Origin of the sequence: Agromyces neolithicus, from assembly GCF_039529735.1 — a bacterium.
Classification (GTDB): domain Bacteria; phylum Actinomycetota; class Actinomycetes; order Actinomycetales; family Microbacteriaceae; genus Agromyces; species Agromyces neolithicus.
This window is the reverse complement of record NZ_BAAANJ010000001.1, coordinates 450,761-668,945: the sequence shown is the minus strand read 5'-3', so window position 1 is coordinate 668,945 and position 218,185 is coordinate 450,761. Positions and strand designations below refer to the sequence as shown.

Annotated in this window: 203 protein-coding genes, 3 tRNA genes and 4 pseudogenes (1 of these 210 only partly in view); 106 read left to right on the top strand and 104 right to left on the bottom strand. The window is 69.1% G+C overall.

Annotation, left to right across the window (positions count from 1 at the left end):
* On the bottom strand, nt 1-209 hold a 209-nt coding region (locus ABD164_RS03180; protein WP_344293304.1), incomplete at its 3' end, for a hypothetical protein.
* A 169-nt stretch (nt 210-378) separates the two neighbouring features.
* Here ABD164_RS03180 and ABD164_RS03175 point away from each other — a divergent pair.
* The 3 genes from ABD164_RS03175 (at nt 379) to ABD164_RS03165 (ending at nt 3,208) form a co-directional block, all read left to right on the top strand.
* Complete coding sequence (locus ABD164_RS03175; RefSeq protein WP_344293303.1) at nt 379-2,166, top strand: sensor histidine kinase; 1,788 nt, start codon at nt 379-381, stop codon at nt 2,164-2,166.
* The gene (locus ABD164_RS03170; protein ID WP_344293301.1) at nt 2,163-2,822 is read left to right on the top strand and encodes a response regulator; all 660 of its coding nucleotides are present in this window, start codon (nt 2,163-2,165) and stop codon (nt 2,820-2,822) included. Before ABD164_RS03175 ends, ABD164_RS03170 begins: the two co-directional genes overlap by 4 nt.
* Nucleotides 2,823-3,052: 230 nt before the next feature.
* Nucleotides 3,053-3,208, top strand: a complete 156-nt coding sequence (locus ABD164_RS03165) for a YbaK/EbsC family protein (RefSeq protein WP_344293300.1) — start codon at nt 3,053-3,055, stop codon at nt 3,206-3,208.
* On the opposite strand, the gene ABD164_RS03160 is transcribed toward ABD164_RS03165, so the two are convergent.
* Complete coding sequence (locus ABD164_RS03160; RefSeq protein WP_344293298.1) at nt 3,192-3,752, bottom strand: thymidine kinase; 561 nt, start codon at nt 3,750-3,752, stop codon at nt 3,192-3,194. The two genes, ABD164_RS03165 and ABD164_RS03160, sit on opposite strands and share 17 nt — an antisense overlap.
* Before the next feature lie 148 nt (nt 3,753-3,900).
* On the opposite strand from ABD164_RS03160, the gene ABD164_RS03155 reads away from it, so the two are divergent.
* A complete protein-coding gene (locus ABD164_RS03155; protein WP_344293296.1) occupies nt 3,901-4,521 on the top strand; it encodes a DnaJ family domain-containing protein in 621 nt (206 codons plus the stop codon).
* Here ABD164_RS03155 and ABD164_RS03150 read toward each other — a convergent pair.
* The 3 genes from ABD164_RS03150 to ABD164_RS03140 are packed head-to-tail and all read right to left on the bottom strand — an operon-like array spanning nt 4,516 to nt 7,886.
* On the bottom strand, nt 4,516-5,010 hold the full coding sequence (locus tag ABD164_RS03150) for a GNAT family N-acetyltransferase (protein WP_344293294.1): 495 nt from the start codon (nt 5,008-5,010) through the stop codon (nt 4,516-4,518). The two genes, ABD164_RS03155 and ABD164_RS03150, sit on opposite strands and share 6 nt — an antisense overlap.
* A gap of 24 nt (nt 5,011-5,034) precedes the next feature.
* Nucleotides 5,035-6,669 carry a protoporphyrinogen/coproporphyrinogen oxidase gene (locus tag ABD164_RS03145; protein WP_344293291.1) on the bottom strand — a complete coding sequence of 545 codons (1,635 nt, stop codon included), beginning with the start codon at nt 6,667-6,669 and terminating at the stop codon, nt 5,035-5,037.
* The gene (locus ABD164_RS03140) at nt 6,666-7,886 is read right to left on the bottom strand and encodes a uroporphyrinogen decarboxylase (protein ID WP_425545892.1); all 1,221 of its coding nucleotides are present in this window, start codon (nt 7,884-7,886) and stop codon (nt 6,666-6,668) included. Before ABD164_RS03140 ends, ABD164_RS03145 begins: the two co-directional genes overlap by 4 nt.
* Nucleotides 7,887-7,968: 82 nt before the next feature.
* Between ABD164_RS03140 and ABD164_RS03135 the strand changes: the two genes are divergently transcribed.
* The 6 genes from ABD164_RS03135 (at nt 7,969) to ABD164_RS03110 (ending at nt 13,472) form a co-directional block, all read left to right on the top strand.
* Complete coding sequence (locus ABD164_RS03135; protein WP_344293286.1) at nt 7,969-8,202, top strand: FitA-like ribbon-helix-helix domain-containing protein; 234 nt, start codon at nt 7,969-7,971, stop codon at nt 8,200-8,202.
* Nucleotides 8,186-8,605, top strand: coding sequence for a type II toxin-antitoxin system VapC family toxin (locus tag ABD164_RS03130; protein WP_344293284.1), 420 nt, complete (start codon nt 8,186-8,188; stop codon nt 8,603-8,605). Before ABD164_RS03135 ends, ABD164_RS03130 begins: the two co-directional genes overlap by 17 nt.
* Before the next feature lie 245 nt (nt 8,606-8,850).
* On the top strand, nt 8,851-9,573 hold the full coding sequence (locus ABD164_RS03125; RefSeq protein ID WP_344293282.1) for a hypothetical protein: 723 nt from the start codon (nt 8,851-8,853) through the stop codon (nt 9,571-9,573).
* Nucleotides 9,574-9,627: 54 nt separating this feature from the next.
* Complete coding sequence (locus tag ABD164_RS03120) at nt 9,628-11,013, top strand: glutamyl-tRNA reductase (protein WP_344293280.1); 1,386 nt, start codon at nt 9,628-9,630, stop codon at nt 11,011-11,013.
* Between the two features lie 86 nt (nt 11,014-11,099).
* On the top strand, nt 11,100-11,867 hold the full coding sequence (locus tag ABD164_RS03115) for a GNAT family N-acetyltransferase (RefSeq protein ID WP_344293278.1): 768 nt from the start codon (nt 11,100-11,102) through the stop codon (nt 11,865-11,867).
* 93 nt (nt 11,868-11,960) lie between these two features.
* Entirely contained in the window at nt 11,961-13,472 is a 1,512-nt protein-coding gene (locus tag ABD164_RS03110) for an HNH endonuclease (protein WP_344293276.1), read from the top strand.
* A 154-nt stretch (nt 13,473-13,626) separates the two neighbouring features.
* Here the strand turns inward: ABD164_RS03110 and ABD164_RS03105 are convergent, their stop codons facing one another.
* On the bottom strand, nt 13,627-14,673 hold the full coding sequence (locus ABD164_RS03105; RefSeq protein WP_344293273.1) for a sensor histidine kinase: 1,047 nt from the start codon (nt 14,671-14,673) through the stop codon (nt 13,627-13,629).
* Nucleotides 14,670-15,410, bottom strand: a complete 741-nt coding sequence (locus ABD164_RS03100) for a response regulator transcription factor (RefSeq protein WP_344293271.1) — start codon at nt 15,408-15,410, stop codon at nt 14,670-14,672. The genes ABD164_RS03105 and ABD164_RS03100 overlap by 4 nt, the downstream gene beginning before the upstream one ends.
* Nucleotides 15,411-15,554: 144 nt before the next feature.
* On the opposite strand from ABD164_RS03100, the gene ABD164_RS03095 reads away from it, so the two are divergent.
* The gene (locus ABD164_RS03095; protein ID WP_344293269.1) at nt 15,555-16,007 is read left to right on the top strand and encodes a hypothetical protein; all 453 of its coding nucleotides are present in this window, start codon (nt 15,555-15,557) and stop codon (nt 16,005-16,007) included.
* A gap of 88 nt (nt 16,008-16,095) precedes the next feature.
* Here the strand turns inward: ABD164_RS03095 and ABD164_RS03090 are convergent, their stop codons facing one another.
* From ABD164_RS03090 to ABD164_RS03075, 4 genes are all read right to left on the bottom strand, one after another.
* A complete protein-coding gene (locus ABD164_RS03090) occupies nt 16,096-16,836 on the bottom strand; it encodes a cytochrome c biogenesis CcdA family protein (RefSeq protein WP_344293267.1) in 741 nt (246 codons plus the stop codon).
* Complete coding sequence (locus ABD164_RS03085; protein WP_344293265.1) at nt 16,836-17,354, bottom strand: thioredoxin family protein; 519 nt, start codon at nt 17,352-17,354, stop codon at nt 16,836-16,838. Before ABD164_RS03085 ends, ABD164_RS03090 begins: the two co-directional genes overlap by 1 nt.
* A gap of 164 nt (nt 17,355-17,518) precedes the next feature.
* Nucleotides 17,519-18,904 (bottom strand): glycine--tRNA ligase, encoded by a 1,386-nt coding sequence (locus ABD164_RS03080; RefSeq protein WP_344293263.1) that lies wholly within the window; start codon nt 18,902-18,904, stop codon nt 17,519-17,521.
* A gap of 91 nt (nt 18,905-18,995) precedes the next feature.
* Nucleotides 18,996-20,300: an alpha-hydroxy-acid oxidizing protein gene (locus ABD164_RS03075; RefSeq protein ID WP_344293261.1), complete on the bottom strand. Its 1,305-nt coding sequence runs from the start codon at nt 20,298-20,300 to the stop codon at nt 18,996-18,998.
* Nucleotides 20,301-20,377: 77 nt separating this feature from the next.
* Here ABD164_RS03075 and ABD164_RS03070 point away from each other — a divergent pair, with 77 nt between their 5' ends.
* Together ABD164_RS03070 and ABD164_RS03065 are read left to right on the top strand one after the other, a co-directional pair.
* Nucleotides 20,378-20,785: an NUDIX domain-containing protein gene (locus ABD164_RS03070; protein WP_344293259.1), complete on the top strand. Its 408-nt coding sequence runs from the start codon at nt 20,378-20,380 to the stop codon at nt 20,783-20,785.
* An 87-nt stretch (nt 20,786-20,872) separates the two neighbouring features.
* Nucleotides 20,873-21,604 (top strand): esterase/lipase family protein, encoded by a 732-nt coding sequence (locus ABD164_RS03065; protein ID WP_344293257.1) that lies wholly within the window; start codon nt 20,873-20,875, stop codon nt 21,602-21,604.
* A gap of 245 nt (nt 21,605-21,849) precedes the next feature.
* Here the strand turns inward: ABD164_RS03065 and ABD164_RS03060 are convergent, their stop codons facing one another.
* From ABD164_RS03060 to ABD164_RS03045, 4 genes are all read right to left on the bottom strand, one after another.
* Nucleotides 21,850-22,758 carry a serine hydrolase gene (locus tag ABD164_RS03060; RefSeq protein WP_344293255.1) on the bottom strand — a complete coding sequence of 303 codons (909 nt, stop codon included), beginning with the start codon at nt 22,756-22,758 and terminating at the stop codon, nt 21,850-21,852.
* Nucleotides 22,759-22,974: 216 nt separating this feature from the next.
* A complete protein-coding gene (locus tag ABD164_RS03055; protein ID WP_344293253.1) occupies nt 22,975-25,041 on the bottom strand; it encodes a M13 family metallopeptidase in 2,067 nt (688 codons plus the stop codon).
* A 34-nt stretch (nt 25,042-25,075) separates the two neighbouring features.
* Nucleotides 25,076-25,774 carry a potassium channel family protein gene (locus ABD164_RS03050; RefSeq protein WP_344293251.1) on the bottom strand — a complete coding sequence of 233 codons (699 nt, stop codon included), beginning with the start codon at nt 25,772-25,774 and terminating at the stop codon, nt 25,076-25,078.
* Nucleotides 25,767-27,107 (bottom strand): TrkH family potassium uptake protein, encoded by a 1,341-nt coding sequence (locus ABD164_RS03045; protein WP_344293249.1) that lies wholly within the window; start codon nt 27,105-27,107, stop codon nt 25,767-25,769. The genes ABD164_RS03050 and ABD164_RS03045 overlap by 8 nt, the downstream gene beginning before the upstream one ends.
* Before the next feature lie 194 nt (nt 27,108-27,301).
* Here ABD164_RS03045 and ABD164_RS03040 point away from each other — a divergent pair, with 194 nt between their 5' ends.
* A complete protein-coding gene (locus ABD164_RS03040; protein WP_344293246.1) occupies nt 27,302-28,633 on the top strand; it encodes an MATE family efflux transporter in 1,332 nt (443 codons plus the stop codon).
* Between the two features lie 12 nt (nt 28,634-28,645).
* A complete protein-coding gene (locus ABD164_RS03035; RefSeq protein WP_344293244.1) occupies nt 28,646-29,395 on the top strand; it encodes an SDR family oxidoreductase in 750 nt (249 codons plus the stop codon).
* Nucleotides 29,396-29,437: 42 nt separating this feature from the next.
* Here the strand turns inward: ABD164_RS03035 and ABD164_RS03030 are convergent, their stop codons facing one another.
* Nucleotides 29,438-29,911, bottom strand: a complete 474-nt coding sequence (locus ABD164_RS03030; RefSeq protein WP_344293242.1) for a MarR family winged helix-turn-helix transcriptional regulator — start codon at nt 29,909-29,911, stop codon at nt 29,438-29,440.
* Nucleotides 29,912-29,939: 28 nt separating this feature from the next.
* Here ABD164_RS03030 and ABD164_RS03025 point away from each other — a divergent pair, with 28 nt between their 5' ends.
* Nucleotides 29,940-30,455 (top strand): redoxin family protein, encoded by a 516-nt coding sequence (locus tag ABD164_RS03025; protein WP_344293240.1) that lies wholly within the window; start codon nt 29,940-29,942, stop codon nt 30,453-30,455.
* Nucleotides 30,456-30,482: 27 nt separating this feature from the next.
* Here the strand turns inward: ABD164_RS03025 and ABD164_RS03020 are convergent, their stop codons facing one another.
* The 3 genes from ABD164_RS03020 to tdh form a co-directional block, all read right to left on the bottom strand.
* The gene (locus ABD164_RS03020; RefSeq protein WP_344293238.1) at nt 30,483-31,568 is read right to left on the bottom strand and encodes a LacI family DNA-binding transcriptional regulator; all 1,086 of its coding nucleotides are present in this window, start codon (nt 31,566-31,568) and stop codon (nt 30,483-30,485) included.
* 231 nt (nt 31,569-31,799) lie between these two features.
* A complete protein-coding gene (locus ABD164_RS03015; RefSeq protein WP_344293236.1) occupies nt 31,800-32,990 on the bottom strand; it encodes a glycine C-acetyltransferase in 1,191 nt (396 codons plus the stop codon).
* A 2-nt stretch (nt 32,991-32,992) separates the two neighbouring features.
* Entirely contained in the window at nt 32,993-34,036 is a 1,044-nt protein-coding gene (tdh, locus tag ABD164_RS03010; RefSeq protein ID WP_344293391.1) for an L-threonine 3-dehydrogenase, read from the bottom strand.
* A 423-nt stretch (nt 34,037-34,459) separates the two neighbouring features.
* On the opposite strand from tdh, the gene ABD164_RS03005 reads away from it, so the two are divergent.
* From ABD164_RS03005 to ABD164_RS02985, 5 genes are all read left to right on the top strand, one after another.
* Entirely contained in the window at nt 34,460-35,710 is a 1,251-nt protein-coding gene (locus ABD164_RS03005) for an MFS transporter (RefSeq protein WP_344293234.1), read from the top strand.
* An 89-nt stretch (nt 35,711-35,799) separates the two neighbouring features.
* Nucleotides 35,800-36,495: an endonuclease NucS gene (nucS, locus tag ABD164_RS03000; protein ID WP_344293232.1), complete on the top strand. Its 696-nt coding sequence runs from the start codon at nt 35,800-35,802 to the stop codon at nt 36,493-36,495.
* Nucleotides 36,496-36,596: 101 nt separating this feature from the next.
* Nucleotides 36,597-37,271, top strand: coding sequence for an HAD hydrolase-like protein (locus tag ABD164_RS02995; RefSeq protein ID WP_344293229.1), 675 nt, complete (start codon nt 36,597-36,599; stop codon nt 37,269-37,271).
* Between the two features lie 376 nt (nt 37,272-37,647).
* Nucleotides 37,648-40,488, top strand: a complete 2,841-nt coding sequence (locus ABD164_RS02990; RefSeq protein WP_344293227.1) for an immune inhibitor A domain-containing protein — start codon at nt 37,648-37,650, stop codon at nt 40,486-40,488.
* Between the two features lie 145 nt (nt 40,489-40,633).
* Entirely contained in the window at nt 40,634-41,662 is a 1,029-nt protein-coding gene (locus ABD164_RS02985) for a DUF2804 domain-containing protein (protein ID WP_344293225.1), read from the top strand.
* Nucleotides 41,663-41,665: 3 nt separating this feature from the next.
* Here the strand turns inward: ABD164_RS02985 and ABD164_RS02980 are convergent, their stop codons facing one another.
* The 5 genes from ABD164_RS02980 to ABD164_RS02960 form a co-directional block, all read right to left on the bottom strand.
* On the bottom strand, nt 41,666-42,352 hold the full coding sequence (locus ABD164_RS02980; protein WP_344293223.1) for a TetR/AcrR family transcriptional regulator: 687 nt from the start codon (nt 42,350-42,352) through the stop codon (nt 41,666-41,668).
* A gap of 98 nt (nt 42,353-42,450) precedes the next feature.
* Nucleotides 42,451-42,804 (bottom strand): putative quinol monooxygenase, encoded by a 354-nt coding sequence (locus ABD164_RS02975; RefSeq protein ID WP_344293222.1) that lies wholly within the window; start codon nt 42,802-42,804, stop codon nt 42,451-42,453.
* Nucleotides 42,801-43,607, bottom strand: a complete 807-nt coding sequence (locus ABD164_RS02970; protein WP_344293221.1) for an ATP-binding cassette domain-containing protein — start codon at nt 43,605-43,607, stop codon at nt 42,801-42,803. The genes ABD164_RS02975 and ABD164_RS02970 overlap by 4 nt, the downstream gene beginning before the upstream one ends.
* On the bottom strand, nt 43,604-44,680 hold the full coding sequence (locus tag ABD164_RS02965; protein ID WP_425545891.1) for an ABC transporter permease: 1,077 nt from the start codon (nt 44,678-44,680) through the stop codon (nt 43,604-43,606). The genes ABD164_RS02970 and ABD164_RS02965 overlap by 4 nt, the downstream gene beginning before the upstream one ends.
* Nucleotides 44,681-44,811: 131 nt before the next feature.
* Nucleotides 44,812-45,912 (bottom strand): substrate-binding domain-containing protein, encoded by a 1,101-nt coding sequence (locus ABD164_RS02960; RefSeq protein WP_425545890.1) that lies wholly within the window; start codon nt 45,910-45,912, stop codon nt 44,812-44,814.
* A 173-nt stretch (nt 45,913-46,085) separates the two neighbouring features.
* On the opposite strand from ABD164_RS02960, the gene ABD164_RS02955 reads away from it, so the two are divergent.
* From ABD164_RS02955 to ABD164_RS02935, 5 genes are all read left to right on the top strand, one after another.
* On the top strand, nt 46,086-47,099 hold the full coding sequence (locus tag ABD164_RS02955) for a LacI family DNA-binding transcriptional regulator (RefSeq protein WP_344293220.1): 1,014 nt from the start codon (nt 46,086-46,088) through the stop codon (nt 47,097-47,099).
* Nucleotides 47,096-48,022: a carbohydrate kinase family protein gene (locus ABD164_RS02950; protein ID WP_344293219.1), complete on the top strand. Its 927-nt coding sequence runs from the start codon at nt 47,096-47,098 to the stop codon at nt 48,020-48,022. The genes ABD164_RS02955 and ABD164_RS02950 overlap by 4 nt, the downstream gene beginning before the upstream one ends.
* A 144-nt stretch (nt 48,023-48,166) precedes the next feature.
* The gene (locus ABD164_RS02945; protein WP_344293217.1) at nt 48,167-51,133 is read left to right on the top strand and encodes a GH32 C-terminal domain-containing protein; all 2,967 of its coding nucleotides are present in this window, start codon (nt 48,167-48,169) and stop codon (nt 51,131-51,133) included.
* 197 nt (nt 51,134-51,330) lie between these two features.
* Nucleotides 51,331-53,037, top strand: coding sequence for an MFS transporter (locus tag ABD164_RS02940; protein ID WP_344293215.1), 1,707 nt, complete (start codon nt 51,331-51,333; stop codon nt 53,035-53,037).
* 47 nt (nt 53,038-53,084) lie between these two features.
* Nucleotides 53,085-53,801, top strand: coding sequence for a DUF2652 domain-containing protein (locus ABD164_RS02935; protein ID WP_344293213.1), 717 nt, complete (start codon nt 53,085-53,087; stop codon nt 53,799-53,801).
* 69 nt (nt 53,802-53,870) lie between these two features.
* Here ABD164_RS02935 and ABD164_RS02930 read toward each other — a convergent pair whose 3' ends face one another.
* From ABD164_RS02930 to ABD164_RS02915, 4 genes are all read right to left on the bottom strand, one after another.
* A complete protein-coding gene (locus ABD164_RS02930) occupies nt 53,871-54,986 on the bottom strand; it encodes a LacI family DNA-binding transcriptional regulator (RefSeq protein ID WP_344293211.1) in 1,116 nt (371 codons plus the stop codon).
* Nucleotides 54,987-55,256: 270 nt separating this feature from the next.
* Nucleotides 55,257-58,280 carry a helix-turn-helix transcriptional regulator gene (locus tag ABD164_RS02925; RefSeq protein ID WP_344293209.1) on the bottom strand — a complete coding sequence of 1,008 codons (3,024 nt, stop codon included), beginning with the start codon at nt 58,278-58,280 and terminating at the stop codon, nt 55,257-55,259.
* Between the two features lie 127 nt (nt 58,281-58,407).
* Nucleotides 58,408-58,593 carry a hypothetical protein gene (locus tag ABD164_RS02920; protein WP_344293207.1) on the bottom strand — a complete coding sequence of 62 codons (186 nt, stop codon included), beginning with the start codon at nt 58,591-58,593 and terminating at the stop codon, nt 58,408-58,410.
* A 272-nt stretch (nt 58,594-58,865) separates the two neighbouring features.
* Entirely contained in the window at nt 58,866-59,546 is a 681-nt protein-coding gene (locus tag ABD164_RS02915; RefSeq protein WP_344293205.1) for a pyridoxamine 5'-phosphate oxidase family protein, read from the bottom strand.
* A gap of 95 nt (nt 59,547-59,641) precedes the next feature.
* Here ABD164_RS02915 and pdxR point away from each other — a divergent pair, with 95 nt between their 5' ends.
* From pdxR to ABD164_RS02885, 6 genes are all read left to right on the top strand, one after another.
* Nucleotides 59,642-61,216 (top strand): MocR-like pyridoxine biosynthesis transcription factor PdxR, encoded by a 1,575-nt coding sequence (gene pdxR, locus ABD164_RS02910; protein WP_344293203.1) that lies wholly within the window; start codon nt 59,642-59,644, stop codon nt 61,214-61,216.
* 58 nt (nt 61,217-61,274) lie between these two features.
* Complete coding sequence (locus ABD164_RS02905; protein ID WP_344293201.1) at nt 61,275-61,670, top strand: hypothetical protein; 396 nt, start codon at nt 61,275-61,277, stop codon at nt 61,668-61,670.
* 76 nt (nt 61,671-61,746) lie between these two features.
* Nucleotides 61,747-62,781 carry an iron ABC transporter substrate-binding protein gene (locus ABD164_RS02900; protein WP_344293199.1) on the top strand — a complete coding sequence of 345 codons (1,035 nt, stop codon included), beginning with the start codon at nt 61,747-61,749 and terminating at the stop codon, nt 62,779-62,781.
* Between the two features lie 107 nt (nt 62,782-62,888).
* Nucleotides 62,889-64,346, top strand: coding sequence for an ABC transporter permease (locus ABD164_RS02895; protein ID WP_425545896.1), 1,458 nt, complete (start codon nt 62,889-62,891; stop codon nt 64,344-64,346).
* A complete protein-coding gene (locus ABD164_RS02890; RefSeq protein WP_344293195.1) occupies nt 64,343-65,470 on the top strand; it encodes an ABC transporter ATP-binding protein in 1,128 nt (375 codons plus the stop codon). The genes ABD164_RS02895 and ABD164_RS02890 overlap by 4 nt, the downstream gene beginning before the upstream one ends.
* 82 nt (nt 65,471-65,552) lie before the next feature.
* Nucleotides 65,553-66,509: a virulence RhuM family protein/type II toxin-antitoxin system death-on-curing family toxin gene (locus tag ABD164_RS02885; protein ID WP_344293194.1), complete on the top strand. Its 957-nt coding sequence runs from the start codon at nt 65,553-65,555 to the stop codon at nt 66,507-66,509.
* Nucleotides 66,510-66,617: 108 nt separating this feature from the next.
* Here ABD164_RS02885 and ABD164_RS02880 read toward each other — a convergent pair whose 3' ends face one another.
* Complete coding sequence (locus ABD164_RS02880; protein ID WP_344293192.1) at nt 66,618-67,010, bottom strand: RidA family protein; 393 nt, start codon at nt 67,008-67,010, stop codon at nt 66,618-66,620.
* A 73-nt stretch (nt 67,011-67,083) separates the two neighbouring features.
* Nucleotides 67,084-68,001 carry an EamA family transporter gene (locus tag ABD164_RS02875; RefSeq protein WP_344293191.1) on the bottom strand — a complete coding sequence of 306 codons (918 nt, stop codon included), beginning with the start codon at nt 67,999-68,001 and terminating at the stop codon, nt 67,084-67,086.
* Between the two features lie 39 nt (nt 68,002-68,040).
* On the opposite strand from ABD164_RS02875, the gene ABD164_RS02870 reads away from it, so the two are divergent.
* Entirely contained in the window at nt 68,041-68,949 is a 909-nt protein-coding gene (locus ABD164_RS02870; protein ID WP_344293189.1) for a LysR family transcriptional regulator, read from the top strand.
* Here the strand turns inward: ABD164_RS02870 and ABD164_RS02865 are convergent.
* Complete coding sequence (locus ABD164_RS02865) at nt 68,897-71,674, bottom strand: AMP-binding protein (RefSeq protein ID WP_344293187.1); 2,778 nt, start codon at nt 71,672-71,674, stop codon at nt 68,897-68,899. The two genes, ABD164_RS02870 and ABD164_RS02865, sit on opposite strands and share 53 nt — an antisense overlap.
* A 263-nt stretch (nt 71,675-71,937) precedes the next feature.
* Here ABD164_RS02865 and ABD164_RS02860 point away from each other — a divergent pair, with 263 nt between their 5' ends.
* The 4 genes from ABD164_RS02860 (at nt 71,938) to ABD164_RS02845 (ending at nt 77,246) form a co-directional block, all read left to right on the top strand.
* Entirely contained in the window at nt 71,938-72,507 is a 570-nt protein-coding gene (locus ABD164_RS02860; RefSeq protein WP_344293185.1) for a sugar O-acetyltransferase, read from the top strand.
* Between the two features lie 78 nt (nt 72,508-72,585).
* Nucleotides 72,586-74,736, top strand: coding sequence for a S9 family peptidase (locus tag ABD164_RS02855; RefSeq protein WP_344293183.1), 2,151 nt, complete (start codon nt 72,586-72,588; stop codon nt 74,734-74,736).
* A gap of 166 nt (nt 74,737-74,902) precedes the next feature.
* On the top strand, nt 74,903-76,222 hold the full coding sequence (locus ABD164_RS02850) for an FAD-binding oxidoreductase (RefSeq protein WP_344293181.1): 1,320 nt from the start codon (nt 74,903-74,905) through the stop codon (nt 76,220-76,222).
* 25 nt (nt 76,223-76,247) lie between these two features.
* A complete protein-coding gene (locus tag ABD164_RS02845) occupies nt 76,248-77,246 on the top strand; it encodes an arsenate reductase/protein-tyrosine-phosphatase family protein (protein ID WP_344293180.1) in 999 nt (332 codons plus the stop codon).
* 27 nt (nt 77,247-77,273) lie between these two features.
* Here the strand turns inward: ABD164_RS02845 and ABD164_RS02840 are convergent, their stop codons facing one another.
* The 6 genes from ABD164_RS02840 to ABD164_RS02815 all read right to left on the bottom strand — a co-directional run bounded on the left by ABD164_RS02840 (nt 77,274) and on the right by ABD164_RS02815 (nt 82,602).
* On the bottom strand, nt 77,274-77,939 hold the full coding sequence (locus tag ABD164_RS02840; protein ID WP_344293177.1) for an asparagine synthase: 666 nt from the start codon (nt 77,937-77,939) through the stop codon (nt 77,274-77,276).
* A gap of 136 nt (nt 77,940-78,075) precedes the next feature.
* The gene (locus tag ABD164_RS02835) at nt 78,076-78,684 is read right to left on the bottom strand and encodes a dihydrofolate reductase family protein (RefSeq protein ID WP_344293175.1); all 609 of its coding nucleotides are present in this window, start codon (nt 78,682-78,684) and stop codon (nt 78,076-78,078) included.
* A gap of 116 nt (nt 78,685-78,800) precedes the next feature.
* Entirely contained in the window at nt 78,801-79,073 is a 273-nt protein-coding gene (locus tag ABD164_RS02830) for a YHS domain-containing protein (RefSeq protein ID WP_344293173.1), read from the bottom strand.
* Between the two features lie 49 nt (nt 79,074-79,122).
* Entirely contained in the window at nt 79,123-81,393 is a 2,271-nt protein-coding gene (locus ABD164_RS02825) for a heavy metal translocating P-type ATPase (protein ID WP_344293171.1), read from the bottom strand.
* A 43-nt stretch (nt 81,394-81,436) separates the two neighbouring features.
* Nucleotides 81,437-82,393, bottom strand: a complete 957-nt coding sequence (locus tag ABD164_RS02820) for a heavy-metal-associated domain-containing protein (RefSeq protein ID WP_344293169.1) — start codon at nt 82,391-82,393, stop codon at nt 81,437-81,439.
* Nucleotides 82,390-82,602 carry a heavy-metal-associated domain-containing protein gene (locus tag ABD164_RS02815; protein WP_344293166.1) on the bottom strand — a complete coding sequence of 71 codons (213 nt, stop codon included), beginning with the start codon at nt 82,600-82,602 and terminating at the stop codon, nt 82,390-82,392. The genes ABD164_RS02820 and ABD164_RS02815 overlap by 4 nt, the downstream gene beginning before the upstream one ends.
* 216 nt (nt 82,603-82,818) lie before the next feature.
* Between ABD164_RS02815 and ABD164_RS02810 the strand changes: the two genes are divergently transcribed.
* A complete protein-coding gene (locus ABD164_RS02810; RefSeq protein ID WP_344293164.1) occupies nt 82,819-83,424 on the top strand; it encodes a GIY-YIG nuclease family protein in 606 nt (201 codons plus the stop codon).
* 37 nt (nt 83,425-83,461) lie between these two features.
* On the opposite strand, the gene ABD164_RS02805 is transcribed toward ABD164_RS02810, so the two are convergent.
* The 4 genes and pseudogenes from ABD164_RS02805 to mmsB all read right to left on the bottom strand — a co-directional run bounded on the left by ABD164_RS02805 (nt 83,462) and on the right by mmsB (nt 88,237).
* Complete coding sequence (locus ABD164_RS02805; protein ID WP_344293162.1) at nt 83,462-84,391, bottom strand: NAD(P)-dependent oxidoreductase; 930 nt, start codon at nt 84,389-84,391, stop codon at nt 83,462-83,464.
* 224 nt (nt 84,392-84,615) lie between these two features.
* Complete coding sequence (locus tag ABD164_RS02800; RefSeq protein WP_344293160.1) at nt 84,616-85,731, bottom strand: alcohol dehydrogenase catalytic domain-containing protein; 1,116 nt, start codon at nt 85,729-85,731, stop codon at nt 84,616-84,618.
* 10 nt (nt 85,732-85,741) lie between these two features.
* Nucleotides 85,742-87,189: pseudogene (locus tag ABD164_RS02795) on the bottom strand (CoA-acylating methylmalonate-semialdehyde dehydrogenase).
* Between the two features lie 109 nt (nt 87,190-87,298).
* Complete coding sequence (gene mmsB, locus ABD164_RS02790) at nt 87,299-88,237, bottom strand: 3-hydroxyisobutyrate dehydrogenase (protein ID WP_344293157.1); 939 nt, start codon at nt 88,235-88,237, stop codon at nt 87,299-87,301.
* Between the two features lie 151 nt (nt 88,238-88,388).
* Here mmsB and ABD164_RS02785 point away from each other — a divergent pair, with 151 nt between their 5' ends.
* Both ABD164_RS02785 and ABD164_RS02780 read left to right on the top strand, forming a co-directional pair.
* Nucleotides 88,389-89,279, top strand: a complete 891-nt coding sequence (locus tag ABD164_RS02785) for a LysR family transcriptional regulator (RefSeq protein WP_344293155.1) — start codon at nt 88,389-88,391, stop codon at nt 89,277-89,279.
* A gap of 69 nt (nt 89,280-89,348) precedes the next feature.
* A complete protein-coding gene (locus ABD164_RS02780; protein WP_344293152.1) occupies nt 89,349-89,564 on the top strand; it encodes a hypothetical protein in 216 nt (71 codons plus the stop codon).
* A 184-nt stretch (nt 89,565-89,748) separates the two neighbouring features.
* Here the strand turns inward: ABD164_RS02780 and ABD164_RS02775 are convergent.
* From ABD164_RS02775 to dinB, 3 genes and pseudogenes are all read right to left on the bottom strand, one after another.
* Nucleotides 89,749-90,216: pseudogene (locus tag ABD164_RS02775) on the bottom strand (RNA polymerase sigma factor); the annotation flags it as partial.
* 59 nt (nt 90,217-90,275) lie between these two features.
* Nucleotides 90,276-90,974: a hypothetical protein gene (locus ABD164_RS02770; protein WP_344293150.1), complete on the bottom strand. Its 699-nt coding sequence runs from the start codon at nt 90,972-90,974 to the stop codon at nt 90,276-90,278.
* A 95-nt stretch (nt 90,975-91,069) separates the two neighbouring features.
* Nucleotides 91,070-92,266, bottom strand: coding sequence for a DNA polymerase IV (gene dinB, locus ABD164_RS02765; RefSeq protein ID WP_344293147.1), 1,197 nt, complete (start codon nt 92,264-92,266; stop codon nt 91,070-91,072).
* A gap of 67 nt (nt 92,267-92,333) precedes the next feature.
* Between dinB and ABD164_RS02760 the strand changes: the two genes are divergently transcribed.
* Both ABD164_RS02760 and ABD164_RS02755 read left to right on the top strand, forming a co-directional pair.
* Nucleotides 92,334-92,603, top strand: coding sequence for a hypothetical protein (locus ABD164_RS02760; RefSeq protein ID WP_344293144.1), 270 nt, complete (start codon nt 92,334-92,336; stop codon nt 92,601-92,603).
* A gap of 42 nt (nt 92,604-92,645) precedes the next feature.
* Nucleotides 92,646-92,834, top strand: coding sequence for a type II toxin-antitoxin system RelE/ParE family toxin (locus ABD164_RS02755; RefSeq protein WP_344293142.1), 189 nt, complete (start codon nt 92,646-92,648; stop codon nt 92,832-92,834).
* 100 nt (nt 92,835-92,934) lie between these two features.
* Here the strand turns inward: ABD164_RS02755 and ABD164_RS02750 are convergent, their stop codons facing one another.
* A complete protein-coding gene (locus tag ABD164_RS02750) occupies nt 92,935-93,492 on the bottom strand; it encodes a putative immunity protein (protein WP_344293140.1) in 558 nt (185 codons plus the stop codon).
* Nucleotides 93,493-93,565: 73 nt separating this feature from the next.
* On the opposite strand from ABD164_RS02750, the gene arfB reads away from it, so the two are divergent.
* The 3 genes from arfB to ABD164_RS02735 all read left to right on the top strand — a co-directional run bounded on the left by arfB (nt 93,566) and on the right by ABD164_RS02735 (nt 96,459).
* The gene (gene arfB, locus ABD164_RS02745) at nt 93,566-94,003 is read left to right on the top strand and encodes an alternative ribosome rescue aminoacyl-tRNA hydrolase ArfB (RefSeq protein WP_344293138.1); all 438 of its coding nucleotides are present in this window, start codon (nt 93,566-93,568) and stop codon (nt 94,001-94,003) included.
* A 216-nt stretch (nt 94,004-94,219) separates the two neighbouring features.
* Nucleotides 94,220-95,470 carry an IS256 family transposase gene (locus ABD164_RS02740; RefSeq protein ID WP_344293137.1) on the top strand — a complete coding sequence of 417 codons (1,251 nt, stop codon included), beginning with the start codon at nt 94,220-94,222 and terminating at the stop codon, nt 95,468-95,470.
* Between the two features lie 122 nt (nt 95,471-95,592).
* Nucleotides 95,593-96,459, top strand: coding sequence for an AraC family transcriptional regulator (locus tag ABD164_RS02735; RefSeq protein ID WP_344293134.1), 867 nt, complete (start codon nt 95,593-95,595; stop codon nt 96,457-96,459).
* Between the two features lie 120 nt (nt 96,460-96,579).
* Here ABD164_RS02735 and ABD164_RS02730 read toward each other — a convergent pair whose 3' ends face one another.
* Both ABD164_RS02730 and ABD164_RS02725 read right to left on the bottom strand, forming a co-directional pair.
* A complete protein-coding gene (locus ABD164_RS02730; protein WP_344293133.1) occupies nt 96,580-97,962 on the bottom strand; it encodes an MFS transporter in 1,383 nt (460 codons plus the stop codon).
* Nucleotides 97,963-98,236: 274 nt separating this feature from the next.
* The gene (locus ABD164_RS02725; RefSeq protein ID WP_344293130.1) at nt 98,237-99,799 is read right to left on the bottom strand and encodes an FAD-dependent monooxygenase; all 1,563 of its coding nucleotides are present in this window, start codon (nt 99,797-99,799) and stop codon (nt 98,237-98,239) included.
* A 120-nt stretch (nt 99,800-99,919) separates the two neighbouring features.
* Here ABD164_RS02725 and ABD164_RS02720 point away from each other — a divergent pair, with 120 nt between their 5' ends.
* Nucleotides 99,920-101,146, top strand: a complete 1,227-nt coding sequence (locus ABD164_RS02720) for an AI-2E family transporter (protein ID WP_344293128.1) — start codon at nt 99,920-99,922, stop codon at nt 101,144-101,146.
* 18 nt (nt 101,147-101,164) lie between these two features.
* On the opposite strand, the gene ABD164_RS02715 is transcribed toward ABD164_RS02720, so the two are convergent.
* Together ABD164_RS02715 and ABD164_RS02710 are read right to left on the bottom strand one after the other, a co-directional pair.
* Nucleotides 101,165-101,779 carry a GNAT family N-acetyltransferase gene (locus ABD164_RS02715; RefSeq protein WP_344293126.1) on the bottom strand — a complete coding sequence of 205 codons (615 nt, stop codon included), beginning with the start codon at nt 101,777-101,779 and terminating at the stop codon, nt 101,165-101,167.
* A gap of 45 nt (nt 101,780-101,824) precedes the next feature.
* Nucleotides 101,825-102,232, bottom strand: a complete 408-nt coding sequence (locus ABD164_RS02710; RefSeq protein WP_344293124.1) for an SHOCT domain-containing protein — start codon at nt 102,230-102,232, stop codon at nt 101,825-101,827.
* A 74-nt stretch (nt 102,233-102,306) separates the two neighbouring features.
* Between ABD164_RS02710 and ABD164_RS02705 the strand changes: the two genes are divergently transcribed.
* Nucleotides 102,307-102,813, top strand: coding sequence for an RNA polymerase sigma factor (locus tag ABD164_RS02705; protein ID WP_344293122.1), 507 nt, complete (start codon nt 102,307-102,309; stop codon nt 102,811-102,813).
* Nucleotides 102,814-102,852: 39 nt separating this feature from the next.
* Here the strand turns inward: ABD164_RS02705 and ABD164_RS02700 are convergent, their stop codons facing one another.
* Together ABD164_RS02700 and ABD164_RS02695 are read right to left on the bottom strand one after the other, a co-directional pair.
* A complete protein-coding gene (locus ABD164_RS02700; RefSeq protein ID WP_344293121.1) occupies nt 102,853-103,179 on the bottom strand; it encodes an antibiotic biosynthesis monooxygenase family protein in 327 nt (108 codons plus the stop codon).
* Between the two features lie 40 nt (nt 103,180-103,219).
* Nucleotides 103,220-104,053 carry a DNA/RNA non-specific endonuclease gene (locus tag ABD164_RS02695; RefSeq protein WP_344293119.1) on the bottom strand — a complete coding sequence of 278 codons (834 nt, stop codon included), beginning with the start codon at nt 104,051-104,053 and terminating at the stop codon, nt 103,220-103,222.
* A gap of 56 nt (nt 104,054-104,109) precedes the next feature.
* Between ABD164_RS02695 and ABD164_RS02690 the strand changes: the two genes are divergently transcribed.
* From ABD164_RS02690 to ABD164_RS02665, 6 genes are all read left to right on the top strand, one after another.
* Nucleotides 104,110-104,907, top strand: a complete 798-nt coding sequence (locus tag ABD164_RS02690; RefSeq protein WP_344293117.1) for a hypothetical protein — start codon at nt 104,110-104,112, stop codon at nt 104,905-104,907.
* 73 nt (nt 104,908-104,980) lie between these two features.
* The gene (locus ABD164_RS02685) at nt 104,981-106,747 is read left to right on the top strand and encodes a cation:proton antiporter (protein ID WP_344293115.1); all 1,767 of its coding nucleotides are present in this window, start codon (nt 104,981-104,983) and stop codon (nt 106,745-106,747) included.
* A gap of 191 nt (nt 106,748-106,938) precedes the next feature.
* A complete protein-coding gene (locus ABD164_RS02680) occupies nt 106,939-108,369 on the top strand; it encodes a pyridoxal phosphate-dependent decarboxylase family protein (RefSeq protein WP_344293113.1) in 1,431 nt (476 codons plus the stop codon).
* A 140-nt stretch (nt 108,370-108,509) separates the two neighbouring features.
* Entirely contained in the window at nt 108,510-108,878 is a 369-nt protein-coding gene (locus ABD164_RS02675; RefSeq protein WP_344293111.1) for an ArsR/SmtB family transcription factor, read from the top strand.
* Entirely contained in the window at nt 108,875-109,339 is a 465-nt protein-coding gene (locus ABD164_RS02670) for an SRPBCC family protein (protein WP_344293109.1), read from the top strand. The genes ABD164_RS02675 and ABD164_RS02670 overlap by 4 nt, the downstream gene beginning before the upstream one ends.
* Nucleotides 109,340-109,377: 38 nt before the next feature.
* The gene (locus ABD164_RS02665) at nt 109,378-110,250 is read left to right on the top strand and encodes a carbohydrate kinase family protein (protein WP_344293107.1); all 873 of its coding nucleotides are present in this window, start codon (nt 109,378-109,380) and stop codon (nt 110,248-110,250) included.
* A gap of 6 nt (nt 110,251-110,256) precedes the next feature.
* On the opposite strand, the gene ABD164_RS02660 is transcribed toward ABD164_RS02665, so the two are convergent.
* Entirely contained in the window at nt 110,257-110,787 is a 531-nt protein-coding gene (locus ABD164_RS02660) for a hypothetical protein (RefSeq protein WP_344293105.1), read from the bottom strand.
* Between the two features lie 188 nt (nt 110,788-110,975).
* On the opposite strand from ABD164_RS02660, the gene ABD164_RS02655 reads away from it, so the two are divergent.
* Both ABD164_RS02655 and ABD164_RS02650 read left to right on the top strand, forming a co-directional pair.
* The gene (locus ABD164_RS02655; RefSeq protein ID WP_344293103.1) at nt 110,976-111,845 is read left to right on the top strand and encodes a flavin reductase family protein; all 870 of its coding nucleotides are present in this window, start codon (nt 110,976-110,978) and stop codon (nt 111,843-111,845) included.
* Nucleotides 111,846-111,980: 135 nt separating this feature from the next.
* On the top strand, nt 111,981-113,117 hold the full coding sequence (locus tag ABD164_RS02650; RefSeq protein ID WP_344293102.1) for a DUF2235 domain-containing protein: 1,137 nt from the start codon (nt 111,981-111,983) through the stop codon (nt 113,115-113,117).
* Here the strand turns inward: ABD164_RS02650 and ABD164_RS02645 are convergent.
* The 8 genes from ABD164_RS02645 to ABD164_RS02610 all read right to left on the bottom strand — a co-directional run bounded on the left by ABD164_RS02645 (nt 113,104) and on the right by ABD164_RS02610 (nt 121,737).
* A complete protein-coding gene (locus ABD164_RS02645) occupies nt 113,104-114,411 on the bottom strand; it encodes an MBL fold metallo-hydrolase (protein ID WP_344293101.1) in 1,308 nt (435 codons plus the stop codon). The genes ABD164_RS02650 and ABD164_RS02645 overlap by 14 nt on opposite strands.
* Nucleotide 114,412: 1 nt before the next feature.
* On the bottom strand, nt 114,413-116,365 hold the full coding sequence (locus ABD164_RS02640; protein WP_344293098.1) for a gluzincin family metallopeptidase: 1,953 nt from the start codon (nt 116,363-116,365) through the stop codon (nt 114,413-114,415).
* Between the two features lie 188 nt (nt 116,366-116,553).
* A complete protein-coding gene (locus tag ABD164_RS02635) occupies nt 116,554-117,471 on the bottom strand; it encodes a DNA-3-methyladenine glycosylase family protein (RefSeq protein WP_344293096.1) in 918 nt (305 codons plus the stop codon).
* A gap of 173 nt (nt 117,472-117,644) precedes the next feature.
* On the bottom strand, nt 117,645-118,058 hold the full coding sequence (locus ABD164_RS02630) for a pyridoxamine 5'-phosphate oxidase family protein (RefSeq protein WP_344293094.1): 414 nt from the start codon (nt 118,056-118,058) through the stop codon (nt 117,645-117,647).
* Nucleotides 118,059-118,140: 82 nt separating this feature from the next.
* Nucleotides 118,141-119,544, bottom strand: a complete 1,404-nt coding sequence (gene xylB / locus ABD164_RS02625; RefSeq protein ID WP_344293092.1) for a xylulokinase — start codon at nt 119,542-119,544, stop codon at nt 118,141-118,143.
* A 163-nt stretch (nt 119,545-119,707) separates the two neighbouring features.
* Nucleotides 119,708-120,901 carry a xylose isomerase gene (gene xylA, locus ABD164_RS02620; RefSeq protein WP_344293090.1) on the bottom strand — a complete coding sequence of 398 codons (1,194 nt, stop codon included), beginning with the start codon at nt 120,899-120,901 and terminating at the stop codon, nt 119,708-119,710.
* Nucleotides 120,902-121,068: 167 nt separating this feature from the next.
* The gene (locus ABD164_RS02615; protein ID WP_344293088.1) at nt 121,069-121,488 is read right to left on the bottom strand and encodes a hypothetical protein; all 420 of its coding nucleotides are present in this window, start codon (nt 121,486-121,488) and stop codon (nt 121,069-121,071) included.
* Between the two features lie 12 nt (nt 121,489-121,500).
* Nucleotides 121,501-121,737 (bottom strand): hypothetical protein, encoded by a 237-nt coding sequence (locus tag ABD164_RS02610; protein WP_344293086.1) that lies wholly within the window; start codon nt 121,735-121,737, stop codon nt 121,501-121,503.
* Nucleotides 121,738-122,070: 333 nt separating this feature from the next.
* On the opposite strand from ABD164_RS02610, the gene ABD164_RS02605 reads away from it, so the two are divergent.
* Together ABD164_RS02605 and ABD164_RS02600 are read left to right on the top strand one after the other, a co-directional pair.
* The gene (locus ABD164_RS02605) at nt 122,071-123,585 is read left to right on the top strand and encodes an HNH endonuclease (RefSeq protein ID WP_344293084.1); all 1,515 of its coding nucleotides are present in this window, start codon (nt 122,071-122,073) and stop codon (nt 123,583-123,585) included.
* A 425-nt stretch (nt 123,586-124,010) separates the two neighbouring features.
* Entirely contained in the window at nt 124,011-125,033 is a 1,023-nt protein-coding gene (locus tag ABD164_RS02600) for a LacI family DNA-binding transcriptional regulator (protein WP_344293082.1), read from the top strand.
* A 26-nt stretch (nt 125,034-125,059) separates the two neighbouring features.
* Here ABD164_RS02600 and ABD164_RS02595 read toward each other — a convergent pair whose 3' ends face one another.
* The 6 genes and pseudogenes from ABD164_RS02595 to ABD164_RS02570 form a co-directional block, all read right to left on the bottom strand.
* Complete coding sequence (locus tag ABD164_RS02595; protein ID WP_344293080.1) at nt 125,060-125,233, bottom strand: hypothetical protein; 174 nt, start codon at nt 125,231-125,233, stop codon at nt 125,060-125,062.
* A gap of 207 nt (nt 125,234-125,440) precedes the next feature.
* Entirely contained in the window at nt 125,441-127,849 is a 2,409-nt protein-coding gene (locus ABD164_RS02590; protein ID WP_344293078.1) for a beta-xylosidase/alpha-l-arabinosidase, read from the bottom strand.
* A complete protein-coding gene (locus tag ABD164_RS02585; RefSeq protein WP_344293076.1) occupies nt 127,846-128,763 on the bottom strand; it encodes a carbohydrate ABC transporter permease in 918 nt (305 codons plus the stop codon). The genes ABD164_RS02590 and ABD164_RS02585 overlap by 4 nt, the downstream gene beginning before the upstream one ends.
* Nucleotides 128,760-129,749: a carbohydrate ABC transporter permease gene (locus ABD164_RS02580; RefSeq protein ID WP_344293074.1), complete on the bottom strand. Its 990-nt coding sequence runs from the start codon at nt 129,747-129,749 to the stop codon at nt 128,760-128,762. The genes ABD164_RS02585 and ABD164_RS02580 overlap by 4 nt, the downstream gene beginning before the upstream one ends.
* A gap of 3 nt (nt 129,750-129,752) precedes the next feature.
* On the bottom strand, nt 129,753-130,658 hold the full coding sequence (locus ABD164_RS02575) for an extracellular solute-binding protein (RefSeq protein WP_344293072.1): 906 nt from the start codon (nt 130,656-130,658) through the stop codon (nt 129,753-129,755).
* Nucleotides 130,573-131,079, bottom strand: a pseudogene (locus ABD164_RS02570) (ABC transporter substrate-binding protein); the annotation flags it as partial. The pseudogene ABD164_RS02570 and the gene ABD164_RS02575, both read right to left, overlap by 86 nt.
* 144 nt (nt 131,080-131,223) lie before the next feature.
* Between ABD164_RS02570 and ABD164_RS02565 the strand changes: the two are divergent.
* The gene (locus ABD164_RS02565) at nt 131,224-132,390 is read left to right on the top strand and encodes an ROK family transcriptional regulator (RefSeq protein ID WP_344293070.1); all 1,167 of its coding nucleotides are present in this window, start codon (nt 131,224-131,226) and stop codon (nt 132,388-132,390) included.
* 14 nt (nt 132,391-132,404) lie between these two features.
* On the opposite strand, the gene ABD164_RS02560 is transcribed toward ABD164_RS02565, so the two are convergent.
* Nucleotides 132,405-132,983, bottom strand: a complete 579-nt coding sequence (locus ABD164_RS02560) for a TetR family transcriptional regulator (RefSeq protein ID WP_344293068.1) — start codon at nt 132,981-132,983, stop codon at nt 132,405-132,407.
* Between the two features lie 60 nt (nt 132,984-133,043).
* Here ABD164_RS02560 and ABD164_RS02555 point away from each other — a divergent pair, with 60 nt between their 5' ends.
* On the top strand, nt 133,044-134,117 hold the full coding sequence (locus ABD164_RS02555) for an SDR family NAD(P)-dependent oxidoreductase (protein WP_344293066.1): 1,074 nt from the start codon (nt 133,044-133,046) through the stop codon (nt 134,115-134,117).
* Nucleotides 134,118-134,292: 175 nt separating this feature from the next.
* On the opposite strand, the gene ABD164_RS02550 is transcribed toward ABD164_RS02555, so the two are convergent.
* Nucleotides 134,293-134,673: an ArsR/SmtB family transcription factor gene (locus ABD164_RS02550; protein ID WP_344293064.1), complete on the bottom strand. Its 381-nt coding sequence runs from the start codon at nt 134,671-134,673 to the stop codon at nt 134,293-134,295.
* Nucleotides 134,674-134,763: 90 nt separating this feature from the next.
* Here ABD164_RS02550 and ABD164_RS02545 point away from each other — a divergent pair, with 90 nt between their 5' ends.
* Nucleotides 134,764-136,074, top strand: a complete 1,311-nt coding sequence (locus tag ABD164_RS02545; RefSeq protein WP_344293062.1) for an NAD(P)-binding domain-containing protein — start codon at nt 134,764-134,766, stop codon at nt 136,072-136,074.
* Nucleotides 136,075-136,092: 18 nt separating this feature from the next.
* Here the strand turns inward: ABD164_RS02545 and ABD164_RS02540 are convergent, their stop codons facing one another.
* Nucleotides 136,093-137,811, bottom strand: a complete 1,719-nt coding sequence (locus ABD164_RS02540) for a lipase family alpha/beta hydrolase (protein WP_344293060.1) — start codon at nt 137,809-137,811, stop codon at nt 136,093-136,095.
* Between the two features lie 83 nt (nt 137,812-137,894).
* Here ABD164_RS02540 and ABD164_RS02535 point away from each other — a divergent pair, with 83 nt between their 5' ends.
* Nucleotides 137,895-138,284, top strand: a complete 390-nt coding sequence (locus ABD164_RS02535; protein ID WP_344293058.1) for a DUF2255 family protein — start codon at nt 137,895-137,897, stop codon at nt 138,282-138,284.
* Between the two features lie 63 nt (nt 138,285-138,347).
* Here ABD164_RS02535 and panD read toward each other — a convergent pair whose 3' ends face one another.
* Together panD and ABD164_RS02525 are read right to left on the bottom strand one after the other, a co-directional pair.
* The gene (gene panD, locus ABD164_RS02530; protein ID WP_344293056.1) at nt 138,348-138,761 is read right to left on the bottom strand and encodes an aspartate 1-decarboxylase; all 414 of its coding nucleotides are present in this window, start codon (nt 138,759-138,761) and stop codon (nt 138,348-138,350) included.
* 102 nt (nt 138,762-138,863) lie between these two features.
* A tRNA-Leu gene (locus ABD164_RS02525) sits at nt 138,864-138,950 on the bottom strand.
* A 192-nt stretch (nt 138,951-139,142) separates the two neighbouring features.
* On the opposite strand from ABD164_RS02525, the gene ABD164_RS02520 reads away from it, so the two are divergent.
* From ABD164_RS02520 to pknB, 9 genes are all read left to right on the top strand, one after another.
* Complete coding sequence (locus ABD164_RS02520; protein WP_425545886.1) at nt 139,143-140,018, top strand: HAD family hydrolase; 876 nt, start codon at nt 139,143-139,145, stop codon at nt 140,016-140,018.
* A complete protein-coding gene (locus tag ABD164_RS02515; RefSeq protein ID WP_344293054.1) occupies nt 140,015-142,525 on the top strand; it encodes a glycoside hydrolase family 65 protein in 2,511 nt (836 codons plus the stop codon). Before ABD164_RS02520 ends, ABD164_RS02515 begins: the two co-directional genes overlap by 4 nt.
* A gap of 63 nt (nt 142,526-142,588) precedes the next feature.
* Entirely contained in the window at nt 142,589-143,335 is a 747-nt protein-coding gene (locus ABD164_RS02510) for an FHA domain-containing protein (RefSeq protein WP_344293052.1), read from the top strand.
* Complete coding sequence (locus ABD164_RS02505; RefSeq protein WP_344293050.1) at nt 143,332-143,889, top strand: FHA domain-containing protein FhaB/FipA; 558 nt, start codon at nt 143,332-143,334, stop codon at nt 143,887-143,889. The genes ABD164_RS02510 and ABD164_RS02505 overlap by 4 nt, the downstream gene beginning before the upstream one ends.
* Before the next feature lie 3 nt (nt 143,890-143,892).
* The gene (locus ABD164_RS02500) at nt 143,893-145,125 is read left to right on the top strand and encodes a PP2C family protein-serine/threonine phosphatase (RefSeq protein ID WP_344293048.1); all 1,233 of its coding nucleotides are present in this window, start codon (nt 143,893-143,895) and stop codon (nt 145,123-145,125) included.
* A 58-nt stretch (nt 145,126-145,183) separates the two neighbouring features.
* On the top strand, nt 145,184-146,518 hold the full coding sequence (locus ABD164_RS02495) for an FtsW/RodA/SpoVE family cell cycle protein (protein WP_344293046.1): 1,335 nt from the start codon (nt 145,184-145,186) through the stop codon (nt 146,516-146,518).
* Nucleotides 146,515-147,969, top strand: a complete 1,455-nt coding sequence (locus ABD164_RS02490; RefSeq protein ID WP_344293044.1) for a peptidoglycan D,D-transpeptidase FtsI family protein — start codon at nt 146,515-146,517, stop codon at nt 147,967-147,969. Before ABD164_RS02495 ends, ABD164_RS02490 begins: the two co-directional genes overlap by 4 nt.
* The gene (locus ABD164_RS02485) at nt 147,966-149,654 is read left to right on the top strand and encodes a protein kinase domain-containing protein (RefSeq protein ID WP_344293042.1); all 1,689 of its coding nucleotides are present in this window, start codon (nt 147,966-147,968) and stop codon (nt 149,652-149,654) included. Before ABD164_RS02490 ends, ABD164_RS02485 begins: the two co-directional genes overlap by 4 nt.
* Before the next feature lie 75 nt (nt 149,655-149,729).
* Complete coding sequence (gene pknB, locus ABD164_RS02480; RefSeq protein WP_344293040.1) at nt 149,730-151,424, top strand: Stk1 family PASTA domain-containing Ser/Thr kinase; 1,695 nt, start codon at nt 149,730-149,732, stop codon at nt 151,422-151,424.
* Nucleotides 151,425-151,433: 9 nt separating this feature from the next.
* Here the strand turns inward: pknB and ABD164_RS02475 are convergent, their stop codons facing one another.
* From ABD164_RS02475 to ABD164_RS02465, 3 genes are read right to left on the bottom strand one after another with little or no spacing between them, the layout of a single operon-like run.
* Nucleotides 151,434-152,075: an anthranilate synthase component II gene (locus ABD164_RS02475; RefSeq protein WP_344293038.1), complete on the bottom strand. Its 642-nt coding sequence runs from the start codon at nt 152,073-152,075 to the stop codon at nt 151,434-151,436.
* Complete coding sequence (locus tag ABD164_RS02470) at nt 152,072-152,239, bottom strand: hypothetical protein (protein WP_344293393.1); 168 nt, start codon at nt 152,237-152,239, stop codon at nt 152,072-152,074. Before ABD164_RS02470 ends, ABD164_RS02475 begins: the two co-directional genes overlap by 4 nt.
* On the bottom strand, nt 152,236-152,976 hold the full coding sequence (locus tag ABD164_RS02465; protein ID WP_344293036.1) for a class E sortase: 741 nt from the start codon (nt 152,974-152,976) through the stop codon (nt 152,236-152,238). Before ABD164_RS02465 ends, ABD164_RS02470 begins: the two co-directional genes overlap by 4 nt.
* Nucleotides 152,977-153,161: 185 nt before the next feature.
* On the opposite strand from ABD164_RS02465, the gene ABD164_RS02460 reads away from it, so the two are divergent.
* Complete coding sequence (locus ABD164_RS02460) at nt 153,162-153,410, top strand: cell division protein CrgA (RefSeq protein WP_425545895.1); 249 nt, start codon at nt 153,162-153,164, stop codon at nt 153,408-153,410.
* 235 nt (nt 153,411-153,645) lie between these two features.
* Here ABD164_RS02460 and ABD164_RS02455 read toward each other — a convergent pair whose 3' ends face one another.
* On the bottom strand, nt 153,646-154,503 hold the full coding sequence (locus ABD164_RS02455) for a rhomboid family intramembrane serine protease (protein WP_344293032.1): 858 nt from the start codon (nt 154,501-154,503) through the stop codon (nt 153,646-153,648).
* 7 nt (nt 154,504-154,510) lie between these two features.
* On the bottom strand, nt 154,511-155,050 hold the full coding sequence (locus ABD164_RS02450; protein ID WP_344293030.1) for a peptidylprolyl isomerase: 540 nt from the start codon (nt 155,048-155,050) through the stop codon (nt 154,511-154,513).
* 128 nt (nt 155,051-155,178) lie between these two features.
* Here ABD164_RS02450 and ABD164_RS02445 point away from each other — a divergent pair, with 128 nt between their 5' ends.
* Complete coding sequence (locus ABD164_RS02445) at nt 155,179-155,697, top strand: hypothetical protein (RefSeq protein ID WP_344293028.1); 519 nt, start codon at nt 155,179-155,181, stop codon at nt 155,695-155,697.
* Between the two features lie 593 nt (nt 155,698-156,290).
* Nucleotides 156,291-156,542 carry a hypothetical protein gene (locus tag ABD164_RS02440; RefSeq protein WP_344293026.1) on the top strand — a complete coding sequence of 84 codons (252 nt, stop codon included), beginning with the start codon at nt 156,291-156,293 and terminating at the stop codon, nt 156,540-156,542.
* Nucleotides 156,543-156,740: 198 nt separating this feature from the next.
* Here ABD164_RS02440 and ABD164_RS02435 read toward each other — a convergent pair whose 3' ends face one another.
* The 11 genes from ABD164_RS02435 to dnaA form a co-directional block, all read right to left on the bottom strand.
* Nucleotides 156,741-157,184: an NUDIX hydrolase gene (locus ABD164_RS02435; RefSeq protein ID WP_344293025.1), complete on the bottom strand. Its 444-nt coding sequence runs from the start codon at nt 157,182-157,184 to the stop codon at nt 156,741-156,743.
* Nucleotides 157,185-157,223: 39 nt separating this feature from the next.
* Entirely contained in the window at nt 157,224-157,610 is a 387-nt protein-coding gene (locus ABD164_RS02430) for a phospholipase D-like domain-containing protein (protein ID WP_344293023.1), read from the bottom strand.
* A gap of 117 nt (nt 157,611-157,727) precedes the next feature.
* Nucleotides 157,728-157,800: transfer RNA gene (locus ABD164_RS02425), tRNA-Ala, on the bottom strand.
* Between the two features lie 43 nt (nt 157,801-157,843).
* A tRNA-Ile gene (locus ABD164_RS02420) sits at nt 157,844-157,917 on the bottom strand.
* 134 nt (nt 157,918-158,051) lie between these two features.
* Nucleotides 158,052-158,456, bottom strand: coding sequence for a DUF3566 domain-containing protein (locus tag ABD164_RS02415; protein WP_344293021.1), 405 nt, complete (start codon nt 158,454-158,456; stop codon nt 158,052-158,054).
* Complete coding sequence (gyrA, locus tag ABD164_RS02410) at nt 158,449-161,046, bottom strand: DNA gyrase subunit A (RefSeq protein ID WP_344293019.1); 2,598 nt, start codon at nt 161,044-161,046, stop codon at nt 158,449-158,451. The genes ABD164_RS02415 and gyrA overlap by 8 nt, the downstream gene beginning before the upstream one ends.
* 100 nt (nt 161,047-161,146) lie before the next feature.
* Nucleotides 161,147-163,162 (bottom strand): DNA topoisomerase (ATP-hydrolyzing) subunit B, encoded by a 2,016-nt coding sequence (gene gyrB / locus ABD164_RS02405; protein ID WP_344293017.1) that lies wholly within the window; start codon nt 163,160-163,162, stop codon nt 161,147-161,149.
* A gap of 123 nt (nt 163,163-163,285) precedes the next feature.
* The gene (locus ABD164_RS02400) at nt 163,286-163,801 is read right to left on the bottom strand and encodes a DciA family protein (protein ID WP_344293015.1); all 516 of its coding nucleotides are present in this window, start codon (nt 163,799-163,801) and stop codon (nt 163,286-163,288) included.
* A complete protein-coding gene (gene recF, locus ABD164_RS02395) occupies nt 163,794-165,014 on the bottom strand; it encodes a DNA replication/repair protein RecF (protein WP_344293013.1) in 1,221 nt (406 codons plus the stop codon). Before recF ends, ABD164_RS02400 begins: the two co-directional genes overlap by 8 nt.
* A 118-nt stretch (nt 165,015-165,132) precedes the next feature.
* Nucleotides 165,133-166,284, bottom strand: coding sequence for a DNA polymerase III subunit beta (dnaN, locus tag ABD164_RS02390; RefSeq protein ID WP_344293012.1), 1,152 nt, complete (start codon nt 166,282-166,284; stop codon nt 165,133-165,135).
* Between the two features lie 527 nt (nt 166,285-166,811).
* Nucleotides 166,812-168,233 carry a chromosomal replication initiator protein DnaA gene (gene dnaA, locus ABD164_RS02385; protein ID WP_344293010.1) on the bottom strand — a complete coding sequence of 474 codons (1,422 nt, stop codon included), beginning with the start codon at nt 168,231-168,233 and terminating at the stop codon, nt 166,812-166,814.
* A gap of 441 nt (nt 168,234-168,674) precedes the next feature.
* Here dnaA and rpmH point away from each other — a divergent pair, with 441 nt between their 5' ends.
* From rpmH to rsmG, 6 genes are read left to right on the top strand one after another with little or no spacing between them, the layout of a single operon-like run.
* Nucleotides 168,675-168,812 (top strand): 50S ribosomal protein L34, encoded by a 138-nt coding sequence (rpmH, locus tag ABD164_RS02380; protein WP_022889115.1) that lies wholly within the window; start codon nt 168,675-168,677, stop codon nt 168,810-168,812.
* Nucleotides 168,813-168,819: 7 nt separating this feature from the next.
* Nucleotides 168,820-169,224 (top strand): ribonuclease P protein component, encoded by a 405-nt coding sequence (gene rnpA / locus ABD164_RS02375; protein ID WP_344293008.1) that lies wholly within the window; start codon nt 168,820-168,822, stop codon nt 169,222-169,224.
* Nucleotides 169,225-169,226: 2 nt separating this feature from the next.
* Entirely contained in the window at nt 169,227-169,688 is a 462-nt protein-coding gene (gene yidD / locus ABD164_RS18005; protein ID WP_425545885.1) for a membrane protein insertion efficiency factor YidD, read from the top strand.
* Between the two features lie 9 nt (nt 169,689-169,697).
* On the top strand, nt 169,698-170,657 hold the full coding sequence (yidC, locus tag ABD164_RS02365; protein WP_344293006.1) for a membrane protein insertase YidC: 960 nt from the start codon (nt 169,698-169,700) through the stop codon (nt 170,655-170,657).
* Nucleotides 170,658-170,660: 3 nt separating this feature from the next.
* The gene (locus ABD164_RS02360; RefSeq protein WP_344293004.1) at nt 170,661-171,158 is read left to right on the top strand and encodes a Jag family protein; all 498 of its coding nucleotides are present in this window, start codon (nt 170,661-170,663) and stop codon (nt 171,156-171,158) included.
* Nucleotides 171,159-171,174: 16 nt separating this feature from the next.
* Nucleotides 171,175-171,810, top strand: a complete 636-nt coding sequence (gene rsmG / locus ABD164_RS02355) for a 16S rRNA (guanine(527)-N(7))-methyltransferase RsmG (protein WP_344293002.1) — start codon at nt 171,175-171,177, stop codon at nt 171,808-171,810.
* 936 nt (nt 171,811-172,746) lie between these two features.
* Here the strand turns inward: rsmG and ABD164_RS02350 are convergent.
* Complete coding sequence (locus ABD164_RS02350) at nt 172,747-173,199, bottom strand: ester cyclase (RefSeq protein ID WP_344293000.1); 453 nt, start codon at nt 173,197-173,199, stop codon at nt 172,747-172,749.
* 1,371 nt (nt 173,200-174,570) lie between these two features.
* Between ABD164_RS02350 and ABD164_RS02345 the strand changes: the two genes are divergently transcribed.
* Nucleotides 174,571-175,407, top strand: coding sequence for a ParA family protein (locus tag ABD164_RS02345; RefSeq protein WP_344293383.1), 837 nt, complete (start codon nt 174,571-174,573; stop codon nt 175,405-175,407).
* Nucleotides 175,407-176,390: a ParB/RepB/Spo0J family partition protein gene (locus ABD164_RS02340; protein ID WP_344292998.1), complete on the top strand. Its 984-nt coding sequence runs from the start codon at nt 175,407-175,409 to the stop codon at nt 176,388-176,390. The genes ABD164_RS02345 and ABD164_RS02340 overlap by 1 nt, the downstream gene beginning before the upstream one ends.
* A gap of 136 nt (nt 176,391-176,526) precedes the next feature.
* On the opposite strand, the gene ABD164_RS02335 is transcribed toward ABD164_RS02340, so the two are convergent.
* From ABD164_RS02335 to ABD164_RS02310, 6 genes are all read right to left on the bottom strand, one after another.
* Nucleotides 176,527-177,486: a D-alanine--D-alanine ligase family protein gene (locus tag ABD164_RS02335; RefSeq protein WP_344292996.1), complete on the bottom strand. Its 960-nt coding sequence runs from the start codon at nt 177,484-177,486 to the stop codon at nt 176,527-176,529.
* A gap of 17 nt (nt 177,487-177,503) precedes the next feature.
* Nucleotides 177,504-178,823, bottom strand: coding sequence for an aminotransferase-like domain-containing protein (locus ABD164_RS02330; RefSeq protein ID WP_344292994.1), 1,320 nt, complete (start codon nt 178,821-178,823; stop codon nt 177,504-177,506).
* A 181-nt stretch (nt 178,824-179,004) separates the two neighbouring features.
* Nucleotides 179,005-179,328 carry a thioredoxin gene (gene trxA / locus ABD164_RS02325; RefSeq protein ID WP_344292992.1) on the bottom strand — a complete coding sequence of 108 codons (324 nt, stop codon included), beginning with the start codon at nt 179,326-179,328 and terminating at the stop codon, nt 179,005-179,007.
* Between the two features lie 90 nt (nt 179,329-179,418).
* On the bottom strand, nt 179,419-180,426 hold the full coding sequence (gene trxB / locus ABD164_RS02320; RefSeq protein WP_344292990.1) for a thioredoxin-disulfide reductase: 1,008 nt from the start codon (nt 180,424-180,426) through the stop codon (nt 179,419-179,421).
* 150 nt (nt 180,427-180,576) lie between these two features.
* Nucleotides 180,577-182,199, bottom strand: a complete 1,623-nt coding sequence (gene murJ / locus ABD164_RS02315; RefSeq protein WP_344292988.1) for a murein biosynthesis integral membrane protein MurJ — start codon at nt 182,197-182,199, stop codon at nt 180,577-180,579.
* On the bottom strand, nt 182,192-184,738 hold the full coding sequence (locus ABD164_RS02310) for a DUF6049 family protein (protein WP_344292986.1): 2,547 nt from the start codon (nt 184,736-184,738) through the stop codon (nt 182,192-182,194). The genes murJ and ABD164_RS02310 overlap by 8 nt, the downstream gene beginning before the upstream one ends.
* A 102-nt stretch (nt 184,739-184,840) precedes the next feature.
* On the opposite strand from ABD164_RS02310, the gene ABD164_RS02305 reads away from it, so the two are divergent.
* The 7 genes from ABD164_RS02305 to dnaB all read left to right on the top strand — a co-directional run bounded on the left by ABD164_RS02305 (nt 184,841) and on the right by dnaB (nt 191,741).
* A complete protein-coding gene (locus tag ABD164_RS02305; RefSeq protein ID WP_344292984.1) occupies nt 184,841-186,271 on the top strand; it encodes a CCA tRNA nucleotidyltransferase in 1,431 nt (476 codons plus the stop codon).
* Between the two features lie 219 nt (nt 186,272-186,490).
* The gene (locus ABD164_RS02300) at nt 186,491-187,477 is read left to right on the top strand and encodes a hypothetical protein (protein WP_344292982.1); all 987 of its coding nucleotides are present in this window, start codon (nt 186,491-186,493) and stop codon (nt 187,475-187,477) included.
* A gap of 422 nt (nt 187,478-187,899) precedes the next feature.
* Entirely contained in the window at nt 187,900-188,337 is a 438-nt protein-coding gene (rpsF, locus tag ABD164_RS02295) for a 30S ribosomal protein S6 (RefSeq protein ID WP_344292980.1), read from the top strand.
* A gap of 5 nt (nt 188,338-188,342) precedes the next feature.
* A complete protein-coding gene (locus ABD164_RS02290) occupies nt 188,343-188,867 on the top strand; it encodes a single-stranded DNA-binding protein (RefSeq protein WP_344292978.1) in 525 nt (174 codons plus the stop codon).
* Between the two features lie 73 nt (nt 188,868-188,940).
* Nucleotides 188,941-189,201 carry a 30S ribosomal protein S18 gene (gene rpsR, locus ABD164_RS02285; protein ID WP_056727560.1) on the top strand — a complete coding sequence of 87 codons (261 nt, stop codon included), beginning with the start codon at nt 188,941-188,943 and terminating at the stop codon, nt 189,199-189,201.
* Nucleotides 189,202-189,212: 11 nt separating this feature from the next.
* Entirely contained in the window at nt 189,213-189,665 is a 453-nt protein-coding gene (gene rplI / locus ABD164_RS02280) for a 50S ribosomal protein L9 (RefSeq protein ID WP_344292976.1), read from the top strand.
* A 702-nt stretch (nt 189,666-190,367) separates the two neighbouring features.
* Nucleotides 190,368-191,741, top strand: a complete 1,374-nt coding sequence (gene dnaB, locus ABD164_RS02275) for a replicative DNA helicase (RefSeq protein ID WP_344292974.1) — start codon at nt 190,368-190,370, stop codon at nt 191,739-191,741.
* 78 nt (nt 191,742-191,819) lie between these two features.
* On the opposite strand, the pseudogene ABD164_RS18000 reads toward dnaB, so the two are convergent.
* Nucleotides 191,820-191,969, bottom strand: a pseudogene (locus ABD164_RS18000) (helix-turn-helix domain-containing protein); the annotation flags it as partial.
* Between the two features lie 210 nt (nt 191,970-192,179).
* A complete protein-coding gene (locus ABD164_RS02270) occupies nt 192,180-192,638 on the bottom strand; it encodes a PPOX class F420-dependent oxidoreductase (protein WP_344292972.1) in 459 nt (152 codons plus the stop codon).
* A 621-nt stretch (nt 192,639-193,259) separates the two neighbouring features.
* Here ABD164_RS02270 and ABD164_RS02265 point away from each other — a divergent pair.
* On the top strand, nt 193,260-193,703 hold the full coding sequence (locus ABD164_RS02265; protein ID WP_344292970.1) for a YdeI/OmpD-associated family protein: 444 nt from the start codon (nt 193,260-193,262) through the stop codon (nt 193,701-193,703).
* Nucleotides 193,704-193,718: 15 nt separating this feature from the next.
* On the opposite strand, the gene ABD164_RS02260 is transcribed toward ABD164_RS02265, so the two are convergent.
* Nucleotides 193,719-194,282, bottom strand: coding sequence for a DUF6326 family protein (locus tag ABD164_RS02260; RefSeq protein WP_344292968.1), 564 nt, complete (start codon nt 194,280-194,282; stop codon nt 193,719-193,721).
* Nucleotides 194,283-194,512: 230 nt separating this feature from the next.
* Here ABD164_RS02260 and ABD164_RS02255 point away from each other — a divergent pair, with 230 nt between their 5' ends.
* Nucleotides 194,513-195,187, top strand: a complete 675-nt coding sequence (locus tag ABD164_RS02255; protein ID WP_344292965.1) for a TetR/AcrR family transcriptional regulator — start codon at nt 194,513-194,515, stop codon at nt 195,185-195,187.
* Between the two features lie 133 nt (nt 195,188-195,320).
* Here the strand turns inward: ABD164_RS02255 and ABD164_RS02250 are convergent, their stop codons facing one another.
* From ABD164_RS02250 to ABD164_RS02240, 3 genes are all read right to left on the bottom strand, one after another.
* Nucleotides 195,321-196,772, bottom strand: coding sequence for a helix-turn-helix transcriptional regulator (locus tag ABD164_RS02250; protein WP_344292963.1), 1,452 nt, complete (start codon nt 196,770-196,772; stop codon nt 195,321-195,323).
* Nucleotides 196,773-197,003: 231 nt separating this feature from the next.
* Nucleotides 197,004-197,396, bottom strand: a complete 393-nt coding sequence (locus ABD164_RS02245; protein ID WP_344292961.1) for a nuclear transport factor 2 family protein — start codon at nt 197,394-197,396, stop codon at nt 197,004-197,006.
* Between the two features lie 150 nt (nt 197,397-197,546).
* Nucleotides 197,547-199,193 carry a SulP family inorganic anion transporter gene (locus tag ABD164_RS02240; RefSeq protein ID WP_344292959.1) on the bottom strand — a complete coding sequence of 549 codons (1,647 nt, stop codon included), beginning with the start codon at nt 199,191-199,193 and terminating at the stop codon, nt 197,547-197,549.
* Nucleotides 199,194-199,331: 138 nt separating this feature from the next.
* Here ABD164_RS02240 and ABD164_RS02235 point away from each other — a divergent pair, with 138 nt between their 5' ends.
* The 5 genes from ABD164_RS02235 to ABD164_RS02215 all read left to right on the top strand — a co-directional run bounded on the left by ABD164_RS02235 (nt 199,332) and on the right by ABD164_RS02215 (nt 205,449).
* On the top strand, nt 199,332-200,372 hold the full coding sequence (locus ABD164_RS02235; protein WP_344292958.1) for a S66 family peptidase: 1,041 nt from the start codon (nt 199,332-199,334) through the stop codon (nt 200,370-200,372).
* A gap of 239 nt (nt 200,373-200,611) precedes the next feature.
* Complete coding sequence (locus ABD164_RS02230) at nt 200,612-202,303, top strand: Re/Si-specific NAD(P)(+) transhydrogenase subunit alpha (protein ID WP_344292956.1); 1,692 nt, start codon at nt 200,612-200,614, stop codon at nt 202,301-202,303.
* 70 nt (nt 202,304-202,373) lie between these two features.
* Nucleotides 202,374-203,717 carry a Re/Si-specific NAD(P)(+) transhydrogenase subunit beta gene (gene pntB, locus ABD164_RS02225; RefSeq protein ID WP_344293381.1) on the top strand — a complete coding sequence of 448 codons (1,344 nt, stop codon included), beginning with the start codon at nt 202,374-202,376 and terminating at the stop codon, nt 203,715-203,717.
* An 842-nt stretch (nt 203,718-204,559) separates the two neighbouring features.
* Nucleotides 204,560-205,153: an HdeD family acid-resistance protein gene (locus ABD164_RS02220; RefSeq protein ID WP_344292954.1), complete on the top strand. Its 594-nt coding sequence runs from the start codon at nt 204,560-204,562 to the stop codon at nt 205,151-205,153.
* On the top strand, nt 205,150-205,449 hold the full coding sequence (locus ABD164_RS02215) for a hypothetical protein (RefSeq protein WP_344292952.1): 300 nt from the start codon (nt 205,150-205,152) through the stop codon (nt 205,447-205,449). The genes ABD164_RS02220 and ABD164_RS02215 overlap by 4 nt, the downstream gene beginning before the upstream one ends.
* Nucleotides 205,450-205,587: 138 nt before the next feature.
* On the opposite strand, the gene purB is transcribed toward ABD164_RS02215, so the two are convergent.
* Nucleotides 205,588-206,970, bottom strand: coding sequence for an adenylosuccinate lyase (gene purB / locus ABD164_RS02210; RefSeq protein WP_344292950.1), 1,383 nt, complete (start codon nt 206,968-206,970; stop codon nt 205,588-205,590).
* Entirely contained in the window at nt 206,967-207,494 is a 528-nt protein-coding gene (locus ABD164_RS02205; protein WP_344292948.1) for a low molecular weight protein-tyrosine-phosphatase, read from the bottom strand. Before ABD164_RS02205 ends, purB begins: the two co-directional genes overlap by 4 nt.
* Nucleotides 207,495-207,590: 96 nt before the next feature.
* On the opposite strand from ABD164_RS02205, the gene ABD164_RS02200 reads away from it, so the two are divergent.
* From ABD164_RS02200 to ABD164_RS02185, 4 genes are all read left to right on the top strand, one after another.
* On the top strand, nt 207,591-207,857 hold the full coding sequence (locus ABD164_RS02200; protein ID WP_344292946.1) for a hypothetical protein: 267 nt from the start codon (nt 207,591-207,593) through the stop codon (nt 207,855-207,857).
* Nucleotides 207,809-208,252: a phosphotransferase gene (locus ABD164_RS02195; protein ID WP_344292944.1), complete on the top strand. Its 444-nt coding sequence runs from the start codon at nt 207,809-207,811 to the stop codon at nt 208,250-208,252. The genes ABD164_RS02200 and ABD164_RS02195 overlap by 49 nt, the downstream gene beginning before the upstream one ends.
* 119 nt (nt 208,253-208,371) lie before the next feature.
* On the top strand, nt 208,372-208,707 hold the full coding sequence (locus ABD164_RS02190; protein WP_344292942.1) for a hypothetical protein: 336 nt from the start codon (nt 208,372-208,374) through the stop codon (nt 208,705-208,707).
* Nucleotides 208,692-210,161: an alpha/beta fold hydrolase gene (locus ABD164_RS02185; RefSeq protein WP_344292940.1), complete on the top strand. Its 1,470-nt coding sequence runs from the start codon at nt 208,692-208,694 to the stop codon at nt 210,159-210,161. The genes ABD164_RS02190 and ABD164_RS02185 overlap by 16 nt, the downstream gene beginning before the upstream one ends.
* Here the strand turns inward: ABD164_RS02185 and ABD164_RS02180 are convergent.
* Complete coding sequence (locus ABD164_RS02180; RefSeq protein WP_344292938.1) at nt 210,136-210,519, bottom strand: phage holin family protein; 384 nt, start codon at nt 210,517-210,519, stop codon at nt 210,136-210,138. The genes ABD164_RS02185 and ABD164_RS02180 overlap by 26 nt on opposite strands.
* Before the next feature lie 50 nt (nt 210,520-210,569).
* On the opposite strand from ABD164_RS02180, the gene ABD164_RS02175 reads away from it, so the two are divergent.
* From ABD164_RS02175 to ABD164_RS02160, 4 genes are all read left to right on the top strand, one after another.
* Complete coding sequence (locus ABD164_RS02175; protein ID WP_344293379.1) at nt 210,570-211,676, top strand: histidinol-phosphate transaminase; 1,107 nt, start codon at nt 210,570-210,572, stop codon at nt 211,674-211,676.
* A gap of 16 nt (nt 211,677-211,692) precedes the next feature.
* A complete protein-coding gene (locus ABD164_RS02170) occupies nt 211,693-212,826 on the top strand; it encodes a thiamine pyrophosphate-dependent dehydrogenase E1 component subunit alpha (RefSeq protein WP_344292936.1) in 1,134 nt (377 codons plus the stop codon).
* 98 nt (nt 212,827-212,924) lie between these two features.
* Complete coding sequence (locus ABD164_RS02165) at nt 212,925-213,908, top strand: alpha-ketoacid dehydrogenase subunit beta (protein ID WP_344293377.1); 984 nt, start codon at nt 212,925-212,927, stop codon at nt 213,906-213,908.
* Between the two features lie 56 nt (nt 213,909-213,964).
* Nucleotides 213,965-215,401, top strand: coding sequence for a dihydrolipoamide acetyltransferase family protein (locus ABD164_RS02160; protein ID WP_344292934.1), 1,437 nt, complete (start codon nt 213,965-213,967; stop codon nt 215,399-215,401).
* A 158-nt stretch (nt 215,402-215,559) separates the two neighbouring features.
* Here ABD164_RS02160 and ABD164_RS02155 read toward each other — a convergent pair whose 3' ends face one another.
* Nucleotides 215,560-216,045: a GNAT family N-acetyltransferase gene (locus ABD164_RS02155; RefSeq protein ID WP_344292932.1), complete on the bottom strand. Its 486-nt coding sequence runs from the start codon at nt 216,043-216,045 to the stop codon at nt 215,560-215,562.
* 161 nt (nt 216,046-216,206) lie between these two features.
* Here ABD164_RS02155 and ABD164_RS02150 point away from each other — a divergent pair, with 161 nt between their 5' ends.
* The 3 genes in view from ABD164_RS02150 to ABD164_RS02140 are tightly spaced (at most 46 nt apart) and all read left to right on the top strand, a layout consistent with a single transcriptional unit that may run on beyond the window.
* Nucleotides 216,207-217,280: a metal ABC transporter substrate-binding protein gene (locus tag ABD164_RS02150; RefSeq protein ID WP_344292930.1), complete on the top strand. Its 1,074-nt coding sequence runs from the start codon at nt 216,207-216,209 to the stop codon at nt 217,278-217,280.
* 4 nt (nt 217,281-217,284) lie between these two features.
* Complete coding sequence (locus ABD164_RS02145; protein WP_344292928.1) at nt 217,285-218,064, top strand: metal ABC transporter ATP-binding protein; 780 nt, start codon at nt 217,285-217,287, stop codon at nt 218,062-218,064.
* 46 nt (nt 218,065-218,110) lie between these two features.
* Nucleotides 218,111-218,185 carry the 5' end (the start) of a metal ABC transporter permease gene (locus ABD164_RS02140; protein ID WP_344292926.1) on the top strand. 885 nt of this gene lie beyond the right edge of the window, so the window shows 75 of its 960 coding nt (coding positions 1-75); the start codon lies at nt 218,111-218,113; the stop codon falls past the right edge of the window.

The following is a 218,185-nucleotide window of genomic DNA, read 5'->3' as shown; positions in this document are numbered from 1 at the left end:
GCGGTGTCGGCGAGGCGGTGCAACTCGGGCGTCCGCGTCCAGCCGTGGTCGGTCTCGTCGCCGCGCGCGATCCACGGCGTGAGGATCGACAGCCAAACGCCGAACCCGACCACGAACAGGAGGGCGACGGCCACGGCGAGGATGCGGAAGGTGATGTAGCGCCTGACTCGCGAGGCGGGCGCCTTCGCGTCGACGGTGACGTCGGTCATGGGAGTGGTTTCCTTTCGGTCGGTCGGATGATGCGTGGTCGGCCTCCATCGTCGCGAGCCCGGCTTGCCCGGCGACAGGGCGGGAAAGCTCGCCGACCCGGGCGGATCGCCCGGACATCCGGGACCTGCGCCCTTGGCGTTCGCGGCGACGGACGTCCACACTGAAGGCATGTGGGCGGCGCGGGCGACGGTGGTGGTCGTCGTGCTGCTCACGGCCGTCGCCGGCGTGGTCGGGGCTGCGGCCGAGGGATTCGCTGCGGCAGTTCCCGATGTCGCGGCATCCGACCCGCGCCCGCCACTCGCCCTCGCGCTGGCCGGATCGCTCGTCGGTGCAGGTTGGGCGGCCGTCGGCGCAGTGCTCGCGTGGCTCAGGCCCGCCAACCTCATCGGATGGATGCTGCTCGTGGTCGGCACCCTGACACAGCTCAGCTTGACGGAGGAGGCCGCCGCCGCGGCCGGCTGGCTCGGTGCGGACGCGGCCGCCGGCGACTGGTCGGCGAGGCCCATCGGTCTCGTGCTCACGCTCGTGGTGGGATGGGCGATCATGACGATGCTCGGCGTGCTTCCGGCCGTCTACCCCGATGGCCGTCTCCCGAGTCGCAGGTGGCTGTGGCCCTCGATCATGGTCGGCATCGGGGCCGCGCTCGTGCAGGTGCAGTGGTTCTTCGCCGAGACCGATGCGGGCCCGTCGACGGATGGCGCGGGCACGGCGCTCGATGCGGTGCCGATGCTCGTCTTCCTCGCCGGCGCCGTGGCCGTGTGGCTGTTGTGCATCGTGCGGCTGTTCCGCTCGCCGCCGCCGCGGCGCCAGCAGCTCGCCTGGCTGCTCGCCAGCGTGGTGCTGCTGATCGTCGTGAATACGCTCGGTGACAGCCTCACCGTGCAGGTCGCCCAGATCACGACCCTCTACCTCCTGCCCGTCGCGATCGCCGTGGCGCTGCTGCGTTACCGGCTGCTCGGCATCGATGCCGCGCCCCGGGCGGATCCGATGCGCACCGTCGCCGAGATCGGCACGAAGGTCGCGTCGAGTGAGGAGGGCGAGCTCCTCGGCGCGGTCCTCGCGTCGGTGCAGCGTTCGGTGGGCGCGCCGGGCGCACGCGTGCTCGACGAGACCGGCGCGGTCGCGGCATCCGTCGGCGATCTCGCGTCACCGGGCTTCACGGCCGACCTCGCCGTCGGGGGCGTGCCGGTGGGCACGCTCGAGGTGACCGCGCGCTGGCCGGGCGACCGCTACGGGGCCAGGGACGAGCGGATGCTGCGCGCGCTCGCCGCGCAGATCGCCGCGGTCGTCCGCGCCCAGCGGCTCACGGAGCAGGTCGAGGCGCAGCGCGACGTGATCGTCGACGCGCGCCTGCACGAGCGGGAGCGCCTGCGCCGTGAGCTGCACGACGGGCTCGGTCCGGCGCTCACGGGCATCGGGCTCGGCCTCGAGGGGCTCGCCGACGCGGTGACCGCGCAGGATCAGGCTCGGGCGCTCGAGATCGCACGCGTGCTGCGTGACGAGGTCGGCGGCACCGTCGCTGAGGTGCGGCGCATCCTCGACGACCTGCAGCCCGCCGCACTCGACGACAACGGCTTCTCGCAGGCGATCCGGCACAGGGTCGCGGCGGTGGCCGCGACGCTCCCGGTCGAGGTGCGCATCGGCGACCTGCCCGTGCTGCCGCTCGAGGTCGAGCAGGCGGCGTACCGCATCGTGAGCGAAGCGGTCGCGAATGCGGCGCGCCACGCGCGGGCGGCGCGACTCCTCGTCGAGATCGAAACGGCCGACGGGCGCCTGACGTTGCGCGTGCGCGACGACGGCACCGGCTTCGACGAAACCGCCGCCCATGCCGGTATCGGGCTCGCCTCCATGCGCGAGCGCGCCCGCGAGCTCGGCGGCGAGCTGTTCGTCGAGTCCGCGCTCGGCGTCGGCACCACGGTGACCTTCGAGGTGCCGATCGGGGTGACCGTCGCATGAGCGCGCCGGTGCGGGTCGTGATCGCCGACGACCACCCGATGTTCCGCTTCGGACTGCGTGCCGCCCTCGCCGCCTCGAACGAACTCGAGGTCGTCGGCGAGGCGGCCGACGGCGCCGAGCTCTGCCGACTCGTCGAGACGCTGCATCCACAGGTCGCACTCACCGACCTCGAGATGCCGGGCGTCGACGGGCTGACGGCGATGCGCGCGCTCACCGAACGCTTTCCCGAGGTCGGGGTGCTCGTGCTCACGATGCACGCCGACGACGAGGCTCTGCTCGACGCGATGCGCGCCGGTGCGAGCGGCTACCTGCTCAAGGGAGCCGAGCGCGACGAGATCGCCCGCGCGGTGCTCACCGTCGCCGCAGGCGGCACGGTCTTCGGCGGCGACGTCGGGCGCCGCATCTCCGCGTACGCGACGCGTCCGCGGGTCGCCGCCGGCAAGGTGTTCGCCGAGCTCACCGACCGCGAGCACGAGGTGCTCGAGCACGTGGCGACGGGCCTCGGCAACCATGAGATCGCGGCCCGGCTCTTCCTCTCGGAGAAGACCGTGCGCAACAACGTGGCCACGATCCTCGTGAAGCTGCAGGTGCGCGACCGCGCCGCTGCGGTCGCCCGGGCGCGGGACCGCGGGCTGGGTTACGGGTCAGCGCTCTGAGACGTGCGCGGGACGCCAGTGCCGATCCTTACGGCGCCTACGCCGCCAATGCCTGCAGGCACATGCTGCGATCTGCGTGCGGGCGAAGCGCAGGCCTCGCACCAAACGGAGCACAATTCACTCTCGAACTCGTGCAGCCGGATGCCGGGCTCGAACACCGCCGGATCGTCGCGCTCGCCCACCACCGACGGTGCCGTGGCCATTGCCACATCCAAAGCATTCCATAGTCATTGGATCAGGCGGACCCAACGCGCGACGAGTCGGTCGCAGAGCACGATCGGCTGATCGTGGGCAGCGGCATCCGTGGTTCGAAGCTGCTCGTGACCGGTGCGTTCCTCGCGGCGCTGCCGAACGCGGAAGTGTTGCCGATCACCCAAGCGAACTGACCTCGCTCCCCCCACCTTGTTCGCCGAAGTGCAGCCGGCAACGGGCCTGGTACGACTCGATCCCGCCCACGTGCTCGGGGGCCGCGACGCTCGCGTCGGCGACCTCATCGGCCACGACGCGCTGATGGAAGGCGGCGTCCTGACCGCAGACCGCGCACACGGCCGTGAGCTTCGTGACATCCTCGGCGAGCGCCATGAGCGACGGAAGGGGCTCGAACGGACGGCCGTCGAAGGTCACGCAGAGTCCGGCGACGACCACCGACATGCCGGTGAGCACCAGCCGGCTCACCGCCGGAACGAGCTCGGTCCCGAAGAACTGGGCCTCGTCGATCGCCAGCAGGTCCAGCTCGCGATCGCCGACCAGCCCAACCAGCGAGCGGACGTCGGGCACCGAGCGGGAGGCGATGCTGAGCCCCGAGTGCGAGGCCACCCGACCCGCGGCGTGCCGATCGTCGAGCGCGTGGTTCACGACCTCGACCGCGAGTCCGGCAAGCTGCGCGCGGCGCACCCGTCGAAGCAGCTCTTCTGACTTCCCGGCGAACATCGGGCCGCAGACTACCTGGAGCCTTCCGTTCGGGTTCTTGAGCATGGATCAGAGCCTAATGACGCCGTCGTCGATCGGCACGGAACCGATGCCTCGTCGGTGACGCCGGGCGGGCGATCGACGTAGGCTCGAAGCGGAGGTACACCACGTGGGCGACCCTCGTGACGGGGCTGCGCAGTACCGCCTCGAGCGGCTGCGCCGAGAAGCGCGCGCTGGGGGCGAAGATCCCGACGCTGTCGGGCGTGACGAAACGGATGCCTCTGCAGCAGCCTCGGTCGCGTCATCCGGTCGCACGCCGACGGCGGCAGACCGCGCCGCCTACGTCGAGACCGTGATCGAGCAGGCGATTCGTCGCGGCGACTTCGACGACCTTCCCGGTGCCGGCAAGCCACTGCAGCTCGGCGCGACGCACGACCCCGACTGGTGGATCCGCCGCAAGATCCAGACCGAGCAGCTGACTGGGCTCGGGCCGCCGGCGCTCGCGCTGCGCGTCGAGCACGCCGAGATGCAGGCGCGGCTCGACGCCCTGACGCGCGAAGCCGATGTGCGTGAGCACCTCGAGGAATTCAACAGCCGAGTCGTCGAAGCCAGACGGCAACTGCTGGGCGGGCCTCCGGTGGTGACGCCGACGCGGGATGTCGACGCCGAGGTCGCTGCGTGGCGCGAGCGTCGAGCGGCACGGCAGCGCGCCGACGCCGAAGCGCGGGCGGCCGAGATCCCGACTACAGGCCGAGCGCGCCGCGGAACCCGCCGTCGACCTCGTTCATGAGCCCGACTCGGGCGACGCGAACTCGCCGATGTACAACAGCATGCGGTAGTCGGTGCCGGGCTCGATGTTGACGAAGCCGTGCCGTTCGTAGAACCGGCGCGCGTCGGTGTCGACCTCGTCGACGTTGATGTGCATCTCGGCGCCACCGCGAGCGCGCACCTCGTCGATCGCCCCGGTCAGCAGCTCGGTGCCGATCCCTTCGCTGCGGCGGGCCGGTCGCACGTACAGCTCATCGAGCACCGCGAGCGGGCCGTCGGTGTAGACGGTGGGGCGAAGCGTCACGACGGCGTATCCGACCGGCTGCGCCCGATCGCCGGCCAGAAGCACGAATGCCGCCGGGTCGGCGAGCAGTCGTCGGAACCTCGGCAGCAGCACGTCGAACGGCGGCGATGGATCGTCGAACTCGTCGCCGAAGTCGATCTGCAGTTGCGTCACGGTCTCGGCGTCACGCGTGGTGGCGATCACGATGGGTATCGGCGTTTGCGTCATGCCACCATCGTGCACGCTCGGGGCCTACACGACACCGTCGGCCGTCACTCGCCTGTGCCGGATGCGGTGCGCGGCCTCGTGCGCGTGCGGCACCACTGACGCGAGCCCGGTGCCCGCGACCCACGACCCGGTGACCTCGAGGCCCGGTTCGGCAGCGACGACGTCTTCAAGGGCGCGCACGCGGTCGCGCTGCCCGAGCGCGGCATGCGAGAGTGCGTCGCGCCAGGCGGTACGGCCTGCGGCACGGAGCATCCGTTCGTCGAGGTCGACGCCAAGGATCGCTGACGCGTCGGCGAGCGCGAGCGCGGCCACCTGATCGTCGGTTCGGCCTTCGAGCGGATTGGCTGCCCCGGCTCGGCCGAACGAGAGGCGCACGACCTGGCGACCGGCGGCGTCGTCGTCGAGCCAGGCCCACTTCGCGGTCGAGTGGGTGAGTGCCTTCGCAGTGATCCCGGGCGTGCCGGCCGCGACCAGCACGCCGGTTCCGCGCGGCGCCGCGGCGAGCGCGGGCGCGTCGAGCACGAGGGTGACGAGTTCGACGGATGTCGCTGCCGGCCACTCGGCGGCCGAGTCCCAGCCGTCGACGGCCTCGCCGATGAGGCCGAGCGACGTGACCGCCGGTGCCGCGAGCACGACGTCTGGGGCAGTGAGTTCGAACGGGGCCGGCTCCTGCTGCTCGTCGACGGTCATCGCACTGACGCGCCACGCCTCGACCACGCCGCCGTTCGCCTCACCGGCGCGAGCCTCGACCTGTTCCCGAACCAGCCCGGTGACGTCGGCGCCGGTGATCACCGTGACGCCGAACCGCGCGAGCTCGGCGACGAGCGCGTCGACCAACCGATGCATTCCGCCGCGGATACCGCGGACGGCTGCGCCCGCCTTGCGCTCCTCGATGAGGTCGGCGACGCCGCCCGAGAGCGAGCCCATGCGCGTCATCGCCTGGTTGAGGCCGGGCGCGACGACGTCGAGGTCGAGGTCGTCGGGGTCGGCCGAGTACACACCTGCCGAGATCGGGGTGACCAGCCGGTCGAGCACCGCCGCGCCCATGCGCGAGCGAACGAGCTTGCCGAGGCTGTGCGCGCGGCCGATCGTCAGGATGGGCATGAGCCGGTCGAGGTAGGCACGCCACGCGCCGCCCCACCCGATGATGCGACGCACGTCGTCGCCGAGCGGGTTCGCCGGGATGCCGAGCATGCCGGTCTTCGGCAGCGGGGCGGCATCGACTTTCGCCGGTCGAGTAGCGCCCGACGGAGTCGGACGCGTATCGAGACCTCGCTCACGCCCCCAGACGAGCCAGGCGCCTGCCGGGTTCGGATCGACGATGTCGTCGGCGAGCCCGAGTCGCTCGAGCAACTCGGCGACCGAGCCGCCGCGCGTCGCGAACGATTCCGCGCCGCTGTCGAGGGTCAGCCCGTCGAGCTCGATGCGGCCGACGCACCCGCCGAGCTCGTCACGGCGTTCGAGCAACGTGACGCGCAGGCCGACCCTCGCGCACTCGAGCGCGGCGACGAGGCCGGCGACGCCGCCGCCCACCACGACCACGTCGGCGGTCGATTCCGCCGGTCGAGTAGGGAGCGAAGCGAGCGTATCGAGACCACTCTCGGGGTCTCGATACGGCGCTGGCGCGCCTACTCGACCGGCGTCTGGTTGGTCGGTCACGGCGCGCCCGCCTCGTGCACGAGCTCGACAACGCGCGTCAGCACGGTGGGGTCGGTCTCGGGCGGCACGCCATGTCCGAGGTTGAACACGTGCGCCGGCGCAACGGCCCCGCGACGCAGCACCTCGCGCACCGCCGCCTCGAGCACCGGCCACGGGGCCGCGAGCAGCGCAGGGTCGAGGTTTCCCTGCAGCGGAACGCCCGCGCCGACGCGGGCTGACGCGACGTCGAGGGGCACCCGGTAGTCGACACCCACCGTGTCGACGCCGATGCCGCCCATGGCGGCGAGCAGCTCGCCCGTGCCCACCCCGAAGTGCACGACCGGCACGGCCCGCGTCGTTCCCGTCGGTCGAGTAGCGAGCGCAGCGAGCGTATCGAGACCATTCGCCGGGTCTCGATACGGCGCTGGCGCGCCTACTCGACCACCGACCACTTCGTACTCGAGGTCGTGCACGAAACTCAGCGCGCGCGCCGACGCGGGCGCAACGTGCGCCTCGTAGTCGGCGAGCGAGAGCGCGCCGGCCCACGAGTCGAAGAGCTGGGCGGCCGACGCTCCAGCGAGCACCTGGGTGCGCAGGAAGCGCCCGGTGAGCTCGGCCGTCCATTCCATGAGCGCGCGCCACGCGCCCGGGTCGGCGTGCATCAGCGCGCGCGCGGCGAGGTGGTCTTTCGAGGGGCCGCCCTCGGTGAGGTAGGCGGCGAGGGTGAATGGGGCACCCGCGAAGCCGATGAGCGGCGTCGCCCGCCCCTCGCCGGTCGCGGTCGTGTTCAGTTCGGCGATCGTGCGCTGCACGGCTTCGGTGATCGGGGCGGATGTCTCGTCGAGGTGTGCCGGGTCGATCGCGGTCAGTTCGGCGACGGCAGCGGCGTCTGCGTAGCCCTTCGAGAAGACGGGGCCACGACCTGGCTGGATCTCGACGTCGACGCCGACGAGCTTCAGCGGCACCACGATGTCGCTGAAGAAGATGCCCGCGTCGACCTTGTGACGCCGCACCGGCTGCAGGGTGATCTCGCTCGCCATCGCCGGGTCGAGGCACGCGTCGAGCATGCGCGTGCCGACCCGCAGGTCGCGGTACTCGGGCAGCGACCGGCCCGCCTGCCGCATGAACCACACCGGCGTCGTGTCGGAACGCTCACCGCGATAGGCGCGCACGAGACGCGAGTCCGAAGTGAGGCCGGAGGAGAGCGGATGTTGCGGGGAGAGGATCACGGGTGACATTCTCTCGTATCGGGCTGGATGGGCCCCGTCGCCGCTCGCGGAAATGCCTGCAGATTGCATGCATTGGCGGTAGAATGGCGTCATGCCAGTCACGATCACCGTCCGAGCGGTGCCTGACGCCGTTCGAGACACCCTTGCCGCGCGTGCAGCGCTGGCCGGCCAGTCGCTGCAGGAGTACCTGAGCGCCCAGCTCGTCGCCCTCGCCGAGAAGCCCAGCCCGATCGAAGCCCTGGCACGGGCACGGCTGCGCGCCCGCAGCTACCCGCCGCTCACCGAGGCCGAACTCTTCGATGCCCTCGATGCCGACCGTCGCTGACACCGTCGGCGCGGTGGTCGTGATCGACGCCTCTGCGATCGTCACCCTGCTCATCGACCCGGGCGAGCACGGCGAGTCGGTCGCCGAGCGGTTGGCGCACTCGACGCTGATCGCTCCGACGCTGCTGCCCTTCGAAGTCGCGAACGTCCTGCGCCGCCGACGCAATTCCGGCCTCCTCTCGCCCGCCGAGGCGCAGCTCGCGCACGATGAGCTGCTGCGCCTGCCGATCGAGCTCTGGCCATGGGAGCCGCCCGCGCAGCGAAGCTGGCAGCTCGGGCCGAACCTGTCGAGCTACGACGCCGCCTATGTCGCCCTCGCCGAGCTCGTCGGTGCTCCGCTGGTCACACGGGACTCCCGACTCGCCTCGGCCCCCGGGCCGCGATGCCCGGTCGAACTCGTGTGACCGGGCTCGAGCGATGAAGCATCGGATCGGAAGGATCTTCACCGACCTCCGCTCGCATCGCGCGGCACTCTTCCACCCGCACCGCGCCGCGCGCTAAGGTCGGAGTCGTTGTGCGCCCCCGAGCACGACGACGCGCTGTACAACATCCCGAGACGGCGCGCCTCCGCATCCCACGGAGAACTCATGAGCCGAACATCGTCGTTTGCCCCTGTACCCATGGTCTTGCAACCTGAGCGAGCCACCCGATGAACGCCGCATCCCCGCACCGCGTCAAGCTCATCCTGCTCGTCGCCACGCTCGCCGCGCTCGTGATCGCGGGCCTCATGCTCGAGAGCGCCCGGCTCGAGCGGTTCATGGCGCTCATGCCCACCGGGCCGAGCGCCGACATGGCGACCGGAGTCGTCGCCGCGGTCGCGCTCGGCGTCGCCATCTGGGCGATCGTGCGCATGGCCTCGGGCGCGCGCGGCCGCTCTCGTCGGCGTGCCCTCGAGTCCAGCGTTCGAGGAGACGTGAGCAGCGGCATCCGAACCCGCATGCTCGTCGCGCGCCTCAACGAGCTGCGCGTCAGCGAACCTCACGAGATCAAGCTCGCCGCGCGTTACTCGATCGTCACCGACGAGCTCGGCGTCGCGTTCTGGAACGGCGGCCGTCGTCCCCGCCGAGCGATGCACTTTCCGTGGCGCGAGGTGCGCAACATCCGCGCCGACTCGATGATCGTCGGCGGCTCGGTCGTGTCCGTGCTCGTGCTGCGGGTGCGGCGCGGCGGCACGAGCGTCGAATTGCCGATCATCCTCGGTGCGCCGCGGGCCGGTTCGTACGCGCTGTCGGATGCCCCGTTCTTCGCCGTCGTTCGCAGCTGGAAGTCGATGCACCGCGACGCCCTGAAGGCCGAGGGAATCGAGCCGCCACCGATCACCGGGGCGATTCCGATCATCCGATCGGGGCAGGTGTACTCGCCCGCCGGGTGACGCTCAGTGTCAACCCGGGGATTCCTCGCCTTCGACCGAGGGTAGAATCGCTGGGTGCTCATCTGCCTCACCGCGAGCCACAAGAACGCCGGGTTCGACACACTCGAGCGTCTTTCGGCGCACGCCGAGCTCGCCGCCCCACGCATCGTCGACCGTCACGACGCGCTCCAGGGTGCGGTCGTCGTCGCCACCTGCAACCGGTTCGAGGCCTATCTCGACCTGAACATGCCCGAGGGCACCTCACCGGTCGGTGCCGTGCACGAGGCGATCCGCGCGGTCGGAGACGTCGCCGGTCTCGAGGCCGACGAGCTGCGTGCCACATTCGGGTTCGTGCACGGCAATGCCGTCGCGGGGCACCTCTTCTCAGTGGCATCGGGGCTCGAATCGGTCGTCGTCGGCGAAGGCGAGATCGCCGGCCAGGTGCGCCGGGCGCTCGAGCAGGCGCGCGCCGAGGGCACCACGACTCCCGACCTCGAGCGACTGTTCCAGCGCGCCTCGCAGACGTCGCGCAAGGTGAAGAACGAGACCGGAATCGGCAGCGCCGGCCGCTCGCTCGTGCGCCTCGCGCTCGACCTCGCCTCGAGCCGCGTCACCGACTGGTCGGCTGCGCGCGTGTTGCTCGTCGGAACCGGCAACTTCGCGGGCGCGTCCCTCGCCGCGCTGCGCGATCGCGGCGTCACCCAGGTGCGCGTGTACTCCCCCTCGGGCCGGGCTGCCGGCTTCGCGGCGAGCCACGACATCGAGGCGGTCTCAGACGCAGACTTCGCCTTCGCCGCCGCTGCCGCCGACGTCATCGTCACGTGCACCACCGCCGACCACCAGGTCGTCGACCGCGTGCTGCTCGAGGGCGGGCGGGCGATGCTCATCGATGCCCACCGCACCTCGGCGCCGGTGCTGTCCTCGTTCAGGGCGTGGTGCCCCACGCCCTCGGCCGCGGCCGATGCGCAGCAACTCGTCATCGACCTCGGCATGCCGCGCAACGTCGCCCCCGACGTCGTCGAAGTGCCCGGCGTCGAACTGCTCGACCTCGAGACCATCCGCATCCACGCACCGCTCGAAGAGCTCGGCGCCACCGATGCCGCCCGCGAGCTCGTCGGCAAGGCAGCGCGCAGCTTTCGCGAGGCCCGCGAGGCCGACGACGTCACGCCGACCGTCGTCGCGCTGCGGCAGCACGTGAGCGACATCCTCGATGCCGAGATCGCACGCGCCCGCTCGCGCGGCGACGACGACGGACGCGCAGAGGCGGCGCTGCGCCACATGGCCGGCGTGCTGCTGCACGAGCCCATGGTGCGGTCGCGCGAACACGCGCGGGCGGGCGATCAGAGTGCCTGGATCGACGGCGTGGCTGCGGTCTTCGGCGTGGTCGCCGAGACGGCGGCAGATGACGCGGGGTCGTTGCCTGAGGCCGAGTCGGGTCATCCGGCAGGGCAGCGGCGCTGAGTCGGTCAGGCCGGCTCGATCGCGCCGGCTCGTCGTCGGCGGCTCGTCGCACCGGCTCGTCGTCGGCGGGCGATACGCTTCCCGACATGCATGACTCCGCCGGCTCGTCGTCGGCGGGCGATACGCTTCCCGACATGCATGACTCCGCCGGATCCGTGACTGATTCCGATCGCGCTGCGCTCGCGGCGGCCGACGGCCCGCCCGCGCTGCGCTTTCCCTATGACGCGACCGTGCTCACCGATGAGCCGCTGCGCACCGAACGTCTCGTGATGCGCCCGCTCGAAGCCTCAGACGCCGCCGACGTGTTCGAGTACCAGCGGCTGCCCGAGGTGATTCGGTTCCTGCCATGGCCCGCGCGCGATCGCGAGCAGGCATACGAGCACACCGCGAAACGCGCGGCCGGCAGGGTGCTCGGGGCTGATGAGGATTTCATGGTGTTCGCGCTGGTGCTGCCCGGCGAGCCTTCGGCCGGGGACGCCGGCTCGGCCGTCAGCGCTGGGGATGCCGGCTCGGCCGTTGGCGCCGGGCGGGTCATCGGCGACATGATGGTGCGCGTGTCGAACACGCAGCACGCGCAGCTCGAAGTCGGATGGGTGCTGCACCCCGACTACCAAGGGCGCGGGTACGCGCGCGAGGCAGCCCGAGCGCTGGTCGACTTCACGTTCGCGACCCTGAACCCGCATCGGGTGACGGCCTTCCTCGACGCGCGCAACGCGGCATCGGCCACCCTCTGTGAACGACTCGGCATGCGCCGCGAAGCGACCATTCTCGAAGAGGAATACAACGACGGCGAGTGGACCGATACCGCGATCTACGGCATCCTGCGCCGCGAGTGGGCGGCTGGGCGGGGGTAGACGCCCTCCTCCACAACGCGGTTTGTCCACAGGGTTGTTCACATGTTGTCGAATCTTCGTTCGAGTGTCGGTGGCTGCTGGGAGGATGTGGTCATGTCCGAGACGTTGCCTGACTTCGCTGGTATCACCGGTGGGTTGCGGGCGTTCGGGCTGACGCCGGCGGTGTTTCACGCGGCCGATGATCGGGCGTTGGTGGTCGCGCTCGAGACGATCTCGGTGTTGCGGCACGAGGTCGAGCGGCATCAGGCGCTCGCCGCGGCCGAACTCGCGCGCCGCTCCAGGGCCGGGTTCGGGCAGCAGGGGTTGGCGCGGCGTGACGGGCACACCTCGGCCGGGGCGATGCTGCAGTCGATCACGAGGTCGTCGAAGCGTGACGCGGCCGCGCTGGTCGCGGTGGGTGAGATGGTCGCCGACGTCGAGGCCGCCGCCGAACTCGACCGCCTGCGCCACGACGACCCCGACATCGCGGCCGTGCTGCCCGAGGTGGCGCCGCCGTGGTTCGCAGCCCTCGGGGACGCCGTCGTCACCGGGCTGCTGACGGTCGCGGTGGCCGACGCGATCCGCTCGGGCCTGGGCGAACCCGGCGGCGACGCCGACGAGGGGTGCCTTCGAACCGAACTCGAGACCCTGATCCCCCTCTGCCGCACCGTGCATGCTGATGCGGCGCGGCGGGCCGCCCGGCAGGCCCGCGACCGCATCGACACCGCAGGGGTGACCGCTCGTGCCGAGGCGCAGCAGGTCGCGCAGTTCTGGCGGGCCTGGGTCAAACCCGACGGCATGGTGCGCGGCGAGTTCGAACTCGAACCCGAAGCCGGCATGTACGTGAAGGCGGTGTTCGACCAGCTCACCCACCCCCGCCTGATCGAACCCAAGGTGCGGCGCGGGTTCGGCGACCCGGTACACGGCGACCAGGCCTACGCCGACGCGAAAGCGACCCGCGAACGCAACGCCGCCGACGGGCTCGTCCAGTTGCTCCACGCCGGCGCGAGCGTCGACCCGGGCCGGGTGCTGAACCTGCAGAAACCCTCGGTGCGTATCGTGGTCAACGAACACACCCTGACCACCGGGCACGGGTCGGGCATGATCGAGGGCCACCCCGACCGCATCCCCCTCACCAACGTGCACACCGGGCTCTGTGCCGGGTACCTGCCGATCCGATTCGGGGAACAGGGCGAGTGTCTTGACCTGGGCCGTGACGAACGCCTCTTCACCGCGAAACAGAAGACCATCCTCGCCGTCCGCGACGGCGGCTGCCTCGACCCCGACTGCACGAGGCCCCCGTCCTGGTGCGAAGCCCACCACATCGACCACTGGGCCCGCGACGACGGCAGAACCGACCTCGCCGACGGCATCCTCCTCTGCCGAAGAGACCACTTGCGGCACCACAACCAAGGCTGGGAAGTCCGCCGCGACGGCACCACCTACTGGCTCATCCCACCACCCGGCATCGACCCCGAACAGACACCCCGGTTGATGCGACCCAAGACCCCCACCGACATCATCAACCCCATCGACCCGACGCGACTGCCCGTCATAGGCGCCCACGCGAACGCACACGCGAACCCGCACGCACCGAACCGACAACCGCTCCACGCCACCGGGTAGAACTCTGCCCACCACCCGGACGGGGTAGATACCCGGCGAGCCGAGCGATCGCACGCCCCGGGGTCGAAGTGTTCCTTGCGCCGGGCTCGGTTCGTCTCAATCACCGGGGGTGAACTCCACGCGCCGCCGTCAGCGCACGCCGTCACACCCATGCTCAGATCGCTCGTCCCCCGGACGGATCCGACCCGCCGCCCGCCTCGGGGATGCGCAAGATGAATCGGCAACCGCCGTCGAGGTTCTCGACCGACACACCTCCGCCGTGCAGCTCCGCGACTCGCCGCACGATCGAGAGACCGGTCCCGGTTCCGCCTCCGGGGCCGGGAGTGCGTGCCGACGAACCACGCCACCCCGGCTCGAACACCCGCGCGAGGTCGGCTGCGGCAATCCCGCCGCACCCGTCGGCAACGGCGACGGCGACCGAGTCGCCGGCACCGGGCGAGACGTCGACCCGAACGGTGCCGCCGGCGGGTGTGTTCCGGATCGCATTCACCACGAGGTTCTCGACCGCACGTGCCAGCAGGCCGGCGTCAGCCGACACGATGCCCGCGCCTGCGACCGCACCGGTGAGCGAGACCGACGCGGCCTCGGCGATCGGACGTGTCGACGCGAGCACGTCCGAGACCACGTCGCCCACGTCGGTCGGTGCCCGTTCGAGCCGAACTCCCGGCGAGTGCAGTCGAGAATAGGCGAGCAGGTCGTCGACCATCGCGCTCATGCGGGCGTTCTCGGTGAGGATGCCGCGGAGGGCATCGGCCGGCTCGGCGACCGCGTCTTCCGCGGCCTCCGCAAGGGCGCGCACCGCCGAGAGCGGGGTGCGCAGGTCGTGCGAGATCCACGCGACGACTTCACGGCGACGCGCCTCGGCGGCCGCGTCACGCTCTCGGGCGGCGAGAGCCGCGGCCCGCTCGACCCCGAGGCGGTGAGTGCGCACGGCGAGCACGAGCCCGACCGCGAGCGCCGCGGGCACGGCGGCAGCGAGCAGCCACAGCACGGCCGACACGGCCGAGTCGGGCAACACCATGGTCTGCACGCTCGTCGCCACCCCGGCGGCGAGCGCGGCGATCACCGCGAGCGGGCCGAGCACGGCGGCGAGCGCCGGCCGCCGCCGTGCGACCGCGAGCACCACGACGGCCCCCGCGAGCCCGACGGCCGCCGCGACGATCGCGGCGACGGCGAGAGCCGGCAGCATGTCGAGTTTCATGCGTCGCCGTCCCAGCGGTAGCCGACCCCGAACACGGTGGCGATCAGGCGCGGCCTGGCCGGGTCGGCCTCGATCTTCTCGCGAAGCCGGCGCACGTGCACGGTGACGGTCGACAGGTCGCCGACCTCCCAACCCCACACCTCGCGCAAGAGCGTCTCGCGGTCGTGCACGACGCGGGGGTGTGCGAGGAACCAATGCAGCAGATCGAATTCGCGCACCGTGAGCTGCAGCTCATGGCCGTCGCGCCAGGCGCGATGCGCGACCGGGTCGAGCGAGAGCCCAGCATCTTCGAGCACCGTCGACGCACGGGGACCGGCCGTGCGCCGCAGTACGGCCTGCACCCGCAGCACGAGTTCGCGCGGACTGAACGGCTTCACGATGTAGTCGTCGGCGCCCGCCTCGAGCCCCAGCACCCGATCGTCCTCCTCGCCGCGGGCGGTGAGCATGAGCACGGGCAGATGCGGCCGGTGGGCGCGCAGCCTGCGGCAGACCTCGATGCCGTCGAGACCCGGCAGCATGAGATCGAGCACGACGGCATCGGGGGCGGATGCCTCGGCCGCGGCGAGTGCTGAAACGCCGTCGGCGGCGCGGGCGACGTCGAGTCCGGCGCGTTCGAGGTACGCCGCCACCACGTCCGCGACGGTGGCGTCGTCGTCGACCACGAGCACACGTGTCACGAGCCCAGCGTAGAGCCCGCGCGCACCGGCCTGGTCGAGGCGACTGGATCCGCGAGGCATCCGTCACGAGCCTGTAAGAACACGGTAAGGGCGCCGTCATGGTGTTCGCGACCGCGGCGCGCTGAACTTGCAGGGCAGCCCAACCTGGCTGCCCGGCCACCAGCCGGTCGCTCAGCCGGTCTCGTCCGGTGGAAGGAGATCCTGATGAAACGACTGCTCTCACGCACCGTGCTCGCCGTTGCCGCCGTCGCGGCGCTCGTGCTGGTTCCTACTGCGGCGAACGCGGCGGGGGCGGGCGGCGTCACCGGCCCGGCGTTCTTCGTCGATGGTTCGCAGTACCGCACGGTCGCGACGCCGAACGACCTCTCGGGCACCGGCGGCCCCGCGCATTCGTTCGACGTCATCTACGACTTCGGCGGCGCGCAGCTCAACGTCGCAACCGCCGCCCCCGGCGACCGCGACTACAACGGCGGGCGCTGGACGGTGCACGCACTCTCGTTCCCCGGCGGATATGAGGCCGCGGTCGACGCGGGCGACGCCGATGGTGATGGCGTGCTCGATTACGACGCCGAGCTCATGACGGCGATCGGCGCCGGTGCCGCGATCGACACCGGGGTGGTCGCGTCGTTCACGTGCCCGGTGATTCCGCTGCGGTAGCCACAACGACGGATGCCGCGTGGCGCGTGCCGCGCGGCATCCAGTCGGTTCGGGCGCAGCGCGGCATCCAAGCGGTTCGGGCGACGGCTCAGCCCACGCCGATGAGCTCCTCGAGCCGTGCGATCGGCTCGTACCAGCCGAGGTCGAGGATGAGCGTCTGCAGCTGTTTGTCGAACCCCACGATGACGGCGACGCCGACGAGGATGAACGCGACGCCGACGACGCGCCGGAACCATCCGCGGGGGTCTGCGAGCCACCCGAGCCGGCGCACGAGCGAACGACCGAGCAGGGCCACGAGCAGCAACATCGCGGCGAGGCCGATCGCGTATGCGACCACGTAGCCGAGTCCCTCGACGAATGAGACCGGCAGCACCGCCGCGACGATCAGGGCGTAGGTGGGGCTGCAGCTGCTGAACACCGGGCCGAGGGCCGCGCCGGTGAGGATGTCGCCGCCGAAGCTCTGCCGAGACACCGAGCGGTCGAGCATCGCGGCGCTGCGCGACTGCAGCCCGAGCGCCATCGAGATTCGATCCCACAGCGACGGGAACAACAGGTCGATGCCGAGCAGGATGACGATCGCGCCCGAGATCACCTGCCACACCTGCGGCGGTACGCCGAGCAGCGCGGTGGTCGCCTTCAGCAGCAACGTGAACACCACCACGCTCACGGCGAGGGACGCCGCGATGACATAGGGGCGCCATCTGGCACGCCGCTCGTCTCCGCCGCGCACGATCGAGCCGCCGACGATCACGGGCAGCAGGGGCAGCACGCACGGGGCGGCGACAGTGAGCACACCCGCGGCGAGGGCGAGTACGAGTGAGACGGTCATCAGCCCGGCATCGCGGCGACGAGCGACGCGACCGACGGCTCGTCGTAGAGCACGGCGCTCGAGATCTTCTCACCGGCGTCGTCGACGAACACGATCGTCGTCTGCAGGGTCACGCCGTAGCGCTGGCGCAGGTCGGTGCGGCTGTCGTAGTCGACCTTGAAGACCGTGAGCCCGTCGGGGACGCCTTCCGCGTTCAGGTCGTCTTCGAGGGCGCGGCATTGCGGGCACCAGCTCGCGTGGAAGAACAGCGCCTTCGTACCCGCCGTCGTCTCGACGGCACCGTCGGTGTAGTCGACGTAGGCGCCCGGCGCCGCCGGCGCGGCTGCAGCCGGGGACTCGGATGCCGCGTCGCCGCCCTCGGGCGTCGACGGCGGGGTCGACTCGACGGGGGCGGTCGGCTCGCTCGACGCGGATGCCCCCGGGGCATCGGTCATCGGCCCGGCGCAGCCCGACAGCGCCAGGGCTGTCACGAGCCCGGCCACGAGTACTGCGACGACACCGCCCGTTCGTGCGTACATGATCCACTCCCGCTCGCGGACGACTCGACGGTCGCCTGCTTTCAACGCTAGCGAGCCACGGCTCGGCCCGCGCCGGTGACAGATTACGGATTCATGACGTCACGCCGTGCGGCGCACCCGACACCGCACGGCGGCCGCACGGGCACCGTACGGCACCAGCGCGACTATGCGCCGACGAGGCGTGCGGCCAGGTACCCCTCGAGCTCGGTGAGCGGCACCCGCTGCTGCTGCATGGTGTCGCGATCGCGCACCGTCACGGCGTCGTCGTCGAGCGAGTCGAAGTCGACGGTGATGCAGAACGGGGTGCCGATCTCGTCTTGACGGCGGTAGCGCCGGCCGATCGCGCCGGCGTCGTCGAAGTCGACGTTCCAGTGCTTGCGCAACGACGCGGCGACCTCGCGCGCGAGCGGCGAGAGCCGTTCGTTGCGCGACAGCGGCAGCACCGCGGCCTTCACGGGCGCGAGGCGCGGATCGAGGCGCAACACGGTGCGGGTGTCGACGCCGCCCTTGGCGTTCGGCACCTCTTCGACGTCGTAGGCGTCGACGAGGAACGCCATCAGCGAGCGGGTGAGTCCGGCCGCCGGCTCGATGACGTAGGGAATCCACCGCTCGTTCTTCGACTGGTCGAAGTACGACAGCTCTTTGCCCGAGTGCTCGGAGTGCGTGGTGAGGTCGAAGTCGGTGCGGTTCGCGACGCCCTCGAGCTCGCCCCACTCGCCGCCCGTGAACCCGAAGCGGTACTCGATGTCGACGGTGCGCTTCGAGTAGTGCGAGAGCTTGTCTTCGGGGTGCTCGAACTTGCGCAGGTTCTCGGGGTCGATGCCGAGGTCGACGTACCAGTCCCACCGGTAGTCGAGCCAGTACTCGAACCAGTGGTCGTCGCTGCCGGGCTCGACGAAGAACTCGAGTTCCATCTGCTCGAACTCGCGCGTGCGGAAGATGAAGTTGCCCGGCGTGATCTCGTTGCGGAACGACTTGCCGATCTGCCCGATGCCGAACGGCGGCTTCATGCGAGCAGCCTGCAGCACGTTCGCGAAGTTCGTGAAGATGCCCTGGGCCGTCTCGGGCCGCAGGTAGTGCAGGCCGCCCTCATCTTCGACAGGGCCCAGGAAGGTGCGAAGCATCATGTTGAAGTCGCGTGGCGGCGTCCACTGGCCGCGGGTGCCGCAGTTGGGGCAGGCGATGTCGGCCATGCCGTTCTCGGGCGCGCGACCCTTCTTGTCTTCGAACGCCTCGAGCAGGTGGTCTTCGCGGAACCGCTTGTGGCAGTGCAGGCACTCGACGAGCGGGTCGGTGAAGACGCCGACGTGACCCGAGGCCACCCACACCTGCTTGGGCAGGATCACGCTCGAGTCGAGCCCGACGACGTCGTCACGGCTGGTGACCATGTAGCGCCACCATTGCTTCTTGATGTTCTCTTTGAGCTCGACACCGAGGGGGCCGTAGTCCCACGCTGAGCGGGATCCGCCGTAGATCTCGCCCGCCTGGAAGACGAAGCCCCGGTGCTGGGCGAGCGCGATGACGGATTCGAGACGGCTGGGTGCGGCCACGGTGGCTCCAATGGTCCTAGAGATCGGGGGATTCCCGGAAACGACACGGTGTCACCATCCTACGGGCGGTGGCAAGCGCGGATGTCCCGGCTCAGGCCGCGCGCAGCGAGTCCGGCCCGATCTCGGCGACCGACCGGTGCCCCGCGAGGCCCATCGTGAGGTCGAGTTCGGCGATGTGGTTGCGCACCACCTCGCGCACCCCGTCGGATCCGGCGATCGCGAGCCCGAACGCGTAGGGCCGCCCGATGCCGACGGCGGTCGCGCCGAGCGCGAGTGCCGTGAACGCATCGGCTCCGCCCCGCACCCCGCTGTCGAGAATCACGGGTACCCGGCCACCGACCCGCTCGACGACGCCCGGCAGGGCGTCGAGCGTCGCGACCGATGCGTCGATCTGGCGACCGCCGTGGTTCGAAACCACGAGGCCGTCGACGCCGTGGTCGAGGGCCCGTGCCGCGTCATCGGCATGCATGATGCCCTTCAACAGCACCGGCAGCGACGTGTACTCGCGCAGTTTCGCGAGCGAGTCCCAGGTGAGCGATGGGTCGCTGAACACGTCGAGGAACGTCTCGACGGCGGCCCGTGGCAACGGCGACCGCAGCGCCTCGCGAACCCCGCCGTCGACGAGGCGCGTGTGCGCGCCCGATCGGGCGATCGCGAACGCCGAGGCGAGCAGTGTGGGGGTCACCTTGGGGCGCGGGCCCGAACCACCGCCGCGCGCGACCCGCTCGCGAACGAGCTCGGCGAACACCGGGTCGCTCGTGTACTGCGCGATGCCCTGTCCGCGCGTGAACGGCAGGTAGGCGGCATCGAGGTCGCGGGTGCGCCAGCCGAGCAGGTGCGTGTCGAGGGTGACGACGATCGCCTCGCATCCGGCCCGCTCGGCGCGAGCCACGAACGAAGCGTTGAGGTCGTCGGAGGAGCTCCAGTAGAGCTGGAACCACCGCGAGCGCGAGCCCATCGCCGCGGCGACCTCCTCCATCGGGCGCGACGCCTGGTTCGACAGCACGTACGGCACGTCGAGTGCTGCCGCCGCACGGCCGACCGCGACGTCGGCGTCGGGGTGCGCCATCTCGGCGACCCCGATGGGCGAGAGCACGAACGGCGTCGCCCGGCGCCGGCCGAGCAGCTCGATCGACAGGTCGCGCGACGAGACGTCGCGCAGCACCCGTGGCCAGATCTGCCAGCGGCCGAACGCCGCGCGGTTGGCCGCCATGGTCGCCTCGGCTCCGGCCCCGCCCGCGAGGTACGCGAACGCCTCGGCCGACACAGCCTTGCGTGCGGCGCGTTCGAGTGCAACGACATCGACCGGCACGGCCGGGCGCGTGCCCGAGAGGCCGGCCCGGTAGACCTCGGACTGGGTGGCGCGCCCGTAGCCGCGGTTGTCGTCGTCGGCCATGGGCTCGCTCCTTCGCGATCGGCGGTGCTCGGCACGTGCGAGCCAGCGTAGCGGCGACGCCGCCTATGGTGGAACGGATGTCCCAGATGCCCGACCTGCTCGTGGCGGCGATCGCGCTCGTGCGCGACCGGCGCGTGCTCATGGTCACGGCACGCGACCGCGCGGTGTACTACATGCCGGGCGGAAAGATCGACGACGGTGAGACCGCCGCCGAGGCCGCCGCACGCGAGGCGCTCGAAGAGGTCGCCCTCGTGCTCGACCCCGCCGAGCTCGACGAGCTCTTCGAGGTCGTCGTGCAGGCGCACGGCGAGCCCGACGGCCGGCTCGTTCGCATGCGGGTGTTCCGCGCCCAGACCGACGCCGTGCCGTTCGCCTCGGCCGAGGTCGACGCGCTGCACTGGGTGACCACCGCCGACGCGCACCGTTGCCCACCGGCGGGCGCCGAGGTGGTGGCCCGGCTCGCGGCATCCGGAATCATCGACTGATCGCGCGCACGGCGATGCCATCCCGGTGACTCCGTCACTGATGCGGAATCAGCATCAGTGTCGGAGTCTCCGCCCTAGACTTCGGGAATGGCGACCGATTCGGTTGGCGATCTGCGGATGACCCGCGTCGATGCCGCCCGCTGGTGGGCGCTCGACTATCTCTATGCCGCGAGGCGCCAGCTCGCCGCGCTCGGGCAGATCACGCACCCGAAGCCGCCGGCCGCCTGGAGCCGGGGCGACGCCGACCGGCCCATCGTGCTGCTGCTCGCGGGGGTCTACGAGCACTGGTCGTTCCTGCGGCCCATCGGCGACGCGCTGTGCGCCCGTGGCCACCGTGTGCGCGTCGTGCACGGACTCGGCGCCAACCTGCTCGGCATCGGCGAGACGGCCGACCGTGCCGTGCGGGCCCTCGAGCGAGTGCAGCGGCCAGCGGCCGGATGGGTCGTCGTCGCCCATTCGAAGGGCGGGCTGGTCGGCAAGCGGATGCTCCTCACCGAGGCCGCGGCGCAGATCGGGTTGCGCGGGGTCGTCGCGGTCGCAACGCCGTTCGGCGGGTCGCGCCTCGCCCGGTTCCTGCTCGACCCGGTGCTGCGGGAGTTCGACCCCGGCAGCCCGACGATCGTCGAGCTCGCCGACGGGACATCCGTCAACTCGCGCATCGTGTCGGTGTTCGGCACGTTCGATCCGCACGTGCCCGAGGGCAGCGCGCTCGAGGGAGCGATGAACGTGCAGGTGCCGGTGGCCGGGCACTTCCGCATTCTGGCCGCACCCGAGACGATCGACGCCGTGGTCGACGGGGTGGCGGGTCTCAGCGCCTGAAGCCTCGCTCGCGACCGCCGCTCAGATCGAGTGGGCAGAGATTGCTCTTCAGTGGGGGGATGAAGGGCGATACCTGCCCACTCGATCCCTGCGGGCGCGCCACAACCGGGCAGAGACAGTCGAGTGGGCAGAGATTGCTCTCCCGTGGGGGGACGAAGGGCGATATCTGCCCACTCGATCCCTGCGGGCGCGCGGCGTGGCGTGGGCGCGCACGCGGATGCCGCGACTGGCGCCGTGGTCTCGGCTCAGTGCACGAACTCGAGCAGGTCGCTGCCCACCTGGCGCATGCCGTCGAGTACCGCGAGACGCGACGAGAGCATCGTGTCGGCGTAGTACATCGACACGGCGTACGACACGCTCGCCCGCGGCCCACGCAGCACGCCGACCTCGCTGCGCACGCCCTGGTCGGTGCCGGTCTTGTTCATGAGCAGCACGCTGTGATCGGGTGCGCGGTGCGCGAGCGGGTCGAGCCCGAATGCCGAGGCCACCATCGACAGGTCGGCGTTGAGCGAGAGCCAACCGACGACGCGCTGCGACACCTCGGGCGACACGATCTCGCCGCGGGCCAGCGATGCGAAGAGCCACGTGAGCTCTTTCGCCGACCCGATCGAGAGCTGCGGGGCGTCGTCTGGGCCGCGGTGGTCGCGCACGAGGTCGAGCAGCGCGGTGCGGGTGAGCCCGAGTGTCTCGGTGCGGGCGCGCACCGACTCGAGGCCGATGTGGCGGATGAGCACGTTCGTGGCGAGGTTGTCGCTCGTGGCGCCGACGAGTGCGGCGAGATCGGCGATGGGCAGCGACGACGACTGCAGGTGCTGCCAGATGCCCGAGTCGCCGACGGCGTCGCGCGGATCGCGCTCGAGCACGGTGAACGCCTCGGCGCCCGTGCCGACCAGCCGCGACGCCACCTCGACGAGCAGCAGCACCTTACCGATCGATGCCGTGGGCATGACCACGTGGTCGTCGACCGAGAACAGCACCTTGCCCGTGGCGAGGTCGGTCGCCCGGGCAGACACCTGCACACCCGCGAGCGCGAGCTCACCGAGGGCGTTGAAGCCGCGCGTGAAGTCCTCGTTCGCCTCTTCGGTGCGGTGACGGCCGTGACGGAAGCTGGTGTGTCGTGCGCGGCGCTCGGAACCCTGCGACGACGTCACCACGGTGTTTGCACGCTCTTCCTCTGGGGGCTCGGCGCTCCCCCACCGCTGCCCGCGGCGCGCTCGAGAAGGATGGACTGGACTCTTGCATTGCGGTCGAAACCCGGATCGTCACCGCTCGACACGATGGTCGGAGGGCGGGATCGGGAATCACTCCCAAGCCAGTGTATGTCGCGTCGGCGCCACCGCTGACGCACGACCGGCGCGGCGGGACGACCCCTACCAGATGGTCACGCGCTCGGCCGGGGTGAGCCAGAGCTCATCGCCCTCGTTCACGTCGAACGCCGAGTAGAACTCGTCGATGTTGCGCACGATCTGGTTGCATCGGAACTCGTTGGGCGAGTGCGGATCGATCGCGAGCAGGCGGATTACCTCTTCGTCGCGACCCTTCATCTGCCAGGCCTGCGCCCACGACAGGAAGAAGCGCTGCGCCGCGGTGAGCCCGTCGATGACGGGCGCCTCGTCGACCGACCCGCCGAGTGAGAGCACGTACGCCTTCCACGCGATCGCGAGACCGCCCAGGTCGCCGATGTTCTCACCGATCGTGAGGGCACCGTTCACGTGATGAGCGGATGTCGCGGACGGGACATCGGACCCGCTCGTATCGCCCGTCTCGACGGAGGCGTCGGCTGCGTCGTCGGCTGCGTCGTCGTCGACCGCCGCGCCATCGGCGAGTTGCGCCGGAACCAGCGCATCGAACTGGGCGATGAGCGCCTTCGTGCGCTGCTCGAACGCGGCGCGGTCGTCTTCGGTCCACCAGTCGGTGAGGCGGCCGTCGCCGTCGTACTTCGACCCCTGGTCGTCGAAGCCGTGCCCGATCTCGTGGCCGATGACCGCGCCGATCGCGCCGTAGTTCGCTGCCGCGTCGCGCTCGGGCGTGAAGAACGGGTACTGCAGGATCGCCGCGGGGAACACGATCTCGTTGAACCCGGGGTTGTAGTAGGCGTTGATGGTCTGCGGGGTCATGAACCACTCGTCGCGGTCGATCGGCCTGCCGATCTTGCCCAGCTCGCGATTGAACTCGAACTCGGCGGTCGCCCGCACATTGCCGACGAGGTCGGAGGCGTCGATCTCGAGGCTCGAGTAGTCGCGCCACTTCACCGGGAAGCCGATCTTGGGCGTGAACTTCGCGAGCTTGTCGAGCGCGCGGGCGCGGGTCTTCTCGCCCATCCAATCGAGGGCGTCGATCGACTGGCGGTAGGCCTCGACGAGGTTGGCGACCAGCTCGTCCATCTCTTCTTTCGCCGCGGGCGGGAAGTGCCGCTCGACGTAGATGTGGCCGACCGCCTCGCCCATGGCGCCCTCGACGAGCGAGACGCCGCGCTTCCAGCGCTCGCGCATCTGCGGGGTGCCGGTGAGGGTGCGACCGTAGAAGTCGAAGTTCGCCTCGACGAAGTCGTTCGAGAGGTAGGCGGCGCTCGAGCGGATGACCTGCCAGGCCAGCCAGTCCTTCCACGCGGCGAGCCGGTCTTCGGTGAGCAGCGCGCCGAGACCGGTCACGAACGAGGGCTGGCGCACGACGAGCTCGTCGAAGGCGCCGGCCGGCACGCCCATGGCGTCACGCCACAGGTTCAGGTCGACGGATGACGCGGCGACGACGTCGTTCCACCCGGTGAGGTTGTAGGTCTTCTCGCTGTCGCGCGACGCCACGTTGTCCCAGTGGGCGGCGGCGATCGCGGTCTCGAGGTCGAAGACCCGCACGGCCCGGTCGGCCGGGTCGGCGAGCCGCGCCAGGCCGAACATGCGCTCGAGGTGGGAGTTGTAGGCGGTGCGGATGCCGGCGAACCGCTCTTCGCGGAAATAGCTCTCGTCGGGCAGGCCGATGCCGCCCTGCTCGACGAAGACGAGATAGCGCTCGGGATCACCGGGGTCGTTGTCGACGAAGAGTTGGGCGAACCCGGTGACGCCCTGACGCTCGAGGCGGCCGAGGATCTCGAGCAGGGACTCGACCGAGTCGACCAGCGACACCTCCATGAGCTGCGCGGCGATCGGCGTGGCGCCGAGCAGCTCGGCGTGCTGCTCGTTCATGAAGCTCGCGTACAGGTCGCCGACCTTGCGCGCCTCGGTGCCGGGCTCGGCCTGCTGCGCCTCTTCGATGATCTCGCGCACTGCCTGCTCGGCCTCTTCGTGCAGCACGAGGAACGAACCGTACCTGGCCTTGTCGGCGGGGATCTCGGTGCGCTCGATCCACCTGCCGTTGACGTGGCGGAACAGGTCGTCCTGCGGCCGCACGGCTTGGTCGAGCTCGTCGTGCTGGATTCCTGAGGGCAATGCGACGTCGGTCATTCGAACAGCCTAAGCGCGGCAGGCGACACGCAGCTCAGCGAAGCTGGGCGAACCCCTCGGCCTTCCGCGTCGGACCGACGATCAGGATCGTGTCGTCGGGGCTGAGCACCGTGTCGGCGTCTGCATTGGTCCACTCGGCCCCGGGGTGCTTGTAGGCGGCCACCGTCACGCCGAACTCCTTGCGCAGTCCGGTGGTGCCGAGCGGTATGCCGCAGAGTCGGGCGGGCGGCGACGCCTTCACGATCACGTAACCACGCTCGATCTCGACATAGTCCTGCGCGGCGCCACGCACGAGGTGCGCGACCTTGCGACCCATGTCCTTCTCGGGGTAGATGACGTGATTCACACCGAGCTGCTCGAGGATGAGGCCGTGGCGATCATCGCCGACCTTCGCCCAGATCACCGGGATCTTGAGACTCAGCAGCACCGAGCACGTGAGAATCGACGCCGAGATGTCGTCGCCGATCGCGACGACGACGCGGTCGAACTCGTCGATGGCGAGTTGACGAAGGGCTTCCTCCTTCGTGGAGTCCGCGCGCACGACCTGCGTGAGCTGGCCGTTCAGCGCCTGCACGAGGTCTTCGTCGACATCGATGCCGAGCACTTCGGTGCCGCCGGCCATGAGCTCGAGCGCCAGCGAACTGCCGAACCGGCCGAGGCCGATGACGGCGACCGAGTCGGCCTCGGCGATGCGCCGCGACGTGTCGGTGCCGAAGATCGCGAATCTAGCCAATTGCGGGCCTCTCCTTCGGGTATTCGTAGAGGATGCGGCGATCGCGGAGTGCGATCGCCGAACCGAGGGTCAACGGGCCGAGCCGGCCGAGGAACATGAGCAGCACGAGGATGACCTTCGCTGCGTCGGGCAGGCCGGGAGTGATTCCCGTCGAAAGTCCGACCGTTCCGAACGCCGATACCGCCTCGAAGAGCAGCCGGTCGAGGTCGAGCCCGGTGATGATCATCAGCAGCACCGTCGCGATCACGACCGCCGCGACGGCGATGAGCACGACGGTGATCGCCTGACGGTGCACCGCCCGCGAGAGGCGCTTGCCGAAGATGTTCACGGCGCCCTCGCCGCGCAGCTCGGTCATCATGATGAAGAACAGCACCGCGAACGTCGTCACCTTGATGCCACCTGCGGTTCCGGCCGGCCCGCCGCCGATGAACATCAGCACGTCCATGCCGAGCCAGGTCTCGTCGTGCATCAGGCCGATGTCGACCGCGTTGAAGCCCGCCGTGCGGGTCTGCACCGAGTGGAAGAACCCCGCGAGCACCCGGGCGGCGGGGTCGAGCGCGCCGAGCGTGTCGGGGTTGTTCCATTCGAGCGCGGTGATGTAGACGGTGCCGGCGACGAGCAGGGTCACCGTGCCGGTCAGCACGAGCTTGGTGTTCATCGTCCAGTGCAGGGGCCGCGTGAACTCCTTGCGCAGCTGCATGATCACGGGGAACCCGAGCCCGCCGAGGATGATCGCACCCGCCATCGGCAGGCAGATCCACGGGTCGCTCACGAACCCGATGAGGTTGTCGGTGTACAGCGCGAAACCCGCGTTGTTGAACGACGACACCGAGTGGAACGCGGCATGCCACGCCGCCTCGCCCACCCCGTAGCCGTATCCCAGCAGGAACCGCGGGAACAGCAGCACGAACGTCGCCGCCTCGATCGTGAGCGAGATCAGCACGATGCCGCGCACGAGCCCGCGCACGTCGTCGTACCCCACCGCCTTCGCCTCGCTCACGGTGTTCAACCGCGACCGCACCGACATGCGGCGCGCGAGCAGCAGGCCGATCAGCGCGGCGAAGATCATGATGCCGAGCCCGCCGAGCTGGATCAGCAGCATGATGACGACCTGCCCGAACGGACTCCAGAACGTCGGGGTGTCGAGCACGGTGAGGCCCGTCACGCAGACCGCAGAGGTCGCGGTGAAGAGCGCATCGACGAATGACGGCGACTCGCCCGCCGCAGTCGAGATCGGCAGCATCAGCAGCACAGTGCCCACGAGTATGGCGCCGCCGAAACCGACCACGACGGCCTGCTCGGGGTGCAGTCGAGCGGCACTGCCACGGGACATCCGTCGCCCTGGCCGCAACCGCGCACCGGTACTCACGACGCAACACTATGCCGCATGGCGGTCGACCGCGCGAACGGATGCCGCGACCCGCGCTCGCCGACGCCCGCCCCGCGACGGGTCTGCACGTCGTCGAATCGCACGAAGCCCCGCGATTCACCGTCGGTGGGCGCGAATAGGCTCGAGGCGACATGAGCATGACCGATGCAACCCGTTCCGTCGACCGCGACATCCTGCGGCTCGCGGTGCCCGCCCTCGGCGCGCTCATCGCCGAGCCGCTGTTCCTGCTCGCCGACACGGCGATGATCGGCCACCTCGGCGCGACGCCGCTCGCGGGGCTCGGGCTGGCGAGCGCGATCCTGCAGACCATCATCGGGCTCATGGTGTTCCTCGCCTATGCGACGACGCCCGCCGTCGCCCGTAGGGTCGGAACCGGCGATCGCCGCGGCGCAGTCGCTGCGGGCATCGACGGGCTCTGGCTCGCGCTCGGCCTCGGCGCGGTGCTCGCCGTCGCGGGCTGGTTCGCCGCTCCCCTGCTGGTGGGGGTGTTCGGCGCCGCGAGCGACGTCGCCGCTGAGGCATCCGTGTATCTCTCGATCTCGATGGCCGGGCTGCCCGCCATGCTCGTCGTCTTCGCAGCGACGGGGCTGCTGCGCGGCCTGCAAGACACGCGCACGCCGCTGTGGGTCGCCGGCATCGGGTTCGCCGCCAACATCGCGCTGAACTACGTGTTCATCTACGTGCTCGGGTGGGGAATCGCCGGGTCGGCGTGGGGCACGGTCGTGGCGCAGTGGGGCATGGTGCTCGTGTATCTCGTGGTGGTCGCGCGCCATGCCGCGCGCGAAGGGGCGAGCCCCTGGCCGCATCATGCAGGGGTGCTGCGCGGGGCGCGGTCCGGCGGATGGCTGTTCCTGCGCACCGCGAGCCTTCGAGCGGCGCTGCTGCTCGCCACCTGGGCGGCGACGTCGCTCGGATCCGACGAACTGGCCGCGTTCCAGGTCGCGATCACGCTCTACTTCACGATCGGGTTCGCGCTCGACGCTCTGGCGATCGCCGCGCAGGCGCTCGTCGGGCTCGGACTCGGTGCGGGCGACGTCGCCCGGGTGCGGGCCGTGCTGCGACGCTGCCTGCAATGGGGCGTCGGCGGCGGCGTGGTGGTCGGGGCACTCGTCATCGCGACGGCGTGGGTGCTGCCCGCGCTCTTCACGAGCTCTGCCGGGGTGCAGGCGCTGCTGCCGCCGACGCTCGTCGTGCTCGGGCTCTCGGCGCCGCTCGGCGGGCTCGTGTTCGTGCTCGACGGCGTGCTCATCGGCGCCGGCGATGCGCGCTACCTCGCCTGGACGGGCCTCGTCAACCTCGCCGTGTTCGTGCCGCTCGCGCTGTGGGTCGTCGCCGTCGCACCGCCGGGCGCGGCCGGGCCGGCATGGCTCATGGCGGCGTTCGCGATCGGGTACCTCGCAGCGCGGGCCGTCACGCTCTGGCTGCGGGCGCGCGGTTCGGCTTGGATGGTGACGGGCGCGCCCGCCTGAAAGGAGACGACCATGACCGCACTCCTCGTCACCGGCGGCTCCGGCAAGCTCGGCCTCCCGACGGTCGCGCGGCTTCGAACCGACGGACATGACGTGCGGGTGCTGAGCCGCCGCGAGGGCGAAGGCCACGCTGTCGGCGACCTGCGCACCGGCGTCGGCATCCGCCAGGCGGTCGACGGCATCGACACCGTGCTGCACCTCGCCACACGCAACGGCCGAGGCGACGTCGCGCTGACACGCACCCTGCTCGAGGCGTGCCGGTCCGCCGGCGTCCGTCATGTGATCTACATGTCGATCGTGGGCGTCGACCGCATCTCGCTCGGCTACTACCGCGAGAAGCTCGCGATCGAGCAGCTGCTCGCGTCGTCGGGCGTGCCGCACACGATCCTGCGGGCGACGCAGTTCCACGACCTCGTCGCAAGGCTGTTCAGCATGCAGCGTCATCTGCCGGTCGTCTTCGCGCCGAGCTTCTCGTTCCAGCCGATCGCGACCGAGGACGTCGCAACGCGCTTGGCCGAGCTCGCCGTCGCGGAGGCCGCGGGTCGCGTTCCCGACATCGGCGGTCCCGAGCAACTGCCGGCGGTCGACCTCGCGCGGCAATGGGAGCGCGCGGCATCGGTGCAGCGCAGGATCGTGCCCGTTTCGCTCCCCGGTCGGGTCTTCGCCGGCTACTCGGCCGGATACAACCTCGTGCCGGGTCCCGCCTCCGCAAGCCAGACCTTCGCCGACTTCCTGGCCGAGCGCCACGGAACGCGCGCCTGACTCGTGCACCGCGCCTCGGGCTCGCCCGCGGCGCATCCGAGCTCAACGGGTCGAAGGTCCAGTCGCCGCGCTGCCGATGATGGCCTTGAGCGCCTGGCGAACCTGTTCGAGCTCGGCGCCTCCGACCGTCGCTTCGGCATCGGTGTCGAGCTCTGCCGAGGCGACGACGGCTGCCCGACAGAATTCCGCGCCAAGTCGATCGAGTTCGACGATGATCGCGCGGCGGTCGGAGGGGTCGGGAGCGCTCCGAACGTATCCCGACGCCTCGAGGTCACGCACGAGGACGCTCATCGCCTGACGGCTGATGCCCGCCCGGGCCGCGAGGTCGCTGATGCGAGTGCCATCGGGATCGAGGCTCGAGAAGACGGCGACGTGCGCCATCCGCACCGACGAATGTCCCATCTCGGCGAGCCGGTGAAGCAGCCTGCCCATCGTCATGCCCGAGGCGCGGGCGAGCAGTTGCGCCACGCCATCGCCACTCGCCGCGGCGAACTCCCGCAGCGCATCCCCGTACATAGGCAACTCCATTGACAGATTAGGCAATGTGGTTGACAATAAAGGCAAGGCGATTGCCTTATCCCTGCCACCCCATCATCTCAGAACGGACCAGGACATGACAGACATTGCGATCCCTGCGAAAGGCACGCGGTTGCCCGACCTCGACCTCGTCGACGCGCGCGGCGAATCGCATCCGCTGTCGAATGTCATCGCGGGGCGCTCGGCTGTCGTGTTCTTCATGCGGAGCCACACGTGCCCCGTCTGCCACTCGCACATCCGGGAGCTCGAGCGGCTCGCCGAGCGCGGCGCACTCGCCGATGCGGTGGCGATCGTCGTCACACCGGGCGGAGCGTCGGAAGCCGCCGCGGTGGCCCGCCGCACATCACTGCCCGTCCTCGCCTCCGGAGCGCAGCATTCATCGATCGGACTCGGCAGGTTCCTCTTCCTCCAGCACAGCGGCACCTTCGTCCTCGACCCGACGGGTCACGTGATCTCGGCGAGGACGAGCGCGCTGCCCACGTCGAGCTTCTCCTCGCGAGAGGTCCGAGCCGCGCTCGCCTGAGCGTCGGCGGTCGTGGGGCCTGCCGAGTCAGCGAGTCGCGCGCGATGCACGAGCCGGATGGGGCACGGCGGTCGTGTCGCCGACGTGCAGGGTGCTCGTGAAGCACACCGACTCCCCCGGCTCTCCGGCGAGCAGCTGCACGACCGCCTCGCCCGCGGCGCGGCCCTTCGACACCGAGGGCTGAGCGAGGGTCGTGAGGTCGTGCTGCAATCCGTCGACGCGGATGCCGTCGAATCCGAGCACGCTGAGCTCGGCGGGCACGGCGATGCCCAGTTCTTCTGCGGCGTTGATGACCCCGGCGGCCAGCAGGTCGCTCTGGGCGATGACCGCGCTCGGGCGGGTCGCCGGGTCGGCCAGCAGGGCGAGCCCGGCCTCGCGGCCCTCTTCGATCGAGCTCGCGGCCGCGGCGCGTCCCGTGGCGTCCGGGAACACCTCGCGCGCGCCGGCGAGCCGCTCGCTCGCGGTGTCGGCGGTGCTCGCGGCGATCAGCTCGACAGTCAGCGGGCCACGGGTGCGGTCTGCGTCGAACGGGAGTGTCACGAGCGCGACATCCGCATGCCCCAGTTCGCGCAGGTATTCGGCGCCCCGCCTCGTCGCTGCGCGGTTGTCGATCGAGATCTGGGGAACGCCCTCGCCTGCCGCGCCCTCGATGGCGACCGCTGGGATGCCGCGCCGGCGCAGCACCTCGACGGCGACGCCGAGCCGCGGGCTGCAACCCACGAGCACGACCGCGTCGACCGGCGCGCTCTCGATGCCGACGGCGTTGCCGCCCGCCTCGCCCGTGTCGGTGAGCAGCAGCAGGCCCGCGCCGAGCGGGGCGATGCCCTCGGTGATGCCGTCGAGCATCTGGATCTTCACCGGATCGAGGAACGCAGCCCGCACCCGCTCCTCGAGCACGACGCCGACGATGCCCGAGCGTCCGCGGCGCAGTGACCGGGCGCGAGGATCGGGTCCTGCGTAGCCGAGGTCGGCGGCGGCGGCGAGCACGCGCTCCTTCGTGGCATCCGAAACGGGACCCGAACCGCTGAACGCGAGCGAGGCGGTCGATGCCGACACGCCGGCGCGGGCCGCGACGTCGGCGAGCGTGGGGCGTGCGGGCGCATCGGACTGCATGCGCCCGATTCTAGGCCGAATCGATTCGAGCAGGCCCGGAATGCTTTCACCGATGCGCGCCGAGCGTCGGCGAACTCGCTCCCGGCCGCCGCAGGTCAGGAGAATGGGCCCCATCCCCCGGCCTGGGCGGGGGTGGGGCCGATTCTCCTGAGTTGTGCGAGGGGCGTGCGAGGGCGCGGGCGAGCGGCAAGGACGAGCGGATGTCCCAACTGGGGTCGCGCCGCGAAGCGCCTACTCGGCCGCCGCGGCCACCTCGTCGCGGGCCGCAGCGAACGCCTCGACGCAGCGACGGATCTCGTCGCCTGAATGGGCCGCCGAGAGTTGCACGCGGATGCGCGCTTTGCCCTTCGGCACCACCGGGTACGAGAACGCCGTCACGTACACCCCGCGCGCCTGCAGCGCATCGGCGATGCGCGCCGTGAGCGCGGCGTCCCCGAACATGACCGGCACGATCGCGTGCTCACCGGGCAGCAGGTCGAACCCCTCGGCCTCCATGAGCGAACGGAACAGTGCCGCGTTCGCCTGCAGCTTCTCGCGCAGCGACCCCGACGACTCGAGCAGCTCGAGCGCCTGCAACGTGCCCGCGACGATGGCCGGCGCGAGCGTGTTCGAGAAGAGGTACGGCCGAGCGCGCTGACGCAGCAGCGCCACGATCTCAGCGCGTGCGGCCACGTAACCGCCGGATGCTCCGCCGAGGGCCTTGCCGAACGTGCCGGTCGTGATGTCGACCCGGCCCTCGACGCCGCAGTACTCGGGCGTGCCGCGTCCGTTCGAACCCACGAAGCCCACGGCGTGCGAGTCGTCGACGAAGACAAGGGCGTGGTGCTTGTCGGCGAGGTCGCAGATGTCGGCGAGCGGGGCGATGTAGCCGTCCATCGAGAAGACCCCGTCGGTGACGATCACGCGGCGGCGCGCACCCGCCGCCGCGACGAGTTGCGCCTCGAGGTCTGCCATGTCTCGGTTCTTGTATCGATAGCGGGCGGCCTTCGACAGGCGGATTCCGTCGATGATCGACGCGTGGTTGAGCTCGTCGCTGATGATCGCGTCTTCGGCGCCGAAGAGCACCTCGAACACCCCGCCGTTCGCGTCGAAGCACGACGAGAACAGGATCGTGTCGTCGTAGCCGAGGAACGCCGACACCCGGCGCTCGAGTTCGAGGTGCAGCTCTTGCGTGCCGCAGATGAACCGCACGCTCGCGAGACCGTAGCCCCACTCGTCGAGGCCGCGGTGCGCAGCTTCGACGATGCGCGGGTCGTTCGCGAGCCCGAGGTAGTTGTTGGCGCAGAAGTTCAGCACTTCGCGCCCGGCGACCTCGATCTGCGATGATTGCGGGCCGTGGATGCCGCGCTCGCGCTTGGTGAGGCCCGCGGCCTCGATCTCGTCGAGTTCGGCGCGAAGCTGCGCCTTCACATCTGCGTACATGCTCAGAGCTCCGTCCAGTCGAGGATGACCTTGCCGACGCCGCCAGAGGCGGCCGCGTCGAACGCCGCGCGCCACTCACGCGCGGGGTAGCGGTCGCTGATGATCGAGGCCACCCGCGACCGCAGCTGCGAACTCGTCTGCAGCATCGCGCTCATCGAGTTCCACGTCTCGAACATCTCGCGACCGTAGATGCCCTTGAGGGTGAGCATGTGGGTGACCACCTTGCCCCACTCGACGGCGTACGGCTCGGCGGGAAGGCCGAGCAGGGCCATCCGACCGCCGTGATTCATGTTCTCGATCATCTCGGGCAACGCGCGAGGCGACCCGCTCATCTCGAAGCCGACGTCGAAGCCCTCGCGCATGCCGAGCCGCGGCTGCACGTCGGCGATGCGTTCGCTCGAGACGTCGACGACGGCGTCGGCGCCCATGGCGAGCGCGAGCTCGAGCCGCGCCGGCGACACGTCGGAGGCGACGATGAAGCGCGCGCCGACGTGGCGCGCGACGGCGATCGACATCAGGCCGATCGGGCCGCAACCCGTGACGAGCACGTCTTCGCCGACGACCGAGAACGCGAGGGCGGTGTGCACGGCGTTGCCGAACGGGTCGAAGATCGCGCCGACCTCGGGATCGACGGGCGAGTGGTGCACCCACACGTTCTCGCCGGGCAGCACGACGTACTCGGCGAACGCGCCGTCGCGGTGCAGGCCGAGGCCCTGGGTGCGGATGCACATCTGGCGACGCCCCGCGCGGCAGTTGCGGCACATGCCGCAGACGACATGCCCCTCGCCCGACACGTGGTCGCCGACGGCGACGTCATGCACGAGTTCGCCGACCTCGACGACCTCACCGTAGAACTCATGGCCGGGAACGAGCGGCGCGGCGATCGTCGACGCCGCCCAGTCGTCCCACTTCTCGATGTGCAGGTCGGTGCCGCAGATGCCCGTGCGCAGCACCCGGATCTTCACCTCGGCGGGGCCCGGCTCGGGCTCTGGCCGGTCGACGTACTCGAGTCCTGCGCCGGGGGCGGGTTTGTAGAGGGCCTTCATCTCGTCGAGAACTCCATTGTCTTCGGCGCACGAATCGCTGGGTGCGGCGGCGCGTGCGGGTGGTCCGGTGGGTGTGCCGGATGACTCAGCCATCGTATCGGCGCGAAGTGAGGTCGGCGGTGGCGGGCGCCGCGGGCGGGCCCACCGCCACTGCGGAGATCACCACGATTTCGGAGAGGGAGCGAGGATTCGCTCCGAAGTTGTGGCGATCGCCGAAGATGCGGCGCGGCTTTCCTGCGTCCCGCAAGCGCCACGCGCGGATGCGGGACGATTGGTGCGATCTCGGGCGCCCGGCAGTGGCTTGCGGGCGAATCCCCACGTCGATAAAGTGTTCGAACGAGAATCGAATCGATTCGATACCTCGGCATCCGCCGCCTGGCGGTCGCACCCCACGCGAAGAATCCGACCCCAGAAGCAGCCAGCATGACCGAAACCCCGCAGCCGACCGCCGCCGCGCGCCCGACCCGCGAACTCGTCGGGTGGCGCAACGCGATCTTCACGATCTTCTTCCTGTCGGGATTGAGCCTCGCGAGCTGGGTCGCGCGGCTTCCGGCGATCCGCGACGAGATCGGCGTCAGCACGCAGGGCGTGGGCCTCGTGATCCTCGCGATGTCGATCAGCTCGGTCCTCGGGCTCATCGGCGCACCCTGGATCATGGCCCGCTTCGGTGCCCGGCTCGGCATGTCGGGGGTGCTCCTGCTCGTCTCGGCGGGACTCGTGCTGATCGGCATCGGAGGTTCCATCGCGCCGTCGGTGACGCTCGTCGTCGTCGGCCTCGCGTTGTTCGGATTCGGCAACGGCTCGGTCGACGTCATGATGAACGTCGAGGGGGCCGAAGCCGAACGCGAGCTCGGCAAAACCGTGATGCCGCTCATGCACGCGTTCTTCAGCTTCGGCACCGTCGCCGGCGCGGTGCTCGCGGTCGCGGCATCCGCAATCGCACTGCCGGTGTGGACGCACCTCGCGATCATCGCCGCACTCATCGCGGTGACGGCGATCATCGCCGTGCGGTTCGTGCCGGTGCGTGAAGAACTGGGCGACGACCCGCACACCGACACGGCGCGCGAGCCGTGGGGTGTTCGACTGCGGCGCAGCCTGCGCGTCTGGGCCGACCCGCGACTGCTGCTCATCGGCGTCGTCATGCTCGGCATGTCGTTCGCCGAGGGCAGCGCCAACGACTGGCTGGCCATCGCCGCCGTCGACGGGCACGGCCTCGACCAGACCGCCGGCGCGGCCATGTTCACGGTGTTCACGATCGCCATCACGAGCGCCCGCGTCGCCGGCGGACCGTTCATCGACCGGTTCGGCCGCGTCGCGATGCTGCGGAGCATGTCGATCATCGGCGTCGTCGGCCTCGCGCTGTTCATCTTCGCGAGCGAGCCGTGGCTCATCGTCGCAGGCACGGTGCTCTGGGGCATCGGCTGCTCGCTCGCGTTCCCGGTCGGCATGTCGGCTGCGGCCGACGTTCCAGACCGAGCGGATGCCGCGGCTCGCGTCAGCGCAGTCGCCATGATCGGGTACTGCGCGTTCCTGGTGGGCCCGCCCCTCATCGGGTTCCTCGGCGAGGTGTTCGGGATCCTCAACGGTCTCGTCCTGCTGCTCGGACTGATGGCACTGGCGGGGCTCGCGGCGCCCGCGGCTCGTGAGCGAACGGGCCCGCGAGCGCGCCACTGAACTGGCCCACCCATCCGCACCGCTTCGGTTCCGGGGGTGGTACGCCGCGCGGCGAGGCGGGAGGAGGCCGGCGCAAGTAGACTCGCCGGGTGCGTCTCGTCATCGCCCGCTGCTCCGTCGACTACGCCGGGCGGCTCTCCGCCCACCTGCCGCTCGCCACCCGGCTGCTCATGGTCAAGGGCGACGGCAGCCTGCTCGTGCACTCCGACGGCGGCAGCTACAAGCCCCTCAACTGGATGAGCCCGCCGTGCACCCTCACGACCGCCGAGCCCGACGATGACCAGGCCGCGGCCGGCGTCACCCAGATCTGGAACGTCGTGCACCAGAAGACCGCCGACGAGCTCATCGTGTCGATCCACGAGGTGCTGCACGACTCGTCTCACGAGCTCGGCATCGACCCGGGGCTCGTCAAGGACGGCGTCGAGGCGCACCTGCAGAAGCTGCTCGCCGAGCAGATCGAACTGCTCGGCGAGGGCCACCGGCTCGTGCGTCGCGAGTACATGACGGCGATCGGTCCGGTTGACATCCTCGCGATCGACCCCTCGGGTTCGAGCGTCGCCGTCGAGCTCAAGCGGCGCGGTGACATCGACGGCGTCGAGCAGCTCACGCGCTACCTCGAGCTCATGAACCGCGACCCGCGCATTGCGCCCGTGACCGGGGTGTTCGCCGCACAGGAGATCAAGCCCCAGGCCCGCACCCTGGCTGAAGACCGGGGTATCCGCTGCCTCGTGCTCGACTACGACGCCATGCGCGGTGTCGACGACGGGCATGCGCGGCTCTTCTGACGGCGTGGGCCCAAGTGGTGTCCGGTCGTGTGCGGAAGCCGCCCAGAAGTCGCCCAGCCGCAACACAGCCGATGTGCGGTGGCGGCCCATATGATGTCACGGTGACTTCCCCGACCCTCACCCCCACCCGTACGTGGTCGGCCGTGCTCTTCGACCTCGACGGCACGATCGTCGATTCCGCGACCGACATCATGGCGTCCCTCGAGCACGCCTTCACCGAGCTGGGGCTCCCCGTCCCCGCCGACGACGTCCTGCGCTCCTACGTGGGCCCGCCGCTGCTCGACAGCCTGCGCATGACCGCCGGCTTCACCGACGCCGAGGCCTGGCGGGCGCTCGGCGTCTACCGCGACCACTACGGCGAGCGCCTGCTCGCATCACCCGTCTTCCCCGGCGTCGCCGGAGTGCTCGCGCGGCTGCACGCCGCTGGGGTTCCGATCGCGCTCGCGACCTCGAAGCCCGAGTCGATGGCTCGTGCGGTACTCGAACACAACGACCTGACCCAGTACTTCACCGTCATCGCCGGCGCAAGCGAAGACGAAGAGCGCAGCACGAAGGCCGACGTCGTCGCGCACGCCCTACGAGGCCTGCAGGTCGCCGGCGTCGACACCGAGAACTCGGTGATGGTCGGCGACCGTGGCTACGACACACTCGGTGCGCTCGCCAACGGCGTGCCGACGATCCTCGTCGAGTGGGGTTACGGTTCGCCCGCCGAGGCCGGCGACGCCCTCGCCGTGGTGCACTCGGCCGACCAACTGCGCAACCTGCTGCTCGGTTAGCGCGAGCGGATGTCCCGGGGTCCGTGCCGGGTCATCCACGCCTGCTCGGCGCTGTGAGTGCGAGCGGATGCCGCGGCTGCGGGCCGGGTCATCCGTCTCGCCTGCTCGTGACGTGACCCCGACCGCGCTTGCGCCGGTGTCGCATCGCCGCCAACGCGGATTTCCGCCACGATCTTCGCAGATTCGAGCGTTTTCAGGCGTGATCACGCAGGTTGTGCTTGATCACGGCCTTTACTGAGGCATCCTCACGCAAGAATTCTCCATTTGGGCTTCCCTCGACCCCCCTGTTCGGGGCAGGATGCCGTTTACGTCCGTCTACCGGCGGGCGCCGTGCGTGTCCCGCGGTCACCTCCGCTGGGCATTCGAAGGGAGAAGCATGTCTGGATTCACGCCCCGCGCGCGCAAGCGCGCGGTCGCGGCAATTCCAGTGTTCGCACTCGCCGCCACCGGTCTGGTGGCGTTCGGAGCGAGCACTGCGGTCGCCGCTGAGTCGCCGGTGTCGCCGCCGGTGATCAGCGATTCCGAGTACTACATGAACTACGTCGCTCCGCGCGCCGAAGAGGCATTCGGCACCGACGAAGAGGTCGGGGTCGACGTGAACGGCAAGGCCGTCGCGGGCTCGGAAGCGGCAGTCGACGCGAATGCGGCCATCGCCAAAGCCGACGCGCTCGACCGCAAGTTCGGGCAGGGCAACCCGATCGCGGCCCAGGGGCTCGCGAAGCTCGAGTCGAAGTCCATCGAGACCGGCCAGAGCCCCAAGGAGATCAAACAGAAGCAGCTCAAGCAGTCGAAGACGACGCAAGAGGCGAAGCTGCTGACGATCCTCGTCGAGTTCAACGAGAACGCGAACGACGACTTCTCGGGCGTACAGGTGCCGACCGAGTTCGGTGCGACCGACTGCAAGCCCGGCGAGGTGCAGAGCGGGCCGCTGCACAACAACATTCCGAACCCCGCCGACTACGAACTCGAAGACAACAACTCGATGTGGCTCGAGGACTTCTCGTCGGAGCACTTCAACAAGATGCTCTTCACTGACGAGGGCATCACCGAGCGCGTGCGCACCGACCTCACCGGCCCTGATGGCAAGCCCGGATTCGACATCTCGGGCTACACCATGAAGGCCATGTACGAAGAGATGTCGCATGGCGCCTACACGGTGACCGGCGAGGCGACCCCGTGGATCACGGTGCCCCACTCCGAGGCCTGGTACGGCGCGAGCCTCTGCTTCCAGAACGAGGCGGGCGTCTACGAGGCCGGCGCCATCCAGGACATGCAGGGCCACCCCGACAACCCGCTCGGCCCGGGCCAGCTGCCCATCGACGCGGTCGCGGCGCTCGCCGAGGCTCAGCCCGACTTCCCGTGGGCCGACTACGACATCGAGGACCAGGGCGACCGCGACGGCGACGGCAACGTGCTCGAGCCCGACGGCGTGATCGACCACGTCGTGCTCGTGCACGCCGGCGAAGACAAGTCGGGCGGCGGCGGCGCCGAGGGCACTTACGCCCTCTGGGCCCACTCGTCGGCGGTCGCCGGCGGCGCCGACATCCCCGGCACCGACCTGCAGCTCTCGAACTACATCGTGCAGCCTGAGGACTCGGGCGTCGGCGTGTTCGCGCACGAGTACGGCCACGACCTCGGCCTGCCCGACCTGTACGACACCTCGGGTGTCGGCGACTCCGATGTCGACTTCTGGGACCTCATGTCGTCGGGCTCTCACTCCGGACCGATCTTCCAGTCGATGCCCACGCACATGGGCCTCTGGGACAAGTGGGTGCTCGGCTGGGCGGACCCCGTCGTCGTGAACCCCGGCGACGACACGGCGGCCGTGAAGGTCGGCCAGAACTCGCGGCCGAAGAAGGGCACCGAAGACGGCGTCAAGATCAACCTGCCCGACAAGGTGATCACCCTCGCGCAGCCGCACAGCGGCGAGAACATGTGGTACACCGGGGCCGACCAGGACTGGGCCGACCTGCGGCTCGGCCGCACGGTCGACGTGCCGAACGCCCAGGACGCCAAGTTCTGGATGTGGAACAACTACGTGATCGAGGCCGACTGGGACTACGGCTTCGTCGAGGTCTCGGCCGACGGCGGCGCGACCTGGACCGAGCAGAAGGTCTACGGCGAGGACGGTGCCGAGGTCTCGACGGTCGACGGCTACGCCGACCCGAACGGCCGCATGGCCGACTACGGCAACAAGAAATACGGTCTCACGGGTGACTCGCACGGCTGGGCGCACCACTACATCGACCTGTCGTCGTACGCCGGTGACACAGTGCAGGTGCGCCTGCGCCTCGCCACGGACGCCGCGTACCAGGACCGCGGCTGGTTCAGCGACGACTTCGCGGTGACCGGCGGCGGCCAGACCACGTGGAGCGACGACGTCGAGACCGGTGACAACGGCTGGACGACCGAGGTCGCGTCGTTCACGACGACGACCGGCCCGGGCTGGCGCACCGACACCGGCACCTCGGTCAAGGCGCAGTACTACCTGGTCGAGTGGCGCAACTTCGACGGCTTCGACGAGGGCCTCAAGTACGCCTACAACTCGGTGTACAGCGCCGGTGCGTGGAAGGTCGAGAAGCTCGCGTACAACGCGCCGGGCGCCCTCGTCTGGTACCGCGACACGACGTACGGCAGCTCGAACCAGATCACGACGAACGAGGCGGCACTGCCGAGCTACGGCGCGAAGGGTGGCCTGTTGATCGTCGACAGCCACTTCAACCCGCTGCAGCGCACCGGTGCGGCGGCCGAGGTCGACCCGTCGACGCTGAACATCATGCCGTCGCGTGCGCAGTCCTCGAACGCGGCGTTCGGCCTCACGAAGACGTACCCCTTCACGGAGTGCATCACCGACGCCGCGCTGACCGAGTACTGCACCGACATCGCGGCCCAGGAGCCGGTGAGCACCTTCACCGACGACCAGGGCTGGGTGCCCGGATTCGCGCTGCGCGAGTCCGACGGTGCGCTGTTCTACCGTGACCGCGACGCCTCGACGGCCATCCCGTCGATCGGCAACGCGCTGTACACGACGCCGCTGTACGACCTCGAGGGCAACCGCCTCCCGGCGTACGACGGCCTCGACATCGGCCTCGGTCCGTTCGGCTCGGGCGACCCCGCCGACTCGGGCGTGGGCTACGGCACGGTCGTCAAGGTCAAGAAGGCAATGGACGGCAACCGCGCCGCGCTCATCGAGATCACTCCGCCCACCGCGGGCTGATCACCGAGCAACGCGACCGACGAGACGTCGGCCCCTCCTGGGGTCGGCGCCTCGTCGCGTTCCGCCTCGTCGCGTTCCGCCTCGTCGCGTTCCGCATCGCTGCTCCCCTACACTGGCGGCGGGGCGACATGAAGAGAGGTAGGGCGTGAACGACGCCGCAGCCCGACTGACGCACGAACGCGAGATCACCGTGCCGGTCGCCCTGACCCGCCCCGACGGAACGCTGAACCCCGACGCCGTCGGCTGGACGCGCACACCCCTGCACGACACCTCGGGCATCGGGCACGGGCGCACGGGCCGGCTCCGCAACAAGCGGTGGGAGTACTGGGCGATCACCACGCCCGAAGTCATCGCCGCCGTAACGGTGGCGATGCTCGACTACGCGACGCTCAGCCAGGTGTGGGTGCTCGATCGCCGAACGCTCGCCGAAGTCGACCTGGGTGCCATCACCCCCCTCTCACGCGGCGTCTCGCTTCCCGGTTCGCTCGGCGATGGCCCCGCGACCGCGTCGGTGCCCGGAATCGAGACCGTGATCGCCGAGGAGATCGGCGGCACGCGCATCCGTGCGACGACGGCCCGGGCGCAGGTCGACGTGCTCGCCGAACGCCCGGACGGCCACGAGGCGATGGGCGTCGTCGTCCCGTGGAACGACCGTCGCTTCCAGTACACGGTGAAAGACGTCGCCCGACCGGCCGTCGGCACCATCACGATCGACGGGGTCGTGCACCAGCTGCCCGCCGGCGAGAGCTGGGCGACGCTCGACCACGGCAGGGGCCGCTGGCCGTACCGCATGAACTGGCACTGGGGCGCGGGGTCGGGTCGCGAACACGGGCGCACGATCGGGTTGCAGCTCGGCGGCCTGTGGACCGACGGCACGGGCAGCACCGAGAACGCCCTGACGCTCGACGGCCGGGTGCACAAGCTCGGCGGCGAACTCGAATGGCGTTTCGACGACGCCGACTGGCTTCGAACCTGGTCGATCACCGGCGACCGGGTCGACCTGCGGTTCGAGCCGTTCCACGACCGCTTCTCGAAGACCGCGCTCGGGGTCATCCACTCCGAGACCCACCAGTGCTTCGGCACCTACCGGGGCGTGGTGACCGCCGACTCGGGCGAGGTGATCACCGTCGAGGCGCTCACCGGATGGGCCGAGTACGTGCGCCAGCGCTGGTAGCACTCAGCCGCGGGCGAGCAGGCCGTCGAGCAATCTCTCGACGCCCCACACGAACTGCGCGGTCGAGTTACGCTGCGCCGTGACGGTGGCCGCCTGCTCAGTGAGGGGAAACCGCGCGAGATCGGTCCAGAGGGCCGCGCCCGGGACATCCGTCTTGATCAGCGGTTCGGATGCCGCAGCGTCGGCTTCGACGTCGACCTCGGCCGATTGCAGCGCGATCGATCCGAACGCGTACGCCCGTACTGCGTAGACGGCCGGCGCGGCGTCGTCGAGCGCGAGCCCGGCGGTCGCGAACGACTCGAGCAGGGCTTCGTCGAGCCGCATGGCGTTCGGCCCGTCGAGGGGGCCGCTCATGATGAGTTCGAGGGCGCCCGCGTGCCCCGCCAGCAGTTCGCGCAGCGAGAGTGCGATGCGCAGCACACGGGCGCGCACCGCGTCGACCGTGGTCGCGCCGGTGACTGCGACGTGCTCATCGGCGCCCACGTCGAGTCGCGCGAGCAGGTGCTCGATCATGCCGCGCAGCAGCGCGCGCTTGCTCGGGTAATAGGTGTAGAGCGCGGTCGGCGTGATGCCGAGCGAGCCGGCGACGCCCCGCACCGAGACCGCCGCGAAGCCCTTGGCCTCGAGCAGGTCGAAGGCGGCATCGAGGATCTCAGCGTGGGTGAGGCTGCGTCGGGGGCCGGGTCTCATGCTCGGGCGTGCTCGTGATTCATGTCCTACGAGCCTATGGCCGCGCGCGCTCCCGGGCGACCAGCGTCGTCGATGCGCGAGCCGATGCGCGGATCGGGTCAGCCGAGGAGCGACATGAACGTGAGGACCGATCCGTCCTCGATAATGAGCGGAGCGAGGGCGGCGTTGAACTCGGCGCCGTGCTCGGCGGCGAGGTGTTCGGCGAATGCGGCTTCGTCGCGGTAGGCCTCGAGCACAACGAACCCGGTGCCGGCCGGCACAGGCTCGGCGGTCGCGCCCGACCCGGAGGGCGCCGGCCCGACGCGGTACGCCTCGAAGGCGAGGCATCCGGGCTCTTCGCGCACGTTGGCAGCGAGCGCGAGGAGGAGGCGTGCGACCTCCTCCTCGCGTCCGGGCAGGGCGGTGAAGCGGGCGACGAGCTCGACCCTGCCCTCGGCGCTCGACCATCTCACGCGCGAGCCGCACCCGTCATGATCGCGACGGCGTCGGTCATCGAGTGCGACTCGGGCGTGATCGTCGCCGCACGCTTGCCGAGTCGCTGGATGTGGATGCGATCGGCGACGTCGAAGACGTGCGGCATGTTGTGCGAGATGAGGATCACCGGGATGCCGCGGTCGCGCAGGTTCTTGATGAGCTCGAGCACCTGGTTCGACTCGCGCACTCCCAGGGCCGCAGTGGGCTCGTCGAGCACGACGACCTTCGACCCGAACGCCGCGGCGCGTGCCACGGCGACGGCCTGGCGCTGGCCGCCCGAGAGGTTCTCGACGGGCACCGTGACGTCCTGCAGCGTCGTGATGCCGAGCTCCCTCAGCTCGGCGCGAGCCTTCTCGCGCATGCCCTTCTGGTCGACCACACGGAAGACCGAGCCGAGAATGCCCTTCTTGCGCTTCTCGCGGCCGAGGAACAGGTTCGCTGCGACGTCGAGCGCGGGCGAGACCGCGAGGTTCTGGTAGACCGTCTCGATGCCGGCGGCGCGAGCGTCCTGCGGGCGCTTGAAGTCCACCGGCTTGCCGTCGAGGAAGATCTCGCCCTCGTCGGGGATCTCGGCGCCGGTGAGGCACTTGATGAGCGTCGACTTTCCGGCGCCGTTGTCGCCGATGACGGCGAGCACCTCGCCGGGGTAGAGCTCGAGGCTCACCCCGTCGAGGCCGACGACTCGGCCGAACGTCTTCACGAGCCGTCGGGCGCGCAGGATCGGCGTCGGCGTCTCGTCAGGCGAGGCGCCCGGAGCGTCGGATGCGATGGTGTCGGTCATTTGCGTACCTTTCGGATCCACTGGTCGACGGAGACGGCGACGATGATGAGCACGCCGACCGCGAACGTCTGCCAGAGCACGTCGAGCCCGGCGAGTGAGAGCCCGTTGCGGAATACGCCGACGATGAGCGCGCCGAGCAGGGTGCCCCACACGGTGCCGCGACCGCCGAAGAGGCTTGTGCCGCCGATGACGACGGCGGTGATCGAGTCGAGGTTGAGTTCGGCCCCCGCGTTGGGCGAGGCAGCGTTGGTGCGTCCGATCTGGATCCATGCGCCGAGCGCGAGGATCGCCCCGGCCGCGAGGTAGACGCTCATCAGCACGCGGTTGACGCTGATGCCGGCGAGGCGGGCGGCCTCGGGGTCGTCGCCGACCGCGTACACGTGGCGGCCCCACGCGGTCTTCGACAGGATGAGCGCGACCACGACGTAGAGCAGCAGCATCATGAGCACGCCGACCGTGAAGTTGACGCCACCGATGTTGAACGTCGCGCCCATCGCGGTGAGCAGCTCGGGCATCTCGCCGCCGCGTACCGTCGCGCCGCCCGAGTAGAGCAGGGTGAGCGCGACGAAGATGCTGAGCGTGCCGAGGGTGACGATGAAGGGCGGCAGCTTCAGGCGCGTGACGAGGAACCCGTTGAACGCGCCGGCGGCGAGGCCGACGACGAGGCCCAGGAAGAGGCCGATCATCGCCGGGACGCCCAACTGCACCGTCGTCTGCGCCATCACCATCGAGCTGAGCACCATCACCGCGCCGACCGACAGGTCGATGCCCGCGGTGAGGATGATGAGGGTCTGCGCAACGGCCAGCGTGCCGACCACGGCGACCTGCTGCGTGATGAGCGAGAGGTTCGCTGGATCGAGGAACCGGTCATTGAGGAGCCCGAACACGATCACTGCGACGACGAGCACGATGGCCGGGCTGATCGCCGGGTATCGGTGCAGGACGTTGCGGATGCGGCTGAGCGGGGTGGTGCGGTCGAGGAACTCCTCGGCCAGGTCGAGCGCCGCGGTGGGCGGCTCGCCTGCGCGTTGCCCCGACGCGCCGGGCGCCGGGTCGGTCGTGTGCTGACTCACGTTGTGGTTCTCCGTCTTCAGATGGGACTGTGTCGGGGTGATGCGGTGCGGGCCGGGAGAGTTCGGAGGCTCGGGGCGCAGCCCGTTGCATTCGTCACCGACCCGCACCGATCACGTGTGGTGCCGAGAGCTCAGCCCCAGCAGATCTCGCCGCCCTCGGCGGTGTCGATCGATTCGACGCCGTCCTGCGGGTCGTCGGTCACCAGCGCCACGCCGGTGTTGAAGAAGTCGAGGCCCGCACTGTTCTCGGGGACCTCGCCCGTCTCGACCAGGTCGAAGATCGCCTGCACGCCGAGTTCGGCCATCTTCACCGGGTACTGCTGGCTCGTCGCGCCGATGATGCCCTCCTTCACCGCGTCGATTCCGGCACAACCGCCGTCGACCGAGACCACGATGAGGTCGTCGGTGGCTCCGGCCGCCTTGAACGCCTCATACGCTCCGTAGGCCGCCGGCTCGTTGATCGTGTAGACGACGTTGATGTCGGGATTCTTCGAGATCAGCGTCTCGGCCGCGGTGCGACCGCCGTCTTCGGCACCCTGGGATGCCTCGTTGCCGACGATCTCGTAGTCGCCACCGCTGTACGTGCCGGTGGCCTCCTCGTCGCCATTGGCCGCGGCGTCGGCGGTGTCGATGCCCATGCCGTCGAGGAAGCCCTGGTCGCGGTTGACGTCGACGGACACGACCTTGTCGTCGAACAGGTCGACGAGCGCGATCGTGGCCTTCTCACCGTCGAGCTTCGCGGCGGCCCACTTGCCGATCTCCTGGCCCGCCTGGAAGTTGTCGGTCGCGAAGGTGATGTCGACCGACTCGGGGTCGCCCGGCGGCGTGTCGAGCGCGATCACGTAGAGGCCGGCGTCGCGGGCCTTCACGAGCGCGTCTTCGACGGCGGGGCCGTTCGGCGTGATGAGGATGCCCGCGTCGCCCTTCGAGATGGCGTTCTCGATCGCCTGGATCTGGGTGTCCTCGTCGCCGTCCTCCTTGCCGGCGGCCATGGTGAGGTCGACGCCCAGGTCGGCGGCCGCCGCTTCAGCGCCATCTTGCATCGCGACGAAGAACGGATTGGTGGTGGTCTTGACGATGAGCGAGACGCCGATGGGGTCGTCACCGCCCGCGTCGGAGCCCGATCCGGATCCGCTCGAGGCGCATCCGGTGAAGGCGAGTGCAGCGGCCGCGGTGAGCGAGCCGACCATGATCATGCGGCGACGGAACGCCGCGGGAGCTGTGCGATTCATCGATGAATCTCCTCTGGTGTGGGTGACCGTTGTCACCCTGACAACGATGTCATAGACAGGTTTAGACCATGATGATGTGTATAGTCAAGTCCATCTTGCACATTGGAGAACACACCGTGACACCGTTGTCAGATTCGAGTTCCGCAGCAGAAGGCGCACGCTCCCGCCCGACGATGCGGCATGTCGCCGCCCTCGCCGGGGTCGGTGTGAAGACCGTCTCGCGCGTCATCAACGGCGAGCCGAACGTCTCGGCCGCGACGATCGCGAAGGTCAATGCCGCAGCCCGTACCCTCGACTACCAACCCGACGTGCACGCCGGAAACCTTCGTCGCGCCGACGGGCGCACGCGCACCCTGGGGTTGCTCGTCGGCAGCGTCGACAACCCGTTCGCCGGCGCCGTGCACCGCGCCGTCGAAGACGCCGCGCTCGCCCGCGGCGTGGCCGTCTTCGCGTCGAGCCTCGACGACGACCCCACGCGCGAACAGGAGGCGGTGTCGGCATTCCTCCGTCGGCGCGTCGACGGGCTGATCCTCACGACGGTCACCGAGAGCCAGGACTACCTCGCACCCGAGCTCCGCCGGGGCACCCCCGTCGTCTTCGTCGACCGTGAGCCCGCCGGCATCACCTCCGACTCGGTCGTCAGCGACAATGCCGAGGGTGCCGCCCTCGCAACCCGGCACCTGCTCGAGCACGGGCACCGCCGCGTCGCCTACCTCGGCGACCGACCCGTCATCCAGACCGCCCGCGAGCGTCGCCGCGGCTTTCTCGAGGAACTCGGCCGCGCCGGCGTCGCGACGCGTGACCTGCCCGTCATCGAAGGACTGCACGACGCCGAGTCGGCGCGCACTGCGACCCTGGCGCTCTTCGATGCCCCGAATCCGCCGACCGCCGTCTTCTCGAGCCAGAACCTCGTATCGCTCGGCGTCATTCACGCATTACGCGAGCTCGGGCGCCACCGCGAGATCGCGCTCGTCGGGTTCGACGATCTGCCGCTCGCCGACCTGCTCGACCCCGGCATCACCGTCGTCGCACAAGATCCGCAACAGATCGGGCGCATCGCCGCAGAGCGCGTGTTCGCCCGACTCGACGGCGACACCTCCCCTGCCGCCCGCACGATCGTGCCCACGCGACTGATCGAACGCGGTTCCGGCGAAATCGCGCCGCCGACGGGAAGGCTGATCGCATGACCGTGGCGAGCCCTTCGCCGAGACGGGTCACCGTCGTCGGCGATGCCCTGATCGACGAACTCCGCGATCCGCACGGGTCGCGCGAGTTCGTCGGCGGCGCCGCCCTCAACGTGGCCGTCGGCCTCGCACTGCTGGGCGAAGACGTGACGCTCATCGCCATGCTCGGTGCCGACGAGCCGGCCGAGCGCATCCGCGCCTACCTGCACGACTACGGCGTGCACCTGGTCGAGAGCCCGTCCGAACACGGCACCTCGCGGGCGGTGTCCGACCGGTCCGACGGCGGCGAGCCGCGCTACGAATTCAACGAGGCCGCGAGGCGGCGGCGCATCCGGTTCGACGACGCGACCCGCACGGCACTCGACGATGCGGACCTCGTCGTGGTGAGCTGCTATCCGTTCGACGACGGCGAGCAGTACGCCGCGCTGGTCGGCGCGATCGAACGGGCCGGTGAACGCCTCGTCGTCGACGGCAATCCGCGATCGGGCATGCTCGCCGACCGGGTCGCGTTCCTCGCCAATTTCGAGGACTTCGCCGCACGGTCGCTGCTCGTGAAGGTGGGCGACGAAGACGCAGCCCTGTTGCTCGGCGATACCCTCGATGCCTTCGTCGAGCGACTGCGGGCGGGCGGCGCACGCGGTGCGATTCTCGCGACCGCCGGGAGCGACGGTGCCACGGTGCACGCCGGTGACGCGAGCGTGCACGAGAACATCGTTGCGCTGCCTGGGCCCGTCGTCGACACCATGGGTGCCGGCGACGCCACGCTCTCTGCGGTGGTGCATCACATCGCGGTTCACGGCGTGCCGCAGTCGACCGACGCCTGGGCGCAGACCCTGCGCGAGGCGATGACGATCGCGGCCGCTACGGTGCGCCACGAGGGCGCGCTGCTGCGGGTCCCGACGCAGACGAACCCGTATCCGAGCTGACCCGCCGCCCCCGGTGGGGCTTCGCAGACGTGATGTTCGCGAAGCCTTGCATTGTCCGCCGGACACTGCGTAACATCGCCGCCGTTGACTGACAACGATGTCCCGGCGTGACTGTGACTCGCGCAATGAAGGGCGAAAAAAGATATGACCACGAAATCACCGTGGCGCAAAGGTACGTCACGATGGCGCACAGGATTGACCGCCGCCGTCATAGCCGGGTTCGCGGCGGGCCTGGCCGGCACCATTCCCGCGGTGGCCGACGAGAGCCCCGACCCGGCCGCTGAGCAGTACCGGCCGTACCTGCATTTCTCGCCGGAACGGAACTGGATGAACGACCCCAACGGCATGGTGTACGACGACGGCACATGGCACCTGTTCTTCCAGCACAACCCGTCGGGCACCCGCTGGGGCAACATGAGCTGGGGGCACGCCACGAGCACCGACCTCGTGCACTGGGAGCAGCAGCCGCTCACCATCCCGCAGACGTTCGATGAGAACGGCACCGCCATCGAGGACATCTTCTCGGGCTCGGTCGTGATCGACGAGCAGAACACGAGCGGCTTCGGCACGGCCGAGAACCCGCCCATGGTGGCGGTCTACACGAGCGCGTACACGCCTGCGCACCCGACCCTTGCAGGCCGGCAGGCGCAGTCGTTGGCCTACAGCCTCGACCACGGGCAGACCTGGACGAAGTACGAGGGCAACCCCGTGTACGACCGCGCCTCCGCGAACTTCCGCGACCCGAAGGTCTTCCGCTACACGAACCCCGAGACCGGCGAGTCGTACTGGGTCATGGCGGCCGTCGAGGCGCTGCAGTACAAGGTCGTGCTCTCGCGCAGCGACGACCTGAAGACCTGGACCCACCTCAGCGACTTCGGCCCGGCGAACGCGGCCGGCGGCATCTGGGAGTGCCCCGACCTGTTCCCGCTCGCCGTCGACGGCGACCCGGCGAACACGAAGTGGGTCATGGTCGTGAACCTGAACCCCGGCTCCGTCGCCGGTGGCTCGGGCGGCCAGTACTTCGTGGGCGAGTTCGACGGCACCACCTTCACGTCCGAGAGCACGGTGGCGGATGGCGCGGTGCCGGCCGGCGACCTCTTCGCCGGGTTCGATGACGGAACGTGGGGCGACTGGGCTGTCGGCAACGAGCCCGGCAACTGGGCGAATGGGCCGTGGGGCACTGCCCCCGCACCAGGTACGCTGCCCGGTCAGAACACCGTGTCGGGCTTCATCGGCGTCGGCCTCGTGAACGGATTCAACGACTTCGACTGGCCGGTGGGCGCGCTCGAGTCGCCGACGTTCACCATCGACAAGCCTTTCGTGAACCTGCTCGTGGGCGGCGGCAACCACCCGCACGTCGACGGCACCCAGCTCGGCAACGAGCCGCCCGCCGGGCGGCTGCTGTTCGACGGCTTCGAGTTCCCCGACGGCACGACCCTCGCCGACACTGGCTGGGCGGCGACGGGTGACTTCGCGATCGACCCGAGCCGCAGCCCGTCGACGCAGGGCGGCGACTATTACATCGGCCAGAAGCGCATCAATACGTTCGAGTCCGGGCCGTACGGCGACACCAACCTGGGTGACCTCACCTCGCCGGCGTTCACGATCCAGCCCGGTGAGAACCACCTGTCGTTCCTCCTCGGCGGCGGCAAGCGCTTCGACGGCACGCTCGAGGCACGGCTGCTCGTCGACAGCGAGGTCGTGCGCACGGCGTACGGCCCCGAGGGTGGCGCGCTGAACTGGCAGTCGTGGGACGTCGCCGAGTTCGCGGGCAGCGACGCGCAGTTGCAGATTCACGACGAGGCGACCGGTGGCTGGGGTCACCTCACGGTCGACCACCTCGTGCTCGGCGCCGAGCCGGCGCTGCCGCGCTCGGAGGAGACGAGCGTGAGCCTCGTCGTCGACGGTGAGGTCGTGCGCACCGCGACCGGGCGCAACAGCGAGAACCTCGACTGGGTGAGCTGGAACGTCGCGGAGTTCGCCGGGCACGAGGCATCCGTTCGCATCGTCGACAACAACCGGTTCGGCTGGGGCCACGTGCTCGTCGACCAGGTGATGTTCTCTGATGTCGCGGCCGAGCCGCGCATCGAGGCGTACGACTGGCTCGACTGGGGGCGCGACTACTACGCCACCGTGTCGTTCGGCAACGCGCCCGACGGGCGCCGGGTAACGCTCGGCTGGATGAACAACTGGGACTACGCGAACGACATCCCGACCGGCTCGTGGCGCAGCGCGAACACGCTGCCCCGTGACGTGCGACTCCTGTCGACGCCCGAGGGGCCGCGTCTGGCGCAGCAGGTCGTGCCCGAGTTCGCAGAGCTCGAGCAGACCGATCTGGCGTACACGGATGCCTCGCGACCGATCGCCGACGGCGCCGAGACGCTGCCCGTGTCGGGCGATGTGGTGCGCATCGACGCGGTGCTGCGGCCCGGTGACGCCGAGGCGGTCGGCCTGAGCGTGCTCGGCGACGACGAGGCGTCGACGCGCATCGGGTACGACGCGGCATCGGGCCGGCTCTTCGTGGACCGACGCGATTCTGGGAACACGGGCTTCCACCCGGCGTTCGCCTCGCTCGACGACGCACCGGTTGCGCTCAGCGACGACGGCACGATCGCGCTGAGCCTCTACGTCGACCGCTCGTCGGTCGAGGTGTTCACGGCCGACGGGCGCACGACGATCACCGATCAGGTGTTCCCGAATGCGGGTGCCGACGCGATCGGCCTCTGGGCCGACGGTGACGGCGCGACGCTCGAGTCTCTCACGGTGACGCCGCTGCACGGCGCGATGTACAAGGAGGCGGGTGTCGACGATGCGACGGGCGCGCCGGCGGCGGCCGAGGTCTCGGCGCTCACCGGCCCGCGCAGCGGGCCCGACGCCGACGGCGACTACGTCGTGAAGGTCAAGGTCGCCAAGGGCCAGCCCACGACCGTGGTGCGGCTCGTCGAGGACGGCTCGGTGATCGGACGCGTGTACCGTTCGGCCGAGAGCGAGCGGGTCGTCGAGTTCTCGATCACGGATGCCGCGCCCGGCGAGCACCGGTACTCGGTCGAGCTCGAGAACTCGGCGGGGACGACCGACGGGGGAAGCCTCATCGTGCGCGTCGCCGGCTGAGCCGGCAGGCGGGGTGCGGTGCTGCTGACCATCGCGCCCCGCTCCGCCGGGCGAACGGATGTCCCGGGGCCGGCCGACCCCGGGACATCCGCCGTTCCCGCGGTAACCGCACCTTGTCTTCGCAGCTGACCTCGAGGTCGCCGGGTACCGCACTGTGGGGGTGGTAGGCGGCGGACCCTGACCCTAGAGTCTTCCCCATGAGCGTCGACGGCAGCCGCAGCAGGCTCGGCATGGCCGGCGCCGCCTTCACGAGCAATTGGCGCAACCGCAACCTGCGCCGCGCGCAGCTGAGCTTTCTCGGCGCGTGGACCGCCGAGTGGGCCTTCACCGTGGCGCTCGGCATCGTCGCCTACCGTGACGGCGGCGCTGCGGCCGTAGGGCTCGTGGGCCTGCTGCGCATGGTGCCGTCGGCGATCCTCGCCCCGCTGCTGTCGCCGATCGCCGACCGCGGGCGCCGCGAGCGCGTGCTCATCCTCGTGTCGGTCGTGCGCGGCGCCGCGACCGCCGCGGCTGCGATGGTCGTCGCATTCTCAGGACCATCGGCAGTCATCTACGCGCTCGCCGTGCTGTCGACGGTCGCAGCCACCCTCTACCGCCCGGCGCACTCCGCCCTGCTGCCGTCGCTGTGCCGCACCGGATACGAGCTCGCGAGCGCCAACATGGTGCGGGGTCTGCTCGACTCGGCGGCCACGCTCGTCGGCCCACTGGTGGCGGCGATCCTGCTGCAGTTCACCGGGGTCGACGTCGTGTTCTGGGTCGCGGCGGGCGCGTCGTTGCTGGCGGCGGCCCTGCTCGTGGGGTTGCGTTACGACGCCCCGCCGCGGCCGCCCGCGCCGAGCCGCCCCAATCTGGCACGCGAGGCGGTCGAGGGCGTGCGCACGGTCGCGCAGAACCGCGACCTGACGCTCATCCTCGGCCTCGCTGCGGCGCAGGCCCTCACCCGCGGTGCGCTCACCGTGTTCTCGGTGGTGGTCGCGATCGAGCTGCTGGGCACCGGAGAGCCCGGCGTCGGCGCGCTGATGACCGCGGTCGGTGTGGGCGCGGTGCTCGGGTCGCTCGCGGCGTCGCTGCTCGTCGGATCGGGACGACTGGGCGCCTGGTTCGCAGTCGGGGTCGGCCTCTGGGGGTTGCCGCTCACCCTCGTCGCCATCGTCCCGCACCAGTCGGCGGCGCTGGGCGTGCTGGCGTTCATCGGCGTGGGCAACGCCCTGATCGATCTCGCCGGCTTCACGCTGATCGCCAGGATGGCTCCCGACGAGGTGCTCGCCCGTGTCTTCGGCGTGCTCGAGAGCCTCGTGGCGGTGTTCATCGGCATCGGTGCCGTCGTCGCCGCGTCGTTGGTCGAGTGGCTGGGCATCCAGCCCGCGCTCATCGCGATCGGGTTGCTCTGCCCGGTACTGGCGGTCGTCTCCTGGCGGCGATTGCGATCGCTCGACCGGTCGGTCGACGTGCTCGACACCGAGATCGGACTGCTGCAGAAGGTGTCGATGTTCGGCACCCTTCCGCTGCCCGCGGTCGAGCAGCTCGCCCGGGGGCTCGAGCCGGTGGTCGTGCCGGCCGAGCAGGTGGTCTTCACGCAGGGCGATATCGGCGACCGGTACTACCTGATCGAGTCGGGCGAGGTCGACGTGGTCGGCGACGGACACGTCGTGGCGACGCTGCGACCGGGTGAGGGCTTCGGTGAGATCGCGCTGCTGCGCCGCACGCGCCGAACCGCGACCGTGGTGGCCAAGAGCGCCCTGCGGTTGCGGGCGCTGAGCTCCGACCGATTCCTGCCCGTCATCCTCGGCTACACGCCGAGCGCCCAGCAGGCTGCGACCGATGTCGACGACCTGCTGCAGCGCTACGAGCCGAGGGAGCCGTTCGAGGAACCGTCCGACGAACCTCCGGCGGCGTCGCAATGAGCGCATCCCCCCGTTGTGGAGCACCGGCTGAGGTGGGAACCTAGGGCATGGAATCCGGGCGAGCCGTGTTGCTGATCGCCGACATCGGTGGCTACACCGACTACATGAGCACGCACCGGTTCAGCCTCTCGCACGCCGAGGTCAACACCGCGCGCATGCTCGACAAGATGATCGACGCCGCACCCGGCTACGAGCTCATCGAGATCGAGGGCGATGCGGCCTTCCTCTCGCGCAAGGCCGATTCGCGCGGCGACGAGGCCACGGTCACCGAGATCCTGCAGGCCGCCGTCGCCATGCATCGGGCATTCCATCTCGAGCGCCAGAACGTGGCGACGAACCTCTGCCCCTGCGCGGGCTGCAAAGAGGCAGAGAATCTCAAGTTGAAGTTCGTTGCGCACATCGGCGATGTCGCCACCCAGACCATCCAGAAGCGGCACAAACTCGTCGGCATCGACGTCATCCACGTGCACCGCATGCTGAAGAACCCGGTCGACATCCCCGAGTACGTGCTGCTCTCCGAACAGCTCTATTCTGCCGGCGAGGCGTCGATCCCCGGTGAAGCGCACGAGATCTCGCAAGAGCTCGAGGGCATCGGAACCGTGCGTGCGTACTTTCTCGACATCGGCGAACTCGACGGCGGCCTTCCGCCACTGCCCGGGCCGTCGTGGCACCGGCGCCTCGGCAGGACCTTCGCGGCGGCGGGCCTCGGCCTGCCGTACCAACTCGGCCTGCGTCGGTCCCGCCGCGAGGTTCCCGCTCGCTGAACTCGGGCATCCGGCTGATCGGCCGTCTGGCCGCGTCCGGCCGTCCGGCCGCCCGGGCCGTCCGGCTGCTCAGCGCCGGTTCAACCAACCCATGAGCCGCCTCGGCGGTGCCACCGAACGGCGTTCGACGAGTTCCCCCGCGAGCAGCACCGGCCCCGAGACATCCGCTGCCCTGCCTGCGATGCACTCGAGCAGCGCAGCCATCGCTCGCCGGCCCATCTCGCGGTGCGGCAACGCCACGCTCGTGAGGCCGGGATCGAGCGCCGCCGCAACGACCTCGAGGTCGTCGACCCCCACGACCGAGCAATCGCGCGGCACCTCGAGCCCGACCGCCTCGGCCGCTTGGTACACACCCATGGCCACTTGGTCGTTGTGGCAGAAGATGGCCGTCGGGCGGTCGCCCGAGGGGTGGTCGAGCAGCCGCCGACCCATGCGCCGGCCGCCCGCCGCATCAGGACTGGTGCGCTCGACCACCGCGTCCCGGTCGTAGAGCCCGGCCCACTCGATCGCCGAGCGGAATCCGGCATGGCGCCCCCGCGTGACGGGCGTGTCACCCTCGGCGGTGATGAATGCGAGCCGTCGATGACCGGCCGCGAGCAGGTGGGCGACGGCGGCCTCGGCGATCGCGTGCTCGTCGGGAGCGACCGAAGGCACCGGCCACCCGGGCGCGGGCACCGCGTCGACGAGGACCACCGGGACGTCACCGATGCCGTCGGGGCGCTCGACCTCTTCGTGAGCGCCGCGCGCGATCAGGATCCCGTCGACCCCGCGCTCGGCGAACGAGCGCAGATGGTGCATCTCGAACTCGGGATCTCCGCCGGCATCGACGATCTGCAGCAGCGTGCCACGCTCGCGCGCCACCTCCTGCGCCCCACCGATGATGCGCCCGGCGAACGGCGACCCCGCGAGGTTGTCGAAGACCAGTCCCACGACTGCCGTGCGGCGCTTCGCGCGCGCGGTTCGATTCTGCACGTACCCGAGTTGCTCGGCCGCCCGCACGACACGATCGCGCGTCTCGGTACGAACGGCACGGGTTCCGTTCAGGGCGTGCGACACCGTGGAGGGCGACACCCCGGCCGCGGCGGCGACCTCGGCAAGACTTGCCGGCTGGGCGGGGGTCGTGCGCCCGGCGGGGGTCGTGCGCCGGCGTCGATCCGCCTGCTCATCACCGTGGCCCGCGTCCATGGCGCTCAGGCTATCGGCGCCGATACCGTGAGGGCGAGCGGATGTCGCAACGCAGCACCGTTCGGAGTGCCAGACCCCATTCCGCGAGTCACCCGAAATCGTCGCCTCGGAACGCGATGAGCGACGATTCGGGGTGACTCGGCGACTCGCGGGCGCGGGCGCGGGCGCGGGCGCGGACTCGGACTTGCGCAACCAAGTACGGAATCGGCGCAGGAGTGCGCAACCGGTGCCGCCGAAACGGCACTCTCGCGCCGATTCCGACCTGCGTGCTCAGCGCAGCGCACCCGCACGGTAGGCGGCCTCGGTGCGGGTCGCCGCGCCGAGCTTGCGCAGGATCGCCGAGACGTGCACGCTCGCGGTCTTGGCGCTGATGAAGAGTCGCTCGCCGATCTGGCGGTTGCTGAGCCCCTCGGCGAGCAGCTCGAGCACCTGCCGCTCACGTGCGGTGAGCTCGGCTGCCGCGAGCACGTCGGCGTCGGATGCCACAGAACCGGCGATGCCACCGGCGGCGACCGCGAGGCCCGCACCGCCGCCCACCCCGTCGAGGGCGATGCCGGCCGTCGACGCCAGCCGTGCGACGCGATCGTGCACGGCCGTGACACCGCCTGTCTCGGCGAGCTCGAGTGCCGCCTGCAATGACGTGCGCGCGGCCGCGCGATCGGCGGCCGCCAGCTCGGCCTCGCCCTGACGGAGCAGGGCGTAGGGCGCGAGGAACCCGGGGGCGGCGGGCGCGGCGACCGCCTCGACGGCGCTGCGCCACGCAGCGATGTCTGTGCCCGGCACACCGGCGCCGGCACCTTCGACGGCCGCGGCCAGTTCGGCCTCGAAGAGCGGTGCCCAGACCGCGTGCGTCGGCCAGTACGCGAGCTGCTCGAGGAGCGAGCGGAACCGCGGCACGGCCTCGTCGATCTCGGCGGCGTCGGACTCGGTCACCGATCCACGCCGGGCACGCACCGCCGCGACCACGCGCGCTGCCGCCCAGAGGTACGGCAGGGCATAACCCGCGAGGGGCCTCTGCTTGTCGTGGAAGATGCCGCGCGCCTCTCGCCAGGCGCCCGGGAGGTCGTCGTTGGCCAGCGCGAGTTCGGTGGCCACCCGGCCCGCGCCGAGCCGCGTCTGCATCTCGACCTCCATGATGGCCGCAATCGTGGGCCGCACGCTGCGGTACAGCTCGTTGGCTCGCTCGGTGTCGCCGCGCCACAGCATTCCCCAGATGCGGGCGCGCTGCATGTAGACCGCGAACGGGGCGGTCGGATCGAGCGCGAGGGCACGCTCAATGAGCTTCTCTGCGCGCTCCCACTCGCCGAGGGCGAAGAGCGGATCGACGGCGTTGGAGGCGAGGATCACCCCCGAGCTGCGCTCCACGCCCTGTGCGCGAGCCGCCGCGAGGCCCTCTTCGGCGAGCGCGACCGCCTCGGGATAGCGACCGATGAGGTAGAGCTGGTCGGACGCGTTCACCCAATACCGCAGGAGCGCGGCGCCGTCACCATCGGCCAGCCCACGCGCTCGTTCCAGCATCGCGAGACCACCCTCGACGTCACCGCGGTCGGCGCGGCTGATGCCGGCGATGTTCGTCGCGATCGATGAGTAGCGTGCCGATTTGATCGCCTCGGCGACCTCGAGCGCCCGATCAGCGTACTCGATCGCGTCGTCGAGACGACCGTCGATCATGAGGCGGCCGGCGAGGGCGGTGAGCGTCGTGGCCCGTAGTTCGCTCGGACCGTCGTCGCCCCGTGCGTCGAGCGCGGCGAGCGCCTGTTCGAGCACTTCAACCGACCCCGGCTTGCCGACGTTGGCCAGATAGAGTCCCTTGTCGCGGAGCAGCCGCGGGTACTGCGGGTCGTCGCGCGGGCACTCCGCGAGGGCGGCCTTCACGAGCGCGAGGCTGCGCTCACCCTCGCCCGCGTTGCGGAGGTGCGAAGCGGTGCGCCCCATGAGTTCGAGCTTGCCCATTCCTGCTGCGGACACGGGGTCGGGCACGACGTCCCAGAGCGACAGCGCGCGCTCGCCGAGTTGGGCGGCGGTGGCGTACGCCGCGGCAGCACGCGCCTCGCGCATCGCCTGCATCGTGGCGGGGAATGCCCGAGCGGCGTCGTGCGCCCCGAGCCAGTGATACGAGATTTCGGCGGCGAGCCGACGCGTGCCCGCGGCGGCCGCCTGCTCATAGGCCGCCGCGTACCGTGCGTGGAATCGCGCCCGTTCGCCGGGCAGCAGGTCGGAGAGGACCGCCTCGCGCACGAGCGCGTGCCGGAATGCGTAGTCGTCGCCCTCGATGGTGAGCACGCCGTAGAGCACGCACTGGCGCGCGGCGGCGTCGAGTTCGTCGGCCGCGCCCGTATAGACCTCGGAGAGAAGTGCGTGCGAGACGCGCACGCCGCCGGTGGAGATGAGCCGCAGCAGTTCTTGCGCCGGCTCGGGCAACCGCTCGTAGCGGGCGAGCAGCAGCTCACGCAGGGTGTCGGGCACGAAGCCCTCGTCGCGGCATCCGTCGATGCCGACAAGTTCTTCGACGAAGAACGGCACGCCGTCGCTGCGCCGGAACACCGTCTCGAGTGCGCTGTTGCTCGGCGCCTCGTCGACGATCAGCGACTTCGCGAGCTTGCGCACCTGGGCCTTGGTGAGGCGACCGAGTTCGCGGCGTTCGACCCAGCGGTCGCGCTCGGCCTCGGAGAGGAAGTCACGCACCGGATGCCCCCGCGTCACGTCTTCAGTGCGATACGTGAGCACTGTGAGCACTCGGCTCGAGCCGAGTGCGCGCGTGAGGAACCGGAGCAACGCGAGGGTCGCGGCATCGACCCAGTGAAGGTCTTCGATGACGAACACGATCGGCCGCGCGCGCGAGAAGGTCTCGAGCAGTACGGCGATGGCCTCGTGCAACTGGCCGGTGGCGACGCCCGAGGAGGACTGCGGGCCGACGGGGGGCGTCGCAGACAGGGCCGTGACAGGGTCGGACGCCGCGAGCTCGGGCAGGAGCGCGACGAGCGCCACGCGGCCGGGGCCGACGGCCTCGAGCACGCGTTCGGCGCCCTCTTCGGAGATGAGCGTGCGCACCGCGGTCTTGACCGGCGCATAGGGTGCCGCGACGCTGCCGAGGTCGACGCACTGCCCCGCGAGGAGCCGGACGTCGTCTGGGAGGCCGGCCTGGAATTCACGGATGAGCCGGGTCTTGCCGATGCCCGCCTCACCGCCGACGATGACGGTGAACGGCGCGCCGGCGCGCACCTCGTCGAGGCGCTGGTTGAGCCAAGCGAGGTCTGCGTCTCGACCGATCATCGCCGGTGCTGACGTGGTCACGTTCTCATGGTGCCACGCCCCACTGACAACGGCACGGGCAGGGACATCCGTGATCGCCGTCGGCTGAATCGTCACGGCAGACCGCCCTCGACGATCGCCGGGGTCTGCGGATGTCCCGGGAGTGCGCTCACCGCAGCGCGAGACGCGGCGCGTGGCGTGCGGCGCGGTGGCGGCGGCCCGCGGGCTCGGGCGACGCCCCCGCGTCGCCCGAGCCGCGCTCTTCGGCAGCGCGTCGGAACGCCATCTGCCGCTCGGCGACCTGCACGTTCGCGTGATGCGAGTGCAGGGCGACGAAGTCTGCTGAGTACTGCACGGTGTCCTCCTGTGTTCCCCGACCTCTGCGATCGGATGCCTTCAGCGTGCTCGCTAAGGCGCCTGAGGCTCATCGGGTGATCGCCCTATTTCCGAAGCCCGCGCGGCGTAAGCGCCTCAGATGCGCCGGGACGGGGTGGCCGGTTCAGGCGAGCCGGGTGGGCGTGCGGTGGTAACCATCACGGCGGAACTGCACGACACCGGCGACGAGCGACGCGGCCGCGATCAGTCCGAGCACGATCATTGTTGCGAACATGGGGCACCTCCTTTCCATCACGAAAGCCTGTGGTCTCGGGTCGCGCCCGTCGTCAGGGCGATCACCGAACCGGGCACCGGGGTTTGCGCAGGGGTCAGCACTGAGGGCACCGGCTCGCCCCAGGCCCGCGCGAGCGGCACGACGCCGGCCCACACCGAGTGGTCCTCGCCATCGTCGACGGCCTCGCTCGCGCCTGCGGCGCGCACCTTCATCACGACATCGTCGAGGGGCAGCCGAAGCACGCGAGTCGACGCGCGCTCTTTGCGGCTCGTCGGCCGCACCTCGGCCGAGCGGCCGGGCATCAGCCGTTCGGCGAGCGCGAGCAGCGCGGCCTCGGCCTCGTCGTCGGCGACCGGCTCGAGCACGCCGTACGCCACCGCGCTGCGATAGTTCATCGAGCTGTCGAAGAGCGACCGGGCGTACACGAGCCCGTCGAGCGCGGTCACGGCGAAGGCGACGGTGGCGTGCTCTGCGGCGGCGCGCAGCGCGAATCCGCCACCCGTCGACCCGTGCACGAGCACGTGCTCGCCATCGCGCGCGAAGCCCATCGGCACGACGACCGGCATGCCGTCGACGACCGCCGCGAGGTGCCCGACGAGTTCGGTGTCGAGCAGCTCGAAGAGGGCCGACCGGTCGGTGGTCTGGCGCTCGGCGAGGCGGCGGATGCGGCGGGGGGCGGGGGATTCGATGATGGTCACACTGCGAGTCTCGCCGTACACTGGTCGTGCGAACAGTCCAGTTCGCGCGTGACTGACCAGTCCAGTTCACGATCGGATGTCCCGGCGGGAGGCACATGGACGGCCCACTGCTCGTGCTCGACCGCACCGCCGGCACCCCCATCGGCGTGCAGCTCGTCGAGGGCGTGCGTCGCGGCATCCTCGGCGGCGTGCTGCGGCCCGGCGACCCTGTGCCGTCGACGCGAGCGCTGGCGGCAGAGCTCGGCGTCTCGCGCAGCGCGGTCGTGTCGGCCTACGAACAGCTCGCCGGCGAGGGTTACCTCGAGATGCGTCAGGGAGCGGCCACGCGCGTCGCCCAGCTCGCCCGCGACGGCGCCGCGCACATCGTCCGCGACGCCGCGCACCCCGCGACATCCGCCGATCGGCCATCCGCGCCCGACCCATCCGCGCCCGACCTCTCGCGAGTCACCCCGAATGGTCGCTCCGCCGCGGCGCCCGCGACATTTCGGGGTGACTCGGCGGGAGGAGCGGGTGCTGCGGCGGGCGAGGATGCGCCGGCGATGCCCGAGGCACCGGCCCCGCGCATCGACCTGCGACCCGGGCGCCCGTCGACGGCGCGGCTCGACGCCCGCGCGTGGCGAGCGGCGTGGCGACGCGCAGCAGCACTCGAGGTGTCCAACGACTCGCCGCCGCGGTTCGGGGTGCCCCGCCTGCGCGCCGAGATCTCCGACCACCTGCGGCACGCGCGCGGCGTGGTGTGCGCGGCCGACGACATCGTGGTCACGGCGGGCACGAGCGAGGCATTGTCGCTCATCGCGGCGACGCTTCGACTGCGCGGGGGCGGGCCGCCGACGATCGCGGTCGAACATCCCGGCTACCCGTCGGGGCGGCGCGTCATCGAGCACCGCGGGGTGCAGACCACCGCGGTGCCGGTCGACGTCGACGGCATCTCGCTCGAACACCTGCGCCGGATGCCGCGACCCGCCGACGCCGTCATGGTCACGCCGAGCCACCAGTACCCGCTCGGCGGGCGGCTGCCGGTCGCGGCCCGTCTCGGGCTGCTCGACTGGGCCCGCGACGCCGACGCCCTCGTGATCGAGGACGACTACGACAGCGAGTTCCGTCACCTCGGGCCGCCGCTGCCCGCGCTCGCCTCGCTCGACGACGAGGGCCGGGTCGTGCTCGTGGGCAGCTTCTCGAAGGTGCTCACCCCGGCGCTGCGCCTCGGGTACCTCGTGCTGCCGGCCAACCCCGGTCTGCGCGAGGCGATCGCAGAGCTGCGCGACGCCGAGCAATGCCCCGTGCCCGGCGTCGCCCAAGAAGCCGCGGCCGCCCTGCTCGCGAGCGGTGCCGTGCGGCGACACATCGCCGTCACGAGCCGCGACTACGCGCACCGGCGCCGGCTCGTGCAGGCCGCGCTCGGCGAACTGCCCGGCGCGCGGCTCTCAGGACTCGACGGCGGGCTGCATGCGGTGATCGAGTTCGACGCGGCCGGGACATCCGATGCCGTGGTCACCCGCCTCGCTGACGCGAGCATCGCGGTCGCACCCCTCGCCGACTACTCCGCCGTGCCGGGCGACGAGCGCGAGGGAATCGTGTTCGGCTACGCGAGCCCGGGCGACACCCTGCTCGCCGAAGCACTCGCCTGCATTCGCGAATCGATCCTCGACGCGCATACGGCGAAACGGTAATATTCAGCGATCGGCGTCGCCCCTACGCGTGCCGCTGCGATGAGAGCCGACCGAGCCGATGAACGAGATCGTCACCGTCCCGCCATGGAACGCATGGCCCCTCGTCATCCCCGTCGTCATCGCGATCGCCGGCGTCGTGATCTCGAGTCTCGGCACCCGCCGCCACGCGAAGGGCGTCCGCGAACTCGGCACGTCGCTCTTCCTGCTCGCCGTGCTGGCCGCCGTGGGCATGTTCGCGATCATGCCCGGCGCGTGGGACCAGGGCGAACGCCGCAAGGCGCTCGAGGAGATCGGCTACACCTCGCCGACCTTCTCGGCCGAGGTGGTGCAGAAACCGGGCGAGCCCGGCGTGACCGCGTTCCAGGCCGAGCGCGACGGGCAGCGCGTGCGCGGCGTCATCAAGAGCCTCGGCGGCGACCAGTGGGAGGTCTCGGAGGTCGAGGTCACCGAGTGAGGTCGACCTCGCCGTAGTGGCACAGGCCGCCGGCAGGTTAGGATAGCCTTTCCTGCCCATGACCTGAAGGACCTCGATGAGATCCCGCCGAATCGTCTTGTCCATCGCGCCGTTGGCCGTCGCCGCGCTCGCACTGACGGGATGCGCGGGTTCGACGACGCCCGGCGATGAGGCTCCGTCTGAAGACGCCCTGGTCATCTACAACGCCCAACACGAGCAGCTCACCGAAGAGTGGGTCGCGGCGTTCACCGAAGAGACGGGCATCGAGGTCGTGCTGCGCAACGGCAACGACAGCGAGCTCGGCAACCAGCTCGTCGAAGAGGGCGAGGCGTCGCGGGCCGACGTGTTCCTCACCGAGAACTCGCCCGCCATGTCGCTCGTCGAGAACGCCGGCCTGCTCGCGCCCATCGACCAGGCGACGATCGACCTCGTGCCCGAGCAGTACCGCCCGTCGAGCGGGTTGTGGACCGGCATCGCCGCTCGTTCGACCGTGTTCGTGTACAACCCCGAGTTGCTCGACGAGTCCGAGCTGCCGGCGTCGCTCATGGACCTGCAGGATGAGCAGTGGCAGGGTCGCTGGGGCGCCGCGCCCGGCGGCGCCGACTTCCAGGCCATCGTCTCTGCCGTGCTCGAACTCGAAGGTGCCGAGGCGACCTCGGCGTGGCTCGACGGCATGAAGCAGAACGCCGAGATCTACCAGAACAACATCGCCACGATGAAGGCCGTCAACGCGGGCGAGGTGCCCGGCGGGGTCATCTACCACTACTACTGGTTCCGCGATCAAGACGGCACGCAGGAGAACAGTGGCGACACCGAGCTGCACTACTTCGGCAACCAAGATCCCGGGGCGTTCGTGAGCGTGTCAGGCGGCGGCGTGCTGAAGTCGAGCGCCCATCAAGACGAGGCGCAGCAGTTCCTCGCGTTCCTCGCGGGCGAGGCCGGGCAGCAGATCCTCGGCGAGGGCTACAGCTTCGAGTACCCCGTCGCCAGCGGTGTGCCCGCGAAGTCGCCGCTGCCTGCGCTCGACACCCTCGACGCACCCGTCATCGACCCGTCGACCCTCAACGGACCCGAGGTCATCGACCTCATGACGGAGGCGGGGCTGCTCTGACCGGCACGGCGATCGCAGCCCCGACCCGCGACGCGGGCCGGTCGGGCGCCGGTACCCCGCGACCGCCCGCATCTCTCATCGCGATCGTCGTGGTGCTCGCCGTCGGCATGCTCATCCCGGTCGGTTACGTCGTGGCCACCGTGCTCGAGCTCGGCTGGGATGCCCTGGCGCCGCTCATCTTCCGGCCCCGGGTCGGTGAGCTGCTCGTCAACACGGTGCTGCTGCTCGTGCTCGGTGTGCCCACGACGATCGTGCTCGGCGTGGGCGGCGCCTGGCTCGTCGAGCGCACCGACCTGCCGGGCCGGCGCTACTTCTCGGTGCTGCTCGTCGCGCCGCTCGCGATCCCCGCGTTCGTCAGCAGCTACGGCTGGGCCAGCGCGATCCCGTCGATCCAGGGCCTGTGGGGCGGCCTGCTCGTGGCGACCCTCGCGTACTACCCGCTCGTCTACCTGCCCGCGCTCGCGACGATGCGCGGCCTCGACCCCGCACTCGAGGAGTCTGCCCGGTCGCTCGGGCTCGGCTCGTGGGCCGTGTTCGGCAGGGTCATCCTGCCGCAGCTTCGGCTCGCCATCCTCGGCGGCGGCCTCATCGTCGCGCTGCACCTGCTCGCCGAGTACGGCGCATTCGCCTTCATCAGGTTCGACACGTTCACGACCGCGATCGTCGTCGCCTACCAGTCGACGTTCGCGGGCTCGTCGGCCGCGGCGCTCGGAGTGGTGCTCGCCACCCTCTGCCTGGTGCTGCTCGTCATCGAGGCGGGTGCACGCGGGCGCCATCGGTACGCGCGCGTCGGCAGCGGCAGCCCGCAGCCGCCCGAGCTCACGAAGCTGGGGCGCGCGAAGCCGATCGCGCTGGCGGCCCTCGTCGTGCTCGGCGTGGCGGCCACGATCGTGCCCCTCGTCAGCGTCGTGCGCTGGCTCGGGGCATCCGACGCCGGTGTCTTCGCCGAGATGCCGGCCGCCCTGCTGCAGACCCTGCTGCTCGCCGGCGGCGGCGCGATCGGCGCGGTGGTCGTCGCGTTCCCGGTGGCGTGGCTGTCGGGCCGGTACCCGGGGCGGCTCAGCAAGTGGCTCGAGGGTCCCTATTACGTCGCGAGCAGCCTGCCGGCGATCATCGTCGCGCTGGCGCTCGTCACCGTCACGCTGCGGCTGGTGCCGGGGCTGTACCAGACGCCGGCGACCGTGATCGCCGCGTACGTAATCGTCTTCCTGCCGCGGGCGCTCGTGTCGCTGCGGGCCGGCATCGCCCAGGTGCCCGAGTCGCTCGAAGAGGCAGCCCGTTCCCTCGGCTCGTCTCCGATCGTGGCGCGCTCGCGGGTGACTGTTCCGCTGCTGGTTCCCGCGATCGCAGCCGGCGGCGCACTCGTCGCCCTCGGTGCGGCGAACGAACTCACCGCGACGCTGCTGCTCGCCCCGACCGGCACCCGCACGCTCGCGACACAGTTCTGGTCGGCCGCGTCGTCGATCGACTACCCGGGGGCGGCCCCGTACGCGCTGCTGCTCATCCTGCTGTCGATCCCCGCGGTCGCGCTCATGTTCACCCAGACCCGAGGACGTGCCCGATGAATCTCACCGTGATCGGCGTCTCGAAGTGCTTCGGCTCCACCCCGGTGCTCGACGCCATCTCGCTCGACGTCGCACAGGGGTCGCGCACCGCGATCGTCGGGGCCTCGGGCAGCGGCAAGAGCACCCTGCTGCGGCTCATCGCCGGATTCGCCGAGCCCGACGAAGGCCGCATCACCCTCGGCGACCGCACGCTCGCGGCGCTTGGCACCTCGGTGGCCGCCCACCGGCGCGGCATCGGCTACGTCGCGCAAGACGGAGCGCTGTTCCCGCATCTCACCGTGGCCGGCAACATCGCGTTCGGCCTCCCGCGCGGGGGCGGCGCCGGCCGCACCGCTCGCGTGCGCGAGGTCATGGAGCTCACCGCGCTCGACCCGGTACTCGCCGACCGCTACCCGCATCAGATCTCGGGCGGCCAGCAGCAGCGCGTCGCGCTCGCCCGCGCGCTCGCCCCACGCCCCGGCATCATCCTGCTCGACGAGCCCTTCAGCGCACTCGACACCGGCCTGCGCGAGCACACGCGGCGCGCCGTGATCGACGCGCTCGAGCTGTCGGGCACGACCGCGGTGCTCGTCACCCACGACCAAGACGAGGCGCTCTCGTTCGGCGACGGCATCGGCGTCATGGTCGACGGCCGCCTCGCACAGGCCGGCTCGCCGTCGGCCGTGTTCGACGACCCCGAGACGGCCGAGATCGCAGCGTTCCTGGGGGCAGCTGTACTGCTGCCCGCCAAGCCCCGAGACGGCGTGGCCGAGTGCGCGCTGGGTACGATCCGCGTGCGGCATGACCGCAGCAACGGTTCGCGGGTCGCGCTGGCGATGGTGCGTCCGGCGCAGATCGACCTGGTGACGGATGCCCCGGGGGCCAACGCCATCGTGCACGAGGTGCGTCCCATGGGATCGCTCGCCGAGGTGTCTTTGCTCGCCGGCGCGTCCGGCGCCGAGCACCCCGCAGTGATCACGCTTCGCGTGCCGCCGCACCAGATCGGCGACCTGAGGCCGGGGTCGCGGGTGGCGATTCGCGTCGACGGCGGCGCCGTGCTCTACCCGTCTCACGACGCTGCCTACGTCGCCGACGAGGTCGCCGGCGACGTCACCGGCGACGCGACGCAGCCCGCCGTCGCCTGAACCCCATTCTGCGGGACCGCTCTTGTGGGCGGCAGCCAATACTGTGTCTACACTGATTGACCGCGGCGGAGGAGACGGATCTATGGACGATGCCGTGCAACCACGTGTCCAGTTCTACCGGTCTCGCGACGGCTCATTCGCCCTCGAGGTGCGCACCGACGGTGAGACTGTCTGGCTGACACGTCAGCAGCTCGCCTCATTGTTCGGTCGGGACGTGAAGACGATCGGAAAGCACATCGCGAACTCCCGACGTGAAGAGCTTGCTGGTGTCCCAACTGTCGCAAAACTTGCGACAGTTCAGCAGGAGGGCGACCGCATCGTCGAACGGGCAGTGGAGCATTTCAACCTCGACATGGTGATATCGGTGGGGTACCGCGTCAAGTCCACCGAGGGCGTTCACTTCCGCCGCTGGGCGAACGACGTGCTGAAGCGATATGTGGTCGAGGGTGCCGCCCTGAACGAGCGCCGGCTCGAGCAACTCGGCTCCATCGTGCAGATTCTGGGCCGTTCCACGGATGAACTGGTTGCCGGCGTCGCCGACGTGCTCACGGGCTACCTGCCCAGTCTCAAACTGCTGCGTCGATACGACGAGGGTGCGCTCGACACACCGCAAGGCAGCGCTCCGGGTTGGCGTCTGACCCATGAGGAAGCTCGTGAGGTGATCGACTCCGTCCGTGCCGAGTTTCCGCGAGACGTACTCTTCGGCCGGGAACGCGGCGACGGCCTGCGCGGGGTGATCGAGACGATCTACCAAGGCTTCGCCGGCCAAGAGCTCTACCCGAGCGTGCAGCAGAAGGCCGCCAACCTGCTCTACCTCGTCATCAAAGATCACCCGCTGAGCGACGGTAACAAGCGCACCGCCGCAGCGCTGTTCGTCACCTTCCTCAGCCGGAACGACGCACTCACGCCGGGTGGTCGCCTTCTGATCACGAACAACGCCCTCGCCGCGATCACGCTGATGGTGGCGATGAGCGACCCGAAGGAGAAAGATCTGATGATCGCTCTCATCACGAACATGCTTGCCGTGGACGGGTTGTGAGATTCGGCGCGTTTCCCAGGCTCAGTCGAGCGACATCACCGACCGCCGTACGGCAGACAGCCGCCGTCACCTGAACTGCAATGAGGTCGGAGCCAGTGGTCTCGTCGATCAGCTGCGGGACGACGCGACGAGCTCGATCTCGACCCTCGCGCCCAGCGGCAGCCCGGCCACGGCGACCGTGGTGCGGGCGGGATACGGTGCCCGGAACACCGTCGCGTACGCCTCGTTCATCGCAGCGAAATCATCCATGCTCGTCAGATAGACATTGGCCTTGATGACAGCGGCGAATGACAGCCCGGCAGCGCCCAACACCTGATCGAGGTTCGCGAACACCTGCTGCGTCTGCACGAAGACATCGCCCTCGATGAGACCACCGGTGGTGGGATCGATCGGTGTCTGGCCGGAGAGGAACACCAGCTCACTTCCCGGTGCCGATGCGGCAGGTGAATACGGACCGACGGGGGCAGGTGCATCCGGTGCAGTGATCGTCTCGCGGGTCATGCCCTGATTGTCGCACCGGGTCGAGCGTCTCGCGTCACTCTGCGAGCGCCGACGTGCACGCGCTACGCCTCACTCAGCCAGACGCGGCTGACCGCGATCGCGGAGTGAGTTGCCCGCATGCGAGTGCCGCGAGTGCGAGAGCGAAGCCTGCGAGCTGGATCTCGTTCAGTGTTTCGCCTGCGAAGGCAACACCGAGCACCGCAGCGACCAGTGGCGACAGCAGGCCGAGCAGGGCGGTCGCCGTGACCGGGAGACTGCCGACGCCGCGGAACCACAGCGTGTAGGCGATGAGTCCGCCGACGAGCCCGAGCCAGAGATAACCCCCAACGCCGACAGCGTCGACGTTCACCGGAGGGCCCTCGATGAGCAGAGTCGGAAGCAGAAGCACGAGGCCGCCGGCGGTGAGTTGCCATCCGGCGAATCCGACCGCGCTGACTCCGGGCGGGCGACCCCAACGCTTGGTGAGCACCACGCCGGTGCCCATTGCGGCGGCGCCGCCGATGCCCGCGGCGATGCCGACCGAGTCGAAGGCCGCGCCCGGGCCGAGGACGACCATTCCGACACCGATCACGCCGACGACACCCCAGGCCAGCCGCCACAACGACAGCCGTTCGGAGAGCACGATCACTGCGAGGAATGCGACCAGGATCGGCTGGATTGCCCCCAGCGTCGCGGCAACGCCGCCGGGAAGCCGCTCGGCGGCGATGAAGAGCAGGGGAAAGAACAGCCCGATGTTCAACACGCCCAGCACCATGGCCTTCCACCACCATGCCCCGTGCGGCAGCGTGCGCGCGAGCAGCAGCCCGAGAAGACCCGCTGGCAGCGAGCGCATCAGCGCGGCGAACAGCGGATGATCGGGCGGCAGCATCGCGGTGGTGACGATGTAGGTGGTTCCCCACACCGCCGGAGCGAACGCCGTCGACATCGTGACCGTGGCGCGGGACCCCGGTATTGCCTTCGCAGGCGAAACGGCCATCTCAGTTGTGCTCATAACTCCACTCTGACGCGGGCGCATTGATGAGTCCAACACATGCTTTTCATTCCAACGATCGTGGTGCACGATAGATGGATGGAGTTGCAGCAATTGCGCTATGTATTGGCCGTCGCCGAGGAGCGCAACTTCACCCGCGCCGCCGAGAAGTGCTTCGTTATGCAATCCGCGCTGAGCCACCAGATCAAGTCTCTCGAGAAGGAGCTCGGCGTGGAGTTGTTCGCCCGCACCAGCCGCCGGGTGGAGCTCACCGACGCGGGTGCCGCGTTCTTGCCCGCAGCACGCGCCGCGCTCGACGCCGCCGATCGCGCAGTCGCCGACGCTGCCGCTGCGACCGGCGAGATTCGGGGCACACTGACCATCGGGGTCATCCCGACGGTCACCGCCATCGACATTCCAGCGGCGCTCGGTGAGTTCCATCGCGCGCACCCCACCGTGCAGATCCGGCTTCGCGGAGGCGGGAGCGACGAGTTCATCAAAGCGATCCGCGAGGGCAGCATCGACGTGGCCGTCTTGGGTCTGCCCGATGCGACGCTGCCGCGGGGGGTGGCGACCCAGGTGCTTGCCCGCGAACGCCTCGTCGCGGTGCTCGGCCCTGGGCACCGCCTGGCCGAACGACGTCGGTTGAGACTCAGCGATCTGGCCGACGAGACCTTCGTGGACTTCCCTGCAGGCACTCCGGGCCGCGCGCCCTCAGACCTCGCGTTCGCGTCGGCCGGTGTGCCCAGGAGGGTGGCATTCGAGGCGATGGGCACAGACCTCATGCTCGACCTGGTCAGGCACGATCTCGCCATCACGCTGCTCGCCCCGGCAGTCGTTCCAGCCAATTCAGGCCTGGTCACGATCCCGGTCACCGACGGCCCGACCCGCATCGAGTACCTCACCTGGAGCGACTTCAACCCGAGCCCGGCAGCACTCGCGTTCCTGCGGGTCGCCGCCGTCGCCTGAGCCACCCGCCCCCGCGCGCGACCACGAAGGTGTAGCCCTTCCACACGAGAACACCGACGGCCACCGACAGCACGGTGCCCACGAGCGGCAGTTCGTCCTCGAACGGCGGGTAGACCTGCCAGTGCGTCAGGTAGATGAACATCGACGCGCCCGCGAGTGCACCGATGACCGGCACGAGCAGGCGTGCGACGGGGATGCGCGGAACCCAGATGAGCAGCAGCACGCCGACGACGACGACCGCCTCGCGCGCGGGGTCGCCGAAGAATCCGGGCACTGTGACGAGCGTGAGTACCGTCGCGACGATGCGCTGGCGATCGGTCGCGGCCCTCGCGACGACCCAGCCGAGCGCGATGCACCACACGGCGGTCTCGATCGCGTACCGCTCGGTGCCCTCGGCGCGGATTCCGCCGAGCAGCAGCACACGCGCGGCCGCGGCGAGCGCGAGCACCCCGAGCGCGAAGGCCCACGGATGTCGCCGCTCGAGCCGATCGACCTGCGGCACCGCGAACACCGCGGCGAGCGCGAGCATCGCCCACACGATCGCCTCGAGGAACCAGAACTGCCACTGGTCGTCCCAGCGCGCCCCGCCGACGAAGTTGTTCGCGAACAGTGCGGTCGATGCCGCATATCCGCCGGTGATGAGGCCTACGGCGCCGATCCAGAGCGCGGCGGGCACGACCACCTGGGCGGTGCTCTTGAGTAGGCCGGTCACGCGATTGCGCCCGGGCACGTCGGCGAGCTGGAACCGTGCGAGGTTGTAGCCGGCGACGGCGAGCAGCAGGTGCGCACCGCCCGTCACGACGAACAGGTCGGAGTGGGTGCCGACGACGAGCACGATGGCGATCGCGCGCAGCACCGCGGGGGTCTCGAGCCGGGGCATCCGTCGACGTCGGCGACCCGAGTCAGCACTGTCGGCCACCGAACCTGACGCGACCCGACCACGGCCCGTCGGTGCCGACACCTTCGGGATGGGCGCCGCCGCGGCAGTCGCCGCCGCCCGCTCCGCGGCGAGCCCAGCAAGGTCGGTCACCGACATCGTCGGCCACTGCCGCGGCAGCGCGCCGAGCAGTTGCTCGAGCCGCAGCGACACCTCGACATAGCTGAGCGAGTCGCCGCCGAGCCCTGCGAACGAGTCGTCATGCGAGGCATCCGGTCGCCCGAGCAATTCAGCGAAGAGCGACCGGGCCGTCTCGGGCGTCGTGTCGGCGCCGCCCGAGTCGGCAGGGTCGGATGCCGCGTGCGCGAGCAGTTCGGCGTGACGCACGAGTGCGGCGTTGTCGGGCTTGCCGTTCGAGGTGCGGGGGAACTCGGCGATGGCGTGCACGCGGATCGAGTGCAGCGGGAGACCGAACAGCGAACCCGCGCGCGCATGCACGCGGTGCACGTACCGGTCGGCGAGCACGAACAGCAGCAGCTGTTCATCGGCGCTCACGGCACGCACGGCGAGTCCTTCGTCGGCGAACAGCCGTTCGACACGGTCGAGATCGATGCGCAGCCCGAAGATCTTCGCGAAGCGGTTGTTGCGTCCGACGATCTCGTACATGCCGTCATCGCGCCGTCGCGCGAGGTCGCCGGTTCGCAACTCGGTGATCGTGCGGCCCATCGCGAAGTCGGCGGGCTCCTCGGCGTAGCCCATCATGACGTTCGGCCCCTCATAGACCAACTCGCCGACCGCCTCGCCGGCGGGAGCGTCACCTCGGTGTGGCGAGTCACCCCGAATCGCCGCTGCCGTCGGGCGGGGGCGACCATTTCGGGTGACTCGGCGGTCAAGTGCGGCGGGCGCGGCAGGCGCGGGGGCGTCGATCCTGAATCGCCCGCCCGGGATCGGGATGCCGATCGAGCCCGCCGCGCTCTCGGCGAGCGCCGGCGGCAGGTACGCCATGCGGGCGGTCGCCTCGGTCTGCCCGTACATGACGACGAAGTCGAATCCGCGATCGCGTCCGAGCCGGGCGAACCGCCGCGTGCGCTCGGGGTCGAGCCGACCGCCGGCCTGCGTGATGTAGCGCAGTGTCGGCAGGTCGCGCTCGGCGAAGCCCGCCGCCTCGAGCATCTCGAAGGTGTACGGCACACCGGCGAACGACGTCGCCCCGGCTTCGGCGAACTCGTTCCAGAACCTGTCGTCGACCACCGACCGCTCGGTGAGGCGCAGCGAAGCGCCCGCCGCGAGGTGGCTGTTCACGACCGAGAGCCCGTAACAGTAGTGCAATGGCAGGGTCGTGATCGCCCGGTCGGCGGTGCCGAGGTTCAGGTAGTCGCCGATGGCGACGGCGTTGCTCAGCAGGTTCTCGTGCGAGAGGCGCACGAGCTTGGGCGAGCCGGTCGAGCCCGACGTACTGGCGAGCATCGCGAGCTCGGGATGCAGCGTGTGCCGCGAGCCGACGCGTCGCTCGTCGAGCTGCCACGCGCCTGTGGCGGGCGACGCGATGACGTCGGGATCGAAGCGCGCGACGAGCGCGTCGCGGTGCGCCGACCGCTGCGGGTCGCCGTCGACGAAGAGCATCGGATGTCCCGCCTCGAGTGCCGCGAGGTACGTGACGATCGGCTCGAGCGCATTGGCGCCCTCGATCATCACGAGCCGCCGCGTCACGCCGAGCTCGAGACGTCGCGCGTCGATGCGGTCGCGCAACCCGCCGAAGGTGAGCTCGCCGTCATCGGTCAGGAGCGCGACATCCTGCATGCGGCCGCGCGCGAGCGCCAGCCCGGCGAGCTCGGATCGAATGGCCACGGGAGTGCTCCTACGTGATGCGGAGAAGGGGACGAGTTAGCTTAGCCTAACCAAAGCCCGTTTCCCGAACTGCACGTAACCGTCGGTCGAGTAGGCGCGCCAGCGCCGTATCGAGACCTCGCACTGGGTCTCGATACGCCCGCTTCGCGGGCTACTCGACCGACGGAGTGATCGGCTCCACGAGTCGTCACATCCACCGGCACCCATGGCGACATCGGCGGATAGCGTGGACTCGCGCTCACTCCGATGATTGAGAGGACACCATGGAACTCGACGATCTGCTTCAGGCGTTGAACGCCGGCGACACCATCACCGGCGACTCGCCGTTGCACGAGGTCATGCACCGGACCAGCCAGGAGGCCCTGCGCATCACGAGCGAACTCAACAGCGGGTATCACGAACCGGCGCGGGTGCGGGAGTTGCTCGCCCAGCTGATCGGCAGGCCCGTTGACGAATCTGTGACGATGTTCCCGCCCTTCTCCGCCGACTTCGGCAAGAACATCACCCTCGGCAAGCGCATCTTCATCAATTCCGGATGCAGGTTCCAAGACCAGGGCGGCGTGATCATCGGCGATGACTGCTTGATCGGGCACAACACGGTGCTGGCCACGCTCAACCACGACCTCGCCCCGAGCCGCCGCGCCGACATGCACCCGGCCCCCATCGTCATCGGCCGAAATGTCTGGATCGGCGCGAACGTGACCGTGCTCGCGGGCGTGACGATCGGCGACAATTCGGTCGTGGCAGCCGCGTCGGTGGTGACGAAGGACGTGCCCGAGAATTCCATCGTCGTGGGTTCGCCTGCGCGGGTGGTGCGCTCAGTGCCCGACTGAAGCGCTGAGTGCGTGGTCTACTCGATACGCCGCCGGCGCGGCTACTCGACCGGCGACACCGGCGAGTAGCGTGGACACGTGCTCACTCCGCCGAAGACCGCCAAGCTACCGATCGAACGCGTGCACCACGGCGACGTCTACGTAGACGACTACGAGTGGCTGAGGGCGAAGGACGATCCCGAGGTCGTCGCGCACCTGCATGAAGAGAACGCCTACACGAACGCGAAGACCGAGCACCTCGCGATCCTGCAGGAGCAGCTCTTCGAAGAGATCAAGGCGCGCACGAAAGAGTCCGACCTCAGCGTGCCGAGCCGCGAGGGCGACTGGTGGTACTACACCCGAACGGTCGAGGGGCAGCAGTACGGCATCCACTGCCGGATTCCCGTCGCCTCCCCCGACGACTGGGAACCCCCGGTGACGGATGACTCGGGCGCACCGCTGCCCGGCGAGCAGGTGCTGCTCGACGACAACGTCGAGGCCCGGGGGCACGAGTTCTACTCGCTCGGCAGCCTCGACGTCACCGCCGACGGCTCGACCATGCTCTACGGCGTCGACGTCGAGGGCGACGAGCGTTACACGATCCGCCTGCGGGCCGTCGACGGCACCGACCGCGTCTACCCCGACGTCATCGAGGGCACCGCGGCGGGCGCGGTGTTCGACCCGAGCGGCCGCTACCTCTTCTATGCGACCGTCGACGAGTCCTGGCGTCCCGACACGATCTGGCGGCACGAGGTCGGCACCGAGGCATCCGACGACGTCTCGGTCTTCCACGAACCCGACGAACGATTCTGGCTCGGCGTCGGCCTCACCCGCAGCCGCAAGTTCCTCATGATCGAGGCGGGGTCGAACGTCACGAGCGAGTCGTGGCTGCTCGACACCGCCGACCCGACGGGCGAGTTCGCCGTGGTGTGGCCTCGCAAAGACGGGGTCGAATACGACGTCGAGCACGTCGTCGCCGGCGGCAGGGATCGCCTGCTCATCGTGCACAACGACGACGCCGTGAATTTCGAGCTGGTCAGCGTTGCGGCATCCGACCCGCAGGGGGCACGACGGATGCTGCTGCCGCACAATCCCGCAGTGCGAATCGAGGGCGTCGATGCGTTCCGCGACTTCGTCGCCGTCGAGTACCGGCGCGAGGGCCTGCCGCGCGTGGCGATCGCAACGGTGCCGCCCGCCGGCATCCCCGCCGACGCGACACCCGACGACACCCTGCACGAGCTCTCGTTCGACGAGGCGCTGTTCTCGGTCGGCGTCGGCGGCAACCCCGCGTGGGAACAGCCGACGTTGCGCATCGGGTACACGAGTTTCGTGACGCCGTCGACCGTGTTCGACGTGGTGGTGGCGACCGGCGAGCGAAAGCTGCGCAAGCGCCAGCCCGTGCTCGGCGACTACGACGCGACCCGCTACGCGCAGCGCCGCGAATGGGCGACCGCGTCCGACGGCACGCGGGTGCCGATCTCGCTCGTGTACCGCCACGACCTCGTCACCCTCGGCGATCCCGCGCCAACCCTCTTGTACGGTTACGGATCGTACGAGCACTCGATCGACCCCGGCTTCGGCATTCCGCGGCTGTCGCTGCTCGACCGCGGCATGATCTTCGCCGTGGCGCACGTGCGTGGCGGCGGAGAGATGGGCCGGCTCTGGTACGAGCACGGCAAGAAGCTCGAGAAACGCAACACCTTCACCGACTTCATCGCCGCGGCGCGGCACCTGATCGATGAGGACATCACGGCCCCCGACCGGCTCGTCGCGCAGGGCGGCAGCGCCGGCGGGCTGCTGATGGGCGCGGTCGCGAACATGGCGCCGCAGTACTTCTCGGGCATCCTCGCTGAAGTGCCGTTCGTCGACCCGCTCACGTCGATCCTCGACCCGTCACTGCCGCTCACCGTGATCGAGTGGGATGAGTGGGGCAACCCGCTCGACGACGAAGAGGTCTACTCGTACATGCGCGGCTACTCGCCGCTCGAGAACGTGCACGACGGTGCGCACGGCGGCAGGCACTACCCGCGCATCCTCGCCGTGACCTCGCTGAACGACACCCGGGTTCTCTACGTCGAACCCGCCAAGTGGGTGGCGAAGTTGCGAGAGGTCGGGGCCGATCCGTTGCTCAAGATCGAGATGGCAGCCGGGCACGGCGGGGTGTCGGGGCGGTACTCGGCGTGGCGCGAGCGGGCGTTCGCGTACGCCTGGGTCATCGACGCGGCGGGGGCGCACCCGAGCGGGGAGTGAGGTGGGCAGCTCAGGAGAATGGGGCCCATCCCGTCTGACGGGCGACCATGGGGCCTATTCTCCTGACCTGGCCAGGGATGACCGCTTTGCGGCGCATGCATACGGATGGGTTCCGCGCTGAGCGAGCACGGTTCCGCATGTCGGTGGCCGCTGCCAGACTGTCGAAATGTCGTTGCTCACCGAGTTGAGAGAATCCGTTCCGAGCCGGGCCTACGGTCCCGGCGACACTGAATACGACGCCGGCCGCACCGTCTTCGCCGGCGTCGGGCAGCCCGACGCGGTCGTACGGCCGCACACCGCCGAAGAAGTCGCCGAAGCGGTCGCGAAGGCCGCTGCCGCGGGGCAGGCGATCGCCGTCCGCAGTGGCGGCCACGGGCTGGTTCCCGTCGAAGACGGGCTGGTCGTCGACCTCGCCGAGTTCACGTCGATCGACGTCGGTGACGACGGCCGCGTCGCGGTCGGCGGCGGCGTGCGCTGGGGCGACATCGCCACCGCGCTCGCCCCCCACGGTCTCGGCATCAGCTCGGGCGACACCCGAGAGGTCGGTGTGGGCGGGCTCACGCTCGGCGGCGGCATCGGATGGCTCGTGCGTGCGCACGGTCTCGCGGTCGATGCGCTGCGCGAGGTCGAACTCGTCACCGCCGCGGGCGAGGTGCTCACCGTCAACGCCGAATCGCACCCCGACCTGTTCTGGGCTGTGCGTGGCGGCGGTGGCAACTTCGGCGTCGTCACCCGCTTCGTCTTCCAGGCAGCCCCGGTCGATGGGCTCGCCGGCGGTCACGTCGCGTTCGACACGACCGATGTCGCGGGTGTGATCCGCACCTGGCGCGACGTCATGCGCGCGGGGCCCGACGAGCTCAATTCGACGCTGATGCTCATGCCCCCGTTCGCCCCCGAGGTGCCGTCGGGCCCGCAGCTCGCCGTCGCCCTGCGCGGCACCGAAGACGAGTTGCGACGCCTGCTCGCGCCGCTGCTGTCGCTGCCCTCGGTGTCGTCGGTGTCGCTCAGCGGGGTCACCTACGGCGACCTGCTCGAAGACGCTCCGCCCGGCAAGCCGCCGTTCCAGTTCGTCGGGGGCAACGGCTTCGTGCCCGAACTCACCGACGAGGCGATCGACGTCGTCGCCGCGCAGTTCGCTCGCGAGGTTCCGACCATGGTGCTGCTGCGCGCACTCGGCGGGGCGTTCTCGCGAGTCGCGCCCGAAGCCACCGCCATCGCGTATCGCGAGGCCGAGGCGCTGCTCCTCGTCAACGCGATCGTCGCTCCCGATGCCGATCCTGAGCAGGTCGCGGTGCTGAAGGCGGGCAGCGACGCCGCCCTGGCGTTCACGCGCGGGGCATACGGCGGCTTCTCTCCAGAGCGCAGCGACGACGTCACGCGGTCGATGTACCCGCCTGCGACCTTCGAGCGACTGCGTCGGGTGAAGGCCCAAGTCGATCCCGGCAACGCCTTCCGGCAGAACCACAACATCCCGCCTGCCGGGTGACGGTCGCGGCACTAGACTCACCGCGATGGATCGATCGACCGAGGCCCGACGCATCCGCCTGCTCACCGATCCGATTCGGTTGCGCATGCTCGGTGTCATTCGCGACAGCACCGAGGGGCGCAGCCACGTCGCGCAACTCGTCGACCTGCTCGGCGCGACGCAGCCCACCGTGAGCGGGCACATCAACGCGCTCGTCTCCGACGGCGTCGTCGAGTGCTCGACCGAGGGCGGGCGCGTCTGGTGCTCGATCGCGTCGTCCGCCACCGATCGCGTCGATGAACTGCTGCAGGCCGATGTGCCGGCGCACGCGCCTGACGAGATGCTCGCGCGCGTGGCATCCGAACTCGCCGACCGGTTCGAGGGCGTGTTCGCGCCTGAGGCCGTGGGCCGTTACGTACGCGAGAGCCATGACCTGCTCGCCGCACGCGGCGATGTCGCACGCGGCGACGGCGTGCGCGACCTCGCCGCCCAGACCGCGCAGTGGGCCGCCGACCGGATGGTCGCGGTCGCGACGGCCCGATCCGAACGAGCGGCAGATGCCCCCCTCGAGGTGCTGTTCGTGTGCGTGCAGAACTCGGGGCGATCGCAGCTCGGCGCGGCGATCCTCAAGCACCTCGCGGGCGACCGCGTGCACGTACGAAGCGCGGGCTCGAGGCCGGCGGCCGCCGTGCATTCGACCACCGTCGATGCGCTCGACGAGATCGGTGCGCCGGTCGGCACGGAGTTCCCGAAGCCACTGACCGACGAGGTCGTCCGCGCGGCCGACCTCGTCATCACCATGGGTTGCGGCGAGGCGTGCCCGGTGTACCCGGGTCGGCGTTACCTCGACTGGGAGCTCGACGACCCCGCCGGCCAGTCCCTCACGCGTGTCCGCGTCATTCGCGATGATGTCGAGCGGCGCGTGCGCGCGCTCCTCGACGAACTCGGCAACGCGCGCGAATCGAGCCGCTCGGTCGGCGAGCCGAGCCGCTCGGTCGGCGAACCGAGCCACTCGGTCGGCGAGCCGAGCCGCCGGTTCGGATAGCTCAGCCGAGCTGCCGCGTCGCCGAGTTCAGCCGACGTAGTCACCGAACGGGTCGGCCGCCCTGGCCCGTCGAGCGCGCTCGGCCTCGGCCGCCTGCACATCGCGGTCGAGGTCGAGCAGCAGGTCGTGCACGCGGGCTTCGCGCTCTGCCTCGTAGGTCTCGTCGACCTCGATCTGCGGCCACTCGCCCCACTCGCGTGCGAGCCGGGCGTCGATCGCCCCCGCCACTTCTTGCCACGCCTCTTCGCGTGCGCGTTCGGCGAGGGCGGCGAGGTACTCGGCATCGCTGCGGCGCGTCCAGAGTTCGGTCGAGACCGCGGCGTACACCTTCTCGCGGCGCCTCAGGTTCGGCCCGTCGGCGCGACGGTAGTCGTGCTCGTGAGAGCTGCGGCCCTCGCGGCGCGCCGCCGCCTCGCGCTCGTCGGCGGTGCGTTCGGCGACCTCTTCGGCCTCTTGCACGAGTTCGTAGAGCACCTCACGGGCCGCGGCCGATGCCCGCTCGGGCTCGAACGGCTCGTCACCGCGCAACGCATGCATGACGAATCGGTTGCGCAGGGTCATCCGCGCCGCCGCCTCGGCAACCATCAGGCCCTCGGCGAGCATCTCGTCGAAGGTGGGCTGAGGGGCTTCGGGCAGTTCGTTACGGTCGAACGCACGAAAACGCCGCTTCGGCCGCTTGCGCCAGAAGGCCATCGCGTTCGCCCTTCGACCGTGAATTCACCGCCCGCTCGGCGGCCGAATCGAGTTTATCGCGGGCGATCGACGGTCTCACCTCGAGTGCGATGCCGGCGATCGGATGCCGCTCGCCGAGGTCTGCCGCACGGCGCGGTCAGCGCACCACGTCGTAGGTGATGTGTGTGGCGAGCTCGTTGGCGAGCACGTCGATCGGCTTGAAGGCGACACCGCCGAGCCCGTCGAACGGTCGCTCGCCGGCACCGAGCACGATCGGCGAGACGCTGAGGATGATGCGGTCGATGTGGCCGGCGCCGAGGTACTGGCGCACGGTGCTCGCACCACCCGCGATCGATACACGACCCTCACCCGCGGCGGCTCTGGCACGCGCCAGAGCGTCGTCGATGCCGGTCGTGACGAAGTGGAATGTCGTGCCGCCGGCCATCTCGAGCGGTTCGCGCGCATGGTGGGTGAGCACGTACACGGGTGCGTGGTAGGGCGGCTCATCGCCCCACCAGCCCTTCCACTGGTCGTCGGGCCAGTCGCCGCGGATGGGCCCGAACATGTTGCGCCCCATGATGTAGGCACTCGGCGCAAGGATCTGGTCGACGATGGCCTGGTTTGCATCGGGCTGCTGGAACATCCAGTCGTGCAGCCGCTCGCCGCCCTCCCCGAGCGGATCATCGAGCGTCTGGTTCGGCCCGGCGACGAAGCCGTCGAGCGAGATCGACATGTTGGCCGTGACGAGGCCGTCGTTGAACGTCATGTGGGGCACACTACGCCTGGCCTCCGACGGTTGCCCGCGGTCAGGAGTGAGAGTGGCCCGCGGCAGGCGGGGTTCGCGACGCGAGAGAACGGGCCGCGAACCCCGCGTCCGTGTCGCTACGCCATGTTGGCGGCGTACCCGGCGGGATCCGAGTCGAAAGCGGGTCCGCATCCGGCGCAGCAGAAGTAATACCGCTCGCCTTCGAAGTCGCGATACAGACCGGTCGCTTCCGCTGCGTTCTTGCTGACGGGACTGCCGACCATGACCGGGCACGTGGTCATGTCATCGCTCATGCCGCCGAGCAGATTCTCTTGGCCGTTGCCCGCCGCGGCGGGGTTCGGCGCGCTGGTGCTGCAACAGCTGGAGCTCGCCTGGAGGTCGTTCGTCATCGTGGGTGATTCCTTTCGTGCCTTCTGTGGGTGGTGTGGGGTCGTCGCATCACTGTTCGGCGACGCTCTTGAACCCGCGCAGGCGCAGGCTGTTGCCCACGACGAAGACGCTCGAGAGCGCCATCGCAGCCCCTGCGAGCATGGGATTGAGCATGCCGAGCGCCGCGACGGGGATCGCTGCGACGTTGTAGGCGAACGCCCAGAACAGGTTGGTCTTGATCGTGCCGAGCGTCCTGCGCGACAGGCGGATCGCGTCGACCGCGCCGCGCAGATCACCGCGCACGAGCGTGATGTCCGACGCTTCGATCGCGACGTCGGCGCCGGTGCCCATGGCAAGACCGAGGTCGGCCTGGGCGAGGGCGGGAGCATCGTTGACGCCATCGCCGATCATCGCGACGATCTTGCCCTCTCGCTGCAGTCGGGCGACGACGTCGACCTTGTCCTTCGGGAGGACTTCGGCGAAGACCTCCTCGATGCCCACCTCGGTGGCGATCTGCCGGGCGACGGCCTCGTTGTCACCGGTGAGCAGCACTGGGGTCAGGCCGATCGCCTTGAACTGTGCGATCGCCTCGGCGCTGGTCGGCTTGACCGTGTCGGCGACGACGAGGATGCCTCGGGCCTGCCCGTCCCAGCCGACCGCGACCACGGTCTTGCCTTCGCCCTCGGCGCGCGCCTTGGTGGACGCCAACTCACGACTCAGCTGCAGCGACCACTCGGCGAGCAGTGACTCGCGGCCCACCAGCACGGCATGACCATCGACGATGCCCTGCACGCCCTTGCCTTCGATGTTCGCGAAGTCCTCAGGAGTCGCGAGAGTGCCGACCTCCTGCGTCGCCCCCTTGGCGATCGCCTGCGCGATCGGGTGCTCGGAGGCGTCCTCCAGTGCGCCGGCGAGCCGCAGCAGCTCGCCCCGATCGGTGCCGGGCTCGACGACCACATCGACCAGTGTCATCTTGCCGGTGGTGACCGTGCCCGTCTTGTCGAGTACGACGGTGTCGATCTTGCGGGTGGATTCGAGCACTTCCGGACCCTTGATGAGGATGCCCATCTGCGCACCGCGGCCGGTGCCGACCAGCAGGGCGGTCGGCGTCGCGAGCCCGAGGGCGCAGGGGCACGCGATCACGAGCACGGCGACTGCCGCAGTGAACGCAGCGGTCACGGGCAAGCCCGCGCCGAGCCAGCCTCCGAGCGCGGCGAACGCGATCACGATCACGATCGGCACGAACACGCCCGAGATCCGGTCGGCCAGACGCTGCACCTCCGCCTTGCCTGTCTGGGCATCCTCGACGAGCTTGGCCATCTGCGCGAGCTGCGTGTCCGACCCGATCCGGGTCGCCCGGACCAGGAGACGACCGCCGACGTTCGTCGTAGCGCCGGTGACCATGTCGCCTTCGGCGACCTCGACCGGCACCGATTCGCCGGTGAGCATGGAGGCGTCCACCGCGGACGTGCCGGAGACCACGACCCCGTCAGTGGCGACCTTCTCGCCCGGGCGCACGATGAACTCGTCACCGACCTGGAGCTCCTCGACGGGGATCTTCGCCTCGACGCCGCCGCGCAGGACCGAGACCTCTTTCGCACCGAGTTCGAGCAGTGCCCGCAGGGCCGCGCCGGCCTGCCGCTTGGACCGCTTCTCGAAGTAGCGGCCGGCGAGGATGAACATGGTCACCCCGGCGCCCACCTCGAGGTAGATGTTCGCCGCGCCATCGGAGGGCGCGAGCGCGAACTCGAACGGGTGGGTCATGCCCGTGGCGCCGGCCGTGCCGAAGAACAGCGCGTACAGCGACCACAGGAACGCCGCGGACGTGCCCATGGAGATGAGCGTGTCCATCGTCGCGGTGCCGTGCTTGAGGTTCATCCATGCGGCCTTGTGGAACGGCCACGCCGCCCACACGATCACGGGTGCTGCGAGAGCGAGCGACGCCCACTGCCAGTAGGTGAACTGCAACGCCGGGATCATCGCCATCGCGATCACCGGCACGGTCAGCACGATCGAGCCGATCAACCGTTGGCGCAACGAGGTCAGCTCGGGGTCGGCGTCATCGGCATCGCCGGTGGCCGCGCCGGCCTTCTTCCCGTCCACGGGTGCGGGCACGGCGGCGGTGTATCCGGTCTTCTCGACCTCGGCGATCAGGAGTGTCGGGTCGTACCCGTCGGGGACGGTGACCTTCGCCTTCTCGGTCGCGTAATTCACGGTCGCGGTGACACCGTCGAGCTTGTTCAGCTTCTTCTCGATCCGCATCGCGCAGGAGGCGCAGGTCATCCCGCCGATCTCCAACTCGACGCCTGTGCCCACGTTCGGGGGCGCTGATGTGCTCATGTGTCGTTCCTTCTGCTAGCTGCTGACGGGCGGGACCTGACGGTCAGTGCCCCTCCGAATGCGATCCGCTCTCGGCCTCCGTGACGCGGTCACTGTGAGCGGCGTCGAGCACGAACTCGGCGGTGTGGACCTCGCCGTCGACCTGGAAGTCCAGGTACAGCAAGTAGCGGCCCGCTGTGGGGGCCTCTGCCGCGAAGACAATCTCGGGCCCGGCCGTCTCGCCAGCCTCGGGGTCGTCACCCTCGGCGTGGACGTGCAGGAAGGCGAGGTCGCCCTCACGCAGTGCAACGAGGTGTCCGAACGCGCCCAGATACGGTTCCAAGGTGGTGACCGGTTCACCATCACGGGTGACGGCGATCGTGAGTTCGCTCGACGATCCCGCCACCATCTCACCGTCCACGGTGACGGTGAATCCGTCGACCTGATCGACCTGAGTCGGCTGCGGTGCGACAGGAGCAAACTGTCCTGCCACGTGAACAGTGCGCGTGAGCGTCAGCGGCGCTGCATCGGCACCTGCCGTCGTGAAGTCGGCGAACACTCGGTAGCTCCCCGCCTCGGCCCATACCCACCGCGTCGACCACGTACCGGTCGACTCGTCGAGCACCGGATGAACGTGACGGAACCGGCTGCCGTCCGACCGGGCAACGATCAGATGCAGGTCCCTGTCGTGTGCGGTCGTGTACTCCGTCACCGGTGCCCCTGAGGCATCCTGAATCTGGAAGCTCAGCTTGCCCGACTCACCGACCGTTGCAGGCGCCGCAACCGGCGACAGCACATACCCGTCGACGCCGAGGGCGAGGCCCTTCAACGCGTCTGCGGCAGCAGGTGCCGATGCAGTGCTCGCGGAATCGTGACCCTCTTCATGACCCTTCATCTCACTCCCCTTCTCCCATGCGGCGACCGCGCCGACAGGAACCATGGTTGCGGCGATGCCGAATGCGCCGCCGAACGCCACCACCAACGCGAGCCCGTACAGGCCAAGACGTGCGCCGGTCTTCATAGCGCCCGCACCGCCGAGTACCCTGCCTCCTCGACAGCGGCCAGAACCTGGGCATCGTCGACCGAGTCGGAGCCCGTCACTGCGAGCTTTCCCGTCTGAGCGCTCACCTGAATGTGCTCCACGCCGGCGATCTGGCCGACCTCTTCACGGATCGACATCTCGCAGTGCCCGCAGGTCATGCCCGTCACCTGGTACTCGTTCGTGGCCATCGCGCATCCTCATTCCGTTGTCTTGTACCCCTACCGGGTACTTGTCCGAACAATATACCCCTATGGGGTATTCCGCAAAGCGAGATCGTGAGTGGCAACAGGGCGCCGCGGCGGGCGGTCAGGGTAGGCCGCGAGCGGGGCGATGAGCAACCCGGCTGCTACCGCGCTGAGCGGATGCCCCGGACCGATGTCTGCGGCGTGCCGTACGGTACTGCCATGAGTGCCGAGTCATCGGGCGAGCCTGACGCGACCGCCTCGCGGGTGCCACGGGCGTGCAGCATCATCGTCGACGGTGGCGCTTGCACGTCACCGGTCGTCGCCCGAGCACCGCTCGACCTCTGCACCGCGCACATGCTCGAATCACACGACTGGGTCGACCGCGAGTTCGGCCTGACCGACCTGCTCCCGGGCCCCTGCCTGGCGTGCGGGTCGAGACTCGGGGTGCGGTACCCGTCGGGTTGGCTCTGCGCGGTGTGCGAGTGGCGGGTCGGCGAGATCCCCGACGGGTCCATCGCCGACGGCCGAGTCGATGTCGTCTATTACCTTCGCTACGGCGACCGCATCAAGATCGGCACCTCTGCGAACCCGCGGCACCGCTTCGCGAGCCTTCCCCATGACGAGGTGCTCGCGTTCGAGCGCGGTGGTCGACTGCGCGAACAGCGGCGGCACGCGCAGTTCGCCGAGCACCGCATCACGGGCACCGAGTGGTTCGAGTCGAATGAGGCCCTCGTCGCCCATGTGACCGAACTCAGCGAAGGCGTCGACGACCCCTGGGCGCTGTTCGATCGGTGGGTGAGTCGCCAGATCGCCCAGCACGGGTGATCAATGCAGCATCACGGGTCGCGGGTCGGCGGCAGGTCTACCCGACCGGCGGTGCCTCGGGGTCGAACCATGGCAGTGAGCCGTCGGCCGAGGCGTACTTCACGATGAGGCTGCAGTCCTTGCCGCCGAAGCCCTCGTCGATGAGCCGCTCGAACTGGTCGAGCGCGAGATGCGCGCCGGGCAGGTGCAGTCCGGCGCCGTCGCCGGCGGCGAGCGCGAACGAGAGATCCTTCTCGGCGAGCACGGTCGAGAACGTCGCGTCGAAGTTGCGGTTCGCCGGGCTCGTCGTCACGACACCCGGCACCGGATACCAGGTACGCAGGGGCCACGACTCCCCCGACGAGACCGACGCGACTTCGAAGAACGTCGCCGCGTCGAGACCGAGCTGCTCGGCGAGCTGCGACCCCTCGGCGAGGCCCACGAGCGACACGAACAGCATGAGGTTGTTCGCGAGCTTCGCGGCGATGCCCATGGTCGGCCCGCCGAGCTCGAACACGTGCCCGGCCATCGGTTCGACGAGCGGCACGGCCCGCCGCACGGCGTCGGCCTCGCCGCCGAGCATGAAGGTCAGGCTGCCGGCCGCGGCGCCGGCGATGCCGCCCGAGATGGGCGCGTCGACGAACGCGAACCCACGAGCTGCGGATGTCTCGTGGCAGAACCTCGACGTCGCGACATCCACCGTCGACGTATCGAGCAGCAGCGCCGCGGCCGGGGTCGTCGCCCAGATGCCGGCGTCGCCGCCGTAGACCTCGCGAACGTGCTCGTTGCGCGGCAGTGAGGTGAACACCGCGTCGGCGCCGTCGACGGCCTCGGCGATCGTGTCGACGACCTGCACGCCCTGCTCGGCCGCGGCCGCCCTCGCCTCAGGCACGGGATCGACGCCCCGCACCTCATGCCCCGCCGCGACCAGGTGCCCGGCCATCGGGGCGCCCATGTGCCCCAATCCGATCCATGCGATGGCAGCCATGACCCCTCCCGACCTCGTCGACGGTGCGGCGGCCGTTCTCAGCCGTCGCCTCCACGATACGTCGGGTTCGACGGACATTCTGGGTTTGGGAGGGCCCGAGATCCGGAAGTCGCAGTACGCCCGTTCGACTCCTGAAAACAAGGACGCCGTCCGAGGCGGAACTGCGTCCTTGTTTTCAGGAGTCGTACGGGCTGAACCCCGCGCACAACCCCGCGCGACCGCGGTCAGAAGCGGATGACCTGGCGGATCGCCTGCCCCTCGGCGAGGGTGTCCATCGCCTCGTTGATGTCGTCGAGCGTGACGTACGACGAGATGAGCGCCTCGACCGGCAGGCGACCCTGCCGCCACAGCTCGGCGTAGCGCGGGATGTCGCGCGAGGGCACCGCCGATCCGAGGTAGCTGCCCACGATCGTGCGCGCCTCTGCCGTGATGCTGAGTGGTGAGATCGACGACACCGCCGAGGGCGACGGCAACCCCACGGTCACGGTGCGCCCGCCGGGCGCGGTGAGCGCGAACGCGGTCTCGAACGCCCGCGGATGCCCTGCCGCCTCGACCACGAGCGCGGCACGCACCCCGGCGTCGGCGGCCGACGAGGGCGTGTACACCGCGTCGGCACCGAGCTCTCGGGCTCGCCCGAGCTTCGAGCCCACCGCGTCGACGCCGATGACCCGCCCGTGCCCGAGCGAGACCGCCGTGATGAGCGCAGCCATGCCGACGCCACCGAGTCCGACGACGATGACGTCGTCGCCCGGCTTCGCGGCACCCGCGTTGACGACCGCGCCGCCGCCCGTGAGCACGGCGCACCCGAGCACCGCCGCGACCTCGGGCGGCACGTCGTGCCCGACGACGACCGCCGAGCGGTGATCGACGACCGCGTGCGATGCGAACCCCGAGACCCCCAAGTGGTGGTGCACGCGATCACCGTCGCGCGTCAGCCTGGTGCTTCCGTCGAAGAGCGTTCCGGCACTGTTCGACGCGGTACCCGGCACGCACGGCATGACGCCGCCGGTGCGGCATCCGTCGCATTCACCGCACCGCGGCAGGAACGCCATCACGACGCGGTCGCCGACCGCGAACCCCGCAGCGGATGCCCCCGCCCCGACCTCTTCGACGATGCCGGCGGCCTCGTGGCCGAGCAGCATCGGCACCGGGCGCGGACGGTTGCCGTCGACCACCGAGAGGTCGGAGTGGCAGATGCCGGCCGCCTCGATGCGCACGAGCAACTCGTCGGGGCCGGGGTCGTCGAGCTCGAGGTCGACGACCCCGATCGGCCGCGACTGCGCGAACGGACGGGCCCGCCCGACCTCTTCGAGCACCGCCCCGGTGATGCGCCTGGTCACGCTCGACGCCTCAGTGGGTCGGGAAGCCGAGGTCGATCTGCGACTCGCTCGGCTCGGGCCAGCGGGTCGTCACGACCTTGCGCCGCGTGTAGAAGTTGAAGCTCTCGGGCCCGTACATGTGGGTGTCGCCGAAGAGCGAGTCCTTCCAGCCGCCGAACGAGAACGCGCCGACGGGCACCGGGATCGGAACGTTCACGCCGACCATGCCCACCTCGATGTCGTACTCGAAGCTGCGCGCCGTCTTGCCGTCGCGCGTGAACACGGCCACCCCGTTCGCGTAGCGGCTCGCGTTGATCAGTTCGACGGCCTCGTCGTAGGTGTCGACGCGCACGACCGACAGCACCGGGCCGAAGATCTCCTCGTCGTAGACGCGCATTCCGGGCCGTACCCGGTCGACGAGCGACGCGCCGATGAAGAAACCGTCGCCTTCGAACTCGTGCGACCGCCCGTCGACGACGACCGTGGCGCCCTCACCCGCGGCCCCGTCGACGAACCCGGCGACGCGCTCGCGCGCTTCGCGGGTGATCAGCGGGCCCATCTCCGACGCAGGATCGGTGCCGTCGCCGATGACGAGTCGCGACATCCGCTCGCTGATCTTCTCGATGAGCGGATCGGCGACCTCGCCCACCGTGACGAGCACCGACACGGCCATGCAGCGCTCGCCCGCCGAACCGTACGCCGCCGAGATGGCCGCGTCGGCCGCGGCGTCGAGGTCGGCGTCGGGCATGACGACCATGTGGTTCTTCGCTCCGCCGAGGGCCTGCACGCGCTTTCCCTGCTCGGCCGAACGTGTGTAAATGTACTTCGCGATGGGCGTCGAGCCGACGAACGAGACGGCCTTGATGTCGGGGTGGTCGAGAATCGCGTCGACCGCGACCTTGTCGCCGTGCACGACGTTGAGCACGCCGTCGGGAAGCCCCGCCTCGCGGAACGCGTCGGCGAGCCACACCGCCGCCGAGGGGTCGCGCTCGGACGGCTTCAGGATGACGGCGTTGCCCGCCGCGATCGCGGTCGTGACCATCCAGAGCGGCACACGTCGATGCCACGCGCGACCTGCTCGGAGTAGTCGCCCTTCAAGTGGTGCATGAGGCCCGCGCAGAACTCGACGTTCTCGAGCCCGCGGGCGACCTCGCCCTTGGCGTCGTCGACGGTCTTGCCGTGCTCGGAGGTGATCAGGCGCGCGAGTTCGACGTCGCGCCGCTCGATGATCTCGCGCAGCTTGAACATGACGTGCGAGCGGCGTCCGAGTCCCGTGTTGCGCCAGGCGATCTGAGCAGCGGATGCCGCGACCACGGCCTCGTCGATACGTGCGGCGTCGGCGAGCACGACCTCGGCGGTCTGCTCGCCTGTCGCCGGGTTGTACACGGGGCCGCGGCGCGCGTCGTCGTCGACGCGGGTGCCCGCGATCACGTGCGGGATGGTGGTCTTCACGGCCGTGGGAGTGAGGGTGTCGGTCATGGGGTGGTTCCTTTCAGGAGTTTCGGTCGTCGAGTGGCGCCCGACGAAGGAGGAGGCGTATCGAGACGTGATGCGGTGATCTCGATACGGCGCTGGCGCGCCTACTCGATCAGCGGGAGGCGAGCGCAGGCTCGGGCTCGGGCGTGTAGCCGGCCACCGCGCCGTCGGGGTGTACGAGCTTGGCGATGAGGCTGCAGTCCTTGCCGCCGAGCCCCTCGGCGATGAGCTGCTCGAACTGCTCGCGCGCGAGCTGCGCGGCGGGCAGGCTGAGCCCTGCGGCGTCGCCGGCACCGAGTGCGAGCGCGACGTCCTTGAGCGCGAGGGTCGTCGCGAAGGTGGCGTCGAAGTTGCGGTTCGCCGCCGACGACTCGACGATGCCCGGCACCGGGTACCATGTGCGCATCGCCCACGAGTCGGCCGACGAGACGCGCGCGATGTCCCAGAACGTCTGCGGGTCGATGCCGAGGCTCGACGCGAGCTGCGAGCCCTCGGAGGCGGCGACGAGCGAGATGAAGAGCATCATGTTGTTCGCGAGCTTCGCGGCGATGCCCTGGGTGGCGGCCCCCACCGCGAAGACGTTGCCGGCCATCGGATCGACGAGCGACTTCGCCTCTGCGACATCCGCTGCCGCACCGCCGAGCATGAACGTGAGCGTTCCCGCTGCAGCACCCGAGATGCCGCCCGACACGGGCGCGTCGACGAATCGCACGCCGCGTGCAGCTGACTCGTCGTGGCAGTACCTCGAGGTCTCGATGTCGACCGTCGAACTGTCGAGCAGCAGCGCGGTCGCGGGGGCGTTCGCCCAGACGCCGGCGTCACCCTTGTAGACCGAACGCACGTGCTCGCCCTTCGGCAGCATCGTGAAGACGGCGTCAGCACCGCTCACGGCGTCGGCAACGGATGTCGCGATGCGCACCCCGTTCGCGGCCGCGGCCTCGTTCGCCCCGGCGTCGAGATCGAAACCCACGACCTCGTGGCCCGCCGCGACCAGGTTCGCGGTCATCGGACCGCCCATGTTGCCCAAACCGATCCATGCGATCGTCGCCATCGTGTCCTCCTTGACATCGTGATGTTCGAGACGCGGCGCCCTCCCCCGACGACGCCGCGACCCCCTCACCATAGGTTGCGTTCAACGCACAGCCAACGCCGAAAACCCTCGAATCTTGCACGACGCGTGTGCATTCATGCACGATGGGTGGGTGATCACCCCACGCGACCCGAACCCCGAGTGGCTCATGACGTTTCTCGCGGTCGCCCGGCTCGGCCGGTACACGGCGGCGGCGCAGGTGCTCGGGGTGAACCACTCCACGGTCTCGCGGCGCATCGCGGCGCTCGAGGCCGCGATGGGCGGGCACGTGCTCACCCGCGCCGCCGGCGGCTGGGAGACGACGCCCCTCGGCGCCCGCGCCATGGCCACCGCCGAACGCATCGAGGCCGACCTGCGCTCACTCGTCGAGGTCGACCAGCCGGGCCTGTCGGGCCTCGTGCGCATCGCCGCGCCCGACGCGTTCACGGCGCTCTACGCGACCCCGGCACTCGCTCCGCTGCAGAACGCGAATGCCGGCCTCTCGTTCGAACTGCTCAGCGCGACCCAGCGCGTGCGCCAGACCCGCTCGGGCGTCGACATCGAAGTGGCGGTGGGGCGACCCGACGTGCGCAAGGCCCTCGCGACCCCGGTGTTCGAGTACGCCCTCGCCCTCTACGCGAGCGAGGCCTACCTCGCCGAGCACGGCGAGCCGCGCACGATCGCCGAGATGTCGGGGCACCGCCTGAACTACTACATCGAGTCGGCGCTGCAGATCGACGAGCTCGACATCGCCGTCGACGAGCTGCCCCTCACGCTGCCGAGCATGCGGTCGACGAGCGTCTTCGCGCACCTCGCCGCGACGGTGGCGGGCGCCGGCATCGGGCTGATGCCCGACTACGTCGCCGGTCTCGCCCCGCGGCTGCGCCGAATCCTCGCCGATGAGTACCACCACCCGATCGCGTACTGGGCGGTCACCCGCGAAGAAAGCCTGCGCAACCCCGCGGTCGCCGCGGCGTTCCGCGCGCTCGTCGAGTACGACGCCGTGCGCAAGGCCGCGACGTAGCCGGCCTATCCGACGCCGGCATTCAGGAGATCGCGGGCATGCTTTGGGCGCCCTCGGTAGGGTGCGCGCATGGCAAAGAACGTCACGCTGTACATCGGCAACACGGCTCCGAACTACGCGAAGTTTCGTTTCACGGACTCTCGCGAGTGGGAGGGTGTGCGATCGCAGATCATCACTGCGATGAACGAGGGCAGGGGAACGATCGAGATCAACCGCAAGGGAAACAAGGTCGTCTACGTGTACAGCCCATTCCTACCGGTGAGTTGGGTCGAGACCGGCGCGTAGGGACAAGCCGGTGCCGCGCAGAACGACCCCTCTCGCGCGATTGTGGGATGACGTTCGAGGGCGCGCTCCTCTCCAGAAGATTATTAGGCGGTGGGTTCGTCGTGCGGGTCGTGGAGGTGGTCGGTGATGTCGATCGGCTGCGTCGGCGGGAGGGAGAGGGCGGCCGGGTCGATCGGTAGGGCGGTCATGGAGTGTTCCCTTCGTACTGGTATTCACGGAGGAGTTCGCGGAGCTTTTCGCGGGCGCGTTGATATCGGCCGCGGGCGGTCGACTCGCTGATCCCGAGGATCGTGGCTGCTTCGGGCACGGCGAATCCATCCCAGAGGACGAGGCGCACGAGTTCGGTTTGGTCGTCGGCGAGTGCGTCGAGCGCCGCACGGATGTCGAGGGTTTCCGGGTCGACATGCTCGGTCGGCAACGACTCGAGATGCGCGCGCAGCTTGTCCGTGAGGGTGGAATGGCGGGCGGTGCGACGGGCTGCGTTGGCGAGGACGCGCCTCGCGACCCCGAACAGCCACATCCGCGCCTGCTCCGGCTCTGCCGGCATCCGATCGCCTCGCCGCCACGCGACCACGAACGTCTCGCTGAGCAGATCGGCGGCATCAGCCTGGACCGGCACTCGCCGGCCGAAGTAGGTCAGCAGGTCGGCCGCATTGGCCTTGTACGCGGCCTAGAGCTGTGCTTCTCGGGTGGATCGGTTCTGGCGGCGCATCATTGCGCTGGGCCTTCAGTCGCACCCTCGCACGGCCCAGCCCCGAACTGCAACGAGACACTCTCGATCGGATGGCCCGCCCGTCGGAACTCGGCGTTGACGCGGTCGGCTATCACCCGTGTCGCCGCAATCGAATACGTCGCGGGTGGCGGGGTTGCGCCGGATGCGATGCTGTCCGGGTCGGTGAACGCGACGCGTTGTTCAACTTCGAGTTGGTACGCGGCTTCGATCTCGGCGGTGGTGATGGATGCGATGAGCGGGTCCCAGTCGTGCTCGGTGAGGAACTTCCGCGCCTCCTCCGTACGCCGGTCGACCTCCTCGTCGGACACGTCGTCGTAGTCGTAGTGAGGCTCCACGCCGATGAATACTTCGCAGAGACCGAGGCTCGTCCCGTCTTCAAGCTGGAAGCTGCGTTGGGCGACGATATCCGGCGTCCAGCCGAAGAAATCGATCACGGCCGGCGCGGCCGTCGCAGCGGTAACGCCCAAGCCGATGCTGCCGAGGCTGAGCGCGGAGCCGGCGAGAATCCGGCGGACCCGGGACCCGAGCCGCCGCTGACGCAACTCCGACGCGACCGACGTTGCAAGGGCATCCGCCTGCGCCGCCACTGCTGGGTCAGCGCCAAGTGCCGGTGGTGCAGCCTGCCGCACCGCCTCATCGAACGAGTCCATCGATTGCCCTTCGTCGAGTGCCTTCATAGAGGACATGTCCGGCAGAGCGCCCTCCTTAACACAGCTCCTGACTTTTGGCTGACTTGGAGCTGCGTCTCCCGTCGCTGCATCGCTCATCGTGTTCACTCATGTTCGGGCAGCATCGGCGGCGCCCAGCCCGGATCGCGATCGAGTTGCGCGGCTCGCGCGACGGACGCCGCGCCGAAGCGATCGCGTACCGCGTCGAGCACGGTGTCGAGGCGCACCCCGTCGTCCCAGTCGATCGGCAGCTCCGGCTGGAGGCTGTCGGCGCGTGCCAACTGCGACAGCGAGACGCCGATCAGGGTGATGCCGCGTTCTGCGATCTCTGGCTGGGCGCCGGCAAGCAGCCCTCGCGCGACGGCGAGCAGCACCGCGGTGCGGTCTGACGCGGAGCGGAGGGTGCGCGATCGGGTGGCCTTCGCGAAGTCGCCGTAGCGAAGACGCAGCACGATCGTGCGGCACACCCGGTCGCCATCGCGCAGCCGGCGGGCGAGCCGATCGACGATCTGGGTGAGGATGAGGTCCAGTTCGTCGGCCGCGCTCGGGCGGCTACCGAGCGCGCGCTGAGAGCCGATGGAGCCGCGTCGGCGCGTGCTGTCAACCGGGCGCGGGTCTCGTAGCCGGGCCAGCGCGTGCAGATGCGCGCCGATCGCCTTGCCGAGCAGCTTCTCCGCGGTCGCGGCTTCGAGCTCGGCCAATTGCCCGACTGTGCGAATGCCGAGCCGATGCAGCTTCTCGGCGGTCACAGCGCCGACTCCCCACAACCGTTCTACCGGCAGCGGGAGCAGGAACGCCTGCTCCCGCTCGGGCTCGACCACCAGCAGCCCGTCGGGCTTGCTGACGGCGCTCGCGACCTTCGCGAGGAACTTGGTCCGCGCGATCCCGACCGAGATGGCCAACCCGACCTCCGCACGAACCCGCTCCCGCAGTCGCACCGCGATCTGCTCGGGCGTGCCCGCGATACGTCGGAGACCTCCGACTTCGAGAAACGCCTCGTCGATGGAAAGCCCCTCCACGAGCGGGGTCGTATCGCGGAAGATCGCGAACACGGCTCGACTGGCCGCCGAATATGCGTCCATCCGTGGCGGGACGACCACGGCGTCGGGGCAGAGGTCGCGCGCCTGCCGGCCGCCCATCGCGGTGCGCACCCCACGGGCCTTCGCCTCGTAGCTCGCCGCCAGAACGACACCGCCGCCGACGATGACCGGCCGGCCGCGCAGCTCGGGCGCGTCACGCTGCTCGACTGAGGCGTAGAACGCGTCGAGATCCGCGTGCAACACGGTCGCCTCTCCCCGCATTCCGCCCTCCCGCCGATCGCCCGTCCTGCGGATCGTCGCACGCACCGGGGACACGAGATACTGAAGCATGTCCTCTTCCGTCGAACGCCGCTCCAATCCGGCTGCGTGGGCCGCGTTCTGGTTCGCGCTGGCCGGCCTCGTGCTCATGCCCATTCCGTTGTTCATCGGGCTGGTCCTCGGCGGCGGCCTCTCGATCGTCGCCGCAATCCTCGCCGTGATCGCCCTCTTCAAGGGGCTCGCGCGCGACGGCAAGGGCATCGCGCCCGTCGTGTTCGCCGCGATCTTCATCGCGCTCACCTGGGGCGGCATCTCGGTTGGGGGCGGCATCGTCTGGTAGGCCGACCGGCAGGTGGTTTCCTGCTATCCGACCCGCCGGCGCATGCGCCGGCACGAGTGCGATGATTCGGGATGTGCTGTACTCCCGCTGCCGAAAAGGCATCCCAAACGGCGCAATCCGGCGAGGCCACCGAATGTGGGCAACTACCGGATCATCTACACCGTCCACGACGACGTCCTATTGGTAGTCGTCGTCACCCTCGGGCACCGCCGCGACGCCTACGATCGCTGACCAGTGCATCGTCCCGCTGAGCGACCGGCTATGGGCGCTACGCACTGACCAAATGCGGATCCACGCGGCTCGCAGTCGGGCCGTTCCGCAAGGCGATCGACTACGGGACTTCCCGTTGCGGTGATTCATCACCGATGGCGGCTTGGATCTCCCGAATGATCGACCCGAGGATACCCGACGCGAGAAGTCCCGGGCCTAGAGGGCCAGCGGTGTCCGCTCCGACCGGAGGCAGCTGCCGAAGCGCGGACTTGGTTTCGTCGGTCATGTGCTCGAGTTGCCAGGAGATCTCGTCGCGGACGGCCTCGGGCTGATCCTGCGCGGCCAGCCCAGCCGCTTTCGCCGCGTAGGCGGCGGCGCCGAGGGCGTGCGCGCCCATGTGAGCGACACCCGCGGCTTGTGCAGCGGCCCGGGCGGCAGCCACGGCCGCAGGCGAGCTCACCGCGTGCGCGGCCCGACCAGCAACGAACCGGCGGCGTATCTCACCGGCTGCCTCGAGCTCACCACCGGCGAACGCCCGAGCGCGGGCGATGGCATCACGTGGTCGACCATCTGCCGGAGCCTCTGATTCGAACACGGACAAGACCCGCTCAGCACAGTCCGCTGCCCATGTTGCGACCTGGCGGCGATCGGGTTCACTCAGCGACTGCGGCGAAGGCATGCCAGCAGCCTTCCACACTGTCGGCAGACCGATCTGTCTTCAGACGTCTCGAGCGCAAGAGGATGATGGGTCCATGCATGCTGCCCACCGTCCCGGTCTTCGGGTCGACTCCGGACTGACGATCCCCGAGTCCGAGCTGTCGTGGAGGTTCTCGCGGTCATCCGGTCCGGGCGGGCAAGGTGTGAACACCGCCGACTCCCGTGCGGAACTCGCGTGGGATGTGGCAGGCTCGGCCGTCCTCTCGCCGCTCCAGCGGGATCGACTCCTCGAGCGTCTGAGCAATCGCCTTGTCGACGGGGTGCTGACGATCACCGCATCCGAGCACCGCGAGCAGTTGCGCAACCGGAACGCGGCGCGCGCTCGACTCGCCGCCGTCGTGGCCGACGCGCTGCGGCCGCCGCCACCGGCACGACGGCCGACCAGTCCGAGTCGCGGCGCCAAGCAACGGCGCCTGGAAGCGAAGAAGCGGCGCACCGACGTCAAGCGACTGCGTCGCCCACCTCACGACTGACCACCGAGGTGGCACGCCGGGACGGGAGGACGCCGTCGACCTGCGCGGGCCTCCCCCGCTTGGGATCCGGGTCCTCGACGGCGGATGCGATCCGATCAGTAGTGCCCCATAGAGTGGTGTAGCCCCGGGTGGCTGGCCTCGTCTTGGACGTGGGCGCGGTCACCGTGGTGGCCCTTCGAGGAATCTCCTACAACCCACTCGAAAGGACATCTCACGATGACCGCTCCTCATATTGTCGACCCTTCCGGCCTCCTGGTCGAAGCCCTCACCGACGCGTCACCGGATCTGATGCGCAGCCTGCTGCAGACCATGGTCAACGCGCTCCTCTCCGCGGACGCGGACGCTGTCGTCGGCGCCGAATGGGGCCAGGCGTCCCCGGACCGCCTCGCGCAGCGCAACGGCTACCGGCACCGCCCCCTGGACACCAGGGTCGGCACGATCGACGTCGCGATCCCGAAGGTCCGAAGCGGCACCTACTTCCCGGAGTGGTTGCTCGAGCGCCGCAAACGCGCCGAGACCGCGCTGATCACGGTCGTCGCGGACTGCTACCTCGCCGGCGTCAGCACGCGGCGGATGGACAAGCTCGTCAAGACCCTCGGGATCAACAGCCTGTCGAAGTCTCAGGTGTCCCGGATGGCCGCGGACCTCGACGAGCACGTCGACCAGTTCCGCCACCGCCCCCTCGGCGACGCCGGCCCGTTCACGTTCGTCGCCGCGGACGCGCTGACGATGAAGGTCCGTGAGGGCGGCCGGGTGATCAACGCGGTCGTCCTCGTCGCGACCGGGGTCAACGCTGACGGCCGCCGCGAGGTCCTCGGCCTGCGCGTCGCCACATCGGAAACCGGGCCGGCGTGGAACACGTTCTTCGCTGACCTCGTCGCCCGCGGCCTTCACGGCGTCCGCCTGGTCACCAGCGACGCGCACGCCGGCCTGGTCGACGCGATCGCGGCGAACCTGCCCGGAGCTGCCTGGCAACGATGCAGAACCCACTACGCCGCGAACCTGATGAGCGTGACCCCGAAGACGATGTGGCCGGCCGTGAAAGCGATGCTGCACTCCGTGTACGACCAGCCCGACGCGAAGGCCGTGCACGCCCAGTTCGACCGGCTCCTGGACTACGTCGACGGGAAGCTGCCCGACGCGCACGACCACCTCGACACCGCCCGCGCCGACATCCTCGCGTTCACGCAGTTCCCCGAAGGGCTCTGGCAGCAGATCTGGTCCAACAACCCGAACGAGCGACTCAACCGCGAGATCCGCCGCCGCACCGACAGCGTCGGCATCTTCCCCAACCGCGACGCGATCATCCGCCTCGTCGGCGCCGTCCTCGCCGAGCAGACCGACGAATGGGCCGAAGGCCGCCGCTACCTCGGACTCGACATCCTCGCCAAGAGCCGCCTCACCCTCGTCCCCGACGCCGAACCCGAGGAGGTGACCACCGAACCCGCCCTCGCCCTCAGCGCCTAAACCATCAGATCGAAGGACCACCGACCGCTACACCACTACCCGGGGCTTGACCATCCGATCGGACCGCGATAGTAGGGTGCCCCTCGAAGCGACCCGGAAGGGTGGATGACGAAGGGAGAGCCGTGATCGCCGAATTGAACAGACTGGTCGAGCTGGTCGAGGATCGCCTGATCGATGACCTCGACGTTTCCGCGTTGTCCACCCGCCTCGGCACGACGGAGTACCACCTCCGGCGGATGTTCTCCTCGTTGGCCGGCATGCCGCTCTCGGAGTACATCCGTCGGCGCCGCATGACGCTCGCCGCAGCAGACGTCGTGGGTGACCGCGACCTGCTGAGCATCGCGGTGCGCTACGGCTATGGGTCGACCGAGGCATTCGGCCGAGCGTTCCGATCCGTGCACGGCGTCGGCCCCGGCGACGTGCGCCGAGACGGCGGCCCCCTTCGCACACAACCGCAGCTCAGGTTCCGCCTGACCGTAGAAGGGAGCATCACCATGGACACCCGCATCGCAGATCGACCGGCCTTCCGGCTCGTCGGCCACGCTGCCCGCGTGCCCCTCATCCACCAGGGCATCAACCCTCACATTCAGGCGCACATCGCGTCACTGCCGGCAACAGAACACGCGCGGCTCAAGGAGCTGAGCGATTCGGAGCCGGCGGGTCTGCTTCAAGTGAGCGCCGACGTCGACCCCGACTACACCGAGGGCAGCGAGCTGACCTACCTGCACGGTGTCGCCGTCACCGACACGACCCCGACACCCGACGACCTCGACGCGATCGACATTCCTGCCGGCACGTGGGCGGTGTTCCGAACCGAGGGCGAATACCCGGCAACCTTGCAGGCGGCCTGGGCGGCGACCGCCACGGACTGGTTCCCGTCGAACCCCTGGCGACTCCGCCCTGGGCCCTCGATCGTCGCCGTTCTCGACCGCGCCGAAGACTTCAGCACGGCCACCTGCGAATTGTGGCTCCCGGTGGAACGCGCCTGAACACGCGGCCCCCTCGACCGCTCCGAAAACAGGAAGACACGCCGCCCCGGCACCGAAAACAGGCACCAGCGACCGGTTCCCGGCGCGGGTGCCTGTTTTCGTGACGAGGTGTGGCGCGAACTACGCGTTGACCTCCGCGAGCGATGCGGTCTTGGCGCGGTCGGCGTCGTCGATCGCACGCAGCGAGGTGCCGACGGTCTCGCGCAGCGCCGCGACGGCGACGAGCGTGACGCCCGCGGCGAGCGCGAGGTAGATCGCCACCGGCACCCAGCTGCCGTACGTCGACAACAGCATGGTCGCGATGATCGGCGCGAGCGAACCCGCCACGATCGACGTGACCTGGTAGCCGAGCGAGACGCCCGAGTAGCGCATGCGCGTCGGGAACATCTCGGCCATGATCGCCGGCTGGCCGGCGTACATGAGCGCGTGGATGATGAGGCCGAGAATGAGCATGCCGACGATGAGCCAGTCGTTCTTCGTGTCGAACAGCGGGAAGGCCACGAAGCCCCACACGGCGGCGAGCACGGCGCCGGCCGCGTAGACGGGCTTACGGCCGAGCTTGTCGCTGAATCGGCCGACGACCGGGATGACGCAGAAGTGCAGCACGTGTGCGAAGAGCACGAGCGTCAGGATCGTCGAGGTGTCCATGCCGAGGTGCGCCGACATGTACGTGATCGAGAATGTCACGACGAGGTAGTACATGATGTTCTCGCCGAACCGCAGGCCCATGGCGGTGAAGACGCCGCGGGGGTAGCGCTTGAGCACCTCGATGACGCCGTAGTTGGTCTTCTTCGCGGCCTCGACCTCGGCCTGCGCCTCGATGAAGATCGGGGCGTCGGTCACCTTGGTGCGAATGTAGTAGCCGACCGCGACGATCACGACCGAAAGCCAGAAGCCCACACGCCAGCCCCACGCGAGGAACGCCTCGTCCGAGAGGGTCCACGAGAGGGTGAGCAGTACGACCGTCGCGAGCAGGTTGCCGGCGGGCACCGCTGCCTGGGGCCAGCTGGCCCAGAAGCCGCGCTGCTTGTCGGGCGAGTGCTCGGCGACGAGCAGAACGGCCCCGCCCCATTCGCCGCCCACCGCGAAGCCCTGGAAGAACCGCAGGATGATGAGCATGATCGGCGCGGCGTAGCCGACCTGGTCGAACGTGGGCAGGCAGCCCATGAGGAACGTCGAGACGCCGACCAGGATGATCGCGAGTTGCAGCAGCTTCTTGCGGCCGTACTTGTCACCGAAGTGGCCGAAGACGATGCCGCCGAGCGGGCGTGCGATGAAGCCGACGGCGTAGGTCAGGAACGCCTTGATGATGTTGTCGAGCGGGTTCTCGCTCGGAGGGAAGAAGATGACGTTGAAGACGAGCGTCGCGGCGGTGGCGTAGAGGAAGAACTCGTACCACTCGACGATGGTGCCGGCCATCGAGGCGGCGACGACCTTGCGCAGGCCGGTGGGAGCGGATGAGCCCTTGGATCCGCTCGATGGGACCGAAGTGTCGGCTGTCATGGGGAACTACCTCCTTGTAGTCAGCGCGCGGTTGGGGGATCGCGCTCTGGCGATTCTGCCACGCACGCAAACGCTTGCAAGGGCCCTTCTCGCACACGCGATGTGCAGGAATGCACACGCGTGCACGGCGAGACGAAACAGGCGAGCGGATGTCCCGTGCCTCCGTCGTCCCGTCAGGCCATGGCCTCGGCGGTGTGCTCGAGATCCGACTTGGGGCGCTCGCGCTGCGTGGCGATGGCGGTGCTGCCGCGAGCCGGGCGCGTCACGCGCTCGGTCAGCCGGCGAGCTGCTCGCGGAACGCGGGCGGGCCGCCGGGCACGGCGCGAGCGGATGCCGCGGCGGCGACGAATCCGTCGCGCCGCACGAGGTACACGAGCGCCGGATCGAGCCGCCCGTGCGGGTCGGGCCCGAACACGTGGCCCTCGAGGCCGACCGACGCGGCGATCGCGTGCACCTCGGGCGGGAAGACCCCGTAGCCGTGCACCTGCCACGTCATCGAGCGCAGCACGCCGTAGTTGTCACCCGTCCACGGCAGGCGGCGGCCCACGATGCGGTCGCGGCGCGACTCGTGCGGCGACATCCGATAGTGGATGCGTGTCTGCGAGAGGTACCCGAAGATGCGGCCGCCGACCAGCGGTGGCAGCAGTCGCACGGCGATCGGTGCGAAGAACGGCAGCGCGCGACCCCGCACGAACCGGGCGAACCACGCCTCTGACGTGACCCGCCCGAACGCGCGATCGGTGGTCGCCACGAGCGTCTTGCCGACCGGTCGGCGCTCGCCCTCGAATCGGTCGAGGCGGCGCTCGGGCATTCCGCCGACGATCACGTCGGCGAGCGCGCAGGCGAGGTTGTGCGCCTCCTGCAGCCCGGTGTTCATGCCCTGCGCGCCGACCGGCGAGTGGATGTGCGCGGCGTCGCCGACGATGAAGCACGGACCTTCGCGGAACCGGGCAGCCAGCCGATGGTGCACGCGGTACGTCGTGAACCACGCCGTCTGCGCGTACTCGACCCCGAACTCGCGCGCGATGAGCGCCCGTACGTTCGCCTCGGGCAGGTTCCCTTCGGCGTCGAGGTCGGCGTCGCGCACGACGCCGAGCAGGCGCATCCGTCTGCCGCCCATCGGGCCTGCACCCATCGGAAACGTGAGCAGGAAGTGCTCGGCGGTGAACCGCAGGTTGACCGCGTCATCAGCAAGGCCCGTCACGTCGCCGGCATCGGCGATGTAGTAGGTGTAGGCGTTCGTGACGCCCTCGAACGGGATGCCGAGCGACTCGCGCACGCGCGAGTGCGACCCGTCGGCGCCCACGCAGTAGCGGGCGTGCACGGTCACCTCGCCGTCGGGCCCGGCGAGCGTCGCGACGACGGCGCTGTCGTGAGCGTGTCGAAGGGATGACCCGCCACGGCGTTCACCGGCGACCTCGAGCCGCTCGAGCGTGTGCCCCCACATCACCTCGCGCCCGAGCTCGGCGAGCGCATCGACGAGCAGCCGCTCATTGCGGCTCTGCTCGAACACGGTGATCTCGGTGTACGGCGAAACCCCTGCGCCGAGGCCGGTGAACTCGACGCGGCCGAACGCGCGGCGCCCGGCCCCCGGCACGACCGCGATCGCCGGCGCACGCTCGGCGAGCACCCGGTCGACGAGGCCCAGCTGGTCGTAGAGCTCCATCGAGCGCGCCTGCACGGCGAGCGCACGCGACTCGCGCGTCGGCCCCTGCTTTCCATCGGCGATGAGCACGTCGACCCCGAGCTTCGCGAGGCACACGGCGGCCATGAGCCCGCTCGGGCCGGCGCCGACGACGAGCACGTCGGTGTGCAACTCCTCGCGGACGCCCGCCATGCCTCAACTGTGCCACCGCAGACGTGCGACGTCACGCGAACTGGATGATGACCGCGGCGGCATCGGCTCGCTAGTGTGAGCACGAGCGCGAGTCTGTGCGGCTCGCGGAGCGGAGTCCTCATGTGGTGGGCCAGAAGGCGGTCGAAGAGCGACGCAGAGAAGGCGGAGTCCGCCGAAGAAGCGGCTGCGGCCGAAGCCACGGCTGCGGCCGCCACTCACGTGAGCCCGCACCGCAACGCATACATCCTGATGGGACTCGCCGGCGGCGCCGTCACCGCATTCGGCATCGCTGCGATCGGGGGCATCTTCGCCCCGGTGTTCTTCGCACTCGTCCTCACGATCTGCGTGCACCCGCTGCGCATCGCGCTCGAGAAGCGCGGCGTGCCGCGCGGCCTCGCCACCGGGTCGGTGATCACGGCAGTGACGTTGCTGCTGATCGCGTTCGGCTACGCCGTGCTCGTGGCGTTCACCCAGTTCGCCGAGCTGCTGCCGCAGTTCAAGGACCAGATCATCGCGTGGGGCCAGGCTGCGGCGAACTGGCTGTCGTCGATCGGCATCAACGCCGACGAGCTCCACGACATCGCCTCGACCTTCGACCCTTCGTCGCTCATCGGCTTTCTGGGCGGCCTCATCGGTGGACTCACCGGTTGGATCTCGCTCCTCGTCATCATCTTCACGATGCTGCTGCTCATGGCCATGGACGCCGGGTTCGTGCCCACCCTGCTGCAACAGCTCTACCCGGTCCGGCCGCTGGTCGCGGTATCGCTCGTGAGCTACGGATCGAACGTGCGCCGGTACATGGTCGTCACGACGGTGCTCGGCCTTGCGCAGGGCGTCATCAACTGGATCGCGCTGCTCATCATCGGGGTCCCCGGCGCCTTCATCTGGGGCCTGCTGGCGTTCGTCTGCTCGTTCATCCCGAACATCGGCTACTTCATCGCGATCGTGCCGCCGATCATCTTCGGTGCCCTCGTGGGCGGATGGCCCACGGTGATCGCCGTCATCGTGGTCTACGGCGTCATCAACGGCGTCATCCAATCCGTGATCCAGCCGCGCGTCGTGGGCAAGGCGGTATCGCTGAGCCAGACCATCACGTTCTTCTCGGTGCTGTTCTGGGCGGTCGTCGTCGGCCCCGTCGGCGCGATCCTCGCGATTCCGCTGACCTTGCTCGTGCGCCTGCTGCTCGTCGACACCAACCCGTCGATGTCGTGGGTCCGCCCGATGCTCGGCGAACTCGACGAGACGAAGGCGGTCATGGCCGACTTCGATGCGCAAGCGAAGGCCGAGCGTAAGGCGAGGCGTGCCGTGACGCGCGCCGCGAGCAAGAACGAGGCCCCTGCGGCATGAGGCGCCAGAGCGAGGGCGTCAGTCGGCCTCGTCGTTCTGCACGAGCTTCATCGACACGAGCTCGGTGAACCCGGCGCGCCGCGCGAAGCGCACCTCGCGACGCTTGTACACCGTGAACCCGAGCTTGGCGTATACCGCCAGGGCCGGCGCGTTCGTGTCCTTGATGTCCTCGAGCACATACTCGCGGTAGCCGGGCAGCGCGAGCAGGTGGCGCAGCAACGCCGTCGCCACGCCGCGCCCCTGGTGGGCCGGCTCGGTGGCGACGAATCCGATCTCGGCGAGCCCGGGCCGGGCACCGTCGAAGGGGCGCATGAACCACCTCTTGATCACCACGTAGCCGAGCAGCCCGCGCACCAGCCCGAGGTGACGCCGGATCTCGCGCCAATGCGGCGCGAACAGGGTCTGGTCGCCCTCGGTGAGCGAGGCGAGGCCGGCGGGCTCCCCGTCCACGAGCGCGACGTAGAACCGTTCGAGCAGCAGCATGTGCTCGAACGCGTCGGCCAACTTGCCGGTGTCGCGCGAGAACGCGACGAAGTCTTCCGCGAAGCTGCGCACGTAGACCTCGGTGATGCGGCGCCGGTATGCCTCGCCGAGCGCGTCTCCGCGCGCGACCACGACCACCGTCTCGACCAACGTCGTGCACTCCCCTCGGCGCCTCACGCCGGCGCCGGTCGAATCTCAGAACTTGTCGCCGAGCGCCTTCGCCTTGAGTGCGTCGAACTCGCCCTGCGAGATCGTGCCCTGGTCGAGCAACGCCTTGGCCTTCGTGATCTCGTCGGCCGGGTTCGCGAACGACACTGACCGGATGTACTCGGCCGAGTCCTCGCGCACCTCCTGCTGCCGTCGCACGTTGCGCTCGGCCATGCCCTTGCCGCGGGCGATGAGGTAGACGAGCGCCGTGAGGAACGGCATGAAGACCAGGAAGATGATCCACACCGCCTTCCACCAGCCGTTGAGCTCGTGGTCGCGGAACAGGTCGGCGACGATCGCGAACAGCACGAACAGATACGCCGTGAACGCGAAGATCATGAGGAACCACCAGATGATGTCCCCGAAACTGTTCCAGAAGCCCACGGTCTTCCCCATTCCTACGGGATTGCACCCGTTCTGCTCGCCACAGTAGCGCTCGGGCGTCGCCAGGCACCAGAGCCGGTTCAGAGTTGACAGACGATGCGGGAATACTCTCTGGCCGAGATCGTCAGGTGCAACATTTCGGCCGCTGGTGGACACTTCAGGATATGGAGCGCGAGGTGACGGAGGCCGAGTTGTGGTCGCGTGCGCTTCGCGGCGGCGGCGCGGCGCTCGGTGCGGTGTTCGACCAACACAACGATCGGGTCTTCCGGCATGCCTATGCGGTGCTGCGGGACGTGCATGATGCTGAGGATGCGACGGCGACGGCGTTCCTCGAGCTCTCGCGCCGAAGAACCGCCGTGCGGGTGGTGACTGCGGCCAACTGCGCTCGGAACGTGGCGCGGTCGAGGCGCCGCTACCAAACATTGCTGGACTCGCTGCCCCGCGGCGAACACGGCGAATCAGCTGAGACAGAAGCGGTGGCAGGGCTGCCCGTGCTCGACACCATCGACGGGGAACTCGGAACCCAGCTGAGAGCTCTCGCCCGTGCCGACTACGTGCTGGCCACCAACGGTCGAGACCCACCGCACGGCTGAGCCTCCCCTCTTCGTCTCGGCGGAGCAAGTAAGCCCGACTCAGCGAGCACCGCTCGGGCCGTACGAGCGGCTGACGGTGGCCACCCTCACCTGGTAGTCCTCGTACCAGACCGCGCGACCGCGTTCCTGGGCGATCACGTGCTCGGTCACCTGCTTCCACGCTGCTGCAGAAGCGTCGTCTACCCAATATGAGACCGTGATGCCCAGGCCTTCGCGCGCTGATTCGACCCCGAGGAATCCCGGCTGCTGCGAGGCCAGGTCGACCATGCGCTGCGACATCACGCGATAGCCGTTGTCACCACCGGTGCGAAATGAGGTGAAGATGACGGCCGTATAGGGCGGCTCGGGCGTCTGCGCAATCGACATCACCACATGCTAAGTGGATCATGGCTGCGACATGTGGTCGTCAGAGCAAGATCTGAGCGGATGTCTCGAGCTCGCGCCACCCCGCGGCGGCGATGGTGGCCGGCAGTCGGTCGGCGGCGACGAGTTCGGGCATGATGAGCCCCGTGATGACGGCGATGTCGCCGATGGGCACCTGGAAGGTTCGGAACGGGCCGACGGCGGGCGCCTCGCCCGGTGCGGGCTCGTGCAGTTCGCCCGTGTCGACGAGCGGTGCCTGGTCGAGCACGAAGCCCACCGCGGCCAGCACTCCGCTGTCGAACGTGCCGGCGTTCCACGCTGCGATCTTCCAGAACCTCAGCGGAACCTGGATGCCGCGGTAGGGCGGGTCGGCTTCGCCGAGCACCGGCGCAGTGAACACGCTCAGGCGTTGCCGGTGGGCTGCGGCGTGCTCGAGCACGTGGTCTTCGAGGCCGAGCCAGAGCTCTTTCGACTGGTTGAAGCCCGACGCCTGTGGCGCGGCATTCGTGTAGTGGAAGGTGTCGGAATTCGCCCTGGCTGCCACCGCCGGCGCGCCCCATACCGGGTCGCGGCGACGCACGAGGTGCCCGCGATCGAGGTCGTTGCGGGCGTAGACCTCGGGGCCCGCCTGCCAGTCGGCGGGAATGCGCTCGTCGAGCCGCCACTCGTCGCCGCCGCGATCGAGGTCGAGCAGCGCGGCCCCGTCGATGTTGACGCCGGTCGCGCGCGCGAAGCGGCGGGCGGTGTCGAGCAGCACCGCGAAGTGCATGTAGTCGAGCTCGACCGTGGCCTCGCGAACGATGCCGGTCGAGACATCCGTCGTTTCGAATCGCGGCATCGCCGCTCGCACACCCAGGAATTGCGCATCGAAGCCCATGCGCCTACTCGACCACGCCCCGCCCACATCGCGAGTGGGGGCGCCGACTTCGGACGGTGACGCCGACTTCGAACAGTATGACGTCGACTTCGGCCAAGTTCGGCATCCGTCGCCGATCCTCCTTGCAACGTTCGACCTCCGCACGGGAAGCTCGGTTCATGCAGTTCGCTGGAGTCCTTCCGCCCGACGCCCCTGATCCCATGGATGAAATCCGGGCCCGGGTGCGCACGATGGCGTTTCCGGTGATGGGCCTGACGCCGCAACGCACGGTCGAAGATCACGGCTCCTTCGGGGTCAGCGATGGTCACGATTCCGACGGGCTCTCGAACCAGTCCGTCTCGATCAGCTACACGCTCTGGAGGAATCCAGACGATCGTGACGACCCGGCTAATCTGGCTGAACTCGACGAGCGGACGCGTGCTGCCCTCGATGAGGAGCCTCCGTGGCCGCGTCCTGGTTGGCTCGTGCAAGGGGTCCAGCGCATGCGGTACCCGCAACTCTGGGAGGTCGTGCGGACGACTTGGAACCGAGACCGGTCCGAGTACACCTCACTTTCCCGCCAACTCGTGGATCACGCGAACTACATCCTCATGAACAGGTTCGGTGAGGAGCTGAGGCTCCCGCCGGGCCCGCTGACCGATCGAGCCTGGGAGGTGACCGAATCGGCTGTCGACCCGACAGCCGAACTCGAGATCGACGGACGCAGCGTCAGCGCGTCCGAAATCGACACCGACCCGTTGGTGTACGCCATCGGTGCGCATCTCAGCCCCGACGTGGTCGTTACCGTCGTGGTCTCCCGAGAGGATCTTCCGTACCTGCGCATCGCGCTGACGACCCGCGCCCGCGAGTCATAGTCTCTGATCCGGTGGTCGCCGAGCGCCCGGCGATCGACTTCCCGCCGCCACGACGACGAGTAGCCTCGGGCGAGTGGAACTGCTCGTCATCGCCGTGCTGGCGCTGCTGGCCATCGCCGGCGCGGCCGCCATCGGCCCGAGACTCGGCGTGGCGTCGCCCCTGCTGCTCGTGCTCGTGGGCATCGGCGTGAGCCTGCTGCCCGAGGTGCCGCCCTTCGAAGTCGATCCCGAGTGGATCATCGCGGGCGTCCTGCCGCCGCTGTTGTACTCGGCTGCGGTGTCGATGCCGACCATGGAGTTCCGCCGCGACTTCACTGCCATCAGCGGGCTCTCGGTCGTGCTCGTGGTGATCACCTCGGTACTGCTCGGGCTGCTCTTCACCTGGCTCATCCCCGACCTCGGGCTCGCGATGGGCATCGCGCTCGGCGCGATCCTCAGTCCGACAGACGCTGTCGCGACGTCGATCGTCAAGCGGCTCGGTGTGTCGCCACGGGTCTCGGCGATGCTCGACGGCGAGAGCCTGCTCAACGACGCGAGCGCGCTCGTGCTGCTGCGGGCGGCGATCGCGGGCGCCGCGGCATCCGTCTCGCTCTGGGGCGTCGTCGGCACGTTCGTCTATTCGGTGGCGGTCGCCGGCGTGATCGGTGCGATCGTCGGATGGCTCAACCTGCGCCTTCGCGCACGCGTGTCGAACCCCACCGTGAACACCGTGATCTCGTTCACCATGCCGTTCATCGCGTCGATCCCTGCCGAGCAGCTCGGCGCCTCGGGCCTCGTCGCCGCTGTCGGCGCCGGCCTCATCACGGGCCGCGGCGCGGCGCGCTTCCTGTCACCGCAGCACCGGCTGTCGGACGCGCAGACGTGGCGCACGATCGAGCTCGTGCTCGAGGGCGCGGTGTTCCTCGTCATGGGACTCGAGCTCAGCGGCATCGTCGACGAGGTCGAGCGCGCACACGAGGGGGTGTGGGCGGCCGTGCGCATCGCGGCGATCGCGTTCGTCGCGGCGCTGCTCATTCGCGCGGCGTACGTCGCGCCGCTGCTCGCCGCGCTCGGTCGGCGCGCGCGGCGGGGAGCTGCGTTCAAGCAGGCGCTCGTCGACCGAGCCGGCACGTCGCTGCCGCTGCCGCCATCGCGCATGCCCGCGCCGTCGCCCGCGCAGGCCGAGCGCTTCCGCACGATGCTGCGCCGCCGGGTCGCCGACATCGACTATTACCTCGACGATTCGCTCGGCTGGCGCGAGGGCGCGATCGTGGTCTGGGCCGGCATGCGCGGGGTCGTGACGCTCGCCGCCGCGCAGACCCTGCCGGCCGACACGCCCAGCCGCTCGATGCTCGTGCTCATCGCGTTCGTCGTCGCCGTCGGCTCTCTGCTCGTGCAGGGCGGCACCCTGCCGTGGCTCGTGCGATGGCTGCTCCCCGTGCGAGACCCCGGCGCCACCGTCGCCGAACGAAACGAGCTGAAGAAGGTCATGCGCGCGGCCGCGTTCGACGAGCTCGACGATGACGACTCCCTCGACCCGCTCCTGCGCACCACCGCCGAGCGCATGCGGGCGGCATGGCTGACCTCGGCCGACGAGGGTGCCGGCGAAGAGGACGCCGCCGAAGACTCCGGCACGAAGCGAGCTGCGGATGCCCCGTGGCCGGGACACGGGACATCCGATCGCTTGATCGATGCCGAGCAGGTGCGGCTGCTGCGACTGCGCATGATCCACGCCGAACGCGACGCGCTGCTCGACGCGCGCGACGAGGGGCTGTTCAGCGCGGCCGCGCTGGGCGCCGCCCTCGAAGAGCTCGACGCCGAGCAGATCAGCATCGACCTCAAGGGTCCGGCGGTGGAATAGGGATCCTCCTTCTTCTCCCCTCGAGTGCGGCCTCGTCAACGCAGCATATGTGCGTGGTAGCACGGTCGAACACGATGATCTTGCGTACAACGGCGAACTGATGGTGCCTTTTTGTGGATCCACCTCCTGATGTGCGATTCTTCTCCGGGCCCGCGGTCAGCCCGGGGCCGCGCAGTTGAGAGGATCCACCCATGAACGCACGGCACGAGCCCGCGACCCGCATGCACACCACCTCGCATGAGACCGAGCAGATCGTCGATCTCGTGCTCGACTACTCGCGCCGCCGCATGCTGAGCGACGACACCCCCCTCGACAAACCGAGCTCCGAGGCCGAGCTCACCCGCCTCGCCGGGCGCACCATCACCGAGCGCGGCATCGGCGCCGTCAAGGCCCTGTCGGTCTTCGAGCACGTGCTCGCACCGGCCTGCATCACGACCGACCACCCGCAGTACCTCTCGTTCATTCCGACAGCGCCCACGAAAGCGGCGACGGCGTTCGACCTCGTGGTCTCGGCGAGCGCCCTCTACGGAGGCTCGTGGCTCGAGGGCGCCGGCGCCGTGTACGCCGAGAACGAGGTGCTCGCGTGGCTCGCCAGCGAGTTCGGCCTGCCGGCGGCGGCCGGCGGCGTGTTCGTGCAGGGCGGCACGCTCGGCAACCTGTCGGCGCTCGTCGCGGCGCGTGATCACGCGCGGCACCTGCTCGCCGAGGCCGCGGCTTCGGCGAGCGGCGATGCGGGCGGCGCGGATGCCCCGACCTCGGCCCCGCCCGGCGGACGCTGGAAGATCGTCTGCAGCGCAGAAGCGCACTCGTCGATCGCCTCGGCCGCGCGCGTCATGGACGTCGACGTGGTTCCTGTGAAGCCCGCCGCCGACGGCATGCTGCGGGGCGACGACGTGCGGGCGGCATTGGCCGAGCACGGGACATCCGTCTTCGCCGTCGTGGCAACCGCGGGCTCGACCAATTTCGGCATCGTCGACGACCTCGCCTCGATCGCCGAACTGAAGGCCGACTACGACTTCTGGCTGCACGTCGACGGCGCTTACGGACTCGCCGCGATGCTGTCGCCGCTCACCCGCGACCGCTTCGCGGGCGTCGAGCACGCCGACTCGGTGATCGTCGACCCGCACAAGTGGCTGTTCGCGCCGTTCGACGCGTGCGCGCTCATCTACCGCGACCCCGAGGCCGGGCGCCGCGCGCACACCCAGCACGCCGAGTACCTCGACACGCTCACCGAGCAGAGCGAATGGAGCCCGTCGGACTACGCCGCGCACCTCACCCGGCGCGCCCGCGGCCTGCCGTTCTGGTTCTCGCTCGCGACCTACGGCGGCGCGGCCTACCGCGAGGCGATCAGCCACTCCATCACCGTCGCCGCCGACATCGCCCGCGAGATCTCATCGCGCGAGGGCTTCTCGCTCGTGCGCGACCCGCAGCTCTCGGTGGTCGTGTTCGAGCGCGAGGGCTGGACGAAGTCCGACTACGACGCCTGGTCGGCTCGCCTGCTCGACGGGCAGAAGGCGTTCGTCACGCCGAGCTCGCACGCGGGCCGGCCCAACACGCGCTTCGCGATCGTCAACCCCAACACGACGTTCGAGCAGTTGGTGGCGATCCTCGACACGATGTAGCGGCGCCCGGTTGCAACTCAGGAGAATGGTTCACATGCCCGCCTGAGACGGGCTCTCGGTGCAATTCTCCTCAGCTGCGTCGGCGCCCCTCGCGAGATCAGACATTGAACTGTCTGGTTCAGTGCTGTACACTGAACCACATGGTTCAGCAACAGGCACTCGATCGGGCGTTCGCGGCCCTCGCCGACGAGACGCGCCGGGGCATCCTCACCCGCCTCGGCGACGGCCCGGCCACGATCACCGAGCTCGCGACGCCGACGGGCATGACGCTCACCGGCATCCGCAAGCACGTCGACGTGCTCGAGACCGCGGGGCTCGTCACCACCGAGAAGGTCGGCCGGGTGCGGCAGGTGCAGCTCGGCACCGAGCGATTGGACGATGCCATGGCCTGGATCAGCTTCTACCAGCGCCTCTGGGAGCGCCGACTCGACGGCCTCGAGGTGTACTTCACGCTGCACCCCGAAACCACGCACGGCACGAAACACGACACGGAGGGAACGGAATCATGAGCGACACCGAAACGGGCGAGACCATCGGCCTGCGCCTGACGCGACAGCTGCCGGCGAGTCCCGAGGCGGTCTTCGACGCCTACACCGACGCCGAGAAGCAGAAGATCTGGTTCTCGATCCTCGACGAAGAGCCGGGCATCGTCGAGATCGAGGTCGACCTGCGCGTCGGCGGCAAGCAGACCGCCGTGTGGGGCCCGAACCGCGACACGCTGTTCCGTGAGGAGCAGACGTTCGTCGAGATCGATCGCCCGCACCGGCTCGTCACCGAGTCGACGGGCAGCGACCCGAGCGGCGACGAGATGTCGACGCATGTCGAGATCACGTTCGAGCCGCACGACGGCGGCACCCTCGTGACCGTCGTGCAGACCGGCTTCCCGACGCCAAATGTCCGCGACTTCTTCGAGACGATGGTGTGGGTCGGCGCGCTCGACCGCATCGAGGCCTACCTCACCCGAGTCTGATCGCGGGTCTGATCGCCACGCCCGCCAGAATGGTCGACGTGACCGACCACGTCTTCATCGCGGGGCCCGCCTCGTGGAACCAGATCGTCTACCTCGACCACCTGCCCGAGCCGGTGCCGCACATGCAGTTCGCGCTCGACGAGTACGAGACCATCGGCGGCACGTCCGCTGGCAAGGCCCTCGGACTCGCGGGCCTCGGCCAACCGGTCGTGCTGCACGCGCTCTTCGGCGGCGACGTCGACGGCGAGCGGGTGCGTGCCCTGCTCGAATGGGCGGGCGTCACGGTCATCGCGGGCGCGGGCGGCGCGACCGAGCGGCACCTCAACCTCATGACCCCGGCGGGTGAACGAGTGTCGCTTTATCTCACGACTCCGACCCAATCGCTCGTCGCACCCGAGCCGGTCGCGACGGCGATGGCCGCGGCATCCGCGATCGTGCTCGACCTCGCACCCGTCGCGCAGCGGTTGATCCCGCTCGCAACCGCGGCGGGCCGGCCGGTCTGGACCGACATCCACGACTACGACGGCAGCGCCGAGTTCCACCGGCCGTTCATCGAGGCCGCCGACGTGATCTTCATGAACGCCGACCGCATCGGCCCCGACCCGCTGCCGTTCATGCGAGCACGGGTCGAGGCAGGCGCGTCACTCGTGGTGTGCACCCTCGGCGAGCGCGGCGCGATCGCCGTCGCCCGAGATGCGAGCGATCGGATGTCGCAGCACGAGGTCGAGGCGGTGCCGGTCGCCGTGCGCGACACGAACGGCGCGGGCGATGCGTTCATGACCGGCGTGCTCGACGCCACGCTCGCGGGCGCCGGGGTGCCCGACGCGTTGCGGGCAGGCGCCGAGCACGCGGCATCCGTGCTGGGAACCCGGCACCTGCACCCGAGCCTCGACGAGGCGCTCGGGCGCTGAGGCGACCTACTTCTCGGTCGGTGCCTCGGGAGCGGGCACCGTCTCGGCCGCGGGTGCGGCGTCGGCGACCGGCGCGGCGTCGGCGACCGGCGCGGCGTCGGCGACCGGCGCAGCTTCGGCGACGGGAGTTGCGGCAGCCGGCGCAGCCGCAGCGGCGGGGGCAGCGGCAGCGACCGGCGCGCGACCGGCGGCGAGCTCATCGAGGTCATCGAGGTCGACTTCGCCATCGAGGGCGGTGAACTCGTCGAACGCGATCACCGAATCTGCGTGCCGACGGTCGGCCGCGCCGATGATCGCCTGCGTGGCGAGTGCGATGACGAGGCCGAGCACGCCGACCGCGATGAGCAGGCCACCGACGGTCGTGCCGGCCTGCGCAGCGAGAATCGGCGCCGGGTCGGCCGTCTGCTCGACGTAGTACGAGACCTGCGCGGCGTTCGAGGTGATGAGCAGCACGACGCCGACGACCGTGATGACCGCCGAGGCGAGCCAGGTACCGAGCAGCGGCAGGTTGAGCGGGCGGGGCGGGGTGGAGTTCATGACGTCCTTCGATTCGGGAGTGCGGCGGGATTCGGCCGCCACCAGTGACGGTACGCGAGAAAGGTATGGGTTGGCTATGCCTCAGGTGAACGCCCCGCGTGAAGGCGAGCGGAGTGTCACACGGTCGCACCCGGCACCGGGCGGGCGTACGGTGCAAGAAGGGTTCGATTCGAGCAAGGAGGAATGGCATGGATGTCGCTCCCGACGACGACCACGTCGTCATCGACCCGAGCGTGCTCTACGTGGGCACGCCCGCGTACCTCGTCGTCACTCGGAACGCCGACGGCAATCCCAACGTGGCCCCGGCCTCGTCGCACTGGGCGCTCGGACGCATGCTCGTGCTCGGCCTCGAGACCGACGGGCAGACGGCGGCGAACCTCGCCGAGCGACCCGAGCTCACGGTGAACTTTCCGAGCAGCGACCTGTGGCGACACGTCGAGCGGCTCTCGGCCGTCACCGGCCGCGACCCAGTGCCGGCGGCGAAGGCCGATCATTACCGCTTCGAACCCTCGAAGTTCGAGCTCGCGGGCCTGCGGCCGCAGCCGTCCGAGGTCGTGGCGCCGCCGCGCGTACACGAGTGCCCGCTGCAGTTCGAGGGCATCGTGCGGCGCGAGACGCCCGGCGTAGACCCCGGCTACCTCGTGGTCGAGGTCGAGGTCGTTCGGGTGCACGCCCTGCCCGAACTCGTGGTGCCGGGAACGAACCACATCGATGCGAACGCGTGGCATCCGCTCATCTACAGCTTCCGCCACTACTTCGATCGCGGCGCCGAGGTCGGCTGGACCCGCAAGAGCGCGATCGCGCCGTCAGCGCCCGATCTGTCGGATGTCCCGCCGCGGGCCGAGTCCGTGAGCGCGGGGCCGGCCGCGACATCCGCTTCGCTCGACGAACTTGTGCGCTGGGAGGCGTTCGGGGGCACCTGGGCGGTGCTCGAAGCGACCCGCGACGGCGCCATCGTGAGCCTGTGCCGCTGCGACGGCGGCGAAGAGGTGTCGCGCATCACGTCTGACGATCCCGGATTCATCGAGTGGGCGGCGAAGCAGCTCGTGTGCCCGTGAGGCTCGGGCCGGCCGGCGTCGGCCGCGCCGTCAGGCCCTGAATCCTTCGCGCCTCAGGGACGACCCCATTGCGGCCGCACGCGGTCACCGCGAGACTACGTTCGCTCGGTGCTGAGTGCATGATCGGGGGTTGCGATGTCTCGGAATCTGGTGCTGTGCCTCGACGGCACGGCCGGGCAGGTGCGCGGCAGCCGCAATTCCAATGTCGTGCTCGCCTACGGACTGCTCGACCACTCGGATCCGACGAAGCAGGTCGCGTTCTACGACCCGGGTGTCGGCACATTCGCCTCGTCGGGCGCGTGGACCCCGTTGGCCCGCGGACTCTCGCGACTCGGCGGACTCGTCTACGGCGCCGGTCTGCGTCAGAACCTCGGCGACGCATACGGGTGGCTCGCCCGCACGTGGCAACCCGGCGACCGCATCTTCGTCTTCGGGTTCAGCCGGGGCGCATACACGGCACGCGCACTCGTGGGCATGCTGCGCCTCACGGGACTCACCCGGCCGAACTCCGAGAACCTGCTGCCCTATGGCGTCAGCCTCTACGCCCGCCGCGGCGGCGAGCGGCGCATCGACTGGGATGCCGTGCACCGCTTCGCCGAACTCTTCGCCGAACGCGTCGACGATGACGGCCACACCACCGTGCCCATCGAGTACCTCGGCGTCTGGGACACGGTCAAGGCCGCGGGCATCGCCAAGTGGGACATCAAGTGGCCCTACACGCGCGCCGTGCCGAACGCGCGCCACGTACGGCACGCGATCGCGATCGATGAGCGGCGGCGGCCGTTCCGCGAGTACGTCATCGAGGCCGACAGCGAGTCGCTGGTCGAAGAGGCCTGGTTCTCGGGCATTCACGGCGACGTCGGAGGCGGCGAGAAGAACACGGCGGCCGGCTCGGGCAGGCCGGCCCCTTCACGCGGGTCGAAGGGCGAATCGGATGTCCCCGGCCTGTCCACGATCGCACTGAGATGGGTGCTCGAGGGCGCACTGCAGCACGGCCTGCTCGTCGATGAGAAGGCCTACCGCAAGGCCGTCGCGGTGTCGAGCGAGGCCGCGACCCTCGCGCCGCACCGCAACGGACGGATCTGGTCGGTGCTGGTTCCGCGGCGGCGGCCCGTGCCCGCCGGCGTCGACGTGCACGCGAGCGTGCGGGCGCGCATGGAAGCTCGCAGCGACTATCGCCCGAAGCTGCCCGTCGACGTCACCTGGGTCGACGAAGCATGGGCCGGCACCGAATCGGGCGACACCGAATCGGCCGCCCTCACGCGACCGTGAACTCGAGCTGGCTCCAGAGGTCGTCCGGGCCGATCGTCAGCACCGCCCGATCGGACGGGGGTGCGGACTGCGGGTCATCGGCGCGCACGACGGTCGTGTGATGCGCCTCGAGCGCCTCGAGGATCTCATGCTTCGGAATCGAGTCCTTCCACGCCTTCACGAGGCCCCACGGCAGCATCGCTGTCGCGTCATCGCCGAGCACCTCGTGCACGAACGACTTCGGCGTGGCGTTGTGCGAACCGTGATGGCCGATCTTGTAGAAGGCGACGCCGCTCACGAGCTCACGAGACCGCTGGTCGTCGAGCACGTGTTCCCAGGCGCCCTGCTGGGAGTCGCCGACGAAGAGGAACCGCGTGCCCGAGACATCCAACACGAAGAAGACGCTCGTGTTGTTCACCGAACGTTCGAGCAACGACGATGCGGCGAGCAACTCGTCGGCATCGTCGGCGAGCGCGGCCAGTCGCATCGAGTTGCGCGCCTTGATCGCGTCGGCCGAGAGGCGATCGCTCACGTCGTCAGGGGGAACGTGGTACATGGGGTCGAACAGCGGACCGCCGGCATCGAGTTCCCTGCGGTGCTCGTCGGCGAGCTGAAGCCACGCCACCGACGCCGGCGGATCCATGCGCTTGAGCTTCGCGGGGTCACGCGAAGGACCGAGGATGCGTGCGGTGACGCCGGGGATCGGAGTGGCGATCGTATTCGCCTCAGCCTCGGTGTCGGGCAGGTACCGCACGAGCACGTCTGACGGAGGCCGGCGGAACCGCCGGTTGCCGCGCCCCAGCAGCCGATCGGTCGCGATCGCATTGCGCGACGAGTTGACCGCGAACGCGAGGGCGAGCCGCAGATCGTCCTTCGACTCGTTCGCGACTGCCCGCGCCGACGTCGAATCGATCAGGCTACGCAACCGGTTCGCCGCGTCGTCGAGACCCGAGCGCAGTCGCACCGCGTCGGGATCCCCGGGGTCTTCGACGAACGGCACCCACACCTCGGCGACGTCGACCTCCGCCCACGCCTCCTCGGCGAACCCGCTGATGTGGTCCTGGTGATGGTGCGTCGCGACGACGACATCGAGATGGGGTGGCTCGCCGGGCGCCGCCTCGGCACGAAGATCATCGATGATGCGGTCGACGATCTTGCCGATCGGGCGCGACACACCGTTGACCTTGACCCGCCCGTGCGAGTGCACCCCGCAGTCGACGAGCATGCGCCAAACGGCCGAGTCGCGCCTGACCGTGACGAGGAACGAGTCGCCGAATCCGACGTTGTACATGCGGATCGCCACGTTGACGGCCATCTCAGGCTCCTGCCGTCGGCGAGTGCAGACTCGCGAAGCTCAGTCGGTTGACCGCCGGCTCGTCGAGCCAGACCGCGAGCGCGTCGTCGTCTTCGACGAGACCGAACCACTCGCGCATCGCGTCGTACCGCCGGCGCCCGGCGGCATGCTGGGCATCGGCGAACTTCGCGACCCCTGCGGGCAGGTCCGCGATGAGCGCTTCGCGTTGCAGCGGCAGGGGCTTGGTGATCAGGTATCTGACCATTCCGTCGGCACGCGCGATCAACGTCGTGCCGGCGATCATCTGCGCGCGTGTCTGACGATTGTCGCCTTCTTCGAGATCCTCGCGGCGCTGCACGAACTGCACGACGATCATCGGGCGGGGCTGTCCATCGGCGGCGGTCGGGTAGCCGACATGCATGCCGATCATGCGGATGCGCCCGACGTCGGGGTCGAAGCCGAGTTCTGCGGCGTGCGCATTCGCCCACGCACTCACCTTCGGGTAGAAGTCGGCGGCGATCGTCGAGCCGGCGCGCCGACGCCGCGGCGGGCCGGCCGCGTCGTCTGCATCGTCGGCGTCGTCGGCGTCGTCGTCGGCGTCGTCGTCTTCATCGGCGTCGTCTGCATCGTCGTCTTCGTCGTCGAACCTGGTGATCCTGACGTCACCGGTCGGATCGAGCTTCATGGTGGAGTCGGCGATCAACTGTGCGAGGTCGATCGCGTGCTCACCCGCGCACAGCGACAGCGGCTGCACGGGCGGATGCCACAACAGCGCCTCATCGGCCAGCGAGCTGACACCCGGCGGGAAGATCCCCCGTTGGCGCAACGCCTCGACGAGATGCCCGCGCAACCGCATGGCGTCATCGGGGAACAGGTCGCGATCGGCCGTGATGACCGCCCGCACGACATCTCCGAACGTCACATCGACGACCGGCAGGTAGTCGAACGCCCGCACCACCATGCCGAGAATGCGATCGGCGTTGCTCACCGCCTCGCGGGTGACCCGGCGCACGAGATCGGGAGAGAGCTCGCCATCAGCGAGGATGCCGCTTCCGCCGGTCGCGAGGCGGCGCAGGTCTGCGATCTGGGCGCGGAACGTCTCGAGATACGCATCGAACACGGCGGCCACGAAGATCGCCCCGCGTTCGTGCGGTTCATCGGTCGCGGTGAACGCGGCGGCGTCGGCGGGCTGGCCGACGGCCGACCGCAGCGGCCCGCCGCGCCCGGTCGACCGACCGAACTCTGCGGCGAGCGAGAGCAGTGCCGTCGCCTTCTGCAGGTCACTGCGCGATCGCGCCACAGCCTCTTCGACGACCTCGGGGAACAGGAAATGGTGGAACAGCGCGACGAGGTCTGCGAACGCCTCATGCCACGCGTACACATCGGGATTGGTCGCGTACGAGAATCGCGGTCGCACGCGGTGCACGATCGCGTGGGTCACCTCGTGGGCGACGACGTCTACCGACAGGCAGGTGAACATCATCTGGTTCGGCAGGTTCGCTTCGGTGTCGCGCTCGTCGGCCCGGTAGTACCCGAACAGCACCGCACGGCGCTTGGGGTCGAAATACGCGTTGCGCCCGTAGAAGGCGTGCGGAACGATGCGCAACCGCTCGTTGCCGCTCCAACGGAATCGCCGCCCCGTGAATCGCTGGAATCGCTCGATCACGCTCATCGCCACGGCATAGACGACCTGCTGGTGCGATCGCGGGTCGCTCTCGGAGGGGCGCAATCCGTCTTGCGCCAGCAGAAGCGGGTCGTCGAGGTCGACGGGCTGGTACCAGACGCGTTGGGAGGCGTCGTAGTCGACGACCTGCACGAGCTCGCCGTCGGGTCCGGGCTCGAGGTCGGGTTCGAACGGGATGCTGATGGACAGGTAGCGACCGCTCAACCGGGTCTCGGTCGGGTCGAACGCGAATGCCCGCAAGATCCGCCGACCGGGCGGACGCACCTCTGGAATGTTGAGATCCTGCAGCATGTCACGCCTCCCGAACGAGCAGCACGCATGATTCCGCCCGAAGGCGCGAACGAAGACTACTCCTCAGGGGAACGAGCCGGGTCGGGGCAGTCCCTGAATGCGATCGCGGGTCGCAGGCGCTCGAACTCTCGGATGCCGCGGCGCGGCCAGCGCGTCAGATCGCGCGGTGTCGCGGCGCGGCCAGCGCGTCAGATCGCGCGGTGGTCGACGAACGCCATGCGGGCCCCGCGCCGCGGCCGACCGCGCACACCCGAGGCGCCGAGCAGCCGCACCACGCGGTAGCGGTGGCCGGCCCAGGGCGCGAGGGTCTCGAGCATCTCGTCGTCGGTCATGTCGCGGCCGGCGAGGGCGTGGCCGACGTAGTTCGCGAGGTGGTAGTCGCCCACCGAGAGGGCATCGGCGTCGCCGAGCGCGCGCTGCGCGACCTCGGCGGCCGTCCACGCGCCGACACCGGGCATCAGGGTGAGGCGAGCTGCGGCATCCGCTGCACTCATCGACACCGTCTCTTCAAGCCGACCGGCGTAGCGCGACGCGTTCTGCAGGGTGCTCGCCCGGCGCGGATCGACGCCGGCGAGGTGCCACTCCCAGCTCGGGATCGCCCGCCACTCGTCGGCCGACGGCACGACGCGCATGGGTCGCGGTGTAGGGCCCGGCGCCGGCGTGCCGAATTTCGTCACGAGTCGACGCCACGAATCGTGCGCCTGCAGGCTGATGACCTTCTGCTCGAGGATCGCCGCAGCGAGCGCCTCGAACACCTGAGCCGACCGCGCCATGCGCAGGCCCGGGTTGCGGCGATGCGCGTCGGCGAGCAGCGGCAACCGCGGTTCGAACCCGCTCGGGTCGTCGAGGTCGCCGAGCAGCTCGGGCGCCTGGGCCACGGCCGCCGCAGCGCCCGGGCCCCACGCTTCGCATCGGAGTTCGTCGGGCGACGGCTGGGTGAGCCGGATCGTCGCGATGCCGTCGGGCGTGCGCGTCGCGCGCCAGACCGCGCCGCTCGCGTCACCCACGAACGCGGGGTCGCCGCCGCCGCGGCGCAGCACCCCGACGGTCTGCAGCAGATCGGTCGGATGCCGCGGCCGCCAGCTCAGGGCCTCGTCGGCGATCACGGCTCAAGTGTGCCGCATCCGCCTGACAGCCGACCGCAGTGCGGGGTGCGGGTGCGGGGTACGCAATTCAGGTCGGGAGGCGTGTCGAGGCCGGGTCTACCGGCGTGTCACCGCGACACGCCGCGCGCCGACCTGAATTGCGTACAGCGGGGCGAGGTCGTAGAGGTGCGGGGTCAGGCCCGATCGAAGATGCGCCCGTGCACCTCGGTGGGCGTGATGCGTACCCACCGGTCCTTCTCTTCGGGCGCCCATGGGGTGACGCCGAGCTTCTCGGCCTGGTACACCTCGCCCTGGCGGTCGAACTCCGCGGCCTCCCCCTTGACGACCACGCTGAACGCCTCGGAATCAGTGAACCCGTCGATCTGAAAGGCCACATGGTGCCGAATCGTGAGCTCGAGCAGCTTGGTGCCCGCCGACGTGCGGAACACGATCGTGCCGTTGTCGACGGCATGGTTCACGGGGAAGACATCGACCTCGCCCGCCGCGCTCATGGCGACGCGACCGTAAGGAACCGCAGCCAGGCGCTGCCAGCACTCCTCTTCGGAAAGGTGGCGGGTGGGCGTTCGACCCTCGACGTGATCGCTCATGCTTCGAGTCTGCCACCGCGGTTCGATCGCGGCCAGAGTGCGGCGTGGGCGGCAGTCGCGATTCGCTCGATGGCGAGACAGTTCAGGCGCGGGAGGATGCGGCGGCGTACTGCTGCCGGATGACCGCCCGGGTGTCGACCGCAAGCTCCTCGTCGATCGCGACCGGCCAAGAGGGGCGCGTGCCCGTGAGCACCCACGCGGCCTGGCGGGCGGCGCCGTCGGCGACGTACTCCCCCGGCTCGGGCACGACGACGGGCACGTCGAACACCTGCGCGGCGATCGCCCGCACAGCGGGGTTCTGCGCGGCCCCGCCGATGAGCAGCACCCGCTCGGCGGCAACCCCCTGGCCGCGCACCGCGTCGAGCCCGTCGGCGAGTCCGCAGAGCAGCCCCTCGACCGCTGCGCGAGCGATCGACGGTCGCGTCGTGTTCGCGAGTGTGAGCCCCGAGAACGAGGCGGTCGCGTCGGGCAGGTTGGGCGTGCGTTCGCCCTCGAAGTACGGCACGAGCACAGCACCGGATGACCCGGGCTGCGCCTCGAGCGCCAGCCGCCCGAGTTGTTCGTGGTCGACGCCGAGCAGGCCGGCGGTCGCGTCGAGCACGCGTGCCGCGTTGAGCGTCGCGATGAGCGGCAGGAAGTTGCCCGTCGCGTCGGCGAACCCCGCGACCGTGCCCGAGGCGTCGGCGATCGGGGCCTCGGTGACGGCGAACACCGTGCCGCTCGTGCCGATCGACACGACGACGTCACCGGGCGCCGCGTCGAGGCCGAGGGCGGCCGCGGCGTTGTCACCCGCCCCGGGGCCGACGAGTAAGCCGTTCGCGGCGTGGCCCGCGACATCCGATGGACCGACGACTCGCGGCAACACCACGTCATGCCCCAGCGCGCGCAGGAGGAGCTCACGGTCATAGCCCGCGGCACCCCAGTAGGCGGTGCCGCTGGCATCGGATCGATCGGTGACGAGCTTGTAGAGCACGGGCCCCAGCGGGGCATCCGTCGCGTCGATCGGGCCGTACCCGCGCAGCCGCCACGTCAGCCAATCGTGTGGCAGCGCGACCGCCGCGACGCGCTCGGCGTGCGCCGGCTCGGCGTCGCGCAGCCACCGCAGCTTCGTCGCCGTGAACGACGCGACCGGCACGACGCCCGTGCGCTCGGCGTACGCCTCGGCGCCGACCTCGTCGATCAGGTCACGCGCCGCTTGGGCCGAGCGCGTGTCGTTCCACAGCAGGGCGGGGCGGATGACCCGGCCCTCGGCATCGAGCACGACCATGCCGTGCTGCTGACCCGCGATCGAAATCGCGGCGACGTCGGCGAGTCCGCCCGCGGCGGCGATCGCCGACTGCAGGGCATCCCACCAGTGCTGCGGGTCGACCTCGGTGCCTTCGGGGTGCGACGCCCGGCCCTGGCGCACGAGCGCACCCGTCGCGGCATCGCGGATCACGACCTTGCACGACTGCGTCGACGAGTCGACGCCGGCGACGAGCGTCATGCGCGGCGCCCACCCTCAGTGACTCCCGGCCCTGTTCGCAATTCAGGTTCACGCACGGCGTGTGGTGCCGACACGCCGTGCGATACGGGACCGACACACCTCCCGACCTGAATTGCGCACAGGCGCGAGGGGCGGGTGAGCGAAGGGTGGGCGCGCATGGCGGCTAGCCGCGGGCGCCGAGCAGGTGCTCGGTGGCGAGCTGCTGCAGGCGCACGAAACCGCCGCCCTTGCCGCCGAGGTAGGCGTCGGCGTCGAAGTCCTCGTAGGCCGATCGGTCGGCGAGGAACTCGTCGTAGGTCTCGCCGTCGTTCAACGTCGGAGTGGAGAGTTCGAACACCTTCGCGGCCTCGAGCGCCTGCTGTACCTCGGGATCGGCGCGGAAGGCCGCGGCGCGTTCCTTGAGCAGCAGGTAGGTGCGCATGTTCGCCGCTGCCGACTCCCACACGCCCTTCTCGTCTTCGGTGCGGCTCGGCTTGTAGTCGAAGTGGCGCGGGCCATCGTAGGCCGGCACCCCACCCGGGCCGCCGTTCTCGAGCAGGTCGACGAGCGCGAACGCGTTGTGCAGGTCGCCGTGGCCGAAGACCAGGTCTTGGTCGTACTTGATGCCGCGCTGGCCGTTGAGGTCGATGTGGAAGAGCTTGCCGTGGTACAGCGCCTGGGCGATGCCGGCGGCGAAGTTCAGGCCCGCCATCTGCTCGTGCCCGACCTCGGGGTTGAGGCCCACGAGTTCGGGGCGCTCGAGCGAGTCGATGAACGCGATCGCGTGGCCGAGCGTCGGCAGCAGGATGTCGCCGCGGGGCTCGTTGGGCTTCGGCTCGATGGCGAAGCGGATGTCGTAGCCCTTGTCGGTGACGTAGTCGCCGAGCAGGTTGACGGCCTCGCGGTAGCGCTCGAGCGCCTGGCGGATGTCTTTGGCGGAGTCGTATTCGGCGCCCTCGCGGCCACCCCACATGACGAACGTCTTGGCACCGAGCTCGGCACCGAGGTCGAGCTGGCGGAACACCTTGCGCAGCGCGTAGCGGCGCACGTCGCGGTCGTTGGCGGTGAAACCGCCGTCCTTGAATACGGGGGCCGAGAAGAGGTTGGTCGTGACCATCGGCACGATGAGGCCCGTCGCCTCGAGCGCGCCCTTCAGGCGGTCGATCTGCTTCTGGCGCTCGGCGTCGGTCGAGCCGAACGCGAAGAGGTCGTCGTCGTGGAATGTCAGGCCGTAGGCGCCGAGTACGTCGAGCTTCTCGACGACGTGCACCACGTCGAGTGCGTTGCGGGTCGGACCGCCGAACGGGTCGGTGCCGTTATACCCCACGGTCCACAGGCCGAAGGAGAACTTGTCGTCGCGAGTGGGCGCGGGAGCCATGGAGGATCCGCCTTTCAGCGTCATCGGTGATTTGTTGTGAGATACAACATAACCCGCTCGTACCCGCGTTCGCAAGCCCGTACCCGCGTGAGTCTGTCGGCGGCCCGGCGGGCGCCCCAGCTACCCGGTCGGTTCGGCTGTGCGATCCGACCGGTGTCGTCGATCGATCACGGCGTCGGGCCCTCGGTCGTCCCGCCGCAGGGTCCGCCGGCGGCCTCGAGCGCGACGCCCGGATGCAGGTGACCCGCCCGTTCGAACTCGTCCGAGACGCGGTGCCAGATCAGGTCGGTGGCGGCGCCCGAGATGGCCGCGGGCGGCGGCAGGGTGCCGTCGGCCATCGGCTCTGAACGGCGCGCCTGGTCGGCTGCGAACTCGGCCTCGATCTCGCCCGCGGTGATCGAGGCGATGAGCGGATCCCAATCATTCTCGATCAGGAACCTGCGCGCCTCCTCGGTGCGTCGGTCAACCTCATCATGAGAGACATCGTCGTAATGCTCTGAGTTGCGGTATTCAGGGACCACTCGAATCAACATCTCGCACAGTCCGAGATCGGCGCCATCGTCGAATGTGAACGTGCGCTGCGCCACGACATCGGGCGATCAGCCCACCCACCCGAAGACGGCGGGGCCGGCTGTGGCCGCCGTGATTCCGATGCCGAGTAGGCCTACGCCGATCGCCGATCCGCCGAGGATCCTGCGGAGCCGAGATCCGTTGCGGCGCTCGACCGCTCGCCCGACGGCGTCCCTCGCAACCGCTTCGGCCCATGCTGCGGCGGTCGGCTCGGAGCCCACCGCGCGTGGCGCAGCATCCCTTATCGCCTCATCCAGCCAGTCCATCGATCACCCCTTCGCCCCGTGCGTTCAACCAGCGCATGTCCGGACGGGCCCGATTCGTAACGGATGACACAGATTCCATGATCGCCGACCGCAGATCGAGATCATCGGATGTCGCTGACGCGCGCCGCGCGCCGACTCGATCTTCTGTCGACTCGATCGCTGAAGCACCGGCGGCACCCGCTCATCCCCGCGGTTCCCGACAGTTCCCCACAGGGTTGTCCACAGCGTTTTCCACAGGTTGCCCGCAAGGTTGTCCACGCGGTTTTCCACAGGGTTTTCCACAGTCTGTCGAATCTTCGTTCGAGTGTCGGTGGCTGCTGGGAGGATGTGGTCATGTCCGAACCGTTGCCCGACTTCGCTGGTATCACCGGTGCGTTGCGGGCGTTCGGGCTGACCCCGGCAGTGTTTCACGCGGCCGATGATCGGGCGTTGGTGGTCGCGCTCGAGACGATCTCGGTGTTGCGGCACGAGGTCGAGCGGCATCAGGCGCTCGCCGCGGCCGAACTCGCCCGCCGCTCCAGGGCCGGGTTCGGGCAGCAGGGGTTGGCGCGGCGTGACGGGCACACCTCGGCCGGGGCGATGCTGCAGTCGATCACGAGGTCGTCGAAGCGTGACGCGGCCGCGCTGGTCGCGGTGGGTGAGATGGTCGCCGACGTCGAGGCCGCCGCCGAACTCGACCGCCTGCGCCACGACGACCCCGACATCGCCGCCGTGCTGCCCGACGTGGCGCCGCCGTGGTTCGCAGCCCTCGGGGACGCCGTCGTCACCGGGCAGCTGACCGTCGCGGTCGCCGACGCGATCCGCTCGGGCCTGGGCGAACCCGGCGGCGACGCCGACGAGGGGTGCCTTCGAACCGAACTCGAGACCCTGATCCCCCTCTGCCGCACCGTGCATGCTGATGCGGCGCGGCGGGCCGCCCGGCAGGCCCGCGACCGCATCGACACCGCCGGGGTGACCGCTCGTGCCGAGGCGCAGCAGGTTGCGCAGTTCTGGCGGGCCTGGGTCAAACCCGATGGCATGGTCCGCGGCGAGTTCGAACTCGAACCCGAAGCCGGCATGTACGTGAAGGCGGTGTTCGACCAGCTCACCCACCCCCGCCTCATCGAACCCAAAGTGCGGCGCGGGTTCGGCGACCCGGTACACGGCGACCAGGCCTACGCCGACGCGAAAGCGACCCGCGAACGCAACGCCGCCGACGGGCTCGTGCAGTTGCTCCGCGCCGGCGCGAGCGTCGACCCGGGCCGGGTGCTGAACCTGCAGAAACCCTCGGTGCGTATCGTGGTCAACGAACACACCCTGACCACCGGGCACGGGTCGGGCATGCTCGAGGGCCACCCCGACCGCATCCCCCTCACCAACGTGCACACCGGCCTCTGCACCGGGTACCTGCCCATCCGATTCGGGGACCACGGCGAGTGTCTTGACCTGGGCCGTGACGAACGCCTCTTCACCCCGAAACAGAAGACCATCCTCGCCGTCCGTGACGGCGGCTGCCTCGACCCCGACTGCACGAGGCCCCCGTCCTGGTGCGAAGCCCACCACATCGACCACTGGGCCCGCGACGACGGCCGAACCGACCTCGCCGACGGCATCCTCCTCTGCCGAAGAGACCACTTGCGGCACCACAACCAAGGCTGGGAAGTCCGCCGCGACGGCACCACCTACTGGCTCATCCCACCACCCGGCATCGACCCCGAACAGACACCCCGGCTGATGCGACCCAAGACCCCCACCGACATCATCAACCCCATCGACCCGACGCGACTGCCCGCGGCGACGACCGCATCGCCTACCCGAATGCGAGAACATCCACCCGAGCGCGAACGCCTCACCTCGATCGCGGGGTAAAACTCTGCCTCCGACCAGCCCTACCACGGCCTGGGTTGCGTGAGGAACCTGCGCCCGATTTGGTGCTGGTCTGCGCCCGCGTTGGTAGTCGCTGCTCTGCGCCCGGGTTGGTAGTCGCGGCTCTGCGCCCGAGCTGGTAGTCGCTGGTCTGCGCCGAGTGGTTGCCGCTGGTCCACGCCCGAGTTCGTAGCCGCTGCCCTACGCCCGAGCCGGTAGTCGCTGGCCTACGCCCGAGTTGAGTCGCTGGCTGGCCTACGCCCGAGTTGAGTCGCTCGCTGGCCTACGCCCGAGTTGAGTCGCTGGCTGGCCTGCGCCCGAGTCCGTGGTCGCTGGTGCCCTCTGCTCATCAGCGCCGCTCCAGATCGGGCGCACGCCGCACACGGCCGCGTGAATCGACCGCAACTTTCGCGCTTAGACTTCGAAACATGAAAGCGCCCGCCGGCACCGACCGCATCACACTCGCTGAAGTGGCAGACGAGGCGGGCGTCTCCCTGTCGACGATCTCGAAGGTGCTGAACGGGCGATCGGATGTCTCCGCCGCAACTCGCGCGCGCGTCGAGGCCCTGCTCGCCGAGCGCGGCTACCAGCGGCGCGTGGGCCGTGCCGATGCGAAGTCCGACCTCATCGAGCTCGTCTTCCACGAGCTCGATCCGATCTGGTCGATGGAGCTCATAGAGGGCGTCGAGTCGGTCGCGAAAGCGCACGGCCTGAGTGTCGTGCTCACGGTGAGCGGCAGCCGCCACGCCCCCGACCCCGACTGGATCGAGGGCGTCATGCGCCGGCGACCGGTCGGCATCGTGCTCGTCTTCAGCGAGCTCGCGCCCGAATACCGCGAACGACTGCGCTCACGGGCCATCCCGGTCGTGATCGTCGACCCGGCCGGCGACCCGTCGCCCGACGTGCCGTCGGTGGGTTCGGCGAACTGGTCGGGCGGCCTCGCGGCCACCAGGCACCTCATCGATCTCGGCCATCGCCGCATTGCCGCGATCACCGGCCCCGCCGACATGATGTGTTCGCTCGCCCGCATCGACGGCTACCGTTCGGCGATGAACTCGGCCGGGCTCCCGATCGATCCGGCGTGGATCCGGTTCGGCAATTTCCACGCCACCGGCGGGCGCGACCGCGCGCGCGAGCTGCTCGCCCTCGCCGACCCGCCTACTGCGATCTTCGCGGGCAGCGACCTGCAAGCGCTCGGCGCGATCGACGCGGTGCGGGCGGCGGGCCTGCGGGTGCCCGACGACATCTCGATCGTGGGCTACGACGACATTCCGCTCGCGATGTGGATGACCCCGCGACTCACGACCGTACACCAGCCGCTGAAGCGCATGGGCGAAGAGGCCGCGCGCCTCGTCATCCGCCTCGCCGACGAGACACCGTCGACGACCCCCCGCATGGACCTCGCGACCAGCCTCGTCGTGCGCGACAGCACGGCACCGCCGGCCGGGTAGGGGTCGCCGGCTGGCGGGGGCTCTTGTCACCGCTGCGTCGAGCGTTTCGTCGGCTGCACCGGTGCGGATGTCGCGGTGCCGGGCTGGAGCCCGTTGAAGGTCGCGGTGACGACCACGGTGAGCGCGTGACCCACATCGGTTGCACACACCCGGTACTCCTTCTTCACCGCGCCGGGGATGTCGACCCGCCACGCTGCCACTGGAAGGCGAACCCGAGTCCATCGAGATCCCACTCGCCCGACGTCGCCGTGAGCGAACGACCCACGACCGCCTCGCCCGACACCGACGGTGCCACCACGTTCGCCGGCGCCCCCGGAGCGACCGTGCCGACGAGTTCGCCGATGCCCCGGCGGGCGGTTCCCTGGTGACGGGCAGCCGGTCGGGTCTAGCGGTTCTCGAAGTCCAGGTCAGTCGATGACGGATGCCTCCACCACGAGTTCGACCAACACCTCGGGGTGCAGGCGACGGGTGTGATCGAGCTCGCGGACCGGGCCGGTGAGCCGCACCGCCTGCGCGAACGGCAGGTCTGCGCTCGAGCGGCCGATGCTCAGCACGATGTCGCCCGGCTCGACGATGCGCCGGCCATCGCGACCCGTGAACGACGCGAGATCGGCGGGAACGGCGAATGACACGTCGGCCGCCGCGCCGGGCTCGAGCTCGACCCGGGCGTACCCGATCAATCGCTGCACCGGACGCACCACGCTCGCGACCGGATCGTGCAGGTAGAGCTGCACGACGTCGGCACCCGACCTGATGCCCGTGTTGCGTACGCGCAGCCGCACGGTCACGGTGCCGTCGGTCGCGATCTCGGCTGCGTCGCCGTCGAAGGCGTCCCACTCGAACTCGGAGTAGCCGAGTCCATGCCCGAACGGGAATGCAGCGGTCGGATCGACGTTCGACACGTCGCTCGCGCGAGCGAGCGGCGCTGCGAGGTACGTGGTCGGCTGCGAGCCGGCCCCGGCGGGGATGGACACGGGCAGGCGACCGCTCGGGTTGACGCGTCCGCTGAGCACGCCGGCGATTGCCGGAGCGCCCTCTTCACCCGCGAAGAACGCCTGCACGATCGCGGCCGACTCATGGACCGCCCGGCCCAGCGCGTACGGGCGTCCGGCCAGCAAGGTCAGCACCGCGGGGGTGCCGGTGTCGAGCACTGCGTCGACGAGCTGTTGCTGCGCGCCCGGCAGGTCGAGCGACTCGGCGTCGCAGCCCTCGCCGCTCGTGCCGCGGCCGAACAGGCCGGCACGGTCGCCGAGCGCAAGGATCGCCACGTCTGCGGATGCCGCGACCGCGGCCGCCTCGGCGATGCCATCGGTCTCGCCGCCGTCGACGCTGGTGCCGCGCGCCCAGCGGATCTCACTGTCGGGGAACTCGGCCTGGAGTGCCTCGAGCAGCGTCGGGATGCGGATGCCGAGTTCGACACCGGGGTGCTGCGAGACCACGTGCGTGGGGAACGAGTAGCACCCGAGCATCGCGTAGGGGTCGGCGAGGTTCGGGCCGACCACGGCGATCACCCCGGGTGTCGCGAGCGGCAGTGAGCCGTCGTTGCGCACGAGCACGATGGCGCGTTCGGCGAGTTCGCGGGCGAGAGCCCGGTTGCCGGCCGAGTCGAGGTCGACGGTGCCGCGCAGGCCGTCGGCGTGCGACACGTCGACGTCGGTGCGTGTCAGGTCGACCTCGGCGAGCGCGAGCGGCACCGGCGACCAGTCGGCATCGAGCAGGCCGAGCTCGGCCTTCTGCCGAAGCACGCGGCGCAGTGCCGTGTCGATGAGCGACACGTCGACCGCACCCGCTTCGACTGCGAGCCGCAGCGGCTCGCCGAAGGTCTTCACGGTCGGCAGCTCGACGTCGATGCCGGCGTCGAGCGCGGCCTCTGCAGCCTCGGCCCAAGTGCCGGCAGTGCCATGAAGCAGCTTGAGGAACGCGATCGTGAAGTAGTCGGCGACCACCGTGCCGTCGAAGCCCCAGGTCTCGCGCAGCAGCTCGGTGAGCAGCGTGCGGTCGCCCGCCGACGGCACGCCGTCGAGGTCGGTGTACGCGTTCATCACGCTGCGCACGCCCCCCTCGCGCACCGCCATCTCGAACGGCGGCAGCAGCACGTCGGCGAGTTCACGCGGCCCGATCGAGACCGGAGCGAGGTTGCGGCCGGCCTTCGACGCCGAGTAGCCGACGAAGTGCTTGAGGGTCGCGATGACACCGGCCGACTCGAGCCCGCGCACATACGCGGTGCCGACCGTGCCGACGAGGTAGGGGTCCTCGCCGATCGTCTCTTCGACTCGGCCCCAGCGCGCGTCGCGCACGACGTCGAGCACCGGCGCCAGGCCCTGGTGCACGCCGACCGAGCGCATGTCGTCGCCGATGCGCCGCGCCATCCGCTCGACGATCTCGGGGTCGAACGTCGCGCCCCACGACAGCGGAATCGGGTACGCGGTGGCGCCCCACGCGGCGAACCCCGCGAGGCACTCCTCATGTGCGAGGGCCGGAATGCCGAACCGGTTCGCGGCGACGATACGCTGCTGCGTTCGAGCGAGCGAGAGTGCACCCACCGCGGCATCGACCGGAGCCGTGCCGAACGGCCGGGTGAGCTGGCCGAGCCCCGACGGCAGCAGCTCGTCGAGGTCGACGTCGTCGTTCAGGTCGTGCTGGTGCGGGGCGACATCGCCGCCGCCGTCGTCGGAGGCACCGACCCACACCCCGTAGAGCTGCGCGAGCTTCTCGTCGAGCGTCATCTCGGCCATGAGCGCGTCGACGCGCTCGTCGAGGCCACGCGCAGGGTCTGCCCACGGGGCATCCGTCATTCGATCGTTCAACGTCGTCATCCCTTCACCGCCCCCTGCAGGCCACCGACGATGCGCTTCTCGGCCACCGTGAAGAACAGGATCGCGGGGAGCATCGCGAGCGCTGTGTAGGCGAGCACACCCGTGGTGTCCTGCCCATATGCCGTGGAGTAGAACTGCACGCCGAGCGGCAGGGTGTAGTTGTCGATGCCGGCGCCGCCGGCCTGCAGCACGAACAGCGGCAGGAGATAGGCGTTCCAGCTTCCGACGAACGCGAGCACGCCGACCGTCATGAGACCCGGCATCGAGAGTGGCAGCAGGATGCGCCAGAAGAATCCGACCCGACTCGTGCCGTCGACCAATGCGGCGTCTTCGAGTTCGACCGGGATGGCTCGCAGGAACGGGGTGAGGATGATGATCGTCAACGGCAGCGCGAACGCCACCTGGGGGACGATGAGCCCCCACCAGTTGCCGAAGAGGCCCATCTGCCGCAGCAACACCGTCAGCGGCAGGATCGAGATCGTGAGCGGGAACAGGAGCCCGGTCGTGAACAGCGCGTACAGCAACCCGCGGCCCCTGAACTCGTAACGTGCGATCACGAACGCGGCCATGACGCCGAGCAGCATGACGCCGATGGTCGTGCCCAGGGCCGTCACGGTGCTCGCGAGCACCTGGTTCCAGAAGCTGGAGTCGCCCAGCACCCGTGCATAGTTCTCGACCGTCCACGGGTTCGGCATGCCGGCCGGATCGGTGAAGAAGTCGGGGTTGGTGCGGAAGCCCGAGATGAAGACGTAGATCACGGGGCCGATCGCGACGGCCACGACGGCGAGCGCGACGACGTAGACGACCGGTTGACTCCAGTCGATGCGGCCCTGGCCGGCACGGCGCCTCGGGGCGGATGCCGTCGATGCGGGCGGGGTGGCGGCGTTGGCGGTGGTGGCGGTGGTGGCGGTCACTTGCGTTTCCCTCCCGTGAGCGAACCCTCGAGGTCGCGGCGCAGCGCGAACCGCTGGTAGCCGAGCGCGATGAAGAGCGAGATGAAGAACAGGACGACGGCGACGGCGCTGCCGAAGCCGATCTGCGAGACGTTCAGGCCGTACTTGACCATGTAGACCGCCATCGTGGACGACGCATTGAGCGGTCCGCCGCCGGTGACGATCCACACCATGTCGAAGAGCTGCAGCGAGCCGATGATCGACAGGAACGCCCAGATGCGGATGGTCGGTCCGAGCAGCGGCACGGTGATGTACCACTGGGTCTTCCACCAGCCGGCGCCGTCGAGGGAGGCCGCTTCGTAGAGCTCTTCGGGCACACCCGCGAGGCCGGCGAGCATGAGGATGATCGCGAGACCCAGGTACTTCCAGGTGAGGATGCCGAACATCGTCCACATCACCACGTTCGGGTCGGCCAGCCACGCCGGAGGCTCCTGGATGCCGATCGCCTGCAGCATGGTGTCGACCGGACCCCAGCGCGTGGGCGGAACCGACTGCAGCAGGATCTGCCACGCGAGGCCGGCGGTGACCTCGCTGAGCACGTACGGCACGAAGATGAGGGCGCGCAGCAGCCCGCGGAAGCGCAGGCGCCGGTTCATGAGCAGCGCGACGAGGATCGCGATCGGCCCCTGGATGAGCAGGGACATCACGATGATGAAGAAGTTGTTGAAGACCGAGGTGTGGAACACCGGATCGGTCAGCAGCCTGGCGTAGTTGTCGAGGCCGATGAATCGGTCGAGTGGGCCGAGGCCGTTCCAGTTGAAGAAGCTGTAGTACGCCGCCAGCGCCACGGGAAGCAGGACGAAGACCACGTAGACGATCACGGCCGGCCCGACGAAGAGGGCGACCTCGCGGCGCTGACCGGCGGGGACCCGGTTGCGGCGCCTCTTGATGGGTGCAGGGGCCGGGCCCGCGGAAACCGCGGGCCCGGTCGTTTCGGTTGCAATCATGAGCTAGAGCGTGGCAGCCGCGGCGTTCATCGCCTCGGGAATCTGCTCCGGCGTTCCGCTGCCGAACATCAGGTTCACGATGGCGTCGTTCATCGCCTGGCCGATGACGGGGCCGTACTGCGTGTCGAGCCAGGTCACGACGAGCGAGGCGTTGACCGTGCCTTCGGCGATCTGCTTGAGCACAGGGTCGGTGATGCCCGCTTCGGCGCCTGCGACCGTCGGGATCTCGCCCGTCGCGGCGAAGCGCGTCTGCACGTCTTCGCTCATGACGTACTCGAGCAGCTCGAGCGTCTCGTCGGGAGCGTCGACGTAGACGCCCCACGCGTCGCCGGAGCCGAGGGCTGCCCCGGGCTCACCCTCGGCGCCCTCGATGTCGGGCACGGGCATCCACGAGAGCCACTCGGGTGCCGGCGGGTTCTCGGCGGGTGCGCCCGGAACGAGCTTCGCCACCTCGCCACGGTGCCAGGTGCCCATGAGCTCCATCGCCGTCGTCTGCGCGGCGAGCAGGCCCGCCGAGCTGTTCGGCACGCTCTGGGCCGGGGTGCTCGTGGGGTTCGCCTGGAACGGCAGGTCGCCATCGAACTCATCCATCCACGACTTCAGGTTCTCACCGGCCTCGACGAAGCAGGGGTCGCTGAAGTCGAGCGTCTCAGCCGCCTCCTTCAGCGAGTCGCCCGAGCAGGTCTTGATGGCGAACTGGTACCACCAGTGGGCGGCCGGCCAGCCGTCGCCCGCGCCGACGCCGATCGGCGAGACGCCCGAATCGGCGAGCTTGCCGATCGCTTCGCCGAACTCGTCGAACGTGGCCGGGGTCTCGGGTGACCCCCGCCTGCTCGAACTGGTCGGCGTTGTACCAGATGCCCTCGATGCCGAAGCGGTAGGGGATGCCGTACTGCTTGCCGTCGACATTCCAGCCGGTGCCCGCACCGCCCACGCTCTCGACGACGTCGGTGAGCCCGCTGAGGTCCTTGAGGTAGCCGGCCTCGACCTGGGACTTGATCTCGCCCTCGGCCCAGACCATGAACAGGTCGGGGGCGGCGTCGCCGCCCGCCTGCAGGGCGTTCGGAATGAGGGTGCGCTGGAGGTCTTCGTTCTGGAAGGCCTCGACCTCGACCGTGACTCCGGGGTGGTCGGCCTCGAACTCGCTCGCGACCTCCTCCCAGAAGGACTTCAGCGGTTCGCCGGTGCCGTTGTGCCACCACGTGAGCGTGACGTCGCCGCCAGTCTCTTCTGTACCGCCGGAGCCGGTCGCACAACCACTGAGGGCGGCGACGGCGAGGCCCGCGGCGGCGGTGAGCGCGACGAGCCTGGAGGTGCTGCGTCTGTTCATCATTGAACCTCTCGAAAGTTTCGACCATTGTGTCGAAAGTGATCTGGACGTGTTGAATATACGTCCATTCGGATTTGGGGTCAAGCGCAACAAATACCGGCGCGCCCAATGTGATCAAGCCGTGACCCCGCCTAGAGTTGACCCGTGACAGACCGGGCAGGCACCTTCGACGGCGTCCACCGTCGAAACCTCTCGAAAGTGCTCGGCCACGTGCACCTCGAGGGGCCGCTCTCGCGCGCCCGCCTGACCGCGATGACGGGCCTCAACCGGTCGACGGTCGCCTCGCTCGTCGCCGAGCTCAACGCGCAGGGACTCACGATCGAGCAGGCTCCCGACCCCACCAACCGGGTCGGCCGCCCCTCCCCCGTCGTCGCGCCCGATCCGCGCGTGCTCGCGATCGCCGTCAACCCCGAGGTCGACGCCATCACGATCGCCGCGGTCGGCATCGACGGCGGCATCCGCGCACGTGAGCGCATCGAGGTCGACCACCTGCCCACGCCCGCCGAGACCGCCGAACTCGTGGCATCCGCCCACGACCGCTGGCGCACCGGCCCATTGCGTGACGCGCGGATCGTCGGCGTCGGCCTGGCCGTACCCGGTCTGGTGCGTGCGAGCGACGGGCTCGTACGGTTCGCACCGCACCTGCTGTGGTCGGATGTCCCGATCCGCGCCATCGTCGAAACCGCCACGGGTCTGCCCACCGCGGTCGGCAACGACGCCAGCCTCGGCGCGGTCGCCGAGCACCTGTTCGGCGCCGGACGTGGCGTCGACGACATGGTCTACCTCAACGGCGGCGCGAGCGGCATCGGCGGCGGGCTCATCGTGCATGGGGTGCCGGTCGGCGGATCGGCCGGCTATGCCGGAGAGTTCGGCCAGAACCGTCCGGGCATCGACCCCGCCGGCGATCGACGGGCCACCGGCGGCGTGCTCGAAGACGAGGTGAGCCGCGCCCGCCTGCTCGAGGTCGTCGGGCTCGACCACGGCGACGAGCCGGCACTCGCGGCCGCCCTCGCCGCGGCCGACTCCCCTGCAGTCACCGACGAGGTCGAGCGGCAGCTGCGCATCCTCGCCACCGCGCTCTGCAACGCCGTGAACGTGCTGAACCCCTCGCTCGTCGTGCTCGGCGGATTCCTCGCCACGCTCGCCGAACGCGACCTCGGCGCGCTCGAGCGTGCGGTCGCGGAACAGGCGATGCCCGCGGCATCCGAGGGCCTGTCGATTCGGGTGGCCGCACTCGGCGAGAACCGCCTGCTCATCGGGGCGGCCGAGATCGCCTTCGCCGACCTGCTCGCCGACCCGCTCGGTCGCTGACCGCGCCCCCGCGCTCAGCGCGGCGCGAACGCGTTGCGGAACATCGTGCGCGCCCGTTCGGCCATCGCGTGCCGCTCATCGGCTTCGGATCGCGCGAGCACGTCGGCGAGCATGGAGATCGCCAGCAGTACGTCTGCGGTCTCGACGTGCTCGCCGATGCGGCCGGCGGCGTGTTCGCGGGCGAGCAGCTTTTCGACGAGCGCGTTGAGCCGGGCGCCGATGTGCGCGACCCGCTCGTCGTTCACGTTGGTCCAGATGAGGTCGATGAACGCCGTCGAGACGAGCGCCTGCTCGATCACGTCGTCCAACAGGTCGTTGAGCGTCGCGTCGGGCGCGGCGACCGCGGCCTCGAGCTGGTCGAGATTCTCGTCGAACACGGCAACGGCGAGGGCGATGCGATCGGGGAAGTGCCGGTAGAGACTGCCCTGGCCGACGCCCGCCTTCTTGGCCACCGCATTGAACGGCGCCTGCAGTCCGTCGGCGGCGAACACCTCGCGCGCTGCCGCGATGAGGGCGCGCCGATTCTCGGGGCCCGCGCTCGGTCCGCGGTTGACCTTACGGGTCCCTGAGAGATTCTTCGCATTCTCAGGCACGGGTGTTAGCGTACTACCGGACACAGCTGTCCGGTATCTGAGCGAAGGAAGCACCGAACCATGACCCCCAAGACCCTCACCGGCGACGACTCCATCAAGAGCTGGCTCGAGCACCCCGTCGGCGGCCCCATCATCCGCGACCTGCTCGCGCAGTCGGGCCAGGACCCCGATGTGCTGCGACCCGTGCAGCGACTCGCGATCAAGCGCCTCGTCAAGCTCAGCAAGGGCACGTTCAGCCAGCAGATGGTCGACGAGCTGGTCGCGCGCGCCGCCGCCGGCGACGTGCCGTCGGGTTCGGATGTCCCTGCCACGGCCGGTGGCGTGGAAGCCGAGGCCGACGCGGCGGAGCCCCCGACCGCCGTCGAGCGCTCCGAGTGGGTCGAGCGCATCGACCAGGGCCGCTTCACCGGCAAGTCCATCGTCGTCACGGGTGCCGGCTCGGGCATCGGCCGCGCGACGGCGTCACGTATCGCCCGTGAGGGCGGCCGTGTAGTCGCCGTCGACGTGTCGCAGGAGCGCCTCGACGAGTTCGCCGGCGAGCACTCCGGCGCCGACATCGTCACCCTCGTCGCCGACATCACCGACGACGCCAAGGTCGCCGAGATCGTCGCGGCCGCCGGCGACCGCATCGACGGCCTCGCGAACATCGCCGGGATCATGGACGACATGACACCCATCGGCGAGCTCACCGACGCGATGTGGAAGCGCGTGTTCTCGGTGAATGTCGACGGCACCATGAAGCTCATGCGCGCCGTCGTGCCGACGATGCTCGCGCAGGGCGCCGGTTCCATCGTGAACACGGCGAGCGAGGCCGCACTGCGCGGCTCGGCCGCGGGCGTCGCCTACACGGCGTCGAAGCACGCCGTCGTCGGCCTCACCAAGTCGACCGCGTTCATGTACGGCCCGAGCGGCCTGCGCGTGAACGCCGTGGCACCGGGCGCGACGATCACGAACATCGAGGCGACGTTCGCCTCACCCCTCGGCGCGCAGCGCGTGCGCCAGGCGATGGCGATCCTTCCCGACGCCGCCGAGGCCGAGGCCCTCGCAGCGTCGATCACCTTCCTGCTGAGCGATGACGGTGTGAACGTCAACGGCGTCGTGCTCGCGAGCGACGGCGGTTGGTCGGCGGCCTGAGCGCCCGTTCGCCATCCACTGCTGACCGCCGGGGTGACTGCGTCACGTGGTCACGGCCACGCCGTCACCGCACGATTCGCGAGTCACCCCGAATTGCCGCACGCGGCGCGCCCGCCCGACCATTCGGGGTGAGTCGGTGCTACGCGGCCACGGGCACTCGCTCGGGTACGTCGCGCTACTCGACCACCGGGCGCGACGCGGTGACGTCGAGCAGTTGCGACAATTGGCCGAGCGCGCCGGGCACGAGCTTGTAGTAGGCCCAGGTACCGCGCTTGCTGCGGCTGAGGAAGCCGGCCTCCATGAGGATGCGCAGGTGGTGCGACACCGTGGGCTGGCTGAGGCCGACCGGCTCGATCAGGTCGCACACGCACGCCTCTTCGCCCTCGGACGCAGCAACGATCGAGACGAGCCGGAGTCGCGTGGGGTCGGCGAGGGCCTTGAGCTTGCGGGCGAGGTCTTCGGCACGATCGGCATCGATCGCCTCGCGCGTCAACGGGGTGCAGCAGGCAGCGGCATCGGCCGCGACATCGGTGACCTGCAGCATCGTTATGCTCATGCGACCATGCTACCTCAATATTGACAACCTTCGATATAGTGGCCAGACTCAATATCGAAGAACATCGATGCCCTTGGAGGAACACCTGCCATGACCCTGATCGACCTCACCGTGCCGAGCCTGCGGCAACGCGGCCTCGACTCCTTGCCCGTCGCGATCATCGGGGCCGGCCCGATCGGCCTGGCCGCGGCGGCGAACCTCGTCGAACGGGGCATCGACTTCGTGATCTACGAGTCCGGCGACGAGGTCGGGGCGAACATTCGGCAGTGGGGCCACACGCGCCTGTTCTCCCCGTGGAGGCATGTCGTCGACCCGGCGTCCCAGCGCCTGCTCGAGCCGACCGGGTGGCGGCTTCCCTCACCCGACCGACTTCCCACCGGCGCTGAGCTCGTCGAGCAATACCTCGAACCGCTCGCCCGGCTCGAGCCGATCGCCTCGCGCATCCACACCGGCGCCGCCATCGTCGCCGTCACCCGCCAGGGCATGGATCGCACCCGCACCGCTCGCCGTGCACAGACGCCGTTCCTGCTCCGCGTGCGCACCGCCGCAGGCGTCGACGAGTTCACCGCCCGAGCGGTCATCGACGCATCGGGCACCTACGATCACCCGAACAGCCTCGCGTCCAGCGGGCTCGAGCCGCTCGGGCTCGCCGATGTCGCCGGCCGGGTCAGTCACGCGCTGCCCGATGTACTCGGCCGCGACCGAGCCGCCTTCGCCGGCCGGCACATCACGGTCGTCGGCGCCGGTCACTCGGCGGCCAACACGCTCATCGCCCTGGCCGAGCTGGCCGAGCACGAAGTGGGTACGCGAGTCGACTGGCTCATCCGCAACGCCAATGCGGTGCGGGTCACGACCTCCGACGACGACGAACTCGCGGCCCGCGCGACGATCGGGCGCCGGGTCGATGCGCTCGTGGCGTCGGGTCGCATCACCGTGGTCGACCGGTTCGAGATCGTGCGCCTCGCCCGTAGCGAAGACGGCGTGCGACTCATCGGCGCCCGCGACGGCGAACTCGTCGAGCACGAGACCGACATCGTCGTGAATGCCACCGGGTTCCGGCCGAACCTCGACATCCTGCGTGAGATCCGCCTCGAACTCGACGAGATCGTCGAGGCGCCCAAGCGACTCGCCCCGCTGATCGACCCGAACGTGCACAGCTGCGGCACGGTCGAGCCGCACGGATTCGCCGAGTTGCAGCATCCCGAACCGGGCTTCTTCCTTGCCGGAATGAAGAGCTACGGCCGAGCGCCGACCTTCCTGCTCGCCACCGGCTACGAGCAGGTGCGCTCGATCACGGCGTGGCTCGGCGGAGACGTCGCCGCGGCAAGCCAGGTCGAACTCGTGCTCCCCGCCACCGGGGTGTGTTCGACCGGTGGTTCGGCGGCCTCGGGCTGCTGCTGACTGCCGAAGACACCCGTCTCAGACCGTGCGCAGCAGCAGGTAGATGAGCAGCAGCGGCCCCCCGACGATGAGCAGCGCCCAAGCACCCACCGCGGCCCACAACAGGTACGCGAGCAGTGCGACCAGCAACACGAGCAGCACCACGGTGATCCAACTCACGAACGGGATGACCCTGCCGATCCAATCGAAGAACCTCGACTTCTGCGCGCTGGGGCCGGTGGGTTTCTCATCATCTGCACGCGGGGCGGCGACGGGCGTCGGCTCGCCGTTCGTCTCTGGGCCCGTGCCTGCGAGGTGCGGGGGCTTGCCCTCCTTCAGGAACGTGGCGATCTCAACCCGACGCATGGTGCTCGAGGTGCTGAGCGCCGCCGAATGGCCACCGGCGTACCGCATCGCATCCTGGCTGACGATGCTCTCGGCGTTGACGAAGCCGACGGTGCCGCCGGGCCCGACGTCGCGATTGAACGGCTTCAGGCCCGACAGGAAAGCTGCCAGCACCCCAACGGGGATGTCCGTGCGCGCGCGCTCGTTGTGCACGGCACCCTGTCGCCAGCGGCGCGTACCGTCTTTCATGTTGAGGTAGGAGCCGACCTGGCGGCGTTCCCTGAGCAGCTCCCAGTCGTACGAGGGGTTCAGCACGGTGCCGGCGAGCAGGATCGTGCGGAACCGCACCGCCGGAACGCGCAGCATCGACCGCCCCATCATGTAGGTGCCGTTCGAGTGGCCGAGGAACGCGAAGTTGTCGGGGTCGTGCGTGACCGCGAGGTCGCCGTACTTCTCGAGGAAGTCGTGCGACTTGCGGTTTCGCACGAACGGCAGCGCGAACTCGAAGGCCGAGAAGTAGCCGGTGTCGGGAGCGACGATCCTCGCCCCGGTCTTCGCGAGCTCTTCGCGCATGGTCTCGACCCAGTCGTCGTCGGCAGACGCCCGGATGCCGTGGAAGATGAAGTACACACGCTGCGTGCTGATGCGCGAGACGGGCGGGGTGGGCTGCTCGTCGCCGAAGATGGCGCGCGCCAGGGTCGGCCAGCGGCGCTTCGCGTCGTCGTCCGTGCGCACGTCGACCAGGCCGGCGTGGTCGGTGCCGTCGAGCCGGAACGTCGCCGTGTTGGGCAGCCAGTCACTGTCCTTGAGGTCTTCGCCGATCACGAGGGGGTCGTCGACGCCGATCACCTCGGCCACATAGGGCCACATCTGCGCCGGGATGTCGCGGAACGCGTCGAGCCATCGGAGGCGCAGGTTCGTCACCCAGTACCCGCCGGCCTTCGCGTGTTCGATGCCGAAGTCGGCGAACGGCGTGGCGAGGGCGTACAACGCCTTCAGGAAGTGGACGCCCTCGCGGAACTTGAATCCGCCGTTCGGCACGCCGAGCAGCACGATGCGGTCGAGCTTGGCCGGCCACTCCGACGGTGAACCGCTGTCGTACCCCAGGCCCTTCAACCACGCCGAGCGCGCGATGAGCCCGCCGAGGCTGTGCCCGATAAGGGTGATGTCGTCCACGTCACGTGCCTGGCGCTCGATGAACGCGTTGAGGTTCCTGGCCGCCCGGTCGGGGGTTTCCCGAACGCTCCACGGCCTCACCGGCTGTTCGAACTTCTCGACCCTCGCGCCCCGGGGCGCGGCACCGGTGATCCTCTGAATGAGCGCGTCGCTGCGGTCGCGTCCGATGCCGGGCACGAAGACGATCAGTCGCGTGCGTGGCTCGGTCGCGACATCCGTCGGCTCGCTCGTCGTCATGAGCCTGAGAATTCCACAGGAGCGCGCTGAATGGAACAGGGCCGGCACGCAGACTGGAACCGACCCGATGAGAAGGAGACGAAGTGAGCACGTGGACCGAGGACGAACTGCGCCGCGTCGGCGACGCCGAGGAGTTGAGGGTCGCGTCGTACCGCCGCGACGGCTCACTGCGACCGTACGTGATCATCTGGGTCGTGCGCGTCGGGGATGACCTGGTCATCCGGTCGGCCTACGGCCCCGACAACGGCTGGTACCGGCGGGCGAAGGCGAGCGGCCGCGGAAGGATCCGCGCCGGCGGCGTCGAGCGCGACGTCGAGTTCGCCGATGCCGCCTCCGACAGCCCTGCCGCGCATGCCGCGATCGACGCCGCGTACCACGCGAAGTACGACCGCCACGGTCCGCGCATCGTGGGTACGGTCGTCGGCGACCAGGTGATCGAGACGACGTTCCGGCTGGTTCCGTCCGGCTCGTAACCCTTCGCAGGGGTTACTCCGTCATCGGGTCGTTTCTGACGCGGAGTTCCGCGCTCAGGCGGTTCAGCGGCGAACCGCGTGTGGCGGCGTCGACGTCGAGCCGGTCGGCGCAGCGATGTCCCCGCCGATCTCGACCACCCGGTTCGCGGCGTCGACGTGCACGACCGTCGGAGCCCATTCGGTGATCTCGACATCGTCGACGTGAGCATAGGAGATGACGATGACGAGGTCGCCCACTCCGACCAGGTGCGCCGCCGCACCGTTGATCCCGATCACGCCCGACCCGCGCTCCCCCTCGATCACGTAGGTCTCGAGCCGTGCACCGTTCGTCACGTCGACGACGGCCACCTGTTCGCCGGGCACGAGGTCAGCGGCATCCAGCAGGTCGCGGTCGACCGTCAGCGACCCGACGTAGTGCAGATCGGCATGCGTCACGGTCGCACGGTGGATCTTCGACTTGAGCATGGTGCGGAGCATGAGGGTGTCGTCCTATCGCCGGCAGGGGGAGGCCAAATTCGAGTATGCCGTCGCATCCCTGCACGACGCGCAACAGGACGCCACAGGGGAAGAGCCTCATCGTGGTGCGCGAGGGGGGACTTGAACCCCCACACCCTTGCGAGTACTGGCACCTGAAGCCAGCGCGTCTGCCAATTCCGCCACTCGCGCACGTGTGGTCGCACCGTGGTGCGTCCAACCACGAGAGACTAACATCTCCGGGGCGGCAACACCATTCGAGCACGGCACCCTTGGCAGTCCCTCAGAGTCTGAAGCTGACCTCGCGCTCGCCCGCCGCACCGCAATAGCATCGACGTACGGGTTCTGGCGCCCACGACCATTGCGACCGAAAGGACCGCCCCCGTGACCCTTCCCCCCTCGACTCCCACGACCCCGAGGGCTCCCGCCGACACCGATCTCAGCGGCATCCGCGGCTACCTGTTCGATCTCGACGGCGTGCTCACGCCCACGGCGATCGTGCACATGCACGCCTGGGCGCGGCTCTTCACGCCCTACCTCGAGCAGCACGGGGCCGCCCCCTATCGCGAGGCCGACTACTTCGCGCACATCGACGGCAAGCCCCGCTACGACGGGGTGCGCAGCCTGCTCGCGAGCCGCGACATCCGCATTCCCGAGGGCGAGGTGAGCGACGCGCCCACCGAAGACACCGTGCACGGACTCGGCAATCGCAAGAACGAGGCCTTCAACGAGACCCTGGCCGACGAGGGCGTCGCCCCCTACCCGGCGAGCGTCGCGTTCCTCGATGCGGTGCAGGCGAGCGGATGCCTCGTGGCCGTGGTCTCGAGCTCGAAGAACGCACCGGCCGTGCTCGAGGCCGCCGGGCTCGCCGACCGGTTCGAGGTCGTCGTCGACGGCGCGGTCGCCGCGCGCGAGGGGCTGCCGGGCAAACCCGCCCCCGACACGTTCGAGCGCGCGGCCGCGCTGCTCGGGCTGCCGACCTCGGCCTGCGCAATCGTCGAAGACGCCGAGTCGGGGGTCAGGGCGGGTGCCGCAGGTGACTTCGGCATCGTCATCGGGGTCGACCGCGGCGTCGGGCGTGACGCGCTCGTCGAACTCGGCGCCGAGGTCGTCGTCGACGAACTCGACGAGCTCATCCCGTTCGTCGGTCGAGTAGCGACGAAGGAGCGTATCGAGACCAGCCAGTCCGGCACCGGGTCTCGATACGGCGCTGGGGCGCCTACTCGACCGACAGATCCGACCCGAGAGGAGCACGCATGAGGTTCGCCGACGGCGACCCGCTGAACCGCAGCCGGTTCCCGATCGACGAGTGGTCGCTCATCGAGACCGAGTTCGTCGAGACCGACATGGGTCGCACCGAGACGCTGTTCGCGGTCGGCAACGGCTACCTCGGCCTGCGCGGCAACGTCGAAGAGGGCCGTGACGGCCACATGCACGGCACGTTCATCAACGGATTCCACGAGACCTGGCCCATCCGCCACGCCGAAGAGGCGTTCGGGTTCGCGCGCGTCGGGCAGACCATCGTGAACGCGCCCGACGCGAAGATCATCCGGCTCTACGTCGACGACGAACCGCTCGTGCTCACCGAGGCCGAGCTGCTCTCATACGAACGCCGCCTCGACTTCAGGCTCGGCGCGCTCAGCAGGTCGATCGAGTGGCGCACGCCCGCGGGCAAGCGCGTGCTCATCACGAGCCGGCGCATGACGAGCTTCACCGACCGGCACCTCGCCGTCATCGACTACGAGGTCGAGCTGCTCGACGCCGACGCGGCGGTCACCGTCTCGAGCCAGATCCTCAACCGTCAAGACGGGCGTGACGAGTACCGCGGCGGCGTGCTCGAGGCCCCCGGCGCGTTCGACCCGCGCAAGGCCGAGCAGTTCATCGACCGGGTGCTGCAGCCGCGAGTCACCCGAGACAACGACGGCCGATACATCCTCGGCTACCAGTGCACGAACTCGGGCATGACCCTCGCCGTCGGCGCCGAGCACTCGATCACGACCGACAACTCCTTCACCGAGACGGGCGCGATCGGCGACGACCTCGCGAAGCACGTGTACCGGGTGCAGGCCAAGCAGGGCATGCCGATCCGCATCACCAAGACCGTCAGCTACCACACGGCGCGCAAGGTGCCGGCGCGCGAACTCGTCGACCGTTGCGACCGCACCCTCGACCGGGCGGCCGAGCTGGGGGTCAGCGAGCTCTTCACCCAGCAGCGCGCATGGCTCGATGACTACTGGGAGCGCACCGACGTCGAGATCGCCGAGCAACCGGCACTGCAGCAGGCGACGCGGTGGAACCTCTTCCAGCTCGCGCAGGCCACCGCGCGCACCGACGGCGGCGGTGTGGCTGCCAAGGGCGTGAGCGGCTCGGGCTACGGCGGCCACTACTTCTGGGACAGCGAGGTCTACGTGCTGCCCTTCCTCACCTACACGGCGCCGATCGTGGCGCGCAACGTGCTGAGGTTCCGGCACCGCATGCTCGAGGCGGCCCGCGCTCGCGCGCTCGAACTCAACCAGAGGGGTGCCCTGTTCCCGTGGCGCACCATCAACGGGCAGGAGTCGAGCGCGTACTACGCCGCGGGCACCGCGCAGTACCACATCGACGCCGACATCGCGTATGCGCTGTGCCAGTACGTCGCGGCGACGGGCGACACCGACTTCCTGGGGCGCGGCGCGATCGACATCCTCGTCGAGACCGCCCGCATGTGGGAAGACCTCGGCTTCTGGCGGTCGAACGCCGACGACGTGTTCCACATCCACGGTGTCACCGGCCCCGACGAGTACACGACCGTCGTGAACGACAACCTCTACACCAATGTCATGGCGCGCGCGAACCTCTCGGCCGCGGCACTGGCCATCGACAACCTGCAGGTGCACGACGCGATCGCCTACCACCGGCTCGTCGAGCGGCTCGGCGTCACGCCGGGCGAGGTCGCGAGCTGGCGGCGCGCTGCCGCCCACATGCACATCCCGTTCGACGAGCAGCTCGGCATCCACCCTCAAGACAGCGCGTTCCTGCAGAAGGAGCTGTGGGACCTCGAGAACACCCCCGACGACCGCCGCCCCCTGCTGTTGCACTACCACCCGCTCGTCATCTACCGGTTCCAGGTGCTCAAGCAGGCAGATGTCGTGCTCGCGCTCTACCTGCAGGGCGACCGCTTCACCGACGCCGCGAAACGCGCGAACTTCGAGTACTACGATCCGCTGACCACCGGCGACTCCACGCTGTCGGCCGTCGTGCAGTCGATCATCGCGGCCGAGGTCGGCTACCACGAGCTGGCGCTGCGGTACTTCCGCGCGGCGCTGTTCGTCGACCTCGCCGACCTGCACAACAATGCCGCCGACGGCGTGCATGTCGCGTCGACGGGAGGCGTGTGGTCGACCCTGGTGTCGGGGTTCGGCGGATTCCGCGACCACAACGGCGTCTTCACGTTCGACCCGCGGCTGCCTGACGCGTGGCAGCGGCTCACGTTCCGGCTCACGCTGCGCGGCACGCGCCTGCGCGTCGACCTCAAGCCCGACGAGATCACGTTCACCGTCGAGATCGGCGACGAGGCGACGATGAAGGTGCGCGGCGCCGACTACGTCGTCTCGCCGCACTCCCCGGTGACGGTCGCGCTCGACGGTCAGGGGCCGCGGTTGCACGGATCGCCGACGATGCAGGATGTCGCGGGCTCGCGCCGCGCCGACGGTACTCTGCTCACGGCGTCGATACCGGCACTGTCGCTCGACACCGAAGACCTCGAGACCGTGATTCCGATCGACTGATCGGCGTGTGCACAGGCCTTCGGGCTACCATGTCACACAGTCAGAAACCGGAGCGGGAGACCTGTGGGCCTACTGGACAACTTCGAGAAGGGTCTCGAACGTGCCGTCAACGGTGCGTTCGCCAAGACCTTTCGGTCGGGGCTGCAACCCGTCGAGATCACGTCTGCCCTCAAGCGCGAGATCGACACCAAGGCTGCGGTCGTCTCTCGCGACCGCGTGCTCGTGCCCAACAATTTCACCGTGCGCCTCGCCCCGGCCGACTACGACCGCATGACGGGCCTCGGCCCGGCCCTCATCGATGAGCTCGTCGACCTCGTGCAGAAGCACGCGGCGAGCCAGCGGTTCCAGTTCGCGGGCGGCATCACGATCGGCCTCGAGCGCGACGCCGGCCTCAGCGTCGGCATGGTGCAGGTCGATTCGCTGAACGTCAAGGGCCAGGTCGCGTGGACCCCGGTGCTCGATGTCAACGGCAAGCGCTACCCGATCATGAAGGGCCGCACCGTGATCGGCCGCGGCAGTGAGGCCGACATCACCCTCGACGACTCGGGCGCGTCACGCCGCCATGCCGAGGTGCAGTGGGACGGCACCCGCGCGCGCGTGCGCGACCTCGGCTCGACCAACGGCACCCAGCTGAACGGCAGCCCGGTGAAAGAAGCCATCCTCGAACCCGACGCGGTCATCACCATCGGCCGGTCGCGCATCGTGTTCCGGGTGCTGGCCCAGGCCTCGGGCGCCCCGAGCGACCCCCGGCGCGCCGACCCGGCGACCCAGCGCCACGACATGGGCGGGTTCTGGGGGCCCGGCGAATGAGTGAACTGACCCTGCTCGTCCTGCAACTGGGCTTCCTGCTGCTGCTGTGGGTGTTCATCTTCGCGATCGTGTACGCCCTGCGCAGCGACCTGTTCGGCCAGCGGGTGCGAAAGCTGCAGACCGAGAGCCCGGTGGCGGCCCCTGCCCCCGCGGCCTCGTCGTTTCCGAGCAGCCCGGCCACCGGTGTCCCCGCGGCGAACACGGCCGCTGTCGCGGCGCCGGTCGCGACATCCGCATCGAATGGCGAACTCGCGTCGAACGAGAACGCGTCGCGTCTCGTGATCACGAGCGGAACGAAATCGGGTGCCGAGTTCCCGCTCGGCCGCGACGAGATCACCATCGGCCGGTCGAGCGACTCGGCCATCATCATCCGCGATGACTACACGTCGACCCACCACGCCCGCATCATGCTGTGGAACGGCCGGTGGATGATCCAAGACCTCGACTCCACGAACGGCACGTTCCTCAACGGCTCCCGAGTGACCGTGCCCGTGCCCATCCCGCTCGGAGCCACCGTCAAGGTCGGAGCGACGACGTTCGAGCTGCGACGGTAGCCCATGGCGACGGTCAAGGCGAGCGCAGCGGTCTCGCACGTCGGGCGGGTTCGCTCGAACAACCAGGACTCCGGCTACGCCGGTCGACGGTTGTTCCTCGTCGCCGATGGCATGGGCGGCCACGCCGGCGGTGACGTGGCGAGCGCGATCGCGACCCGCCGCATCGCCGAGGCCGACGCCGACTACGACAGCGCCCTCGATGCGGGGGTCGAGCTCGAAGGTGCCCTGATCGCCGCCAACCGGCGCATCGCCGAGACCGTCGCCGACCACGCCGAGCTCACCGGCATGGGCACCACTGTGAGTGCGATGCTGCATCTCGGCGACCGGGTCGTCATCTCGCACATCGGCGACTCCCGCATCTACCTGCTGCGCTCGGGCGAGCTCAGCCAGATCTCGACCGACCACACCTTCGTGCAGCGCCTCGTCGACGCCGGCCGCATCACCGCCGACGAGGCCATGGTGCACCCGCGGCGGTCGGTGCTGATGCGCGTGCTCGGCGACGTCGAGACGTCGCCCGAGATCGACCAGATGGTGCTCGACACCCGCGACGGCGACCGCTGGATGCTCTGCTCCGACGGACTCTCGGGCGTGGCGTCATTCGACGAGATCCTCGAGATCATGTCGAACGGGGTGGGGGCCAAGCAGGTCGCCGACCGGCTTGTGAAGGCGTCGCTCGACGGCGGTGCGCCCGACAACGTCACCGTCGTGGTCGTCGACATCGGCGAGCCGGCCGCCCCGGCGACCCCGCCGCTCATCGTCGGCTCGGCCGCCGCCCCGCTCGCGTTCGACGCCGTTCCCGAACCGGTCCGGCCCCGGGGCATCCGTCTCACGCCGTTCCGGCCGCACCCGGTGCAAGAGACGCACTTCGAACCCGACTCCGAAGACTACTTCGACGAGATCATCGAAGAAGACGCCCGGCGGCGTCGGCGGCGGCGCTGGGTCTGGGGATTCTGGATCGTACTGCTGGTCGCGGCGATCGTCGCCGCATTCGCGCTCGGCTACCAATGGACGCAGACGCGCTACTACGTCGGCGAGTCCAACGGGCGCGTCGCGGTGTTCCAGGGCATCCAGCAGAACCTCGGGCCGCTGTCGCTGCACGAGTTGCACACCGAGACCACGATCGACGTCTCAGAGTTGCGCACGTACGATCAGCAGCGGGTCGAGCAGACCATCAGCGCCGGGTCGCTGAGCGAGGCGAAGCTCATCGTGCAGCGTTTGGAGGACTCCATTGAGTGACGTGACCGGGTCGCCGGTCGCCACCGGCACGCCCCCCACCGGTATTCGAAGAATTCGGATGCCCCAGAAGCTGCGCAATCTCGAATTCTGGCTGCTGCTCGTGGCATGCTTCATCAACGCCGCTGCCATCGTGCTGGTGCAGCTCGGTGCACTGCGACGCGTCGACACCCAGCTCGTGCTGCTCGGCGCCGGCCTCTCGGTGCTCGTCTTCGGGCTGCACATCGCAATGCGCTTCGTCGCGCGCGACGCCGACCCGTTCCTGCTGCCGATCGCGACCGTGCTCAATGGGCTCGGCATCGCCATGATCTACCGCATCGACATCGCCAACGGGGACTCCGGCTGGGAGAGCGCCGCGGTGCGGCAGATCGTGTGGAGCGCGATCGCGATCGTCTGCGCGATCGCGACGATCCTCGTCATTCGCAACCACCGGGTGCTCTTCCGCTACACGTATCTCGCGGGGCTGGTCGCGATCATCCTGCTGCTGCTGCCGCTCGTTCCCGGCCTCGGGCGTGAAGAGAGCGGGGCGCGCGTCTGGATCGGCATCGGCGAGATCGCCACGTTCCAGCCGGGTGAGATCGCGAAGATCGCCCTCGCCGTGTTCTTCGCCGGGTATCTCGTACGCAACCGCGACTCGCTGTCGATGGTCGGCACGAAGTTCCTCGGCATGAAGTTCCCGCGCGCACGCGACCTCGGGCCGCTGCTCGTGGTGTGGGCGCTGTCGATGTCGGTCATCGTGTTCCAGCGCGACCTCGGCACCGCGCTGCTGTACTTCGGGCTGTTCCTCGTCATGCTCTACGTCGCCACGAGCCGCGTCTCGTGGGTCGTGCTCGGCCTTTCGCTGTTCGTCGGCGGCGCGCTCATCGCGAGCCAGACGCTCGACTACGTCGGCAACCGCTTCGCCAACTGGCTCGACCCGCTCAATCCCGAGCGGTACGACCAGGAGTTCGGCGGCAGTTACCAGCTCGTGCAGGGCCTCTTCGGCCTCGCCAACGGCGGGCTCATCGGCACCGGGTGGGGCCAGGGTCGCCCAGACCTCACACCGGTGCCGCAGAGCGACTACATCATCGCGAGCCTCGGCGAAGAGCTCGGACTCGCCGGCGTCTTCGCCATCCTCGCGTTGTACCTGCTGTTCGTCGCCCGCGGGTTCCGCATCGGCTTCGCCGGCCAAGACGACTTCGGCAAGCTGCTCGGCGTGGGCCTCGCCTTCGTCGTGGCGCTGCAGGTCTTCATCGTCGTCGGGGGCGTGACCCGGGTCATCCCGCTCACCGGCCTCACGACGCCCTTCCTGGCGGCGGGTGGTTCATCCCTTGTCGCCAACTGGATCATCGTCGCCCTGCTCCTGCGGCTCTCCGACACCGTACGAAACCACCCGAGGCTGGTGATCGACGGATGAACCGGGAACTCAAGCGCGTCTCGATCATCGCGCTGCTCATGTTCGTCACGCTGCTGGTCTCGTCGACGATCATCCAGTACGTGCAGGCCAGCGCCCTCGCGGCCGACCCGCGCAACGCCCGCACCCTCTACGAGAGCTACTCGGTCGAGCGCGGTCCGATCCTCGTCGCCGGCACGCCGATCGCGTTCTCGCAGCCGAGTGACGACGACTACAAGTTCCAGCGCGTCTACGCCAACGGACCGCTGTATGCGCCGATCACCGGCTTCATCCCGGTGAACGGCGAAGCCACCGGGCTCGAGCGATCACTCAACGACTACTTGAGCGGCCAGTCGTCGAGCCAGTTCTTCGACTCGCTCAACCGCCTCATCTCCGGGCAAGACCCGATGGGGGCATCCGTCGAGGTCGCCATCGACGCGGTGGCGCAGCAGGCCGCGTGGGACGCGCTCGGCGGCTACACCGGCGCCGTCATCGTCACCGAGCCGTCGACGGGGCGCATCCTCGCGATGGTGACCAAGCCCACGTTCGACCCGAACTCCCTCGCCGTGCACGACACCACGCAGTTGCAGGCGACCTACGACGGGCTGCTCGCCGACCCCGGCGACCCGCTCTTCAACCGTGCCACCGGCGGCGACATGAACCCGCCCGGCTCGGTGTTCAAGCTCGTCGTCACGGCGGCCGCGCTCGAGTCGGGCGAGTACACCCCCGAGTCGACCTTTCCGAACCCTGCCGAGTTCACGCTGCCCGGAAGCACGTCGGTCGTGCGCAACTCGAGCGGCGGCACGTGCGGCGGCGGTGCCACGGTGACGCTGGCCGACGCACTGCGCCTCTCGTGCAACATCCCGTTCGCCGAGCTGGGCATCGAGCTCGGTGACAACGCGATCCGGGCGCAAGCCGAGAAGTTCGGCTTCGACAGCGAGTTCCTCATTCCCACCGCAACCGAGCCGAGCACCTACCCTCGCGGGCTCGACGATGCCCAGACCGCGCTGACCGCGTTCGGCCAGGGCGATGTGCGGGCGACCCCGATGCAGATGGCGATGGTGTCGGCGGCGATCGCCAACAACGGCATCGTGATGAACCCCAATCTCGTCGACCAGATCACCGCGCCGGACTTCACTCCGCTGCAGGAGTTCGAGCCCGCAGAGTTCGGGCGTGCGGTCAGCGAGCAGACCGCCGACACGATGGTGCAGATGATGGTCAACGGCGTCGAGAACGGGGCTGCGAGTAATGCAAGAATAGACGGCGTCAACGTGGCGGGTAAGACGGGAACGGCAGAGAACGGCGAGAATGACCCGTACACTCTCTGGTTCACCGGTTTTGCCCCCGCCGACAACCCTCAGTACGCAATCACGGTGCTCGTGGAAGACGGCGGAGGACTGGGTCAGGAGGGGTACGGCAATCTCATCGCCGCACCCATCGCAAAGCAGGTACTAGAGGCGGTGCTGAACAAATGAGACCGAGCGCAGGGCTCACCTTCGGGGGGCGCTACGAACTCCAGTCGCGGATCGCGATCGGCGGCATGGGCGAGGTGTGGCAAGCCACCGACCTCGTGATCGGTCGTCAGGTCGCCATCAAGATCCTCAAGGACGAGTACCTGGGCGACCCGGGCTTCCTCGAGCGGTTCCGCGCCGAGGCCCGTCATGCCGCCCTCGTCAACCACGAGGGCATCGCGAACGTCTTCGACTACGGCGAAGAAGAGGGCAGCGCCTACCTCGTCATGGAGCTCGTGCCCGGCGAGGCGCTCTCGACGATCCTCGAGCGCGAGCACGTGCTCTCGACCGACAAGGTGCTCGACATCGTCGCGCAGACCGCGTCGGCGCTGCAGGCCGCCCACGCGGCCGGTCTCGTGCACCGCGACATCAAGCCCGGCAACCTGCTCATCACCCCCGACGGCCGGGTGAAGATCACCGACTTCGGCATCGCCCGCATCGCCGACCAAGTGCCGCTCACCGCGACCGGCCAGGTCATGGGCACCGTGCAGTACCTCTCGCCCGAGCAGGCGTCGGGCCACCCCGCGTCGCCCACCACCGACATCTACTCGCTCGGCATCGTCGCCTACGAGGCCCTCGCCGGTCGCCGGCCGTTCACCGGCGAGTCGCAGGTGGCGATCGCCATGGCGCAGATCAACGAGACGCCGCCCGACCTTCCCGTCACGGTCTCCGAGCCGGTGCGCAACCTCGTCTACTCGTGCATCGCCAAGAACCCCGCCGACCGCCCGCAGTCGGCGGCGCACCTCGCGCGCGCCGCGACGGCCCTGCGCCGCGGCGACGTGCAGGCGGCAGCGGCCGCAGTCCCCGCGGTGCTCGGTGCCGCCGGCATCACCGCCGCGACGATGCTCATGCCGCAGCAGGGAGCGACCGCGGCCACGACCGTGATTCCCTCGGGCGTCCCGGGCGACGGTGAGCCGGGTGAAGGCGAAGAGGCCGAGAAGAAGAAGCGCAGCCCGTGGACGTGGCCGCTCATCGTGCTCATCGCCCTGCTCGCGATCGTGCTCATCGGCACGATCATCGCCTTCGCAGTGAACGCGGGCAACGAGGCGCCCAAGTCGTCCACGCCGTCGACGCCGCCCTCGACCGCGCAGACCCCGACGTCGCCACCGCCCACGCCGACTGAGACGACCCCGACGACGGCGCAGATCAACCCCGACGACTTCGTCGGGCTCTCGGTCGACGACGCGCGGGCGAAGCTCGACGGCCTCGGCATGGTCGCCAACGCGGTCGAAGGCAATGCCGCAACGGCGCCCGACCAAGAGGGCCTCGTCTACGCCGTGAACCCCACCGGGCCGGTTAAGATCGGCAGTGAAGTGACGATCACGTACTACGCGGCACCAGAGACGCCGGCGGCACCCGGCGCGGCACCGAACGTCGACCCGGTCGAGGTACGCAACGGCGAGGCGTTCACCGTCTCGTGGCCCACCGCGACCTGCCCTGCCGGGCAGACCCTGTCGGGTTACCAGGTCAACGTCGACGGTCCGGCCAACGCCGCTCCGCCGCTCGGGGCCGGCGCCACGAACGTCTCGATCACCACCACTGGCGAGGGCACTGTGAACGTGACCTACCAGTACTTCTGCGGTCAGCTCAGCTCGCCGTTCTCTCCCGCAGCCCCCGTCAACGTGATCGCCGGGCCCGACACCGAGTAGCCGAACCCGACGCCCGACGCCGACCGACGGCGCCAGTCGGCGAACACGATGAGACCCTGAGAGGAGCCGCGCACCGTGAGCGATGAAGGACGAGTCCTCGCCGGGCGATATCGCGTGGGCTCGCTCATCGGGCGCGGCGGAATGGCCGACGTGCATGTCGGCACCGACACCCGCCTGGGCCGCCAGGTGGCGATCAAGCTGCTCAAGCCGCAACTCGCCACCGACCCGGCGTTCCGCATGCGGTTCCGGCAGGAGGCGCAGTCGGCCGCACGCATGGCCCACCCCACTATCGTGCGCGTCTTCGATGCCGGCGAAGAGACCGTCGTCGACGCCTCGGGCCACGAGGTGCAGCTGCCGTTCATCATCATGGAGTTCGTCGAGGGGCGCCTGCTCAAAGACATCATCCACGACGGCCCGCTCGAGCCCGCCGCGGCGGTGCGGGTCATCGACGGCGTGCTCACGGCGCTCGAGTACTCCCACCGTGCCGGGGTCGTGCACCGCGACATCAAGCCGGGCAACATCATGATCACCACCACCGGCCAGGTGAAGGTCATGGACTTCGGAATCGCCCGCGCCGTCTCCGACTCGTCGACCACGGTCGCGCAGACCACCGCGATACTCGGCACCGCCTCGTACTTCTCACCCGAGCAGGCCAAGGGCGAGACCGTCGATGCCCGCACCGACCTGTACTCCACCGGTGTCGTCCTGTTCGAGATGCTCACCGGGCGTCCGCCGTTCCGCGGCGACACGCCCGTCGCCGTCGCCTACCAGCACGTCAGCGAGCGACCGGTCAAGCCGAGTGTCATCAACCCCAAGGTCTCGCCGGCGCTCGATGCGGTCGTGCTGCACGCGCTCGCGAAGAACCGCGACGACCGTTACCAGACCGCGGTCGAGTTCCGTGCCGACGTCGACACCGCGGCCGCCGGTCGCGTACCCGTCCACGAGAAGCCGACCGAATCGCAACTGCTCTTCGGAGCGCCCACCGCATCCCTCTCGAGCTCCGAGCTCGCGCTGCGCCAGCTCACTGAAGACGAGACGATGGCCCGCACCCAGCGACGTCCTCCGGCGATCTGGATCTGGTCGGGCATCATCGGCGTCGTCGTCATCGTCATCGCCGTCATGTACTGGGCGTTCAACCTGCAGCCCGCCGATGACCTGCCCTCGAACGCGCGCGAGGTGCCAGTGCTGACCGGGGTCGCGTACGAGGCGGCCGTCGAGCAACTCACGGCCATGGGGTTGACGGCGCAGCGCATCGACGAGACGAGCGACACCGTTCCGGCCGACCAGGTGATCGACACGGTTCCGGCCGCAGGCGACATCGTCGATGCCGGCACGGTCATCACCGTGCATGTCTCGACCGGTCGTGAGGCCGTGGCGGTCCCCGCGCTGACCAACATGACCCTCGCCGACGCGAAGGCCGCGCTCGAGGCCGTCGGCCTTGTTCCCGGCCAAGAGACACGCGAGTACTCGCCCACCGTGGCGGCAGACACCGTGCTGTCGACCTCGCCCGAGGCCGGCGCCTCGGTCGAGATGGGCTCCACGGTCGAGTTCGTGCTCTCGAACGGAATGGTGCTGCTCCCCGATCTCACGGGGCAGACATTGGCAGCGGCATCCGATTACCTGACGGCCGACAACCTGCAACTCACCCCGGTTCCGGTGCCCGACGCGGGGTGCCCCACCGCGCCGGGTTCGCCGATCACGCACCAGTCGCTTGCGCCCGGCGACGTGCCGCAGCACTCCGAGGTGCAGCTCACCTACTGCGCCGGCTGAGTCGCGGCGCTACGCCGTCGGGCGCACCAAAGGGTTGAGGCTCTGGGCCCGCTCGCGCGCCTCGGGCAGCCCGGCGACGGCGAGCCAGTTGCCGAGCATGCGGTAACCGCCCTCGGTGAGGACCGACTCAGGATGGAACTGCACCCCGTAGATCGGCGCGGTCACATGTCGAAGCCCCATGATGACGCCGCCCTGGGTGCGACTCGTCACCACGAGTTCGGGCGGCATCGTGCCGTCGACGATGGCGAGCGAGTGGTACCTCGTGGCGGTGAACGGCTGCGGCACGCCGTCGTAGAACGGGCTCGCGTCGTGCTCGATGCGCGACGTCTTGCCGTGCATGAGCTCTTCGGCGTTCGTGACGACCGCGCCGAACGCCTCGGCGATCGCCTGGTGGCCGAGGCACACACCGAGGATCGGTTGTCCGCTCGCGAGCGCAGCCTCGACGACGGGGATCGAGATTCCGGCATCGGCCGGCTTGCCCGGCCCGGGCGAGATGAGCACCGCGTCGTACTCGGCGATCGTCGCGGGCACGTCGGCGACGGCGATGTCGTCGTTGCGCACCACTTCGGTGTCGGCGCCGAGCTCGCGCAGGTAGCCGTTCAGCGTGTAGACGAAGCTGTCGTAGTTGTCGATGACGAGGATTCGGGTCATGGTCGCTCCACGGTGACGTTGATGGGGTTGAGGATCGCGTCGGCCCACGGGAACACGAACGTGAAGAGCGCGAAGACGACGGCTGCGGCGAGCACGAGCAGCAGGATGACCCGGAGCCAGGCCGGCCCCGGAAGAACACGCCAGAGTGCAACGTACACGGTCACACCCCCCAGCCGGCGACGATGTCGGCGATCTCGGCCGGCGCCCCGGCCGCGGCGGGCTGCCACGACTCCAGCACACCGTAGGCGATGACCCGCTCGTCGGTCGAGTACAGGGGATTGCAGCTCGTGAGCGTGATGATGCGGTCGGTCGGCGTCAGCTCGGGGTGGTGCGGCACGGGTGCGAGCACCTCCACGGTCTGAGGCGTCACGTACTCGAGGTCGTGGAAGCGGTAGGTGTACCAGCCGTGCTTCGTCTGCACGTAGATCGCATCGCCGAGCTGCAGTTGCTCGATCTCATGCATTCCCCCGCTGTAGGCGCTGCGGTGCGAGGCGATCGCGAAATTGCCGACCTCGCCGGGTGCCTGCGTTCCGGGGTAGTGACCGACGCCGAGGTCGGCACTGTTGAGCACGTCGAGGCCGGTGCCCTCGGCGATCGTGCGCTGCGAGTCGTCGCCGAACCGGGGCACGTACATCACCGCGAACGCCTCGGCGTTCGAGTGCCGCGTGGTGTCGACGACGGGCTCGATGGGCTGCTCGGGTTCGACAAACTGCGCGCGCGGCGTCGACACGCTCCCCCGGCCGGCCTGCTGTTCGCTCCATTGCGAGCTCAACTGCGAGGCGGCGCTCGACTGCTGCCCGGCTACGATCGCGTCGTTCCACCAGAGCTGCCAGCCGAGGAACAGCATGATCACCGCGCCGGCCGTGAGCAGCAACTCACCCAGCACACCGGCGACGCTCACGCGGCGACGCGGGCGCCGACCTTCAGGTTGCGGGCGGTCGGGGGGCAACCCGTCCAGTGGCCCACCAACGGCAGGCGGCGACACGGACATACGAGCGATTCTATGCCGCCCGGTCGAGACCGCCCGGTTGTGCTCGAGCCCCCGGCGAAAGCTCGCGGTGGGTGGGCACTGTTCCCTCGGCTAGAATCACCCGCATGGCACGTGCAAAATCATCGAAGCCCCAGCGCGCTGAAGCGACGAGCGGCGAAGAGGCTCCGAACCCGGTCTGGTTCAAGCCCGTCATGTTCGGCTTCATGCTGATCGGGCTCGCCTGGATCATCGTCTTCTACGTGAGCCAGGGGCGTTTCCCGATTCCCGACCTCGGCTCGTGGAACATTCTCATCGGCTTCGGCATCGCCTTCGTCGGCTTTCTCATGACCACTCGCTGGCGCTGACCCCGGCTCCTGCACTTCTCGTGCGGAGCCGGCGTCTTCGTGCGACGGGCGGGTGCTGCGGCATCCGCCCGTCTTCATGCGAACGCGATCATCTTGATCGAAGTTATCCACACCTGTGGAGAACCGACCGACCGCGGATGTCCCCCGAACTGGCGGGCAATTACACTGCTGTAACTCTCCCCAGCTGTGGAAAGACCTGTGGATAAGTTCTCCACTGTGGATAACTGAGGGTCTTTCAGAAAACGGGGAACACGAAGAACCGCAGGCTCAGCAGCAACAGCACGACGACCACGCCGGCCAGCAGCCACACCTGCAGGGCCTGGCGTGAGCGCTGACGGGTCTCGACGAAGATGAACCCAACGAGCGCGCCCACGACGAGGCCGCCGAGGTGCGCCTGCCAGGCGATGCTGAACCCGGGGATGAACCCGATGACGAGGTTGATGCCGAGCAGCACGAACAGCTGCGTCGTCTGCCCGCCGAGCCGCCGCTGGATCACGAGGAACGCGCCCATCAGGCCGAAGATGGCACCGGATGCCCCGACCACGCCCACGCGCGGATCGGAGAGCCAGAGCACGCCGATCGAGCCGCCGAGCCCTGAAATCAGGTAGAGCGCGAGGAACCGCCAACGGCCGAGCAGCCCCTCGAGCAGTTGCCCGAAGATCCACAACGTGTACATGTTGAGCAGCACGTGGAAGATCAGGCCCGTGGAGTGCACGAACACCGAGGTGATCATGCGCCACGGCTCGAGATTGCCCGGAATGGCGTACACACCCGCGTAGAGCAGCCGATCGGTGATCGCGAGTCCGGGGATGAGTTGCAGCACGAACACCGCGAGGGTGATGCCGATGAGGGAATACGTCACCACGGGCGCGCCCCGGTCGGCGGCGGCGCGGGCTCTCGTGAGCACCGCCGGCTTGGCGCGAGGCGCCGCGGCGCGCTGCTCGCGCATGCACTCGGGGCAGATCACCCCGACGGGCGCCGGTGTCTGGCATTCGCCGCAGATGGTTCGCCCGCAGCGTTGGCAGAGCACGAAGCTCGGCCGGTCTGGGTGCCGGTAGCAGGTGCCGGGACGATCGGGGGCGGCGTCGCTCACCTGGTGATCAGACCTGTTCGACGGTGATGCTCTCGATCACGACGTCTTCGAGGGGACGGTCGCGACCGTCGGTTGCGACCGAGGCGAGCTTGTCGACGACGGCCTGGCTCTCGGCGTCGTTGACCTTGCCGAAGATCGAATGCTTGCCCTGCAGCCAGGTGGTCGGGCCGACCGTGATGAAGAACTGCGACCCGTTGGTGCCGCGGCCACCCTGGATGCCGGCGTTCGCCATTGCGAGCACGTAGGGCTCGGTGAAGTCGAGCTCGGAGTTGATCTCGTCGTCGAACTGGTAGCCCGGGCCACCGACGCCCTGGCCGAGCGGGTCGCCGCCCTGGATCATGAAGCCGGGGATGATGCGGTGGAAGACGACGCCGTCGTAGAGCGGCTTCGTGGACTTCTCGCCGGTGGCGGGGTGCGTCCACTCGATCTCACCGGTGGCGAGGCCGACGAAGTTCTTGACGGTCTTCGGTGCGTGGTCGCCATAGAGGTCGACCTTGATCGGACCGTGATTGGTGTTGAGCGTCGCGACTGCGGTGGGAATCGGCATGCACACATTCTGTCACGGTGACCGGGGGCAGATTCGCGGATCGGAATGAAGGATTGCGACTCCCACCTCGCTTCCAGCCAGTTCGGTGGCAAGATGGAGGAGTTCGCTGCACAACGATGGAGGTCGAGATGAGCCTGTCACGCAAGCGCCGGAAGGAACTCAAGCGGCTGCGCAGCAGCGCCGAGGAACTCTGGGGAAACCAGCAGAACGTGCTCGAGCACGCCAATGCCGTCGCTCGCGAGGCCAGCCGCCAGCTCGGTCACCTGACGCGCGAAGAGGTCGCGCCCAGGGTGCGCACCGGGTACGAGAGCTACGTTCGCCCGACCGTCGAGCAGGCGAAGGGCTACGCCCGCGTCGCCGGAGATTCCGTCGAGCGCGGCCTCGGCAACGCGCTCGGATCGGTGCTCGCCATCGGCGACATTGCCAACGACGCCCGCGTACGCCGGGCAGTGCAGCGCGTCTCGCCGCGCGCGGTCGCCGTCGTCGACCAGAAGAAGGGGCGCGGCGTCGGCACCTACCTCGCGATCGGCGCGGGCATCGTCGCCGCAGTGGGTGTCGCCTATGCCGTCTGGCAGACGTTCCGCGCCGACGACGAGCTGTGGGTCGCCGACGACGAGCCCGACGTCGGTCCGACTCCCGGCGCCTGACGCAACAGAAGTTCCCGAGTGGCCCCGCCTGACCAGGCGGGGCCACTCGTATCTCAGGGCTGGCACTGATTCTCGACCGGAATCTGAGAATTCCCCTTGCGGTCGACGTGAAACCCCCGCTAGTGTCTGTTACCGGTGCAAACGCACCAGAGAGCAAAGAGAGAGGAGTTGATCCCGATGATGACTCACATCTACAACCCCGCATTCACTGCGACGCGCACGGCGATCCTCCTCCCCAGACTCCACTCGGCGGTCGCCTGCTAACAGGGCGCTTCGGCGCCCCGGGCTAGAAGACTGCCCGGGTTTCGCCCCCGCCCTCGCGGTGTGATCCGCGGCTCCGCCCCGCGACATCCGTCGACGATATCTCGTCAGTGATACGCAACGGCGAACGGATGCCGCAACTCACGCCCCCGGCGTACCGGCCAAGCCGTATTCGCCGTGCCCTGCGGTCACGCAGCGCATCCTCCCCGCACTCCGTGCATCCCCCTCGACGACGCCTCGCCGGCATTCCCGCCGGTCGCGGCGCACCCCGCACCGAACCCGGTGCGGTCCGCACCAACCGGTGCATCCCACCATGAAATGAAGGAATCGAAGTGAACGCCAGTTCTCTCACCCTCGGTCGCTCCCAATCCGGGTCGACCATCGTCGCCCGCGCACACTCGCGCGGCCTGAACGAGCGCATCGCCCTGCGCGTCGGTCTGGCGCTCATCGCGTACAGCCGTCACCAGAGCGAGCGTCTCAGTACCGATTCGGTGCTGCTGCGTCGTCAGAACACGCAGCTCGCACACCGAGTGCTCGGCGGCAACACCCGGCACAACGCGCTGATCGCGCCGACGCTGCGGTGATCGCCATGCATGCCTCCCGCATCGAGTTCCCGGTGGACGGCGTCGTCGCCCACGCGACGGCGTCGCCCACGGGAGTTCGCAGCGCGCGGCCTCGTCGCGAGCGGTTCAGCCGGGTTCGGTCGGAACGCCCACGTCGGGGCCGCGCGCTGCCACGTTCTCGGCGGTCGCCGGGTGGTTCGCAGCTCGCGCCCGCTCGACCTATCTCGCCGGAGGTCGACCGTCAGCCGGCTCGGCCGCATTCAATCGCAGCGCGATGTCGAGCAGGCTGACCCGCTTCAGCTGAGGCACCTCATCGAGCGGAAACCATCGTGCCTCGTCGCTCGAGCCGTCGACCTCGCTGCGCAGCGCCCCGCCGATCACACTGGCGCGGTAGATGACCCGCATCGCGTAGAGCGGGCTGGTCGCCGAGTGCCGCTTCGACGCGGGAATCACCATCGTGTCGATGCCGAGCAGGCGGTCGACGGATGCCTCGTACCCGGTCTCTTCGCGAATCTCTCGCCGCGCCGCCTCGAGCGGATGCTCGGGGCCCTCGACCCCGCCGCCGGGCAGGGTCCACCCTGACCGACCGTGCTCGTTCCAATGCGACAGCAGGATCTGCCCGTCGCGGATGATGACGCCATACGCAGCGATGCGGATGTCCATCACGTCACTGTAGCGGGCGTGAGTGGAACATCACTCGTGTCACTGGCTGTACGTGTCGGCCTGGATGCGGTCGTACTCGGCCTGGCTGATCGTGCCATCGCGCAGCAGGCCCTGTGCCTTCGCGATCTCGTCGTTGGGGTTGTACGCCGAAACACCACCGCGGTCGTCGATGTACTCGTTGGCGATGCTGGCCCGCTCGCGCTGGCGAGCTGCCAACTGCTTGCCGCGGGCGATCACGTAGACGAGAGCTGTGATGAACGGCACGAAGACGAGGAAGATCAGCCAGATCGCCTTGGCCCAACCGCTGAGCTCGGTGTCACGGAAGAGGTCGGCGATGATCGTGAACAGCACCACGAGGTAGGCGATGAACACGAAGACCCCGAAGAGCCCGCTGAAGATGTCCCAGAAACCGTACTCGGTGAGCATCGCCGCGTCCTTCCGCCGGATCGCGCGGGTGGCACCCGCGCCGATGAGGCCAACACTAGCGGAAGGGAAACACCGTGAAGGGGAATCTGCGGTGTGGAATCGGTGGATTGGAAACTGTGGAGCCTAGGAGATTCGAACTCCTGACATCCTGCTTGCAAAGCAGGCGCTCTACCAACTGAGCTAAGGCCCCGAGTGGCCGGCCCGAAAGGGCGACCGGAGTATGGAATTGTCGGTGGGGATACGAGGACTTGAACCTCGGACCTCTTCGTTATCAGCGAAGCGCTCTAACCGCCTGAGCTATATCCCCGAATTTCGGCCAGAGGAAAGACTACCCGACCGTGCGGGAATCTTGAAATCGGGCCGATGAGATCTCGATACGGCGGCCCGGAAGGGGCCGCCACTCGATCTGACTCGGTCGAACGCTCGCGCGTTCGGCGCGAGTCAGTTGTTGGTGAAGCCGACGAGGATTCCGCCGGTGATCTTCACGCTGAGGTTGTAGAGCACGGCCAGGATCGCACCGAGTGCGGTGGTCACGACGAGGTTCAGCAGCGCTACGACGACGGCGAAGCCCATGACATTGCCGAGCGAGAGCACCGACGACAGATCGCCGCCCGTGCCCGCGACGTCTTGCACGAGCTCGTTGAGCTTGTTGAAGATGTCGGTCGAGTTCAGCACCGTCCAGATCAGGAAGGTCGCGACGATGCTCACCACCGCGAGGCACACCGCGATCAGGAACGACAGTTTCACGGCCGACCAGAAGTCGATGTAGACGAGCCGCAGGCGCACCTGCTTCGCGGGCGCGCGCTTGCTCGACTTTCGGGCCAGCTTCTCGGCGACGCTACTCATTGTCGGTTACTCCTTCACTCGCGGGCTCGGCCGCTTCGGACTCTGCGGCCTCCTCCTCCACGAGATTCCGTTCGGAATTCTTCGCGATGGCGATGATGCGGTCGTCGTCCGCGAACTTCGCGAACACCACGCCCATCGTGTCCCTGCCCTTGGCGGGAACCTCGGCGACGTCAGAGCGTACCACCTTGCCGCTGGCAAGAACCACAAGGACCTCGTCGTCGGTGCCGACGATGAGTGCGCCTGCGAGATCGCCCCGATCGTCGTTCAGTTTCGCCACCTTGATGCCCAGTCCGCCTCGATTCTGCAGGCGGTACTGGTCGACGGCGGTGCGCTTGGCGTAGCCGCCCTCGGTGACGACGAACACGAACCTGGCGTCGTCGGATTCGTCTGTACCAGGCGATTCGGCGACGTCGGCACCCAGCGCCGAGGCGCGAACGACGGATGCCTCGAGCAGGGCATCTCCGTCACGGAAGGCCATGCCCTTCACCCCCGACGTCGAGCGCCCCATTGGACGCAGCGCCTCGTCGGTGGCCTCGAAGCGCAGCGACATGCCCTTCTTCGACACGAGCAGGATCTCGTCGCCATCGTCGACGAGCATCGCCGACACGAGTTCGTCGCCCTCGCGCAGCTTGATGGCGATGACCCCGCGCGAGCGATTGGTGTCGTACTCGTCGAGGGCGGTCTTCTTGACGAGGCCGTCGCGGGTCGCGAGCACCAGGTACTTGGCGACCTCGTAGTCGCGGATGTCGAGAATCTCGGCGATGTGCTCGTCGGGCTGCATCTCGAGCAGGTTCGCGACGTGCTGGCCCTTGGCGTCGCGGCCCGCCTCTTGGATCTCGTAGGCCTTCGCGCGGTACACGCGGCCCATGTTCGTGAAGAACAGCAGCCAGTGGTGCGTCGTCGTGACGAAGAAGTGGTCGACGACGTCGTCGGCACGCAGCTGCGCGCCCTTGACGCCCTTTCCGCCGCGATGCTGGGAGCGGTAGTTGTCGCTGCGGGTGCGCTTGACGTAGCCGCCGCGGGTGACCGTGACCACCATCTCTTCTTCGGGGATGAGGTCTTCGACCGACATGTCGCCGTCGTAGCCCGGCAGGATGTGGGTGCGGCGCTCGTCGCCGTATTTCGCCACGATCTCAGCGAGCTCGTCGGAGACGATCGTGCGCTGGCGCTCGGGGCGCGCGAGGATGTCGCGGAAGTCGATGATCTCGGCCTCGAGGGCCTCGGCCTCGTCGATGATCTTCTGACGCTCGAGCGCAGCCAGGCGACGCAGCTGCATCGCGAGGATCGCGTCCGCCTGCAGGTCGTCGATGTCGAGAAGAGCCTTGAGGCCGTCGCGCGCATCGTCGACCGTCGCCGATGCGCGGATGAGTGCGATGACCTCGTCGAGCGCGTCGAGCGCTTTGAGGTAGCCGCGCAGGATGTGCATGCGCTCTTCGGCCTTGCGCAGGCGGTACTGCGTGCGCCGCACGATGACGTCGATCTGGTGGTCTACCCAGTGCGCGATGAACCCGTCGATCGACAGGGTGCGCGGCACGCCGTCGACGATCGCGAGCATGTTCGCGCCGAAGTTGTCTTGCAACTGGGTGTGCTTGTAGAGGTTGTTGAGCACGACCTTCGCCACCGCATCGCGCTTCAGCACGATGACGAGGCGCTGGCCCGTGCGCCCCGACGTCTCGTCGCGGATGTCGGCGATGCCGCCGATCTTGCCGTCTTTGACGAGGTCGGCGATCTTGATGGCGAGGTTGTCGGGGTTCACCTGGTAGGGCAACTCGGTGACCACGAGGCACGTGCGGCCCTGCAGCTCTTCGACCGAGACGACGGCGCGCATCGTGATCGAGCCGCGGCCCGTGCGGTAGGCGTCGTTGATGCCCTTGACGCCGAGGACCTGCGCACCGGTCGGGAAGTCGGGGCCCTTGATGCGCTGCATCAGGGCCTCTTGCAGCTCTTCACGCGTGGCTTCGGGGTGCTCGAGGTACCACTGGGCGCCCGAGGCGACCTCGCGCAGATTGTGCGGCGGAATGTTCGTGGCCATGCCGACGGCGATGCCGACCGAGCCGTTGACGAGCAGGTTCGGGAACCGCGACGGCAGGATCGACGGCTCCTGGGTGCGACCGTCGTAATTGTCTTGGAAGTCGACGGTCTCTTCGTCGATGTCGCGCACCATCTCGAGGGCGAGCGGCGCCATCTTCGTCTCGGTGTATCGGGGGGCGGCGGCGCCGTCATTGCCGGGCGAGCCGAAGTTGCCCTGGCCGAGCGCGAGCGGGTAGCGCATGCTCCACGGCTGCACGAGGCGCACCAGGGCGTCGTAGATCGCCGTGTCGCCATGCGGGTGGAACTGGCCCATGACGTCGCCGACGACACGCGCGCACTTCGAGAAGGCCTTGTCAGGGCGGTACCCGCCGTCGTACATCGCGTAGATCACACGGCGGTGCACGGGCTTGAGGCCGTCGCGCACGTCGGGCAGCGCACGACCCACGATCACGCTCATCGCGTAGTCGAGGTACGACCGCTGCATCTCGAGCTGCAGGTCGACCTGGTCGATCTTGCCGTGGATGCCTGGGCCGTCGATGTTGTCGGTCTCGTCTGCCATCTTCGTGGTTCTCGTCTCTCGCAGTCTGGGTCTCGATGCGCCGGCCGGAAGGGCCGGCTACTCGACCTTGATCGAGTCGCCGCTGGCGCGGCTCATGCGATCAAATGTCAAGGAAACGCACGTCCTTCGCGTTCTTCTGGATGAAGTTGCGGCGGCTCTCGACGTCTTCGCCCATGAGGGTCGAGAAGATCTCGTCGGCGGCGGCCGCGTCGTCCATGGTGACCTGCAACAGCGTGCGGGTCTCGGGGTTCATCGTGGTCTCCCACAGTTCTTGGTGGTTCATCTCGCCGAGACCCTTGTAGCGCTGAACCCCGTTGTCTTTCGGGATTCGCTTGCCCGCCGTGACCCCCGCCGCGAGCAGCGCATCGCGTTCTTTGTCGGAGTAGACGTACTCGTGGTCGGCATTGGTCCACTTGAGGCGGTAGAGCGGCGGTTGGGCGAGGTACACGTACCCCAGCTCGATGAGCGGCCGCATGTAGCGGAACAGCAGGGTGAGCAGCAGGGTCGTGATGTGCTGGCCGTCGACGTCGGCGTCGGCCATGAGCACGATCTTGTGGTACCTGGCCTTGTCGGGGTTGAAGTCCTCGCCGATGCCGGCGCCGAACGCCGTGATCATCGCCTGCACCTCATTGTTGGCGAGCGCCCGGTCGAGGCGTGCCTTCTCGACGTTCAAGATCTTGCCCCGCAACGGCAGGATCGCCTGGGTCTCGGGATTGCGCCCCTGCACGGCGGAGCCGCCGGCCGAATCGCCCTCGACGATGAAGATCTCGGAGATCGACGGGTCTTTCGAGGAGCAGTCCTTGAGCTTGCCGGGCATTCCGCCGGATTCGAGCAAACCCTTGCGCCGGGTCGCCTCGCGCGCCTTGCGGGCGGCGATGCGGGCGGTGGCGGCCTGGATCGCCTTGCGGATGATGTCTCGCGCCTGCGCGGGGTTGCGTTCGAACCAATCGCCGAGCTGATCGCCCGTGACCTTCTGCACGAACGACTTCGCCTCGGTGTTGCCGAGCTTGGTCTTGGTCTGGCCCTCGAATTGCGGCTCGGAGAGCTTGACCGAGATCACCGCGGTGAGGCCCTCGCGAACATCGTCGCCCGAGAGGTTGTCGTCTTTCTCTTTCAGAATGCCCTTCTCGCGCGCGTAGCGGTTGATGAGCGTCGTCAGTGCGGCGCGGAACCCCTCTTCGTGGGTTCCTCCCTCGTGCGTGTTGATGGTGTTCGCGTACGTGTGCACCGACTCGGTGTATGCGGTGGTCCACTGCATCGCGACCTCGAGGGCGATCTTTCGACCGGTGTCCTCTGATTCGAACGAGATGATCTCTTCGTTGACGAGATCGGACTTCTTCGACCGGTTGAGGTACTCGACGTAATCGACGAGGCCTCGCTCGTAGAGGAACGTGTCGGTGCGCTGGGCGGGGATGGTGATCGCATCCGTCGTCGGAGTGTCATCGGGATCGATCTCGACATGGCCGCTGCGCTCGTCGGTGAGCGTGATACGCAGGCCCTTGTTGAGGAAGGCCATCTGCTGGAATCGGGCGCGCAGCGTCTCGTAGTCGAATTCAACGGTCTCGAAGATGTCGGCACTCGGCCAGAAGGTGGTGGTGGTGCCGGTCACATCGCTGGGCTCGTCTTTCGAGAGCGCTGCGTCGGGCACGCCGACGCTGAAGGACTGGCGCCACACGTGACCCTGCCGACGTACTTCGACGTCGAACTTCGTCGACAGTGCATTGACAACGGATGCCCCGACGCCGTGCAGCCCGCCCGAGACCGCATAGCCGCCGCCGCCGAACTTGCCGCCCGCGTGCAGCACGGTGTGCACGACCTCGACGGTGGAGCGGCCCTCGGTCTTGTGGATGTCGACCGGGATGCCGCGGCCGTCGTCGATGACGCGCACGCCGCCATCGGCGAGGATCGTGACATCGATCGCGGTGGCGTAGCCCGCAAGCGCCTCGTCGACCGAGTTGTCGACGATCTCGGAGACGAGATGGTGAAGGCCTCGGGGACCGGTCGAGCCGATGTACATACCCGGCCGCTTGCGAACCGCTTCGAGGCCCTCGAGTACCTGGATCTCATCAGCACCATATGCCGGCGTCTGCTGGGCCTTCGTGGGTTCGGCTGTCATGTGTGAATCGGGCTCCTGACCGTCATTCTGGCGACCCTTAACCCTATCAAATCGCGCCTGTTCCGCAGGCCGGAAGCGCCGATCTGAGACGATGAAGCGGCCTCAGTGACCGTTTTCGCCTTCTCAGCCGTAGGTATCGCGTGGACCGCGCCCTGGAACCGATCTGGGACCCCTTTTCCAGGTGGGGGCATCGGGCCCTTGGAAGCGGATCGTCTCTACCGCCGCCCCGGGGAACCTCGATGCGATCTCGGTGACGAGTTGCGTTCGCATGAGCCGCAGCTGCGTCGCCCACGCCGTCGACTCGCAGCGCACCTGCAGCACGCCGCCTTCGATGGCGATGGCCTCGGTGTGCCGTGCGGTCTCTTCGCCGACGACCTCGGCCCATGACGCGAGCACTTCGTGCTGCGAGAGCGGGCCGGTCCACCCGAGCTGCGAGCTCAGCCCGTCGAGGGTCGCGCCGAGCGCCTTCGGGTCGCGACCCGAGGTGAAGGGCTCGGTGCCTCGACCCGCCGAAGCTCCCGAGGTCTCGCGGGTGCGCACCCTGCCGGCGCGGCCGGCCCGCCCGCGCGGCTCGCCGCCGAAGATCTCACGGAAGTGCTGGTAGACGCGGGCGGCCTCGGAGTTCGTCGGCTCAGGCATCGGCGCCCGCCTCGACGATGCGGCCGGCGTCGATGTGCACGATGCGGGCCGTCAGCGGTTCGGGCACGTCTTCGAGCACCGCGGCGGTGACGAGCACCTGCTCGAACCCGCCGATGGCCTCGGCGAGCCGCTGCCGGCGCAGTCGGTCGAGTTCGGCGAACACGTCGTCGAGCACGAGCACCGGGTCGCCGGTGGTCGAATCGCGGCGCAGGAGCTCGGCCGAGGCGAGCCGCAGTGCGAGCGCGAACGACCAGGATTCGCCATGGCTCGCATACCCCTTGGCGGGAAGTCCGTTGAGCAGTAGCAACAGGTCGTCACGGTGAGGGCCGGCAAGAGTGACCCCGCGCTCGAGCTCTTTCGGGCGAAGCGCTCGAAGGGCATCCGCGAAGCGTGAAGCGGTGTCGTCGGTCGAGTAGGCGCGCAGCGCCGTATCGAGACCCGGTTGCGAGGTCTCGATACGCTCGCCGGCGCTCACTACTCGACCGGCGGTGCCGAGCTCATCGTCGGGATCGGCCCCATCGATCGACAGCACCGCCCGAAGCTCGGGTCGGTGATCGGCATCGACGATCGACTGGTACGCCGCGGCCACCGGATGGCCCAACTCGGCGACGAGCGCGAGCCGCTGGTCGATGATCTCGGAGCCGAGTGCCACGAGCCGCTCGTCCCAGATGTCGAGCGTGGGCAACCGGTCGGCCGCCAGTCCGCGCGCGCGGGCGCTCTTCAGCAATGAGTTGCGCTGCCTGAGCACACGCTCGTAATCGGCCATGACACCCGAGAGTCGTGGAGTGCGCTGCACGAGCAGCTCGTCGAGCATCCGGCGGCGCACCCCGGGCTCGCCGCGCACGATGGCGAGATCTTCAGGCGCGAACAGCACGCTGTGCGCGTATCGCGGCAACTCGCGCGTCTTCACCACCGATCGATTCAGTTGAGCTCGATTGGCGCCCTGGCGGTTGAGTTGCAACTCGACGAGCAGTTCTCGGTCGCCATGGGTGAGTAGGGCCCGGATCACTGCAGCGTCGGCGCCGGCCCTGATGAGCGCCTGGTCGCCCGACACCCGGTGGGACCCGAGCGTGGCGAGGTAACCGATCGACTCGACGAGGTTGGTCTTGCCCTGCCCGTTGCGGCCGACGAGCACGGTCGCGCCCGGCCCGAGCGTCAACTCGGCCGAGTCGTAGTTGCGGTAGTCGGTCAGTGAGAGGCGCGCGACGTACACGGGCGGCCTCCTTCTCTCGAACCCCGACTACGCTACCCGCGACCGCCGACAACCGGCACGGGACATCCGATCGATGAATCGAGGTTCGGGGTCTCGATGCGCTCGCCGCCGATCGACCTCAGCGCAGCAGCAGGTTGGGCTGCAGCAGGTAGCGGTAGCTGTCGGCACCGGCCTGCTCGCGCGACGTCTGGCTCGTGATCAGCACCGGGCCGGGCTTGTTGGGATTCTCGGTCTTGGTGAATGAGATGCGCACGTACTCGGAATGCACCGCGCCCAGCCCGTCGAGCAGGAACTGCGGTTTGAGTGAGACGACCGTGTCGTCGCCGGTGAGGATCGCATCGATCGACTCGGACGCCTGCGCCTGCTCGCTGCCGATCGCCTCGAGCGTCAGCCCGTCGGCGGTGAAGCTGTACCGCAGCGCGGCCTCGCGCTCGAGCACGAGCGCGACTCGTCGGGTCGCCTCGATGAGGTCGGCGGTGTTCATGACCGCGTAGTTGTCGACCGTCTCGGGGAAGAGTCGGCGCACCGGCGGGAAGTTGCCCTTGATGAGCAGCGACGTGACCGTCTTCTTGTCGGCGCTGAACGCGATGAGCTCACGGTCGTCGCGGCTCGTGATGGCCACTGAGATCGTGCCTGAGTGACCGAAGGTCTTGCCGACTTCTTGCAGGGTGCGCGCCGGCACCAGTGCGGTCACGACCTCTGAGTCGCCGGCGACCGTGCCGCCGTCCCAGTCGATCTCGCGCACGGCGACCCGGTAGCGGTCGGTGGCGACGAGGCCGAGGCTGTTCTCGCGCACCTCGAGTTGCACGCCCGTGATGACAGGGGTGACATCGTCGCGCGACGCGGCGACGGCCACCTGCGCGACCGCGGCCGAGAACTCCTCGGCCGGCACGACGCCCGACTGCTCGCCGATCTCGGGGATCGAGGGGTACTCCTCGACCGGCATCGACAGCAGGGTGAAGCTCGCTGAGCCGCAGCTCACCGAGATGCGGCTCTCTTCGGTGGCGATACGCACGGGTGCGTTCGGCAGACGACCGGCGATCTCGGCCAGCAGCCTGCCCGACACGAGCACCGTGCCCGGCTCTTCGACGTCGGCCTGGATCTCGGTCTGCGACGACACTTCGTAGTCGAACGACGAGAGCACGAGCCCGTCGGCGTTCGCCTGGATCAGCACGCCGGAGAGGATCGGCAGGGTCGTGCGCTGTGGGAGCAGCTTGACGGCGAAGGAAACGGCCTCACTGAAGACGTCGCGATTGACCTGGAACTTCACGGTTCTCCCGTCGTGGATGTCGCAATAGTGGCTCCCATGCTATCCGCAGAGCCCTTCGCGGGGTGGGGCGATTCGCGCGAGCTGCGAACACGTGTTCCGCACGCCGACGTCGAGGTTGTGGGAACTGCGCTTTAACCATCTATCTCTTAACAGTGTTAACCGCTGTGGAAACTGTGGATGGTGAACTGCCGGCCGCGGAATGACACTGATTTCGAGGCATCCGATCTGTGCACAGTGTGTGGATTCACGAACGGATGCCCCATGCCCGAGCCGAACGCCGAACACCGTTCTGCACAGGCGAGGCGAGGAACTCAACAGGCGCAGCGCGGTTGCTCGTTAACTATCCACAGGTTCTCCACAACTGTGGGAACCGTGGTTCGACTGGTCTGCAGCGGCCCTGCAGAGGGCGTTTCGCGACGTTTTCGGGCGCGTCGATGGCTGGTCGAGTAGGCGCGCCCGCGCCGTATCGAGACCTGGTACTTGGTCTCGATACGCTCCTTCGTCGCTACTCGACCGACGGGAACGGCTCAGCGGTAGCGGCTGGTCTGCTTGATGCGGGCCGTGAGCTCGGTGACCTGGTTGTAGATCGACCGCCGTTCCTTCATGAGCTCTGAGATCTTCTTGTTCGCGTACATCACGGTGGTGTGGTCGCGGTTGCCGAAGAGCTGGCCGATCTTCGGCAGGGACAGGTTCGTGAGCTCGCGGCAGAGGTACATCGCGATCTGCCTGGCCGTCGCCACCGCCTGCGAGCGGCTCGAACCATAGAGATCGTCGACGGTGAGCTTGAAGTAGTCGGCCGTGGCGGTGATGATGTCGACCGGCGCGACGACGTTGTCGGAGTCGTCGGTGATCAGGTCCTTCAATACCGTCTGCACGAGGGGCATGTCGACGGGTGTACGGTTCAGGCTCGCGAATGCCGTCACCCGGATGAGCGTGCCCTCGAGCTCGCGGATGTTCGACGAAACCTTCGATGCCATGTACTCGAGGATCTCGTCGGGCACCTGCAGGCGCTCGGACTGCGCCTTCTTGCGGAGGATGGCGATGCGCGTCTCGAGATCGGGCGCCTGCACGTCGGTGATGAGGCCCCACTCGAAGCGGCTGCGCATGCGGTCCTCGAAGCCGGTGAGGTGCTTCGGTGGCACATCGCTCGTGATCACGACCTGTTTGTTGTGGTCGTGCAGCGTGTTGAAGGTGTGGAAGAACGCCTCTTGCGTCTCGGCCTTGCCCTGCAGGAACTGGATGTCGTCGATGAGCAGGATGTCGATGTTGCGGTAGCGCTGCTGGAAGAGCGAGCCGCGGTTGTTCGCGATCGAGTTGATGAAGTCGTTCGTGAACTCCTCGGAGGAGACGTAGCGCACGCGGATGCCCGGGTACAGGCTCATCGCGTAGTGGCCGATGGCGTGCAGGAGGTGCGTCTTGCCCAGGCCCGAATCGCCGTAGATGAAGAGGGGGTTGTAGGCCTTCGCCGGAGCCTCGGCCACCGCGACGGCCGCCGCGTGGGCGAATCGGTTGGACTGGCCGATGACGAAGCTCTCGAACGCGTACTTCGGGTTGAGGCGGGTATCGCGGGCCGACACGGGGGTCGTGTTCTCGAAGACTGACTGCGGCGACGCCGGAAGCTCGACCGGGTCGCTGAGGTCGTCGACGAAGGCTGCCTGGGGCTCGGGGGCGCGCAGCTCTTCGAGCTCGGGGTTGACGACGACGTAGAAGGAGGTCACCGGTGCCGGCACGTCGACCTCGCTCATGGCCGAGAGCAGCGACACCCGCATGCGCTGGTTGAGCATGCTCGCGGTGAAATCGTTGGGCACCTCGAGGTAGAAAGTGCCGGCGGCGATGCCCTTGGGCTCCACCAGGTTCAGGAACCCCTGGAGCATCGGCGTGATCGCGTCATCGTCTGACAGCCGATCGAGGATCGTCGCCCACGTGTCGGTGATGGGCTGTTCTGTCATCGTTCCCCGCAATCGGTCTGGGTGCCTTGGTACGCCGTTCACTCGATCCCCCGATCGACGAAGCAGAGCGGCGCGAGGCGTGTGTTCACAGGGTTATCCACCTGCTGTGGGCAGTTTCGGGGAGTTGCCCGAGATTCCGCGCACGAGGCTGGGGATAACTGGTGTCAAACGCTATCCAAAACAGGCCCTGTGGACAAATGCCGATCGGAGGATTCAATCATGCAGGCGTGTCGCTCCACAGGCATCATCGAGGTTCGCGAGATACTGTGGGGTTCGATCTGCGCCTCGCACGCGGCGCCTCGGTTTGACCCTGAGCCGCAGAGGCCGTAGTTTTAATCAGTTGACCCCAGCCCTTTCGGGCACCCAGCTTTCCCGCCACCGCGCTGCACCACCTGTCGCAGCTGCTTCCCGGCGAGGAGATCCAACAGCCGGAGAAGAAGAATGAGCAAGCGTACGTTCCAGCCGAACAACCGTCGTCGCGCCAAGAAGCACGGCTTCCGCCTTCGCATGCGCACCCGCGCCGGTCGTGCCATCCTTTCGGCACGTCGGGCCAAGGGCCGCACCGAACTCTCCGCATAGTCTTTCGGTGCTCGCCAAAGCCAATCGCATCACGAGCGCCGACGACTATCGGGTCATCGTGCGCCGGGGTGCGAAGGTCGCCGGTGCCCACACCGTGAGCTATCTGCGCTCACGCGAGGCGGGCACCGACGCACGCTTCGGCTTCATCGTTTCGAAGAAGGTCGGGGGCGCCGTGCGCCGCAACCTCGTTCGTCGTCGGCTGAAGGCCGCGTGCTACGAACTGCTCGGCGACGAGTCGGCAGCAGCCGGCCTCGGCGGCGTCGACGTGGTCGTGCGAGCCCTTCCGTCGGCGGCCGCAGCCGATTGGGCTGTATTGCGGTCCGAGGTGTTCGCCGCCGTGGCGAACCGCCGCGCCCGTGAGCGCGCCGCCGCAGCCGCGTCCTCGATGAGCGCTCCTGTGAAGGGCGTGTGATCATGCGCACCGCCGCCCTGTTCGTGCTGCTCATCCCCCGCAACCTCGGGGTGCTGCTGATTCGCGGCTACCGCGCCGTCATCTCGCCGCTCTACGGTGACGTCTGCCGCTATTACCCGTCATGCTCGGCCTACGGGCTCGGCTCGGTGCAGCAGCGCGGGCTCATCATCGGCTCGGCGCTCACCGCGTGGCGCATCCTGCGGTGCAATCCTTGGACGGCGGGCGGCATCGACGACGTTCGCGCCGCGAAGCACGGCCGCTACCGCGTCACGCCCTTCGGCTGGGTCGTGCCGGCCGGCGTCGGCACGACGACGGATGTCCCTGCCGATGCTCATCACCACCGAGACGCCGAGCCGCACGAGCATGCCGCGCACGCGACATCCGATCAACTGAACCCCGCACCGGTCGCGCCTCGGCGCGATGAGGTGCTCGCCGCCAACGCCGCAATGTCCCGAAAGGACTGATCCAGCTCCATGGACATCATCAGCATCATCCTCTGGCCCATCAAGTGGGTCATCGAGCTGATCCTCGTCGCCTTCCACTCCCTGTGGACATTCATCGGACTCGACCCGAACGCCGGCGTCACCTGGGTGCTGTCGATCGTCGGCCTCGTGATCGTGGTGCGTGCCGCGCTGATTCCGATCTTCGTGCGTCAGATCAAGAGCCAGCGCCGCATGCTCGAGGTCGCGCCGCAGCTGAAGAAGATCCAAGACAAGTACAAGGGCAAGAAAGACCAGTTCTCGCGTGAGGCGATGTCGCGCGAGACCATGGAGCTGTACAAGAAGACGGGCACCAACCCGCTCTCGTCGTGCTTGCCGCTGCTGCTGCAGATGCCGATCTTCTTCGGTCTGTTCTCGGTGCTGAACGACGCCTCGATCCACTCCGAGCGCGGTGGTGTCGGTGCGCTGACGCCGGCGCTGGCCGAGTCGTTCTCGAACGCCGTGTTCCTCGGTGCTCCGCTGAACGAGACCTTCATCAACGCGTGGAACAACAACTTCCAGCCCTGGCAGGTCATGGTCGTCGCCTCGGTGATGATCGTGCTCATGACGGCCTCGCAGTTCATCACCCAGCTGCAGATCGTCTCGAAGAACATGTCGCCCGAGACCAAGGCGAGCCCCATGTTCCGCCAGCAGCGCATTCTGTTGTACCTGCTCCCCCTCGTCTTCGCGTTCTCGGGTGTCGCGTTCCCCATCGGGGTGATGTTCTACTGGCTGGTCTCGAACTTCTGGACCATGGGTCAGCAGTTCGTCGTCATCCGCAACATGCCGACTCCCGGCAGCGAGGCGGCCAAGGCCCGTGAGGCGCGCCTCGCCAAGAAGGGCAAGCTCGTCGTCGACGAGAAGTCGGGTGACGTGATCGTCGTTGAAGAGCCCAAGAAGACGCAGCGCCAGCAGCCGATCAGCAAGGCTCGCGCGAAGAAGCAAGGGAAGTAGACCATGACCGACGTGCAGCACGACGCTGAGCACCGATCGACCGCGCAGCTCGAAGAAGAGGGCGACATCGCCGCCGACTACATCGAAGAGCTCCTCGACATCAGCGATCTCGACGGCGACATCGACATCGATGCGCGCAACGGCCGCGCGTATGTCTCGGTGAACGCCGGCGAAGGCGCCAACCTCAACACGCTCTCGAAGCCCGAGACCGTCAGCGCGCTGCAGGAGCTCACTCGCCTCGCGGTGCAGACGAAGACCGGTGTGTTCTCACGGCTGATCCTCGACATCGGCGGCTCACGTGACGCTCGTCGCGATGAGCTGGCGAAGCTTGTCACGCGTGCCATCGAGCGCATCGAGGGCGGGGCCGCCTCTGCCGCGCTCCCGCCGATGTCGTCGTACGAGCGCAAGCTCGTGCACGATCTCGTCGCAGAGCGCGGCTTCCACTCGGAGTCGAACGGCGAGGGCGCCGACCGGCACACGGTCATCACTCGCGCGAGTTGACGTTTCACGTGAAACCATGATCGACGGACTCGAGCCAGAACCGGCCGCTGCCGCCGAACTTTTCGGTGAGCACCTCGAAGCCGGGCGCGCCTTCACATCGGCACTCGCGCGTCACGGTGAACAACTGGGACTGATCGGGCCACTCGAACTCCCCCGCCTCTGGACTCGCCACGTGCTCAACAGTGCGCTCGTGGCACCACTGATGCGACCCGGCCGCGTCGGCGATGTCGGATCGGGTGCCGGGCTTCCCGGACTCGTGCTGGCGATCATTCGCCCCGACGTGTCATTCACGCTCATCGAGCCGATGGAACGCCGCATTGCATGGCTCGAGCGCCAGGTCGACGAGCTCGAGTTGGCGAACGTCACCGTGATGCGTGCACGCGCCGAGGAGTCGAAGCTGTACGGCGCGCTCGACCAGGTCACCGCCCGCGCCGTCAGCGCGCTGCGCACGTTGATTCCCGTGACCGCTCCCCTACTGAAGGCAGGCGGAGAGCTGGTGCTCATGAAGGGCGCGGGTGTCGACGGCGAGATCGACGCCGCCCAGAAGGTGATCCGCAAGTACAAACTGCGCGACGTCGAGGTGCTCGTGCTGGGCGAGGGCGTTGTGTCGGCGACAGAGGTCACGAGGGTCGTCCGGGCGACGGTCGGCTGACTGATCTCGTCGTCATCTCGTAGGTTCTCGGCCGTCGCGGGTACCTGATGCCAGGCGGCCCGCTCCCATCGGTGCGCTACCGGCAGGAGTATTGACGGGCGGCGCTGAGAGCCCGCGGACGAATACGCGGTGGCGCGCGACCGGGGGGTTCACCGCAGCGCGTGACCAGACTGATGCCGGGCCGATGTTTCACGTGAAACATGCGGGTGCCGCTCCCGTTGGGGATGGAAGCGGCCGGCTTCGAACGCAGTCAATGTGATCTCGATTGTGTGCAGTTCAGGGAGGAGTGTGAATGTGACTTCACTCCCCGCGCCAGGACAGGTCGTTCACCCCCCGTTGATGTAGCCACTCGAGATGGTCCTCGAGCGCCGCTTCCATTTTGGGTGAAGCGTCGGCTGCGTCGCGAATCATCCCGTGCACCGAGGCGTCATGAGCCGGAGGCTTCGCACGCACCGTCGACCGCGATGACCTCCTCGAAAGCTCGCCGCATGGACCATGCGTTCCAACTCGGGCAGGCCTGACGCGCTCGGATCGCGACGGGGGATGAAGTCTCGTGAACTCGGCGAACACGAACTGGCGGCAGTCGGCGCGACGAGGAGGCACGTGCAGCGGAACACGTCGACATGGACCTCTATGCCGACATCACCCACGACGGCGCGGCGCCAGTTCCCCCCGTCGAGCGGTGGATAGGTCGAGCGTGTACGGGAGCCATGCAAAAATGAGCACGAGGGGCACCACAACCGGCCCAGTTCTGGGCGCAGGCGCCGATCCTCGCCGACTGGCCCCTCGCTCGGCTCTGGCGTGCGCAACGCCGCACGTCTACCCGAACACCGACGCGGCCCTTTCATCCACGGCTGGAACGATCGCCGCCACCCGTTCACCCGAGCCAGGATCGCAGACGAGATCCTTTCCCCCACGCCACCAGCAACCGACTTCTCATACGCGGAACACTTGGCTCGGGGGAGGCGGTTCGGCTTCCGACATGAATCCCAACTGCTGCATGGCAGCCAAGTTGTCGTAGCGGTCCCACATCTCCGCCAGCTTGCCACCCTTGAATTGGTAGAGCGTGATGCCTTCCATCACCAGCTGTTTGCCGGTTGGTGGACCGTACTCTTCCGTCGCTCCTGTGTGGGTGCCGCGAACTGTGTAGCGGCTGACTACCTTGTCCCCTTCGGCGACGATGTCATCGACTGTCACGCTCATGTCTGGAAAGGCGGTGAGGTATGAGGCGAGGTATCGCTTGAATTCCGCGATGCCCCGCACGTCTCCATCAGGTTCGTGGGCGACGACGTCGTCCAGGACGAACTCGTGGATGGAGTCGAGGCGCCCGTGGCCGTAGATCTCGTCCCAAGCGCGACGCAACAGGGCCTTGTTCTCTTCGATGGACATCGGGCGCCTCCGTCGTTGTAGTGCTCGCCCCCAGTCCCAGCCTAGCCACCGGGAAAAGAGAGAGCTCGAGACACCCAGATCCGTGTTCACCGCTGCGTTCGGCTTCACCGCCCCGACGTTTCACGTGAAACATTGCAGACCACGGACCCGGGCACGGCGTCGCGTATCGGCAGAATTCTGGAGGAACACGTGCAAACCGAACATTGCGTCCGAGGAGCCGGTTAAGCTTGACACTCGGGTCGAGACGCCGCGAAAGCGGTGTCGACATAGACGGGGCGAGAAGGAGCAGACGGCATGGCACCAGGCGGGGGACGTGGCTGGTTCCACCGCAAGCGCGCTCAGCCCACCGAACCCTCGCTGCCCACGCCCGAGCCCTCGGGCGTCATCGAGCAGCCATCGAATCTCGATGCAGCCGTTACCGCAACCCCACCGTCTCCACCGAACACATTCATTGCTCCCGCACAGAACTCACAGGCCGCACCGGCGTCGACCGCGCCAGCGCCGGCTGAACAGGCCTTCTCACCGCGCCGCGATCCCGAACCACCGCCCGTAGTCGCGTCGGACTCGGAATCGAACCAAACCTCGGCAGTCTCGACCGCCGGCGACCGACGCGCCGAGCCCGACGCCCGTAGGTCCAGAGACGAGCACGCAGCGCAGCCCGTGGGTGGGTCCGCGGAGGCCCAGGGTGCCCGGCCGAGCGCGGGCATCGACTGGGATGCCGAGACCGCAGCTGCGCTGAGTGGCGACGGCGAGGTCGTCAGTCGCCCGAGTGGCCAGGGTGCCATCGACGGGCACGCGGCACCCGACCAACTGCTCGAAGATCTCATCCGGGAGATCGTCGGTGACGCTGCCGTCGACACGGCGTCGTCGCTGAACGCGCCTCGTCCCACGAGCCACGAAGACGAGGCTCGCGTCGCCCACTCCCCCAATGCCGAGGCGGTGGATGTCGAGCATTCTCGCAACGAATCGACCCAGACCTCCGTCACGCACCCGCCGCAGTCAGTAGCGCCTCTCGAATCATCGTCATCGCTCGACTACGAGACCTCGGAGCCCGGGGCTCGCAATGACACGGCGACCGCGACCGTCGAAGCGAGCCAGCAGGGCTCTACGGAATCTCTCGCACACCCGGCAGAAGTCGCAACCGCCACCCGAACTCCGAGTGAGGCGCCCGCGCCGGCGCCGGCGCCGGTGCTGACGCCCACGACTGCGGTGAGCCACCCGTCACCGACACCAGACTCCACTGAATTCACCCAAGCTGCCGAAGCCACCCAGGGCCAGGCGCGAACCACCATCAATGTTTCACGTGAAACATTGCCCGACCACGGAGGAACTCCCCTGGCCTACGAACTTGCCGATGAGACACGTCGGCGCATGGCGCTCGAAGAGGAGGTGCTTCCACTCCCCCGGGCCACACGGATATTGACGATCTCGAATCAGAAGGGCGGCGTCGGCAAGACCACGACGGCGGTAAACCTCGCGGCGGCACTCGCCCGTTCTGGAGCGCGCGTGCTCGTCATCGACCTCGACCCTCAGGGCAACGCGTCGACAGCACTCGGTGTCGATCACCGATCCGATCAGAAGAGCGTCTACGACGTCCTCGTCGCGGATCGATCCCTCGACGAAGTCGTGAAGCCGTCGACCGAGCACGAACGACTCGATTGCGTTCCGGCGACCATCCATCTCGCCGGTGCCGAGATCGAACTGGTCTCGCTCGTCGCCCGCGAACAACGGCTCCGGCGCGCCCTCGATGCGCATCTCGCTGCGATGGATCACCCATACGACTACGTGTTCATCGACTGCCCGCCGTCGCTTGGCTTGCTGACGATCAACGCATTCGTCGCCGCTCGCGAAGTGCTCATCCCGATCCAGTGCGAGTACTACGCGCTCGAGGGACTCTCGCAGCTACTCAGCAACATCGAGCTGATCGAGAAGCATCTCAACCCCGACCTGCGTCTTTCCACGATCCTGCTGACGATGTACGACTCGCGCACCAACCTCGCGCAGCAGGTGGCACAAGAAGTACGCGACCACTTCCCGACTCAGACGTTGTCGACCATCATTCCCCGATCGGTACGGGTGTCCGAGGCGCCGAGCTACGGCCAGAGCGTGATCAGCTACGACTACGCGTCGAGCGGATCCCTGTCATATCGAGAGGCCGCGGCCGAGATCGCACGCCGCGGCGCGGCAGAACCCCAGGAGTCGAACTGATGGCAACGAAGCGAACCGGACTCGGCCGAGGCATCGGCGCGCTGATCCCGAGCGGCGACGACACGATACGGTCATCACGACCGGTCGACGTGTTCTTTCCCGATGCCGACTCGACACCGGCGACAGCGATTGCTGCGGTCGAGCAGGCCGCGGCGGCCGATGGTGGGCTGGTCACCGTGCCCGGCGCGCACCTCGCGCGACTCGACCCGCACGACATCCTGCCGAACGCCCAGCAGCCGCGCAGCGTGTTCGATCCCGAAGACCTCGCCGAGCTCGTGCACAGCGTCCGTGAGTTCGGGGTGCTGCAACCGATCGTTGTGCGGCCGCACCCCGATCAGCCCGGCAAGTACGAGCTCGTCATGGGTGAACGCCGGCTTCGGGCGACGAAAGAGGCGGGCCTCGACTCGATTCCGGCCGTCGTAAAAGACACCGCGAACGAAGACATGCTTCGCGACGCGCTGCTCGAAAACCTGCACCGGTCGCAGCTGAACCCGCTCGAAGAGGCATCGGCCTACCAGCAACTGCTCGCCGACTTCGGCATCACGCAGGAGGAGCTGGCGAGCCGCATCGGTCGATCGCGACCGCAGATCTCGAACACGCTCCGGCTGTTGAAGTTGCCCGAACCGGTGCAGGTGCGTGTCGCCGCCGGCGTGCTGAGCGCAGGGCACGCACGCGCGATCCTCTCGGTCGGCGATCCAGACGAGATGCAGCGGCTCGCAGACAAGATCGTGAATGAAGAACTTTCGGTTCGAGCGGCCGAGTCGCTCGCGACGAAGGAGCCGACCGCTACACGGCCGAAGCCTGCCGCGGGTAGGCGGCAGGACTTCCTCGACGACCTCGCGGTTCGCCTGGGCGACCGCCTCAACACTCGAGTGAAGATCGCCCTCGGAGCCCGAAAAGGCCAGATCAGTATTGATTTCGCAACGGTTCAGGATCTGCGTCGCATTCTGACCGATCTCGGCGAGGAACTCGACGGAGTGTGAGTATCCTCCGCCCGCAGAATCCCTCCTGACGAAGCGAAATGACGGTGATTTCGCGCTCCCGGCGATGTGTGGGGGCCCATAGGAAATGCGGGGGCGACATCGTCGCCCCCGCATCGTCGTCTCGCTTGGGACGCCGTCAGGCAGCTCGTGCGCGAGCACTCCGAACGAGTTCACTGTAGAGCGCCGACGCAGTCGCGCCGGATGCCTCAATGGCAAGCGGCACGAGTGACGTCTCGGTCAGCCCGGGAATCACGTTCGCCTCGAGGAACCAAGGTCGCCCCTCGCGATCGACGATGAAGTCGATGCGTGACAGGTCGCGCAGTCCGAGGGTGCGGTGCGCGAGGACCGCCGCGTTCGAGGCAGCGGCGATCACGGAATCGTCGAGTCGCGACGGTGCGTAGAACGTCGTCTCACCGGCGTTGTACCGAGCCTGGAAGCTGTAGACCCCCGCCATCGGTTCGATCTCGACCGCCGGAAGCGCGCGAGGGCCATCGCCCGTGTCGACGACGGTCACGGCGATCTCGGTGCCGAAGACACGACGCTCGACGACTGCGACGTCGGCGTACGTGAATGCCTCGACCATCGCCCGGGCAAGTCCGTCGGGGCTCTCGACGATGCTCACTCCCTGCGCCGAGCCACCCGACGCAGGCTTCACCACTACGTCGCCCTCGAGCCGCTCGCGGACGACCGTGAGCACGCTGGCCGCCCCGAGTTCACGGAACGATTCGTGCGACAGCACGATCGACTCCGGTGCCTCGAGACCGGCCGCGGCGACGAGTGAACTGGCCACAGGCTTCGACCAGGCACAGCGGGCGCCCTCGGCCGTCGAGCCGACGGTCGGAATCTGCAGGGCCGCGAGCAGTTCGAGCAGTGATCCGTCTTCACCGCTCGAGCCGTGCAGCGCCGGGAACACGACATCGGGACGCTCTGAGGCGAGGAACGGCAGGAGCGAGGCATCGGGATCGCGCAGCACGACCCGGTGCCCGGCCGCGGTCAGCGCGTCGGCGACGCGCCTGCCGGAACGCAATGACACGTCGCGCTCGTGCGAGATCCCGCCAGCGAGAACGACGACGGACAGTGCGTTTGATTCGCTCATGATCAGGGGTTTCTCCACTACTTCAGGTCGGATGGCGCGGATTCGTAGCCGGAGGTCGGCGGGAGCTGCAGCGTGCCCGTGCCGGCGAAGGTGTCGAGCAGATCGAGTTCACCGTTCACGACGGTCGCCAGGCGCCGCACCCCGAGGCGGATCGCGTCAGGGGTCGGATAGCAGAACGACAGCCGCATTGCGTGCCGACCGCGACCATCGGCGAAGAACGCGGTTCCGGGGGTGTAGGCGACCAGCTCCTTGACGGCGCGCGGCAGCATCTGCTTCGAGTCGAGCACGTCGGGCATCGTGACCCACACGTAGAACCCGCCGTTCGGATTCGTCCAGCTGAGCTGGGGCAGGTGCTCGCCCAACGCCTCGATCATCGCGTCCTTGCGCTCGCGGTACACCCCGCGGAACGTGTCGATCTGCGCGCGCCAGTCGGCCGTGGCCAGGTACTCCGACACGACCATCTGGCTGAAGGAGCTCGGAGACAGGATCGCCGACTCGGCGGCGAGGATGAGTTTCTCTCTGATGGCGTGCGGTGCGAGCGCCCAACCCACCCGGAACCCCGGCGCGAGGGTCTTCGAGAAGGACCCCAGATAGATGACCCCCTCAGGGTCGAGTGAGCGGAGCGCGTTCGGTGCGGGCTCGTCGAAGTGCAGCAGGCCGTAGGGATTGTCCTCGAGCACGAGGATCTCGTTCGACCGGCAGATCTCGAGGATCTCGGGCCGCCGCTCGGCAGAGAGTGTGACACCGGCCGGATTGTGGAAGTTCGGGATCGTATAGAGGAACTTGATGCGACGGCCTTGGCCGCGCAGTGCAGCGATCGTCTGCCGCAGCGCCTCGGGGATCAGGCCGTTCTCGTCGGTTGCGACATGCGCGACGTTCGCCTGGTAGGAGCGGAAGATGCCGAGCGCACCGACGTAGCTCGGCGATTCGGCGAGGATCACGTCTCCGGGATCGATGAAGAGCTTCGCGACGAGGTCGAGGGCCTGCTGCGAGCCGGTCGCGGTCACGACGTTGTCGACGGTTCCGTGGATGCCCTCGATCGCCATGACGTCGAGGATCTGTTCGCGGAGCTCAGGAATACCCTGACCAGAACCATATTGCAGCGCCACCGCCCCGCGCTCGCGCATGACCTTCTCCATCGACGAGACGATGAGTTCATGCGGAAGCGCTGAGACATACGGCATGCCGCCGGCCAGTGACACGACCTCGGGTCGGGAGGCGACGGCGAAGAGCGCTCGGACTTCGGAGGCGGCGAGCCCGGCGGCTCGCTCGGCGTAATTCGCGTACCAAGGGTCGAGATTGTTGCCGGTCCGCTGGGGGACGCCGTCAGATGTCACTGCACTGTTCCGTTCTGCTCAGGATTTCAATGGTAGTTGCTGGGTATGGGGCGGTCGTTCGGGAGGGTCGCGCTGCGACATCCGACCCTCGAATGCCGGCCGAGCCGCGATCGTGACGCGGAGACGCGAAAGACCCGCCCGGCTTTCGCCGGACGGGTCTGAGGTGAAGCGAGACCGCCGACTACGAGATGAAGGCGGCGAGGTCGGCCTCGAGGGCGGGCTTCGGCTTGGCGCCGATGACGGTCTTGACGACCTCGCCCTTCTCGAACACCTTGAACGCGGGAATCGCGGTGATCTGGTACTTCATGGCGAGCCCGGGGTTCTCGTCGACGTTCAGCTTGACGATGTCGAGCTTCTCGGAGTGCTCGGTCGCGATCTGGTCGAGGATCGGGCTGACCGCGCGACACGGGCCGCACCACTCGGCCCAGAAGTCCACGAGCACAGCCTTGTCGTTGTTGAGGACCTCCTGCTCGAAGGTGGCCTCGGTCACTGCGCGTGCAGTCATTGCGTTCTCCTTTGGGTGGAAATCAGTGGAAGTCAGTGGAAGTCAGTGGGAATCACGGAACCGGCTGAACCGGCGGCCGCAGGCGCCGCGTCAGTTGACGACGGCGAACGCGGCTTCGGCCGCTTCGGCCGCGGTGACGGATGCCCCGTCGCCCACGACCTCGGCCTCAGGCGCTTTTGGGAGCGCAGCGAGGTACTGTTCGGCGTCGAGCGCTGCGACGGTGCCCGATCCCGCGGCGGTGACCGCCTGGCGGTAGTGCGGGTCGGTGACGTCGCCCGCCGCGAACACGCCGGGGACGCTGGTCTTCGACGTGCGGCCCTCGACGGCGATGGTGCCCTCTGAGGTGAGTTCGAGCTTGCCGTGCACGAGGTGGGTGCGGGGGTCGTTGCCGATCGCGACGAAGAGCCCGTCGAGGTCGAGCCCGCGCTCGTCGCCCGTCACGGTGTCGCGCAGGGTGACGCCGGTGACCGCGGTGCTGCCGTGGATGGCGGCGATCTCGGCGTTCCAGATGAACTCGATCTTCTCGTTGTCGAAGGCGCGCTGCTGCATGATCTTCGACGCCTTCAGCGAGTCACGGCGGTGGATGACGTAGACCTTGTCGGCGAAACGGGTGAGGAACGTCGCCTCTTCCATGGCCGAGTCGCCGCCGCCGACGACCGCGATGGTCTTCTGGCGGAAGAAGAAGCCGTCGCACGTGGCGCACCACGAGAGACCGTGGCCCGAGAGCACCTCTTCTTCGGGCAGGCCGAGCTTGCGGTAGGCCGAACCCGTGGCATAGATGAGCGCCGCGGCCTCGTGCGTCTCGCCGTTGCCGAGCTTCACGCGCTTGACCGGGCCGTCGAGTTCGAGCTCGACGACGTCGTCGTACACGACCTCGGTGCCGAATCGCTCGGCCTGGGCCTGCAGCTTCGCCATGAGGTCGGGACCCATGATGCCGTCGGGGAAACCGGGGAAGTTCTCGACCTCGGTCGTGTTCATCAGCTCGCCGCCGATCTCGACCGAGCTCGCGATGAGCAGCGGCTTGAGCTCGGCGCGCGCAGCGTAGATCGCAGCCGTGAACCCGGCCGGGCCCGAACCGATGATGATGATGTCGCGCAACGGTGCTCCCTGTGCTCTCGCGTGCAAGTGGCATCCGATCGTTTTCGGATGTCACGCAATGGTCAACACAGTCTAGGCGGCGGCTATTCCAGCGCCCGATCGTGCGCCGCGAGTGTGACGGATGACTCGACGGATGCCTCGTGGGCGAGCTCAGTCGCGCCGCAGTCGGCTCACGAGGGGCTCGGCGAACCCGCGCAGCTCGGGTGAACGCAGCAGCCAGAGGATTCCGAAGTAGACGATCGACATGCTCGCGCCGATGATCACCATGGTGGTGATCGCCGGGGCGATGCCCGACATCGCGAAACCGGTGTCGGTCAGCCCGCCGAGCGCGATGAGCAGCACGAAGCCGACGATGAGCGCGGGAACGGCGCCGATGGAGTAGCGCACGAAGCTCGACGTGATGCGCCATCCGTCGATGACGCCGAGGCGGCGGCGCAGCAGCATCGTCGCGAGCACCGTCTGCGCGAAGCACGCGAGCGACGTGAGCAGCGCGATGCCCATCGCGATCCACTCGGGCACGACGTTCACGAGCAGCAGCGCGCCCGTTGCGAACACCGCGACCTGGAACAGCGTGAAGAAGAACGGCGTCTTCGTGTCACCGAGCGCGTAGAACGCGCGCTGCACGATGAACAGGAAGCTGAACGGGATCAGCCCGACGACGTACGCCATGATGACGTTGCCGAACGCGAGCCGCGACTCGAACTCGGCGCCGGCGGTGAACACCGTCGCGAACGGGTACGCGCACGCCACGAGCACGATCGCCGCGAGCACGATGATGAGGCTCACGCCGCGGATGGCGCTCGAGACGTCGGCCCGCACCCGATCGATGTCGCCGACCGACGCGTGTTCGCTCATGCGCGTGAAGTACGCGGTGGCGATCGACACCGTGATCACCGAGTGCGGCAGCATGAAGATCAGCCACGCGTTGCCGAGCGCGGCGACCGAGGCGCCCTGGCTCGACGCGATACCGACGACGTTGGTCTCGATGATGCCCGCGAAGGTGGTGAGCAGCAGCATCCCGAAGGTCCAGCTCGCCATTCGGCCCGCGTCGCCGAGCCCGACACCGCGCCAATGGAAGTCGGGTCGATAGCGCAGCCCGATGCGCCGCCAGAACCAGAACAGCACGAGCGCCTGGAGCGCGATGCCGAGCGTGGCCGAGCCCGCGAGCACGGCGATCATCGCGAAGGTCCACTCCCCCGGCTCACGCGCGCCGTTCGCGTCGGCCCCCCACAGCGCCATGAACACGACGAGGCCGGCGATGGCCACGATGTTGTTGAGCACAGGCACCCAAGTGAACGGGCCGAACGAGCGGCGCGCATTCAGCACCTCGCCGAGCAGCGTGTAGAGCCCGTAGAAGAAGATCTGCGGCAGGCACCAGTAAGCGAAGAGGGTCGCCAGGTCGAGCGTCGCCTGGTCGAGCTGGGTGCCGTACAGCAGCACGAGCAGCGGCGCGGCGATCGTGGCGACGATGGTGGCCCCGCCGACGATGACGAGCGCGAGCGTGAGCAGCCGATTGATGTAGGCGTTGCCGCCGTCGGCATGCAGGCCCGCCCGCACGATCTGCGGCACGAGCACGGCGCTCAGCACCCCGCCTGCGACGACCACGTAGATCGTGTTCGGCAACTGGTTCGCGACGGCGAACGCGTCTGCTCCGGCCGATGCGACGAGGCCGATCGCGCTCGCGAGCACGATCGCCTTCACGAACCCGAGGATGCGCGACACGATCGTGCCCGAAGCGAGGAAGGCGCTCGCGCGCCCGATGCCGTCAGTCATTCCGCGACTCGGAGGCCGGGGCGTCGAGTTCATCGGCGGGATCGGATGCCTCGGGGTCGGATGCCTCGGGTTCGGGGTGCCCGGAATCGGGTGCCGCGGATTCGGGTGCCGCGGATTCGGTCGAGCGCTCCGCTGCATCGGATGCCTCGGGCTCGGGTTGTTCGGAATCGTCGCGGGTCGCGTCATCCGTCGTTTCGGAGCCCTCGGCAGCGGCCTCGGCGCGCTGGCGGCGGCGACGGCGGATGTTGCGCCAGATGCCGAAGCCGAAGAACAGCGCGACGGCGATCGCGAGGATGGTGGCGCCGAGCCCCTCCCAGTCGGCCTGCACGTTCGCCTCGATGTTCACCGTCTCGCCGACCTGCACGCCCGTGGGCGACGAGAGCGAGACGGCGAGTGTGACCTCGCCGCGGCCGACGCCTGCCGCGATGGGCACCTGCACGTTGCTGCGCGACTCGGCGCCGACGGTGACCTCGACACTGTCTTCGACGATGAGCCGCCCGTTCGACGGGTCGGCCGAGACGATGACCGTCGCGGGGAACGGCAGCGCGTTGAGCACGGTCGTCGGCAGCGGCGACTCGCGGGCGACCACCAAGACGCTGCTGCTCGGCACGACCGACACCGACTCGAGGGTCGTGCGCCGCGCGGTGAGCCACGTGTTGACCGCGGTGTTCCACGCGACCGGGTCGTCGAGCCACGCCACGTCGAGCAGCGCGAGCAGGTCGCGCCGCACCGGACCGGTGAGCAGCCGCGGATCTTCGAGCACCGTCGCGAACTCGGTGACCTCGACCTCGACGGCGAGCATGCGCTCGGCGGCGGCTCGACGCTGGTCGTCTTCGGGCTCGTCGACGAGGGTGCGGGCAACCGGGGGTGCGCCGATCGCGTCGGACAGTCCGGCGGGGACAGCCCAGGGGTTGCCCGCGATCTCGTCGATCGTGTCGGCCACCCGATCACTGCTCGCAGACGCGCCGCGATCGAACGTCGCGAGCATCGTCGTAGGGTCGCCCGACTGGGCGCCGATGGCGAGCCCGGCGAGCAGCTGCCCGGCGGCGGCACGCCACTCGGTCTCGGTCGACGCCGCCGATGCGGCGCGCAGCGCGGCCGTCAGCCGGCTGTCGGCGACGACCGCAGTGGACCCCTCGATCGCCGACGCGGCATCGACGCGGCCGTCGATGGGCTCGACGTTGCCGGCAGCGACGATCGCGGTCGTGAGGCCGGCCGCGTCGAGGTAGCCGAGATCGCCCGTGGCGATGGAGTCGTCGGCGGGCCAGGCGATGTCGGTGCGGGTGTACGGCCAGGCCAGCAGTTCTTCGGTCGTCGGCAGCTCACCCGCGGGATCGGACGGGTCGGTGGGTTCGGGCGTCGCATCGCCGGTGGCAGGGGCAGTCGGTGTGGGTGTCGGCGTCTCGGCGTTCGGGTCGGCGGGCGGCGGCTCGACGTCGGCGAACGCCGCCGGGTCGAGCAGGTCTGAGAAGGTCGTCGGCGTGAGCAGCCCCGGCAGGTCGAGTTGAGCCTGCAGCGCGACATCGGCGTCGGCGTAGGCGAGCGGGAAGATCTCGTTCGTGAGGGTTCCGAGACGCGCCAGCCATTCGGTGGCGGTGACCGGCGCGGCGGAGCCCAACGCCCGGATCGACGCGATGATGCGCGGGTCGATGCCGACCGCGACCTGCTTGCCGGCGATCGCATCGAGTTGTCGATCGAGAAGGCCGAGCGGGGCGGTCCACTGCTCGAGCTGCTCGGCCGTGAAGATGCCCGTCGCCGAGGCGGGCACGGTGAGCGGGTAGACGATCGCGAGCGAGGTCGGATCGGGCGCGGGAGCCGTCGAGGTGGCGAACGCCTCGCCCGTCGACGCGACGAGCATGCCATCGACGAGGATCTCGGCACCGAGGCCCAGCACCGGCCCGTCGTCGGCATCGCCGAGGGCGTTCGCGGGGACCGTGAACGACACGAGCGCGGTCGAACCGGCGGCCACCGCGCGGGACTCTGCCTCGAGCAGCTGCACGCCATCGTCGGCCGGCGCGGCGTTGCCGTCACCACCGGTGCCGAGCCACGCATCGAGTTCAGCGGTGCCGTCGATCGGGCCGGCGGCACGCGTGAGGCGCACGGTTCCGGCCGCGAGCGCCTCGGCTGTCGAGTTCTCGATCTCGACGTTGACGGCCAGCGGAGCCCCGGGCGTGATCGTGGTGTCGAGCGTCGGCGCGATGTGCAACTCGACGCCGTCGAGGTCGTCGGCGGGTTCGGAGGCGCCGCCGGCGGTGGCGGAACCGGCGGAACCCGTGGAGCCGCGCGCCGTGTCGAGGGCGGCGTCGGCAGAACTCTGCGCGTCGGAGACGGCGAGCGCCCCGAGCGGCGCCGCGATCACGGCGGCGATCGCGGCGACCGCGATGCCGAGGACGACACCGCGCCCGCGGCGCCGACCGGTCGCTGCGCCACGCTCGTCGGTCGCGGCCGAACCCGTCGCCGGGTCATCCGAAACCGTGTCGTCGGTCGTCTGGAGTCGTTCGCCGGGCGCGCGCGCAGCGGGAATCGACTCGTCGGACATGCACGCGATTCTACGGGTTGGCCCCCGTGCATCCGCTCGATGTCCGCAGGCGGGAGCGGGCCGGCGAGTCGGCGCGACGCGACTCCACTTAACATGGTGGGCATGCAGAGTGTCGCGGCGGCCCTCGACCGGCTGGGCGAGCTGGCGGCTTCGCCGACCGTGGCGCGGCTCGCCGCGGCATTCGATTCGTCGGGGCACGAGCTGGCGCTCGTCGGCGGGCCCGTGCGCGACGCGTTCCTCGGTCGGGCCACCAACGACCTCGATTTCACGACGGATGCCTCTCCCGACGAGATCCTCGCGATCGTGAAGCCCATCGCCGAGGCGCACTGGGACATCGGGCGTGCATTCGGCACGATCGGCGCGAAGGTCGAGGGTGAGACCGTCGAGATCACCACCTATCGGGCCGACGCCTACGACGGCGACTCGCGCAAACCCGAGGTCGTGTTCGGCTCGTCCCTCGAAGACGATCTCACCCGCCGCGACTTCACCGTGAACTCGCTCGCCTTGCGGTTGCCGAAGCTCGAACTGGTCGACCCGTCGGGCGGCGTCGAAGACCTCGTGGCGGGCGTGCTGCGAACCCCCGCCGCGCCCGAGCAGTCGTTCGGCGACGACCCGCTACGCATGCTGCGCGCGGCACGCTTCGCGTCGCAACTGGGTTTCGAGGTCGACGGCGCCACACGCACGGCAATGGGCGACCTCACCCCCGCGATCGAGCGCATCTCGGCCGAACGGGTTCGCGATGAGCTGTCGAAACTGCTGCTGACCGATGCGCCGCGGCGGGGCATCCGATTGCTCGTCGAATCGGGACTCGCCGACCGGGTGCTTCCCGAGCTGCCCGCGCTGCGCCTCGAACGCGACGAACACCACCGCCACAAAGACGTCTACGAGCACAGCCTCACGGTGCTCGAGCAGGCGATCGACTACGAGAAGTCGCGTGGCGAGCTCGACTCGCCCGACCTCGTCGTGCGCCTCGCCGCGCTGCTGCACGACATCGGCAAGCCCGCCACGCGCAGATACGAGCCGGGCGGCACGGTGAGCTTCCACCACCACGACGTCGTCGGTGCGAAGCTCGCCCGCAAGCGGCTGCGGGCGCTGCGCTTCGACAACGACACGATCGCCGCGGTGTCGCGCATCATCGAGCTGCACCTGCGGTTCTTCGGATACACCGACGGCGCGTGGAGCGACTCGGCCGTGCGCCGCTACGTGCGCGACGCGGGCGCGCAGCTCGAGCGGCTGCACATCGTCTCGCGCGCCGACGTCACCACGCGCAACCGGCGCAAGGCCGACCAGCTCGGCTTCGCGTACGACGACCTCGAGGAGCGCATCGCCGTGCTCGCCGAAGAAGAGGAGCTCGCGGCCGTGCGCCCCGACCTCGACGGCCAGCAGATCATGGCGATTCTCGGCGTGCAGCCCGGGCCTCTCGTCGGCGAGGCGTACAAGTACCTGCTCGAGGTGCGGCTCGACGAGGGCCCCATCGGCGCGGATGCCGCGACCACGCGCCTGCGGGAGTGGTGGGCGCAGCGCGGGGCCTGAGCCGCGGTTGCGCAGCGCGCTGCGGCTTCGCGTTCCGTTGCGGGGGTGCTATTGCGCAAGTTCGGCTCGGAATCCGCACCTCATATTGCGGAAAAGCACCCTTGGAACGGGTGAGGATCAGAACGGTGCCCGTCCTCCACAGGGTGGGACCGCGGGGAGGCGTCCACAGGGCGGCTCTCGCGACGCGCGAGCCGGCCTCGAGCGATGGATGCTTCGGCGATGGACTCCTCGGATGGCGCCGCGTTCCCTCCGCTGTCGTACAGCGGCGATCGGGGTGCGCCCTCGGTTCCGCCGCGAACACTGCAGTACCGTGTGACGACTGGCCGGCTCAGCCGGCTGCGTGCGGGCGTGTTCGTCGAGCCCGCGGAGTTCGCCGCCGCCGGCCGCCGCCGCCGGGAGCTCGCGCGGATCGCCGCGGTCATCGCCACCCGGCGCGGGCGGGTCGTGCTGTCGCACGAGTCCGCGGCAGCGGTCTGGGGCATTCCACGAATCGGGCCCGCGCCCGAATCCGTCGAGCTCCTCGATGCCCGTGGAACCCGACCACGCTCGATGAACGGCGTGGCGTGGCGGCGCACTCCGTTCGACCCCACCGAGATCGTCGAGGTCAACGGATTCCTGGTGACGGGGCTGCTGCAGACCGTCGTCGACATCGCGTGCGATCGAGGGTTCGTGAACGCGGTCGTCGCGCTCGATGCCGCAACCGGCACGTTCCTTCGAGCGGACGGATTCGTCGTGGCCCGCGGCGTCGAGCCCACCGAGGTCGGACGACGACTCGGCCAACTCGGGCGGCGCGGCGGTATTCGCGGTGCCCGGATCGCGCTCGAGTTCGCCGACGCCCGTGCGGAGTCGGTGGGCGAATCGCTGAGTCGGGCGCAGATGCACCTGCTCGGGTTTCCGGCGCCCGCGCTCCAGACGGAGTTCGACCGAGCGGACGGCGGCGTCGACCGGGTCGACTTCGACTGGCCCGACCACGGACTCTTCGGCGAGTTCGACGGCGACCTGAAGTACCTCGATCCGCGGTATCGCGGCGGTCGGACGGCCGAGCAGGTCGTGCTCGACGAGAAGAAGCGCGACCAGCGCATCGCACGTCGGCACCGCCGCCACGGCGTGCACTGGGATTGGCGCATCGCGACTCGCCCGCCCGAGTTGGCCGCCGCGCTCGAGGACGCCGGCCTCCCCTGCGGAACGCACCGCCGCCGCCCCTGAGAGCGAAGCAGTTCGTTCCGAGGGTGCTTTCCCGCAAGGTCTGCACGGAATCGCGGCCCCATCTTGCGGAAAAGCACCCCCGGAAGGGATTGGGCGGGTGCGGAAGGGATTGGGCGGGTGCGGAAGGGATTGGGCGGGTTTGGAGGCGCGCGGGTGGGGGGCGCGGGTGCGCGGGGCGCGGGTGCGCGGGGCGCGGGTGCGCGGGTGCGCATGGGCGCGGGTGCGCGGGGAGCGCATGGGCGCGGGTGCGCGGGGGGCGCGGGGGCGCGGAGCGCCGCGAATGGCGCCGGGAAGGGGCATCCGCTATGCTGTCAAGGTTGCCCGTGTGCCGCGATTGTGCGGCCTCCACGACGTGACGTATGCACAACCCTCCTGCTGCAGAGATCCTGTAGCCGTTTGAGTCCGAAGGAGGTGGGTTAGTCATGCACCAGTACGAGCTGATGGTAATCCTCGATCCCGAGATCGATGAGCGCACTGTTGCTCCCAGCCTTGACAAGTTCCTCAACGTCATCCGTAACGATGGCGGCACCGTCGACAAGGTCGACATCTGGGGACGTCGTCGTCTGGCCTACGAGATCAACAAGAAGTCCGAGGGCATCTACGCCGTCGTCGACTTCACCGCTGAGTCGAAGACCACCGATGAGCTCGACCGCCAGCTGAACCTCAGCGAGGCCGTCATGCGCACCAAGGTGCTCCGCGCCGAAGAGGCGATCGCCCAGGTCGCCGCTCACGCCAAGGCGCAGGAGGCGAAGGCCGCGAAGAAGGCCGCCGCCCAGGCGAAGGCCGGCGCGAAGGCAGCTGCTCCGGCCGCTGCGGTCGCCGCTGCACCCGCCGCCGCCTCGGCCAAGAAGGACGCCTAGTCCTCATGGCCGGCGAGACCATCATCACCGTGGTGGGCAACCTCACTGCAGACCCCGAGCTGCGTTACACGCAGAACGGCCTCGCGGTTGCCAACTTCACCATCGCGTCCACTCCCCGCACGTTCGACCGTCAGGCCAACGAGTGGAAGGACGGTGAAGCGCTGTTCCTGCGCGCGAGCTGCTGGCGTGAATTCGCCGAGCACGTCGCCGGTTCACTCACCAAGGGTTCCCGGGTCATCGCTTCCGGGCGTCTCAAGCAGCGTTCCTACGAGACGAAGGAAGGCGAGAAGCGCACCACCATCGAGCTCGAGATCGACGAGATCGGTCCGAGCCTGCGCTACGCCACCGCGTCCGTGACGCGTGCCCAGTCGAACCGCGGTGCGGTCGGCGGTGCCGGCGGCTCCTTCGGGGGCGGCCAGTCCGACGACGCATGGGCTCCCAGTGCGCCCGCAGCAGCAGCCCAGCAGGGCGGCGGCGGCGACGTGTGGAACACGCCCGGCACCAACTTCGGCGACGAGACCCCCTTCTAGGCCCCCGGGCCGGTGAACTGAGGCCACGAGGCATCCGTTCACTCGAATCGTTTTCAATCAGACAGGAAAGACAATGGCTGGAAAGTCGAGCGGCGATCGCCGCAAGCCGAGCCGCGGGAAGGGCGCGAAGAACGCCGCCCCGGCGAAGAGCATCAAGGTCGGTGTCATCGACTACAAAGACGTCGCGACCCTTCGCAAGTTCATCTCGGAGCGTGGAAAGATCCGCGCCCGTCGCATCACCGGTGTCTCCGTGCAGGAGCAGCGCCTCATCGCCCGCGCCGTGAAGAACGCGCGCGAGATGGCCCTTCTGCCCTACTCGGGCTCCGGCCGCTAAGGAGCACGACAATGGCAAAGGTTATTCTCACGCACGAGGTCTCAGGCCTCGGCACGCCCGGCGACGTCGTCGAGGTCAAGAACGGCTACGCGCGCAACTACCTGGTTCCCCAGGGCTTCGCCACGCCGTGGACCCGCGGTGGCGAGAAGCAGGTCGAGCAGATCAAGGCGGCCCGTGCCGCTCGCGAGCTGCACTCGCTCGAAGACGCGCAGGCCGTCAAGGCCAAGCTCGAGTCGGGCAAGGTTCGGCTGGCCGTCAAGGCGGGCCTGGGCGGTCGCCTCTTCGGCTCGGTGAAGGTGTCGGATGTCGCGGCTGCGGTCGCGGCGGCGGGCCTCGGTGACGTCGACAAGCGCAAGATCCAGATCCCCACGCCGATCAAGGCGGTCGGTGACCACGAGGCGACGATTCGCCTCCACGAGGAGCTCTCGGCCACGATCACCCTTCAGGTGGTCGCGGCGAAGTAGCTTGCCCAGCACGACGCAGACGGCGGTCGGAACCTCGGTTCCGACCGCCGTTTCGTGGTTCTGGCCGCCGGGTGTGTGCGCCGGGTGTGGGCGCGGGGGGTGTGGGCGCTGGGTGTGGGCGCTGGGGGTGTGCGCGGGGGGATGTGCGCAATTCAGGTTCGCCGTCGTGTCGCACGGCGTGTCGTGGCGCGCGCCGGCCGACACGCCGTGCGTGGACCTGAATTGCGCACGGCGGCGACGCGGCTGGGCCCCGGGGGAGGCGGCGGGGCCCGGGCGGCGAGGGCGCTGGGGTCCGGCTTGGACTACACCCTGCGGCGTACCGAGCGCAAGTTCGCTGGGCGTTTTGGTTGAGGGTTGTGCACAGGTCGACGGTTCGCCGCCGGTCAGTTCTGAAGAAGTTTCCATCCACAGGTGTGGAAACGCAAAATGCCCGATCAAACTGGAATTGCATCGGTGTAATTCACAACATTTCCACAGTTTTCCACAGGCCTAGTGCACATGTTCACCGGCGTTTCGCGCAGTCTCTCCACAGAGTTATCCACAGGGCAGGTTGTGTTGTGGACGGGCAGTCCATATCGTGAATCAGCGTCCCTCGGTCAGCGGTTGGCAACCGGTCGGAGAGCCCATGTCAGTGGCTCTGGCCAGACTGAAGAGCGGGCAGGGGAAGCCAGCTCTTCGGGGCCGAAATCGGAGGTCATCCAGTTGTCGATCGCGCACATCGGGCTCGCTGAACCGGCCGACGACGGCGACCCCCGACGCGGCGAACGAGTTCCTCCGCACGACCTGTTGGCCGAGCAGAGCGCCCTCGGCGGCATGATGCTCTCGAAAGACGCGGTCGCCGACGTCATCGAGACCATCCGCGGCGTCGACTTCTACGTTCCCAAGCACGAGGTCGTGTTCAACGCGATCCTCACGCTCTATTCGCACGGCGAGCCCACCGACGTCATCGCGGTCACCGACGAACTCACCAAGACCGGTGAGTTGCAGCGGGCCGGCGGGGTCGAGTACCTGCACAACCTCACGAGCCTGGTGCCGACCGCGGCGAACGCCGGCTTCTACGCCTCGATCGTGGCCGAGCGCGCACTGCTGCGCCGCCTCGTCGAGGCCGGCACCCGCATCGTGCAGATGGGCTACGCGGGCGAGGGCGAGGTCACCGACCTCGTCAACAACGCCCAGGCCGAGATCTACTCGGTGACGGGGTCGGTCGAGACCGAAGACTACGTGCCGCTCTCCGACGCGGTCACGGTGGCGATCGACGAGATCGAGGCGGCCAAGCACACCGACGGCAAGTTCACAGGCGTGCCGACGGGCTTCGCCGACCTCGACGACCTGACCAACGGCTTCCACCCCGGGCAGATGATCATCGTCGCCGCCCGACCCGCCATGGGAAAGTCGACGCTCGCGCTCGACTTCGCCCGCGCTGCGTCGATCACGAACGACCTGCCGTCAGTGTTCTTCTCACTCGAGATGGGCAAGAGCGAGATCGCCATGCGATTGCTCTCAGCAGAGTCATCCGTGCCGCTGCAGAACATGCGCAAGGGCACCGTCGACTCCCGCGACTGGACCACCATCGCGTCGACGCGCGGTCGCATCAACGAGGCGCCGCTCTACATCGACGACTCCCCCAACATGACGCTCGTCGAGATCCGCGCGAAGTGCCGGCGGCTCAAGCAGCGCGTGGGCCTCAAGATGGTCGTCATCGACTACCTGCAGCTCATGACCAGCGGCAAGCGCGTCGAGAGCCGGCAGCAAGAGGTGTCGGAGTTCTCGCGTGCGCTCAAGCTGCTCGCGAAAGAGCTGCAGGTGCCCGTGGTCGCGCTGTCGCAGCTGAACCGTGGGCCTGAGCAGCGCGCCGACAAGATGCCCGCGCTCAGCGACCTGCGCGAGTCGGGCTCGATCGAGCAAGACGCAGACATGGTCATCCTGCTGCACCGCGAAAGCGCCTACGAGCGCGACAGCCCCCGCGCCGGCGAGGCCGACCTCATCGTGGCCAAGCATCGCAACGGCCCGACCCGCACCATCACGGTGGCGTTCCACGGGCACTTCTCGCGGTTCGCCGACATGGTGCAGGTGTAGGTCTCTTCTTGTGTAGGTTCCGCGTGAAGACGGCGGTTTCCACGGATGCGACTGTTGGTGCAGGCTGTTTCGTGACAACCCTTGGCTGATCGTCGACGGCGACCTGCCTAGCGTGGCCGCGATCGAGCGTAACGTTGCGCCCGAGGCCATCAGCTCACGGATCGTCGCCCGCTCGGGCAACGAAAGGTAGCGAGCGCTGATCGGCTTCTGCAACGCCGACAACGACACCGTCGCAGGGTCAGGCGTTCTGGTGGTGGTCACCCCATATGCGGTGCTGACCGACGATTCGGTTGCGGCACTTTGGGGGCAGAATGAGTAGCGGGTCACCGCAACGCGTGGGGCGGGTCCGAGAGCCAACCACGCCAGTCTCGCGGATTCGACCCGGGAGCCCAATGTGTGCCGCCGGCCCGCAGGATCAACCGTGTGGCCGGAGTCGTCTCAGTCGCCGAACGAGAGGCGCGTACCACCGACCCGGTCGGCGTGCAGCCGAAGGACGACACGCCCCTCGGTGACCGCGTCGGCGAGGAAGGAGCTCGGGTCCTCAGGCCGGGCCGCAGCGGGGACCATGCTGAGCAGCTCCAACCCCGTTGCATCACCTGGCTCCGTGGTCGGAGGCGAAACCTCGGCGCGGCCCTCGACTGCAGCGTACGACCAGTGATCGTCGCCAGATACATGCAGCGTCGCTCGCGGGTCGTGCCGCAGATGCTTCGCTTTGAGGCGGTCGCTCGTCGTCGAGAATCGGGCAACCCGCTCCGCCGGATCCCAGATGAACAGCATCGTGGTCAAGTGAGGTTGCCCGTCGCGCTTGAGTGTTGCGAGTACTCCGAACTGCTGTGCGGTGAGCAGTGTGGAGGCTTCGGATTCAGTGAGCGGGACTGGCCCGGCGTTCGTCGTCATGACAGGGTCAACCTCCTCGGCTGCGGCGGCATTCCGAACTGTCGTGCCTCACAGCGGCGTGCCCGTTTTCACCCACCTGAGCACCCCGATAGAAGAAGTCCGCACTCAAGCCATGGGGAGCAGAATCCGACGGCTGGCCGTGCACGGAAGCGCCTCTCGGTGTGCATACGGGCGGCGAACCGCCGATGAGGAAAGAAGCAGCGGCCCGTTTATCGAAATGGGCGCGCTACCGGGTGGCGGTGCTCAGCCGGGTGCGGGTCTGGCAACCGATAGCGTCAGAGCGTGAACCTACATCTGTGTTGACGGGTGGCTGGGGCCCGGGCTGGCGGGCTCGCTCCATCGTCAAGACCGTCGCCGACACCGCCGCCACCGCCGTCGCCTGGATTGACGACCTGGCCGTGCGATCGACCCTGATGCGATGACTGGAGCGCGCCGGGCTCGGTCCTGCCGTGCTGGTGGGATGTTCGCTGCACACGATCGAAGGCCTCCGGGTACCGGCAGATCGCTCGTCTCACGCTGCTCGGCGGAACTGGGGTGCTGAGCAGAGGGGTTGCGAGGCTCACGCAATGCCGCTGAGCACCTGAAGCGCCTGCGGAACGCGACCTGCGGCAGGATGGGCCCATGGCAGAGCAGTTCACCGCGATCGTCGAACCTCACGAGAAGATGCGCGGTCTCGAGGTGCCGCCCGCGGTCGTCGAGGCGCTCGGGGGTGGCAAGCGCCCGCGCGTCGTCGTCACAATCGCCGGCCACTCCTGGCGCACGCGCATCGCGATTATGCGGGGGCGCGACCTCATCGGCTTCAGCAACGCCAACCGCGCGGCCACCGGGGCGGAGGTCGGCGACGAGGTCGTGATCGACCTCGAGCTCGACACCGAGCCGATCGTCGTCGACGAACCGCCGGAACTCAGCGAGGCGCTCGGGGCAGACCCGGCCGCGCGCGCTGAGTTCGACGCGCTGACCCTGAGCCAGCGGCGCCAGCACGCGCGGGTGATCGACCAGGCGAAGGGCGCCGACACCCGCGTGCGCCGCGTCGAGAAGCTGCTCGCCGAACTGCGCGGCGCCTGACGCCGCCCGGCAGGCTCACGCCGCCGGACTTTGAATGGATACGTCCTTTCGGGGATCGGTCGTCACAGAACCGTCTGCGGCGGCGGGCGTTCGAGGCCAGGTCCAGGCGGAGCGCAGGATGAAGGCCAGCAGCAGCACCTCGATTCCGATGGAGATGCCGTAGAAGGCTGCCCACTCCCAGGTGGCCCCTGCCGCGTTGAACATCGAGTAGGGGATGAGGAGCGATGCAACAACGAGATTCGTGGCGCGGTTCACCCGGGCGGGCAGCGTCATGGAGAGCACCAGCATCAGGGCCGGTATCGACACGGACACGAGGAAGATGGTCAACAACGTCGAGCTGATGTCGAACTTCCAGATGAGGCCATTCAGGATGCCGTCGACGACGCCGGGCTTGTAGAAGTTGAAGACGTCGACGTAGACGTAGAGAAACATGAAGCTCGTCCATGCGGCGGCGATCTTGGCCTGCACGGGGATCGGCGGGGTGTCGAGCAGCTTCGGGGTGTTCGTTCGAATGGCCATCGGTTCTTCTTTCGCTAAGAGCGGTCCGTCCGCCGGAGTGGCGGCAGGTCTGGCGTGCATACGCACGGGTTGGGTCGCGCTCGTCGGTCCGGTCGTCAGACGGTGACCAAGTTGACGTTGCGGGTGCTGGCATTCGATCGCTGTTCGATTCCCGCGGAAGCCTCCTCGCATCCGAGCTGCGACTCGAGCTGGTTCGTACACTGTACTCGTACACCGTACTAGTGTTCGTACACTGTACTATGACCGTGTGCCGAACACTTGTCAAGCCGTTCGAGCGAACGAGGAGATCCGTGTCTGAGAGGGAACACCGCCCAGTCGCGTCAGATGCGCTATTGAGCAAGCAGCGGGTGGTGATCGAGGCGGTCCGGCTCGCCGACCGCGAAGGGGTCGACGGGCTGAGCATGCGCCGGCTGGCTGGCGCGCTCGGCGCGGGCGCGATGTCGCTCTACCACTACGTGGCGAACAAGGAGGAGTTGCTTGACGCGATGATCGACCTCGTGTTCGAGGAGATCGAGCTCCCGCCCCAAGAGACCGACTGGCAGTCGGCGATGCGACGGTGGGCGGTATCCGCCCGACAGGTTCTCGCACGCCACCCGTGGGCGATCGGCCTGATGCAGTCGCGGACATCGCCGGGGCCCGCGAACCTCCGCCACAGCGAAGCGGTCACCGCCTGCCTGCGGACGGCTGGCTTCCCGGTCTTCATGGCGACGCACGCCAACTGGTTGCTCGACAGCTATGTCTACGGGTTCGCCCTGCAGGAAGCCAGCCTGCCGTTCGACACCGCCGATGAGCTCGCCGACATGGTCGAGGGCGTCTTCCTGCCCCAGCTTCCTCCTGACGAGTTCCCCTACCTCAACGAGTCCGCAGCGGCGCTCGTCGCTGCCGGCTACGACCCGGCGGAGGAGTTCATCTTCGGCTTGGACCTCGTTCTCGGCGCACTCGAGCCTCTGAGAGCCACCGCGTAGCAACGCTCGCTGACCGTCCTTCAACGCTCCTACCTTTCGCCAGCCGCGAGGTGGGCGGAGTGGCGGCTTAGGAATCCGGTTGGTGGCACCGGGACGGGATGACCGCCGAAGCCCGTAGCCCGGGGTGCCGCAGTCACCGCTTCGGCCGTTGATGGCTCACCGTGAGGCCGTGCTCGAACGCGTAGGCGGTCGCTGCGCTGCGAGTCGGCAGCCCCAACTTGGTCAGGATGTGTGTGACGTGGGTGGCGGCGGTCTTCTCGCTGATGGTCAGTTGCTTCGCGATCTGGCGGTTCGTCAGCCCTTGCGCGATGTGCGCGAGCACCTCCTCCTCCCGACGCGTCAACACACCCGATTGCGGGTCGATCTGCGACAGTCGGGCGTTGGCGTCTCTCTCCGCGCGAACCGCGCCGAGCCGTGTGAAGATATGGCGGGCCGCGGCAAGCTCCATCTCCGCACCCTCCAGGTCGCCCGCGGCTTGGCATCCGGCAGCAATGACCACTCGTGTTCGCGCGGCCTCGTACGGAGCCTCGAGTTCGTGCCAGATGCGCAGCGCCGCCCGTAGTGCCGTGAGTGCGGCACTCAGCTGACCTTCCGCGAGCAAGACGGAACCCAACGCCGTCAGGTGGAGCGACTCGGGCAGGGGTGTTCCGAGCTTCTCGGCCACATCGGCCAACTCCGCCACGGCCGAGCGAGCAGCGGTCACGTCGCCGGCCGCGAGGGCGACCTCAACGAAACCCGGGGCGAGCTGAGCGCGGGCGGTCGAGTCTCCTGCCTCTCGGTAGGCTCGCCGGATCGCAGCCGCGGCCGCCTGAACGTTCCCCTCCGCCAGCCTCAGCAATGCGAGCCCGGGCTGAGGGTCCCTGCCGAGTTCGCCGGCGCGCTGGTATTCGACGGCGGCGTCGTGGTCACGCCCACGCAGGCGGTGGAGTTCGCCCGTCAAGTATGCGGCGGCACCCCGGATTCCCCGGCCCGGCGGACGTGCAACCCGGGTCGCCAGTTGCTCGAGTTGTTCGATTGCTGCGTCCCAGTCGCCGCGCAGGAGCATCGCCTCGGCGCGATGGAGCAGACACTGGCCGCGGTAGAGCATCAATTCGGGTTGGTCGTCGACCCACCTTCCCAGCGAGATCGTCCACGCCCGCGTTCGCTCGATGTCCATGAGTTCGTTGCAGCCGTCGATGACGGTGCAGTACGCATCGCCGACCGCGATCGCTGAGACGTCGTGGGACTCGATGGCGACGATCCCCTCGTCGAGCAGCGCCAATCCATCATCGATACGGCCGAGGTGGATCAGGCATCGTCCTTCGCCGATGCGAGCCAGGGCGACGAGTTGCGCGTCGCGAAAGAGGGTGCCGATCTCGACTGCAGCGTGGAAGGCATCGTATCCAGCGCTGATATTGCCCGAGAAGGTTGCTCGCATCGCGGATGCGTAGCGGAGGTAGCCCCGTTCGACGCACTCGATCCTGCGGTCGTCCAGCAACCTCAGGGCGCGATCGATCCACCCACCACCGCGAGCCAGGTGCCCGCTGTTCAGCAGCGAGAAGGCCAGCCAGAACGCGCACCGCGCCGCCCGGGCGACGTCGCCCACGTTCGCCGATGCCTCGTGAGCGGTGATCCAGGCCGCCTGACTCTCTTCGTCCAGTCCCGCGAGATACGCGGCCGAAGCGAGCCGCTCCAGGTCATCGACCTCGAGCGCCTCGTCGACCGAGGCTGCTGACAGTTCGTCGTACGCGCGGCGCCAAGCGCGCGTGTTGAACGCTATCCGCGCACGGCCGACGCGAGAGTCATCCACAAACCCATAGTGGCCCCCTGCCGCCGATCATGCCCAGAAACCGGCTGCGTCGGCCGGGCCCGCCGCGATGAACCACCACTCGCGAACACGCCCGTCGACGAACCGATACACGAACGCGTTCTGCATATCCAGTGTTCGGCCGTTGCGTGCGAATTCCGCGTGCTCCCACTCGGCTCCCCACTCATCGTCGGCCACGCAGAACAGTTGCTCGAGTGTCACGTTGCCGTCGGTCAGTTCGAAGACCGTTCCGATGGCTGTCAGCACGCCGTCGACTCCGGCATGATCGCCCGCGAACGGGATGGGCCCGCGACCATGGAACACCATGTCGTCGGTGAAGATCCTGCCCAAGCTCTCACGGTCGTTCTCGACGATCGCCTCGGTCATGCGGTCGATGACCCCGATGTTCGGGTGCGTGCTCATGATGAACTCCTTCGCTCGAAGACCTACCGTTGAACTCAACGTAGGAAGGCCCGCGTGCCCCCACATCGGGCAGACCGTTGATCTTCGGATGCCGCGACTCAGCAATGTTGCTGACGCCGGGCGCCGGACCAGGACTTGGCGCGGCGATGCTCAACCGAGATCGGCGATCGCCGCCCGATTCGTCTCGTAGACCGGCCGGTCGCCGAGCAGGCCCAGGTCGCTGAGCCGGGTTCGCGCCTCGGGCCGCACTCGGCTGAACCCGAGGTCGACGTCATGTAGTGCGAGCCACGTGAGCAGAACCTCGAACGACTCGGCGCCGGTGACGTCGACATCGGTGACCGCTTCCATGTCGATCACGACGTGCCGAACAGGGCCACGCCCCGCGGCATCCGCACCGCGCACCGCGCGCTTGACCGCATCACTGAAGACGGTGCTGTTCGCGAAGAACAGCGGCGCCGCGAGGCGCACGACGACGACGCCCGGCGCGGTGACGGCGCCCGTCGGCGCTTCTTCGAGAAGGGAGTCGGTCGGCTCGCCCGTCGAGGCGAGCACGTCGATCGCCGGGTTCGCCGCGCGCTTGGCAAGGTTGATGAGGGCGAGCACGAATGCGACGACGATGCCGGGGATCGCCCCGATGAACAGTGTCACCAGGAAGCACGCCGCCCCGACGACGAACTCGAACCGGTCCTGGCGCCACAGGGTCGTGAACTCGCGGATGCCGAGCAGCGGCAGGATCGCGACGCCGACGATCGCGCCGATGGCCGGCGAGGGGATGTCGGCGAGCAGGGCGGTGCCGAAGAGCAGCAGCAGCACCGTGCCGGCGGCGAGCACGAGCGAGGGCAGCTGGGTGCGCGAGCCGGCCTGGTCCATGGCCGCGGTGCGAGACGTCGACGCGCCGACGGCGAAGCTGGCGCTCGCGCCGGCGGCGACGTTGCCGAGCCCGATGGCGAACAGGTCGCGGTTGGGGCTCGTCTGGTAGCCGCGCTTCTCGCCGTACGACCGCGAGACCAGCAGGCCCTCGGCCGTGGTGACGAGGGTGAGCGCGATCGCCGATGGGATGAGTGCCAGCCACATCGTCCAGTCGATGACGGGCCACGTGATGGCGGGCAGGCCGGCCGGCACCTCGCCCAGCACGTCGACGCCCGCATCGTCGAGGTCGGCGATCACCACCGCGACGGTGCCGAGCACGAGCACGACGAGTGCCCACGGCACGGCCGGCATCAGCCGCCGACCGCCGAGCAGGATAGCCACCGAGATGATCGAGATGACGAGCGAGACGAGGTTCGTCGTGCCGAGACCCGTCACGAGCCCGATCATCTTGTCGACGAACTCGCCGCCCGAGTCGGTCTTCACGCCCAGCATCTTGGCGATCTGGCTCACCAGGATGTCGAGCGCGAGGCCGCCGACGAAGCCCACGAGGATCGGCTTCGAGAGGAAATTCGCGAGGAATCCGAGTTTCAGCACCGCGAGCGCGACGAACAGGATGCCGCAGATGATGGCCTGCGCCATGGCAAGGGTCGCGTAGTCGGCGCTGCCGGCGGCGGCCAGCCCGCCGATCGACGAGGCGACGAGCGCTGCCGCCGCGGCGTCGGGCGACGCGACGAGCTGGCGACTCGACACGACGAGCGCGTAGATGACGGTGGGCACGATCAGCGCGTACAGGCCCGCCGTCGCGGGCAGTCCGGCGATCTGGGCGTAGCCGATGTTCAGGGGGATCGCGATCGCAAGCAGTGTGACTCCGGCGGTGAGCTCACGCAGCAGATTGCGGCGGTTCAGCCCGGCCAGCGGCTTCTGCACATGGCCCCCTCCGACGATTCCAACCCGACCCTAGCCACAATGGCGCACACGCAGCGTCGAGCGCCAGCCCCCCAGCCCCCAGCCCGCACGGCCGCAGCGGTCGCAGCGGTCGCGAGCGCTGCGTGGTGGAATAGCCCCATGCTCGTCCATCCACCGAAGGCCCGCCCCGGCGATCGGGTCGCCGTCGTCTCCCCGGCGTTCGCCGCACCCGCCGTGGGGCCCGCCGTGCACGAGCAGGCGATGCGGCGGCTCGTCGAACTCACCGGACTCGTGCCGGTCGAGTACCCGACGACCCGTCGACTCGACGCCACGCCCGAAGACCGAGCCGCCGACCTCAATGCGGCGTTCGCCGACCCGAGCATCCGGGCGGTGTTGGCCACGATCGGTGGCGACGACCAGATCACCGTCATCCCGCACCTCGACCCCGAACTCATCCGACGCGATCCGAAGCCGTTCGTCGGCCACAGCGACAACACCAACCTGCACGACTGGCTGTGGCGGCAGGGCGTCGCGTCGTTCTACGGCGGCTCGACCCAGGTGCATCTCGGTTCGGGGCCGAGCGCCGACCCTGAGCAGGTCACGTCGTTGCGTGCGGCACTGCTCGACGGCGGCGTGCTCGAGCTCACCGAGCCCGGCGAGTCGCAGGACTTCGGCCTCGACTGGGCCGACCCTCGGGCGCTCACCGTCGGTGGCGAGCGCTGGGCGACCGAGCCATGGGCCTGGGCGGGGCCCGCGACATCCGTGACCGGTGCGACCTGGGGCGGATGCCTCGAGGCGATCCAGTGGCTGCTCACCGCGGGCCGCGGGCCGGCCGACCCGAGCGCCCTCGCCGGCGGGGTGCTGCTCATCGAGACGAGCGAAGAGCTCATTCCCGTGCTCGAGTTCGGCCGAATCCTGCGCAACCTCGGCGAACGCGGCCTGCTCGGGGCCGTGCAGGGCGTGCTGGTCGCCCGCCCGCCGGCGTCGAACTTCGAGGTGCTGCCGACCCGGGCCGAACAGGATGAGTACCGTGCGCGGCAACGCGACGCGGCGATCGAGGTGATCGCGCGCTACAACCCCGACGCCGTCGTCTGCGTGGGCGTCCCCTTCGGGCACACCCGCCCGCAATGGATCGTGCCGCACGGCGGCGAAGTCACGCTCGACGGCGCGGCGCGGCGAGTCTGGGCCGACTACCGCTGAGCCGGCCCGCAGACACCGAGCGGATGTCCCGTGCCGCGGTATCGACCCGAAGAACCGAGTGCGACGACGTGCTCTTCGCCGCGGAACTCCGCGTCGAAGTCCCCAGAACGAAAGATTCCGGCTTCTTAAGCATCGAAATGGGGTCATTTGGCGCGAGTCGTGGAGTGCGCGACTTACGCTGATCGACATGCTGCAGTGACGCCGTCGGCGGCGTCCGCTCATCGAGGAGGAGAAGCCGCATGTCTCGTATCGGCATTGTGACCGAGCAGAGCCCAGAGAGCCGCGTGGCGGCGACACCGGCGACGGTGAAGCAGTTGATCGCGCTCGGCTACGAGGTCGTGGTCGAAGCGGGCGCGGGCGCGGGGTCGGCATTCCTCGATGACGCCTACCTCGAAGCGGGCGCTCGTGTCACGACCGCGGCGGAGGTGCTCGCGAGCGACCTCGTGCTGAAGGTCAACGCACCCACCGACGCCGAGATCGCACAGCTCGCGCCCGGCACGACGATCATCGGCCTGCTGGCGCCCGCGTTCAAGCCCGAGCTGCTCGAGGCGCTCGCGGCGCGCGGCGTGACCGCGCTCGCGATGGACGCGGTGCCGCGCATCTCGCGCGCCCAGTCGATGGACGTGCTGAGCTCGATGGCGAACATCTCGGGCTACCGTGCGGTCGTCGAGGCCGCGCACGAGTTCGGCCGATTCTTCACCGGGCAGGTCACGGCGGCCGGCAAGGTGCCGCCCGCGAAGGTGCTCGTCGCAGGCGCCGGCGTGGCGGGACTCGCCGCGATCGGCGCGGCTTCGAGCCTGGGCGCGATCGTGCGGGCGACCGACCCGCGCCCCGAGGTCGCCGACCAGGTGAAGTCGATCGGCGGTGAGTACCTGAAGGTCGAGGTCGAGGTCGAGCAGTCGACCGACGGCTACGCCAAGGCGACGAGCGAGGCCTACGACCGGCGGGCCGCCGAGATCTACTCCGAGCAGGCTCGCGATGTCGACATCATCATCACGACCGCCCTCATTCCCGGTCGGCCTGCGCCCAAGCTGATCACGGCGGCGGATGTCGCGACCATGAAGTCGGGCAGCGTCATCGTCGACATGGCTGCCGGGCAGGGAGGCAACGTCGCGGGCTCGGTTGCGGGCGAGCGGATCGTGACCCCCAACGGCGTCATCATCCTCGGCTACACCGACCTCGCGTCGCGCCTTCCCACCCAGGCCTCGCAGCTGTACGGCACGAACGTCGTCAACCTCGTGAAGCTGCTGACGCCGGCGAAGAACGGCGAACTGGTGCTCGACTTCGACGACATCGTGCAGCGCTCGGTCACGGTCGCACGCGATGGCCTGGTGACCTGGCCGCCACCACCGGTGCAGGTCTCCGCCGCACCTGTGGCCGCGGCATCCGCCCCTTCGATGCCTGTGCACGAGACCAAGAAGCCGATGTCGCCCGTCAAGAAAGTCGTGCTCGTCGCCGTCGGCATCGCGGCGCTGTTCGCCGTGAACGCGATCGCTCCCCCGCCGCTGCCGCAGCACTTCACGGTGCTCGTGCTCGCGGTCGTCGTCGGGTTCTACGTGATCGGCAAGGTCGCGCACGCGCTGCACACGCCGCTCATGAGCGTGACCAACGCCATCTCAGGCATCATCGTCGTCGGCGCCATGGTGCAGATCACGAGCGAGGTGCCCGTCGTGCAGGCGCTCGCCGCAGTGGCCCTGCTGCTCGCCAGCATCAACATCTTCGGCGGCTTCGCCGTGACCCGGCGCATGCTCGCGATGTTCGCCAAGGGCGCCGCCCCGGCAGCCGCCGCGCCGAGTGCCGCCCCGAGCGCCGCCGCCCCGAGTGCCGCCGCCCCGAGTGCCGACGCCCCGAGTGACGTCGCAGCCGCTGCGTCGGAGACCGCGCGACCCCCTGCCGCAGCGGGTCGTAAGACTGGAGCCCACCGTGCCTGAGTCCGCAAACCTGTTGAGCCCGGCGTCGATCGCCGGCGCCGCCTACATCGTCGCGGCGCTGCTGTTCATCATGAGCCTCGCCGGGCTGAGCCGGCATGAAACCGCCAAGGCCGGTGTCAACTACGGCATCGCCGGTATGGCGATCGCGCTCATCGCCACCGTGTGGACCACGTTCGCCGATGCCTGGGGCACGCCGCAGGCGACGACCGGGCTCATCCTGCTCGTGGTCGCCGTGATCGTCGGCGCGGCGATCGGGCTGTGGCGCGCACGCATCGTCGCCATGACGGGCATGCCCGAGCTCATCGCGCTGCTGCACAGCTTCGTCGGGCTCGCGGCCGTGCTCGTCGGGTGGAACGGCGCGCTCGAGGAAACCGGCGTGACCGGTGCCCTGCTCGACATCCACCACGCCGAGGTCTTCATCGGCGTCTTCATCGGCGCGGTCACCTTCACCGGGTCGATCGTGGCGTTCCTCAAGCTCTCGGCGCGAATGTCGTCGGCGCCGCTCATGCTTCCCGGCAAGAACGCGCTCAACCTCGGCGCACTGGTCGCGTTCGTCGTGCTCACCGTCTGGTACGTGATCACCCCCGAGCTCTGGCTGCTCGTCGTCGTCACGGCGCTCGCGCTCGCGCTCGGCTGGCACCTCGTCGCCTCGATCGGCGGCGGCGACATGCCGGTCGTCATCTCGATGCTGAACAGCTACTCGGGATGGGCCGCCGCGGCAGCAGGCTTCCTGCTGAACAACGACCTGCTCATCGTGACGGGCGCGCTCGTCGGCTCGTCGGGTGCGTACCTGTCGTACATCATGTGCAAAGCGATGAACCGGTCGTTCATCTCGGTGATCGCCGGCGGCTTCGGCATCGCCGCGCCCACGTCGACCGGCGACGTCGAGGGCGAGGTGCGCGAGATCGGCGCTGAGGATGCCGCGGAGTTGTTGCGCGACGCGTCGACGGTGATCATCACACCCGGCTACGGCATGGCCGTGGCGCAGGCGCAATACCCGGTCGCCGAGCTCACGAGCCGCCTGCGCGAACGCGGCATCGAGGTGCGGTTCGGCATCCACCCGGTCGCCGGCCGCCTTCCCGGGCACATGAACGTGCTGCTCGCCGAGGCGAAGGTGCCGTACGACATCGTCGAGGAGATGGACGAGATCAACGACGACTTCGGCGACACCACGGTCGTACTCGTGATCGGTGCGAACGACACGGTGAACCCGGCCGCGGCCGAAGACCCCGGAAGCCCGATCGCGGGCATGCCCGTGCTGCGGGTATGGGAGGCCTCGAACGTCATCGTGTTCAAGCGCTCGATGTCGGCCGGCTACGCCGGGGTGGCGAACCCGCTGTTCTACCGCGACAACGCCCAGATGCTCTTCGGCGACGCCAAGCAGCGCGTCGAGGACATCCTGCGGGCGATCTGAGGTCATCGCCACCCCGAGCGTTTCCGTTCACGCCCCTTGTGGCCGTTGCGACGGCCCCAATCGGCGCGAACGGATACATTCGGCGACCGGAGAGCGGGGTGCCTCGGGCGGTCTAGAGTGGGCGCATGTCTTCGGCCAACCATCGCGCTCTCGGGCTTCCGACCTCACGCGGCGTGCGCGTCGCGTGGCTGCCGGGCCCGCTGATGTTCGCCTTCGGCGGAGTCATCACATGGGTCGGCGGCATGGGCCTCTTTGTTCCGTTCGTGTTCATCGGAGGAGCCATCGCCGCATTCCTGTTGTGGTTGGCGTGGAAGTCCCGTCCATTCGAACGGGCAGTGTCGAATCGCACCCGTCGCTTGGCCCAATCCAATCCTGACCACTTGGTCTTCTCGGCGCGCGGAGACGTCACTGCGGGAGGCGAGATCCTGCGATTCCGGACGAACGACGAGCCACTCGAGATCGACGGTCGGTGGACCGTCGATGCCTCTGCTGAGGGTCTGCGGATCTGGTGCGGGGTCACGGAGGATGCGCTGGTCGTCGAATGGCCGTGGCGGGCGATTCGCACGATCAACTTGGCACGAGATGGAAGGCCGGTCGTCGCTGGCCAGAGGCCGCATGCTGCACTCACCCTCGGGGTCCGTGACGGAGGACGAGAATCGAAGATCCGACTGTGCGTCGTCCGTACCGGGTCAACGTTCGGGTCACCGGCACCGTTCGAGCAGTGGGTAGGTGTGCGGGACGGACTTCGCGCGCTGAGAGACTCCGCGCGCGCCGACGCGGATCGTGCGGCCTCCGCTGGAACGTAGGATGGATCGGTAACCCCCGATGTGAAAGAGGTCGCCGTGGCCACCGCCCGCGATGCTGCTCCCGAGCGCGCCCAGTCCTGGGTCGTCCCGGTCGTCCGCGGCCTCCTCGCCGCGGTCGCCGCGGTCGTGATCACGTTCTCGCAGGACCACTCGCCTGAGTTCGGGTCACTCGTCTTCGGCGTCTGGGCCGTCATCGCGGGCCTCGTCGTCGGCGCCCTGTCATTGCGACTGGTCACGGCACGGGGCATCCGCTCGCTCTTCGCCATCAATGCCGTCGTCACGGTCGTCGCCGGCCTGCTGGCGCTGACCGTTCCCGGCGGCGGCCTGCCGTTCCTGCTCTACCTCGTGAGCGTGTGGGCGGCCGTCACCGGCTTCGTCGAACTCTTCGCCGGCCTGCGTGCTCGCGGCACGGTGGCCGGCGCACGCGACTGGATCGCCGTCGGCGCGTTCACCGCCCTGCTCGCGATCGTCTTCCTGCTGCTTCCGCCCGACGCCGTCACCGCGGTCGGCCTGCTCGGCGGGTACCTCGTGATCGTCGGCGTGTACCTCGTCATCGGCGGTCTCTCGTTGAAGTGGGCCGCCGCCCCGGCCGAGCCCGGAGCCGCGACCGGAACGGAGCAGCAGTCGTGACCCAGTCCCCCGGCGAGTTCAAGCCGAACAGGCGCGATGTGCTGCGCCCCGTCGAGTACGTCGGCGGCGCGGCGATCGCGGCGGTGTTCACGGGCGTCGTCGTGCTCTTCACGACCCGGGACCTCACGCTGGCGCTCATCATCGCGGGCATCGCGTTCATCGCCGTGCTCGTCGTGCTCGCACTGCTCGCGATGGCGATCAAGCCCGACGCCGACGAGACGGCCGAGATCGACGGCACGGATGACCCGGGCGCGGGCGATCCCGGCCGCTCAGGCGGCCCCGGGTCGGGCCACTAGTTCGACGGCCCAAGCGGGGCGCGCGGCCCAGTCGAGATGCACTGAGTCGAAGGACTATTCGCGCGGCACGCCGGTCCCGCTTCGGCGCGTCGCGCAGATCGTCCTGCAATTCGGCGCCGCGCGGCGCGCTGGGCCGCGCTACGGCAGCCGGTCGACGAGCCCCGACGCGATACCTGTATACGTCGCCGGCGTGAGCGCGAGCAATCGCTGCTTCGCGTCGTCGCCGATCTCGAGGCCGTTCACGAACTCGGCCAGCTCGGTCGCGCCGACGCGCTTGCCGCGGGTGAGCTCCTTGAGCATGGCGTAGGGGTCGGCGATCGTCGAGCGACCGGCGACGACCTCGGCGCGGATGACCGTTTGGATGGCCTCGCCGAGCACCTCCCAGTTCGCGTCGAGGTCAGTGGCGAGCACGGCGAGGTCGAGGTCGATCTCGCCGAGCCCGCGCTGGATGTTGTCGAGCGCGAGCAGCGAGTGCCCGAAGCCGACGCCGATGTTGCGCTGCGCGCTCGAGTCGGTGAGGTCGCGCTGCAGGCGAGAGGTGACGAGTGTCGCGGCGAGGGAGTCGAGCACGGCCGACGAGAGCTCGAGGTTCGCCTCGGCGTTCTCGAAGCGGATGGGGTTGACCTTGTGCGGCATCGTCGACGAGCCTGTCGCGCCCGGCGCCGGGATCTGGCGGAACGCGCCGAGCGAGATGTAGGTCCAGATGTCGGTCGCCAGGTTGTGCAGCACGCGGTTGGCGTGCGAGATGCGGCTGTAGAGCTCGGCCTGCCAGTCGTGCGACTCGATCTGGGTGGTCAGCGGGTTCCAGCTGAGCCCGAGCGACTCGACGAACTCCTGAGAAACCGACGGCCACGAGACATCCGGTGCGGCGACGACGTGCGCCGAGAACGTGCCCGTCGCACCCGAGAACTTGCCGAGGTACTCGCTCGCCTCGACCTGCGCGGCGATGCGCGAGAGCCGGTAGACGAAGACCGCGAGCTCTTTGCCCATGGTCGACGGCGTCGCCGGCTGACCGTGCGTGCGTGACAGCATGGCCGCGTCGCGGTGCTCGACGGCGAGCTCGTGCAGCGCGGCGATAACGGCACGGAACTTCGGCAGCCACACCTGCTGCACGGCGTCGCGCACGGTGATGGCGTAGGAGAGGTTGTTGATGTCTTCGCTCGTGGCTGCGAAGTGGGTGAGCTCGGCGATGTGCTCGAGCCCGAGGTCGTCGAGGCGGCGGCGCACGTAGTACTCGACGGCCTTGACGTCGTGGCGGGTCGTCGCCTCGAGCGCGGCGAGCTCGTCGATGTCGGCCTGGCCGAAGTCGGTGACGACCTGCCGCAGCGCAGCCTTCTGGTTGGCCGGCAGCGGCGAAGTGCCGAAGAACCCGCGGTCGGTCTGGGCGATGAGCCACTCGATCTCGACGTGCACGCGCGCCCGGTTGAGGCCCGCCTCTGAGAGGTGCTCGCCGAGTGAACCGACCGCCGACCGGTACCGGCCGTCAAGGGGGCTGAGCGGCTGGGGAGGCAGCGAAGTCATCGGATTCCTTGTCTGAGAGCGGGAGCGAGCTGGCGGAAGAGCGCCTGAGTCGACCGTTCAATCATGCCAAGAACTCGATCGAACATCGCCGCGTCGGAGTAATAGGGGTCGGGTACATCCTGCGGGCCGCTCGGATCGCCGGCGAACTCGAGCAGCAACCGCACCTTCTGCTGCTCGGTCGTCGAGCCCGCCCAGTTGCGCAGAATGCGGGCCTGGCCGCGGTCGAACGCGACGACGAGATCGAGGGTCGGAAAGTCGGAGGCGTCGAACTGCCTGGCACGATGATGGCTGCCGTCGTACCCGGCGCGCGCGAGCGCGTCGACGGTGCGCTGGTCGGCGGGCTCGCCGACGTGCCAGTCGCCGGTCGCCGCCGACTCGATGGCGATCCGCGAGCCGAGTCCGGCGTCGTCGACGAGCGTGCGCAACACGACCTCGGCCATCGGTGAGCGGCAGATGTTGCCGGTGCACACGAACGACACCCTGAATTGCTGCGCGGCTCGACCCGTGGCCCCCGCTCGCGTCATGGGTTCCATTCTGGACGAGAACGCCGCTTCGCACAGCCCCAGTTCGGGCGCGGTAGGCGCGGTAGGCTGGCGTGCCGCGAGAGAGGGAGCGATCAGATGGCGGATGCCCCGCCGCCCGACTTCCACGTCGACGCCGAGCTCGCGGCGCGGCTGGTGTCGTCGCAGCATCCCGATCTCGCGGCTCCGCTGACCCTGGTGGCGAACGGCTGGGACAACGCGATCTTCCGCCTCGGCGACGACCTCGCGGTGCGGCTCCCCCGGCGGGTGCTCGCGGTGGCGAAGCCCCGCACAACGCGTATCGAGGCGTGCCGCTCGTGCAGCGTGACGACACGATGCGCGCCCGGTTGGCCGGTGGGCGAATGACGGATGCCTCGCGGCTGGTGTCGCTCTGGGAGCGTGCGCTCGCCGCCCCCGAGTGGTCGGGCCCGAAGCTGTGGGTGCACGGCGACCTGCATCCGGCGAACCTGCTGTTCGGGACATCCGGTCGGTTGGAAGCGGTGATCGACTTCGGCGACCTGACCGCCGGCGACCCGGCGACCGATCTCGCGACGGCGTGGCTCACGTTCGGGCCCGAGGGGCGGTGCGTGTTCCGCGCCGAGATCGAGGCGCGCATGCCGGTCGACGCCGCGACCTGGGAGCGGGCGCGCGGGTGGGCGCTCGTGATCGCGAGTGCGGTGGTCGAGGCGGCCGGAACGAGGGGCCCGCTCGGGCAGGTTGCCGCGTACGCGCTCGACCAGCTCGTCAGCCCAGCCGATTAGGGCGAGCCCGACACTGAAGCGGGGCCACTCATCCTCGACAGCTGGAGCCGGCGGCCGACCCTCCACCGGCGCAGGGCGGTCGGAGCCGCGGTCGTCGCCGTCGCAGCAGACTCGACGGCATGGATGAGACAGACCGGTTCCTCGCGCTGGTCACGGGTCGCACCGTGACCGCCGATCACGTCGGCGAGGCGGTGCACCTGCGCGCGCGCCTGCGGGCATTCCGCGATGAGGTCGAGCAGACCATGCCCGGGCTCGTCCCGCGCGCCACCGGCGGGTGGCGATCGACCGCCGCCGACCGATACGCCGAACGTCTCGTCGAGCTGCAGTCGCAGTTCGACGAGTTGCGTGTCGCCCTCGGTGCGGCCGAGACGCAGCTCGATGAACTCATCCGGCGCCTGCAGACCGAGCTCGACGAGCGTGCCGAATCGGGGAGGTACGAGTGGGCGACACGCTGACGATCTCGGGCGGTGGCGAGACCACGGTCGCGACCGACGAGCTGTTCGTCGATGCCGCGAGGCTGGGCGCGGCGGCCGGAGTGATCGACGACTGGGCGTCCCGCGCCGCCACCCTCACGACTGAACTCGACGCCGTGGCGTTCGACAGTGGCCTGGGCGGCTGGGCCGAGCCGGCACCGGCCGACGCGATGCGTCGCGTCGAGCGGGCGCTTGGTCGGTGCGGCGGCACGGCCGACGAGCTTCGGGCGGCGCTCATCGCCAGCGCCGAAACCTACGGGTGGGCCGAGCGCACCATCGACGGCTTCTGGAAGGCCGGGGGCGGGTTGCTCGCGGGAATGCTCGGCGCGCACCTGTTCTCACTGCACGGGGTGGGGCTGGCGGTCGGTCTCGGCGCGAACGTCGCATGGCGCGGTGTGTTCGGGGGGCAGACGCCGCTCGACGAGTGGGTTGCTTCTCAGCGAGGGGTGCTTTCCGATCCGATGTTCGTGCGACTGGTGAGCGTAGCCGCCGACTCGTTCGACGAGTTCATCGCCGGCGCCCGCGGTGTGCCCGGCTATGGCGCAATCGGCCAATTCGTCGGCGCGCCCGAGAGCGCGGCGGTGCTGCTCTGGCTGACTGCGCTGCTCGGCACGAAGGTGCTGGTCGACGGCCCGGTCTCGGTGACACGCGCAGTGCCCGGCGTGGGCGCACCACCGGGGCACCCGGCGGCCGCGCCGGTGCGCATGGCCGCCGCTCCGACCGGCGTCGGCGACCTCGCCAACCGGGTGCCGTCGGGTGACGGACCACAGATCCGCATCGAGCGGTACGGCGAGCCCGACGAACCTCGCTGGGTCGTGTACGTCAGCGGCACGGTCGAATCGTCGCTCGTCGCGGGCGACGAGCCGTTCGATATGTCGGCCAATGTCTTCGGTATCGCTGATGACTCGTGGATCGACGAACTGCGCACCGCGGGTGCCGAGTCGGGTGCGGGCGAGCGGGCGGTGCGGCAGGCGATGGAGGCGGCTGGGGTCTCCCCCGGCGACCCCGTGATGCCCGTCGGGCACTCGGGCGGCGGCATCATCGCGGCGAAGCTCGCGGCCGACCCTGAGCTGAACATCGTCGGGGCGGTCAACCTCGGTGGTCCCGTCGCGTCGGCGCCGACGATCGAGAGCGTGCCCGTGCTCTCGATCGAGCACGACGAAGACATCGTTCCGGCGGTCGGCGGGTCGGGACATCCGTCTGACGAACGCCTCACCGTCTCACGCAGCGTGCTCGAAGGGGGCACCGAGTACGACTCGGCCCTGCCGGCGCACGAACTGGCCCGCTATCGCGCGACGGCCGCCCTGATCGACGAGTCCGACGAGCAGCGTCTTACGGCGTTCCGCGAACTCGTGGGATTCACGGGCGGCGGCACCGGCGACGTGACCGAATGGAAGGCGACCCGCGACGTCAGCTCTTCGACGGACGCACGATGAGCCCGATGAGCCAGCTGATCAGGCCGAGCACGAGTGCCCCGAGCACGCCCCACCAGAAGCTCTCGACGACGAGCCCGAAGCCGAGCAGGTCGCTGATCCAGTCGACGAGCAACAGCAGCAGGCCGTTCACGATGAACGAGATGAGGCCGAGCGTCAGCACATAGACGGGGAACGCGACGATTCTGATGAACGTGCCGACGATCGCGTTCACGAGGCCGAAGATGAGGGCCACGAGCAGGTAGGTGAGCACGGTCGCGAGCTGCGTGTTCTCGTATGGCACCACTCGCACACCCGAGACGATGAACGTCGTGAGCCAGAGGGCGAACGCGACGACGATGACCTTGACGATGAACCGCATGGGTTCAACTCTGGCAGAGAGGTGCGGCGGGGCGAAGGGGTACGGTGGAAATCGTGACCGCACCGGAGCAGCCAGGCGCGAGCGTTCGACTCCGCCCCGAGATCGCCGCCCTTCCCGCATACCGTCAGGGGCGCCCGGCCCCAGCCGACGGCTTCAAGCTCTCGAGCAACGAGAATCCGCACGAGCCGTTGCCCGGCGTCGTCGAGGCCGTCGCCGCGAGCGCGCACGAGATCAACCGGTACCCCGACGCCACGGCGCTCGCCGTGCGTGAGCGCATCGCCGAGCGGTTCGGCGTCACCGCCGACGAGGTCATCGTCGGGGCGGGCTCGGTGTCGCTCATCGCCCAGTTCATCACCGCGGCGGCAGCGCCAGGCGACGAGGTCGTCTACTCGTGGCGCTCGTTCGAGGCCTACCCGGGGCTCGTCACCGTCGCCGGTGCGACCAGCGTGCGGGTGCCCAATCGCCCCGACCACGGGCACGACCTCGATGCCATGGCGGCCGCGGTCACTGACCGCACGCGGGTGGTCATCGTCTGCTCGCCGAACAATCCCACCGGCACGGTCGTCACGGCCGACGAGTTCGAGCGGTTCATGGTCGCAGTGCCCGACGACCTGCTCGTGCTGCTCGACGAGGCGTACATCGAATTCGTCCGTGATGAAGCATCCGTCGACGGCCGCACCCTCATCGGCCGCTACCCGAACCTCGTGATCCTGCGCACGTTCTCGAAGGCCTACGGCCTCGCGGGGCTGCGCGTCGGATACGCGATCGGACCCATCGCGATCCTCGACGCCGCCCGCTCGACGGCGATCCCGCTGAGCGTCACCGCCGCATCGGCGGCCGGCGCGATCGCGTCGCTCGACGCCGAGTCCGAGCTGCTCGAGCGTGTCGACGTGATCGTCGAGCGCCGCGACCGCCTGCGCGCGGCGCTCATCGCCCAGGGCTGGGCGATTCCGCAGGCACAGGGCAACTTCGTCTGGCTGCCCAGCGGTAATGACACGGCGGCCGTCGCCGAGCGACTGTTCGACGCCGGGCTGGTGACGCGGGCCTTCCCGCCCGACGGCATCAGGGTGTCGATCGGTGAGGAGGCCTCTGTCGAAATCCTCCTCAGGATTCTGGGTGAGCTTGTACCGGCTTCACAAGAAGGGGCTGCCGACTAGCGGGTAGCGTGGAACGGTGCCAGCCCGCGAGAGAGACTTCACCGCGCCGACGGTCCAGCTGCTGACCCCCGAGGGCGAGCTGCGTGCGACGCCCGAGGCCGAGGCCTATCTTCCCCTCGTAGAGGCGCTCGACGACGCCACCCTGCAGCGGTTCCACCGTGACATGACGGTGTCACGTCGACTCGATGTCGCCGGTGCAAACCTGCAGCGGCAGGGCCAGCTCGCGCTCTGGGTGCCGAGCCTCGGGCAAGAAGCCGCCCAGGTCGGTTCGGCGCACGCCGCTCGCCCCCAAGACCACATCTTCCCCTCGTACCGCGAGCACATCGTCGGCATGATCCGCGGCCTCGACCCGGTGCGCATTCTCGCGCTGTTCCGCGGCGCGACCCTCGGCGGCTGGAACCCCGAGGAGAACGGCAACTTCCACCTCTACACGCTCGTGCTCGCGTCGCAGACGCTGCACTCCACCGGCTACGCCATGGGGCTGCAGTTCGACGGCGCCGCGGCGACCGGCGACCCCGAGGTCGACGCGGCCGTGCTCGTGTACTACGGTGACGGCTCGACGTCGCAGGGTGACGCCAACGAGGCGCTCGTGTTCGCCTCGAGCTACCAGACGCCCCAGGTGTTCTTCATCCAGAACAACCAGTGGGCCATCTCGGTTCCCGTGTCGCGCCAGTCGCGCAGCCCGCTCTCGCTGCGCGGCGGCGGCTTCGGCATGCCGGGCGTGCGCATCGACGGCAACGACGTGCTCGCGAGCTACGCCGTCACGCGCCAGTCGCTCGAAGAGGCACGCGCCGGCGATGGGCCGAGCCTGATCGAGGCGCTCACCTACCGCATGGGCGCGCACACCACCGCCGACGACCCCACGAAGTACCGCACCGATGCCGAGGTCGAATACTGGCAGCAGCGCGACCCGATCGCGCGCTACCGCACCTGGCTCGAGAGCCGGGGCGCATCGGCGGCGTTCTTCGCCGAGGTCGACGAAGAGGCAGCGGATGTCGCAGCCGACGTGCGGCGTCGAGCGCTCGAGATCACCGTTCCGACGCGTGAGAAGATCTTCGCCCACGTCTACAGCGAGCCGCACCCGCTCATGGCCGAACAGGCCGCGTGGCTCGACGAGTTCGAGAACTCGTTCGACGGAGACGCGGAATGAGCGCCGGCATCGATCAGGAGGTTCGCGTGACGGATGCTGCGGACGGAGTTTCGGGTCTCGAGACGCCTTCGGCGCCTCAACCGGCCGATGCGGGCGAGATGCGCGGGGTGCACACCCTCTCGATGGCGAAAGCCATCAACGCCGGCCTCCGCGAGGCGCTGCTCGGCGACGAGAAGGTGCTCCTCATGGGAGAGGACATCGGACCGCTCGGCGGTGTGTTCCGTGTCACCGAGGGGCTCTCGGCCGAGTTCGGCGACCGGCGCGTGCTCGACACCCCGCTCGCCGAGTCGGCCATCGTCGGCAGTGCGATCGGGCTCGCGATGCGCGGCTACCGGCCGGTCATCGAGATCCAGTTCGACGGATTCATCTTCCCGGCCTTCGACCAGATCACGACGCAGCTCGCGCGCCAGACCCTGCGCCACGACGGCACCATCTCGATGCCGATCGTCATCCGCGTGCCGTACGGCGGTCACATCGGCTCGATCGAGCATCACCAAGAGAGCCCCGAGGCGTATTTCGCGCACACTCCGGGCCTGCGCGTGGTCAGTCCGTCGAGCCCGCACGACGCGTACTGGATGATTCAAGAGGCGATCGCCTCGAACGACCCGGTGCTGTTCTTCGAACCCAAGAGCCGCTACTGGCCGAAAGGCCCCGTCGACCTCGACCACTCGGGGCTTCCCCTGCACGCGAGCCGTGTGGTGCGGCAGGGCACCGACGTCACCCTCGTCGGTCACGGCGCCATGGTCTCGACCCTGCTGCAGGCGGCAGACATCGCGGCCGAAGAGGGCCGCAGCCTCGAGGTCGTCGACCTTCGATCGCTCTCCCCCATCGACTACGGCCCGCTGCTCGACTCGGTCAACCGCACCGGCCGGCTCGTCGTGGCCCAAGAGGCGTACGGCAACGTCTCGATCGGATCCGAGATCGCGGCGACGGTCGCCGAGCGGGCGTTCTATTCGCTCGAAGCGCCGGTGCTGAGGGTGTCGGGCTTCGACACGCCGTTCCCGCCGGCCGCACTCGAGACCGAGTTCCTGCCGAGCCCCGACCGGGTGCTCGAGGCGGTCGACCGAGCACTGGCCTACTGAACACGACCGCACATGTCGCAAGCGGCATAACTCGACTGCGAGGGTAGAAGACAGATATGAGCGAGATCCGATTCCCCCTCCCAGATGTCGGCGAGGGCCTCACCGAGGCTGAGATCGTGCAATGGCGTGTCGCCCCAGGCGATCGCATCGTGCTCGACCAGGTCTTCGTCGAGATCGAGACGGCCAAGTCGCTCGTCGAGTTGCCGAGCGCGTTCGAGGGCGTGGTGTCCGAGCTGCTGGTCGATGAGGGCAAGACGGTCGACGTCGGCACACCGATCCTGGTGATACAGACGGATGTCCCGGCCGCGGCCGACTCGTCAGCGCCGACCGCGCCCGTGTCTGAAGGTGGTCTCGATACACCGGCTTCGCCGCCTACTCGACCGACGGGCGGAGCCGACGAGGGCGGCGCGGTTCTCGTCGGGCACGGCGCATCGGGCCCGGTGAGCACTCGCCGGCGCCGTCACCCCTCCCCCGCCGGTGCGCACACGACGTTGGCCGCGCCGCCCGCGCCCGGTCCTGCAGCGCCCGCGCCCACCACCGTGTCCTCGGCCTCGGTGGTGCCGGCTGCGCCGGCCGGTGCGACGCCGGCTGCGACATCCGCCCCTCGCACCGAGGCAACTGCCGAGCCGCACGTTCCCGTGATCGCGAAGCCGCCCATCCGCAAGCTCGCGAAAGACCTGGGCGTCGACCTGTCTCGGGTCACCGCGACCGGCCCGATCGGCGACATCACGCGCGACGACGTCATTCGTGAGGCGAGCCAGGCCAGCGTGTTCCGCAACATCCAGACGCCCGAGGCGCCCGCCGACCGCGAGACCCGCATCCCCGTCAAGGGCGTGCGCAAGGCGATCGCGAGAGCGATGGTGCAGAGCGCATTCCAAGCGCCGCATGTCTCGGTCTTCGTCGACGTCGACGCGACGCGCACCATGGAGTACCTGAAGCGGCTGAAGGCGTCACCCGACTACGCCGGCATCAAGATCTCTCCGCTGCTCATCATGGCGAAGGCGATGATCTGGGCGGTGCGCCGCAACCCGACCGTCAACGCGCAGTGGACCGATGACGAGATCATCGTCAAGCACTACGTGAACCTCGGCATCGCCGCGGCCACGCCGCGCGGGCTCATCGTGCCCAACGTGAAGAACGCGCAGGACATGTCGATGGTCGAGCTCGCGGCCGCACTCGAGCAGCTGACCCTCACCGCCCGCGAGGGCAAGACGCAGCCCGCCGAGATGCAGGGCGGCACGATCACGATCACGAACATCGGCGTCTTCGGCATGGACACGGGCACGCCCATCCTGAACCCGGGCGAGGTCGGCATCGTCGCGCTCGGCACGATCAAGCAGAAGCCGTGGGTCGTCGACGGCGAGGTGCGGCCGCGCTACGTGACCACGATCGGCGGGTCGTTCGACCACCGCGTCGTCGACGGCGACGTGGTGTCGCGGTTCGTCGCCGACGTCGCGTCGATCATCGAGGAGCCGGCGCTGCTGCTCGAGTAGCGCGCGCATCCCCGCCTGCGCCCCGCGCACCGCACTCGCGCCTGCGAGATTCGTTCAGGGGGTGCTTTCGCGCCAGAATCCGGCCCGAAAGCGCACCGGAATGGCGGGAAAGCACCCCCGGAACGGAGGGCGCGAACGCGCGGAACTGGATCCGGCCGCTAGAGGCGCAGTTCGTAGGTGATCGCGTCGGGTGTGCGCGATGCTTCGGCGAATCCGGCGCCTTCGAGCGCGCGGCGCGCGGGAAGGTTCGAGACCTCGGTCTCGGCGCGTGCCACGCGGGCACCGGTCGACCGGGCGAGGTCGACGGTCGCGGCGACCGCGTGCTGCGACAGGCCCTCGCCGCGCACGGCGGGCACGAGCCCGAACACGAACTCGACGACGCCGTCGCCGCCGGGCGGGCCGAACAGGTTCACTCCCCCGATGGCCGCGCCGTCGCGGCCGCGCCGCACGAGGTAGGGGCCGAAGGGGGCCGGATCGCCGTTCTCCTGGACCGCGCGCACGTACTCCGAGAGCAGTTCGGGCTCATCGGTGAACGCGTAGGCGCCCTCCCACCCGTCGTGCGGGTCGACCTCGCCGGCGAGCATGCGCTGCGCGTCGTCGGGGGTGAACGGATGCAACGTGATGGGGGTCGTCGTCGTATCCACGTACTTCACTCTTGCATGGACCTGCGACACTTGCCAGCCTTCTCCACAGGATGACGTGGACGCACGAGGTCTCGATACGCGTGCTCCTTCGTCGCTCGCTACTCGACCGGCGGGCGACTACTGGTTTTGACAATCATTATCAATAAGCGTACGTTCGAAGCATGAGCCGCCTCCGACGACCCGATGCGACCCGTCCGATGCGACTGTTGATCGCCGGCGGCACTCTGGCCGCGGCCGCGCTCGTGCTCGCGGGTTGCGCCAGCCCCGGGACATCCGCAAGCCGAGCCGAAGGCCCGGCGATCGTGGCGACGACGACGCAGGTCGGCGACTTCACGCGTGAACTCGTGGGTTCGTCGGCCGAGGTGACCCAGCTGCTCACACCCGGGCAGGGGGCGCACGGATTCGACCCGTCGGCCGGGCAGCTGCTCGCCCTGGCGGGCGCCGACGCCGTCGTCGTCAACGGCGGCGGGCTCGAGAGCTGGCTCGACGACGCGATCGACGCCTCGGGGTTCGACGGCGTGCTCATCGACGCCAGCGAGGGCATCGAGCTGTTCGGCACCGCAGACCACGGCGACGATCACGCAGACCAAGCTGACCATGCCGACGATCACGGCGACCACGCTGACCATGCCGACGACCACGCGGCCCACGACCATGGCGACGGCAACCCGCACATCTGGACCGACCCCGAGCTCGCCGAACGTATGGTCGACAACATCGCCCACGGTCTCGCCGAGGTGCCGGGTGTCGATGCCGCCGAGATCGAGGAGAACGAGCGCGACTACGCAGCACAGCTCGACGCGCTCGATGCGTGGATCAGCGAGAACGTGGCCACGGTGCCCGTCGAGCGGCGACTGCTCGTGACCAATCACGACGCGTTCACCTACTTCGTCGACGCCTACGACGTCACGTTCATCGGAAGCATCATCCCGAGCTTCGACGACAATGCAGAGCCGAGCGCCGCCGAGATCGATGAGCTGGTGGCGAAGATCCGCGACACGGGTGTCGATGCGGTGTTCTCAGAGGCCTCGATCTCGCCCAAGGCGGCCAAGACGATCGCGGCCGAGTCAGGCGTCTCGGTGTACTCGGGCGACGACGCGCTGTATGGCGACTCGCTCGGCCAGCCGGGCAGCGAGGGCGAGACCTACGTCGGCAGCCAGGTGCACAACGCGCGGCTGATCCTCGAATCGTGGGGCGTCGAGCCTTCCACGCTCCCTGCGGCCCTGCAAGGATGACGCCATGACCGACTCACCTGTGCTGCGGCTGGTCGATGCCGCGTTCACGCATCCCGGGGGCGGGGGTGTCAGTGGTCTGCGTCTCGAGATCGCCGCCGGTGAGGCGGTGGCACTGATCGGCCCGAACGGCGCCGGCAAGTCGACCCTGCTGAAGGGCATTCTCGGGCTGGTGCCGCGTACCGCGGGATCGATCGAGATCGGCGGCATGCCCGGTGACACGCAGGCACATGCCCGACACGGCATAGTCTCGTTCCTGCCGCAGTCGGCCGACCTCGACCCCGACTTCCCCATCAGCCTCGAACAGGTCGTCATGCAGGGTCGCTACCGCGGGCTCGGTCTCTTCCGCTGGCCGGGCCGCGCCGACCGTGCCGCCGTGCGCCGCGCCCTCGCGTCGGTCGGCCTCGACTCGCTCGGCGCGCGCCCGTTCGGCGAGCTCTCGGGCGGCCAGCGTCAGCGCGGGCTGCTGGCCCGCGCCCTCGCCTCCGAGCCGCGACTGCTGCTGCTCGACGAGCCGTTCAACGGTCTCGACCAGCCGAATCGCGATGCCTTGGTCGACACCATCCGCTCGCTCAAGCGCGACGGGGTCGCGGTGCTCGTCTCGACACACGACCTCGAGCTCGCTCGGCTCGTATGCGATTCGGTCGTGCTCGTGAACGGCACGCAAGTCTCGTGCGGACCGGTCGACGAGGTGCTCACGCTCGGCAACATCCAGGAGTGCTTCGAGGGCGTCGAGGTCGAGATCGACGAGCACACCGTCGTCGTGCCAGGTCACGAGGGTCATTGATGCCGCCGTCGGCATACGCCGAGACGGCGTGGGGGAGTGCGATCGGATGTCCCTGACCGACGCGCTCTTCGCCGCGTTCTCGATCCCGTTCATGGGCCGGGCGCTGCTCGTGATGCTCGTG

What these genes read in the sequence shown, in the direction of transcription:
- ABD164_RS03175 (WP_344293303.1), top strand. Translation starts at nt 379, where the DNA reads ATGTGGGCGGCGCGGGCGACGGTGGTGGTCGTCGTGCTGCTCACGGCC.
- ABD164_RS03170 (WP_344293301.1), top strand. Translation starts at nt 2,163, where the DNA reads ATGAGCGCGCCGGTGCGGGTCGTGATCGCCGACGACCACCCGATGTTC.
- ABD164_RS03160 (WP_344293298.1), bottom strand. Translation starts at nt 3,752, where the DNA reads ATGTTCGCCGGGAAGTCAGAAGAGCTGCTTCGACGGGTGCGCCGCGCG.
- ABD164_RS03150 (WP_344293294.1), bottom strand. Translation starts at nt 5,010, where the DNA reads ATGACGCAAACGCCGATACCCATCGTGATCGCCACCACGCGTGACGCC.
- ABD164_RS03140 (WP_425545892.1), bottom strand. Translation starts at nt 7,886, where the DNA reads ATGTCACCCGTGATCCTCTCCCCGCAACATCCGCTCTCCTCCGGCCTC.
- ABD164_RS03135 (WP_344293286.1), top strand. Translation starts at nt 7,969, where the DNA reads ATGCCAGTCACGATCACCGTCCGAGCGGTGCCTGACGCCGTTCGAGAC.
- ABD164_RS03130 (WP_344293284.1), top strand. Translation starts at nt 8,186, where the DNA reads ATGCCGACCGTCGCTGACACCGTCGGCGCGGTGGTCGTGATCGACGCC.
- ABD164_RS03125 (WP_344293282.1), top strand. Translation starts at nt 8,851, where the DNA reads ATGAACGCCGCATCCCCGCACCGCGTCAAGCTCATCCTGCTCGTCGCC.
- ABD164_RS03115 (WP_344293278.1), top strand. Translation starts at nt 11,100, where the DNA reads ATGCATGACTCCGCCGGCTCGTCGTCGGCGGGCGATACGCTTCCCGAC.
- ABD164_RS03110 (WP_344293276.1), top strand. Translation starts at nt 11,961, where the DNA reads ATGTCCGAGACGTTGCCTGACTTCGCTGGTATCACCGGTGGGTTGCGG.
- ABD164_RS03105 (WP_344293273.1), bottom strand. Translation starts at nt 14,673, where the DNA reads ATGAAACTCGACATGCTGCCGGCTCTCGCCGTCGCCGCGATCGTCGCG.
- ABD164_RS03100 (WP_344293271.1), bottom strand. Translation starts at nt 15,410, where the DNA reads ATGCCTCGCGGATCCAGTCGCCTCGACCAGGCCGGTGCGCGCGGGCTC.
- ABD164_RS03095 (WP_344293269.1), top strand. Translation starts at nt 15,555, where the DNA reads ATGAAACGACTGCTCTCACGCACCGTGCTCGCCGTTGCCGCCGTCGCG.
- ABD164_RS03090 (WP_344293267.1), bottom strand. Translation starts at nt 16,836, where the DNA reads ATGACCGTCTCACTCGTACTCGCCCTCGCCGCGGGTGTGCTCACTGTC.
- ABD164_RS03085 (WP_344293265.1), bottom strand. Translation starts at nt 17,354, where the DNA reads ATGTACGCACGAACGGGCGGTGTCGTCGCAGTACTCGTGGCCGGGCTC.
- ABD164_RS03075 (WP_344293261.1), bottom strand. Translation starts at nt 20,300, where the DNA reads ATGGCCGACGACGACAACCGCGGCTACGGGCGCGCCACCCAGTCCGAG.
- ABD164_RS03070 (WP_344293259.1), top strand. Translation starts at nt 20,378, where the DNA reads ATGTCCCAGATGCCCGACCTGCTCGTGGCGGCGATCGCGCTCGTGCGC.
- ABD164_RS03065 (WP_344293257.1), top strand. Translation starts at nt 20,873, where the DNA reads ATGGCGACCGATTCGGTTGGCGATCTGCGGATGACCCGCGTCGATGCC.
- ABD164_RS03055 (WP_344293253.1), bottom strand. Translation starts at nt 25,041, where the DNA reads ATGACCGACGTCGCATTGCCCTCAGGAATCCAGCACGACGAGCTCGAC.
- ABD164_RS03045 (WP_344293249.1), bottom strand. Translation starts at nt 27,107, where the DNA reads ATGTCCCGTGGCAGTGCCGCTCGACTGCACCCCGAGCAGGCCGTCGTG.
- ABD164_RS03040 (WP_344293246.1), top strand. Translation starts at nt 27,302, where the DNA reads ATGACCGATGCAACCCGTTCCGTCGACCGCGACATCCTGCGGCTCGCG.
- ABD164_RS03035 (WP_344293244.1), top strand. Translation starts at nt 28,646, where the DNA reads ATGACCGCACTCCTCGTCACCGGCGGCTCCGGCAAGCTCGGCCTCCCG.
- ABD164_RS03030 (WP_344293242.1), bottom strand. Translation starts at nt 29,911, where the DNA reads ATGTACGGGGATGCGCTGCGGGAGTTCGCCGCGGCGAGTGGCGATGGC.
- ABD164_RS03020 (WP_344293238.1), bottom strand. Translation starts at nt 31,568, where the DNA reads ATGCAGTCCGATGCGCCCGCACGCCCCACGCTCGCCGACGTCGCGGCC.
- ABD164_RS03015 (WP_344293236.1), bottom strand. Translation starts at nt 32,990, where the DNA reads ATGTACGCAGATGTGAAGGCGCAGCTTCGCGCCGAACTCGACGAGATC.
- tdh (WP_344293391.1), bottom strand. Translation starts at nt 34,036, where the DNA reads ATGAAGGCCCTCTACAAACCCGCCCCCGGCGCAGGACTCGAGTACGTC.
- ABD164_RS03005 (WP_344293234.1), top strand. Translation starts at nt 34,460, where the DNA reads ATGACCGAAACCCCGCAGCCGACCGCCGCCGCGCGCCCGACCCGCGAA.
- ABD164_RS02990 (WP_344293227.1), top strand. Translation starts at nt 37,648, where the DNA reads ATGTCTGGATTCACGCCCCGCGCGCGCAAGCGCGCGGTCGCGGCAATT.
- ABD164_RS02980 (WP_344293223.1), bottom strand. Translation starts at nt 42,352, where the DNA reads ATGAGACCCGGCCCCCGACGCAGCCTCACCCACGCTGAGATCCTCGAT.
- ABD164_RS02970 (WP_344293221.1), bottom strand. Translation starts at nt 43,607, where the DNA reads ATGACCGACACCATCGCATCCGACGCTCCGGGCGCCTCGCCTGACGAG.
- ABD164_RS02960 (WP_425545890.1), bottom strand. Translation starts at nt 45,912, where the DNA reads ATGAATCGCACAGCTCCCGCGGCGTTCCGTCGCCGCATGATCATGGTC.
- ABD164_RS02955 (WP_344293220.1), top strand. Translation starts at nt 46,086, where the DNA reads ATGCGGCATGTCGCCGCCCTCGCCGGGGTCGGTGTGAAGACCGTCTCG.
- ABD164_RS02950 (WP_344293219.1), top strand. Translation starts at nt 47,096, where the DNA reads ATGACCGTGGCGAGCCCTTCGCCGAGACGGGTCACCGTCGTCGGCGAT.
- ABD164_RS02945 (WP_344293217.1), top strand. Translation starts at nt 48,167, where the DNA reads ATGACCACGAAATCACCGTGGCGCAAAGGTACGTCACGATGGCGCACA.
- ABD164_RS02940 (WP_344293215.1), top strand. Translation starts at nt 51,331, where the DNA reads ATGAGCGTCGACGGCAGCCGCAGCAGGCTCGGCATGGCCGGCGCCGCC.
- ABD164_RS02935 (WP_344293213.1), top strand. Translation starts at nt 53,085, where the DNA reads ATGGAATCCGGGCGAGCCGTGTTGCTGATCGCCGACATCGGTGGCTAC.
- ABD164_RS02930 (WP_344293211.1), bottom strand. Translation starts at nt 54,986, where the DNA reads ATGGACGCGGGCCACGGTGATGAGCAGGCGGATCGACGCCGGCGCACG.
- pdxR (WP_344293203.1), top strand. Translation starts at nt 59,642, where the DNA reads ATGGACGGCCCACTGCTCGTGCTCGACCGCACCGCCGGCACCCCCATC.
- ABD164_RS02905 (WP_344293201.1), top strand. Translation starts at nt 61,275, where the DNA reads ATGAACGAGATCGTCACCGTCCCGCCATGGAACGCATGGCCCCTCGTC.
- ABD164_RS02900 (WP_344293199.1), top strand. Translation starts at nt 61,747, where the DNA reads ATGAGATCCCGCCGAATCGTCTTGTCCATCGCGCCGTTGGCCGTCGCC.
- ABD164_RS02895 (WP_425545896.1), top strand. Translation starts at nt 62,889, where the DNA reads ATGCTCATCCCGGTCGGTTACGTCGTGGCCACCGTGCTCGAGCTCGGC.
- ABD164_RS02890 (WP_344293195.1), top strand. Translation starts at nt 64,343, where the DNA reads ATGAATCTCACCGTGATCGGCGTCTCGAAGTGCTTCGGCTCCACCCCG.
- ABD164_RS02885 (WP_344293194.1), top strand. Translation starts at nt 65,553, where the DNA reads ATGGACGATGCCGTGCAACCACGTGTCCAGTTCTACCGGTCTCGCGAC.
- ABD164_RS02880 (WP_344293192.1), bottom strand. Translation starts at nt 67,010, where the DNA reads ATGACCCGCGAGACGATCACTGCACCGGATGCACCTGCCCCCGTCGGT.
- ABD164_RS02875 (WP_344293191.1), bottom strand. Translation starts at nt 68,001, where the DNA reads ATGAGCACAACTGAGATGGCCGTTTCGCCTGCGAAGGCAATACCGGGG.
- ABD164_RS02870 (WP_344293189.1), top strand. Translation starts at nt 68,041, where the DNA reads ATGCTTTTCATTCCAACGATCGTGGTGCACGATAGATGGATGGAGTTG.
- ABD164_RS02860 (WP_344293185.1), top strand. Translation starts at nt 71,938, where the DNA reads ATGGAACTCGACGATCTGCTTCAGGCGTTGAACGCCGGCGACACCATC.
- ABD164_RS02850 (WP_344293181.1), top strand. Translation starts at nt 74,903, where the DNA reads ATGTCGTTGCTCACCGAGTTGAGAGAATCCGTTCCGAGCCGGGCCTAC.
- ABD164_RS02845 (WP_344293180.1), top strand. Translation starts at nt 76,248, where the DNA reads ATGGATCGATCGACCGAGGCCCGACGCATCCGCCTGCTCACCGATCCG.
- ABD164_RS02840 (WP_344293177.1), bottom strand. Translation starts at nt 77,939, where the DNA reads ATGGCCTTCTGGCGCAAGCGGCCGAAGCGGCGTTTTCGTGCGTTCGAC.
- ABD164_RS02835 (WP_344293175.1), bottom strand. Translation starts at nt 78,684, where the DNA reads ATGACGTTCAACGACGGCCTCGTCACGGCCAACATGTCGATCTCGCTC.
- ABD164_RS02830 (WP_344293173.1), bottom strand. Translation starts at nt 79,073, where the DNA reads ATGACGAACGACCTCCAGGCGAGCTCCAGCTGTTGCAGCACCAGCGCG.
- ABD164_RS02825 (WP_344293171.1), bottom strand. Translation starts at nt 81,393, where the DNA reads ATGAGCACATCAGCGCCCCCGAACGTGGGCACAGGCGTCGAGTTGGAG.
- ABD164_RS02820 (WP_344293169.1), bottom strand. Translation starts at nt 82,393, where the DNA reads ATGAAGACCGGCGCACGTCTTGGCCTGTACGGGCTCGCGTTGGTGGTG.
- ABD164_RS02815 (WP_344293166.1), bottom strand. Translation starts at nt 82,602, where the DNA reads ATGGCCACGAACGAGTACCAGGTGACGGGCATGACCTGCGGGCACTGC.
- ABD164_RS02810 (WP_344293164.1), top strand. Translation starts at nt 82,819, where the DNA reads ATGAGTGCCGAGTCATCGGGCGAGCCTGACGCGACCGCCTCGCGGGTG.
- ABD164_RS02805 (WP_344293162.1), bottom strand. Translation starts at nt 84,391, where the DNA reads ATGGCTGCCATCGCATGGATCGGATTGGGGCACATGGGCGCCCCGATG.
- mmsB (WP_344293157.1), bottom strand. Translation starts at nt 88,237, where the DNA reads ATGGCGACGATCGCATGGATCGGTTTGGGCAACATGGGCGGTCCGATG.
- ABD164_RS02780 (WP_344293152.1), top strand. Translation starts at nt 89,349, where the DNA reads ATGGCAAAGAACGTCACGCTGTACATCGGCAACACGGCTCCGAACTAC.
- ABD164_RS02770 (WP_344293150.1), bottom strand. Translation starts at nt 90,974, where the DNA reads ATGAAGGCACTCGACGAAGGGCAATCGATGGACTCGTTCGATGAGGCG.
- dinB (WP_344293147.1), bottom strand. Translation starts at nt 92,266, where the DNA reads ATGCGGGGAGAGGCGACCGTGTTGCACGCGGATCTCGACGCGTTCTAC.
- ABD164_RS02760 (WP_344293144.1), top strand. Translation starts at nt 92,334, where the DNA reads ATGTCCTCTTCCGTCGAACGCCGCTCCAATCCGGCTGCGTGGGCCGCG.
- ABD164_RS02755 (WP_344293142.1), top strand. Translation starts at nt 92,646, where the DNA reads ATGCGCCGGCACGAGTGCGATGATTCGGGATGTGCTGTACTCCCGCTG.
- ABD164_RS02750 (WP_344293140.1), bottom strand. Translation starts at nt 93,492, where the DNA reads ATGCCTTCGCCGCAGTCGCTGAGTGAACCCGATCGCCGCCAGGTCGCA.
- arfB (WP_344293138.1), top strand. Translation starts at nt 93,566, where the DNA reads ATGCATGCTGCCCACCGTCCCGGTCTTCGGGTCGACTCCGGACTGACG.
- ABD164_RS02740 (WP_344293137.1), top strand. Translation starts at nt 94,220, where the DNA reads ATGACCGCTCCTCATATTGTCGACCCTTCCGGCCTCCTGGTCGAAGCC.
- ABD164_RS02730 (WP_344293133.1), bottom strand. Translation starts at nt 97,962, where the DNA reads ATGACAGCCGACACTTCGGTCCCATCGAGCGGATCCAAGGGCTCATCC.
- ABD164_RS02725 (WP_344293130.1), bottom strand. Translation starts at nt 99,799, where the DNA reads ATGGCGGGCGTCCGCGAGGAGTTGCACACCGACGTGCTCGTCGTCGGC.
- ABD164_RS02720 (WP_344293128.1), top strand. Translation starts at nt 99,920, where the DNA reads ATGTGGTGGGCCAGAAGGCGGTCGAAGAGCGACGCAGAGAAGGCGGAG.
- ABD164_RS02710 (WP_344293124.1), bottom strand. Translation starts at nt 102,232, where the DNA reads ATGGGGAAGACCGTGGGCTTCTGGAACAGTTTCGGGGACATCATCTGG.
- ABD164_RS02700 (WP_344293121.1), bottom strand. Translation starts at nt 103,179, where the DNA reads ATGTCGATTGCGCAGACGCCCGAGCCGCCCTATACGGCCGTCATCTTC.
- ABD164_RS02695 (WP_344293119.1), bottom strand. Translation starts at nt 104,053, where the DNA reads ATGGGCTTCGATGCGCAATTCCTGGGTGTGCGAGCGGCGATGCCGCGA.
- ABD164_RS02680 (WP_344293113.1), top strand. Translation starts at nt 106,939, where the DNA reads ATGAACGCACGGCACGAGCCCGCGACCCGCATGCACACCACCTCGCAT.
- ABD164_RS02675 (WP_344293111.1), top strand. Translation starts at nt 108,510, where the DNA reads ATGGTTCAGCAACAGGCACTCGATCGGGCGTTCGCGGCCCTCGCCGAC.
- ABD164_RS02670 (WP_344293109.1), top strand. Translation starts at nt 108,875, where the DNA reads ATGAGCGACACCGAAACGGGCGAGACCATCGGCCTGCGCCTGACGCGA.
- ABD164_RS02660 (WP_344293105.1), bottom strand. Translation starts at nt 110,787, where the DNA reads ATGAACTCCACCCCGCCCCGCCCGCTCAACCTGCCGCTGCTCGGTACC.
- ABD164_RS02655 (WP_344293103.1), top strand. Translation starts at nt 110,976, where the DNA reads ATGGATGTCGCTCCCGACGACGACCACGTCGTCATCGACCCGAGCGTG.
- ABD164_RS02650 (WP_344293102.1), top strand. Translation starts at nt 111,981, where the DNA reads ATGTCTCGGAATCTGGTGCTGTGCCTCGACGGCACGGCCGGGCAGGTG.
- ABD164_RS02645 (WP_344293101.1), bottom strand. Translation starts at nt 114,411, where the DNA reads ATGGCCGTCAACGTGGCGATCCGCATGTACAACGTCGGATTCGGCGAC.
- ABD164_RS02640 (WP_344293098.1), bottom strand. Translation starts at nt 116,365, where the DNA reads ATGCTGCAGGATCTCAACATTCCAGAGGTGCGTCCGCCCGGTCGGCGG.
- ABD164_RS02630 (WP_344293094.1), bottom strand. Translation starts at nt 118,058, where the DNA reads ATGAGCGATCACGTCGAGGGTCGAACGCCCACCCGCCACCTTTCCGAA.
- xylB (WP_344293092.1), bottom strand. Translation starts at nt 119,544, where the DNA reads ATGACGCTCGTCGCCGGCGTCGACTCGTCGACGCAGTCGTGCAAGGTC.
- xylA (WP_344293090.1), bottom strand. Translation starts at nt 120,901, where the DNA reads ATGGCTCCCGCGCCCACTCGCGACGACAAGTTCTCCTTCGGCCTGTGG.
- ABD164_RS02610 (WP_344293086.1), bottom strand. Translation starts at nt 121,737, where the DNA reads ATGGACTGGCTGGATGAGGCGATAAGGGATGCTGCGCCACGCGCGGTG.
- ABD164_RS02605 (WP_344293084.1), top strand. Translation starts at nt 122,071, where the DNA reads ATGTCCGAACCGTTGCCCGACTTCGCTGGTATCACCGGTGCGTTGCGG.
- ABD164_RS02600 (WP_344293082.1), top strand. Translation starts at nt 124,011, where the DNA reads ATGAAAGCGCCCGCCGGCACCGACCGCATCACACTCGCTGAAGTGGCA.
- ABD164_RS02590 (WP_344293078.1), bottom strand. Translation starts at nt 127,849, where the DNA reads ATGACGACGTTGAACGATCGAATGACGGATGCCCCGTGGGCAGACCCT.
- ABD164_RS02580 (WP_344293074.1), bottom strand. Translation starts at nt 129,749, where the DNA reads ATGATTGCAACCGAAACGACCGGGCCCGCGGTTTCCGCGGGCCCGGCC.
- ABD164_RS02575 (WP_344293072.1), bottom strand. Translation starts at nt 130,658, where the DNA reads ATGTCGACGGCAAGCAGTACGGCATCCCCTACCGCTTCGGCATCGAGG.
- ABD164_RS02555 (WP_344293066.1), top strand. Translation starts at nt 133,044, where the DNA reads ATGACCCCCAAGACCCTCACCGGCGACGACTCCATCAAGAGCTGGCTC.
- ABD164_RS02550 (WP_344293064.1), bottom strand. Translation starts at nt 134,673, where the DNA reads ATGAGCATAACGATGCTGCAGGTCACCGATGTCGCGGCCGATGCCGCT.
- ABD164_RS02545 (WP_344293062.1), top strand. Translation starts at nt 134,764, where the DNA reads ATGACCCTGATCGACCTCACCGTGCCGAGCCTGCGGCAACGCGGCCTC.
- ABD164_RS02540 (WP_344293060.1), bottom strand. Translation starts at nt 137,811, where the DNA reads ATGACGACGAGCGAGCCGACGGATGTCGCGACCGAGCCACGCACGCGA.
- panD (WP_344293056.1), bottom strand. Translation starts at nt 138,761, where the DNA reads ATGCTCCGCACCATGCTCAAGTCGAAGATCCACCGTGCGACCGTGACG.
- ABD164_RS02515 (WP_344293054.1), top strand. Translation starts at nt 140,015, where the DNA reads ATGAGGTTCGCCGACGGCGACCCGCTGAACCGCAGCCGGTTCCCGATC.
- ABD164_RS02505 (WP_344293050.1), top strand. Translation starts at nt 143,332, where the DNA reads ATGAGTGAACTGACCCTGCTCGTCCTGCAACTGGGCTTCCTGCTGCTG.
- ABD164_RS02500 (WP_344293048.1), top strand. Translation starts at nt 143,893, where the DNA reads ATGGCGACGGTCAAGGCGAGCGCAGCGGTCTCGCACGTCGGGCGGGTT.
- ABD164_RS02495 (WP_344293046.1), top strand. Translation starts at nt 145,184, where the DNA reads ATGCCCCAGAAGCTGCGCAATCTCGAATTCTGGCTGCTGCTCGTGGCA.
- ABD164_RS02490 (WP_344293044.1), top strand. Translation starts at nt 146,515, where the DNA reads ATGAACCGGGAACTCAAGCGCGTCTCGATCATCGCGCTGCTCATGTTC.
- ABD164_RS02485 (WP_344293042.1), top strand. Translation starts at nt 147,966, where the DNA reads ATGAGACCGAGCGCAGGGCTCACCTTCGGGGGGCGCTACGAACTCCAG.
- ABD164_RS02475 (WP_344293038.1), bottom strand. Translation starts at nt 152,075, where the DNA reads ATGACCCGAATCCTCGTCATCGACAACTACGACAGCTTCGTCTACACG.
- ABD164_RS02450 (WP_344293030.1), bottom strand. Translation starts at nt 155,050, where the DNA reads ATGCCGATTCCCACCGCAGTCGCGACGCTCAACACCAATCACGGTCCG.
- ABD164_RS02445 (WP_344293028.1), top strand. Translation starts at nt 155,179, where the DNA reads ATGAGCCTGTCACGCAAGCGCCGGAAGGAACTCAAGCGGCTGCGCAGC.
- ABD164_RS02435 (WP_344293025.1), bottom strand. Translation starts at nt 157,184, where the DNA reads ATGGACATCCGCATCGCTGCGTATGGCGTCATCATCCGCGACGGGCAG.
- ABD164_RS02430 (WP_344293023.1), bottom strand. Translation starts at nt 157,610, where the DNA reads ATGCTCACCGAGTACGGTTTCTGGGACATCTTCAGCGGGCTCTTCGGG.
- ABD164_RS02415 (WP_344293021.1), bottom strand. Translation starts at nt 158,456, where the DNA reads ATGAGTAGCGTCGCCGAGAAGCTGGCCCGAAAGTCGAGCAAGCGCGCG.
- gyrA (WP_344293019.1), bottom strand. Translation starts at nt 161,046, where the DNA reads ATGGCAGACGAGACCGACAACATCGACGGCCCAGGCATCCACGGCAAG.
- gyrB (WP_344293017.1), bottom strand. Translation starts at nt 163,162, where the DNA reads ATGACAGCCGAACCCACGAAGGCCCAGCAGACGCCGGCATATGGTGCT.
- ABD164_RS02400 (WP_344293015.1), bottom strand. Translation starts at nt 163,801, where the DNA reads ATGCCTGAGCCGACGAACTCCGAGGCCGCCCGCGTCTACCAGCACTTC.
- dnaA (WP_344293010.1), bottom strand. Translation starts at nt 168,233, where the DNA reads ATGACAGAACAGCCCATCACCGACACGTGGGCGACGATCCTCGATCGG.
- rpmH (WP_022889115.1), top strand. Translation starts at nt 168,675, where the DNA reads ATGAGCAAGCGTACGTTCCAGCCGAACAACCGTCGTCGCGCCAAGAAG.
- yidD (WP_425545885.1), top strand. Translation starts at nt 169,227, where the DNA reads ATGCGCACCGCCGCCCTGTTCGTGCTGCTCATCCCCCGCAACCTCGGG.
- yidC (WP_344293006.1), top strand. Translation starts at nt 169,698, where the DNA reads ATGGACATCATCAGCATCATCCTCTGGCCCATCAAGTGGGTCATCGAG.
- ABD164_RS02360 (WP_344293004.1), top strand. Translation starts at nt 170,661, where the DNA reads ATGACCGACGTGCAGCACGACGCTGAGCACCGATCGACCGCGCAGCTC.
- rsmG (WP_344293002.1), top strand. Translation starts at nt 171,175, where the DNA reads ATGATCGACGGACTCGAGCCAGAACCGGCCGCTGCCGCCGAACTTTTC.
- ABD164_RS02350 (WP_344293000.1), bottom strand. Translation starts at nt 173,199, where the DNA reads ATGTCCATCGAAGAGAACAAGGCCCTGTTGCGTCGCGCTTGGGACGAG.
- ABD164_RS02345 (WP_344293383.1), top strand. Translation starts at nt 174,571, where the DNA reads ATGGCGCTCGAAGAGGAGGTGCTTCCACTCCCCCGGGCCACACGGATA.
- ABD164_RS02340 (WP_344292998.1), top strand. Translation starts at nt 175,407, where the DNA reads ATGGCAACGAAGCGAACCGGACTCGGCCGAGGCATCGGCGCGCTGATC.
- ABD164_RS02335 (WP_344292996.1), bottom strand. Translation starts at nt 177,486, where the DNA reads ATGAGCGAATCAAACGCACTGTCCGTCGTCGTTCTCGCTGGCGGGATC.
- trxA (WP_344292992.1), bottom strand. Translation starts at nt 179,328, where the DNA reads ATGACTGCACGCGCAGTGACCGAGGCCACCTTCGAGCAGGAGGTCCTC.
- murJ (WP_344292988.1), bottom strand. Translation starts at nt 182,199, where the DNA reads ATGACTGACGGCATCGGGCGCGCGAGCGCCTTCCTCGCTTCGGGCACG.
- ABD164_RS02310 (WP_344292986.1), bottom strand. Translation starts at nt 184,738, where the DNA reads ATGTCCGACGAGTCGATTCCCGCTGCGCGCGCGCCCGGCGAACGACTC.
- ABD164_RS02305 (WP_344292984.1), top strand. Translation starts at nt 184,841, where the DNA reads ATGCAGAGTGTCGCGGCGGCCCTCGACCGGCTGGGCGAGCTGGCGGCT.
- ABD164_RS02300 (WP_344292982.1), top strand. Translation starts at nt 186,491, where the DNA reads ATGGACTCCTCGGATGGCGCCGCGTTCCCTCCGCTGTCGTACAGCGGC.
- rpsF (WP_344292980.1), top strand. Translation starts at nt 187,900, where the DNA reads ATGCACCAGTACGAGCTGATGGTAATCCTCGATCCCGAGATCGATGAG.
- ABD164_RS02290 (WP_344292978.1), top strand. Translation starts at nt 188,343, where the DNA reads ATGGCCGGCGAGACCATCATCACCGTGGTGGGCAACCTCACTGCAGAC.
- rpsR (WP_056727560.1), top strand. Translation starts at nt 188,941, where the DNA reads ATGGCTGGAAAGTCGAGCGGCGATCGCCGCAAGCCGAGCCGCGGGAAG.
- rplI (WP_344292976.1), top strand. Translation starts at nt 189,213, where the DNA reads ATGGCAAAGGTTATTCTCACGCACGAGGTCTCAGGCCTCGGCACGCCC.
- ABD164_RS02270 (WP_344292972.1), bottom strand. Translation starts at nt 192,638, where the DNA reads ATGACGACGAACGCCGGGCCAGTCCCGCTCACTGAATCCGAAGCCTCC.
- ABD164_RS02265 (WP_344292970.1), top strand. Translation starts at nt 193,260, where the DNA reads ATGGCAGAGCAGTTCACCGCGATCGTCGAACCTCACGAGAAGATGCGC.
- ABD164_RS02260 (WP_344292968.1), bottom strand. Translation starts at nt 194,282, where the DNA reads ATGCACGCCAGACCTGCCGCCACTCCGGCGGACGGACCGCTCTTAGCG.
- ABD164_RS02245 (WP_344292961.1), bottom strand. Translation starts at nt 197,396, where the DNA reads ATGAGCACGCACCCGAACATCGGGGTCATCGACCGCATGACCGAGGCG.
- ABD164_RS02235 (WP_344292958.1), top strand. Translation starts at nt 199,332, where the DNA reads ATGCTCGTCCATCCACCGAAGGCCCGCCCCGGCGATCGGGTCGCCGTC.
- ABD164_RS02230 (WP_344292956.1), top strand. Translation starts at nt 200,612, where the DNA reads ATGTCTCGTATCGGCATTGTGACCGAGCAGAGCCCAGAGAGCCGCGTG.
- pntB (WP_344293381.1), top strand. Translation starts at nt 202,374, where the DNA reads ATGAGCCTCGCCGGGCTGAGCCGGCATGAAACCGCCAAGGCCGGTGTC.
- purB (WP_344292950.1), bottom strand. Translation starts at nt 206,970, where the DNA reads ATGACTTCGCTGCCTCCCCAGCCGCTCAGCCCCCTTGACGGCCGGTAC.
- ABD164_RS02205 (WP_344292948.1), bottom strand. Translation starts at nt 207,494, where the DNA reads ATGACGCGAGCGGGGGCCACGGGTCGAGCCGCGCAGCAATTCAGGGTG.
- ABD164_RS02200 (WP_344292946.1), top strand. Translation starts at nt 207,591, where the DNA reads ATGGCGGATGCCCCGCCGCCCGACTTCCACGTCGACGCCGAGCTCGCG.
- ABD164_RS02190 (WP_344292942.1), top strand. Translation starts at nt 208,372, where the DNA reads ATGGATGAGACAGACCGGTTCCTCGCGCTGGTCACGGGTCGCACCGTG.
- ABD164_RS02180 (WP_344292938.1), bottom strand. Translation starts at nt 210,519, where the DNA reads ATGCGGTTCATCGTCAAGGTCATCGTCGTCGCGTTCGCCCTCTGGCTC.
- ABD164_RS02165 (WP_344293377.1), top strand. Translation starts at nt 212,925, where the DNA reads ATGCGCGGGGTGCACACCCTCTCGATGGCGAAAGCCATCAACGCCGGC.
- ABD164_RS02160 (WP_344292934.1), top strand. Translation starts at nt 213,965, where the DNA reads ATGAGCGAGATCCGATTCCCCCTCCCAGATGTCGGCGAGGGCCTCACC.
- ABD164_RS02150 (WP_344292930.1), top strand. Translation starts at nt 216,207, where the DNA reads ATGAGCCGCCTCCGACGACCCGATGCGACCCGTCCGATGCGACTGTTG.
- ABD164_RS02145 (WP_344292928.1), top strand. Translation starts at nt 217,285, where the DNA reads ATGACCGACTCACCTGTGCTGCGGCTGGTCGATGCCGCGTTCACGCAT.